This window comes from Rhodococcus sp. 06-1460-1B (genome assembly GCF_002258475.1).
Taxonomy (GTDB): Bacteria; Actinomycetota; Actinomycetes; order Mycobacteriales; family Mycobacteriaceae; genus Rhodococcoides; species Rhodococcoides fascians.
The window spans coordinates 57,672-288,357 of record NZ_NOYS01000030.1 but is presented as its reverse complement, the minus strand read 5'-3'; the positions used below and the strand labels follow the sequence as shown (position 1 = coordinate 288,357).

178 protein-coding genes, 1 tRNA gene, 1 pseudogene and 1 riboswitch (2 of these 181 only partly in view) are annotated in these 230,686 nt (G+C 65.2%); of the genes and pseudogenes, 94 read left to right on the top strand and 86 right to left on the bottom strand.

Annotated features, from left to right (window positions below):
- Window positions 1–2,480, top strand: the 3' portion of a protein-coding gene (ppc, locus tag CH268_RS17275; protein ID WP_094665235.1) for a phosphoenolpyruvate carboxylase. 352 nt of this gene lie to the left of the window's left edge; only the last 2,480 of its 2,832 coding nucleotides appear in the window; its start codon lies beyond the left edge, outside the window; its stop codon occupies window positions 2,478–2,480.
- Between the two features lie 315 nt (window positions 2,481–2,795).
- Here the strand turns inward: ppc and pgl are convergent, their stop codons facing one another.
- Genes pgl through tkt form a run of 5 tightly spaced genes read right to left on the bottom strand, consistent with a single transcriptional unit; the run spans window position 2,796 to window position 9,224 of the window.
- The gene (gene pgl / locus CH268_RS17270) at window positions 2,796–3,539 is read right to left on the bottom strand and encodes a 6-phosphogluconolactonase (protein WP_048318425.1); all 744 of its coding nucleotides are present in this window, start codon (window positions 3,537–3,539) and stop codon (window positions 2,796–2,798) included.
- Window positions 3,532–4,440: a glucose-6-phosphate dehydrogenase assembly protein OpcA gene (opcA, locus tag CH268_RS17265; RefSeq protein ID WP_027497011.1), complete on the bottom strand. Its 909-nt coding sequence runs from the start codon at window positions 4,438–4,440 to the stop codon at window positions 3,532–3,534. The genes pgl and opcA overlap by 8 nt, the downstream gene beginning before the upstream one ends.
- Window positions 4,437–5,993 carry a glucose-6-phosphate dehydrogenase gene (zwf, locus tag CH268_RS17260; protein ID WP_094665233.1) on the bottom strand — a complete coding sequence of 519 codons (1,557 nt, stop codon included), beginning with the start codon at window positions 5,991–5,993 and terminating at the stop codon, window positions 4,437–4,439. Before zwf ends, opcA begins: the two co-directional genes overlap by 4 nt.
- 3 nt (window positions 5,994–5,996) lie before the next feature.
- Window positions 5,997–7,121 carry a transaldolase gene (gene tal / locus CH268_RS17255; RefSeq protein WP_027497013.1) on the bottom strand — a complete coding sequence of 375 codons (1,125 nt, stop codon included), beginning with the start codon at window positions 7,119–7,121 and terminating at the stop codon, window positions 5,997–5,999.
- A gap of 3 nt (window positions 7,122–7,124) precedes the next feature.
- Entirely contained in the window at window positions 7,125–9,224 is a 2,100-nt protein-coding gene (tkt, locus tag CH268_RS17250) for a transketolase (RefSeq protein WP_094665231.1), read from the bottom strand.
- A 444-nt stretch (window positions 9,225–9,668) separates the two neighbouring features.
- Here tkt and CH268_RS17245 point away from each other — a divergent pair, with 444 nt between their 5' ends.
- Window positions 9,669–10,673 carry a heme o synthase gene (locus tag CH268_RS17245; protein WP_094665378.1) on the top strand — a complete coding sequence of 335 codons (1,005 nt, stop codon included), beginning with the start codon at window positions 9,669–9,671 and terminating at the stop codon, window positions 10,671–10,673.
- A 28-nt stretch (window positions 10,674–10,701) separates the two neighbouring features.
- Here the strand turns inward: CH268_RS17245 and CH268_RS17240 are convergent, their stop codons facing one another.
- Window positions 10,702–11,667, bottom strand: a complete 966-nt coding sequence (locus CH268_RS17240; protein ID WP_094665229.1) for a quinone oxidoreductase family protein — start codon at window positions 11,665–11,667, stop codon at window positions 10,702–10,704.
- Window positions 11,668–11,802: 135 nt separating this feature from the next.
- Here CH268_RS17240 and CH268_RS17235 point away from each other — a divergent pair, with 135 nt between their 5' ends.
- Window positions 11,803–12,177: a hypothetical protein gene (locus CH268_RS17235; RefSeq protein WP_027497017.1), complete on the top strand. Its 375-nt coding sequence runs from the start codon at window positions 11,803–11,805 to the stop codon at window positions 12,175–12,177.
- Window positions 12,178–12,366: 189 nt separating this feature from the next.
- Here the strand turns inward: CH268_RS17235 and CH268_RS17230 are convergent, their stop codons facing one another.
- The 4 genes from CH268_RS17230 to mptB form a co-directional block, all read right to left on the bottom strand.
- Window positions 12,367–13,371 (bottom strand): COX15/CtaA family protein, encoded by a 1,005-nt coding sequence (locus tag CH268_RS17230; protein ID WP_094652838.1) that lies wholly within the window; start codon window positions 13,369–13,371, stop codon window positions 12,367–12,369.
- 67 nt (window positions 13,372–13,438) lie between these two features.
- Window positions 13,439–14,239 (bottom strand): ABC transporter permease, encoded by an 801-nt coding sequence (locus tag CH268_RS17225; RefSeq protein ID WP_094665227.1) that lies wholly within the window; start codon window positions 14,237–14,239, stop codon window positions 13,439–13,441.
- Entirely contained in the window at window positions 14,236–15,180 is a 945-nt protein-coding gene (locus tag CH268_RS17220; RefSeq protein ID WP_255182424.1) for an ABC transporter ATP-binding protein, read from the bottom strand. The genes CH268_RS17225 and CH268_RS17220 overlap by 4 nt, the downstream gene beginning before the upstream one ends.
- Window positions 15,177–16,835: a polyprenol phosphomannose-dependent alpha 1,6 mannosyltransferase MptB gene (mptB, locus tag CH268_RS17215; protein WP_239536226.1), complete on the bottom strand. Its 1,659-nt coding sequence runs from the start codon at window positions 16,833–16,835 to the stop codon at window positions 15,177–15,179. The genes CH268_RS17220 and mptB overlap by 4 nt, the downstream gene beginning before the upstream one ends.
- Window positions 16,836–17,052: 217 nt before the next feature.
- Between mptB and CH268_RS17210 the strand changes: the two genes are divergently transcribed.
- Genes CH268_RS17210 through CH268_RS17180 form a run of 7 tightly spaced genes read left to right on the top strand, consistent with a single transcriptional unit; the run spans window position 17,053 to window position 23,591 of the window.
- Window positions 17,053–17,934: a helix-turn-helix transcriptional regulator gene (locus tag CH268_RS17210; RefSeq protein WP_032391608.1), complete on the top strand. Its 882-nt coding sequence runs from the start codon at window positions 17,053–17,055 to the stop codon at window positions 17,932–17,934.
- Entirely contained in the window at window positions 17,931–19,376 is a 1,446-nt protein-coding gene (sufB, locus tag CH268_RS17205; RefSeq protein ID WP_027497021.1) for a Fe-S cluster assembly protein SufB, read from the top strand. Before CH268_RS17210 ends, sufB begins: the two co-directional genes overlap by 4 nt.
- Window positions 19,377–20,606, top strand: a complete 1,230-nt coding sequence (sufD, locus tag CH268_RS17200) for a Fe-S cluster assembly protein SufD (protein WP_441346978.1) — start codon at window positions 19,377–19,379, stop codon at window positions 20,604–20,606.
- Window positions 20,607–20,645: 39 nt separating this feature from the next.
- Window positions 20,646–21,422, top strand: a complete 777-nt coding sequence (gene sufC, locus CH268_RS17195) for a Fe-S cluster assembly ATPase SufC (protein WP_094665225.1) — start codon at window positions 20,646–20,648, stop codon at window positions 21,420–21,422.
- A 2-nt stretch (window positions 21,423–21,424) separates the two neighbouring features.
- Window positions 21,425–22,717 carry a cysteine desulfurase gene (locus CH268_RS17190; protein WP_032388406.1) on the top strand — a complete coding sequence of 431 codons (1,293 nt, stop codon included), beginning with the start codon at window positions 21,425–21,427 and terminating at the stop codon, window positions 22,715–22,717.
- On the top strand, window positions 22,717–23,214 hold the full coding sequence (gene sufU, locus CH268_RS17185) for a Fe-S cluster assembly sulfur transfer protein SufU (protein WP_032387339.1): 498 nt from the start codon (window positions 22,717–22,719) through the stop codon (window positions 23,212–23,214). Before CH268_RS17190 ends, sufU begins: the two co-directional genes overlap by 1 nt.
- On the top strand, window positions 23,211–23,591 hold the full coding sequence (locus CH268_RS17180) for a metal-sulfur cluster assembly factor (protein WP_027497026.1): 381 nt from the start codon (window positions 23,211–23,213) through the stop codon (window positions 23,589–23,591). The genes sufU and CH268_RS17180 overlap by 4 nt, the downstream gene beginning before the upstream one ends.
- A gap of 21 nt (window positions 23,592–23,612) precedes the next feature.
- On the opposite strand, the gene ku is transcribed toward CH268_RS17180, so the two are convergent.
- Genes ku through CH268_RS17165 form a run of 3 tightly spaced genes read right to left on the bottom strand, consistent with a single transcriptional unit; the run spans window position 23,613 to window position 26,578 of the window.
- Window positions 23,613–24,599 carry a non-homologous end joining protein Ku gene (ku, locus tag CH268_RS17175; RefSeq protein WP_094665223.1) on the bottom strand — a complete coding sequence of 329 codons (987 nt, stop codon included), beginning with the start codon at window positions 24,597–24,599 and terminating at the stop codon, window positions 23,613–23,615.
- Between the two features lie 51 nt (window positions 24,600–24,650).
- Window positions 24,651–25,793: a lycopene cyclase family protein gene (locus CH268_RS17170; protein ID WP_032391434.1), complete on the bottom strand. Its 1,143-nt coding sequence runs from the start codon at window positions 25,791–25,793 to the stop codon at window positions 24,651–24,653.
- Complete coding sequence (locus CH268_RS17165) at window positions 25,790–26,578, bottom strand: SDR family oxidoreductase (protein WP_045841762.1); 789 nt, start codon at window positions 26,576–26,578, stop codon at window positions 25,790–25,792. Before CH268_RS17165 ends, CH268_RS17170 begins: the two co-directional genes overlap by 4 nt.
- A 156-nt stretch (window positions 26,579–26,734) precedes the next feature.
- On the opposite strand from CH268_RS17165, the gene CH268_RS17160 reads away from it, so the two are divergent.
- A complete protein-coding gene (locus tag CH268_RS17160) occupies window positions 26,735–28,366 on the top strand; it encodes an ABC-F family ATP-binding cassette domain-containing protein (RefSeq protein ID WP_027497030.1) in 1,632 nt (543 codons plus the stop codon).
- Here CH268_RS17160 and CH268_RS17155 read toward each other — a convergent pair.
- Both CH268_RS17155 and CH268_RS17150 read right to left on the bottom strand, forming a co-directional pair.
- Entirely contained in the window at window positions 28,354–28,935 is a 582-nt protein-coding gene (locus tag CH268_RS17155; RefSeq protein WP_027497031.1) for a TetR/AcrR family transcriptional regulator, read from the bottom strand. The genes CH268_RS17160 and CH268_RS17155 overlap by 13 nt on opposite strands.
- Before the next feature lie 117 nt (window positions 28,936–29,052).
- Entirely contained in the window at window positions 29,053–31,863 is a 2,811-nt protein-coding gene (locus CH268_RS17150; RefSeq protein ID WP_027497032.1) for an aconitate hydratase, read from the bottom strand.
- Between the two features lie 347 nt (window positions 31,864–32,210).
- On the opposite strand from CH268_RS17150, the gene CH268_RS17145 reads away from it, so the two are divergent.
- From CH268_RS17145 to CH268_RS17110, 8 genes are all read left to right on the top strand, one after another.
- Window positions 32,211–32,753 carry an Rv1476 family membrane protein gene (locus CH268_RS17145; RefSeq protein WP_032372454.1) on the top strand — a complete coding sequence of 181 codons (543 nt, stop codon included), beginning with the start codon at window positions 32,211–32,213 and terminating at the stop codon, window positions 32,751–32,753.
- A 404-nt stretch (window positions 32,754–33,157) separates the two neighbouring features.
- Window positions 33,158–34,708: an NlpC/P60 family protein gene (locus tag CH268_RS17140; protein ID WP_371827922.1), complete on the top strand. Its 1,551-nt coding sequence runs from the start codon at window positions 33,158–33,160 to the stop codon at window positions 34,706–34,708.
- A gap of 266 nt (window positions 34,709–34,974) precedes the next feature.
- Entirely contained in the window at window positions 34,975–36,294 is a 1,320-nt protein-coding gene (locus CH268_RS17135) for an AAA family ATPase (protein WP_032387343.1), read from the top strand.
- On the top strand, window positions 36,291–37,277 hold the full coding sequence (locus CH268_RS17130) for a DUF58 domain-containing protein (protein WP_094665221.1): 987 nt from the start codon (window positions 36,291–36,293) through the stop codon (window positions 37,275–37,277). The genes CH268_RS17135 and CH268_RS17130 overlap by 4 nt, the downstream gene beginning before the upstream one ends.
- Window positions 37,274–38,272 (top strand): VWA domain-containing protein, encoded by a 999-nt coding sequence (locus CH268_RS17125; protein ID WP_032365772.1) that lies wholly within the window; start codon window positions 37,274–37,276, stop codon window positions 38,270–38,272. The genes CH268_RS17130 and CH268_RS17125 overlap by 4 nt, the downstream gene beginning before the upstream one ends.
- A gap of 66 nt (window positions 38,273–38,338) precedes the next feature.
- Window positions 38,339–39,061 (top strand): 3-oxoacyl-ACP reductase FabG1, encoded by a 723-nt coding sequence (fabG1, locus tag CH268_RS17120; RefSeq protein WP_032365773.1) that lies wholly within the window; start codon window positions 38,339–38,341, stop codon window positions 39,059–39,061.
- Window positions 39,062–39,121: 60 nt separating this feature from the next.
- The gene (gene inhA, locus CH268_RS17115) at window positions 39,122–39,946 is read left to right on the top strand and encodes an NADH-dependent enoyl-ACP reductase InhA (RefSeq protein WP_027497037.1); all 825 of its coding nucleotides are present in this window, start codon (window positions 39,122–39,124) and stop codon (window positions 39,944–39,946) included.
- A 102-nt stretch (window positions 39,947–40,048) separates the two neighbouring features.
- Window positions 40,049–41,128: a ferrochelatase gene (locus CH268_RS17110; protein WP_032365774.1), complete on the top strand. Its 1,080-nt coding sequence runs from the start codon at window positions 40,049–40,051 to the stop codon at window positions 41,126–41,128.
- 83 nt (window positions 41,129–41,211) lie between these two features.
- Here the strand turns inward: CH268_RS17110 and CH268_RS17105 are convergent, their stop codons facing one another.
- Window positions 41,212–42,045 (bottom strand): hypothetical protein, encoded by an 834-nt coding sequence (locus CH268_RS17105; protein WP_176457972.1) that lies wholly within the window; start codon window positions 42,043–42,045, stop codon window positions 41,212–41,214.
- A gap of 76 nt (window positions 42,046–42,121) precedes the next feature.
- On the opposite strand from CH268_RS17105, the gene CH268_RS17100 reads away from it, so the two are divergent.
- The 3 genes from CH268_RS17100 to CH268_RS17090 are packed head-to-tail and all read left to right on the top strand — an operon-like array spanning window position 42,122 to window position 44,606.
- Window positions 42,122–42,928 (top strand): DUF3097 domain-containing protein, encoded by an 807-nt coding sequence (locus CH268_RS17100; RefSeq protein ID WP_094652885.1) that lies wholly within the window; start codon window positions 42,122–42,124, stop codon window positions 42,926–42,928.
- 56 nt (window positions 42,929–42,984) lie between these two features.
- The gene (locus CH268_RS17095) at window positions 42,985–43,416 is read left to right on the top strand and encodes an NfeD family protein (protein ID WP_027497041.1); all 432 of its coding nucleotides are present in this window, start codon (window positions 42,985–42,987) and stop codon (window positions 43,414–43,416) included.
- A 5-nt stretch (window positions 43,417–43,421) separates the two neighbouring features.
- Complete coding sequence (locus tag CH268_RS17090; RefSeq protein WP_094665219.1) at window positions 43,422–44,606, top strand: SPFH domain-containing protein; 1,185 nt, start codon at window positions 43,422–43,424, stop codon at window positions 44,604–44,606.
- Here CH268_RS17090 and CH268_RS17085 read toward each other — a convergent pair whose 3' ends face one another.
- From CH268_RS17085 to CH268_RS17075, 3 genes are read right to left on the bottom strand one after another with little or no spacing between them, the layout of a single operon-like run.
- Window positions 44,607–45,116, bottom strand: coding sequence for a hypothetical protein (locus CH268_RS17085; RefSeq protein ID WP_032370514.1), 510 nt, complete (start codon window positions 45,114–45,116; stop codon window positions 44,607–44,609).
- On the bottom strand, window positions 45,113–45,712 hold the full coding sequence (locus CH268_RS17080) for a hypothetical protein (RefSeq protein WP_094665217.1): 600 nt from the start codon (window positions 45,710–45,712) through the stop codon (window positions 45,113–45,115). Before CH268_RS17080 ends, CH268_RS17085 begins: the two co-directional genes overlap by 4 nt.
- A 31-nt stretch (window positions 45,713–45,743) precedes the next feature.
- On the bottom strand, window positions 45,744–46,460 hold the full coding sequence (locus tag CH268_RS17075) for a TVP38/TMEM64 family protein (protein WP_094665215.1): 717 nt from the start codon (window positions 46,458–46,460) through the stop codon (window positions 45,744–45,746).
- Between the two features lie 232 nt (window positions 46,461–46,692).
- Between CH268_RS17075 and mutA the strand changes: the two genes are divergently transcribed.
- Genes mutA through meaB form a run of 3 tightly spaced genes read left to right on the top strand, consistent with a single transcriptional unit; the run spans window position 46,693 to window position 51,841 of the window.
- The gene (gene mutA, locus CH268_RS17070) at window positions 46,693–48,573 is read left to right on the top strand and encodes a methylmalonyl-CoA mutase small subunit (protein ID WP_094665213.1); all 1,881 of its coding nucleotides are present in this window, start codon (window positions 46,693–46,695) and stop codon (window positions 48,571–48,573) included.
- The gene (scpA, locus tag CH268_RS17065) at window positions 48,570–50,840 is read left to right on the top strand and encodes a methylmalonyl-CoA mutase (RefSeq protein ID WP_032365779.1); all 2,271 of its coding nucleotides are present in this window, start codon (window positions 48,570–48,572) and stop codon (window positions 50,838–50,840) included. Before mutA ends, scpA begins: the two co-directional genes overlap by 4 nt.
- A gap of 2 nt (window positions 50,841–50,842) precedes the next feature.
- Window positions 50,843–51,841, top strand: a complete 999-nt coding sequence (gene meaB / locus CH268_RS17060; protein WP_048318441.1) for a methylmalonyl Co-A mutase-associated GTPase MeaB — start codon at window positions 50,843–50,845, stop codon at window positions 51,839–51,841.
- A 12-nt stretch (window positions 51,842–51,853) separates the two neighbouring features.
- On the opposite strand, the gene CH268_RS17055 is transcribed toward meaB, so the two are convergent.
- Both CH268_RS17055 and CH268_RS17050 read right to left on the bottom strand, forming a co-directional pair.
- Complete coding sequence (locus CH268_RS17055; protein ID WP_094665211.1) at window positions 51,854–52,891, bottom strand: nucleoside hydrolase; 1,038 nt, start codon at window positions 52,889–52,891, stop codon at window positions 51,854–51,856.
- Window positions 52,888–53,358, bottom strand: coding sequence for an OsmC family protein (locus CH268_RS17050; protein ID WP_094665209.1), 471 nt, complete (start codon window positions 53,356–53,358; stop codon window positions 52,888–52,890). Before CH268_RS17050 ends, CH268_RS17055 begins: the two co-directional genes overlap by 4 nt.
- A gap of 306 nt (window positions 53,359–53,664) precedes the next feature.
- Here CH268_RS17050 and proP point away from each other — a divergent pair, with 306 nt between their 5' ends.
- On the top strand, window positions 53,665–55,095 hold the full coding sequence (gene proP, locus CH268_RS17045; protein ID WP_370878783.1) for a glycine betaine/L-proline transporter ProP: 1,431 nt from the start codon (window positions 53,665–53,667) through the stop codon (window positions 55,093–55,095).
- Here proP and CH268_RS17040 read toward each other — a convergent pair.
- The 5 genes from CH268_RS17040 to CH268_RS17020 all read right to left on the bottom strand — a co-directional run bounded on the left by CH268_RS17040 (window position 55,084) and on the right by CH268_RS17020 (window position 61,062).
- Window positions 55,084–56,430, bottom strand: a complete 1,347-nt coding sequence (locus CH268_RS17040) for a CoA transferase (protein ID WP_094665207.1) — start codon at window positions 56,428–56,430, stop codon at window positions 55,084–55,086. The genes proP and CH268_RS17040 overlap by 12 nt on opposite strands.
- A 5-nt stretch (window positions 56,431–56,435) precedes the next feature.
- Window positions 56,436–57,701 (bottom strand): saccharopine dehydrogenase family protein, encoded by a 1,266-nt coding sequence (locus CH268_RS17035; protein ID WP_037219349.1) that lies wholly within the window; start codon window positions 57,699–57,701, stop codon window positions 56,436–56,438.
- Window positions 57,702–57,739: 38 nt separating this feature from the next.
- Complete coding sequence (locus CH268_RS17030; protein ID WP_094665206.1) at window positions 57,740–59,236, bottom strand: glutamate-cysteine ligase family protein; 1,497 nt, start codon at window positions 59,234–59,236, stop codon at window positions 57,740–57,742.
- Between the two features lie 134 nt (window positions 59,237–59,370).
- Window positions 59,371–60,834, bottom strand: coding sequence for an SDR family NAD(P)-dependent oxidoreductase (locus tag CH268_RS17025; RefSeq protein WP_176457971.1), 1,464 nt, complete (start codon window positions 60,832–60,834; stop codon window positions 59,371–59,373).
- Window positions 60,835–60,976: 142 nt separating this feature from the next.
- A tRNA-Leu gene (locus CH268_RS17020) sits at window positions 60,977–61,062 on the bottom strand.
- A gap of 193 nt (window positions 61,063–61,255) precedes the next feature.
- On the opposite strand from CH268_RS17020, the gene CH268_RS17015 reads away from it, so the two are divergent.
- Both CH268_RS17015 and CH268_RS17010 read left to right on the top strand, forming a co-directional pair.
- Window positions 61,256–62,614 (top strand): M20/M25/M40 family metallo-hydrolase, encoded by a 1,359-nt coding sequence (locus CH268_RS17015; RefSeq protein WP_080729261.1) that lies wholly within the window; start codon window positions 61,256–61,258, stop codon window positions 62,612–62,614.
- Window positions 62,615–62,630: 16 nt separating this feature from the next.
- The gene (locus CH268_RS17010; protein WP_027497057.1) at window positions 62,631–63,158 is read left to right on the top strand and encodes a YbhB/YbcL family Raf kinase inhibitor-like protein; all 528 of its coding nucleotides are present in this window, start codon (window positions 62,631–62,633) and stop codon (window positions 63,156–63,158) included.
- Window positions 63,159–63,215: 57 nt separating this feature from the next.
- Here CH268_RS17010 and CH268_RS17005 read toward each other — a convergent pair whose 3' ends face one another.
- The 3 genes from CH268_RS17005 to CH268_RS16995 all read right to left on the bottom strand — a co-directional run bounded on the left by CH268_RS17005 (window position 63,216) and on the right by CH268_RS16995 (window position 65,725).
- Window positions 63,216–64,286 (bottom strand): quinone-dependent dihydroorotate dehydrogenase, encoded by a 1,071-nt coding sequence (locus CH268_RS17005; protein ID WP_094665366.1) that lies wholly within the window; start codon window positions 64,284–64,286, stop codon window positions 63,216–63,218.
- Window positions 64,287–64,378: 92 nt separating this feature from the next.
- Window positions 64,379–64,618, bottom strand: coding sequence for a DUF5703 family protein (locus tag CH268_RS17000; RefSeq protein WP_027497059.1), 240 nt, complete (start codon window positions 64,616–64,618; stop codon window positions 64,379–64,381).
- 81 nt (window positions 64,619–64,699) lie between these two features.
- Window positions 64,700–65,725 carry a YncE family protein gene (locus CH268_RS16995; protein WP_094665204.1) on the bottom strand — a complete coding sequence of 342 codons (1,026 nt, stop codon included), beginning with the start codon at window positions 65,723–65,725 and terminating at the stop codon, window positions 64,700–64,702.
- On the opposite strand from CH268_RS16995, the gene CH268_RS16990 reads away from it, so the two are divergent.
- On the top strand, window positions 65,724–66,257 hold the full coding sequence (locus CH268_RS16990) for a hypothetical protein (RefSeq protein WP_228139215.1): 534 nt from the start codon (window positions 65,724–65,726) through the stop codon (window positions 66,255–66,257). The two genes, CH268_RS16995 and CH268_RS16990, sit on opposite strands and share 2 nt — an antisense overlap.
- 21 nt (window positions 66,258–66,278) lie before the next feature.
- Here the strand turns inward: CH268_RS16990 and CH268_RS16985 are convergent, their stop codons facing one another.
- The 4 genes from CH268_RS16985 to CH268_RS16970 form a co-directional block, all read right to left on the bottom strand.
- Window positions 66,279–67,112: a heme ABC transporter ATP-binding protein gene (locus tag CH268_RS16985; protein ID WP_032382053.1), complete on the bottom strand. Its 834-nt coding sequence runs from the start codon at window positions 67,110–67,112 to the stop codon at window positions 66,279–66,281.
- Window positions 67,109–68,176 carry a FecCD family ABC transporter permease gene (locus CH268_RS16980; protein ID WP_048318448.1) on the bottom strand — a complete coding sequence of 356 codons (1,068 nt, stop codon included), beginning with the start codon at window positions 68,174–68,176 and terminating at the stop codon, window positions 67,109–67,111. The genes CH268_RS16985 and CH268_RS16980 overlap by 4 nt, the downstream gene beginning before the upstream one ends.
- Window positions 68,173–69,177, bottom strand: coding sequence for a heme/hemin ABC transporter substrate-binding protein (locus CH268_RS16975; RefSeq protein WP_441346980.1), 1,005 nt, complete (start codon window positions 69,175–69,177; stop codon window positions 68,173–68,175). The genes CH268_RS16980 and CH268_RS16975 overlap by 4 nt, the downstream gene beginning before the upstream one ends.
- A 65-nt stretch (window positions 69,178–69,242) precedes the next feature.
- A complete protein-coding gene (locus CH268_RS16970; RefSeq protein ID WP_032365792.1) occupies window positions 69,243–70,175 on the bottom strand; it encodes an aldo/keto reductase in 933 nt (310 codons plus the stop codon).
- Between the two features lie 277 nt (window positions 70,176–70,452).
- On the opposite strand from CH268_RS16970, the gene CH268_RS16965 reads away from it, so the two are divergent.
- From CH268_RS16965 to mshC, 5 genes are all read left to right on the top strand, one after another.
- Entirely contained in the window at window positions 70,453–71,283 is an 831-nt protein-coding gene (locus CH268_RS16965; RefSeq protein ID WP_094665364.1) for an undecaprenyl-diphosphate phosphatase, read from the top strand.
- Window positions 71,284–71,308: 25 nt separating this feature from the next.
- Window positions 71,309–72,028: a histidine phosphatase family protein gene (locus tag CH268_RS16960; protein WP_027497066.1), complete on the top strand. Its 720-nt coding sequence runs from the start codon at window positions 71,309–71,311 to the stop codon at window positions 72,026–72,028.
- A gap of 135 nt (window positions 72,029–72,163) precedes the next feature.
- Entirely contained in the window at window positions 72,164–72,754 is a 591-nt protein-coding gene (locus CH268_RS16955) for a DUF3090 domain-containing protein (RefSeq protein ID WP_027497067.1), read from the top strand.
- A 35-nt stretch (window positions 72,755–72,789) separates the two neighbouring features.
- Window positions 72,790–73,563, top strand: a complete 774-nt coding sequence (locus tag CH268_RS16950; protein WP_169879440.1) for an SCO1664 family protein — start codon at window positions 72,790–72,792, stop codon at window positions 73,561–73,563.
- A gap of 24 nt (window positions 73,564–73,587) precedes the next feature.
- On the top strand, window positions 73,588–74,829 hold the full coding sequence (gene mshC, locus CH268_RS16945) for a cysteine--1-D-myo-inosityl 2-amino-2-deoxy-alpha-D-glucopyranoside ligase (protein WP_027497069.1): 1,242 nt from the start codon (window positions 73,588–73,590) through the stop codon (window positions 74,827–74,829).
- Here the strand turns inward: mshC and CH268_RS16940 are convergent.
- The 8 genes from CH268_RS16940 to CH268_RS16905 all read right to left on the bottom strand — a co-directional run bounded on the left by CH268_RS16940 (window position 74,826) and on the right by CH268_RS16905 (window position 87,535).
- Entirely contained in the window at window positions 74,826–76,064 is a 1,239-nt protein-coding gene (locus CH268_RS16940; RefSeq protein ID WP_255182423.1) for a DUF2399 domain-containing protein, read from the bottom strand. The genes mshC and CH268_RS16940 overlap by 4 nt on opposite strands.
- On the bottom strand, window positions 76,054–80,238 hold the full coding sequence (locus CH268_RS16935) for a TIGR02680 family protein (RefSeq protein WP_094665198.1): 4,185 nt from the start codon (window positions 80,236–80,238) through the stop codon (window positions 76,054–76,056). Before CH268_RS16935 ends, CH268_RS16940 begins: the two co-directional genes overlap by 11 nt.
- A 4-nt stretch (window positions 80,239–80,242) precedes the next feature.
- Entirely contained in the window at window positions 80,243–81,658 is a 1,416-nt protein-coding gene (locus tag CH268_RS16930; RefSeq protein ID WP_094665196.1) for a DUF2398 family protein, read from the bottom strand.
- The gene (locus tag CH268_RS16925) at window positions 81,655–83,130 is read right to left on the bottom strand and encodes a TIGR02677 family protein (RefSeq protein WP_369597514.1); all 1,476 of its coding nucleotides are present in this window, start codon (window positions 83,128–83,130) and stop codon (window positions 81,655–81,657) included. The genes CH268_RS16930 and CH268_RS16925 overlap by 4 nt, the downstream gene beginning before the upstream one ends.
- A 190-nt stretch (window positions 83,131–83,320) precedes the next feature.
- On the bottom strand, window positions 83,321–83,620 hold the full coding sequence (locus CH268_RS16920) for a Rieske (2Fe-2S) protein (protein WP_094622150.1): 300 nt from the start codon (window positions 83,618–83,620) through the stop codon (window positions 83,321–83,323).
- Window positions 83,617–86,106 (bottom strand): nitrite reductase large subunit NirB, encoded by a 2,490-nt coding sequence (gene nirB, locus CH268_RS16915; RefSeq protein ID WP_094665192.1) that lies wholly within the window; start codon window positions 86,104–86,106, stop codon window positions 83,617–83,619. The genes CH268_RS16920 and nirB overlap by 4 nt, the downstream gene beginning before the upstream one ends.
- Window positions 86,106–86,453, bottom strand: a complete 348-nt coding sequence (locus CH268_RS16910; RefSeq protein WP_027497076.1) for a hypothetical protein — start codon at window positions 86,451–86,453, stop codon at window positions 86,106–86,108. Before CH268_RS16910 ends, nirB begins: the two co-directional genes overlap by 1 nt.
- A gap of 101 nt (window positions 86,454–86,554) precedes the next feature.
- Window positions 86,555–87,535 carry a PAC2 family protein gene (locus tag CH268_RS16905; protein WP_230073645.1) on the bottom strand — a complete coding sequence of 327 codons (981 nt, stop codon included), beginning with the start codon at window positions 87,533–87,535 and terminating at the stop codon, window positions 86,555–86,557.
- A gap of 104 nt (window positions 87,536–87,639) precedes the next feature.
- Here CH268_RS16905 and metH point away from each other — a divergent pair, with 104 nt between their 5' ends.
- The 4 genes from metH to hisG are packed head-to-tail and all read left to right on the top strand — an operon-like array spanning window position 87,640 to window position 93,093.
- Window positions 87,640–91,209 (top strand): methionine synthase, encoded by a 3,570-nt coding sequence (gene metH, locus CH268_RS16900; RefSeq protein WP_094665190.1) that lies wholly within the window; start codon window positions 87,640–87,642, stop codon window positions 91,207–91,209.
- Entirely contained in the window at window positions 91,202–91,870 is a 669-nt protein-coding gene (locus CH268_RS16895) for an HAD family hydrolase (RefSeq protein WP_032365803.1), read from the top strand. The genes metH and CH268_RS16895 overlap by 8 nt, the downstream gene beginning before the upstream one ends.
- A 59-nt stretch (window positions 91,871–91,929) precedes the next feature.
- Entirely contained in the window at window positions 91,930–92,193 is a 264-nt protein-coding gene (locus tag CH268_RS16890; protein ID WP_027497080.1) for a phosphoribosyl-ATP diphosphatase, read from the top strand.
- 48 nt (window positions 92,194–92,241) lie between these two features.
- Entirely contained in the window at window positions 92,242–93,093 is an 852-nt protein-coding gene (gene hisG / locus CH268_RS16885) for an ATP phosphoribosyltransferase (protein WP_048318520.1), read from the top strand.
- A 33-nt stretch (window positions 93,094–93,126) separates the two neighbouring features.
- Here the strand turns inward: hisG and CH268_RS16880 are convergent, their stop codons facing one another.
- Window positions 93,127–93,939: a thioesterase family protein gene (locus tag CH268_RS16880; protein WP_094665188.1), complete on the bottom strand. Its 813-nt coding sequence runs from the start codon at window positions 93,937–93,939 to the stop codon at window positions 93,127–93,129.
- Window positions 93,936–94,742 (bottom strand): RecB family exonuclease, encoded by an 807-nt coding sequence (locus CH268_RS16875; RefSeq protein ID WP_045841904.1) that lies wholly within the window; start codon window positions 94,740–94,742, stop codon window positions 93,936–93,938. The genes CH268_RS16880 and CH268_RS16875 overlap by 4 nt, the downstream gene beginning before the upstream one ends.
- Before the next feature lie 459 nt (window positions 94,743–95,201).
- Between CH268_RS16875 and CH268_RS16870 the strand changes: the two genes are divergently transcribed.
- A complete protein-coding gene (locus CH268_RS16870; RefSeq protein ID WP_048318521.1) occupies window positions 95,202–96,017 on the top strand; it encodes a tRNA (adenine-N1)-methyltransferase in 816 nt (271 codons plus the stop codon).
- A 22-nt stretch (window positions 96,018–96,039) separates the two neighbouring features.
- On the opposite strand, the gene CH268_RS16865 is transcribed toward CH268_RS16870, so the two are convergent.
- Window positions 96,040–96,525 (bottom strand): hypothetical protein, encoded by a 486-nt coding sequence (locus CH268_RS16865; RefSeq protein WP_032391419.1) that lies wholly within the window; start codon window positions 96,523–96,525, stop codon window positions 96,040–96,042.
- A 184-nt stretch (window positions 96,526–96,709) separates the two neighbouring features.
- Here CH268_RS16865 and arc point away from each other — a divergent pair, with 184 nt between their 5' ends.
- From arc to prcA, 5 genes are all read left to right on the top strand, one after another.
- Window positions 96,710–98,473 (top strand): proteasome ATPase, encoded by a 1,764-nt coding sequence (gene arc, locus CH268_RS16860; protein WP_032365854.1) that lies wholly within the window; start codon window positions 96,710–96,712, stop codon window positions 98,471–98,473.
- 81 nt (window positions 98,474–98,554) lie between these two features.
- Window positions 98,555–100,054, top strand: coding sequence for a depupylase/deamidase Dop (dop, locus tag CH268_RS16855; protein ID WP_027497085.1), 1,500 nt, complete (start codon window positions 98,555–98,557; stop codon window positions 100,052–100,054).
- A 195-nt stretch (window positions 100,055–100,249) separates the two neighbouring features.
- The gene (locus CH268_RS16850) at window positions 100,250–100,444 is read left to right on the top strand and encodes a ubiquitin-like protein Pup (protein WP_027497086.1); all 195 of its coding nucleotides are present in this window, start codon (window positions 100,250–100,252) and stop codon (window positions 100,442–100,444) included.
- Window positions 100,441–101,382: a proteasome subunit beta gene (gene prcB, locus CH268_RS16845; RefSeq protein ID WP_094665182.1), complete on the top strand. Its 942-nt coding sequence runs from the start codon at window positions 100,441–100,443 to the stop codon at window positions 101,380–101,382. The genes CH268_RS16850 and prcB overlap by 4 nt, the downstream gene beginning before the upstream one ends.
- Window positions 101,379–102,152, top strand: a complete 774-nt coding sequence (gene prcA / locus CH268_RS16840; protein WP_094665180.1) for a proteasome subunit alpha — start codon at window positions 101,379–101,381, stop codon at window positions 102,150–102,152. Before prcB ends, prcA begins: the two co-directional genes overlap by 4 nt.
- A gap of 37 nt (window positions 102,153–102,189) precedes the next feature.
- Here the strand turns inward: prcA and CH268_RS16835 are convergent, their stop codons facing one another.
- Window positions 102,190–103,659: a bifunctional phosphatase PAP2/diacylglycerol kinase family protein gene (locus tag CH268_RS16835; RefSeq protein ID WP_094665178.1), complete on the bottom strand. Its 1,470-nt coding sequence runs from the start codon at window positions 103,657–103,659 to the stop codon at window positions 102,190–102,192.
- Between the two features lie 76 nt (window positions 103,660–103,735).
- Here CH268_RS16835 and pafA point away from each other — a divergent pair, with 76 nt between their 5' ends.
- The 7 genes from pafA (at window position 103,736) to CH268_RS16800 (ending at window position 112,546) form a co-directional block, all read left to right on the top strand.
- Window positions 103,736–105,094, top strand: coding sequence for a Pup--protein ligase (pafA, locus tag CH268_RS16830; RefSeq protein ID WP_174557245.1), 1,359 nt, complete (start codon window positions 103,736–103,738; stop codon window positions 105,092–105,094).
- Window positions 105,095–105,187: 93 nt separating this feature from the next.
- Window positions 105,188–106,180, top strand: coding sequence for a helix-turn-helix transcriptional regulator (locus tag CH268_RS16825; RefSeq protein ID WP_027497091.1), 993 nt, complete (start codon window positions 105,188–105,190; stop codon window positions 106,178–106,180).
- Window positions 106,177–107,169, top strand: a complete 993-nt coding sequence (locus CH268_RS16820) for a helix-turn-helix transcriptional regulator (protein WP_094665176.1) — start codon at window positions 106,177–106,179, stop codon at window positions 107,167–107,169. Before CH268_RS16825 ends, CH268_RS16820 begins: the two co-directional genes overlap by 4 nt.
- Window positions 107,170–107,254: 85 nt before the next feature.
- Complete coding sequence (tatA, locus tag CH268_RS16815; RefSeq protein WP_027497093.1) at window positions 107,255–107,521, top strand: Sec-independent protein translocase subunit TatA; 267 nt, start codon at window positions 107,255–107,257, stop codon at window positions 107,519–107,521.
- Between the two features lie 109 nt (window positions 107,522–107,630).
- Window positions 107,631–108,602, top strand: a complete 972-nt coding sequence (gene tatC / locus CH268_RS16810; protein WP_027497094.1) for a twin-arginine translocase subunit TatC — start codon at window positions 107,631–107,633, stop codon at window positions 108,600–108,602.
- 27 nt (window positions 108,603–108,629) lie between these two features.
- Window positions 108,630–111,404, top strand: coding sequence for a DEAD/DEAH box helicase (locus tag CH268_RS16805; RefSeq protein ID WP_051365148.1), 2,775 nt, complete (start codon window positions 108,630–108,632; stop codon window positions 111,402–111,404).
- A gap of 122 nt (window positions 111,405–111,526) precedes the next feature.
- Entirely contained in the window at window positions 111,527–112,546 is a 1,020-nt protein-coding gene (locus CH268_RS16800) for a DUF4333 domain-containing protein (RefSeq protein ID WP_094665174.1), read from the top strand.
- A gap of 6 nt (window positions 112,547–112,552) precedes the next feature.
- On the opposite strand, the gene CH268_RS16795 is transcribed toward CH268_RS16800, so the two are convergent.
- On the bottom strand, window positions 112,553–113,530 hold the full coding sequence (locus CH268_RS16795; RefSeq protein ID WP_094665362.1) for a 5'-3' exonuclease: 978 nt from the start codon (window positions 113,528–113,530) through the stop codon (window positions 112,553–112,555).
- 27 nt (window positions 113,531–113,557) lie between these two features.
- On the opposite strand from CH268_RS16795, the gene CH268_RS16790 reads away from it, so the two are divergent.
- Together CH268_RS16790 and CH268_RS16785 are read left to right on the top strand one after the other, a co-directional pair.
- Window positions 113,558–114,688 carry a M24 family metallopeptidase gene (locus CH268_RS16790; RefSeq protein ID WP_032370541.1) on the top strand — a complete coding sequence of 377 codons (1,131 nt, stop codon included), beginning with the start codon at window positions 113,558–113,560 and terminating at the stop codon, window positions 114,686–114,688.
- Window positions 114,689–114,738: 50 nt separating this feature from the next.
- Window positions 114,739–115,272 (top strand): nucleotidyltransferase family protein, encoded by a 534-nt coding sequence (locus CH268_RS16785; protein WP_255182421.1) that lies wholly within the window; start codon window positions 114,739–114,741, stop codon window positions 115,270–115,272.
- Here CH268_RS16785 and CH268_RS16780 read toward each other — a convergent pair.
- A complete protein-coding gene (locus CH268_RS16780; protein ID WP_032365855.1) occupies window positions 115,269–115,682 on the bottom strand; it encodes a TIGR03618 family F420-dependent PPOX class oxidoreductase in 414 nt (137 codons plus the stop codon). The genes CH268_RS16785 and CH268_RS16780 overlap by 4 nt on opposite strands.
- Window positions 115,683–115,746: 64 nt before the next feature.
- On the opposite strand from CH268_RS16780, the gene CH268_RS16775 reads away from it, so the two are divergent.
- From CH268_RS16775 to CH268_RS16765, 3 genes are read left to right on the top strand one after another with little or no spacing between them, the layout of a single operon-like run.
- Window positions 115,747–116,505: an SDR family NAD(P)-dependent oxidoreductase gene (locus CH268_RS16775; RefSeq protein ID WP_094665172.1), complete on the top strand. Its 759-nt coding sequence runs from the start codon at window positions 115,747–115,749 to the stop codon at window positions 116,503–116,505.
- A complete protein-coding gene (gene cbiE, locus CH268_RS16770) occupies window positions 116,478–117,770 on the top strand; it encodes a precorrin-6y C5,15-methyltransferase (decarboxylating) subunit CbiE (RefSeq protein WP_255182420.1) in 1,293 nt (430 codons plus the stop codon). Before CH268_RS16775 ends, cbiE begins: the two co-directional genes overlap by 28 nt.
- On the top strand, window positions 117,767–118,513 hold the full coding sequence (locus CH268_RS16765; protein ID WP_094665170.1) for a cobalt-precorrin-6A reductase: 747 nt from the start codon (window positions 117,767–117,769) through the stop codon (window positions 118,511–118,513). Before cbiE ends, CH268_RS16765 begins: the two co-directional genes overlap by 4 nt.
- Here the strand turns inward: CH268_RS16765 and CH268_RS16760 are convergent.
- The 3 genes from CH268_RS16760 to cobG are packed head-to-tail and all read right to left on the bottom strand — an operon-like array spanning window position 118,496 to window position 121,797.
- Window positions 118,496–119,989, bottom strand: a complete 1,494-nt coding sequence (locus CH268_RS16760; protein WP_094665168.1) for a precorrin-2 C(20)-methyltransferase — start codon at window positions 119,987–119,989, stop codon at window positions 118,496–118,498. The genes CH268_RS16765 and CH268_RS16760 overlap by 18 nt on opposite strands.
- Window positions 119,986–120,612 (bottom strand): precorrin-8X methylmutase, encoded by a 627-nt coding sequence (locus tag CH268_RS16755; RefSeq protein ID WP_027497104.1) that lies wholly within the window; start codon window positions 120,610–120,612, stop codon window positions 119,986–119,988. The genes CH268_RS16760 and CH268_RS16755 overlap by 4 nt, the downstream gene beginning before the upstream one ends.
- A gap of 54 nt (window positions 120,613–120,666) precedes the next feature.
- Window positions 120,667–121,797, bottom strand: a complete 1,131-nt coding sequence (gene cobG / locus CH268_RS16750; RefSeq protein WP_094665166.1) for a precorrin-3B synthase — start codon at window positions 121,795–121,797, stop codon at window positions 120,667–120,669.
- A gap of 281 nt (window positions 121,798–122,078) precedes the next feature.
- Between cobG and cobN the strand changes: the two genes are divergently transcribed.
- The 3 genes from cobN to CH268_RS16735 all read left to right on the top strand — a co-directional run bounded on the left by cobN (window position 122,079) and on the right by CH268_RS16735 (window position 126,597).
- Window positions 122,079–125,684: a cobaltochelatase subunit CobN gene (gene cobN, locus CH268_RS16745; RefSeq protein WP_094665164.1), complete on the top strand. Its 3,606-nt coding sequence runs from the start codon at window positions 122,079–122,081 to the stop codon at window positions 125,682–125,684.
- An 18-nt stretch (window positions 125,685–125,702) separates the two neighbouring features.
- A complete protein-coding gene (locus CH268_RS16740) occupies window positions 125,703–126,083 on the top strand; it encodes a PPOX class F420-dependent oxidoreductase (RefSeq protein ID WP_027497107.1) in 381 nt (126 codons plus the stop codon).
- 88 nt (window positions 126,084–126,171) lie between these two features.
- Complete coding sequence (locus CH268_RS16735; RefSeq protein ID WP_094665358.1) at window positions 126,172–126,597, top strand: VOC family protein; 426 nt, start codon at window positions 126,172–126,174, stop codon at window positions 126,595–126,597.
- 39 nt (window positions 126,598–126,636) lie between these two features.
- Here the strand turns inward: CH268_RS16735 and CH268_RS16730 are convergent, their stop codons facing one another.
- Genes CH268_RS16730 through CH268_RS16720 form a run of 3 tightly spaced genes read right to left on the bottom strand, consistent with a single transcriptional unit; the run spans window position 126,637 to window position 130,299 of the window.
- Window positions 126,637–127,998, bottom strand: a complete 1,362-nt coding sequence (locus CH268_RS16730; protein ID WP_094665162.1) for a metallopeptidase TldD-related protein — start codon at window positions 127,996–127,998, stop codon at window positions 126,637–126,639.
- The gene (locus tag CH268_RS16725) at window positions 127,995–129,521 is read right to left on the bottom strand and encodes a TldD/PmbA family protein (protein WP_032382028.1); all 1,527 of its coding nucleotides are present in this window, start codon (window positions 129,519–129,521) and stop codon (window positions 127,995–127,997) included. Before CH268_RS16725 ends, CH268_RS16730 begins: the two co-directional genes overlap by 4 nt.
- A 10-nt stretch (window positions 129,522–129,531) precedes the next feature.
- Window positions 129,532–130,299: a TSUP family transporter gene (locus CH268_RS16720; RefSeq protein ID WP_032370548.1), complete on the bottom strand. Its 768-nt coding sequence runs from the start codon at window positions 130,297–130,299 to the stop codon at window positions 129,532–129,534.
- A 17-nt stretch (window positions 130,300–130,316) separates the two neighbouring features.
- On the opposite strand from CH268_RS16720, the gene CH268_RS16715 reads away from it, so the two are divergent.
- The 7 genes from CH268_RS16715 (at window position 130,317) to CH268_RS16685 (ending at window position 164,034) form a co-directional block, all read left to right on the top strand.
- On the top strand, window positions 130,317–131,477 hold the full coding sequence (locus CH268_RS16715; RefSeq protein WP_032372415.1) for a sensor histidine kinase: 1,161 nt from the start codon (window positions 130,317–130,319) through the stop codon (window positions 131,475–131,477).
- A gap of 16 nt (window positions 131,478–131,493) precedes the next feature.
- On the top strand, window positions 131,494–132,150 hold the full coding sequence (locus CH268_RS16710) for a response regulator (RefSeq protein WP_094665356.1): 657 nt from the start codon (window positions 131,494–131,496) through the stop codon (window positions 132,148–132,150).
- Window positions 132,151–132,231: 81 nt separating this feature from the next.
- The gene (locus CH268_RS16705) at window positions 132,232–132,768 is read left to right on the top strand and encodes an FxsA family protein (RefSeq protein WP_057474729.1); all 537 of its coding nucleotides are present in this window, start codon (window positions 132,232–132,234) and stop codon (window positions 132,766–132,768) included.
- Window positions 132,769–132,785: 17 nt separating this feature from the next.
- Window positions 132,786–134,381 carry an amidohydrolase gene (locus CH268_RS16700; protein WP_094665160.1) on the top strand — a complete coding sequence of 532 codons (1,596 nt, stop codon included), beginning with the start codon at window positions 132,786–132,788 and terminating at the stop codon, window positions 134,379–134,381.
- Window positions 134,371–135,948, top strand: coding sequence for an apolipoprotein N-acyltransferase (gene lnt / locus CH268_RS16695; RefSeq protein ID WP_094665354.1), 1,578 nt, complete (start codon window positions 134,371–134,373; stop codon window positions 135,946–135,948). Before CH268_RS16700 ends, lnt begins: the two co-directional genes overlap by 11 nt.
- A 636-nt stretch (window positions 135,949–136,584) precedes the next feature.
- A complete protein-coding gene (locus CH268_RS16690) occupies window positions 136,585–163,338 on the top strand; it encodes a non-ribosomal peptide synthase/polyketide synthase (protein WP_176457969.1) in 26,754 nt (8,917 codons plus the stop codon).
- Between the two features lie 99 nt (window positions 163,339–163,437).
- Entirely contained in the window at window positions 163,438–164,034 is a 597-nt protein-coding gene (locus tag CH268_RS16685; RefSeq protein ID WP_032365824.1) for a hypothetical protein, read from the top strand.
- A 54-nt stretch (window positions 164,035–164,088) separates the two neighbouring features.
- Here the strand turns inward: CH268_RS16685 and pabB are convergent, their stop codons facing one another.
- The 3 genes from pabB to CH268_RS16670 form a co-directional block, all read right to left on the bottom strand.
- Window positions 164,089–166,164, bottom strand: a complete 2,076-nt coding sequence (pabB, locus tag CH268_RS16680; protein WP_094665158.1) for an aminodeoxychorismate synthase component I — start codon at window positions 166,162–166,164, stop codon at window positions 164,089–164,091.
- Between the two features lie 10 nt (window positions 166,165–166,174).
- Window positions 166,175–166,570 carry a chorismate mutase family protein gene (locus CH268_RS16675; RefSeq protein WP_094622167.1) on the bottom strand — a complete coding sequence of 132 codons (396 nt, stop codon included), beginning with the start codon at window positions 166,568–166,570 and terminating at the stop codon, window positions 166,175–166,177.
- Between the two features lie 275 nt (window positions 166,571–166,845).
- Window positions 166,846–167,184: an RNA polymerase-binding protein RbpA gene (locus tag CH268_RS16670; protein ID WP_027497120.1), complete on the bottom strand. Its 339-nt coding sequence runs from the start codon at window positions 167,182–167,184 to the stop codon at window positions 166,846–166,848.
- A gap of 30 nt (window positions 167,185–167,214) precedes the next feature.
- Between CH268_RS16670 and CH268_RS27940 the strand changes: the two genes are divergently transcribed.
- From CH268_RS27940 to CH268_RS16655, 4 genes are all read left to right on the top strand, one after another.
- Window positions 167,215–167,355, top strand: a complete 141-nt coding sequence (locus CH268_RS27940) for a hypothetical protein (protein WP_155288453.1) — start codon at window positions 167,215–167,217, stop codon at window positions 167,353–167,355.
- 6 nt (window positions 167,356–167,361) lie between these two features.
- Window positions 167,362–167,694 carry a hypothetical protein gene (locus tag CH268_RS16665; RefSeq protein ID WP_027497121.1) on the top strand — a complete coding sequence of 111 codons (333 nt, stop codon included), beginning with the start codon at window positions 167,362–167,364 and terminating at the stop codon, window positions 167,692–167,694.
- A gap of 142 nt (window positions 167,695–167,836) precedes the next feature.
- Window positions 167,837–168,292 (top strand): tellurite resistance TerB family protein, encoded by a 456-nt coding sequence (locus CH268_RS16660; RefSeq protein ID WP_027497122.1) that lies wholly within the window; start codon window positions 167,837–167,839, stop codon window positions 168,290–168,292.
- Between the two features lie 203 nt (window positions 168,293–168,495).
- Window positions 168,496–170,133: a cation:proton antiporter family protein gene (locus CH268_RS16655; RefSeq protein ID WP_094665156.1), complete on the top strand. Its 1,638-nt coding sequence runs from the start codon at window positions 168,496–168,498 to the stop codon at window positions 170,131–170,133.
- A 51-nt stretch (window positions 170,134–170,184) separates the two neighbouring features.
- Here CH268_RS16655 and CH268_RS16650 read toward each other — a convergent pair whose 3' ends face one another.
- The 7 genes and pseudogenes from CH268_RS16650 to CH268_RS28095 form a co-directional block, all read right to left on the bottom strand.
- The gene (locus CH268_RS16650; RefSeq protein ID WP_094665154.1) at window positions 170,185–171,780 is read right to left on the bottom strand and encodes a DUF2207 family protein; all 1,596 of its coding nucleotides are present in this window, start codon (window positions 171,778–171,780) and stop codon (window positions 170,185–170,187) included.
- A gap of 442 nt (window positions 171,781–172,222) precedes the next feature.
- The gene (locus CH268_RS16645) at window positions 172,223–172,669 is read right to left on the bottom strand and encodes a VOC family protein (RefSeq protein WP_094665152.1); all 447 of its coding nucleotides are present in this window, start codon (window positions 172,667–172,669) and stop codon (window positions 172,223–172,225) included.
- A gap of 139 nt (window positions 172,670–172,808) precedes the next feature.
- Window positions 172,809–173,648: an SDR family NAD(P)-dependent oxidoreductase gene (locus CH268_RS16640; protein ID WP_094665150.1), complete on the bottom strand. Its 840-nt coding sequence runs from the start codon at window positions 173,646–173,648 to the stop codon at window positions 172,809–172,811.
- Complete coding sequence (locus CH268_RS16635; protein WP_032387419.1) at window positions 173,645–173,989, bottom strand: nuclear transport factor 2 family protein; 345 nt, start codon at window positions 173,987–173,989, stop codon at window positions 173,645–173,647. Before CH268_RS16635 ends, CH268_RS16640 begins: the two co-directional genes overlap by 4 nt.
- A gap of 50 nt (window positions 173,990–174,039) precedes the next feature.
- Window positions 174,040–174,276 (bottom strand): annotated as a pseudogene (locus CH268_RS28280) (hypothetical protein); the annotation flags it as partial.
- Between the two features lie 205 nt (window positions 174,277–174,481).
- The gene (locus CH268_RS16630; protein WP_217900921.1) at window positions 174,482–175,123 is read right to left on the bottom strand and encodes a hypothetical protein; all 642 of its coding nucleotides are present in this window, start codon (window positions 175,121–175,123) and stop codon (window positions 174,482–174,484) included.
- Window positions 175,124–175,147: 24 nt separating this feature from the next.
- Window positions 175,148–175,432 (bottom strand): hypothetical protein, encoded by a 285-nt coding sequence (locus CH268_RS28095; RefSeq protein WP_217900920.1) that lies wholly within the window; start codon window positions 175,430–175,432, stop codon window positions 175,148–175,150.
- Between the two features lie 310 nt (window positions 175,433–175,742).
- On the opposite strand from CH268_RS28095, the gene CH268_RS16625 reads away from it, so the two are divergent.
- A complete protein-coding gene (locus tag CH268_RS16625) occupies window positions 175,743–177,938 on the top strand; it encodes a sensor domain-containing protein (protein WP_094665148.1) in 2,196 nt (731 codons plus the stop codon).
- Window positions 177,939–178,155: 217 nt separating this feature from the next.
- Window positions 178,156–178,563, top strand: a complete 408-nt coding sequence (locus CH268_RS16620) for a hypothetical protein (RefSeq protein WP_048320399.1) — start codon at window positions 178,156–178,158, stop codon at window positions 178,561–178,563.
- Here CH268_RS16620 and CH268_RS16615 read toward each other — a convergent pair.
- Window positions 178,521–179,045, bottom strand: coding sequence for a hypothetical protein (locus CH268_RS16615; RefSeq protein ID WP_141215159.1), 525 nt, complete (start codon window positions 179,043–179,045; stop codon window positions 178,521–178,523). The genes CH268_RS16620 and CH268_RS16615 overlap by 43 nt on opposite strands.
- Before the next feature lie 94 nt (window positions 179,046–179,139).
- On the opposite strand from CH268_RS16615, the gene helR reads away from it, so the two are divergent.
- Window positions 179,140–181,302, top strand: a complete 2,163-nt coding sequence (helR, locus tag CH268_RS16610) for an RNA polymerase recycling motor ATPase HelR (RefSeq protein ID WP_094665144.1) — start codon at window positions 179,140–179,142, stop codon at window positions 181,300–181,302.
- Here the strand turns inward: helR and CH268_RS16605 are convergent.
- Window positions 181,258–182,178, bottom strand: coding sequence for a LysR family transcriptional regulator (locus tag CH268_RS16605; protein ID WP_094665350.1), 921 nt, complete (start codon window positions 182,176–182,178; stop codon window positions 181,258–181,260). The genes helR and CH268_RS16605 overlap by 45 nt on opposite strands.
- 79 nt (window positions 182,179–182,257) lie before the next feature.
- Here CH268_RS16605 and dapA point away from each other — a divergent pair, with 79 nt between their 5' ends.
- The 5 genes from dapA (at window position 182,258) to CH268_RS16580 (ending at window position 188,659) form a co-directional block, all read left to right on the top strand.
- Complete coding sequence (gene dapA / locus CH268_RS16600) at window positions 182,258–183,196, top strand: 4-hydroxy-tetrahydrodipicolinate synthase (RefSeq protein ID WP_255182419.1); 939 nt, start codon at window positions 182,258–182,260, stop codon at window positions 183,194–183,196.
- A gap of 71 nt (window positions 183,197–183,267) precedes the next feature.
- Complete coding sequence (locus CH268_RS16595; protein WP_094665140.1) at window positions 183,268–185,649, top strand: ATP-binding cassette domain-containing protein; 2,382 nt, start codon at window positions 183,268–183,270, stop codon at window positions 185,647–185,649.
- Window positions 185,650–185,681: 32 nt separating this feature from the next.
- On the top strand, window positions 185,682–186,281 hold the full coding sequence (locus CH268_RS16590) for an isochorismatase family protein (RefSeq protein WP_094665138.1): 600 nt from the start codon (window positions 185,682–185,684) through the stop codon (window positions 186,279–186,281).
- A gap of 60 nt (window positions 186,282–186,341) precedes the next feature.
- The gene (locus CH268_RS16585) at window positions 186,342–187,142 is read left to right on the top strand and encodes a HugZ family pyridoxamine 5'-phosphate oxidase (protein ID WP_094665136.1); all 801 of its coding nucleotides are present in this window, start codon (window positions 186,342–186,344) and stop codon (window positions 187,140–187,142) included.
- A gap of 113 nt (window positions 187,143–187,255) precedes the next feature.
- Window positions 187,256–188,659, top strand: coding sequence for an NAD(P)/FAD-dependent oxidoreductase (locus CH268_RS16580; RefSeq protein ID WP_032366182.1), 1,404 nt, complete (start codon window positions 187,256–187,258; stop codon window positions 188,657–188,659).
- 90 nt (window positions 188,660–188,749) lie between these two features.
- Here CH268_RS16580 and CH268_RS16575 read toward each other — a convergent pair whose 3' ends face one another.
- The 8 genes from CH268_RS16575 to CH268_RS16540 form a co-directional block, all read right to left on the bottom strand.
- Window positions 188,750–189,409: an urease accessory protein UreD gene (locus tag CH268_RS16575; RefSeq protein ID WP_032370565.1), complete on the bottom strand. Its 660-nt coding sequence runs from the start codon at window positions 189,407–189,409 to the stop codon at window positions 188,750–188,752.
- A gap of 3 nt (window positions 189,410–189,412) precedes the next feature.
- Window positions 189,413–190,117: an urease accessory protein UreG gene (gene ureG, locus CH268_RS16570; RefSeq protein ID WP_032370566.1), complete on the bottom strand. Its 705-nt coding sequence runs from the start codon at window positions 190,115–190,117 to the stop codon at window positions 189,413–189,415.
- A gap of 61 nt (window positions 190,118–190,178) precedes the next feature.
- Window positions 190,179–190,868 (bottom strand): urease accessory protein UreF, encoded by a 690-nt coding sequence (locus tag CH268_RS16565; RefSeq protein ID WP_052060889.1) that lies wholly within the window; start codon window positions 190,866–190,868, stop codon window positions 190,179–190,181.
- Window positions 190,868–192,589, bottom strand: coding sequence for an urease subunit alpha (locus CH268_RS16560; RefSeq protein WP_094665134.1), 1,722 nt, complete (start codon window positions 192,587–192,589; stop codon window positions 190,868–190,870). The genes CH268_RS16565 and CH268_RS16560 overlap by 1 nt, the downstream gene beginning before the upstream one ends.
- Window positions 192,589–193,221, bottom strand: coding sequence for an urease subunit gamma (locus CH268_RS16555; protein ID WP_048320343.1), 633 nt, complete (start codon window positions 193,219–193,221; stop codon window positions 192,589–192,591). Before CH268_RS16555 ends, CH268_RS16560 begins: the two co-directional genes overlap by 1 nt.
- Before the next feature lie 50 nt (window positions 193,222–193,271).
- Window positions 193,272–194,543 carry a DUF6986 family protein gene (locus CH268_RS16550; RefSeq protein WP_094665348.1) on the bottom strand — a complete coding sequence of 424 codons (1,272 nt, stop codon included), beginning with the start codon at window positions 194,541–194,543 and terminating at the stop codon, window positions 193,272–193,274.
- A gap of 5 nt (window positions 194,544–194,548) precedes the next feature.
- Entirely contained in the window at window positions 194,549–195,010 is a 462-nt protein-coding gene (locus tag CH268_RS16545) for a PaaI family thioesterase (protein WP_027497142.1), read from the bottom strand.
- A gap of 222 nt (window positions 195,011–195,232) precedes the next feature.
- Complete coding sequence (locus CH268_RS16540; RefSeq protein ID WP_094665132.1) at window positions 195,233–195,994, bottom strand: hypothetical protein; 762 nt, start codon at window positions 195,992–195,994, stop codon at window positions 195,233–195,235.
- 183 nt (window positions 195,995–196,177) lie between these two features.
- Between CH268_RS16540 and CH268_RS16535 the strand changes: the two genes are divergently transcribed.
- Genes CH268_RS16535 through CH268_RS16525 form a run of 3 tightly spaced genes read left to right on the top strand, consistent with a single transcriptional unit; the run spans window position 196,178 to window position 199,619 of the window.
- Entirely contained in the window at window positions 196,178–197,653 is a 1,476-nt protein-coding gene (locus CH268_RS16535; protein ID WP_094665130.1) for an iron chelate uptake ABC transporter family permease subunit, read from the top strand.
- Between the two features lie 47 nt (window positions 197,654–197,700).
- Window positions 197,701–198,753: a FecCD family ABC transporter permease gene (locus CH268_RS16530; protein WP_174557250.1), complete on the top strand. Its 1,053-nt coding sequence runs from the start codon at window positions 197,701–197,703 to the stop codon at window positions 198,751–198,753.
- Window positions 198,750–199,619, top strand: coding sequence for an ABC transporter ATP-binding protein (locus CH268_RS16525; protein WP_027497146.1), 870 nt, complete (start codon window positions 198,750–198,752; stop codon window positions 199,617–199,619). The genes CH268_RS16530 and CH268_RS16525 overlap by 4 nt, the downstream gene beginning before the upstream one ends.
- A gap of 9 nt (window positions 199,620–199,628) precedes the next feature.
- Here the strand turns inward: CH268_RS16525 and CH268_RS16520 are convergent, their stop codons facing one another.
- Together CH268_RS16520 and CH268_RS16515 are read right to left on the bottom strand one after the other, a co-directional pair.
- Window positions 199,629–202,151: a bifunctional lysylphosphatidylglycerol flippase/synthetase MprF gene (locus tag CH268_RS16520; protein ID WP_094665346.1), complete on the bottom strand. Its 2,523-nt coding sequence runs from the start codon at window positions 202,149–202,151 to the stop codon at window positions 199,629–199,631.
- Window positions 202,152–202,252: 101 nt separating this feature from the next.
- Entirely contained in the window at window positions 202,253–203,554 is a 1,302-nt protein-coding gene (locus tag CH268_RS16515; RefSeq protein ID WP_094665128.1) for an alpha/beta hydrolase, read from the bottom strand.
- 194 nt (window positions 203,555–203,748) lie between these two features.
- On the opposite strand from CH268_RS16515, the gene CH268_RS16510 reads away from it, so the two are divergent.
- From CH268_RS16510 to gndA, 4 genes are all read left to right on the top strand, one after another.
- A complete protein-coding gene (locus CH268_RS16510; RefSeq protein WP_032366177.1) occupies window positions 203,749–204,165 on the top strand; it encodes a BlaI/MecI/CopY family transcriptional regulator in 417 nt (138 codons plus the stop codon).
- A gap of 23 nt (window positions 204,166–204,188) precedes the next feature.
- The gene (locus tag CH268_RS16505; RefSeq protein WP_032383817.1) at window positions 204,189–205,145 is read left to right on the top strand and encodes a M56 family metallopeptidase; all 957 of its coding nucleotides are present in this window, start codon (window positions 204,189–204,191) and stop codon (window positions 205,143–205,145) included.
- A 280-nt stretch (window positions 205,146–205,425) separates the two neighbouring features.
- Entirely contained in the window at window positions 205,426–207,189 is a 1,764-nt protein-coding gene (locus CH268_RS16500; protein ID WP_032370571.1) for a DEAD/DEAH box helicase, read from the top strand.
- 164 nt (window positions 207,190–207,353) lie between these two features.
- Complete coding sequence (gene gndA / locus CH268_RS16495; protein ID WP_094665126.1) at window positions 207,354–208,805, top strand: NADP-dependent phosphogluconate dehydrogenase; 1,452 nt, start codon at window positions 207,354–207,356, stop codon at window positions 208,803–208,805.
- A 71-nt stretch (window positions 208,806–208,876) separates the two neighbouring features.
- Here the strand turns inward: gndA and CH268_RS16490 are convergent, their stop codons facing one another.
- The gene (locus tag CH268_RS16490) at window positions 208,877–209,404 is read right to left on the bottom strand and encodes a DUF4262 domain-containing protein (protein WP_255182418.1); all 528 of its coding nucleotides are present in this window, start codon (window positions 209,402–209,404) and stop codon (window positions 208,877–208,879) included.
- 87 nt (window positions 209,405–209,491) lie between these two features.
- On the opposite strand from CH268_RS16490, the gene CH268_RS16485 reads away from it, so the two are divergent.
- The 9 genes from CH268_RS16485 to CH268_RS16445 all read left to right on the top strand — a co-directional run bounded on the left by CH268_RS16485 (window position 209,492) and on the right by CH268_RS16445 (window position 222,018).
- Window positions 209,492–210,820, top strand: a complete 1,329-nt coding sequence (locus tag CH268_RS16485) for a DEAD/DEAH box helicase (protein ID WP_094665124.1) — start codon at window positions 209,492–209,494, stop codon at window positions 210,818–210,820.
- Window positions 210,817–211,716, top strand: coding sequence for a DMT family transporter (locus CH268_RS16480; protein ID WP_094665122.1), 900 nt, complete (start codon window positions 210,817–210,819; stop codon window positions 211,714–211,716). The genes CH268_RS16485 and CH268_RS16480 overlap by 4 nt, the downstream gene beginning before the upstream one ends.
- A gap of 11 nt (window positions 211,717–211,727) precedes the next feature.
- Window positions 211,728–213,164, top strand: coding sequence for a GuaB1 family IMP dehydrogenase-related protein (locus tag CH268_RS16475; protein ID WP_094665120.1), 1,437 nt, complete (start codon window positions 211,728–211,730; stop codon window positions 213,162–213,164).
- Window positions 213,165–213,495: 331 nt separating this feature from the next.
- Window positions 213,496–214,875: a hemolysin family protein gene (locus CH268_RS16470; protein WP_027497158.1), complete on the top strand. Its 1,380-nt coding sequence runs from the start codon at window positions 213,496–213,498 to the stop codon at window positions 214,873–214,875.
- A complete protein-coding gene (locus CH268_RS16465; protein ID WP_048320332.1) occupies window positions 214,868–215,989 on the top strand; it encodes a hemolysin family protein in 1,122 nt (373 codons plus the stop codon). The genes CH268_RS16470 and CH268_RS16465 overlap by 8 nt, the downstream gene beginning before the upstream one ends.
- Entirely contained in the window at window positions 215,990–216,904 is a 915-nt protein-coding gene (locus CH268_RS16460) for a 3-methyladenine DNA glycosylase (RefSeq protein ID WP_094665118.1), read from the top strand.
- Window positions 216,905–216,968: 64 nt separating this feature from the next.
- Complete coding sequence (locus CH268_RS16455) at window positions 216,969–219,143, top strand: malate synthase G (RefSeq protein ID WP_094665342.1); 2,175 nt, start codon at window positions 216,969–216,971, stop codon at window positions 219,141–219,143.
- 67 nt (window positions 219,144–219,210) lie between these two features.
- The gene (locus CH268_RS16450) at window positions 219,211–220,875 is read left to right on the top strand and encodes a substrate-binding and VWA domain-containing protein (protein WP_255182417.1); all 1,665 of its coding nucleotides are present in this window, start codon (window positions 219,211–219,213) and stop codon (window positions 220,873–220,875) included.
- Between the two features lie 3 nt (window positions 220,876–220,878).
- Window positions 220,879–222,018, top strand: a complete 1,140-nt coding sequence (locus CH268_RS16445; protein WP_094665116.1) for a metallophosphoesterase — start codon at window positions 220,879–220,881, stop codon at window positions 222,016–222,018.
- Between the two features lie 16 nt (window positions 222,019–222,034).
- Here the strand turns inward: CH268_RS16445 and gcvP are convergent, their stop codons facing one another.
- From gcvP to CH268_RS16395, 10 genes are all read right to left on the bottom strand, one after another.
- Window positions 222,035–224,875: an aminomethyl-transferring glycine dehydrogenase gene (gcvP, locus tag CH268_RS16440; RefSeq protein WP_094665337.1), complete on the bottom strand. Its 2,841-nt coding sequence runs from the start codon at window positions 224,873–224,875 to the stop codon at window positions 222,035–222,037.
- A gap of 205 nt (window positions 224,876–225,080) precedes the next feature.
- Window positions 225,081–225,178: riboswitch (glycine riboswitch) on the bottom strand.
- 12 nt (window positions 225,179–225,190) lie between these two features.
- Window positions 225,191–225,730, bottom strand: coding sequence for a MerR family transcriptional regulator (locus CH268_RS16435; RefSeq protein ID WP_157226114.1), 540 nt, complete (start codon window positions 225,728–225,730; stop codon window positions 225,191–225,193).
- A gap of 413 nt (window positions 225,731–226,143) precedes the next feature.
- Window positions 226,144–226,617, bottom strand: coding sequence for a bifunctional nuclease family protein (locus tag CH268_RS16430; RefSeq protein WP_027497166.1), 474 nt, complete (start codon window positions 226,615–226,617; stop codon window positions 226,144–226,146).
- A 97-nt stretch (window positions 226,618–226,714) separates the two neighbouring features.
- Window positions 226,715–227,452, bottom strand: a complete 738-nt coding sequence (ftsR, locus tag CH268_RS16425) for a transcriptional regulator FtsR (RefSeq protein ID WP_027497167.1) — start codon at window positions 227,450–227,452, stop codon at window positions 226,715–226,717.
- The gene (garA, locus tag CH268_RS16420) at window positions 227,449–227,946 is read right to left on the bottom strand and encodes a glycogen accumulation regulator GarA (protein ID WP_027497168.1); all 498 of its coding nucleotides are present in this window, start codon (window positions 227,944–227,946) and stop codon (window positions 227,449–227,451) included. Before garA ends, ftsR begins: the two co-directional genes overlap by 4 nt.
- Before the next feature lie 229 nt (window positions 227,947–228,175).
- Window positions 228,176–228,580, bottom strand: coding sequence for a glycine cleavage system protein GcvH (gene gcvH / locus CH268_RS16415; RefSeq protein WP_094665335.1), 405 nt, complete (start codon window positions 228,578–228,580; stop codon window positions 228,176–228,178).
- Between the two features lie 41 nt (window positions 228,581–228,621).
- Window positions 228,622–229,353: a DUF881 domain-containing protein gene (locus CH268_RS16410; RefSeq protein WP_094665112.1), complete on the bottom strand. Its 732-nt coding sequence runs from the start codon at window positions 229,351–229,353 to the stop codon at window positions 228,622–228,624.
- Between the two features lie 3 nt (window positions 229,354–229,356).
- Window positions 229,357–229,680, bottom strand: a complete 324-nt coding sequence (locus CH268_RS16405) for a DUF1290 domain-containing protein (protein ID WP_205912519.1) — start codon at window positions 229,678–229,680, stop codon at window positions 229,357–229,359.
- Window positions 229,681–229,793: 113 nt separating this feature from the next.
- Entirely contained in the window at window positions 229,794–230,591 is a 798-nt protein-coding gene (locus tag CH268_RS16400; RefSeq protein WP_228139221.1) for a DUF881 domain-containing protein, read from the bottom strand.
- Window positions 230,592–230,650: 59 nt separating this feature from the next.
- Window positions 230,651–230,686 carry the end of a CDP-alcohol phosphatidyltransferase family protein gene (locus tag CH268_RS16395; RefSeq protein WP_094665110.1) on the bottom strand. The gene runs 570 nt beyond the window's last position, so only the last 36 of its 606 coding nucleotides appear in the window; the start codon falls outside the window, past its right edge; the stop codon is at window positions 230,651–230,653.

Sequence of the window (230,686 nt, the reverse complement as noted above, 5' to 3'; positions counted from 1 at the left end):
ACAACGGAGACCCGCCGCAGGACAGCAGCCTGGACGCAACGTGGTCGAAGATCGACGCCGCCGCTCCGTCGCGGGAGCAGGTGGCCGCCGCACTGACCGACGCGTTGGTGGCACCGGTCATCACCGCGCACCCCACCGAAACACGTCGTCGAACGGTGTTCGACGTCCAATCGAAGATCACCGCACTGATGCGTCGGCGCGAGGTCGCGTCGGCTGCCCCGGAGGGCAAAGCCGCCGGAACCGCCAAGGAATTGGCCGCGATCGACGTGCAGATTCGCCGGCAGGTGCTGACTCTGTGGGAAACCGCCCTGATTCGGCTGTCGCGATTGCGCATCCAAGACGAGATCGAGGTGGGTCTCCGCTACTTCGAGTCCTCGCTGTTCGACGTCATGCCCGCCCTCAATGCCGATGTCCGCGCGGCGCTGCGAGCGCGATGGCCGGAGGACGACCTGCTGCCGCGGCCGATACTTCGGCCGGGGTCGTGGATCGGAGGAGACCGCGACGGTAACCCGAACGTCACCGGCGAGGTGGTGCACACGGCCACTCATCAGGCCGGTTACGTGGCGTTCGAGCATTACCTCGACGAACTGGTTGCGCTGGAGAAAGAGTTGTCGATGTCCGCGCGGCTCGTCGCGGTCACCCAGGAACTGGAAGCTCTGGCCGAGGCGTCCGCGGAACCGGACGACCGCCGGGCCGACGAACCGTACCGTGTTGCCGTTGTCGGTATCCGTGCCCGCCTGACAGCAACGGCACGGGCGGTGCTCGACGCGGTTCCGGTGTCCGGAATCGATCTCGGTGCCAACCAGTATGCGAGCCCGCAGGAAGTCCTCGACGATCTCGACACTCTCGACCGCGCGCTCCGGGCCGACGGAGACGGTCTGATCGCCGACGATCGACTGCTTCGACTCCGGCAATCGGTCGAGACGTTCGGATTTCATCTCCAGGCGTTGGACATGCGGCAGAACTCCGAGACCCACGAGGAAGTGGTCGCGGAGCTGTTGGCCTGGGCCGGGGTTCATCAGGACTATCGGTCGCTCGGTGAGGACGAGCGCGTCTCGGTGCTCTCGCACGAACTCGCCACTCGGCGTCCCCTGATCGGGCCCACCGCGCAACTCAGCGACCTCGCTGCGAAGGAACTGGGCATCGTCAGGGCGGCCAAGGAGGCCATCGACCACCTGGGCCCGGACACCGTTCAGAACTACATCATCAGCATGTGTCAGTCCGTCAGTGACATGCTCGAGGCGGCCCTGCTGCTCAAGGAAGCGGGGATCTTCGATCCCGGCGTCGACGGTTCGGCACCCACGTCGACGGTGGGTGTCGTGCCGCTCTTCGAGACGATCGAGGACCTGCAGCAGGGTGCCGCGACGCTGCTCGCCACTCTCGACGTTCCGATCTATCGCGCTCTCGTCGCCGGTCGAGGCATGAACCAGGAGGTCATGCTCGGGTACTCGGACTCGAACAAGGACGGTGGCTATCTCGCGGCCAACTGGGCGCTCTACCGAGCCGAACTCGACCTGCTCGAAGCGTCCCGTAAGACAGGAATTCGGTTGCGGCTCTTCCACGGTCGCGGTGGCACCGTCGGGCGCGGCGGCGGCCCCAGTTACGACGCGATTCTGGCGCAACCGCCCGGCGTGGTGCAGGGATCGCTTCGTCTCACCGAGCAGGGCGAGATCATTGCAGCGAAGTACGCCGAACCGTCGATGGCGCGGCGCAACCTCGAATCGTTGGTCGCGGGCACACTCGAATCGACGCTGCTCGACCTCGAAGGATTGGGTGACGGCGCCGAGGCCGCCTACGACGTTCTGGACGATCTCGCCGCCAAGGCTCGGGCGGCGTACGGCCGGCTGGTGCACGAAGAGCCCGGGTTCGTCGAGTACTTCCGCACGTCCACGCCCGTTGCCGAGGTCGGCGAGCTGAACATCGGGTCGCGTCCGGCGTCGCGCAAGCCGACGAATTCTGTGTACGACCTGCGTGCTATCCCGTGGGTGATGTCGTGGAGTCAGTGCCGCGTCATGCTGCCCGGTTGGTACGGCACCGGATCGGCCTTCGAAGAGTGGGTCGGTGACGACGACTCCAAGCTGGAGGTGCTTGCGGATCTGTATCGGAAGTGGCCGTTCTTCCGCACTGTGCTGTCCAACCTGGCGCAGGTCATGGCCAAGTCCGATCTGGGTATCGCCGCTCGGTATGCGGAACTCGTTCCCGACGCAGACCTCCGCGCACGCATCTTCGGCATGATCGAGGCCGAACACGCCACCACCGTGCGGATGTATCTGAAGATCACCGGTCACAGTCGATTGCTGGAGGACAACCCGGCGCTGGAGCGATCGGTACACAACCGGTTCCCGTACCTGGAACCTCTCAACCAGATGCAGGTCGAGATGTTGCGTCGATACCGCAACGGCGACGACGACGAACGGGTCAAACGAGGAATCCTGCTGACGATGAACGGCCTGGCCACGGCACTACGCAACAGCGGCTAGCACCGTACGTCTCGCTGCGCTGCCGCGGAACCGGTGGCCGACAGTCTGCGTCCAACCGGGTATGAGGACGTGCAGAAACACTCTCGACGCGTGGCGGGACGGGACGGCGTATCGGGTGGTCGCTCGGTCGCCGTATGCACACTTCCGAGACGGGGTCGGTGGCGTCGGCGAGTCCACCGGTGGCGGGGACGCCAGCGGTTCGAACGGCGTAGGTTCGAACGGCGTAGGTTCGAACGACCACGGCGTCGATTCAGGGGAGTGAATCTCCTGAATCGACGCCGCTGTACGTCTGCTGTCAGCTGTGGCTCGAGCCGATCACCGGTCCAGCTGTGAGGCCGCGGCCTCGTCGACGAACCAGACCGTCGATTCCGCGCCGATGGCACCGGCCGACGGCCAGTCGTCGGACGCTGCTCCACCGACGGCGGCGGCAACGGCCTCGGCCTTCCCTGCACCGGACACCAGCAACCACACGTGCTTCGCCCTCCGGACGGCGGGCAGGGTGAGTGTGATGCGTACCGGTGGCGGCTTGGGGGAGTCCTCGACGGCCACGACGAATCGATGCTGCTCGCGCACCGCGTCGGTGTGCGGGAAGAGCGAGTTGATGTGGCCCTCGCCGCCCATGCCCAACAGGTGGATGTCGAAGTCGGGGCATTGACCGTCGGCGGCCCGTGAGTGCAGCGTCTGTGCGTACGCCGCCGCAGCCGTTTCCGGGTCGGAGCCGTAGGCACCGTCCGACGTCGCCATCGTGAACAGTCGATCCGGGTGCACGTCCACGTGCTTCAGCAGCGCGTCCGATGCCTGGACCTCGTTGCGCTCGGGATCTCCCGAGGGGAGAAAACGCTCGTCACCGAAGTAGATGTCCACCCGTGACCAGTCGATGGCACCGGAATCCGCGCGCAGTGCCTCGAGGAGGGCGATTCCCGTCCCGCCTCCGGTCAACACCACCGACGCGACACCGCGCTCGGCCTGCGCCGCGACGACAACGTCGACGAAGCGAGTGCGGGCGGCATCGACCAGCCCTTGTGCGTCGAGGTATCGGAGGACCGACTGATTACTCATAGCTCACTTTCGACAGACCGTGGAGGGCGAGTTCGTAGATTTCGTCCGTGTCGAGCCGCCGCAGTTCCTCGGCCAGGCACTCGCGGGTGTTGCGACGTGCCAGAGCAACCTGAGCGTCGGGCTGACCGGTACGCCGCAGTGTGGCGGTTTTTCCGGTCTGCGGACGGGTCAGCGAAATACTGCTGTTCTCCCTGGTCAGCTCGACCTTGAGCTCGCCGGCTCGCCGGTAGACCGGCACGTCGAGCTTCGCCGCCAACCAGCCGGCCAGAATGTCGAGTGCCGGCTCCTCTGCCAGTCCCGACACGGTGGCCGAGGTGACGGCCTCGAACGGTGCCTGATCGAGGGCAGTCGCCAGCAGGCCGCGCCAGTAGGTGATTCGGCTCCACGACAGATCCGTATCACCCTCGGTGTAGCTGCTCAGCCGTCCCTTGATCGCTGCGGTGGTATCCGACGAATTGGTGGCATCGGTGATCCGCCTGATCGCCAACCGGCCCAGTGGATCCTTCGCCGGTACCGTCGGTGCCTCGTCCGGCCACCACGCGACGATCGGCGTATCGGGCAGCAGGAAGGGAATGACGACGCTGTGTTCGTGATCGGCGAGCTCGCCGTTCAGTCGTAGTACGACGACCTCGGACGCGCCGGCGTCTCCGCCGACGCGGATCTGGGCGTCGAGACTCGACTCGGCGGACCGATCACCGTGGATGAGGACGATGACGCGACACGGATGTTCCCGGCTCGCCTCGTTCGCGGCATCGATCGCCCGTTCGGCCTTGCTCGCATCACGGCTCGCGACGATCAAGGTCAGCACGCGGCCGATGGTGACCGCGCCACCTGCTTCACGAACCTCGACGAGCTTCTTGCCGACCTCGGCCGTCGTGGTGGCGGGAATGTCGACAATCACGGCCTTCTCCATTCGCGTCCGGTGCGGTGCATCATCTCGTCACCCGAGGACGGACCCCAGGTGCCGGCCTCGTACGGTTCGGCGGTGCCGCCCGAGGCCCAGTACTCGAGAATCGGGTCGAGAATCTTCCACGACAGTTCCACTTCGGCGTTGACCGGGAACAGTGAGGGCTCACCCAGGAGTACGTCGAGTATCAGTCGCTCGTACGCCTCGGGAGATGACTCGGTGAACGCCTGGCCGTAGCTGAAGTCCATGCTGACGTCGCGCACCTGCATGCTGGACCCGGGAACTTTGGAACCGAAGCGCATCGTGACGCCCTCGTCCGGCTGGACTCGAATGACCAGTGCGTTCTGCCCCAGTTCCTCGGTCATGGTGGCGTCGAACGGCAGATGGGGGGCACGCTTGAACACCATTGCGATCTCGGTGACTCTGCGGCCCAACGCCTTTCCCGTACGCAGATAGAACGGAACTCCACCCCAGCGCCGAGTGTCGACCTCGAGGGTGATGGCGGCGTAGGTTTCGGTGTTCGACTCGGAGTCGAACCCCTCTTCCTCCTTGAGCCCCTTCACTTTCTGGCTGCCCTGCCACCCGGCGGAGTACTGCCCGCGGGCGGACGTGCGATCGAGCGGCTCGGCGAGCTTGGTCGCCGAGAGCACCTTGATCTTCTCGGACTGCAGCTCGGTGGGGTTGAAACTCACCGGCTCCTCCATCGCAGTGATGGCGAGCAACTGGAGGAGATGGTTCTGAATGACGTCGCGGGCTGCCCCGATTCCGTCGTAATAGCCTGCGCGGCCACCCAATCCGATGTCCTCGGCCATCGTGATCTGCACGTGGTCCACATAGTGCGCGTTCCAGATCGGATCGAACAACTGGTTGGCGAAGCGCAGCGCGAGAATGTTCTGCACCGTCTCCTTGCCCAGGTAGTGATCGATCCGAAAGACGGTGTCCTCGGGGAACACTCGGTTCACGATCGCGTTGAGCTCCTTGGCGCTCTGCAAATCGTGACCGAACGGCTTCTCGATGACGACGCGTCGCCAGTTGCCGTCCTGCGCCTGGGCCAGTCCGGAGCGTGAAAGTTGTTGCAGTACAACAGGGAACGCGCCGGGTGGGATCGAGAGGTAGAAGGCATGGTTTCCGCCGGTGCCGCGGGTGGTGTCGAGCTCGGCGAGAGTCCGCGACAACTCGTCGAACGCGGCATCGTCGTCGAACGAACCCTGAACGAACCGGAAGCCCTCGGCAAGGGTGTTCCACACCTCTTCGCTGAACGGGGTTCGAGCATGATCGCGTACCGAGTCGTGCACGATCTTCTCGAAATCCTGGTTCTGCCACTCACGGCGAGCGAAGCCGACCAGGGCGAAACCGGGGGGTAGGAGCCCCCGGTTCGCCAGGTCGTACACCGCAGGCATGAGCTTCTTACGCGCGAGGTCACCGGTCACCCCGAAGATGACCATGCTGCACGGCCCGGCGATGCGGGGGAGCCGCTTGTCTCGCGCGTCGCGAAGTGGATTACGCCAGTCCGCGGAATTCAGGTTTTCTGTGTCTGCGGTGGGCACAGGTCAGCTCTTCTGACCTGCTTGGCGGAGCTGCTCCTCGGTAGCTTCGAGCAGCTCGTTCCACGCAGCCTCGAACTTCTGGACGCCCTCGTTCTCCAACGTCAGGAAGACGTCGGTGAGGTCGATTCCCAGGGCGGAGATGCGGTCGAAGATCTCCTGCGACTCCGGTCCCTTACCCGAGACGGTGTCGCCGACGATCTCGCCGTGGTCTGCGACCGCGTCCATGGTCTTCTCCGGCATCGTGTTCACGGTGTTCGGAGAGACGAGCTCGGTGACGTACATGGTGTCCGGGTAGGCGTCGGACTTGACGCCCGTCGAGGCCCACAGCGGCCGCTGCGGACGCGCACCGTTGCCCGCGAGTTCGCGGAACCGGGGAGCCACCTCGAACACCTGCTGGTAGGCCACGTACGCAAGGCGTGCATTGGCCAGCGCGGCCTTGCCCTTGAGGGCCTCGGCATCGGGGGTGCCGATGGCGTCCAGCCGCGAGTCGATCTCGCTGTCCACGCGGGACACGAAGAACGACGCCACGGAATGGATCTTGTCGAGGTCGTGACCGGCGGCGCGGGCGGCCTCGAGACCCTCGAGGTACGCGTTCATGACCAGCTCGTAGCGCTCGACGGAGAAGATCAGGGTCACGTTGACGCTGATGCCCTCACCGATCACCTTGGCAATGGCGGGGATGCCTTCTTCGGTTGCCGGAATCTTGATGAGGAGATTCGGACGGTCGACGATCTTCCAGAGTTCGACGGCCTGCTCGTACGTCTTGTCCGCGTCGTGCGCCATGCGGGGGTCGACCTCGATCGACACGCGTCCGTCGACGCCCGCGCTGGCCTCGTACTGCGGTACGAGGATGTCGCACGCCTCACGGACGTCGTCGGTGGTGACGGTGCGAATCGTGGTCTCGACATCGGCACCTTCGCCGGCAAGCTTGGTGACCTGCTCGTCGTAAGCATCGCCCTTGCTCAATGCGGCCTGGAAGATCGACGGGTTGGTCGTCACGCCGACGACGCTCTTGGTGTCGATCAGGTCCTTGAGGTTGCCCGACCGAATGCGGTCGCGGGACAGGTCGTCCAGCCAGACCGAAATTCCGGCGGCGGACAGCTCGGCAAGGTTTTTGTTCTGGGTCATGAGTTATCCCTTCACGTTGGTGATGGAGCGCTGCGCGGCCGCGACGACGGCGTCGGCCGTGAAGCCGAACTCGCGGAAAAGTGTTGCCGCATCGGCAGATTCGCCGTAGTGCTCGAGCGAGATGATCTCGCCGAAACCGCCGACGATCTTCCACCACGGCATCGCGATGCCGGCCTCGATGGACACCCGCGCCTTGACGGTGGGCGGAATGACCTGGTCGCGGTAGTTCTGGTCCTGGCTCTCGAACCACTCGACACACGGCATCGACACCACGCGTGCCGCGATGCCCTGCGCCTCGAGCAGCTTCTGGGCCTCCACTGCGTACTGCAGTTCGGAACCGGTGCCGATCAGGACGACGTCGGGAGCGGCCTTGGAGGACTCGGAGAGGATGTAGCCACCCTTCGAGACGCCCTCGAAGCTGGTGCCTTCCAGGATCGGGATGCCCTGACGCGTCAGCGCCAGGCCGACGGGCCCGCTGCTGCTCGACCTGGCGAGCACCGACTGCCAGGCGTAGGCCGTCTCGTTGGCGTCACCGGGGCGTACGACAGACAGGTTGGGAATCGCACGCAGGGCCGCGAGGTGCTCGACCGGCTGGTGCGTCGGGCCGTCCTCGCCGAGGCCGATGGAGTCGTGGGTCCACACGTAGATGGGATCGATGTCCATCAGCGACGCCAGGCGAACCGACGGCCGCATGTAGTCGCTGAATTGCATGAACGTTCCGCCGTACGCGCGGGTCGGACCGTGCATGACGATGCCCGACAGGATCGCACCCATGGCGTGCTCGCGGATACCGAAGTGCAGCGTGCGGCCGTACGGCTCGGCATCCCAGTCGTCGGTGGAGATCGACGTGGGGCCGAAGGACTTCGCACCCTTGATCGTGGTGTTGTTGCTGCCTGCGAGGTCGGCCGAGCCGCCCCACAGTTCCGGAAGAACGGGTCCGACGGCGTTGAGGACCTCGCCCGACGCCGCACGCGTGGCGACGGCCTTGCTGCCGGGCTCCCACGTGGGCAGCACGTCGGTCCAGTTCTCGGGCAGCGTGCCCTGCTGAAGACGGTCGAGCAACTGCTTGCGCTCGGGCTCACGGGCTGCCCAGGCCTCGAACTGCGTCATCCACTCGTTGTGTGCGGCGCGGCCGCGTTCCTGGAGCTTGCGAGTGTGGCCGATGACCTCGTCGCTGACCTCGAACGTCTTGGCCGGGTCGAAGTCCAGGGCCTGCTTGACCTTCGCGACCTCTTCGTCGCCCAGCGCGGCACCGTGGACGGCACCGGTGTTCATCATCGTCGGAGCCGGGAACCCGATGATGGTCCGCAGCACGATGATCGACGGCTTGTCGGTGACGGCCTTGGCGGCCTCGATGGCGTTCTCGATCGCGGTGACGTTCTCGCCGCCCTCGACGACCTGTACGTGCCACCCGTAGGCCTCGTACCGCGCGGCGGTGTTCTCGGACAGGGCGATGTCGGTCGAGTGCTCGATCGAGATCTTGTTGTCGTCGTAGAACAGGATCAGGTTGCCGAGCTGCTGGGTGCCAGCGAGCGACGACGCCTCGGACGTGACGCCCTCTTCGATGTCGCCGTCGGAGGCGATCACATAGATGAAGTGATCGAACGGGCTCTCGCCGAGCGCAGGTTCGGGATCGAACAGTCCGCGTTCACGGCGCGATGCCATTGCCATTCCCACAGCGGATGCCAGTCCCTGACCGAGAGGGCCGGTGGTGATCTCGACGCCGTCGGCGTGGCGGAATTCAGGATGCCCGGGAGTCTTCGACTTGTAGGTCCGCAGCGCTTCGATGTCTGCGAGCTCGAGACCGAAACCGCCCAAGTAGAGCTGCAAGTACAGGGTCAGGCTCGAGTGACCGCACGACAGCACGAAACGGTCGCGGCCGATCCAGTGGGTGTCGGTGGGGTCGTGGCGCATGGTGCGCTGGAAGAGGGTGTACGCGAGGGGAGCCAAGCTCATCGCGGTTCCGGGGTGGCCGTTGCCGACCTTCTGCACTGCGTCCGCTGCCAGGACACGAACGGTGTCGACCGCCCGGGTGTCCAGGTCCGTCCAGTCGCTGGGGTGGTGCGCCGTGGTGAGGACGTCAATATCGTCTGTGATCGACACGAGCAGAAATCTCCTGACATTCGTTCGAGTTGTGGCTCCGAGGATTCGTCGCTCGGCGGTAACTGCACAGCGCCTGCGTGAGGCGCGAACGTAGTCGATGCCGAAGGACGTCCCCCACCAGCCTAGTTCCGACCGACGCTACTGTCGTGCCTTCCCCCGTCGGAGCACGAACGTGTGTGGCGTCGCCGCATCGTTCTTCGGTTTGGGTGCCCTGCGAATTGGACGTGCAAACCCCGCCGTCTACCATCGTCTGTAGTAGGCGCATGCTCGACGGCTCCCGGGGGCAATTTCCGAACCGGGACCATCCGCGTGCGCGTCGGTGGCCGAGGTCCTCGTGAGGCGGTTCTCCCAGGATCGGTCGGCCGCCAGGAACGAACCCGCGTGCCCGACGGCGCGTGGCAAGTGGCCGAGCGCCAGAGAACGACAGTCGTGCGAGGAGACGCAGTGCGAATTGGGCAGCAGCCGGGCGGACACGGTTTCGCCGGCGGCCCCGGATTCGGAGCAGACGACCAGGGCGACACCGAACACGCCGCGCCGGCGTCGGTGCCGCGCAGAGCGTGGGCTCTCTTCCTGGCCTATGTCGCGCTGACGAAGCCTCGGGTCATCGAACTACTTCTCGTCACGACCATTCCCGCGATGCTGCTGGCAGATCGCGGTCACGTGGACCCGTGGCTGATTCTCACCACACTGTTCGGTGGAATGCTGGCCGCGGCGAGCGCGAACACCTTGAACATGGTGGTCGACGCAGACATCGACAAGGTGATGAAGCGCACCGAGAAGCGGCCGTTGGCCCGCGGCGCGATGCCTGTGTCGCACGCACTGGTGTTCGGTCTCGTCCTCGGGGTGTTCTCGTTCTTCTGGCTCTGGGCGACGACCAACCTCCTCAGCGGCGTGCTGGCCGTCGTCACGATCTGCTTCTACATCTTCGTCTACACCCTGGTACTCAAGCGCCGAACTTCGCAGAACGTGGTGTGGGGCGGTGCCGCCGGCTGTATGCCGGTCATGATCGGCTGGTCCGCCGTCACCGGCACGATCGGCTGGCAGGCGCTGGTGATGTTCCTCGTCATCTTCCTGTGGACACCGCCGCACACCTGGGCCTTGATGCTTCGCTACAAGGAGGACTACCAGGCGGCCAACGTCCCGATGCTTCCTGCCGTCGCGTCGGAGACCAAGGTCACCAAGCACATCGTGCTCTACGCGTGGGCCACGGTTGCTGCGACGTTGGCACTGGCCCCGGGCTCCGGCGTCGTCTACGCGGTGATCGCGGTGGCATCGGGAATTTGGTTCCTCGTCGTGGCGCATCGCCTGTACGCAGGCGTGCGGGCTGGAACACCGGTCAAGCCTCTCAAGCTGTTCATCCTGTCCAACGAATACCTGGCGCTGGTGTTCTGCGGCCTCGCCGTCGACTCTGTCCTCGGCTGGCAGACGCTCGCCCAGCTGGTCTCCTGAGCGAGCGCCTCCTCACATCTGCACGCGGTCAGGGGACGAGAACGATCGAACCGGTCGTCTTACGTCCTTCCAGGTCCATGTGTGCCTGCGCGACATCTTCGAGCGCGTAGCGAGCGCCGACCTCGACCGTCAGAGCGCCGCTCGACAACGCGTCGAACACATCGCCCGCACGCCATTCGAGCTCGGCTCGGTCCCGTATGTGATGCGCCAGAGTGGGCCTGGTCAGAAACACCGATCCGGCCCCGTTGAGCCGCTGTGGGTCGAACGGCGGTACCGGGCCGCTCGCAGCACCGAACAGGGCCAGCGTGCCTCTGATGCGCAGCGACGCCAGACTGGCCTCGAACGTGTCGGCTCCGACACCGTCGTAGACGGCATGGACTCCCTCGCCGCCGGTCAGTTCGCGAACCTTGGCCGCAATGTCGTCGTCGTACCGCAGTACGTGGGCGGCACCGGACTGGACCGACCGCTCTGCTTTGGCATCGGTGGACACCGTCGTGATGACCCGTACGCCCTTTCCGACCGCCATCTGGGTCAGCAGTAGTCCGACGCCGCCCGCGCCCGCGTGCACGAGGACCGTGTCGCCGCTGCGCGCCGGGTAGGTGGACTCGATCAGGTAGTGCGCAGTCATGCCCTGGAGCAGAGCCGACGCCGCCTGATCGGCCGGAACGCCGTCGGGAACGGATATGGCGGACGAGGCGTCCACGACGACGAACTCGGCATAGCTACCCGGCGCGGCCGCCCAGGCGATGCGGTCCCCAGGAGCGAACGCGGTGACGTCCGGACCGGCCTCGTGGACAACTCCGGAACCCTCGTCGCCGGGGATGTAGGGCAGGGACCGTGGATACAGGCCGCGGCGGAAGTAGGTGTCGATGTAGTTGATCCCGATGGCGTCGACGCGCACGAGAACCTGCCCCGGTCCGGGCTCGGGAATGGGCACGTCCACGACGACCATGACCTCGGGTCCGCCGGTGTTGTCTACTCGAATGGCACGCATATCCCTGTTCTACACGGGAGCGAAATGAGTTCGAGAGCGGACGCACGCTTCCACGACGGGTGCGACAAGTTACCGATCAGTAGCGATTCGGCGGGCCGATGCCGCCACGGTGGACGACCTCGGTATCGTGTCTGCATGGCTACCGAAATCGACAGTGCGGGCAACGAGAAGGACACGTCCAACGAGGTTCCGAAGGGAACTCTCGCGGCTGTGAAGGCTTTTCTCGCCGACCACGGCAACTCGGCAAGTGTGGTGATCCAACCCATCGGTCGGGCCGGAACCCGGCTCACGCTGGTCGGCGCAGACGGAGTGCTCGGAGACCAGGTGGTTCCGTCCACAGCGGTCGCACACGCGATCGTCGCCAGGTTCGACGAACTGACCGAGGCGGAGTGGGACCGCGAGCTGGTCAGTTCGGTCAATCCGGCACCGGGCCATTACGAGAAGATGGCCGGCTGGGTCGCTCGGCAGAAGAAGTTCCCCAAGGCCCGCAACCAGGCCATCGTCGGGTAGGACGAGAGCCGCAAAGTTTTTTCGACTCGACGGGAACCGTCTCGCGGTCCGATGCGTCGAAATCAGTGGAGGGGCAGTCGGCCATCTGAGGGGGAGGTCGGCTGCCCCTCCGCTGCGATTCGAAACTGCTGTGCTCGGACACGCGCGTGTCGAGCCTGCTGAGGCCCGGCACCCGAAGACTGCCGGGCCTCAGGACGCTGCGGCGACCCTGTCCACGTCGTCTTCCCGATCGGCAACTGCAGGACCGCGTGTTCTGCACGATGCCCACAGCGCAGCCGTGGCAGCCGTGCAGGCTCCGGCACCGGCAACGTGGAACGCGACGAGTACTGCGGGAACGCCCGTGAAGTACTGGACCAGGCCGATCAGGGACTGGGCCAGCACGATCGCCACCAGAACGTGCAGCCGCTGCTTGACGGCAGTCGGCGCTCCGACCGCGTACAGGGCGAAACCGAGCCCGACGAGCAGCGCGAGATACCCGACCAGGAATTGCGAGTGGGCGTGCACCAGCGTGACGATCTCGATGCCCAGGCGCGGTACCGGCTCGTCGATGCTCTTGTCGCCGGCGTGCGGGCCGGCACCGGTCACCATCGTCCCGGCGATCAGTACGCCGGTCAGCGCGACGCCGGACAGGGCAGTGAGCCCGCGTAGCGCGGCGGGGACGGTGGGCAGCGACTTCGGCGCGGAGTCGGTTTCACCCACCTTGACGAACAGCAGAGTAGCCAGCCAGACCATTGCCATCGACACCACGAGGTGAATGGCAACTGTCCACCACAGCAGGCCGGTCAGCACGGTGAAGCCACCGATGACGGCCTGCACGACGGTTCCCAGCGGCATGAACCACGCGAAGAGCAACACCTCGCGCCGCCGAGCCGCGCGAGTGACAGCGAGAACGACGGCCGCAGCGGCGATGACCACCACGAAGGTGAGCAGTCGATTGCCGAACTCGACGGCCTGATGCAGCACCGGAACCTCGGATACTCCGACCGGCGTGAAGCTTCCGGGGAAGCACTGTGGCCAGGTGGGGCACCCGAGCCCGGAGCCGGTCACTCGAACCACCGCACCGGTGACGGCTATGCCGCCCTGGGTGAGGATGGCGATGAATGCCAGCACCCGCTGTACCCGCAGCGAGGGCAGGGGCAGATAGGCCACGAGGCGCAGGAACACGCCGTAGAGCTTCCGTAGGAGGTAGGGCACTCCACGATGGTAAACGCCGATCAACTACACAGCGTCGTTGGGTAGAGCGACCGGCGGAAAGCCTCGCTCAGGTGAATTTGAAGGTTCGGACCGCGAGAGTGCCGCAGACCGCAGCCCAGACGAGCAGCACGGCGATCCCGAAGAGGTCGAACGACGAGGCCACACCGCGGTTGAGCGCCTCGCCGAGTGCGCCGGACGGGACTATCCGTGCGACGTTCTGCAGGCCCTGCGGAATCTGGTCGTCGACGAACACCGCGCTGCCGATCCCGAGCATCACGAACCAGGCGAGGTTGGCCAATGCCAACACGATCTCCGCCCGCAGGGTGCCGCCGAGCAGCAACCCCATCGAGGCGAACGTCACCGTTCCCAAAGCGATGACGACCGCCCCGAGCACCAGGCCGGCCGCACTCGGTCGCCAGCCGAGGGCGACGCCGATCGAGCCCAGCAGAACCGACTGCATGATCACCACGATCACGACGGCTACCGACTTGCCGCCGATGATTCCCCACCGTGGGAGTGGCGTGGCACCGAGTCTCTTGAGGGCGCCGTAGCGTCGATCGAACCCGACGGCAATCGCCTGTCCGGTGAATGCCGTCGACATGATGGCCACCATCATCACCGCCGGCACGACCCGCGCGACGCGGTCGTCGCCGAGCTCACCGAACGGCAGCAGGGTGAGTCCGATCAACAGCGTGATCGGAATGAACATCGTCAACAGCAGCTGCTCACCGTTGCGCAGCAACAACTTCAGCTCGAGACGCGACTGCGCGAACAGCATCCGAGCGGCCGACGCCGGCTGTGGACGCGGCGCGAACAGTCCTGTCTCGAAACGGTTGTCGGCGAGTCGGGCTTCTCTGCGCACCGTCACATCCTCAATTCTCTGCCGGTCAGTTCGAGGAAGACGTCCTCGAGCCGCCGCTGATCGACCTGCAACTCCGTCGCCAGCACGTTCTGTTGTGCGCACCACGAGGTGACGACCACCAGGATCTGCGGTTCGATCACTCCGGCGACGACGTACGACCCCGGTGACGTCTCCGACGGTACGTAACCGGAGGGCAGGGCCGCGTCGAGCAGGGACAGATCGAGACCGGGGGGAGCGGAGAAGCGCAACTGTCCCTCGGCTCCCTGCTTGGTGAGCTCGGACGGGGATCCGGAGGCGACGACGCGACCGTTGTCGATGATCGTCAACCGATCCGCCAGCTGCTCGGCCTCGTCCATCAGATGTGTGGTCAGTAGAACGCCGACGCCGTCCCGTCGAAGTGCGTCGATCAATTCCCACACCAGCAGTCGGGCGTGGGCGTCGAGTCCGGCTGTCGGTTCGTCGAGAAACACCAACTCGGGGCGGCCGACGATGGCACAGGCCAACGCCAGTCGCTGCTGCTGGCCACCGGACAACCGTCGATAGGGTGTGCGGACCGCCGAGGTCAGGCCCAGACAGTCGAGCAGCCACGTCGTGTCGAGAGGGTCGGCAGAGTACGAGGCGACGAGCTCGAGCATTTCGCCTGCCTTGGACCCCGGGTAGGCACCGCCTCCCTGCAGCATGACGCCGATGCGGGGTCGGAGCTGGGCGGACTCGGCGATGGGGTCGAGGCCGAGGATTCTGACCGTGCCGCTGTCGGGTACGACGAAGCCTTCGCACATCTCGACGGTGGTGGTCTTTCCGGCACCGTTCGGGCCGAGCAGCGCGAGAACTTCACCCGCACCGATGCTCAGGCTCAGTCCGTCGACGGCGGTGGCGCCGTCGTAGGACTTGCGCACGTCGGTCAACTGCACGACAGGTTGCGCCGCATTCGACGTCCCGGAGATCACGAGGACTCAGCGTATTCGTCGGTGTGCCGCTCGGGTGCCGGTGGTCCGCTGCGCGTGGGCCACGGCAGCCGGTTTCGTGTCAGCAGATACAACACGACGATGGTCAGGATGGTCATCACTGCGGCCTGCACGATCTGGAACGGCTGGTATTCGCTGCCGTTCGGCATGAGGATCACGCTGACCAAGGACGAGAAGGCAATGGCGGGACGCCGGAAGGACGGAGTGGTGGCCCATGCTGCCAGCGGGATCACCGCCCACAGCAGATACCAGGGCTGGACTACCGGGAACAGCAGAACCACTGCTCCCAGCGCCACCCCCAGTGCTCCCACCGAGTGCAGTCGGCCCCTCAGAACAGCGACCAGCATGCGGATCACGATGACGCCGGCGACGACGGCTGCGATCGGCCGAGTGAGACTCAACACGGCGGTGGTGTGATCACCGAGGCCGAGCAACACGCCGACGAATCCGGTAGCCAGGCCGAGAATCGTGGGAATCGACATCCAGCTGCGCACCACCCCCGCGGTACCGAGAGTGTGGATCCAACCGAATCCGAGTCCGCTACCCAGGCTCACGACGACTTGGACGGCGACGGCGATCGTGCCGAGCAGCAGCGCAGCGTAGACGACCGATCTCAGAGTGCCGCCCCACCGTCTCGACAGCGCCATGCCGACGAACCCCAGCGCTATCAGCGACGGGATCTTGATCGTCGACGAGAGTGCGATCACACCCGCTCCGCCGATGAGGAACGCGATATCGGTGCTGCGCAACGCACCCGGGCGCTCGATCGCACGCAGCGCCAGTTCGGTACCCGCGAGCATGAGCCCGATCATCAGGGCTTCGTTGTGAATTCCGGCGACCAGGTGGAACAGCAACAGCGGGTTCGCTGCACCGAGCCACAGTGCCGTGACCGACGCGACCCCGCAACGGCGTGCGAGACGCGGCAGCGCCCAAACGATCAGCGCGACTCCCGCCAAGGCGAGCAGTCGGTGCAGGAAGATGCCGGCGACGATGTTCTCGCCGGTCAAGTACGTGATTCCGCGCCCCATCCACAGGAACAGCGGACCGTAGGGTGCCGGAGTCTCTCGCCAGATGTTGGGCACCGTCCGGGTCAGGACGTTGTCGGCCCCCAGTGCATCCACGGGGCCGATCTCGTAGGGGTCGAGACCGCGGGCCGTGATCTCGCTCTGGGCCAGGTAGGAGTAGACGTCGCGCGAGAACATCGGCGGTGCGACGCTCAGCGGCAGGATCCACAGCAGCAGAGTTCGGTCCATCTGCGATCGGGACAGGCGGCGGGGAGTCGCACCCGATCGCGTCCGCCCCAGCGCGAACCTGCCGAGCAGTAGCCACGCGAGGACCACGACGACGGTTCCCGTCATGGTCACGGTCAAAGCCGACGTGGCCATGCGCGACGGCAGGCTCAGTAACCGGACGCCCGCGATCGGGTTCTGCAGTACCGGCTGCGCACCCGCGCCGAGCGCGCCGATCGCCATCAGCAGCGCGCCCGCGGCTCCGAAACGGCGAATGTTGCGTAGTTGAACGGTCTCGGCGGGATCGAGACCGGGTGCCTCCGGCTCGTCGCCGTGCAACGTGGCGACACCGGCACCCGGTGGGGTCGGTTCCAGGCCGAACACGCGCCGAGCAGGGGTGAGAATCATCCTGTGCAGCAGCGTGCCGCGCGTGGATTCGGGGTTCTCGGGATCGGGGGACGAGCTGGCACCGGTCGCGGAAGGCGAGTTCTCGGAACTCTGCTCACTCTCGGTCGATGGCACAGTGGGAGCGTAGCTGTGTGCCATGGCGCGATTCACCCGGTCCTCCGGACTCCGCGGCCTGCGTCGCCCGGCTCGGATTCACCTGAGGGATAGGGCACCCTTGCTGGACCAGGTGAAACAATTCCGTCACACTGGTGTTGTGAAAACAACCGAGAGCTCGCTCGTGCGTCCGGAAAGCGTCGATCCATCGACCGCCGGAGCAGGCGCGTCGTCGGTGCGACCGGCATCGGCCCCCGAGGGGCAGACGCGGGGCGCGGTGGTCACCCTACTGCTCGAAGAAGGCCCCATCACCGCGTCCGATATCGGCACTCGGCTTGGATTGAGCGCGGCAGGTGTCCGACGCCACCTCGATGCGCTCATCGATGCAGGCGAGGCCAGGATCACCACCCCGGCGGGAGCACGTCAGCGTGGACGCGGGCGACCGGCTAAGCATTTCCAGCTCACCGCAGCCGGCCGCAATCGGCTGGGCCACACCTACGACGATCTGGCCGGAGCCGCGATGCGGCAGCTGCGCAAGATCGGTGGCAACGACGCCATCGAGACGTTCGCGCGGCAACGCGTCAACACCATCGTTGCCGACGTCGAACCCGCGACCGGTTCCGACGCACATGCCGTGGAAACGGCGGCGGGAAGAATTGCCGACGCGTTCAGTGCGGCGGGATTCTCGGCCACCACGCGGCAAGTCGGCAACGGAGTGCAGATCTGCCAACACCATTGCCCGGTGTCGCACGTCGCAGCAGAGTTTCCCGAGCTGTGCGAGGCCGAACAAGCAGCGTTCGCCGAGATCCTCGGCACGCATGTGCAGCGTCTTGCCACCATTGCGAACGGCAACTGCGCTTGCACCACACACGTACCGCTCACCTCGACGCGATCGAGGAGCGGTCGATCCGGTACCGACGTATCGACAGATAGTTCACACAAGATGACGTCCGACACGCAGCCCCGTGTCGGAGAACGCACACGCCTCCGGAAGGAGCCCGCATGACCGTCACACCAGACCAGGTGACACCCGCCGCGCCGCTGACTCAGGACGAGACCATCGCATCGCTCGGCACCTACGGATACGGCTGGGCCGATTCCGACGTGGCCGGCGCGAGCGCCAAGCGCGGCTTGTCCGAGGCTGTCGTCCGTGACATCTCGGCCAAGAAGAGCGAGCCCGAGTGGATGCTCGAAGCCCGTCTGAAGGCTCTCAAGACCTTCGACCGCAAGCCCATGCCCAACTGGGGTTCCGACCTGGACGGCATCGACTTCGACAACATCAAGTACTTCGTGCGGTCCAGCGAGAAGCAGGCCGCTACGTGGGACGATCTGCCCGAGGACATCAAAAACACGTACGACAAGCTCGGCATCCCCGAAGCCGAGAAGCAGCGCCTGGTCTCCGGTGTCGCAGCTCAGTACGAGTCCGAGGTCGTCTACCACTCGATCCGTGAGGACCTCGAGGCGCAGGGTGTGTTGTTCCTCGACACCGACACCGCACTCAAGGAGCAGCCGGAGCTGTTCCGCGAGTACTTCGGCACCGTTATCCCCGCGGGCGACAACAAGTTCTCTGCGTTGAACACCGCAGTGTGGTCCGGTGGATCGTTCATCTACATCCCGCCGGGCGTGCACGTCGACATCCCGCTGCAGGCCTACTTCCGGATCAACACCGAGAACATGGGCCAGTTCGAGCGCACGCTGATCATCGTCGACGAGGGTGCCTACGTGCACTACGTCGAGGGCTGCACCGCGCCGATCTACAAGTCCGATTCGCTGCACTCCGCCGTGGTCGAGATCATCGTCAAGAAGGGTGGTCGTTGCCGGTACACGACCATTCAGAACTGGTCGAACAACGTCTACAACCTGGTCACCAAGCGCGCCAAGGCAGAAGCAGGCGCAACGATGGAGTGGGTCGACGGCAACATCGGCTCCAAGGTCACCATGAAGTACCCGGCTGTGTGGATGACCGGCGAATACGCCAAGGGCGAGGTTCTCTCGGTCGCGTTCGCAGGGCCCGATCAGCACCAGGACACCGGTTCCAAGATGCTGCACCTGGCACCGCACACGTCGTCGAACATCGTCAGCAAGTCCGTCGCCCGTGGCGGTGGACGGACGTCCTACCGCGGTCTGATCCAGATCAACAAGGGCGCGCACGGCTCTCGTTCGACGGTCAAGTGCGACGCCCTGCTGGTCGACACGATCAGTCGGTCCGACACCTACCCGTACGTCGACATCCGTGAGGACGACGTGTCGATGGGTCACGAGGCCACTGTCTCGAAGGTCAGCGACGATCAGTTGTTCTACCTGATGAGCCGCGGCATGACCGAGGACGAAGCGATGGCCATGGTCGTCCGCGGATTCGTCGAGCCCATTGCTCGCGAACTGCCGATGGAGTACGCGCTCGAGCTCAACCGGCTCATCGAGTTGCAGATGGAAGGGTCGGTCGGATAAGTGAACAACCCCCTCACCGGAGTCATGGGTGCCGTGGCATCGGAAAACCCGGCATCCGAGAACCCCGATTCCGCCAAGGAAGACAAGTCGAAGCTCGTCGCCAACAAGGGCGCTCAGTTCACGTCGTACGACGTGAACGCGTTCGAGGTGCCGTCGGGCCGTGACGAACTGTGGCGCTTCACGCCGCTGCGTCGCCTTCGCGGCCTGCACGACGGTTCGGCAGTCGCCGACGGGACCGCTCAGGTCACCGTCGGGGCTGCGGACCAGGTGGTCGTGGAGACCGTGGGACGCGACGACGATCGACTCGGGAAGGCCGGCGTGCCTGCCGATCGGATTGCCGCACAGGCATATTCGGCCTTCACCGAGGCCACGATCGTCAGCATTCCCAACGAGGTCGAGGTAGCGGAGCCGATCGAGATCACGATCGACGGTCCGGGCGTCGACCACGTCGCCTACGGGCACGTGCAGATTCGCCTCGGCACGTTTGCTCGCGCCACCGTGGTGATCGATCAGCGCGGCAGCGGCACGTACGCCGAGAACGTCGAGTTCGTGCTGGGTGACAGCTCGCAGTTGCATGTCGTGCTGATCCAGGACTGGCAGTCGGACGCGGTGCACGTGGCCGCCCACCACGCCCTGCTCGGACGTGACTCGGTGTTGCGCCACTACAACGTCAGCCTCGGCGGCGACTTGGTGCGCATCAGCCCGACCGTGCGCTACAGCGCGCCCGGCGGTGACGCGAACATGCTCGGTGTGTACTTCGCCGACGCCGGTCAGCACCTCGAGCAGCGACTGCTCGTCGACCATTCGGCTCCGCATTGCAAGTCGAACGTGATGTACAAGGGCGCGCTCCAGGGTGAAACCGGACCCGGCACCGTCGACGCACACACCGTATGGATCGGCGACGTTCTCATTCGCGCCGAGGCCGAGGGCACCGAGACGTACGAACTGAACCGAAATCTCGTGCTCACCGACGGCGCTCGCGCCGATTCGGTACCGAACCTGGAAATCGAAACCGGCGAGATCGTCGGAGCAGGGCACGCCAGTGCTACCGGCCGATTCGACGACGAGCAGCTGTTCTACCTGCGTGCTCGCGGCATCTCGGAGGAGGTGGCCCGTCGACTGGTGGTCCGCGGCTTCTTCCACGAAATCATCGACAAGATTCCGGTCCCCGCCGTACGCGAGCGTCTCGATGCTGCCATCGAGACCGAGCTCGCCGTCGTCGGCGCGTAGGCCCAACCGAACCTTTCTCGACTGCACAAAGGAACTTTGATGTCCACACTCGAAATCCGCGATCTGCACGTCAGCGTCGCCAACACCGACTCGTCCGCCGAGCCGATCGACATCCTCAAAGGTGTCGACCTGACCGTGAAGTCCGGCGAGACGCACGCGATCATGGGACCCAACGGCTCGGGCAAGTCCACCTTGTCGTACGCCATTGCCGGCCACCCGAAGTACACCGTCACCTCCGGCACCATCACCCTCGACGGTGAAGACGTTCTCGAGATGAGCGTCGACGAGCGCGCCCGCGCAGGTCTGTTCCTGGCGATGCAGTACCCGGTGGAGGTGCCCGGAGTGTCGATGTCGAACTTCCTGCGCACCGCCGCCACCGCCGTGCGCGGCGAAGCCCCCAAGCTGCGGCACTGGGTCAAGGAAGCCAAGACCGCCATGAGCGAGCTCGAAATCGAGGCGAACTTCCTCGAGCGCAACGTCAACGAGGGTTTCTCCGGCGGCGAGAAGAAGCGTCACGAGATCCTGCAGCTGGGACTGCTCAAGCCGAAGATCGCCATTCTCGACGAGACCGATTCCGGCCTCGACGTCGACGCTTTGCGCGTGGTGTCCGAGGGCGTGAACAAGTACAAGGCGCGTGAAGACGGGGGAGTGCTGCTGATCACGCACTACACCCGCATTCTTCGCTACATCAAGCCCGACTTCGTGCACGTCTTCGTCAACGGTGAGATCGTCAAGTCCGGCGGCGCCGAGCTGGCCGACGAGCTCGAGGCCAACGGCTACGCCGGCTACACGCAGGCCGCGACCACCGGAGCATGAGTATGGCTGCACCGGCAGCTGTGACGGTAGCGACATCGTTCGATGTCGCTACCGTTCGCCGCGATTTTCCTATTCTCTCGCGCACCGTCCGCGACGGAAAGCCGTTGGTGTATCTGGATTCCGGCGCAACCTCGCAGCGGCCGGTGCAGGTACTCGACGCCGAACGCGAGTTCCTCACCACCTGTAACGCGGCGGTGCACCGCGGGGCGCACCAGCTGGCCGAGGAAGCCACAGACGCGTACGAGGGAGCCAGGGCGGATATCGCCGCGTTCGTCGGTGCAGACGTCGACGAGATCGTCTTCACCAAGAACGCAACCGAGTCGCTCAACCTCGTGACGTACGTGTTGGCCGATCAGCGCTTCGATCGTCATCTCGGACCCGGTGACGAGATCGTCGTCACCGAACTCGAACACCACGCCAATCTCGTTCCGTGGCAAGAGCTTGCGGCCCGTACCGGCGCAACTCTGCGGTGGTACGGGGTGACCGACGACGGTCGAATCGACCTCGACTCGCTGGAATTGTCGTCCGCGGTGAAGGTCGTCGCGTTCACCCACCAGTCGAACGTGACCGGTGCCGTCGCTCCCGTCGAGGAGTTGGTCCGTCGCGCCCGAGCTGTCGGCGCGCTCGTCGTTCTGGACGCGTGCCAATCCGTGCCCCATATGAAGGTCGATTTCCACGACCTCGATGTCGACTACGCAGCGTTCTCCGGCCACAAGATGCTGGGACCCTCGGGTGTCGGAGTGTTGTACGGAAAGGCCGCGCTGCTCGATGCGATGCCGCCGTTCATCACCGGCGGATCGATGATCGAGACGGTCACGATGGAGAAGACGACGTTCGCGCCTCCGCCGCAACGCTTCGAGGCCGGTGTGCCCATGACGTCGCAGGTCATCGGGCTCGGTGCCGCCGTGCGGTACCTCGACAACATCGGTATCGACGCCGTGGCAGCTCACGAAAAGACCTTGGTCGCAGCCACTCTCGCCGAGTTCGCAAAGATCGACGGGGTTCGAGTCATCGGCCCGACGGAGAACGTCGATCGAGGTTCGGCAGTGTCGTTCGTCGTCGACGGTATCCACGCACACGACCTGGGGCAGATTCTCGACGACGAAGGTGTCGCCATTCGCGTCGGACATCACTGCGCGTGGCCATTGCATCGGCGCTTCGGAGTGGCAGCGACCGCGCGGGCGTCCTTCGCGTTGTACAACACGGTCGAGGAAGTGCAGGTGCTCGCGAACGCGATTCGTCGCGCGCAATCGTTCTTCGGCACCGACCGCAATGGTGAGGAGGGACACGCCTGATGCGAATGGAACAGATGTACCAGGAAGTGATCCTCGATCACTACAAGCATCCGCACGGTCGTGGACTGCGCGAGCCGTTCGGTGCCGAGGTGCACCACGTCAATCCCACCTGCGGCGACGAGGTCACTCTGCGGGTTCACGTCGACAACGGCACCGTTGCGGACGTCTCGTACGACGGCCAGGGTTGCTCGATCAGCCAAGCCGCCACGTCGGTGCTGACCGATCAGGTGGTCGGCTTGTCAGTTCAGGACGCCCTGAAGACCGTGGATTCGTTCAGCGAGATGGTCGGCAGCAGAGGTACCGTCGAGGGAGACGAAGACGTCATCGGCGACGGCATTGCGTTCGCCGGTGTGGCCAAGTATCCGGCTCGCGTGAAATGCGCCTTGCTGGGTTGGATGGCTTTCAAGGATGCGGTTGTTCAAGTAGTGGACGCAGATACGACAGCTACGACGGGCGGGACCGCCCAGTCGGCACTTTCCGGAGGACAGCAATCATGACCGACGCAACAGAGACCACACCGGCTGTGACGACGACGCCGGTGGAACTCACCGCCGACGAGATCAAGGTGCTCGAGGACCTCGAAGAAGCGATGCGCGACGTCGTCGACCCCGAGCTGGGAATCAACGTCGTCGATCTCGGTTTGGTCTACGACATCAAGATCGACGCCGAGGACATCGTCACCGTCGACATGACACTGACGTCGGCGGCCTGCCCGTTGACGGACGTCATCGAGGATCAGGCCCGTGGTGCGCTCGTGCGCAGTGGGCTCGCCGCCGACCTCAAGATCAACTGGGTCTGGATGCCGCCGTGGGGACCGGACAAGATCACCGACGACGGACGCGAGCAGCTTCGGGCCCTCGGCTTCACCGTCTGACGGTCCATTCCGGCTGCCCCGTCACGCACCCTTCGCTTCGTCGGTCGACGGGGCAGCCTTCTTCGCTGCGGCCTTCTTGGCCGGAGCCTTCTTTGCCGGCGTCTTTCGCGCGGTGGTCTTCTTGGCAGCGGTCTTCTTGGCAGCGGTCTTCTTGGCCGGTGTCTTCGACGACGAAGATTTCGACGATGATGTTGTCGACGAATCGGAACCCGACTTCGCGTTCTTTCCCGCGGCCTCGACGCTGCGCTGGAGGGCGGCGACCAGATCCACGACCTCCGCGTCCTCGCCGTCGTCCTGTGACTCGGCCTCGGTGTGGATGACCTTCTCGCCACCGTTCGCCAGTGTCTCGTCGATCAGTTTGCGCAGTTCGATCTGGTAATCGTCGGTGTACTCCGTCGGATCGAATTCCGAGGACATGCTCTCGACGAGCGACGTCGCCATCTTCACTTCTTGCGGGCGCGCCGACGGGGCGTCGTCGAGCGACGGGAATTCTGCGGCTCGTACCTCGTCCGGCCACAGCAGAGTCTGGATGACCAGCACGTTGTCACGGACTCTCAAGGCGGCCAGCCGCGTCTTCTGTCGCAGCGTGAAATGGACGAGCGCGGTGCGTTCGGTTTCTTCCAGCGTCTCTCGCAGCAGCACATACGCCTTGGGCGACGACGAGTCGGGCTCCAGGAAGTAACTCTTGTCGTAGAGGATCGGATCGATCTGCTCGGTCGGAACGAATTCGAGAACGGGGATCTCGTGCTTCTCGGCAGCGGGGAGTTTGTCGAAGTCGTCGTCGGTGAGGATCACGCGCTCGCCGTCGGGCGAGTCGTACGCCTTGTCGATATCGGCGAACTGGACCGATTTTCCGCATTCCTGGCAGATGCGGTCGTACTTGATTCGTCCGCCGTCCTTTGCGTGCACTTGATGAAACCGGATGTCGTGTTGCTCGGTGGCCGAGTAGACCTTCACCGGAACGTTGACGAGTCCGAAGGCGATCGAGCCTTTCCAAATGCTGCGCATGTGTTCATGATCGCCGACCGGGCGCCTGTGTGTCGACCGTTGCCGAGAAACTCAGCCGCGTCTCGGAGCGTGGACGACGGTGCGCGCGATGGCGAGCCTGGCCGAGACCGGAAGCGTAGGGAACATTCTCAGCATTGCGGTCATGGTCCCCATGGCGTCGTCGTGACCGGACAGGTAGGAGCGTTGCAGTTCGACCGGCAGCGAGAAGAAGCTGGCGAAGAACTGCGGAACCATCTCCGGCTCGAGGCTCAACGCAGTGCGCAGACCTAGATTGCGTAGCTTCTGCACCGTCCAGGTGTGGAGTGCACGTCGGCTCCCCGGCTTGCCGGTGCGAAGTCCGTCGACCAGGTGATCGGCAGACGCCAACGACGCGGCGACGCTGTATCCCGTCGCCGGATGCATCAGATTCGACCGCGACCCGAACAAGACGGGACCGCTTCGTGGGGTGTGCAGCCGCGAGCGCGGCGGAGGTTCGACCGAAAAGCGCACCCGCTCGACGTCCTCGGTCCCGGTCGGCACGAGATCGCGTCGGGCGAGTCGATGATGCAGACGAGTCCGGAGTACATCGAGGTGGAGGGCAGGCCTGCCGACCAGGCACGTTTCTTCGAGCAGAACGCGGTGGTCGTCGAGTGCGACGGCATAGAGAAAACTCGGAACTTCACCGGGTCGTACGCCGTTGTCGGTACGCCAATCCATGAACCAGGCGTCGGAGCCTTCCAGAATGGGCTCGGCGCGTTCCCGCTCGACGACGATTCCGTATGCGGTTTGTTGCGCCAGATCACGCGAGTCGAGCGTCCCTCGTGCATCGACGACGTGGCGAGCGGTGACGACCGTCCCGTCGACGGTGGTGACGCGGGTGCCGGTGACGTCGACTGCGGTGCCCGCGTGCACTCGTACGAGGTCGAGGGACAGCGAGGCTTGCAGGGCATGCGTGTCGAGCACGCAGTACGTCCGGTCGATGACGCGATGCCGATCGGTCCACACTGCGGGCCTGCGTGCAGTCGAGGCGATTGCGGACTCCGAGAGCCATGACGGCAATTCGTCCGCCCATGCCGAGTAGGTCGGCGTCCAGGTTCGGGACGGGTGCGGATCGAGTGCGAGAACGTCCATACCCGCGGCCGCGCAGCGGTGGGCGATCGCGCGACCCGCCGGTCCCAGCCCGACCACGGCGACGTCGGCCGACAGGTCGCTCACATTCCGCCGGTGGCGAGCAGGCCACCGTCGACGCGCACCGTCTCGCCGGTGATCCACGAGGACGCGTCCGAGACCAGGAACGCGACGAGCGAAGCCACGTCCTCGGGGGTACCGAGTCGCTTCATCGGGTAGCCAGCCGCTGCTGCTTCTTCACCGCCGGCGAACAACGCCTCGGCGAACTTGGTCTTCACCACGCCCGGCGCTACCGCGTTGACGCGGATCTTCGGACCGAGCTGCCATGCCAGCTCCTCGGTGAGCCGAATCAACGCAGCTTTGGATGCGCCGTACGCGGCAATGACTCCGGTGGAGCGGATGCCTGCAACGCTGGCGATGTTGACGACCGCACCGCCGTGTTCGCCCATCCACGCATGGAACGCGTTCTGCACGAAGCCGAGCGTGCCGACGACGTTGGTGTCGAAGATCTTGCTGACACCGACGAGGTCGGCATCCATCAGCGAGCCGTAGACGGGGTTGATACCGGTGTTGTTGACCAGGATGTCCAGCGAACCGAAGGTCTCGACGGTGCGGTCCACTGCGGTGCGTCGGTGTTCCGGGTCGCCCGCGTTACCGTCCAGCGCGAGTACGGAGTCGCCGAGTTCCGCCGCGACGGCCAGCAACGGTTCCCGCTTACGCGCAGTGATGGCCACGTTGGCACCGCGCGCGAGCAGTTCTGCGGCGATCGCGCGGCCGATGCCTCGACTACCCCCGGTGACCAGTGCGGTCCGTCCGGTGAGGTCGAGGGGCAGGGCTGGGCGGGCAGTGGCCGTTTCGGTGACGTCGGTCATCGCTCAGACGTTACCGGGGTCACCTGCGTTCCTGGGTGGAGGCACGTGAATGCTGAGCTAAAATGGGGGTTTGCTGTGCCGACCTACGGCGCTTTCATTGCTCGCTCGTCGGTCGACGAGCACTCATCTTGTTCGGCAATCGCTAGGAGCTCACGCGTGATCACCGCCACCGACCTCGAAGTTCGTGCCGGTGTGCGGACCCTTCTGTCCACCGAGGGGCCCGCGCTCCGCGTGCAGGCAGGTGACCGCATCGGGCTGGTCGGCCGCAACGGTGCCGGAAAAACCACCACGCTGCGCATCCTGGCGGGCGAGGGCGAACCTTATGCCGGTGAGGTCGTACGCACCGGAGACCTCGGCTACCTCCCGCAGGATCCCAAAGAGGGCGATCTGGACGTGCTGGCCAAGGACCGGGTGCTGTCGGCCCGCGGGCTGGACACCCTCCTGCACAGTATGGAGAAGCAGCAGGCTCTGATGGCCGAGGTTGCCGACGAGACATTGCTCGACAAAGCCGTCCGTAAGTACGGCGAGCTGGAAGAGCGGTTCGCGTCCCTCGGCGGCTACGAAGCCGAAAGCGAAGCGGCTCGCATCTGCAACAGCCTCGGCTTGGCCGATCGCATCCTCGGTCAACCGCTGCGGACCCTGTCCGGTGGGCAACGTCGACGCGTCGAACTTGCTCGCATTCTGTTCGCCGCATCCGACGGCAGTGGCGGACGCTCGAACACCACATTGCTGCTCGACGAGCCCACCAACCACCTCGACGCCGATTCCATCACCTGGTTGCGCAGTTTCCTGCAGAACCACGAGGGCGGACTCATCGTGATCAGTCACGATGTCGAACTGCTCGGTGATGTCGTGAACAGGGTGTGGTTCCTCGATGCCGTGCGCGGTGAGGCCGACATCTACAACATGAACTGGAAGAAGTACCTCGACGCACGCGCCACGGACGAGCAACGGCGCCGTCGCGAACGCGCGAACGCGGAGAAGAAGGCGGGTGCGCTGCGCGTCCAGGCCGCCAAGATGGGTGCCAAGGCAACCAAAGCCGTTGCGGCACAGAACATGGCGAAGCGCGCAGACAAGCTGATGGCCAACCTCGATGCGGAGCGCGTATCGGACAAGGTTGCGCACATTCGCTTCCCTGAGCCTGCTCCGTGCGGCAAGACACCGTTGATGGCCAAGAACCTGACCAAGATGTACGGGTCGCTCGAGATCTTCGCCGGCGTCGATCTGGCGATCGACCGGGGGAGCCGCGTGGTGGTGCTCGGGCTCAACGGTGCCGGCAAGACGACACTGCTGCGCATTCTGGCCGGAACCGAGAAGGCAGACACCGGAGAGATCGAACCCGGCCACGGCATGCGCGTGGGTTACTTCGCCCAGGAGCACGACACCCTCGACGACATGGCGTCGGTGTGGGAGAACATCCGGCATGCGGCACCCGACACCGGCGAGCAGGAGCTCAGATCGCTACTCGGCGCCTTCATGTTCACCGGACCCCAGCTCGAACAGCCCGCAGGAACGCTGTCCGGCGGCGAGAAGACGCGTCTGGCGCTGGCCGGACTGGTGTCTTCGGCTGCGAACGTTCTGCTGCTCGACGAACCGACCAACAACCTCGATCCGATCTCACGCGAGCAGGTTCTCGACGCACTGCGCAGTTACAAGGGTGCTGTCGTTCTGGTGACTCACGATCCGGGTGCCGCCGAGGCACTCTCACCAGAACGTGTCATCCTCCTTCCCGACGGCACCGAGGACCACTGGTCGCAGGACTACCTGGAACTGATTCAGCTGGCCTGACCCGGGTCGCGCCTGCGCACCGATTCTTCGACCAGATCCAGAATGGCCGACAGGTTCGACCCGCCGTTGCCCGACGCGATTCTGGCGACCAGACCGTCGAGAACGAGGTCCAGGTAGTCGGCCAGAACATCGTTCGGCACGTCGTCCCGTAGTTTCCCTGCCGTCTTCTGGCGCTCGAGTCGGCCGAGCGTCGCATCGGTCAGTTCGGCCGAACGCTCCGCCCAGCTGGTTCGGAAGTCGGCGTCGGTTCGTAGTCGTCGGGTGATCTCGAGCCGCGTTCCGAGCCACTCGAACTGCTCCGGCTGAGCCAGCATGTCTCGCATCACCTGAACCAGACCCTGCGTCGCAGCGACTTCTGCCATGCGCCGGGCGTCCTCCTGCGCCAATGCGAGGAAGAGACCGTCCTTGTCCTTGAAGTGGTGAAAGATGGCTCCGCGGGAGAGGCCCGTCGCCTCCTCGAGGCGTCGCACGGTCGCGCCCTCGTAGCCGAACTCTCCGAAGCATTTACGCGCGCCGTCGAGAATTTCGCTGCGGCGGGCCGCCAGGTGGTCTTCACTGACCTTGGGCACGTGTGAAACTCCTACTTTCCGATGAAGGGGCCCGTACCGATACGGCGATGGGCCCGAAACACGTATCGAGTTCCGGGCCCATCGCTGTGCGTGGCGTTTGTCTACAGTGCCGTGTGACTAGCCTCTGATCATGTTGCGCAGGACGTACTGCAGGATTCCGCCGTTGCGGTAGTAGTCCGCTTCACCGGGGGTATCGATACGGACCACGGCGTCGAACTCGACCTTGGTTCCGTCTTCCTTGGTCGCGGTCACCGCCATCGTCTTCGGGGTGGTGCCCTCGTTCAGCTTCTCGACGCCGATGATGTCGAACGTCTCGGTGCCGTCGAGCTTGAGCGACGCAGCGCTCTCGCCTGCCGGGAACTGCAGCGGAACGACGCCCATGCCGATGAGGTTGGAGCGGTGGATGCGCTCGAACGACTCGGTGATGACCGCCTTGACGCCCAGGAGCGAGGTGCCCTTGGCCGCCCAGTCACGGGAGCTTCCGGAGCCGTACTCCTTGCCGCCCAGCACGACCAGCGGGATGCCGGCCTTCTGGTAGTTCTGCGACGCATCGTAGATGAACGACTGCGGGCCACCGTCCTGGGTGAAGTCGCGGGTGTAGCCACCCGACACGTCGTCGAGCAGCTGGTTCTTCAGACGGATGTTCGCGAACGTTCCGCGAATCATGACCTCGTGGTTGCCGCGACGCGATCCGAGCGAGTTGTAATCCTTGCGCTCCACGCCGTGCGAATCGAGGTACTGAGCGGCAGGCGTACCGGCCTTGATGGGTCCTGCCGGGCTGATGTGGTCGGTGGTGACCGAATCGCCGAGCAGGGCCAGCACGCGGGCACCCTTGATGTCCTCGACCGGAGCCGGGTCCATCGTCATGCCGTCGAAGTACGGAGGCTTCCGCACGTACGTCGAGTTGGGATCCCACTCGAACGTGTCGCCCTCGGGGGTCGACAGGTTCTGCCAGCGGCTGTCACCGGCGAAGATCGTCTCGTAGGACTTGCTGAACATGTCCCGGCTGATCGAGGACTTGATCGTGTCCTCGATCTCCTGCGACGACGGCCAGATGTCCTTGAGGTACACCGGGTTGCCCTCGTGGTCGTTACCGAGCGCGTCGGTCTCGAAGTCGAAGTCCATCGTGCCCGCGAGGCCGTAAGCGATGACCAGCGGCGGAGAGGCCAGGTAGTTCATCTTGACGTCGGGGGAGATGCGACCCTCGAAGTTGCGGTTGCCCGACAGCACGGCAGTCACCGAAAGATCGTTGTCGTTGATCGCCTTCGAGATCGGCTCGAGCAACGGGCCCGTGTTACCGATGCACGTGGTGCAGCCGTAGCCGCCCAGGAAGTATCCGAGCTTCTCGAGGTACGGCCACAGGCCGGCCTTCTCGTAGTAGTCGGTCACGACCTGCGAACCGGGTGCCATGTTGGTCTTGACCCACGGCTTGGTGGACAGGCCCTTTTCGACGGCGTTGCGGGCGAGCAGTGCTGCGCCGAGCATGACCGACGGGTTGGAGGTGTTGGTGCAGGAGGTGATACCTGCCACCACGACGGCGCCATGGTCGAGGACGAACTCACCTGCTTCGTCGGTGATGACACGAACCGGCTTGCTCGGGCGGCCTTCGGAGCCGTATGCGGCGGACCGCACGTCGACTGCATCGTCTTCCGCGAAGCTCAGCGACGCGGGATCGCTGGCCGGGAACGACTCGTTGAGGGCCTCGTCGAGCTTGCTGTCACCCTCGTGCGCCGGGTGGTTCTCCTCGACGTAGTTGTGGATGTCCTTGCGGAACGCAACCTTGGACTCGGACAACAGGATTCGGTCCTGCGGGCGCTTCGGGCCTGCGATGGACGGGACGACCGTGTTGAGGTCGAGCTCGATGTACTCGGAGTACACGGCTTCGTTCTTCGGGTCGTGCCACATGCCCTGTTCCTTGGCGTACGCCTCGACGAGAGCGAGCTGCTCGTCGCTGCGGCCGGTGAGGCGCAGGTAGTTGATCGTCTCTTCGTCGATCGGGAAAATGGCTGCGGTGGAGCCGAATTCGGGGCTCATGTTGCCGAGGGTGGCGCGGTTGGCGAGGGGAACCTCGGCCACACCTTCGCCGTAGAACTCGACGAACTTTCCGACGACGCCGTGCTTGCGCAGCATCTCGGTGGCGGTCAGAACGACGTCGGTGGCCGTGACGCCCGGCTGAATCTCGCCCGAGAGCTTGAAGCCGACGACACGCGGGATCAGCATCGACACGGGCTGGCCGAGCATGGCAGCTTCGGCTTCGATTCCGCCGACGCCCCAGCCGAGCACGCCGAGGCCGTTGACCATCGTCGTGTGCGAGTCGGTTCCGACGCAGGTGTCGGGGTACGCCTGGCCCTTGCGGGTCATGACGGTCGGTGCGAGGTACTCGATGTTGACCTGGTGCACGATGCCCATGCCGGGCGGGACGACCTTGAAGTCGTCGAAGGCACCCTGGCCCCAACGCAGGAACTGGTAACGCTCGCCGTTGCGCTCGTACTCGAGGTCGACGTTGCGCTCGAGTGCATCGGCGCGGCCGAACACGTCGAGGATGACCGAGTGGTCGATGACCATGTCGGCGGGGGAGAGGGGGTTGACCTTGTTGGGGTCGCCGCCGAGGGTGGTCACGGCCTCACGCATGGTGGCGAGGTCCACGACACACGGAACGCCGGTGAAGTCCTGCATGATGACTCGTGCAGGGGTGAACTGGATTTCGATACTCGGGTCGGCCGAGGGATCCCACGACGCGATCGAGCGAATATGGTCGGCGGTGATGTTGGCACCGTCCTCGGTGCGAAGGAGGTTCTCCGCGAGGACCTTCAGTGCATAGGGCAGTTTCTCGGCACCGGGCAAGGCCGACAGCCGAAAGATCTCGTACGAGTTCTCTCCGACTTCGAGGGTGCCCTTTGCACCGAATGAATTGTTACTTGCGGTCACTTCAGCTCCACTCGTCTATGAGGCACACCGCCGACGGGGCTGTGTCGACGGTTGAAGCGAGGCGCTGACCGTGTGTCTCGGCATGGCATCCGGCGTGCGGATTGCTTGCGGACCCTCGGGCAGTGTCTCGATGGAAGTCTAACAGTACGCTTGTCCTGTGAAAACGTGCGGGTCCGATTCGCGGTGGACACCGAGAGAACGACCCACGTCACAATCCTCACGTAGTGCTTCGTGCGACGCAATGAAGGGCGGCCTCAGTTGCCGCGTCGGGCATACCTGCCTCCCGAGAATCGACGGCACCGTGACGTAGGGTTCCACGCGACTGGTTCCTACCGACTGGACGAGAGATGACTGAGCCGATCCACGCTGTTTCCCCACTTGCCACCGATATCCCGGCAGGTCTGGACGTCGACAGCATCGTCGCCACGGTCCGCGAGTCGGGAGTCAGTGCTCCTGCGGCAGAGCAGGACGGACTGACTGCCGCCGTGAACCGAGCCGAGGACCACGGAATCGATCTGAGCATCGTGATCGTCCCCGACGAACCGCGCCACGATTCGCAGCTACGCGACCTCGCCACTGCGGTCGGTGCCCGCGAGGGCGGAACGGTGTTGGTGCTGAGCCCGGGGCAGGTCGGAACGTTCAGCGACTCGATCAGCCGAGTGACACTCGAAGCCGGGCAGGATCGCACGTACACCGGAAATCACGTCGTCGCCGCCGACAACTTCGTCGACACCCTCGTCGAGGACCAGACTCCGTGGGGCTTGCTGACGGGTGGGTTGGTGGTGATCGTCGCCGCGGTGGCCGCGTTGACAGCCGCTGTGAAGGTCCGGCGATACCGCGCGCGGTCGGCCACTGCCGACCCGCACGAAGCGCAGCCCGTCGAGCGCTGAAGTAGCGCGCACATTCGTCATTCGACCGACCGACACCGACGCGCGATGACGCCACCGGACGTCGGTCCGGAAAAAGTCCGAAAAATTGTTTCGGGCAAACACCGAGTTCACGGCATTGTGCCTGGTGGAATTACAAATGTGTCATTTGTGACTGGAGTTTCTTTAGTGTGCGAAGTGTCGTACGGTGCCATTGGCACTGCTGGGGAAGGAGTGTCGCAGAAGGCAGGTGTCATCCGTGGGGAACTCGGGAGGCCACTGCTTCGGGTGTGACTGACGTGGTTCGCACCTGTCGTGTCGCTGCGCGCCACTTTCCCGCCCGGCGAACATGTTCACCGTCACCTGCGATCGGGGTGGGGAACGGGGAACGCCTCGACGGCACGACGGTCCTCTCGGGACCCGAGTGAATGCCGGACCCGAGGGAGACATTTGTGAGCCGACGTCCAGTTCGCGGCACGCGCCGCAGAGCGCTCGTCCGTACCCGATTCGTACTGGCAGGTGCCGGTCTGGTTCTCGCGCTGACCGCGACCATGCCCGGAGTCGCCGCCGCGGTACCGCCGCCCCCGCCCAACCCGTCCGATACCGACATCGCCGCGGCCGGCAGCGCCGTCGACTCACGCCTGGGGCAGGTCGGACAGCTGATCGACGCGATCGCATCCGCCAACCAACAACTCGCACAGCTCGACGACGAGGTCGCCGTGAAGCGAGAAGGCGTCAACAAAGCCCTGGTCGACCTGCAGAACGCCCGGGACGCCGCCGACGTGGCCGCCGCAGTCGTGGGAGCAGCGCAGCAGGCGCTCGCCGATGCAGGCACACAGATTCAGGCAGCCCAGCGCAAATTCGACGAATTCGCCAAATCGAGCTACACCCAGGGCTCGGGCGTCGCCTCGATGGCGTCGTTCCTCGGTTCGAGCGGACCGGACGACGTTCTCGACCGCGCCCAGGTTCTGAAGGTGCTGTCCAACAGCCAGAATGCCGTGCTCGACGGGCTCCAGCGGGCCCGAACCGAGCAGGCGAACCGGGACTCGGCCGCCCGCGAATCCAAGCAGCAGGCGGACGCGGCAGCGTCCGAAGCCGAATCGAAGAAGGCCGAGGCCGAGCAGGCCATCGCTGCAGCGCAGGCAGCGTTGCAAGCCGAGGCCGATCAGAAAGCCGCCATCGAGTCCCAGCGAGACGCCGCTCAGACCGAGCTCGACGCTGCCCGGAGCAATGTAGCCGGCCTCCAGGGTCAACGAGCCGCATACAGCGACTGGGAGGCGCAGAAGGCAGCAGAGGACGCAGCAATAGCAGCAGCCGCAGCTGCCGCTCGTGAGGCCGCGGTTCAGGCGGCGGCCCGGGTCTCGGCCAACCTGGCCGCACAACAGCGAGCCGCTGCGATCGCCGAGGGCCAACGCTCGCACGTCGATGTCGACGACGACTCGAGTTCGTCCACCGACTCCGACAGTTCGAGCGGAACCACGACTCCGACCCAGCCCACACCCAGCAAGCCCACTCCCAGCAAGCCCAAGCCCTCGACCACACCGTCGGTCACGGGCAGTGCTGCCGTGGAATTGGCGATCGACCGCGGGATGAGCCAGCTCGGTGTTCCGTATTCCTGGGGCGGCGGCGACGAGAACGGGCCGACCAAGGGAATCCGAGACGGCGGAGTCGCAGACAGTTACGGCGACTACAACAAGGTCGGCTTCGACTGCTCCGGCCTCATGATCTACGCATTCGCAGGTCTGGGTATCTCTCTGCCCCACTACACCGGCTACCAGTACACGGCAGGCAAGCAGGTTCCGTCGTCGCAGATGAAGCGTGGCGACATGATCTTCTACGGACCGAACGCCAGTCAGCACGTCGCGCTCTATCTCGGCGACGGGAAGATGCTCGAGGCTCCGCAATCCGGATCGGTGGTCAAGGTCTCCGACGTCAGATACAGCGGTATGACGCCGTACGCCGTGCGCATGGTGTCCTGAGTTCGCTGTCGCTCCCGAGGTCGCTGTTCGGTACTTCTGCGTCGTTCCGCAGGCTCCACTCCGGCGCGCGGGTCAGGGGTGGGTTTCGGCGCGCGCGAGCATCACCTGGAATAGTTGGTCTCGGCGGTATGGAACGTGCCCGACGATGATCGACTGAAAGCGGTGAATTCTTGGTGACATCACGTGACGGCCGGATTTCGAACGACGAGGAGCCGACACAGATCGGGTCTTCGAGTCCGAATCCTCGGGGTGGGGAGCCGGAGCGGGTGGACAGTCCCGATCTCGCCGACGACGTTCGGCTTCTCGAGAAGGCCGTGTACGAGGTCAAAAGGGTGATCGTCGGTCAGGATCGTCTGGTCGAGCGCATTCTGGTCGGCTTGTTGGCTCGTGGGCACGTGCTGCTGGAAGGCGTTCCCGGCGTGGCGAAGACCCTCGCAGTGGAGACGTTCGCCCGAGTTGTCGGTGGCTCGTTCTCCCGCGTCCAGTTCACCCCGGACCTGGTACCCACCGACCTGGTCGGAACCCGCATCTACCGTCAGGGCCGCGAAGAGTTCGACACCGAACTCGGCCCGGTCGTCGCGAACTTCGTCCTTGCCGACGAGATCAACCGAGCACCGGCGAAGGTCCAGTCGGCGCTGCTCGAAGTCATGGCCGAGCGGCACGTCACCATCGGTGGCAGGACGTTCCCCATGCCCGATCCTTTCCTGGTGATGGCGACGCAGAACCCCATCGAGAACGAAGGCGTGTACCCGCTCCCGGAAGCCCAGCGCGACCGCTTCCTGTTCAAGATCGTCGTCGACTATCCGACGGTGGAGGAAGAACGCGAGATCGTCTACCGCATGGGGATCAAGGCCCCCGAGCCCAAGCAGATACTCGACCCTGTCGAGTTGGTCCGTCTGCAGAACCTGGCCAGTTCGGTGTTCGTGCACCACGCGCTCGTCGACTACGTGGTTCGGGTCATCGCCGCCACCCGCACGCCCGAACAGTTCGGGTTGGACGATGTCGGCAGCTGGATCGCATACGGGGCCTCCCCGCGTGCGACCCTCGGCATCATCGCTGCGTCCCGCGCCCTCGCCCTGCTGCGGGGCCGCGACTACGTCGTTCCTCAGGACGTGCTCGAGGTGATTCCCGACGTGCTCCGGCATCGGCTGGTGCTCTCCTACGATGCCCTCGCCGACGAAGTGACGCCCGAGACCGTGATCTCCCGCATTCTGCAGACCGTCGGACTACCGCAGGTGTCGCCGCAGGCGGTTCCGATGTCGCAGGAGAACGGCACCGCACCCGGTCAGCCCTTCGGTGGCCAACAGGGCACACCGCAGTTCCCGGGAGCGGGGCCGCAGTCTCCGGCTCAGGGACCGTATCCGGCCCAGGGGCAGTACCCGGGGCAGGGACCGAATCCGGGGCAGGGACAGAGCCCGACCCAGGGGCAGTACCCGGGTCAGCCGCAGTTCCCCGGGCAAGGGCCCGGCTCGGCACCCCAGCCCGGACCCGAGCAGCGCCCACCGGGCGGTCCGGCCGGCGAACCCGCTCCGTCGCTGCACAAGCCGTCGGGTGATGCATCGTCGACCGGTTCGCCGGGTCAGTGAGCGCAGCCGACAGAGCCGGCCGAGGTGCGGTCTCACGGCCGCCGTCGTTTCGGTCCGGCGAACTGCGTGATCCGAAGCTGGCCGCTGCGCTGCGCACGCTCGAGATAACGGTACGTAGGCGTCTCGACGGCGTTCTGCACGGCGACCACCTCGGCCTGATACCCGGCCCGGGATCCGAACCGGGGGACGCGCGCGAGTATCAGCCCGGTGACGATGTTCGGCAGATGGACTGGTCGGTCACGGCCCGGACGACACACCCACACGTGCGGCAGTCGGTGGCCGATCGCGAACTGGAAACGTGGCTTGTCGTCGATCTGTCGGCCAGCCTCGACTTCGGAACCTCGGGGTGCGAGAAGCGCGATCTCGCGGTCGCGGCCTCGGCCGCCATCACCCACCTGACCGGCGGCGGTGGTAATCGCATCGGAGCTGTCGTGGCCACCGGCGCGACGACGACGCGAATCCCGGCGCGCGGGGGCCGGGTGCACAGCCAGTCGATGCTGCGGACGATCGCTACGACACCGTCCGCCGCGGACGGCGTCCGCGGAGATCTTCGCGATGCCGTCGAGGCGCTGCGGCGTCCCGAACGCCGTCGCGGTCTGGCCGTGGTGATCAGCGACTTCCTCGGCCCGATCGACTGGGAGCGATCGCTGCGGGCGATCTCTGCCAGACACGACGTACTTGCCGTCGAGGTACTCGATCCGCGAGACCTCGAACTTCCGGATGTGGGAGACGTGGTTCTGCACGACCCGGAGTCCGGCCGCACTCGGGAGTTCGCCGCGACGCCCCGGCTCCGCGCCGACTTCGCGCGAGCAGCCGCAGCACACCGCGACGACGTGGAGAAAGCGTTGCGCCGATGCGGGGCACCGCGTTTGACTCTGCGCACCGACGGTGACTGGATCGCCGATGTCGTCCGCTTCGTCACTGCTCGCAGGCACACCATCGGCTCCGGTTTCACCAATACCGCAAGGGCAGGTTCGCGATGAGCCTCACCGATTTCTCTGCGCCGTGGTGGCTCGCGTTTCTGGTCGTCGTCATCGCCTTGACGGCGGGGTACGTCTGGATTCAACGCCGCAAGCAGAAGCACGTGCTGCGTTTCTCCAACATGGAGTTGCTCGAGTCGGTCGCGCCGAACCGGCCCAATCGTCTGCGTCATCTCCCGACCGCACTGGTACTGGTCGGGCTGATGTTCCTGACCGTCGCGTTGGCCGGCCCCACTGCCGATCAACGTGTTCCACGCAACCGCGCGACGGTCATGCTCGTCATCGATGTGTCGCTGTCCATGGAAGCGACGGACGTCGAACCCACTCGGCTGGCTGCGGCCCAAGAAGCAGCGAAGTCGTTCGCCGATGGCCTCACGCCCGGCATCAACCTCGGTCTCGTCGCGTTCGCCGGGACTGCCTCGGTATTGGTCTCACCCACGGCCAACCGCGACGCCACCAAGTCGGCAATCGACAAACTGCAGCTCAGCGAGCGGACGGCCACCGGTGAAGCAATCTTCACCTCGCTGCAGTCGATCGACACTCTCGGCGCGATCCTCGGGGGTGGCGACGCGGCACCGCCGGCCCGCATCGTGCTGCTCTCGGACGGTAAGCAAACCGTTCCCCAGAACCTCGACGATCCACGGGGCGGCTACACCGCAGCGCGCGCAGCCAAGGACAAGGGAGTGCCGATCTCGACGATCTCGTTCGGCACCAGCTACGGGTCGGTCGAGATCGAAGACGAAGGTGGAGGCGGGGTCGAGCGCGTGCCCGTTCCGGTCGACGACCCGTCGTTGCGCGAGATCGCGACTCTGTCCGGGGGAAGTTTCTTCACGGCCTCCTCGCTCGAGGGCCTCCGAGACGTCTACGACACCCTGGAGGAGCAGATCGGCTTCGAGATCACCCGCGGGGACGCATCGCGACCCTGGTTGATCCTCGGTGTCCTGTGCATCTCCGCCGGGCTCGGTTCGGCGTTGGTGATGCGGCAACGATTGCCGTGATCGCTGTTATTACTCACCAGTAAGTTTCGCTTTGTCATTCCAGGACGAACAGATAGGTTGCTAGGCATGTCCACACCTGACTTCATCGCGCGATCGGTACTCGTCACCGGAGGTAACCGGGGTATCGGTCTGGCCATCGCCCAACGGCTCAGTGCCGACGGACACAAGGTGGCCGTCACCCACCGCGGATCCGGGGCACCCGACGGATTGCTCGGGGTCGTCTGCGACGTCACCGACTCCGATTCGGTCGACGCGGCCTTCAAGGAGGTCGAGGAGAAGCACGGACCCGTCGAGGTACTCGTCGCCAACGCGGGCATCACCGACGACACCCTGCTGATGCGTATGACCGAGGAGCAGTTCCAGCGGGTCATCGATGCGAACTTGACCGGAGCCTTCCGAGTCGCCAAACGCGCCAACCGGGCCATGCTGCGCGCGCGCTGGGGTCGGATGATCTTCCTCAGTTCCGTTGTCGCGATGGCCGGCGGGCCGGGGCAGATCAATTACGCGGCGTCCAAGGCCGGAGTCATCGGCATGGCCCGGTCGATCACGAGGGAGTTGGGTTCGCGGTCCATCACGGCGAACGTCGTCTCACCGGGATTCATCGAAACCGACATGACCGCAGAGTTGTCGGACGACTTGCGCGGCAAGGCGAAGGAATACATTCCACTTCAGCGTCTCGGTCAGCCCGAGGACGTTGCAGCAGTCGTGAGTTTCCTTGCGGGTCCGGACTCGTCGTACGTGTCCGGTGCTGTCATTCCCGTCGACGGCGGCATGGGCATGGGGCACTGAGAAACCCTCTCGCACAACGATTTCGATAGATACTCACCTCCGAATTAAGGACGTAGCATTATGGGCGGATTGCTCGAAGGCAAGACCATTCTCATCACCGGCATCATCACCGACGCGTCGATCGCGTTCCACGCCGCGGCCATGGCGCAGGAGCAGGGTGCCAAGGTGATCATCACCGGGTTCGATCGGCTGCGGCTCATCGACCGCATCGCGCAGCGGCTGCCCAAGGAGGTGCCCCCGGCGATCGAGCTCGACGCCACCAACGAGGAGCACCTCGCCGCGCTGGCGGACCGAATTCGTGAAGTAGCGCCGGAGGGTATCGACGGAGTTCTGCACTCCATCGCATTCGCACCTCGCACCCTGATGGGCCCGGATGCCAAGCCGTTCCTCGACGGCCCCGGCCCCGACGCGGCGAGGGCATTCGAGATCTCGGCGTGGAGCTACGCATCTCTCGCGCGTGCCGTGCTCCCGGTCATGAACGAGGGTGGCTCGATCGTCGGAATGGACTTCGATCCGCGGACGTCAATGCCGTACTACAACTGGATGGGCGTGGCCAAGGCTGCTCTCGAGTCGGTGAATCGTTACGTGGCACGGGAAGTGGGCGCAGCCAAGCGTATCCGCTCCAATCTCGTTGCAGCAGGACCGATCAGGACTCTTGCCGCCAAGGCGATTGCGGGCACCGCGACCGGCGATGCGGCCAAGATGGACCAGCTGAACGTGTACTGGGACGGCGCCGCTCCCATCGGATGGGACGTCAACGATCCGACCGTCGTCGCCAAGTCGATCGTCGCGTTGCTGTCGGATTGGCTGCCCGGAACCACCGGGTCGATCGTGTACGTCGACGGCGGAGCGAGCCACAACACGTACCTGCCCGAAAACATGTGACACGTCGGTGACTGGAGTCCGACGTGGGCTCGCTCACCGTAGGTTTCGTCGACCGATTGTGCCCCTGCCGCAGCCCTGCTGCGACAGGGGCACAATGGATTCATGACCACCCCTGGAGATTTCGACGCACTGTTGGTGCTCTCGTTCGGCGGACCGGAAAAGCCCGCCGACGTTCGCCCGTTTCTCGAGAACGTCACTCGCGGACGTGGTGTGCCGCCCGAGCGTCTCGACGCCGTCGTCGAGCACTACATGCACTTCGGTGGCGTGTCACCGATCAACGAACTCAATCGCGACATCATCGCCGCACTGCAGGCCGAGTTCGATTCGGCCGGAATCGAATTGCCGATCTACTTCGGCAATCGCAATTGGCATCCGATGGTCGAGGACACCGTTGCGACGATGAAGGCGGACGGCGTCCGCTCCGCGCTCGTCTTTCCGACTTCCGCGTGGGGCGGGTATTCCGGGTGCAGGCAGTACCACGAGGACATCGCCAGGGCCCGTGCGTCCGTGGGGGACGACGCCCCGCATTTGCTCAAGATCCGTCAGTACTACGACCACCCGTTGATGGTCGAGGCGTTCGCCGAGGCCGTCGATGCCGCGCGCAGGTCGCTGCCAGAGGAGCATCGGGCAGGAGCGCGGCTGGTGTTCACCGCGCATTCCATTCCGTCGGCAGCCGACGCCAATGCAGGCCCACCCGCGGATGGTGGCCACCTGTACAGCCGGCAGGTTGCGGAGGCGTCGCGTCTGGTCGCGGCCGCATCCGGCAGCACCGAATACGATCTGGTGTGGCAGTCTCGTTCCGGACCACCGCAGGTTCCGTGGCTCGACCCCGACATCTGCGATCATCTCGAAGCACTGTCCGAGAAGTCCGTCGACGCGGTGATCGTGTGCCCGATCGGTTTCGTGTCCGACCACCTCGAAGTGGTGTGGGATCTCGACACCGAAGCCGAAGAGAAGGCCCGTGAACTCGGGATGGCGTTCGCTCGCGCGGGTACGCCCGGCTCCGATGCTCGATTCCCGAAGATGATCAGGGAGCTGGTGGACGAGTATCGCGTCGGCGGGACGTGCCGAGGACTCGGCAGCGTTCCCGGCTACGGATCCACCCTCGACGGCAATCGATGTGCCGTCGGATGTTGCGAGCAGCCGACGCGTCCGTCACGGCCTGCGACGGCACCTGCCTGACTGGCGGCTCCTGCCTGACGGGTGGCCTCTTGCCTGTCTCGCGGCCCAGCCCCGACAGGACCGCTACGTGTCGGTCCTGTCGGTCATCGGGCCGACTGCATCGAGGCACCGATGCTCGTCGCCACGGCGATGGTCCGGGCCGTGCGCACGGCGGCCCACAGCGGCCGGACGAGTTCTTCTCGGGCGGCCGCTGCGGCGGCAGTCGGTGCCTCCGAGGGAGTCGATCCGGCGGCGACGGTGAGGATGGCCGCGACCCGATCGGCCGATTCGAGCACTCGGAAGGCGCGTTCGGACATCTCGGGGGGATAGCGGTGCCGTGCAGCGTCGGCGATCAGCTCGGCGATGCGAGTGCGCGGGTCGGCCTCGAGAGTGCGGGTGGGGAGCGATTGCATCTGTGCGAGTGCATCCGCCGCGCCGCGCACGGCCTCGCGCATCTCGTACTCGGCCTCACCGAGACCTCGATCTCGGTGGGCGTGAGCGGGAACGTCGATCGAATACACGGTCCAGCGCAGCACGTCGGGGCCCTCGACGACGGGTACCACCCCGATTCCGGCGGAGCCCGGGGTACCGATCATCACCGCCTGCTCGGCACCGATCGCTGCACGAGAGAATTCTGTCCGGGCCGGCAGTTCGGCCACCGCACCCGCTGCGGGCAGCACCAGACGTATCCGTTCCTCCCCGGCTGCGGGTGAGGGTCCTGCGTTCGCGGCGGTTCGGACCGCGGCGAGCGCCCCGGCGATGCCCTCTGCGTAGCCCGGAAAGCGCAGCCCGTACGTCGTTGCTGCTTCGTCGTCACCGGCACCGACCAGATGCATCGGTGCCCACTCGGACATCGCGTCGATGACGTCGTCCGGCGAACCGGCACCGGCCAGCCAGGAACCGGCCCACAGGGCAAGACTTGCACTCGGAGAACACACGACTCACGAGCATAGGTCGGCGTGGCGAACCGTGCTCGGGACGCCGGTATCGCTAGCGTTGGTCGCCGTGAACGACATGTACGGCGGAGACATTCTCAAAGGGCACAGTCGCATGCGGAAGGTTCCGGCACCGGAGGTGCCGGCCGAGCGCGGCATGGTGGTCGAGGACGCAGGTTCGGGTTATTGCGGTGCTGTGGTCGGCTTCGAGCGCACATACGACGGAGATTTCGTCCGACTCGAGGACGGCGCCCGAACGACGCGACTGTTCGCCCTGCGCGAGGCCGCATTTCTGATCGACGGCCGCCGGGTGACGCTGGTCCGCCCGAAGCCCGCGACCGCGGCCAAACCGACCAGATCGGCGTCCGGATCCACCAAGGTCGAGGGCCTGCGAGCCCGGACGGCTCGTGCCAGCCGTATCTGGGTCGAGGGTGTGCACGACGCGGCCCTGGTGGAAAGCGTGTGGGGACACGACCTTCGAGTGGAGGGCGTGGTCGTCGAACATCTCGAGGGCCTGGACAACCTGGGGGAGCGGTTGGCCGATTTCGGCCCCGGCCCGGGCCGTCGCGTCGGGGTCCTGGTCGACCACCTGGTGACCGGGTCCAAGGAATCGAAGATGACCAGATCGTTGGGCGAACACGTTCTCGTCACCGGCCATCCGTTCATCGACGTGTGGGAGGCCGTCAAGCCGTCGGCGGTCGGCATTGGGGCGTGGCCGAAGATTCCGCGCGGTCAGGACTGGAAGACCGGAATCTGTCGAGAGCTGGGCTGGGGAACTCCGCAGGAAGGATGGCGGCGGGTGTACTCGTCGGTGTCGAGCTTCCGAGATCTGGAGGCTCCATTGATCGGTGCCGTCGAACAGTTGGTCGATTTCGTCACCGAGTAGCTGTTCCGACCAGCTGATCCATCGGCGGATGTCCGATTCGTGCCAGGATGGAGCTTGTGGCAGCGATCTTGTGGCTCATAGCGGCGGTTGTGCTTGCAGGTGCCGAAGCACTGACGGGTGACTTCTTCCTACTGATGATCGCCGGCGGTGCGCTCGGTACCGCCGGGGTGTCAGCGTTGACCGACTTCCCGGTATGGGCAGACGCAATCGTTTTCGGCGTGTTGTCGTTGGCGTTGGTTCTGGGTCTGCGTCCGATCTTGTTGCGGCGCTTCGCACATCCGCCGGACACCCCGATGGGGGTTGCGGCTCTCACCGGTAAGAGTGCAGTCGTGCTCGAACAGGTCACTGCGCACGAAGGCCAGATCAAACTCGGTGGCGAGGTGTGGACCGCGCGTCCGTTGGACGAGACAGAGGTCTACGCCCCCGGTACCACCGTGACCGTGATGGAAATCGACGGTGCCACCGCCGTCGTATGGAAGGGACCGTAAAGCCAGTGGAAGCACTCATAGCACTGGCCGTCATCGTTGCGTTCGTCGCCGTGTTGATGGCCAAGTCCATCTCGATCGTCCCGCAAGCCGAGGCAGCAGTGATAGAAAGACTCGGTCGGTACACGCGTACCGTGTCCGGTCAGCTCACGTTCCTCGTCCCGTTCGTCGATCGCATCCGTGCGAAAGTCGATCTGCGAGAACGGGTCGTCTCGTTCCCGCCGCAGCCGGTCATCACCAAGGACAACCTGACGGTGTCGATCGACACCGTCGTCTATTTTCAGGTGACCAATCCGCAGTCGGCCGTGTACGAGATCAACAACTACATCGTCGGTGTCGAGCAGTTGACCACCACCACGCTGCGTAACGTCGTCGGCGGAATGACGTTGGAAGAGACTCTGACGTCCCGTGATTCGATCAACGGCCAGCTCCGAGTGGTGCTGGACGAGGCCACCGGTCGGTGGGGTCTTCGAGTCGCCCGCGTCGAGCTCAAGAGCATCGATCCGCCACCCTCGATTCAGGAATCGATGGAGAAGCAGATGAAGGCCGACCGCGAGAAGCGCGCGACCATTCTCACGGCCGAGGGGCACCGTGAATCGGCGATCAAGACAGCCGAGGGCGACAAGCAGAGCCGAATCCTCGCTGCCGAGGGCGGTAAGCAGGCGGCCATCCTCACTGCCGAGGGTGAGCGTCAGTCCAGAATTCTGCGGGCTCAGGGTGATCGCGCCGCGAAGTACCTCGAGGCTCAGGGTCAGGCGAAGGCCATCGAGAAGGTCTTCGGTGCCATCAAGGCCGGTAAGCCCACTCCAGAACTGTTGGCCTACGAGTACATGCAGACGTTGCCTCAGATGGCGCAGGGCGACGCGAACAAGGTGTGGATGATCCCGAGCGATTTCGGCGACGCTCTCAAGGGATTCGCCAAGACCCTCGGAGCCCCAGGCGAGGACGGGGTGTTCCGATACGAGCCCAACGAGTCCGCGGGCAACGAGCCGAAGCCCGAGGACGACTCGGACGAGGTTGCAGAGTGGTTCGAGACCAAAACCGATCCGGCTGTCGCCGAAGCCGTCAAGGCCGCCGAGGCGGTGGCCCGTAAGCCGGTGGACACGTCGTTGGCCGCATCTCCGGAGCTGTCCAAGGGTCTGGATATCGGTGCCCTGTCGGCATCTCCCGAGGCAGAACCGGAAGCGCGCTGATCACGAATTGATCGCGAATCCCACGCCCGCTGCCGCCAGTGCCCACAGAACGCTGGCGAAGGTGCCGATGATGAACTGTTCGGAGGCGTGGGATTCGCGCAGTTCGGGGTAGCGCGCAAGTCCTTTGACCGCCAGTACGATGGCGATTCCCTCGGGCCAGCCGGTGAGAATGGATACCGCAACCGCAACACGTTCGAGAATTCCTATCGTCAACCCTCCACGCAGCGGCTCGACCGGCTCGTCGTCGGTCGAGTCGTTCTGTCGTCTGGCGACGCGAAAGACGCTCGGCACCACGGCGGTGCCGCCGACGGCGGCCACGGCAACGCTCAGGACGACTCCGACTGCATGACCGACGCCGTATGCCGGCCCGGCGAGCGTGGCAAGCACAGCGGCTGCGGTGAGCAGAGTCGAGGCAGCCGCAGTGGGGACCCACAGCCTGATGCGGTCACCGGCCGGGACGAGGGCGACCCCTGCCGTCAGAGCCAGAAGAACGAGGGCGACGACGATCATGACGTGTGACTTCCTGTCGCGTCAGCCGCGTTCAACAACCTGGAGGCAAGGGTGCGGCCGGCATTTTCGACGTGCCAGCCGGCGACGGAAAGTCGTTGCGACATAGCCTGTTTGCTGATGTCGAGCCTTTCGGCCGCGTCGGTCTGCGACATTCCCTCTGCCATGAGCGCAACCGCTTCTCGGCCCTGGTCCGAGCGACGAGCGACGAGTAAGGCCACCAAAGTCGATGCGGTTTCGGCGTCCTCGGCCGCTGCAGGCTCGGGTCCGGTGACGGCGAGCGCAGCAGGCGCGTTCTTCGCTCTGGTGACGGCGTCTCGGGCAGCCTCGAATGCCTGGCCCCGGCCGGCGCGCGTCGTGTCGGGTAACGGAAGCTCGACCGAACCGACGCCGATTCCCACGCTCCAATGTGGCGTCGCCACCAGGTCGAGGGCAATCGCGACGACGGTTGCTGCGTCCTCACAGACGGCCTGGACCTCGTCGCCTGCGGTGCGTTCGAACGGGCGGATCAGATCGAAATCGCGATACCGGTCCAGTAGATCGGGCACGCGATCGATGTCACGTCTGCTGCGACGCTGGTCGACGGTCATCACGAACATGCGACAAGGCTAGAGCGTTGATTTGATCAAGTCAAGCTTCCAGGCTTGATTGTCCCGAATCAAGGTTCTCACCCTGACGCCTGTTCTCCGGTGCCGACGCGGCCTCACGAGTCCGCGACAACCGCCAGTCGACGAACAACCCGCTCACGCCGATCGCAATGCAGATCCCGGACAGCACCAGCAGTACCGGATGGGTCTGCCCGCCGATTGCTCCACCGATCACCACGATCCCGAGGGTGCCGGGCAGCATGCCGGCGGCAGTGGCCAGAGCGAAGGGGACAAGCCGAACCGCCGACACACCGCAGGCGTAGTTCACCAGAGAGAAAGGCACCGGGGCGATCAATCGCAGAGAGCCGACCGCGAGCCACCCTCGTCGGCGCAGGCTCTCGTCGACAGAGTCGAGAGCCGAATGCGACATCCGCGACGCCACGGCTTCTCGCCCGATCGCCCGAACCAACAGCAAGGCGAGGACAGCGCTGACCGTAGAGGCACCGATCGTCACCGCCAGACCGGTGAATGGCCCGAACAGCACTCCGGCGCTCAATGTGAACAGGGTTCTGGGAATGGGTGCAATGGTCACCAGTGCATGGACGGCGAAGAACACGAGCGGAAACGCAGGACCGACCGAGGTGCCCCACTGGCGCATCTGCTCGACACTCGGATGCGGGGCGAACACCGCAACGACAGCCAGGACGACGATCACCGCCAGTAGCGCGATCAGACGAAGGTCGCGCAGGTGCCGGGTCACGAGAGGCAAGAGTACCGGCGCGAGATGACAGAACGGTTCGGGAGCGGAGCCTGCGGAGTGACCCAGGGGGGCGGGAGCGGAGCCTGCGGAGTGACCCAGGGGGGCGGGAGCGGAGCCTGCGGCGTGGGTCACCGAACGTGAGGTGATCCTCACGATAGCCTGCATGTAGGTGGGGTTAGCATCACTTCAAGTCGGGTGTAGGACTGCCCGCCGAACCGAGGGAGCAGCACACGTGTCCATCGCGTCGCACGAAGATGCCGCACGCAGTGCCCACGCGGCCTGGCAGCAGGCGGTGGCCGGGGTCCTGGCGAAGTCGCGCCGGGTCGATGTGGCGGATCTGCCTGCCGATCCCGAACATCTTCTCGATTCCACTACGTACGACGGAATCACGGTGTCTCCGCTGTACACCGCGTTCGACGAGCGCCCCGAGGGTCCGTTGCCGGGGCAGTTTCCGTACCTGCGGGGGCGTGATCCGCATCGGGACGTCAATGCGGGCTGGAAGGTGTGCACGCGTCACGGTTCCGACGTTCGTGACGGTGTGCCCGCGCTGAACGGTCAGATCCTCGATTCGCTCGCCAACGGCACCAGTGCGCTCTGGTTGACGGTGGGGTCGCGTGGGTTGGATCCGTCGGATCTGTCGGAGGCTCTCCGTGGTGTACTGCTCGAGCTGGCCCCGTTGACGATCGATGCCCGCAGGGATGTTCGCGCGGCAGCGACGGCACTGTTCGACGTTCTCGATGCGGCAGAGATCGACGATCGCGCCGCCGTCGACGTCAGACTCGGAGTGGACACTCTCACTGCTGCAGTGGCAGGCACGGAATCCATAGAGATGGCCGAGGCGCTCGACCTGGCCCGCGCGTGCATCGACCGCGCCGAGTCGATGCGTGCCATCACCGTCGACGGCACCGTGTTCCATAATCTCGGTGCGTCGGATGCGCAGGAACTGGGTGCGTCGATCGCGGCCGGGCTCGAGTACGTCCGATCGATGACCGAGAACGGTGTGGCCGTCTCGGATGCTTTGCGCCAGATCGAGTTTCGATTCGCAGCAACCGACGACCAGTTCCAGACCATCGCCAAGTTTCGCGCTGCTCGCATTCTGTGGGCACGGATTGCGCAGGTGTGCGGTGCGCCCGACGCCGGTGATGCTCCTCAGCATGCGGTGACGTCGGAAGCGATGATGTCGCAGCGCGATCCGTGGGTGAACATGCTGCGTACCACTCTTGCGTCGTTCGGCGCCGGAGTGGGTGGTGCGGATTCGGTGACGGTGCTGCCGTTCGACGCGGCACTGAACGGTGGCGCCGCCGGAGTGTCCAAGACGTTCGCTGCCCGTATCGCGAGAAACACTCAGTTGCTCCTGCTGGAGGAAGCCCATCTGGGTCGGGTTCTGGATCCGGGTTCGGGCTCGTGGTACATCGAGGAACTCACGGCTGCGGTTGCCGCGACGGCGTGGGACTTCTTCCAGACCATCGAAGCGTCGGGCGGATTCGCTGCAGCAACCGCGGACGGTTCGCTGGTCGCCGACATCGAGAAGACCCGTGCAGAGCGCGAGTCCGACATCGCGCATCGCATCACTCCGCTGACCGGTGTCAACGAGTTTCCCAATCTGGCCGAGGCCCCCCTGACTCCCGAGCAGACGCAGCCTGCCGGCTCGGCACCCGTGTATCGGTACGGCCGGGCATTCGAGTCGCTCCGAGATCGATCCGATTCTTATCTGGCCCAGCATGATTCGCGACCCCAGGTGCTACTGGTCCCGTTGGGGACCGTCGCCGAGCACAACGTCCGGACGACCTTCGCGTCCAACCTGTTGGCGTCGGGGGGAATCGAAGCGGTCAACCCCGGACCCCTGGGCGTCGACGCTGTCGCCGGTGCTGTCGAAGCGTCGGGAGCCTCGATCGCCGTGGTGTGCGGAACCGACAAGCGCTACGGCGACGAGGCCGCTACTGCCGTGGACGCTCTGCGTGCAGCAGGGGTCTCGCGGGTTTTGCTCGCCGGCCCGGAAAAGATCTTCGCCGGCGTCGACGGCCCGTCCCGTCCCGACGGATTCCTGACCGGCAAGGTCGACGCCGTCGCCGTGCTGACCGAACTTCTCGACACGCTGGGAGCCTCGAAGTGAGTACCGACGAGAACCGAATCTCGCACACCATCGGCAGTTTCGCCGACGTACCGCTGGTCGACCCCGACGAGCCGACGCCGTCGCCGCCGTCCGCGGAGGACGTGGCCACACACGTGAAGAACGGTGCCAAGGCGAACTTCTACACCCCCGAGCAGGTGGTGTGGTCCACTCCCGAGGGCATCGACGTCAAGCCGGTGTACACCGAGGCAGACCGGGACGCCGCCGAGGCCGAGGGCTACCCGTTGCACAGCTATCCGGGTGCCCCGCCGTTCCTCCGCGGGCCGTATCCCACGATGTACGTCAACCAACCGTGGACCATTCGTCAGTACGCCGGATTCTCCACCGCGGCCGAGTCCAACGCCTTCTACCGCCGCAACCTCGCGGCCGGGCAGAAAGGCCTGTCGGTGGCGTTCGATCTGGCCACGCACCGGGGCTACGACTCCGATCACCCGCGAGTGCAGGGTGACGTCGGAATGGCCGGTGTGGCAATCGATTCCATTTACGACATGCGACAGCTGTTCGACGGCATCGACCTCGGTAGCGTCTCGGTGTCGATGACGATGAACGGAGCGGTGCTGCCGATTCTGGCGCTGTACGTCGCCGCAGCGGAGGAGCAGGGCGTCGGGCCGGAGAAACTCGCCGGCACCATCCAGAACGACATCCTCAAAGAGTTCATGGTGCGCAACACCTACATCTATCCGCCGAAGCCGTCGATGCGCATCATCTCGGATATCTTTGCGTACACCAGCGAGAAGATGCCGAAGTACAACTCGATCTCCATCTCCGGGTACCACATCCAAGAAGCCGGTGCCACAGCCGATCTCGAACTCGCCTACACCCTCGCGGACGGTGTCGAGTACATCCGAGCCGGCCTGGACGCCGGCATGGACATCGACACGTTCGCGCCGCGGTTGTCGTTCTTCTGGGCCATCGGAATGAACTTCTTCATGGAGGTTGCCAAGCTCCGCGCCGGGCGGCTGCTGTGGGCCGAGCTCGTCCAACAATTCGAGCCCAAGAGTGCCAAATCCCGTTCCCTGCGCACTCATTCGCAGACGTCGGGTTGGTCGCTGACCGCACAGGACGTGTTCAACAACGTCGCCCGCACCTGTGTCGAAGCCATGGCCGCGACCCAGGGCCATACGCAGTCCCTGCACACCAACGCGCTCGACGAGGCACTGGCGCTGCCGACCGACTTCTCGGCCCGTATCGCCCGCAACACTCAGCTACTCATCGCGCAGGAATCCAACACCGTTCGGCCGATCGATCCGTGGGGCGGGTCGCACTACGTCGAGTGGCTCACCCATCAGCTGGCGAATCGGGCTCGCGCACACATCGCGGAGGTCGAGGAAGCGGGCGGCATGGCTCAGGCCATCGGCGAAGGCATTCCGAAGTTGCGCATCGAGGAGGCGGCGGCTCGTACCCAGGCGCGCATCGACTCCGGCCGACAGCCGCTGGTGGGCGTAAACAAGTACGTGCCCGACGAGCCCGACACCATCGAGGTACTCAAGGTCGAGAACTCGAAGGTGCGAAAAGAGCAGATCGAGAAGCTCGAGCGCCTTCGTGCCGAGCGGGACACTGCCGAGGTCGAGGCGGCACTGGCGAACCTGACTCGGGCCGCAGCGTCGGACCAGCCGGGCATGGAGAACAATCTGCTGGCTCTCGCCATCGATGCCGCCCGCAAGATGGCCACCGTCGGTGAGATTTCCGACGCCTTGGAGAAGGTCTACGGGCGCCACCAGGCGGAAATCCGGACAATCAGTGGTGTGTACCGCGACGAGGCAGGTAAATCCGAGAACATCACCCGCGCCACCGCGCTGGTCGAACAGTTCGCCGAGGACGAGGGCCGTCGTCCTCGAGTTCTGGTGTGCAAGATGGGGCAGGACGGACACGACCGAGGCCAGAAGGTCATTGCCACGGCGTTCGCCGACATCGGCTTCGACGTCGACGTCGGTCCGTTGTTCCAGACGCCCGAGGAGGTGGCCCGGCAGGCGGCGGACAACGACGTCCATGTCGTCGGAGTGTCGTCACTGGCGGCGGGCCATCTGACGCTGGTGCCCGCCTTGCGACAGGCCTTGGCCGACGTCGGGCGCGAGGACATCATGATCGTCGTCGGTGGCGTCATCCCCCCGGGCGATTTCGACGAGCTCTACGCAGCGGGGGCTGCCGCGATCTTCCCTCCGGGCACCGTCATCGCCGACGCCGCGATCGGTCTGGTGGAAAAGCTGTCCGTTGCGCTCGGGCATGCACCACGCGAGGCCAACGCCTGAATATGAACTCTCCGAACAAGGGCCGCGTCATCGACATCGATGCGGTGGCCGAGTCGGTCCGAGCGAACGAACGATCCGGGCTGGCGCGTGCCATCACCCTGGTCGAGTCCACCCGCTCGGATCATCGCGATCTGGCGCAGCAGTTGCTCCTTCGGGTGTTGCCCGATGCGGGCGGATCGCACCGGGTGGGCATCACCGGGGTTCCGGGGGTCGGCAAATCGACGTTCATCGACGCGCTCGGAATGCGGTTGATCGAACAGGGACATCGAGTCGCGGTGCTGGCCGTCGATCCGTCGTCGACCCGAACCGGCGGTTCGATTCTCGGTGACAAGACCCGGATGTCGCGTTTGGCGGTGCAGGAGAACGCGTACATCAGGCCGTCGCCGACCTCGGGAACGTTGGGCGGAGTGGCCCGCGCGACTCGAGAGACCATCGTGTTGCTCGAAGCCGCAGGGTTCGACGTGATCCTGGTCGAGACCGTGGGCGTGGGCCAGTCCGAGGTGACGGTCGCGAACATGGTCGACTGCTTCACGTTCCTCACGCTTGCGCGTACCGGGGATCAGTTGCAGGGCATCAAGAAGGGCGTTCTCGAACTCGCAGATCTGGTGGCCGTCAACAAGGCCGACGGCAAGCACGCGACCGACGCGAAGAACGCGGCGCGAGAGTTGGCGGGTGCACTGCGGCTGATCTATCCGCACGATGCGATCTGGAAGCCCCCGGTGTTGACGATGAGTGCCATCGAAGGCACCGGCCTCGACGAGTACTGGAACACGGTGCTCCGCCACCAGCAGGTGCTCCGTGACGCAGGCGAGTTCGCCGAGAAGCGGCGCAAGCAGCAGGTGGACTGGACGTGGACGATGGTCAACGATCAGCTACTGCGTCGGTTGGCTCAGAGCCCGTCGGTGAAGGCAATTCGAGACGACGTGGAATCTCGCGTGCGCGACGGGTCGCTCACGGCCGCATTGGCCGCTCAGGAACTACTCGACGCCTTCGATTCCTGACGTCTACTGTCCCTACTGGGCGGGGTACAGAGTCGCCGCCAGCTCGCCGACGCGTTCGACGAGCTGATCGAAGAACGCCTGAGGATCGGCGTGGGTGGCGATGGCTGCGTTCGGAGGCTTGCCCCACATTCCGCGCCAATCCGCCACCGTCGTTCCGCGAGTGAGGGTTCCGACCAGTTCCACGTCCACGGTCGCGTGCCGGTAGGTGGCGATATCCGGTTGCACCGCCACTGCTGCGGCGAACGGATCGTGCATGTGGGCCAGGAACCCCTGATCGTGATCGCGATGGAATTCGAAGTAGAAGCGGACCGCGTCCGAGAAATGACGCACGATCGGGTTCGAGGCCGTCGATCGCGCCCCCGGCGCATCGGTCGACGAAATCAGCTCGGCCGGAACGCTTCCGGCGCGTTCACCGAGAAGGCGAATGTGCTCGGGTGTCATTTCGATGGTCTCGGTGATGTCGAGTGCGCAGACGATCGGACGGCGGTCCTCGGGTAGTCCGGAGAAAGCGGCGAAGACCTCCGCTGCAGCCTCGGGGTCCACCGCGATGTTCCACTCGCTCGTCGGCGTCGTGTTGCCCTGATGCTGAAAAGCACCACCCATCAACACCAATCGCTTCAACAGCCGAGGCAACTCGGGGTCTCGGCGAACCGCCAGCGCGAGATTGGTCAGCGGACCGGTGACGAGACCGGTGATCTCACCCGGTCGCGAGCGAACCAACTCGATCCACATCGTGGTGGCATCGCGTGCGGACAGGTCCCGACTCGACACCGGCAGCTCCGCATATCCGATGCCCTGCGGCCCGTGAGTGTCCTCGGTGGTCATCAAAGGTGCGACCAACGGCACCTGCGCACCGAGCGACACTTCGATATCGGCCGCGCGGCACAGGTCGAGCCAGGCCAGGTTGTTCGCGGCGACCTGGTTCACCGGCACGTTACCGGCGGTGGACGCTATGCCGAGGATCTCGGCCTCGTCGGTGGCCAACAGGTACAGCAGTGCGAGCGAGTCGTCGATCCCGGTGTCGACGTCGACGATCATCGGTACGGTCATGCGTTCACCCGAGTCGTCGGATTGTGGCGGACCGGGAAGTTGACCGATCGAGCGATGAAGCACTTGGCTGCGGCCTCGGCGTGCAGTTCCTCCGCACGGGTCACCATCGAGGACTCGGCGACCGTCACTACCGGAGCCAGGGTCACCTCGACGAACTGCCCCGAGCCGTCGGATTGCTCGGTCATGACCCCGGTGGGGGAGTCGACGTAGTCGGTGACGGTCACGTGCGACGCGGCGGCCAACCCGAGGTACCACAGCATGTGGCAGCTCGACAGCGACGCCACGAGTAGCTCCTCTGGATTCCACCGCTCGGGATCGCCGCGAAAGCTCGGATCGGAACTGGCCGAGAGATCGGGTTTTCCGGGTGCCGTGACGAGATGATTGCGGTCGTATGCGGCTGCATTCGCCGTCCCGTGTCCGCGATTGCCGGTCCAGCGCACGGCCAGGGCGTAGTCATGGGTGGGCATGGGTCCATCGTGCCAGGCCGCCGTCCACCGTCGTCACGCACGCCGAGGAGACCTGTCCGTATTGCGATCAATGCGCCAATTGTCAAGGTGGTGGCCAAGATTCGATCGACCGACCTCTACCTGGGGGAATGCACGCTCGTGCGTACCGATGTCCGTTTCGGCGTTTGTCTGCTGGTCATTGCGCTCGCTAACGTTGCTGCAATGACGGTTGCGCAAGGTCCAGAATCGCCCGAGTCGTCACCCCAGATCCCGAAATGGGGCCAGCGCCACGTACAGCGTCTGCGGCGTGACGCATTCTTCAAACGTATGCGTCGCAAGCCGGCGATGTCGGAAGAGAGCATCACGGTCGTGGACCAGCCCATGCTCAAGCGGGCCGTGTCTGCAGCGGCACTGGGCAACACGATGGAATGGTTCGACTTCGGTGTGTACGGCTATCTTGCCGCGACACTGGGCAAGGTGTTCTACCCGGACGCGTCACCCGCAGTCCAGCTGCTGTCGACCTTTGCCACGTTCGCGGCCGCGTTCGTAGTACGGCCACTCGGTGGACTCTTCTTCGGCCCTCTCGGCGACCGCATCGGACGCCAGAAGGTCCTGGCCGCCACCATGATCATGATGTCGATCGGTACGTTGGCCGTCGGCCTGATTCCCAGCTACGACTCCATCGGAATCTGGGCTCCCATCCTGCTGCTCGTCGCCCGCCTGGTTCAGGGATTCTCGACCGGTGGTGAATACGGCGGTGCCACGACCTTCATCGCCGAATACTCACCCGACAAAAGACGTGGTTTTCTCGGCAGTTGGCTCGACTTCGGCACTTTCGTCGGATACGCGATGGGGTCCGGATTGGTGACGATTCTCAATGCGGTACTGGGCGACGCCACCATGATCGAATGGGGCTGGCGCATACCGTTCTTCATTGCCGGACCGATGGGCATCATCGGTTTGTACCTGCGCCTCAAGCTCGAGGACACCCCCGCGTTCCGCAAGCAACTCGACGAGCACGACTCGAAGGTCAAGGCGCAGGAGACCGGACGCAGCTCGATCGGAAAGATCTTCACGGTCCATTGGAAAGCACTGCTCATCTGCATGGGAATCGTGTTGCTGTACAACGTCACCAACTACATGGTGACCTCGTACCTGCCCACGTACTTCACCGAGGTCGTCGGTCGCAGCCAGCTCAGCGCCGATCTGTTGGTGCTGTCCGCGATGGTCGTGGTCGTGTCCATCATCGTGGCCGTCGGTCGGCTGACCGACCGAATCGGCCGCAAGCCGGTGTTCGTGTTCGGTGCCATCGGACAGATAGTCCTGGCCATCCCGTGCTTCCTGCTGATTCAGCGCAGCGGATGGATCGGGCCTCTGATTGCGTGCCTGCTGCTGGGAGTGGTGTTGGCGTGCTTCGCCGCACCCAGCGCCTCCACCTTGCCTGCACTGTTCCCGACGCGCGTGCGCTACGCCGCACTGTCGATCGGATTCAACCTGTCGGTGTCGATCTTCGGCGGCACCACACCGCTGGTCACCTCGGCCCTGGTCAGTTCCACCGGCAGCACCATGATCCCGGCCTACTACCTGATCATCAGCGGCGTCATCGGTCTGATCGCCGTCGGTTTCCTCCGCGAGTCGGCTACTCAGCCGCTCGATGGTTCTCCGCCCCAGGTGGATTCGACCGAGGAGGCCAAGGATCTGTACACCGAGGCTTCTGCGCTGACCGGGAGTAGCTCCGCAGACCGGTCAGCGCGGTAACCAACCGGCCTCGTCGCTACCCCAGACGTGAGCCGGGTACGCGTAGTCGGAGTAGCAGTCGAACACCGGTCGCGCTGCCGTCACCGAGCCGTGCGTGACCACGCACTCGGGTGGCGGTAGCGCGGCGGGGCCGTGTTCGGGGTCGCGCCCGGGAAGACCGGTCAGCCACGCCGCCGTTGCTGCGAGCGCTACGTCGACCGGTGCCGCAGCGCCCGACCCTTCTACGCGCGCCGCCAGTTCCGAGACGATTCCGGCAGCCAGCAGATAACCGCTCGCGTGATCGAGCGCCTGAGCCGGAAGCCGACCGGGCCGACCGTCACGGCCTTCCAGAACAGAGATACCGCTCGCAGCCTGAACGAGGCTGTCGAAGCCCCGCCGCCGCGACCAGGGACCCTCTGTGCCCCATGCGCTGATGCGCCCGTGGACGAGGTCCGCCCGGTGTTCGAGGCCGAAACGATCGAGGGCCCCCGGCCGATACCCGGTGACGAGCACGTCGGCCGAGTCGAGGAGCCCGAGCATCCGATCGAGTCCCTCCGCCGTGTCCAGGTCCAGCAGGGCCGACCGCTTGCCCTGGCCGTTCTCCAGATGCTGCCAGGGCAACTCCGGGTGCCGGGGCGAATCGACACGGAGCACGTCGGCACCGAGAAGTGCGAGAGCGCGCGTAGCGACAGGACCGGCAATCACCCGCGTCAGATCGAGCACCCGGATACCCGCCAACGGGTATTCGGCACCGTGTGGCCGAAGCGACGGACGCGGCCCAAGCGACGGACGCAGCCGGAACGACGGAATGCGCACTCGGGCAGCCGGATCGGCCGCACTTCGTGTAACGACCGGACCGGAGCTCGCGGCAATACCAGCGGGGTGAGCGGACCATTGATCTTCCGTGCGGACCCGCACGGCCAGAGCGCCCGACGCCGCGCACAGCTCTTCGAGCTCGAACCCGGACATTCCACGGAGTCGATCGCCGAACACGTCGATCGACTCCGCCGAGCCGGCGCCACCGAGGCCCACCACACCGAGCAATGCCTCTCGGTGGTGTGGGTAGTTGGCGTGGGTTCTCACCCAACCGTCGGACACCGGGAAGAAGCCGGACAGATCGGCGAAACCCTGCACCGGCTCGCCGTCGATCCGCAACACGGTGTCGCCCATGAACGACGCGGTGATACGCGCCATGGACGCTGTCGGCGTCACCGTCTCGGAATCCGTCGTCACCGATCCCAGCGCGCTTTGCAACTGGGCGACGGCGGTGCCGAGGGCACCGACCGACTCGGCGGCGAGCGCCGCGACCGGAAGTGTCGATGCGAGATATCCAGTCGTGCCCGACGTTCCCTGCACCGCAATCAGTTCCGCTTGGCCCAGATCTCCATACCGGCCGCATTCAGACGGTCCACCAGAACGTCGCCCATGGCCGTCGCGGGAGTGAGAACTCCGCTGGCTTTCGGCAGTGCGTCTCCACCGAGAACCAGCGCGAGTGCGGACTCGGCGAGCATGACCGCCGTCGCCTTGTAGCCGGGGTCGCCGGACGCTTTGACCCGGGCCCGGTATCGCGCCCCGGACGTCGTCAGGGTGTATAGATCGACCGTGAAATGGCCCTTCTCTCGGGCCTTTTCACTGGGGCCGCTACCGGGCTTGGGCAGGATGCGATCGAGCACCTTGCCCGGCAGTACCGTCATGGCCGATACTCCGACGAACAGTCCGGCCGACAATGCGCCGGCGAGCACCGGGCTGACGACGGACGAGCCGACGCTCATCACCTCGCTGTACCGAAACTGCTTCCCGTAGGCCCAGTCTCGAAGTGCATTGGTACGCCGCACGACTCGTGTGTTGTACGAGGCCATCACGAACGGAGCCTTCCACCCGCGCAGGCTCGGATCGATCTTCTTTCCGTCGATGAGCACGGTATCGAGTTGGCGGCCGAGCTGAGGCTCGAGGCTTCGATCGGGGCTCAGCGAATACGGACGGGCCGCGATGCGTCGGGCCCGCTTGTCCTTCTTCATGGCCTCGATCTGACCACGGAGCGAGTCGACGGTACCGCCACTGACCCCGCCCGACATCGAGGTGACCACGAGCGTGGTGTCGGTGAGTTCGCCCGCATTGTCGGCCGTGACGGCCTCGTACAGAGCGTGGACACCGATGTCGGACGGAACCGAGTCGAACCCGCACGAGTGGACGATCCTGGCACCGGTACGTTGTGCGATCTCGTGGTTGGTGTCGATGCTCTCGCGAGCGAAGAGCACCTCGCCGGTGAGGTCGACGTAGTCGGTTCCGGCCTCGGCGCACGCAGTTGCCAGTGGCATGCCGTACTTGGCATACGGGCCGACCGTCGTGATGACGACTCGGGTCGATTCGACCATGGATCGCAGCGCAGCGGTGTCGGCGGCGTCGGCTTCGATGACGGGCCAGTTCTGGGCGGTGGGTCCCAGTTCCTTTCGCGCTGCCTCGATGCGTCCGGTGGACCTGCCTGCCAGCGCGATACGGGTGTCGGCAGGCGCGTGTTCGGCGAGGTACTTCGCCGTCAGCTTTCCTACGAATCCGGTGACGCCGTAGACGACGATGTCGTGGGTGCGGTCGGGGCCTGAGGTGAAATCCGAGTCGGACGTAGTCATGGTTACGACACTAACGCGGACGCCGCCGGCAGCGTCGGCTAGTGGGTCCAGGTGTGCACGGGTTCTCCCGTGTCCATCCTGTCCACGTAATCTCCCAACATCCCCGCGAGAGCCTGCTCCCGAGTATCGCCGGCCCGTTCGCGCGCGACGACGGCGGCTCGCTGCCACCCCGAACCCGACTGCTTGGCCAGGCACCGCGCTTCGATAATGCCGAGATAGCGGTCACGTACGGCAGAGTCGACGCCGTACGCGGCGAGACCGGCCTCGGCCATCGGAAGCAATCGGCGCAGTACCAGCTCCTGCGGACTCACCCAGCCGACCTCGGGCCAGTAGAGCATCGAATCGAACCCGCCGCGCGCCGCGGAGTGCACGTTCTCCTCGGCGGCATCGAACGACATCTGCGACCACAGGGGCCGATCGGCATCCGCGAGAGCCCGTACGGTGCCGTAGTAGAACGCGGCATCGGCGAGGGTGTCGACGACTGTCGGTCCGGCAGGCAGAACGCGGTTCTCGAGCCGGATGTGGTGCCCGTCGCCGGACCGATCGTAAATCGGCCGGTTCCACCGGTACACGGTTCCGTTGTGCATCCGCAGTTCCGACAGCGACGGTGTGTCACCTCGGGCCAGAGCGGCTTTGGGGTCCTCTTCGCTGCACACCGGGAGCAGGGCGGGGAAGTAGCGCGAGTTCTCCTCGAACAGGTCGAAGATCGAGGTGATCCATCGCTCCCCGAACCACACTCGCGGGCGAACTCCCTGGTTCTTGAGCTCCTGCGGCCTCGTATCGGTGGCCTGCTCGAACAACGGTATGCGGGTCTCGTGCCACAGTGCACGCCCGGCGAGAAACGGCGAGTTCGCGGCGAGCGCGACCTGAACACCCGACAACGCCTGTGCGGCATTCCAATACGACGCGAACTCGTCAGGGGTGACTTGCAGATGCAGTTGGACGGACGTGCAGGCCGCCTCGGGCAGAATCGTGTCGGTCACGATATCGAGGTTCTCGGCGGCCGCAGACCCGGGCAGACGCACGCCCGCGATCTTCAGTTCGATGTCCTCACCACGGGCGGCGAAGATCTGCTGGTTCAGTAGGTCGTATCGCGGATTCGCCGACAGCCACCGATGCTCGAAGTGTTCCTTCGTCAGAGTCGGGAGCATGCCGATCATGGCAAGTCGACTACCCGAGCCACGGGCCCGCTCGTCGGCAGCATTCAGCGATCGCCGCAGATCCGTCTCCAACTCGGCGATCGACGAGCCCCGCAGCGGTCGAGGATCGACGTTGATCTCGATGTTGAACTGGCCCAGCTCGGTCTGATAATCAGGATCGGCGATGGCGTCGAGTACTTCGGCATTGGCCATCGACGGTGCCATGTCCTCGTCTACGAGGTTGAGCTCGATCTCCATGCCGATCTGGGGTTCGCCGACCTGGAACGTCTCGTCGGCCAACATGATGGCCAACGCGTCGAGACAGTCCTGAACCTTCTGCCGAAACTGGTGTCGGTCCTGTCTGGTGAACTTTCGGCGTTCGACATCCTCGCCCATGGTGACCGCCTAACGCTGTGTCTCGGTGCCGTTCGCTCACGCGAGACGGCGTCGTTTCCGAGTATCGCAGCCTGGGGTTGCTCCGGGGCATCCACGTGCAGAATCGCCCGGAGGAACGACCCCGGGGCCGATCGTCACCAGGGCGAGGGCTGGTAATCCTTGAGGAACGAGCCGTACAGATCGATTCCGAGTTCGCCCTGCACGATGGGGTCGTACACCCGCGCAGCACCGTCGACCAGATCCAGCGGCGCGTGGAAGCCCTCGTCGGCCAGCCGCATCTTGGTGGGGTGCGGGCGCTCGTCGGTGATCCATCCGGTGTCGACGGCGGTCATCAGGATGCCGCTCTCCACCATCTCCTTGGCGCTGGTGCGGGTCAGCATGTTCAGTGCCGCCTTGGCCATGTTGGTGTGCGGATGCCCCGGGCCCTTGTATGCCCGACCGAACTGACCCTCCATGGCAGAAACGTTGACCACGTATTTGCGTCGAGCCTGCGACGCCTCCATCGACGCGCGCAGGCGTGAGACGAGAATGAACGGTGCCACGGAATTGCACAGCTGCACTTCGAGCAACTCGACCGGATCGACCTGCTCGACGGTGTGAATCCAGCTGTTGGTCTCGGCGAGGTCGGGCACCAGGCCGCCCGCGTCGATCGCCAGTCCGTTCTCGATGCGCTCCGCTGTCACCGAACCCGCCACCATCGCCAGAGACGCGACGTCGTCTGCGCTCAGAGTCGCCGAGACCTGCTGACCGCCGATCGCCGTGGCCGGCAACGAACTGGCCAACGACGCAGGGTGAGCGTCGCTGGTCTTGCCGAACGTGATCCGTTGCGGCCCGGCACCATCGGTCAGTGCCGCGGGCAACGGTTCCGCTTCGGCGTCGGCCAGCGCGCTGTACGAGCCGGGGGAGCGCTTGACCGTCTGCGCAGCGTTGTTGATCAGGATGTCGAGCGGTCCCTCGGCGGCGACCGAATCGGCAAGTGCCACAACCTGAGCGGGGTCTCGTAGATCGATACCGACGACGCGCAGGCGGTGCAACCACTGATCGCTGTCGTCCATCGCAGCGAACCGGCGCACGGCATCGTTGGGAAAACGCGTGGTGATCGTCGTGTGTGCGCCGTCGCGGAGCAGCCGGAGGGCGATGTACATGCCGATCTTCGCCCGACCTCCGGTCAGCAGTGCTCGCCGGCCGGACAGGTCGGTTCGTGCGTTGCGTTTGCCGCGGTTGAGCGCCGCGCACTCGGGACACAGCTGGTGGTAGAACGAATCGACATCGGTGTAGCGCTGCTTGCAGATGTAGCACGGGCGCGCCCTGATCAAGGTGCCCGCGATCTCACCCTCGGCGCGCGAGGTGAGGGACAGACCTGCGGTCTCGTCGTCGATACGATCCGGGGATCCGGTCGCCGTGGCCGCCACGACTGCCCGGTCGGCTGCGTTGACGGCGTTGCGTGCGGCAACGCGTCGAGCACGCTTGAGATCTTTGAACATGGCACCGGACGCCCGCTGGACGGCGATGGAATCCGGATGATTCTTGTCCAGCTCGGCGGCTTGTGCGAGCACCCGCAGACACGTGTCGAGATCGGTGGGGTCGATCGAGTCCATCTTCAGTCTCCTAGCATCGGCCCGGTCGAGCCGTCGACGTGAGAACAACGAAAAAGACCCCGATTCCGAAGAATCAGGGTCAGTTTCGTCTGTCTCAACTCAGATCTTTGAAAATCTTTGTCTGTGAACAACATTCAGACGGTGTCCGAGGGGGGACTTGAACCCCCACGTCCGTTAATAGGACACTAGCACCTCAAGCTAGCGCGTCTGCCATTCCGCCACTCGGACATGTGCGACCGTTGCCGCATATTCTCTTGTTGCTCTCACAGCTGGTCGCTGTGCGCTGCGTAAGATTATCCGACGGGTTCCCGATAACCCAAATCCCCACGTCAGTTCATGCGTCGAGCGGTTTTCGGTGGTGCCCCGACCCCTCGGTGATGGTAGGAACGACGATGTGGCAAACGATTCGAACGATCCCGAAGTGAGCAATGCCCGAAGCCGAGGAGAACGCGCTCCCACCGTCGCTCTCGACGAAGTGGTGGAGCTGGTCAGCTCTCTGATCAGATTCGACACCTCGAACACCGGCGAACTCGACACCACGGTCGGCGAGAAGGAATGCGCCGAATGGGTGGCGAGCAAGCTCGAAGAGGTGGGGTACGAGACCGAGTACGTCGAATCCGGTGCCCCCGGACGCGGCAACGTCTTCGCCTGGCTGCGCGGCGCCGACTCGTCCCGTGGAGCTCTGCTCGTACACGGACACCTCGACGTCGTCCCGGCCGAGCCGGCCGACTGGAGTGTGCACCCGTTCTCCGGAGCCGTCGAAGACGGCTACGTCTGGGGTCGAGGTGCCGTGGACATGAAGGACATGGTCGGGATGGCACTGGCGCTGGCCCGCCAGTTCAAGTCGAACGGCACGGTTCCGCCCCGCGACATCCTGTTCGCGTTCCTCGCCGACGAGGAGGCGGGCGGCAAGTACGGATCGCACTGGCTGGTCGACAACCGACCCGATCTTTTCGAGGGCGTCACCGAGGCGGTCGGCGAGGTCGGTGGGTTCTCACTGACGGTCGCCCGCCCGGACGGCACCGAGAAGCGGCTCTACATGGTCGAGACGGCGGAGAAAAGCCTGGCGTGGATGCGGCTGACGGCGAAGGCGCGGGCCGGGCACGGATCGTTCCTGCACGACGACAACGCCGTGACCTACCTGGCCGAGGCCGTGGCGAAACTGGGCAATCACACATTTCCCCTGGTGCTCACCGAGTCCGTATCGCAGTTCTTGCAGGCGGTATCCGAGGAATCCGGACTCGATTTCGATCCGACGTCACCGGACATCGACGGCACCCTGCTCAAGCTCGGCAGCATCGCCCGCATCGTCGGCGCGACCCTGCGCGATACGGCGAACCCCACGATGCTCTCGGCCGGCTACAAGGCCAACGTGATTCCGCAGACCGCGACAGCCGTGGTGGATTGCCGCGTGCTGCCCGGCCGCCAAGCCGCCTTCGAGAAGGAGGTCGACGAACTGATCGGCCCGAATGTCGAACGGGAATGGATCACCAAGCTCGAACCGTACGAGACCACATTCGACGGGGATCTCGTCGACGCGATGAACGACGCCGTCCTCGCGCACGACCCCAACGGCCGCACCGTGCCGTACATGTTGTCCGGCGGCACCGACGCAAAAGCGTTCGCGCGCATCGGAATTCGTTGCTTCGGGTTCGCCCCGCTCAAGCTTCCGCCCGAACTCGATTTCGCGGCGTTGTTTCACGGCATCGACGAACGAGTACCCGTGGAGTCGTTGGAGTTCGGCACACAGGTGCTCGAGCACTTCTTGATGCACAGCTGATACGAAAGGAACCATCGTGGCGTACAACCCATACGACTCGCTTCCGGACCTACCGTCCTTCGAGTTGACGTCCGAGGATGTGCAGGACGGCAAGCCCCTGAAGGCCCAGCAGGTCAGCGGAATCATGGGAGCCGGTGGACACGACAACTCCCCGCAGCTGTCCTGGTCCGGATTCCCCGAGGGCACCAAGAGCTTCGCGGTGACGGTCTACGATCCCGACGCACCCACGGCCTCGGGCTTCTGGCATTGGGCCGTGGCGAACATTCCGGTCGAGACGACGTCGCTGGTCTCGGGAGCAGGCGACGACGGTGGAACCGGGGTGCCCAGTACGGCCGTGACGCTGAAGAACGACGCGGGCCTGTTCCGGTACATCGGTGCTGCCCCACCCGCAGGCCACGGCCCACACCGCTACTTCATCGCGGTGCACGCCGTGGACGTCGATCGGCTCGAAGTCGACGAGACGGCGACCCCGGCGTACCTCGGGTTCAACCTGTTCTCGCACGCCATCGGACGTGCCGTGATCACGGGCACCTACGAGGCCTGATCGCGATCCCGTCGTGCGCGTTGTGCGGAGCGCGAGCTCCGCACAACGCGCACGCTGTCAGATTTTGTTCTCCGAACCCACTGCGTCGGCCAGACGAGCGAATCCGTGCTGCTCGAGTCGGGACAGCAGACCACGGTTGATGTTCCTGATCCACAGCGGTCCGCCGTAGATGAACCCGGTGTATCCCTGCACCAGGGACGCACCGGCAACGATGCGCTCCCAGGCCTGCTCTTCCGTTTCGATTCCTCCCACCGAGATCAGCGTCAGCTGCGTCCCGACCCGGTGGTAGAGGCGCCGGATGACGTCCAGCGAGCGAGCCTGCAGTGGAGCACCGGACAGCCCGCCTGCACCGATGGCCGCGACCGCCTCCGCGTCGGTACGGAGTCCCTCGCGAGAGACAGTCGTGTTGGTCGCCACGATGCCGTCGAGGCCGAGTTCGACAGCCAGATCAGCGACGGCGTCGATGTCCTCGTCGGACAGGTCCGGCGCAATTTTGACTAGAACCGGCACCGACACCACCGACTGCACGGCAACCAGAATCGGGCGCAACGATTCGACGGCCTGCAGATCCCGTAGACCCGGCGTGTTGGGGGAGCTGACGTTGACGACGACAAAATCTGCCAGGGGCCCCAGCAAGCGGGCGCTGGTGGTGTAATCGGCGGCGGCGTCCGCCGGCTCGACGATCTTCGTCTTGCCGATGTTCGCACCGATGGGAATCCGCGTTCTGCGCGAACGCAGTTTCGCGGCCGCGTACTCCGCACCGTGGTTGTTGAAGCCCATCCGATTGATGATCGCGCGGTCGAGAGGCAGCCGGAACAGCCGAGGCGTCGGATTGCCGGGTTGCCCCAGCGCAGTCACGGTGCCGATCTCGGCGAACCCGAACCCCAGCGGGGCCCACGCATCGATACCATCGGCGTTCTTGTCGAACCCGGCGGCAAGCCCGAGGGGGGCCGGAAATTCGATGCCGAATGCCGTGGAACGCAACCGCGGATCGTCGACGACGAACAGTGCACTTGCCAGCTTACGAAGCGGCGGAAGCGCCGCAACAGCCCTGAGAACACCGAACGCGAGGTGATGAATCCTCTCCGGTGATACGAGGAACATCAGGCGCAACAGGACGCGGTACAGACGGTCTCCCACGGTCTTCTTTCCGGTCGGTACTTCAGGGTCGGTACACCGAGGTCGTTGTTCGGAGTCGATCGATGCTGTCTTCGAGCCGATCAGATTCCGGGCTCCGGCACATGATGGGCGGTTTTCTTGCGCTTGAGCAACACGCGGCGACTTCCGTCGGTGTACAGACGTACCCGAGACAGCTCCCAGCCGCCGAATTCGGCCTGAATCGCGAGCCGCATCGATGCGGTCACGCGAGTGACGTCCGGTGGCAACCGGAGAGGGACGTACTCCCAGTCGTCGGACGGGGACACCTCCCACCCGACGGGCATCTTCGCTCGGCCCGGCATCGAATCCTCGTGTGCGTTCACGTGCCTCCACCATTCTCGAGGGTCGTTCCTGCGGGTACCGTCTCCTGCCGATTCAGCAGGTCAACGGCCCGCGGCGGGGATGCGCTGCAGCCCGTCCCCGGTCGCCGATCCCACGTACAGATCGCCGGTATCCCCGTCGACGGCAACCGAGTTCGGCTGTCGCACAGTGGGCAACCGTTGCGCCTCGACCGGAATTCCGGTGTCGAGTGTGTACCCGACCACCTCGTTGCGAGCCGGCAAGGTGACCCATGCAATACCGGATTGCTCATCGTAGGCGATCGCCCAGGGCGCGGACCCGACCGGAAACCGTTGCCGCATCAGCAGATCGTGCGAGGTGAAGACCAGCAGCTCGGTGCCGGTCGAGTCGGTGACCAGAAGTCGTCCGTACTCGTCGCTGGTCATCTCGGCGGCGCCTTCGCCCGCGCGCAGGGCCACACCGAGGGTGTCGTCGTCGAGGTTCAGATCGGTGATCGAGGTCTGGCGGCGATCGAGTACCGAGACACCGTCCGGTGTGCTGGCCAACGCGTCGGCCGAGGTCACGCCCGGTCCTGAGACGGTGCTCGTCACCTGTCCGGCGGCGTCGAGAATGCGGATACGGCCGGTGGCGTCACCGACCGCCGTGGTGCCGTCGGGTAGATCGGCAGCCGACAGAGTCCGGCCGTCGACGGGGGTATCGGTGCGCTGAGCGTCTGCCACGGTGATCCTCGAGAGAACTCCGTCCATCGGAACCAAGACACTCGAGTCGCGTCCGGCGACCAGCTCTGCAGCGGATCCGCCCAGATCCACCACGCGGGGCTCGCTCGACGCCTCCCCGTCCACCAGGCTCACGGTGGTCGACGCGTCGGTCAGGGCAACCAGAGTGCGCGTTGCAGAATCGAAAGTCAGTGCGTCCACGGGAGCGAAGGCGCGGACGACTCCGGCCGGAGCCACTGCAGTCGCGGGGGACAAGGCCGGCGGCTGCGGCTCGACGGAGATCTCGTCGGCGTTCTCGTCCTCGCTCGAGCAACCACCCAAACCGACGAGTGTGACGACGGCGAGCGCGGACGCCACTGCCGTCCTGGCCGTACGTGCCGACGGTGTTCGCATGGAACCGAACCTACTTCCTGTGGTGACTGCCCCTGGTAAGGCGCTGCCTCATCTGTACCAGCGCGCGTCGACCTCGGCGAAATCGACAGCCAGGGACTCGGTGCCGTTCGTCGGGGGCGCGGAGACGGTAGCGTGTTCGATCGGCATCGAATTCGTGAACGAGCACGACATGGGAGCGGATGTGGGATCCGAAGGAACGCACTTCGTGGTCGAGGAAGTGAATGCGGGTACGCACGCCAACGGCTTCGGCAGAACAGACGACGGACGCGCGTTCGCGTTCAGAGTGCAGCGCAGCACGCTCTACGTGAAGATCTATCGGGCCGATGTCGTGTCGGCCGTGCCGGATCGAACCGAAGTGGACGCCGTCGCCGAGCACTCGGTCACCGAGATCGATCTGACCGACGAACGCAGCATCATCGGGGTGGTTCGTGACGCAGTCGCTCACGCTCAGCAGCTGTCGGATGTGTCACTGCGAGACACGGCAGTCCGGGCCTTCTTCAATCGCGTCAACTCTGCGCTGGAGGGTTTCTGAACCCTGGTCGTTCCGCAGGCTTCACTCCTGCCCCCGCTTCGGGATCACCAGTTGCTCACCGGTGACGGGGTGGTCGAAGACATCGACCGGGTGTCGGTAGATCCGGCCGAGCCGCTCGGCGGTGAGAACCTCCCGGGGTGGTCCCGTAGCCACCAGCTCGCCTGCGTCGAGAATCGCGACCCGATCGGCGTAGGCCGCAGCAAGACCCAGATCGTGCAGTACGACAACCACGGCACGACCGGACGCGGCCAGCGAACGCACCACGGCCATCACCGACTCCTGGTGTCCCACATCGAGCGCCGCGGTGGGTTCGTCGAGCATGATCGTGGCGGTGCGCTGTGCCATGACACGGGCCAACGCGACTCGGGACTGCTCACCGCCGGACAGGGAACCGAACGGACGTCCGGCGAATTCGGACACGTCGCAGGCGGCCATGGCGGCGGCCACCTGCGCGTCGTCCTCGCGTACCGCCGACGTTCCGGTCCACGGAGCTCGGCCCATCCGCACGATCTGCTCGGCGGTGAATGCGAACCCGATCGCGTGCTGTTGCGGGAGCACGGCGCGTCGTCGCGCGAGGTCGACCGGCCGGAAGCGGGACAGTGGTCTCTCGCCGAGCAGTACCGATCCGGAACTGGGCTCGGTGTCTCCGGACAGGACCGACAGCAACGTGGACTTACCCGCCCCGTTCGGGCCCACGAGAGCCAGAATCTCTCCGACGACGACCTCGAGATGCACGTCGTTCAGAACGGCCCGGTCACCGCGGTGTGCGCCGACCCCCACGGCGACCAGGGTGCGTGAACCCGGTGTCGGGTCGGCAGGAATGTCGGAACGGTGTCCACCGAACTTCCCGATCATGCCCAGCCGCCCTGACGAGCCCGGGTGCGGCGCAGCAGCCAGAAGAAGAACGGTGCGCCCGCCAACGAGGTCACCATCCCGAGCGGAAGGTCGACGTTCGCCACGAGCGTCCGCGTGACGAGATCGGCCCCGAGGAGGACCACGCCTCCCGCGAGTGCGCTGGCAGGGATGAGTACCCGGTGCGCCGGACCGAGCACCATGCGCATGGCGTGGGGTACCACCAGACCCACGAACAGGATGATCCCGGTGAACGCCACGCCGGACGCGACGAGCACTGCGACGACCACGATGGCGAACTGTCGCAGGCGCTCGACGTTCACGCCGAGATGGCGCGCCACGTTCTCACCGAGTGCGAGCAGGTCCAGTCGGCGGGCGATCATCGACGACGCTCCGATCCCGACCAAGGCCAGCGGACCGACCACCGCGACCGACTGCCACGTGGCACCGGCGAGGGATCCCAACTGCCAGAAGACGATCTGGTCGCGAGCGGCCGGGCTGGCGACGAACGTGAAGAACGCGATCACACCGCCGGCGAACGCATTGACGGCGACTCCGGTGAGGATGAGGGTCACCACCTCGGTTCGGCCGGCATTGCGAGCCAGGAAGTACACCGCAATCGTGGTGACAAGTCCGCCCACGAAGGCTGCGAGCGCAACGGTCCAGACCCCGGCAAAGCTGCCGCCCAGGACGAAGACCGAGCTCGCACCGACAGCCGCGCCCGACGACACGCCGACGACACCGGGTTCGGCGAGAGGGTTGGCGAACACACCCTGGAGCAGTGCGCCCGCGCATCCCAGACAGGCACCGACGAGCATCGCGAGGGTCAGCCGAGGAAACCGGACCTGCCAGAGGGTCACCTCGCCGCTGGGGTGAGCGGGCATCGGGCCGATGTCGAGGCCCACCCGATGCGTCAGACTCCCCAGAACTTCCGCCGGAGTCGTCGGTACCTGCCCTACGACAGCCGACACCAAGGCCAGGGTCAACAGCGCGACCGCCAGCGCGACGAACGTCGAGACCACTCGCGTCGTACCCGACCGCGACCGTGCAGACGACACGTCGCTCATGAGGCAGGTTCGTAGACGGCCTTAGACAATGCAGCCAGCACCTTTCCGGTGTTCGGACCGAAACTGAGAACGGTGCCGTCGTCCATGTCGACCACCCGACGCTGCTGGCCGGCGGGCGTCTGCGCGATACCGGGTATCTGCCCGAGCCCGTCGATCCCGCCGATCGATTGCAGCCCCTTCGTCATCATGAGAATCACGTCGGGTGCCGCAGCGATGAGTGCCTCACTGGTCACCGGAACGAACTGTTCGGTCAGACCCGATTCGACCCCTGCATCCCGAGCACCGATCGCCTCGATGAGAGCGTCCGCTCCGGAACCCGGACCGGCGAGCATCTTGATCGCCGGACCACGCATGTACAAGAACGCAACCTTCAGCGGCTCGTCGGATCGGGGCGCGTTCTGTGTCGCGGCGGCAATCTCTTCGGTTGCCCGTTGCGCCAGTGCGGAACCGGCGTCGGGAACACCGAGAGCCGCCGCAACAGCGTCGATCTGTCCTGCTACCCCGGCCAGAGTTCGAGCGGGGTCGAAGTAGACGACCGGAATTCCCGCGGCCCGAATCTGATCCTGGACAGCGCGCGGGCCGATGCTGGTGTCGGTCAGGACGACCGTCGGCGACAGCGCGAGGATGCCTTCGGCACTGAGCGAGTGGCCGGTAGGGGTGACGTCGGGTACGTCTGCTGCCGCGGGAAACGACGCCGAGGTGTCGCGCCCGACGAGATTGTCGCCGAGTCCGAGCGCGAACACCGTCTCGGCGAGGGTGCCGTACTGGTCGGCCGCTACGATCCTGCTGTTATCCGAAATCGTGACGGGCACGCCGTCGAAACCGGTGACGGTGACCGGTAGTTCGGCAGCCGGATCGACCGCGATGGGCTCCGGATCAGGGTCGTCGACGACGGCGGTGCGGGGGCCGATCGTGCCGGAGTCCGGTGCCGCGGAGTTGTTCACCGAACACGACACCAGCAGTCCGGCCGTCAGCAGCGCGGCGGCGAGGCGTTTGACGATCACGACCATAGGTTAGCCTGCCCGACCTTCAGGTGACCTCACCCCAGGCCGAGCAGCACCTGCGATCAACCGCTGACGTCGTCCAGGGCCGACGTGATGGCCGCCGGCAGTTCGAGCTCCTCGGCCATCAGAGCACCCATCAACTGGGCCAGATCGCGAGCACCGACGATCGCACTGCTCACCCCGGGACGATCACGGGCCCACGCAAGAGCGACGACCAGGGGAGAGGTGGCAAGACCATCGGCGGCCGTGACCGCCGCGTCGACGACACCTACCGCCGAGTCGGTCAGGTACGCATTCACCGCGTCGGCGTGAAGCTCGTCGGCCCCGCGCGAATCGGCCGGAATCCCGTTGCGGTACTTACCCGTCAGGACACCACCCGCCAGGGGAACCGCCGCGAGGATGCCGATGCCGTGGTGCAGGGCGGCGGGAACCAGTTCGTCCTCGATCCCGCGGGCCAACAGTGAGTACTCTGCCTGCGTCGACACGATCCGTCCGATACCAGCCGCACCGGCAGCCGTGGCCAATTGCCAGCCCAGATACCCGCGGGCACCGGTGTAGCGAACCCGTCCACTCGAGACGGCGTAGTCGAGCGTCGCCGCCACCTCGTCGACCGGGGTCATCGGATCCCACGTGGCTACCTGCCACAGGTCGAGATAGTCGGTACCGAGCTCCCGCAGTGTGGCGTCCAACTGACCGAGCAGTCCACGCCTCGAGCAATCGACGTGATACCGGCCGTACCGCGAACCGACCCCCGCGGCACTGCTGATCACCAAGTCCTGCCGAGGAACCACATCGTCGAGCAACTCCGCGAGTACTCGCTGAGCTCGACCGTCGCCGTACGCCGGAGACGTATCGACCAGGGTGCCGCCCGCCTCGGCGAACGCCGACAACTGCGCCGCAGCGTCGTCCCCATCGGTCCCGCTGCCCCACCCGAGAGTGCCGAGGCCGAGCCTCGACACCCGAAGTCCGCTGGTGCCGACCGATCTCTGCTTCATATGTGCCGAATGTCCTTTTGCCTGTGATCGTCGGGTTCGTACTGGCCTGCCGCCAGTGCACAGTAGTGCGCCGCGCCGCTCGGTGTGAAAGTGCCGCGCCGCTTCGCTGTGCTCGGTGTGAAAGTGCCGCGCCGCTTCGCTGTGCTCGGTGTGAAAGTGCCGCGCCGGGTACGGTCGTCCCCGTGAATCGCGAATCCAGGGGGCGGGCACTCGCCCACGCGCCGGCAACAATCGAATCGTCCGCTTCGACGCTGGGACGGGGCGCCGCATGATCGACATGACGTGGCTGCAGGCGATCATCCTCGGCGCAGTCCAGGGACTGACGGAATTCCTTCCCATTTCCTCTTCCGGGCATCTGCGAATCGTGTCGGGGGTCTTCTGGAACGAGGACGCCGGCGCGTCGTTCACCGCGGTGACGCAGCTGGGTACCGAAGCCGCTGTTTTGCTGTTCTTCTGGCGCGACATCGTCAGAATCATCAAGGCCTGGGTCGTCGGATTGCGTAGGAAAGACGAACGGGGTCTCGACTACCGCATGGGGTGGTACGTGATCATCGCCACCATTCCGATCGGCATTCTGGGTCTGTTGTTCAAGGATCAGATCCGCACCGGTGCGCGCAATCTGTATCTCATCGCGTTCATGCTGATCGCTTTCGCCGTGGTGATTGCCGTCGCGGAGAGGCTGGGCCGTAAGGAACGGCCGATCGAGAAACTCACCACCAGGGACGGCATCGTCATGGGCCTCGCTCAATGCCTGGCGCTGATTCCCGGAGTGTCCCGCTCCGGAGCCACCACCAGCGCTGGTCTGTTCCTCGGACTCGAACGCGAAGCTGCAGTGCGCTTTTCGTTCCTGCTCGCGATCCCGGCCGTCACGGCGTCCGGCTTGTTCTCGCTGCCCGACGCTTTCGAGCCGGTCGGCTCCGGCCTCGCCGCGTCGGGACCACAGCTGCTGGTGGCCACGATCATCGCGTTCGGCCTGGGTTATGCCTCGATCGCCTGGCTGCTCAAGTTCGTCGCGAACCATTCGCTGTACTGGTTCGTCGGTTACCGCATCGTGCTCGGTGTCGTTGTTCTGGGTCTGCTGGCCGGCGGGGTTGTCTCGGCTACGTGAACCGTTCCTCGTTAGGCTCGGAGCAATGACAGTCATCTTGCTTCGCCATGGACGTTCGACGTCGAACACTGCGGGCACGCTCGCAGGTCGGAGCGAAGGGGTGGAGCTCGACGACCGGGGCCGCGAGCAGGCGCAGGCGGTTGCCGAACGGCTGGGGGTCCTCCCGGTCGTGGAGATCGTGCGCTCTCCGTTGTTGCGGTGCGAGCAGACCGTGGAACCGCTGGCCACTCGGTTGGGGCTGACTCCGATGGTCGAGGACAGGATCGTCGAGGTCGACTACGGACAATGGACCGGTCGAACCATCAAGGAGCTGCTGGCCGAGCCGCTGTGGAAGGTCGTTCAGCAGCATCCGTCCGCGGCGGTGTTCCCCGAAGGCGAAGGCTTGGCTACGGTGCAGCAACGCGCGGTCCAGGCGATACGGGAGCACGATGCGCGGCTGGCCGCCCACCACGGCCGGGATGTGCTGTGGGTGGCCTGCTCTCACGGGGATGTGATCAAGTCGGTGCTGTCCGATGCGATGGGTGCCCATCTCGATTCTTTCCAGCGGATCGTTGCCGATCCGGCGTCGATCAGCGTCGTGCGCTACACCTCGACTCGGCCGTTCGTGTTGCGGACCAACGACACCGGATCCGACTTGAGCGTGTTCGTGCCGAAGGCGGAAGAGCCGACGTCCGACGAAGCAGGCGCGAAACCCGACGTTGCAGACTCGTCCGATGCAGTGGTGGGCGGCGGCGCGGGCACCTAGAGATGCCGGTTCGCCGCCGATCTCCCGATCGGTGGCAGGCTGGAGGGCGAGCAATACCGTCCACGGTCGATCTGTGGCCGATAATGGAAGTTCGCGATTCGTTTCGCGGAGCTTTTCGAGTCGTTAGGAGGTGCAATGCCGCGCGCCATACACGTTTTTCGCACCCCTGATCGTTTCGTCGCCGGGACCGTAGGTGAGCCGGGTGACCGAACGTTCTTTCTCCAGGCGGTGCACGATGCCCGAGTGGTCTCGGTCGCGTTGGAGAAGCAGCAGGTACAGGTGCTGGCCGATCGAATGGGACTGCTGCTCGAGGAGGTGCAGCGTCGCTTCGGTACCGATGTGCCGACCGAGGAGGCCGAGACACTCGACACCAGCCCGTTGGTGACCCCGATCGACACCGAATTCAGAGTCGGCACGATGGGGTTGGGTTGGGACGCCGACGCCAATGCCGTCGTGGTGGAGTTGTTGGCCGTCAGTGAGGTCGAGGTCGACGAATCCGTCGTGCTCGACGACACCGACGAGGGCCCCGACGCGGTTCGAGTGTTTCTGACACCCGTTCAGGCTCGCGAGTTCGCAGCGCGGTCCGAGCTGGTCGTGGCGGCCGGCCGAGCGCCGTGCCCGCTGTGCGGCCTGCCGCTCGCCCCCGAGGGACACGTCTGCATCAGGACGAACGGCTACCGCCGCGGTGCCACCTTCGGTCCGGTGACAGAGGTCGACGAGTCTTGACCGTCGAACTACCCCCCTTCGAGGGCCGCGAGACCATGGAGACCGGCGAGCTGACTGTCGTCGGCCGGGTGGTTTCGGCGTCCAACGCCACCCTCGTGTGCGAGGCGGGCGACGGCGACTCGGCAGTGCGGTGCGTGTACAAACCCGTGCGCGGAGAGGTGCCGCTCTGGGACTTTCCCGACGGCACCCTCGCCGGGCGGGAGGTGGCGTCGTACGAGATCTCCGAGGCGCTCGGGTGGGGCGTGATTCCGCCCACGGTGCTGCGCGACGGTCCGTTCGGTCCCGGCATGGTGCAGAAGTGGATAGATACTCCCGAGGAGCGGGTCGAGGGCCGCGTGGACCTGGTCGACATCTGCCGTCCCGATCTCGTTCCGGCGGGCTGGATTCCGGTGTTGCAGGCCTACGACGGCGATGGCGAAGAGATCGCTCTGATCCATGCCGACGATCCACGCCTGCAGCGGATGGCGGTTCTCGACGTCATTCTCAACAATGCAGATCGCAAGGGTGGGCATGCCCTCGAAGGTCTCGACGGATATGTCTACGGGGTGGATCACGGCATCTGCCTGCACGCCGAGAACAAGCTGCGCACGGTTCTCTGGGGGTGGGCAGGCCAGGCGGTCGACGATGCTCTGATGGCCGACGTCGTGCGGTTCGTCGAGACCTTCGACACCGTCATCGCTCCACGGCTGGTCGACAAGATAACGCTGGCCGAAACCGTTGCGGTGTTGGATCGGGCCCAGCAGCTGATCGCGCGCCCGGTCATGCCGGAACCTCGATCGAGCAGACCGATACCGTGGCCCGCCTTCTGAACGGGCTCGGATAGGCTCGGCTGCATGCATTCTTGGTCCAGCCCGGAGATCCCGACAATCCCAGGACAGGGTCCAGCGCTTCGGTTGTTCGATACCGCAGATCGCCAGGTCCGTCCGGTCACCCCCGGTTCGACCGCTCGCATGTACGTCTGCGGAATCACCCCGTACGACGCCACCCACCTGGGACATGCGGCAACGTATCTGACGTTCGATCTGATCAACCGCTTGTGGCGTGATGCGGGTATCGACGTGCACTACGTGCAGAACGTCACCGATGTCGACGATCCGCTGTTCGAGCGCGCGAATCGTGACGGTGAGGATTGGCGCGATCTCGGTGCGCGCGAGATCGAGCTGTTCCGCGCCGACATGGAGGCTCTGCGGGTCGTGCCTCCGCACGACTACATCGGTGCCGTCGAGTCGGTGGAGGAAGTTGTCGAACTGGTGGAGAAGCTGGTGGCGTCCGGCGCTGCCTACGTCGTCGACGACGCCGAGTACCCCGACGTGTACTTCCGTGCCGACGCCACCGAGCAGTTCGGCTACGAATCCGGCTACGACCGTCCCACCATGGACACGTTCTTCGCCGAACGCGGCGGAGATCCCGATCGTGCGGGCAAGCGCGATTCACTCGATGCGCTGCTCTGGCGCGCGGTACGTCCCGGCGAACCGTCGTGGCCGTCGCCGTGGGGCCCCGGCCGACCGGGCTGGCACATCGAATGCGCTGCCATTGCACTCAATCGCATCGGAACCGGTTTCGACATCCAGGGCGGCGGAAGCGATCTCATCTTCCCGCACCACGAGTTCTCGGCGGCACACGCCGAGGCGGCAACCGGTGACCCTCGGTTCGCCCGGCACTACGTGCACACGGGAATGATCGGTCTCGACGGCGAGAAGATGTCCAAGAGCCGCGGCAACCTGGTGTTCGTCTCGAAGCTCCGCGCAGAGAACGTCGATCCGGCCGCAGTGCGGCTGGGCCTGCTCGCGGGCCACTACCGGCAGGATCGGCCGTGGTCCGACGAGGTCCTCGAGCGAGCCCACACCCGCCTCGCGCTGTGGCGTCGAGCAGCGGCGCTCGAGTCCGCAGCGTCGGCCGACGACGTCGTCAACCGCCTGCGTCAGCATCTGGCCGATGACCTCGACACACCCAAGGCTCTCGACGCCCTCGACGCGTGGGCAAGTTTCGCAGTCGAGCGCGGTGGATCGGATGCGAGCGCACCCGGCACTTTCGCCGATGCGGTCGATGCGCTGCTCGGAGTTCCGCTGCGTTAGTCCGCGGCCCCCAGGCGTAGATCCACCAGCAGATCCGGGATCAGGCGTTCTTCCATCACCGCTCGTCCCGAATCTCGCAGTGCAGCAGCCAGTTCCGGGTCCCACGGAGTGTCCGTGGGATGCCCCTTCAGTGGTTCCGAGTTGCGCGCGTCCAGTGCGCGGCGGTACGAGTCGACGTCCATTCGCCACGGCACCGCGTCGTACCGGGTGAGTGCGCGGGTAACCATGTGCATTCCGGCCCAGTCGAAGTCGGCACGCCATTCGATCGTGGTGCCGGGGGCGCGCGCAGCCAGCAGCCGATGCACGGCGGCCGAGGGCTGACCGTCGGTGCAGATCAAGCTGGCACAGTTCGAGCCGAGAGAGCGGGCTGCGGCCGCGAGCACAGCGACGTTCTCGCACACGAACACGGTCGACGAGCTGTTGGTGAGAGGGCCGCGCGCGAGCATGTCCACGGTGACGGGAAAGGGCACGCCCTCGTCGGCTGCTTCGTTGAGCCAGCGAGCCACGGAGTGGGTCTCTGCGACGCGGTAACCGAGGACCAGCACCCTACTCGACAGTGCGTCGACCGACACCCCGGCCGTTTCCCACAGTGCCCGGATTCCGACCGGATCGACGGGCCGAGGCACGTTCTCGCGCAACGACAGTGCATCGAGGACGAGTTTCGCGGCACCGCCGCCCGTGAGGGCCTTGGTATCACCGGTGGCCAGTTCCGCCAGCTCGGTGAGCGACATCCCGTCCACCGGAAGCAGCGCCAGGACCTGTGTTGCGACCCCGAGTGCGTCGACGGCGACGCGGCCGCCGAGGGTGCCGTCCTGATTGAGCAACGACGCGATCCAGTGCTCGATCCACTCGCGATCGGTACCACCGCCGAGCGCCGCACGCGCCCGGTCGAGTGCATCGGCGCGCACCTGAGCCTTGTCGGCCGCAATGCGCTTCTTGTCCTGCAGCGGTGCCTGACCGGCGAGGGTGTCGATCAGACCGATACCGCCGTTGAGCGGATGGCACAACCACGCGTCGAACCGCTCGAGATCGAGACGGGTGCTCCGTGCCCGAGAGTGCAGGCTGGAGTTGGACTTCGAGATGGCACTGCACAGACGCCACAGTTCCGGCGCATCACTCAGGTCGACGGTGATGTTGCCGCCGACACGAAGCCAGTTGGACTCCAACTTCTTTCGCGCAGCGTCCAACAGCGCCGCCAATTCGACGCTGCCTCGCCACTCACTGTTACCGGCCAAACTCCAGCCCACCTTCGGTTCGGGTCGGCACCCGGCGGGTCAACGGTGATCCGAGGGCGGCTGCGAGGTCGGTGCCGTCGTGTTCGGCGAACAATTCACCGTTCTCCCACACCAGAAGTGCTGCGCTGACGGTGTTCTCGGCGGTCGAGTGCGCCAAATCGTAGTGTGCGCAACCGGGGACGTCCGCGTAGGTGATCCACAGGTCGTAACCGGTCATGAACAGATCCAGGTCGAATTGCACACTCAGTCCGAGCAATTCGCTACGACCGTTGTCGTCGACACCGGCGAACGCCTCGTCCAGCGCCAGCAGCCGCGGTGAATGCGGATCGGCGGACGAGAGCATCACGTGCGCCGCGGCGAACAGCGGCAAATGCAGCGACACCGATTGCTCACCGCCCGAGAGTGCACTGTGACGAGCGACGGTCAGACGATCCTCGTTGCCGTCGCCGCTGATGAGCGTGAACGCGAACACCCGCCAGCGGCGATAGTCCAGTGTCGCGGACAGGATCTCGGGATACGACCGTTCCGGATGTGCCGCACGAGCGATCCTGATCTCCGATGCGAAGTGTGCGCGCATCGCGGCCAGATCGTCCTGGCTCAGCGCCGAGGCATCGCGGTCGAGCAGCTTGGACACTGCCCGCGCCCCGTCGTCGAGGTTGTCCGCGAGCACCCAGTGCACGCCGATCGTGTTGCCCGAGGACATACGGCGTTGCTTCATCTCGGCGGACATCTGGGCGATCAGCTCGCGTGCGTCGACGGTGCGCTCGTGAATCTGCTGCGCCAACCCGGTCAGCAGCGCGTCTTCGAGAATTCGGCGTTCCTGCTCGGTCAAGAGCAGTTCCTGGTCGGCCCTTGCGGCACCGATGCGGTCGGCGAAGTCTCCGACCGAGGAATAGCCCTGCTCGTCCTGCACGCGTACCACCGTCAACCCGTCCGGTGCGTCCCACTGCAGGCGGTAGTCCTGACCGGAAGCGGCCAGTTGCGAGTCGAACTCCTGCAGTGCGCTCGTCAGCGCCGTTCGTGTCGACTTCCGGCTCGAGTCGCTCACTTTCACCGACGCCGTCGCCGTGTCGAGTGCCGAATGCAGCGCGAGCACCACCGGTGGAAGTACCGGGACGTCGTCGTCGGGGCCGGCGGCCTGCTGAACCCGATACAGGATCTGTTCGACGGTCAGCCACGCCGAGTCGCTGGCCGGCCACGTGTACGTCTCGTGCACGCCGAGGATGTGCAGCAGATCCTTGCGGGCGTACGGTGCCAGTCGGACGGCATCACCCAGGGTCTCGGTCACGGCAGCGCGCAGGCTTTCGAGCGCCGTGTTGCACGCACCCTCGGCCTTGCCGATCGCCTCGCCGGCTTCCTTGTCCGCCTTTCGGGCTGCTCGCTGCTCGGCTCGGCACTTCTCGATGCGATCGCGCGCGTTGTCGAGATCGGTGTTGATCTGTTCGGCCGTGGCACCGAGTTTCTCGCTCAGCAATTCCAGACGATGCAGCTGTTGCCGATAGCTCTCGTCGGCTATCGCGGCTTCCTCGGCGAGTTCCTCGGCCAGTCCGGTGGCCTCCTCGAGGCGGTTGGTGGCCTCGCGCGCCCGCTCGGTCTCGCGTGCATGGTCGCTGCGTTTACGGATGACCGCTGCGCCCTGATGCTCGAAATGGCGAATCGCTGCGGCGAGGGCATCGACATCGCGGCCCAGGTGCGGGGTGCGATGGGCCACGGCGACGGAGCGCAGTTGTTTCTCTTTCGCGGACAGGTCGGCGATCGCCTGGTCGAATTCTCGATCTGCCGCTGCAGAAGCATCTTTCGAGGTGCGCAGCGCGCCTGCGGCTGCCGTGACGGCACGTTGCGCCCTCACGATGGCCGAGACTCGGGGGAGCTGCTTGGCGGCCGCGTTCAACGCCTGAACGAGCTCGCGTGCCGCCAGCTCGGCGGCGGTCGCGGTCGCGAGTTCGGCTGTCGCGGAATCGATTGCAGCACCGAGCTCGGCGATGCGCTGCTCTCGCCGACGCGCCCGCGCCGTGGCACCGATGTACTCGGCATCCGGTTTTGCGTGGCGACCCTGCTGCACTCCCTGCCAGTACCGACCGTCGACGCCTATCGAGACAGAACTGTCCGAGAGGTCGTCTCGATCCTGCTGCAATGCAATCGAATTCAGTACATCGAGGATTCGCGATTCCTGGACGGCAGTACCGGGCTCGGGTTCCAGCACGGACGCGAGCGTCGACCCGGTCGGCCTCGCGGCCACCGGTAGCGGCGACAGATATTGCTCCGACGTCGCGTCGACGGGGGAGTCTGCGGTCGGATGAATCCAACCGTCGAGCAGGTTCGCGGCCTGCAGCGCGGATTCGATGCCCGCCGCGTCGGTAGGGGAGACCGCATCGGCAAACCGAACCAGTTGCCACAGCGGTGCGCCCGAGAGATCGGCACGGCTGTCGGTGCGCGCTGCGAACGGTGGTGGGGCATCGTCGTGTTCGGCTCGTACCAGGGACAGTTCGCCCCGCAGCGCCTTCACCTCGGCCTCGCGCGCGGCCACGTCGACGCGTGCCTGTGCCTGCCGGGCGCGAATCGCGTCGATACCGTCCGAGGTCTGCTCGGCGAGCACCGATTCCAGGCTCGGGGCGTCGTCGTCGCCGATGCCTGCCAGGGCTGCGTCGAGGGCCTCGAACACAGCGGAAGTGATGCCCGCGGAGGAGTAGAGCGAGGAGTTGCTCGACCACCAGGCCCGCAGGCCCGAAGCGAACTGCGCCTTCTCCAGGTCCACCGTCGCCTCGGCCTCGGTGACGGCAGCCGCGGCTGCTTCGAGCAACTCGCGCGCCTTCGTTGCGGCCTTCTCCGCGCGAGCGCGTTCCGTCGACGCCTTCTCGACGGTGGTCAGCGCCTCACGCACTGCACGTACGTCGCCGTCCCGTTCCTCGGCGTGCCCACGAAGCGCGGTACTGATCTGATCACTGCGCGCGGTCCCGGGCAGCGGTGTCCACACGATGCCCGCGTCCTCGGCCGCAGTCTGCAGCTCGTCCTCTGCGCGAGTCACTCCGGCAACGGAGTCCCGGAGTGCCGAATCCGCCCGGGCCGCCTCGGCCGCACGTTGCTCCAGTTCTGCTTGCGCTTTGCGTGCGCGATCGGCCTGCTGCGCCGTCGAGACCTCCAGCTTCGCAGCGGATTCGGCGAGATCGTCCAGTTGCTGCTTGCCCTCGTACGCGCTCGAGCGCTGCAGGGTTTCTCGGTCTGCGACGGCCTGATCGAGCGCACGCTCGGCCTCGTCGAACCGCGTCTCTGCAGCCGCCCGTTCCAGCAGACGCCGGTCCTTCAGGGCGGCGGCGTCGAAGTGTGCGGTGGTCGCGTGCGTCACGGCTTCGAGCCGACGCGAGACTTGCTCGACATCCGAACGGGTCTGTACGCGAAGGTATTTGGAGTAGACCGACACGAAGTTCCTGGCCGCCTGATCGGCTTGGGCCAGTCCCTCCAGCGCGCGTCCGACTTCCTCCATGTCGCTGAAGGAACGTGCTGCCTCGAGCACCAGTTGCTCGTCGAGGGGACGCAGACCGTCGGTCAGCGCCTGGGACAACCCTTTCGGATCGAGATTCTTGGCCAACTGCGGACGGCGAAGTGTCAGAATCAGATTGATCAACTGGTCGTACCGTTGCGCGCCGAGCCCGAACATCCGGGCATCGATCGCGGCGCGGTAGTCGACCGGACGATCGGTCAGTGCATCGCTGCCGAGTTGTTCGGCCAATTGCTTCTTCGTCAGCGGCCGGTCGTCGGAGCCCAACAACGAGAAGTCGACGCCCACTCGGCCGTCGGCCACGAAGTACCAGCGGGTCACCTTGTCGTTGTGGCGGCTCGCCCGCATACCGATTCCGACGGTCACCGATTCGGGGTCCTCGCGCGAGCCGCGGCCGAACTCCATCCACACGTACGAATGCGCGCTCTCCTGCCCTCGGTAGAGCAGGTTGGACTTCATCGTTCGTTCTTCACCGGCGAACGGGTTGAGTCGGCGCGGCTCGATCCGGCCGTCGAGGACGAAGGGAAACAGCACTTCGAGCGCTTTGGTCTTGCCGGATCCGTTCGGACCACGCAGCACCAATCGACCGTCGGCGAAAGAGAACTCCTGATCCCGGTAATCCCACAGGTTGACGATTCCGGCGCGCGTGGGCCGAAAGCGATTCGAGTGTGCGGTCATCTACTCAGGCCTCTACTTCGGATGGATCGGTACTGGGGGCTTGTTCGGTGCCGAAGAGCGAGTCCTGCGGGGCTCGGTCACGCACGCTGACCATCACGTCTCGGTACCGAGCGATCACCGGTAGCACCAATACGCCGCCGGATACGCTGTGTATCAGGCGAAGTCGATGCAACAGCGCTATCGCACGGATGCGTAGACCGTCCCGGTCGGTCTGCCACTGCGCCGCGAACGTGCGACCGAATCGGTCCACGAGATCGTCGACGACCGAGACCAGCCAACTGTCCTCGATCAACGGATACTGTGTGCGCTCCGCCGAGTTCTCGACCGTCGTCGGATCGGCGGGAAATCCGAATTCGGCCAGGTCGCCGAAGATTCCGCCGCCGGGGATCGCGTCGTCCAGCTGTTCGACGAGTAGGTCGCTCGCAGGTAGCGGATGCGTTGTGAGCGCCGGAGCGTCGGGATCCACGACCCGATCGGAGATTTCTCCCGCGATGAGCAACGCCACCTGAGCGATCGTTCCGGTGCTGGGAAAGCGGTGGTCGGACAACCGTCCCGAGGTGTCGATGAGGGCCACGCCCTCGGCGCGACGCTCGGCAACGAGACCGGTGAGCAACTCGACGTCGGCGACGGTGCGCGAGGCGGTCAGGGCGGTGCGTGCGTCTCCGTCGAGATCGTCGAGATAGACGACGGGGTGTTCGACCAACGCTCGACGTACCGCACGCAGCGTTTCCTTCGGGTCTGCCTCACGCCCGGACTCGATGTGTCCGAGATCGGAATCCTCTCTATCGATCGGGGCATCCGAGCCGGCCAGCAGGCCACGAATCGAACGCAGGTGCTGCACGGCACGCGGCGGCCGAAACATCGCGACGACCACCGATCGGTCGATGTCGTACAGGGCCTCACCGGCCGTCGGATTGTTCGCCCAGCCCGTGGCGTCGCCGTCGGCCAGCGAGATCGCACCACGCGTGGCCAGCCATCCGATCGCGTCGACGAATGCGTCTCGGTCGCTCGCGCGGTCGGTCGTGAGTTCGACGCCGTCCACCTGACTCGACTCCGTCGCCACGTGATCGGCGAGTTCGGACAGAGTGATCTGGTTTCCGGCCCGACCGAGCGCGGCAAGCGCCAGCGCCAGATACGCGTACCTGCGGCGGTCGAACACCCGCTCGGAGGGCGTTCGCGCGGGTTGACTGTCGTCGAGGCGATCGATCACCGGGAACAGACGTGCGGTCGTCTCGGTCACCTCGAAGCGGTAGCCGAACAGCTCGAGGAGGTCCTCGCGCAGTTCGGTTGCCCACCTGCGCAGCAGCGGTAACGCGATTCGATCGGGGTACGTCGCGGTGACCAGGTGATTGGACAATGCGACTCGGGCAGCCCGCTGGTAGGAATCCAGAGCGAGCGAGGAGATCTCACGTGCTCTCACCGGCGTGCCACCTCACTGACGTCGAGGGCGAGGCGGTCCAGATGCAATCGGCCACGGCTGGTGCGCACGATCGTCGAACGGTCGCTGTCGCTCAGCGTCAGGCGCACGCCACTGTCCGATCCGGACGAGTCCGAGGTGCGTCCGCTCACGCGTACCCGGGCAGTCAACGCGGCGTTGAGCAGGCTCAACAACACTTCGGTTTCCTGCTCGTTCAGAATGCGGTCGTGGATTCCGGCCGAGGCGAGCGACTGCGCCGCGGCACTGCGTGATCGCTGCGACTCGAGTTGCTGCTCGCGCAGTCGTCTGATGCCGCCGTCGTTGCGCTGTACCCGCCCTGGAACGCCGGGAGTCGGAGTACGTCCTGTCTCGGCCAGCGTGCGCGAGATCTCGACCGGCGGTGCCTCCCACCATGACCGGGACATGGGGATGATGTCGGCGTCGGGATGGACCATCGACAGGTGCCGGGGTCGGCCGAGGCCGAACACGGCGTGAAACAGAGCATGTGCGCTGTCCTCGGTGGGGGCAGCAGCGAACCAGCCGGCGAGGTGACGCAGTTGGCTCTCGCGACTCACACCGCCCTTCCGAGTTTCGGTGACGCGCCGCAGCAGTGACAGCACAGCAGCGATCGCGCTCATCGTGCCCTCGCGGAGGCGCTCGGATTCGCTGAGCGCGGATTCGGCCGCGACGAACCAGTGCGACAACCCGGCCCATCGGTCGGTCCAGTCCGCTCGCCGTTCGTCGACGGAGAGAAAGACTCGTTCGTCGCTGATCGCGGCACGGTCGACGAGTTCCTCGATGCCGGTGCTCTCGACGAGTGCGATCGCTTCCGCCAACTTGGGGGCATAGCGGGTGAGATCGGAGCTGAACTCACGCATGTGCGTGAGCAGTGCATCCTTGTGCGCCAAGAACGATTCGGGCGTGATCTCGGTGGTGCGCACCAGGTCGCCCAGCACCAGATAGAAGTGGGCGGCGCGGGTCGCCATCTCCGACAACGTCGAATCGAGTCTGCTGAGCTTGCGGTAGATGCGGTCGCCGTCGGCCTGACGGTTCGCCTCGGCCAGCTCGTGCATGTCGGCCAGCAGCTCGGGCAGCACCAGCCGGGACAGCGAGGCGTCGTCCAGGCGCGCACCGAGCACGTCCTCGACCGCGCGGTAGGCCTTGTAGCCGGCCTGACCGAACTGGTAGACGAAGTGCCGGTTGCGGTATTCGGCGAGGGTCGCGGCGCGGGTGCCGTCGTAGCTGCGTTCGAGCAGACCCCAGGCGTGGAGTTGATCGAGCAGGGGTGCGATGTCCAGTGTGGTCAGCGCGTCGTGACGCCCGGGGCTACGAGCGATGAGATCGGCGACGTCGCCCGAGTGCAGCAACACCACGTAGTTCGCGCGGGCGGTGTCGAACGCCCGCAGTACTGCCAGGTATTCGGATCTCTTCTCGGCGACGGCGAACGAGAAGAGACCGAGACGGTCTTCCTCCACGAACGCATTCGCGGCACCCAGCCGTGCGTCCTCGCCTGATTCGGTCACTGGAACAGGGTAGGGGGTAGGAGTGGAGCCTGCGGAATGACCCTGGTGGGAGGAGTGGAGCCTGCGGAATGACCCTGGTGGGAGGAGTGGAGCCTGCGGAATGACCCTGGGGGTAGGAGTGCCAGTTGTTCGACCGTGCCGGTTACAGCTCCACGGTCACTTTTCCGTTCACCACGGCCGCGGGGTAGGTGCGCACCGGGTCGATGCCGCTCGGGCAGGTGCCGTCGTCGAGAGAGAAGGCGTATTGATGAAGTGGGCAGACGACTACGGACCCGTCGATCTGGCCGTCGGCCAGTGGTCCGCCCCGGTGCGGGCAGACGGCGTCCATCGCGCGCACCGAACCGTCACCGAGCAGGAACACAGCCACCTGCTTACCGTCCACGACGTAGGCCCGTCCCTCGCCGGGAGTCAGATCTTCCAACGCTCCCACCGGCACGCTCATCGGACCGGCACCTGTGGCAGCGGGAGCAGTGGCAGCGAGGGTGCGAACTGCGCGGGCGATTTGGGTGTCGTGCGGTCCTGCCATGGGTCCACGTAGCCGTCGACCGATGTTTGCAGTCGCTCGTCGAGTCCGGCGACGATGCCGTCACGGTCGTGGATCAGAACGCTCTGCAGTTCCTCCAAGCCGACGCGCGGAACCCAGGCGTACGTCCGTTCGAGCCACTGCGCGTTCTCCCGATAGTGCTGGATGAATCTGCCTGCCACTGTCATCACCTCCTCGGCTCCCGTCACGGTGGCCAACAGATCTCCCTTGCGGATGTGAGCCCCGGCCGCGCCGCCGACGTAGATCTCCCACCTGTCCTCGCCGACCGAGACCACGCCGAAGTCCTTGCACAGCGCCTCCGAGCAGTTGCGCGGGCAGCCGGCGACCGCGAGTTTGAGTTTCGCGGGAGTCTCCAAGCCTTGGAACCGCTCTTCGAGCGCGATGCCGAGAGCCGTCGAGTCGCCGAGACCGAAGCGGCAGAAGTCGCTGCCCACACAGGTTTTCACCGTGCGCATGCTCTTGCCGTAGGCGAAGCCGGAGGGCATGTCCAGATCGCCCCACACCTTGGGTAGGTCTTCCTTCTTGATCCCGAGGAGGTCGATGCGCTGTCCGCCGGTGACCTTGACCAGCGGCACGTGGTACTTGTCGGCGACGTCGGCGATCTTGCGCAGTTGATCCGGGGTGGTGACGCCACCCTTCATCTGCGGCACCACCGAGAACGTGCCGTCCCGCTGAATGTTGGCGTGCACCCGGTCGTTGATGAACAGCGCGCCGCGCTCGTCCACCCAATCCGGACCCCAGACGGTGCGCAGCAGTGACGCCAGCGGCATCTTGGCGGCGGCGTCCTCGACGCCATCGGTCGCAAGCGCCGTGAACACCTGCGAGACTGCCCGGAGGTCTCGCGACCTGATCGCTTCGATCAGTTCCGGCTTCGTCATCGGGATACACGGCACGTACCGGTCTGCGGTGGGGTCCGCTTCGACCGCGCCACCGGCTGCGCACGCGATGATGTCTTTCACCAACCCCTTGCAGGACCCACATCCCTTGCCTGCTCGGGTCTGTGCAGTCACATCGCTCAGATTCTTGGCACCGGCGTGCACGCAGGCCACGATGGCGCCCTTGGTGACGCCGTTGCAGTTGCACACCTGAACGTCGTCTGCCAGTTCGGCGGCTCCTGTTGCCGCAGAGGGCGTTCCCATGTCGAAGAGCATGCTGATGCGCTCGTCGGGCAGCGGCACCTTCTCGTCGAACGCCTGGGTGAGAAAGTTGGCCTTGGAGATGTCGCCCAGCAGAGTGGCGCCGACGAGCTTGTTGTTCCGCACGATGACCGATTTGTACGTGCCACTGCGTGGTTCGTAGAACTGAACGAATTCGTCGTCGTCGCGCTCGGGCGCAGTGATCCCCATCGACGCGACGTCGACGCCGGCCACCTTGAGCTTGGTCGTCAAACGCGAACCGTGATACGCGGCAGCGGGATCGGCACCGGTGAGTACATCGGCCAGGACAGCGGCCTGCTCCCAGAGGGGCGCGACGAGGCCGTACACCTCACCGCGGTGCTGACAGCATTCGCCGACGGCATAGATGGAACCCTCGTCCTCGCAGCGCAATTGGTCGTCGACGACGATTCCGCGTTCGATGACCAGGCCGCCGGCGCGGGCAAAATCGACACTGGGCCGAATTCCGGCGGTCACGACGACCATGTCGGCGTCCAGCGAGGTGCCGTCGTTGAAACCGACGCCGATGACGGTACCGTCGTCCGACCGCAACACCGAGGTGGTCCTCTTCGAGGTGTGGACACCGACGCCCAGCGACTCGATCTTGTTGCGCAACACTCGTCCACCGCGCTCGTCGAGCTGCTGGTTCATCAGGTGCCCGGGGGAGTGCACCACGTTCACGTCCAGTCCCTGCGTCCGCAGTCCGTACGCTGCTTCGAGACCGAGCAGTCCGCCGCCGATCACCACCGCCGACACGTCGTCGCGCGACTGCGCCATCTGCAACATGCCGTTGGTGTCGGCGATCGTGCGGAATCCGAACACCCCACGTGCCAGCCTGCCGTCGGACTCGCGCAGACCGTCCATGTTCGGGAAGAACGTGTTGCTACCGGTGGCGATGATCAGTACGTCGTAGTCGACGGACCGACCGCTTTCGCAGACAACCGTTTTGGAGAACCGGTCGAGCGACACGGCTCGATCGCCCACGTGCAACGTCACGCCGTTCTCGCTGTACCAACTCATGGGGTTGAGAACGAGATCCTCGTCGTCGACGGTGGCCTCACCGGACAGCACGTGGGAGAGCATGATGCGGTTGTAATTGCCGTACGGTTCGTCGCCGATCATCGTGATGTCGAACAGCGAGCTGCCGTCTCGCTCGAGGATCTGTTCTACCGTCCGGGCACCGGCCATTCCGTTGCCGATCACCAGCAATCGCTGTTTTCCCGCAGTCATCAGACCAGCACCAGACCGAAGTCGACGACGACCTCTCCGCTGGTTCCGGCAGGGGCCGCGATCACCAGCTCGAGCACGGTATCGGGATCGACGTCCTCGACGACCCGCAACGGAATGTTGACGCCGCTCTTCGCTCCCATCGGGAACATACGCATCGGGCTGCCGTCGCGCAGCAAGGTCACGACCACCAGCTCATCGCTCGAATTACCGCCTCGGAAGTACAGCGGCTGAGCCGTCACCCCCTCGGGGACGACGAAACTCAGGCTGGGATCGATCAACTCGGGCTTGTCCAGACCGTTGCCGGTGAAGGAGAAGACGCCTTGCAGAAATCGCGGTGTGCTGGCCATACCCACGAGGCTCCGGTGTCGGGGTGACGCCACCGCTGCGGTGACGTTACGTCGGCATCAGAAAGACCTCACCGGCTCCCGGCTCCTCGTGTGCGTTCGGGTCAGAGCCCGAAGTTGCCCGGGCCGCGCCGCCGGAGGTACTTCTCGAACTCGGCGGCGATGGCGTCGCCGTCGATCTTGGCGATCGCATCGGACATGTCCACCTCGGCGTCACCACGCTCCTCGAGACTGCGCACGTACTCGCTGATCTCCTCGTCCTCTTTGGTCATCTCGTTGACCGCCTCCTCCCACTCCTCGGCCTGCGTGGGCAGCTCGCCGAGCGGCACCTCGATGTCGAGTACGTCCTCGACCCGCTGCAGCAACGCCACGGTGGCCTTCGGATTCGGTGGCTGCGACACGTAATGGGGGACAGCAGCCCAGAACGACACGGCCGGCACCCCTGCCTTGACACATTCGTCCTGCAGAACGCCGGTGATGCCGGTGGGCCCCTCGTAGCGGGTCTGCTCGAGGTTGAACTGTTCGGCCGACTCGGTGCTGTAGGCAGTGCCGGTGACCGGAACCGGCCTGGTGTGCGGGGTGTCCGCCAGCAGCGCGCCGAGAATGACGACGGTTTCGACGCCCAGCTGCTCGACGAACTCGAGCAGGTCGTCGCAGAAGCTGCGCCACCGCATGTTGGGCTCGATACCGCGCAACAAGACCACGTCGCGGTCGCTCCCGGGCGGTGAACACACCGACAATCGAGTCGACGGCCACTCGATCTCGCGGGTGACCCCGTCGACCTGACGAACGGTCGGCCGATTGACCTGGTAGTCGTAGTAGTCCTCCGAGTCCAGCTCGGCCAGTGGGCTGGCGTCCCAGATCAGCTCCAGATGTTCGACCGCGCCGCTCGCCGCATCGCCTGCGTCGTTCCAGCCCTCGAAAGCGGCGACAAGTATGGGGGAGCGCAGCTCGGGAATGTCGTCGTTCAGATCGTCCTCGTCGTAGTCGGCGTCGGCGTCTGTGGCGTTCGCCACAGCATCCTGCACGGCCTCGATCAGCGCGGCGTCCAAGGGGATGTCCGCGTCGGCACCTGATTTGTCCATTTTGTCGGTACCGTCGTCGGGCGGGGACTGATCATCGAGGTTTCGGGGACTCACCACGACAGCCTACGACTCGAGGTAACCGTGGTGCCCACTACTCTGTAGTGATGCCCAATCAACACAAGCCCGGTCTGCTCGATGCGATTTCACGTCGCGTTGTCATCGGCGACGGAGCAATGGGCACGATGCTCCAGGACGCCGACCTCACTCTCGACGACTTTCTCGGCCTCGAGGGATGCAACGAGATTCTGAACCACACCAGGCCCGACGTGCTGCGCGAGATTCATCGCGAGTACTTCGCGGCCGGCGCAGACGCCGTGGAAACGAACACGTTCGGATGCAACCTGCCCAACCTGGCCGATTACGACATCGAGGATCGAATCCGCGAGTTGGCCGAAAAAGGCACCCGGCTCGCCCGCGAGACTGCGGACGAAATGGGACCCGGCCGCGACGGGATGGATCGGTACGTCCTGGGTTCCATGGGCCCCGGAACCAAGCTCCCCACACTCGGCCACGCCCCGTTCGCACGGCTGCGCGATGCATATACCGAGGCTGCGCTCGGAATGATCGACGGCGGTGCCGACGCCATTCTGGTCGAGACGTGCCAGGACCTGCTGCAGGTCAAGGCCGCGATCATCGGTAGCCAGCACGCCATGGACAAGCTCGGCGTCCGAATCCCGATCATCACCCATGTGACGGTCGAGACGACGGGCGCAATGCTGGTCGGCAGCGAGATCGGTGCAGCCCTCACTGCGCTCGAACCGCTGGGTATCGACATGATCGGGCTGAACTGCGCCACCGGCCCCGCCGAGATGAGCGAACACCTGCGTCACCTGTCCAAGCATTCACGTCTTCCGGTATCGGTGATGCCCAATGCCGGACTGCCCACGTTGGGCGCGAAGGGTGCCGAATATCCACTGACCGCCCCCGAATTGGCCGACGCTCTGAGCGGTTTCGTCCGCGAGTACGGGCTGGCACTCGTCGGCGGATGCTGCGGCACCACACCCGAGCACATTCGTCAGGTTGCCGACATGGTGCACGGGGCGACGAAGCTGGAACGGCAGCCGGCCCCGGAGCCAGGGGTCTCCTCGCTCTACACCGCTGTGCCGTTCGAGCAGGACGCCAGCATCCTGATGATCGGCGAGCGCACCAACTCCAACGGCTCCAAGGCATTTCGTGACGCGATGCTCGCCGAGGACTACGAGAAGTGCCTCGACATCGCCAAGGATCAGACCCGCGACGGCGCGCACATGTTGGACCTCAACGTCGACTACGTCGGCCGCGACGGTGCCGCCGACATGGCGGCACTCGCCAGCAGATTGGCGACTGCGTCGACGCTGCCGATCATGCTCGACTCCACCGAACCGGCCGTGCTCGAAGCCGGCCTCGAGCACCTCGGTGGACGTAGCGCCGTCAACTCGGTCAACTACGAGGACGGCGACGGTCCCGACTCGCGGTTCCAGAAGATCATGCGCCTGGTCAAGGAACACGGTGCCGCCGTGGTCGCTCTGACCATCGACGAGGAGGGGCAGGCGCGTACTGCCGAATGGAAGGTGCGTGTCGCCGATCGCCTGATCACCGACATCACCGAGAACTGGGGCCTGCGCCACGAGGACATCATCGTCGACACCCTCACCTTCCCGATCTCCACCGGCCAGGAAGAGGTTCGACGCGACGGCATCGAGACCATCGAGGCGATCCGGCAGCTCAAGGAGAAGTATCCGAAGGTGCACACCACCCTCGGGTTGTCGAACATCTCGTTCGGCCTCAATCCTGCTGCCCGGCAGGTGCTCAACTCGGTCTTTCTGCACGAGTGCACCCAGGCCGGCCTCGACACCGCCATCGTGCACGCGTCGAAGATCCTGCCGATGAACAAGATTCCCGACGAGCAACGCGAGACCGCTCTGGATCTGGTGTACGACCGCCGCCGCGAAGGCTACGACCCGTTGCAGAAGCTCATGCAGCTGTTCGAGGGCGTCTCGGCAGCATCGGCCCGGGAATCGCGCGCCGAGGAACTGGGTCGTCTGCCGTTGTTCGAGCGGCTCGAACGCCGCATCGTCGACGGCGAACGCAACGGCCTCGACACAGATCTGGACGCCGCGATGGCCGAGAAGCCGCCTCTCGAGATCATCAACGAGACGTTGCTGTCGGGCATGAAGACCGTCGGCGAGCTGTTCGGTTCCGGCCAGATGCAGTTGCCGTTCGTGCTCGCGTCCGCCGAGGTGATGAAGGCTGCCGTGGCGTACCTGGAGCCACACATGGAGGCCACCGACGACGACGGCAAGGGTCGGATCGTGCTCGGTACCGTCAAGGGCGATGTGCACGACATCGGCAAGAACCTCGTCGACATCATCCTGAGCAACAACGGCTACGAGGTGGTCAATCTCGGTATCAAGCAGCCGATTTCGACCATTCTCGAAGCCGCGTTGGACAAACGCGCAGACGTGATCGGCATGTCCGGTCTGCTGGTGAAGTCGACGGTGGTCATGAAGGACAACCTGATCGAGCTCAACTCCCGCGGCGTGGCAGAGCAATTTCCGGTGCTCCTCGGCGGCGCTGCGTTGACGCGGTCGTACGTCGAGAACGATCTGCAGGACGTGTACGAAGGCGACGTGCACTATGCGCGGGACGCGTTCGAAGGCCTGCGTTTGATGGACACCATCATGACCACCAAACGCGGTGGCGGCCCAGCCCCTGACAGCCCCGAGGCGCTCGCCGCGAAGGCCAAGGCCGCCGAACGCAAGGAGCGCCACGAACGGTCGAAGCGCATCGCGGAGAAGCGCAAGGCCGCCGAGGCTCCGGTCGTGGTACCCGAGCGATCCGACGTCGCCGCGGACATCGACATTCCGGTACCGCCGTTCTGGGGCACCCGTATCGTCCGAGGCGTGTCCCTGGCCGATTACTCGGGGCTGCTCGACGAACGTGCACTGTTCCTGGGGCAGTGGGGCCTACGAGGAGCCCGCAAGGGCGAGGGCGCCACCTACGAGGATCTGGTGGAGTCGGAAGGCAAACCGCGCCTTCGGTATTGGCTGGATCGGCTCAGTACGGACGGCATTCTCGCGCACGCCGCTTTGGTGTACGGATACTTCCCGGCCGTTTCGGAGGGCGACGACGTCGTCGTACTCACCGAGCCCGAACCCGATGCGCCCGAACGCTTTCGGTTCACCTTCCCCCGTCAGCACCGCGACCGCTTCCTCTGCATCGCGGACTTCGTCCGATCACGCACTGCGGCAAGGGAATCTGGACAGGTCGACGTGCTGCCGATGAACCTGGTCACCATGGGGCAGCCCATCGCGGACTTCGCGAACGAATTGTTCGCAGCCGACGCGTACCGCGATTACCTCGAGGTGCACGGGATCGGAGTTCAGCTGACCGAGGCTCTCGCCGAATACTGGCATCGCCGAGTGCGCGAGGAACTGAAACTGTCCGACGGCAAATCGGTCGCCGCGGAGGATCCCACCGAGGCCGAGGGGTACTTCAAACTCGAATACCGCGGAGCTCGTTACTCGTTCGGCTACGGGGCATGCCCCGATCTCGAGGACCGGATCAAGCTCGCCGCACTCCTCGAACCCGAGCGAATCGGCGTCAAGCTCTCCGAGGAACTGCAGCTGCACCCCGAACAGTCGACCGATGCGTTCGTACTTCACCACCCGGAGGCCAAGTACTTCAATGTCTAGAACCCACCTGCACGGTGTCCTGTGGGACATGGACGGCACCCTGCTCGACTCGGAGAAGATCTGGGACGTGGCCATCGGTGAGTACTCCCGCACACTGGGAACCGAACTCAGCGCGGAAGTACGCGAGAGCACCCTCGGCAATTCGATGCGAGACGCCTTGCGCAAAGTGCTCGCCAATGCATCGGTTGCGGTGACCGACGACAACCTGGCCGAGGGCCGCGAGTGGTTGACCACGCGCGTCGGCGACATGTTCGCCGAGGGTATTCCGTGGCGGCCCGGTGCCAAGGATGCTCTTGCACTCGTACGCGACATGGGCCTGGCGACCGGATTGGTCACCAACACCGAACGCGGGCTCGTCGAGCGTGCACTGGAGACACTCGGGCGCGACTATTTCGACATCACCGTCAGCGGCGACGAGGTCGAGTTCGGGAAACCGCACCCGGCGCCGTACCTGCGGGGTGCCGCACTGCTCGGCGTCGACGTCGGTGCCTGCCTTGCAGTGGAGGATTCTCCGACAGGCTCCCTGTCCGCACATACTGCAGGCTGCCCGGTACTGGTCGTCCCGTCTGAGGTGGCGGTTCCGGCAGCGCCGGGCTACACCATCCGCGACGGTCTGGTTGGACTGACCGCCGACGACGTCCGGCGGGCCTGGGCGGCCTGACTCCTCGAATCTCGACCGAATTGATTCCGCTGGATACCGACGTGAAAGAATACGAATCCGTGAAGACTTTCGATTCCCTGTTCGCCGAGCTCACCGACCGCGCGAAGACCCGCCCCGAGGGCTCGGGCACCGTCGCTGCGTTGGACGCAGGTGTTCATTTCCAGGGAAAGAAGGTCCTCGAAGAGGCCGGCGAGGTGTGGATCGCCGCCGAACACGAGAGCGACGCTGCACTCGCCGAAGAAATTTCGCAGCTGCTGTACTGGGTTCAGGTCATGATGGTGGGTAGGGGAATCGAGCTCGAGGACGTCTACCGACATCTGTGAGGCAAGGCCCGAACGTCTCCTGTGAACTCACCGATGAAGGAAAACTCCATGCTGCGTGTAGCCGTACCCAACAAGGGCGCGTTGTCCGAATCCGCCGCCGAGATCCTCAGCGAGGCCGGCTACCGGCGTCGGAGCGACTCCAAGGATCTGACCGTCCTCGACCCGGCCAACGGGGTCGAATTCTTCTTTCTCCGTCCCAAGGACATTGCCATCTACGTCGGGTCGGGCCAGCTCGATCTGGGCATCACCGGACGAGACCTGGCTCTCGATTCCGGGGCAGCGGTCGAAGAGCGCCTGGCGCTCGGATTCGGCCGGTCGACGTTCCGCTACGCGGCACCCGCGGGCAAGGAATGGGCACCCGAGGACTTGGGCGGACTGCGCATCGCCACCTCGTACCCCAATCTCGTGCGTAAGGACCTGGCCGAGCGCGGCTTGGAGGCCACGGTGATCCGTCTCGACGGGGCCGTGGAAATTTCCATTCAACTCGGTGTCGCGGACGCAATCGCGGACGTCGTCGAGTCGGGTCGCTCACTGCGTCAGAACAATCTCGTCGCGTTCGGCGAATCATTGTGCGATTCCGAGGGTGTTCTCATCGAGCGCGCCGGCACGCCGGGCACCGACTCCGCACGCAAGCAGTTGATCGCTCGCGTACAGGGCGTCGTCTTCGCTCAGCAGTACCTGATGCTCGACTACGACTGCCCCAAGGCGATCCTCGACGAAGCCGTCAAGATCACTCCGGGCATCGAATCACCCACGCTCGCACCGATGGTCGACGACAACTGGGTTGCCGTGCGCGCCATGGTCTCTCGCAAGGTTCACAACAACGTGATGGACGAGCTCGCGGAACTGGGCGCGAAAGCCATTCTCGCCTCCGACATCAGGTCCTGCCGAGCGTTCTGAGTGCGTGGCGGAACGCCCGTCGTTCCGCCACGATCACGCGCGTCGGCGAACCAGCACTGTTTGCGCGATGCGCCCGACCGGCCCCCGTTCGTCACTGATGGTGCCTGCGCACATGGCGATGCCGTCCGGACCCGTAGACGTCTCGGCCGACACTCCGATCCAGTCGCCCTGGGGTTCGCGGAAGACGTGCACCGTCAGATCGGTGTTCAGGAACGTCCACTGCTCGATCGGCAATTTCGCACCCACACCGTTGGCGATGTCGGCAATCGAGAACAGCCGTTCGAGTGGCGTCATCGACTCACCCTGCACCAGAACGGGAGTCGGCTTCGCCCACACTTCACCGGGCCCCGCTGCGCCGAGCTCGGTGAGGAACTTGAACTCGACCGCGTCGAGGTATCCGGAGGTCCAGAGTCCGCCGAAGGTGCTGTCGACGCCGGCGCTCACCGGTCGCATCACCGGATCGCCCACGTGCACGACGTCGTCGGTGGGCTCGGTACGCATACGCCATGCGCTGCCCCGCGCCACCGCTCGCGCCGGCCCCGCTGATCCTCGAGCCCAGAGTTCGGCGACGACGAGTTCGACATTTGCGCCCGGCCGCGCCGTCCATGCGCGAATCGTGATGTCCGACACCGGAACCGGTCCGAGAATGTCGACGACCACCCGGCTGATTCGAGTATCGGGTCTGGCGTCGACCCGCTCGAGTGCGCGGACCAACAACGCGGACGGCGGAGCGCCGTGCTGCATCGTCGGTGCCCACAGGCTGACGGTGTGCTCGGTCGCGGTGACGATCTCGTAACCGTCGCCGTCGACACCGGCAGGAACGAAGAAGGCGTCCGGACTCGTCACAGCTCCGTCTCCTCCTGCTCCGCAGCCGCCTGCGGCCAACCGGGGTACGGCGGGGGAGTGCCGCCGAACTCGGGGCACAGTGCCCGGTGATCGCACCACTTGCACAGTGCGCCTTTCTTGGCGCGGAAGTCGCCGGTCTCACCGGCCGCCAGAATCGCCTTCCAGATGGCCGAGAGCATGCGCTCGAAGCGCAGCAGCTCGCCCTCGTCCGGGGCGTACGTCAGCTCCTGCTTGTCGGCGAGGTACATCAACTTCAGTTGCGCGGGAACGACTCCGCGCATGCGCATGATCATCAGCGCATAGAACTTCATCTGGAACAGAGCTTTGGATTCGGTGAACTCGCGCGGCGCACGTCCGGTCTTGTAATCGACGACGCGAATCATTCCGTTGGGTGCAACGTCGATCCGGTCGATGAATCCGCGCAGCGGCGTTCCGTCGTCCAACGCGATCTCGACGCGCTGTTCGCAGGACTCGGGATCGAAGTGCGTGGGATCTTCGAGTTCGTAGTACCCGTCCACCAGGGCACGAGCCCGGTCGAGAAACGCCGGACGGTCGTCCGCCGGAACCAGCGACGCGATGTCGGGTGACTCGGCCACGACCCGGTCCCAGGCCGGGTCCACCAAATCGCGGGCTGTGGTGGGCACTCGATCGCGGGCAGGGAGTGCGTACAGGGCCTCGAGTGCGGCATGCACCACAGTTCCCTTCACCTGAGCTTCGGTGGAGACCTCGGGAAGTCGGTCCACGGCACGGAAGCGATACAACAGTGGGCACTGCTTGAAATCACCTGCGCGAGAAGGGGACAGAGCCGGGGTACTGCGGTTGCCGGACCTCGAACGCGGTACGCCGGCGCTGTCACCGACATCGAGAAGAGGTAAGCCGATGGGGCTCGACACGGAAATACTCACGACTGCGAGACTATGCCGCTGGTCCGACATCTTCGGTGAAGGCCGTAGTCTGGCACGTCGAGTCGTCCCCCGACGCCTGCCGATCGAGGCCGAGCGTCACATCGCAACGAAAGCAGGTCCGCTGTGTCCTCCGGTGATTCCACATCCGCGTCGACCGACGGATTCGAGGCCGACGCCGCGTTCGACGCCACTGTCGACGCATCGCTGCCCAGTGCGGACGACGTGGTCACTGCCACGACCGACGAGATCGAACTCGACCCGAATGTCACGTCCGGCGCGGAGGTCACTCCAGCTGCCGACGCCACAGCTGCCGACGCACCGGCGGAGACCGGTCCCGCCCGCAGCGGGCCGTTTCGAGTGGGCGATCGAGTTCAGCTCACCGACGGCAAGGGTCGTCACTACACGGTGGTACTGGAAGCCGGTAAGGAGTTCCATACTCACCGCGGCGGCATCACTCACGACAAACTGCTCGGTGCCGACGAGGGCAGCGTCGTCACCTCCGTCAACGGCACCCCCTACCTCGCGCTGCGGCCGCTGCTGACCGACTACGTGCTCTCGATGCCCCGCGGCGCCCAGGTGATCTACCCCAAGGACGCGGCGCAGATCGTGCACGAGGGTGACATGTTCCCCGGCGCACGGGTGCTCGAAGCCGGTGCAGGATCCGGCGCTCTGACGTGCTCACTGCTGCGTGCAGTCGGTACAGAAGGAACGGTCATCTCCTACGAGATCCGGCAGGACCACGCCGACTATGCCGTGAAGAACGTCGAGACGTTCTTCGGCGAGCGCCCGTCGAACTGGCACCTGACCGTGGCAGACGTCGACCAGTTCGGTGTCGATCGTCCGGGTGAGCAGGTCGATCGGGTGGTCCTGGACATGCTCGCGCCGTGGGACGCGTTGCCCGCGGTGTCCAAGGCCCTCGTCCCCGGTGGGGTGCTGCTTGTCTACGTGGCCACGGTGACGCAGCTGTCCAAGGTCGTCGAGGCGCTGCGCGCACAAGAGTGCTGGACCGAACCTCGATCGTGGGAGTCGATGGTTCGCGGCTGGCACGTGGTGGGTCTTGCAGTTCGCCCCGAGCACCGCATGCAGGGTCACACGGCATTCCTCGTCAGCGTTCGACGCCTCGCCGAGGGCACCGTGACCCCGAAACCGCAGCGTCGTTCCGGTAAGGGCTGACGCTGCAGGCTCGGCTGTCGACTCAGACGCAGGGTGCCTGGCCCATGGCCAGGATCTGGCACGTGCTTGCGTCCGACAGCTTCCAGGTGCCATCGATCAGCACCCAGGTCTGCGGTGCCGGAGCCGCGGTCCCGCGTGGGGTGGCGATGGCGACGTCCGCGGTGGACGTCTCGCCTGCGACGGTCGGTTCCGACACCTCGAAGGTGATCGCTCCGTAGTTCGCCAGTGCGGCGGTCATCGTCTCCAGGTTCGTCAGGCGCGCCTGACCGTTCTCCACCGCCGCCGCCTTGGTCGCGGCGTCCACGTCCGGTGCGACCAGCTGCTGCAGCGAGGTCTGCAGCTCGGCGACGGTAGGTGCTGTGACAGCCGGCCCCGCGGTGGTCGCCGGCATGGAGTCGCTGGTCGACGCGGAATTGTGATCGGCGTGATCGGATTCATCGCTCGAACTGCATCCTGCACCCACCAGAGCCACCGCGGCTACTGCGACGCTTGCCGAGAGAATACGCATTTTCACTGGTGAGGCCCCTGATTCCGTCGTCTGTCGATCGTTTGGTCAGGTGAGGCTAACATGAACTGGGATGGCCTTTCGGGGCCGCCGAGCAGAGTGGATGCCGACCCCGTTCGAGGTGTCGGTCCGCATCTCCGCGCCGCTGCCGGTAGCGTTGATAGATCGTCACTGGGAGGAGTCGCTCATGAGCTCAACAGACAATCCGGATGTGGCCGCGGCCAGAGCCGAACTGGACGCCGTGCGAGCCGAAGTCGCGTCGCTACGGCGCCAACTGGGGGAGTCCCCCGAGCAGGTACGCGAGCTCGAGGGCCGGGTCGATTCCTTGTCGCTGCGCAACACGAAGTTGCTCGACACTCTCAAGGAGGCCCGACAACAGCTCATTGCGCTGCGCGAGGAGGTGGACCGTCTCGGCCAACCGCCGAGCGGATACGGCGTCCTGCTGAGCGTGTTCGAGGACGGCACAGTCGACGTGTTCACGTCCGGTCGGAAGATGCGGCTGACGTGCTCACCCAACATCGAGGCCGACACGCTCGCTCCGGGACAGACCGTGCGGCTGAACGAGGCGTTGACCATCGTCGAGGCGTGCACCTTCGATCAGGTCGGCGAGATCAGCACTCTCCGAGAGCTTCTGGGGGATGGATCGCGCGCTCTCGTCGTCGGACACGCCGACGAGGAACGGGTGGTCTGGCTGGCCAAACCGTTGATCGACATGGTAAACGACGACGGACCGGTCGACCCGGACGAGCCGTCACGGAAGCTCCGTCCCGGGGATTCGCTGCTGGTCGACACCAAGGCCGGCTACGCGTTCGAGCGAGTTCCCAAGGCCGAGGTGGAGGATCTCGTTCTCGAGGAGGTTCCGGACGTCGGATACGAGGACATCGGCGGTCTCGGTCGACAGATCGAGCAGATTCGGGACGCCGTAGAGCTGCCGTTCCTGCACAAGGACCTGTTCCGGGAGTACTCACTGCGGCCACCGAAGGGCGTGCTGCTGTACGGCCCTCCCGGGTGTGGAAAGACGTTGATCGCCAAGGCCGTTGCCAACTCGTTGGCCAAGAAGATCGCCGAGGCACGTGGCCAGGATGCGCGGGAGGCGAAGTCGTTCTTCCTCAACATCAAGGGCCCCGAGCTGCTCAACAAGTTCGTCGGTGAGACCGAGCGTCATATCCGCATGATCTTTCAGCGGGCACGAGAGAAGGCGTCCGAGGGCACCCCGGTCATCGTGTTCTTCGACGAGATGGACTCGATCTTCCGTACCCGCGGCTCCGGCGTCTCGTCCGACGTGGAGACGACGGTCGTTCCGCAGCTGCTCGCCGAGATCGACGGTGTCGAAGGCCTAGAGAACGTCATCGTGATCGGTGCGTCCAATCGCGAGGACATGATCGACCCGGCGATCCTGCGACCCGGCCGACTCGACGTGAAGATCAAGATCGAGCGTCCCGACGCCGAATCGGCACAGGACATCTTCTCGAAGTACCTGACCGATTCGCTTCCGGTCAACGCCGACGACGTCGCCGAGTTCGGCGGCGATCGCGCGGCGTGCATCCGGGGCATGATCGATCGCGTCGTCGAGCGCATGTACGCCGAGAGTGACGACAATCGGTTCCTCGAGGTCACCTACGCCAACGGGGACAAGGAAGTTCTGTACTTCAAGGACTTCAACTCCGGGGCCATGATCCAGAACATCGTCGACCGGGCAAAGAAGTACGCCATCAAGTCGGTTCTCGAAACCGGAAACGCCGGACTGCGGATTCAGCACCTTTTCGATTCCATCGTCGACGAGTTCGCGGAGAACGAAGATCTGCCGAACACCACGAATCCGGACGACTGGGCTCGGATCTCGGGCAAGAAGGGCGAGCGAATCGTCTACATTCGCACGTTGGTCACCGGTAAGAACGCCAGCGCGAGCCGGGCGATCGACACCGAGGCCAATACCGGTCAGTACCTGTAGATCCACCGCTGGGCAGTTTTCGGGGCGCGTCCGCACAGGGCGCGCCCCGAACTGCATCTGTCGGCCGTCTAGGCTCGACTTATGCAGCGCATCATCGGTATCGAGGTCGAGTACGGCATTTCTTCACCGACCGAACCCACCGCCAACCCGATCCTGACGTCCACCCAGGCGGTGTTGGCGTACGCGGCAGCCGCAGGAGTGCCCCGCGCCAAGCGCACCCGCTGGGACTACGAGGTGGAATCACCGCTGCGCGATGCACGAGGCTTCGATCTCGGACGGTTCAGCGGACCGGCTCCGGTCATCGATGCCGACGAGATCGGTGCGGCGAACATGATTCTCACCAACGGTGCCCGCCTGTACGTCGATCACGCGCACCCCGAGTACTCGGCCCCGGAGGTGCGGGACCCATTGGACGCGGTGATCTGGGACAAGGCAGGCGAACGCGTCATGGAAGCGGCCGCACGGCACGCGTCGAGCGTCCCGGGGGCTCCGCGCCTGCAGCTGTACAAGAACAACGTCGACGGCAAGGGCGCGTCGTACGGCACGCACGAGAACTACCTGATGTCGCGCGAGACGCCGTTCTCGGCGGTGATCGCGGGGCTCTCGCCGTTCTTCGCCTCCAGGCAGGTCATCACCGGCTCCGGTCGAGTCGGTATCGGCCAGTCGGGCGACGAGGCCGGCTTCCAGCTCTCGCAGCGAGCGGACTACATCGAGGTGGAGGTCGGACTGGAGACCACCCTCAAGCGCGGCATCATCAACACCAGGGACGAACCGCACGCAGACGCAGACAAGTACCGACGTCTGCACTGCATCATCGGCGACGCGAACCTGGCGGAGATGTCGACCTACCTCAAGGTGGGAACCACGGCCCTCGTGCTCGACCTCATCGAGGCGGGCGTCGACCTGTCGGATCTGCAGCTGGCCAGGCCGGTCACGGCTGTCCATCAGATCAGCCACGATCCCACCCTGCGTAAAGCCGTGGCACTCGCCGACGGCCGCGAACTGACGGGCCTTGCGCTGCAGCGGATCTACCACCAGCGGGCGGCGAAGTTCGTGGCTGCCGAGGGCAGCGACGACGCACGAGCACTGGACGTGCTCGACAAGTGGGCGATGGTGCTGGACCTGCTCGAGCGCGATCCCATGGAGTGCGCGCATCTGCTGGACTGGCCGGCGAAATTGCGACTGCTCGAAGGCTTCCGACAGCGTGAGGGCCTCGGCTGGTCCGCTCCGCGACTGCACCTGGTGGACCTGCAGTATTCCGATGTCCGCCTCGACAAGGGGCTCTACAACAGGTTGGTCGCCCGCGGTTCGATGGATCGTCTCGTGACCGAGCAGCAAGTTCTCGATGCGGTCGGCACACCGCCCGACGACACGAGGGCCTACTTCCGCGGCGAATGCCTGCGCAAATTCGGTGCCGACATCGCCGCGGCGAGCTGGGACTCGGTCATCTTCGATCTCGGTGGCGATTCGTTGGTACGGATTCCGACGCTCGAGCCGTTGCGGGGAACGAAATCCCACGTCGGTGCCCTGCTGGAGTCCGTGGACAGTGCAGCGGAACTGGTCGACCAGCTCACCACCTGATCGTCCAGGGCATTCGAATGGGTCGTTCGGCGGTGTCTTGCCAACCGGCGAGGTCGGACTGTCGGTAGGGTAAAGGTCCGTGCACTTTCGGCGGAACGTTCGGTAGCACTTGCACATCCACGCCGGTGCGCCTCGGATGACCCGGCGACCGTGCAGTAGATCTGTTTTCTCGATACACGGAGGAGGTCGGCGACTATGGCTCAGGAGCAGACACGGCGCTCGGGCGGCGGCGGCGACGACGAGGTCCCAGGCGACACGGGGGCCGGTGGCCAGGAACGGCGCGAGAAGTTGGCCGAGGAGACCGACGATCTTCTCGACGAGATCGACGACGTACTCGAGGAGAATGCCGAGGACTTCGTCCGCGCCTACGTTCAGAAGGGCGGCCAGTGACGGTGGATCGTTCGGACCCACGGTCGGCAGGCGACGGATCGGCGATTCCGCTGGGGTCCAGTAGCTCGTCCTTCTCCGACTACCTCCGGCAGCACGCCCCGCACCTGCTGCCGGAGAGCGGCCTCGCCGCGGACCTGGCGTCCCATGCCGCCAACGGCACCACCGACAAGTCCGGCATCGCTCCGCACGGGACGACGATCGTCGCCCTCACCTACGCGGGCGGGGTGCTGATCGCCGGTGATCGGCGCGCCACTCAGGGCAATCTGATCGCCAACCGCGACATGCAGAAGGTCTACGTCACCGACGAGTACTCCGCTGCGGGTATTGCCGGAACTGCTGGTATCGCAATCGAATTGGTTCGTCTGTTCGCTGTCGAACTCGAGCACTACGAGAAGATCGAAGGTGTGCCCCTCACCTTCAACGGCAAGGCCAACAAGTTGTCGTCGATGGTTCGGAGCAATCTGGGTGCGGCGATGCAGGGACTGGCTGCGGTGCCGTTGCTGGTCGGATTCGACATCGACATCTCCGACCCCGACAGAGCCGGACGCATCGTGTCGTACGACGTGGTCGGCGGGCGTTACGAGGAGCGGTCGGGCTATCACGCGGTGGGTTCGGGCTCGTTGTTCGCCAAATCCGCGCTCAAGAAGTTGTACCGCCCCGGAATGTCCGAGGACGAGGCGCTCCGGGCTGCAGTCGAGTCGCTGTACGACGCCGCCGACGACGACTCGGCCACCGGTGGTCCCGATGTCACCCGCGGCATCTACCCGACGGCGGTTGCCATCACGAGCGTCGGTGCGGACGACGTCGCGCACGATCGCATATCGGCTGCGGCCCGATCGGTTCTGGCAGAACGAACCGAGAGCGCAGCACACACCGGCGGCACGGACCACCACACCCGAGCAGGCCAGGAAGTCAGTGAAGGGGATAGCGCGCTATGACGATGCCGTATTACGCATCTGCCGAACAGATCATGCGCGATCGTTCGGAATTGGCGCGCAAGGGAATCGGCCGCGGCCGCAGCGTCATCGTGCTGGCGTATGCCGACGGGGTCCTGTTCGTCGCGGAGAATCGTTCGACCGCGCTGCACAAGGTCAGTGAGCTCTACGACCGCATCGGTTTCGCTGCCGTAGGCAAGTACAACGAGTTCGAGAACCTACGCAAGGCCGGCATCCAGCACGCGGACATCAAGGGATACACCTACGATCGACGCGATGTCACCGGCCGGTCGTTGGCGAAGACCTACGCCCAGGCACTGGGCACCATCTTCACCGAGCAGCTCAAGCCGTACGAGGTCGAGATCTGCGTCGCCGAGGTGTCCCATCAGGACGAGCCGATGGCCACGCAGCTCTACCGCATCACGTACGACGGCTCCATCGTCGACGAACAGGATTTCGTCGTCATGGGCGGCACCACCGAGCCCATCGTGGCCGCGCTGAAGGATACGTACCGGTCCGGCCTCGGGTTGGCGGACGCAGTTCGTATCGCCGTCGACGCGCTCACCGCCGGTCCGACGTCGCCTGCGACTGCCGGTGCCGAGCCCGAGAAGAAGGTTCTCGAGGTGTCGGCCCTGGAGGTAGCCGTCCTGGATCAGGGGCGACCGCGTCGAGCGTTCCGGCGTATCGCCGGAGCTGCTCTGGCGGACATGTTGCCCGCATCGGCACCGTCCGCGACCGGCGACGGCTCCTCGGAGCCGGAGACTGCGCAGTAGTCCCCACACTTCGGATCGAGGTCGACGGCCTCGTGCTCTATCGCTTCCGGTAGAGCACGAGGCCGTTCTTGTCGCTGCTGAACTGGAATGTCGTGCCGTCTCCGACGACCTCGCCGTCGGCCGCGAGGGCAACCGGGGCACCGTCCACCTCGACGGTCAATCGTTGCGCCACACTGCGCACGTAGGCAGGCGACGAGCCGAGCGTTCCGGTGATCGTCGCCCACAGCAGTCGTGTTCTCGATGCCCTGGGCTCCGACGGGAGAAAGCGAACATCGAGGGTGCCGGTATGAATGCTGCTGCGCGACATGGGAACTTGATCGATCGGATCGTAGGTACCGTTACCGACGAAGAGCATCCACACCGAGTGCGGCGCCCCGTCGAGTCGAATGTTCAGTGGCTCTGCAGCCGCGAGCACTCGTGTCATCGCAACCGCAGCGGCCGGCCACTTACCGATTCGCTTCTGCAGCTTCTGCCGTAACCGCACCGAGTCGGGGTAACCCCCGAACGTCGCGGTGTTCACGAACGACACACTGCGGCCGTCGACGTCCACCTCGGCGATGTCGACCAGTTCGGCGGTGCCCGCCTCGACGGCGGCGGCGGTGTCCTCGACTGCGGTCAGACCGGTGTCGCGGGCGAAGTGGTTGAGAGTGCCACCCGGAAACGCGGCGAGTGGCAAACCGTTACGGGCGGCCGAGGCGGCGACGCTGACGACCGTGCCGTCGCCTCCACACACTCCGAGAGCACGCGGCGTCGTGTCCCGAATTCTCTCTTCGAGTTGCTCGTTGAAGTCCCTCTCGGGATCGGGTACGAAGAGGTCGGCGTCGGGGAGCTCGCGACGGATGGCGTCCGGTACCGCCTCCGAACCGTCACCGGATCCGGGATTGACCAGCACCAACAGTCCCCGTCCGCCCGGCAGTGCCTCGACCTCGACCGGCGAGCCGAGATCGGCGGGCTTCGCCGAACGCACGGCCCACCAGCGGCGGGTCGACAGCGCGATCGCCGAACCGAGCGCCGCTCCGGCGACGACATCGGTGGGCCAGTGGACGCCGACGTGAACCCGGGAATAGCAGACTGCTGCGGCGACCGGAGCCAACAGCAATCCTGCCTTCGGTGATTCGATGGCGACCGCGGTGACGAAGGCGGCTGCGGACGCCGAGTGACCGGAGGGAAACGACGAGGACACCGGCGGGGCGAGCACGCGGCGCAGTACGGGAACCAGCTCGGTACCCGGCCTCGACCTCGGGAACACCGGCTTGAGCAGACCGTTCGCCACGGCGCTCGCACCCGCCACGGCGATCAGCCCCCGCACGCCGCCGCGTCGGGCCGAGCCACCGGCCGCGCCGAGAAGTGCGGCCGCTCCGAGCCACAGGCGACTGTGATCGGCGGCCGTGCTCAACGCGCGGAGCCCTGCATCCGCCCTGCTCGAGCGCAATGCCGCGCTTCGCGCAACCAGGGACAGGTCCCACGCGTGAACCGAGGCCGCAACAGACGTAGGCGTGGAAGTCATAGGGCCCAGCCTAGGCATGGACGCCATCGAGGCGCTCCGACACATCCATCGGTGGCTTGCGTTGTAGTGTCGAAGTGTGCAGCGACGAATTATGGGCATCGAGACCGAGTTCGGTGTCACATGTACCTTTCACGGACACCGACGCCTGAGTCCGGACGAGGTGGCCCGCTACCTCTTCCGTCGCGTGGTCTCGTGGGGCCGCAGCTCGAATGTGTTCCTCCGCAACGGCGCTCGCCTGTATCTCGACGTCGGTTCGCATCCCGAGTACGCCACTGCCGAATGCGACAGCCTACTGCAATTGGTCACCCATGATCGCGCAGGCGAGCGAGTACTCGAGGATCTGCTGATCGACGCCGAACAGCGTCTCGCCGAGGAGGGCATCGGCGGAGACATCTACCTGTTCAAGAACAACACCGATTCGGCGGGCAACTCCTACGGTTGCCACGAGAATTTCCTCGTCCAGCGAGCGGGCGAATTCTCGCGCATCTCGGATGTACTCCTTCCGTTCCTGGTCACCCGCCAATTGATCTGTGGCGCAGGCAAGGTGCTGCAGACACCGAAGGCCGCGACGTTCTGCCTCTCGCAGCGCGCCGAGCACATCTGGGAAGGCGTGTCGTCGGCCACCACTCGTTCGCGGCCGATCATCAACACCCGCGACGAACCGCACGCCGATGCCGAGAAGTATCGCCGGCTCCACGTCATCGTCGGCGATTCCAACATGGCCGAGACCTCGACCATGCTCAAGGTGGGGACGGCCGCACTCGTACTCGAGATGATCGAGGCAGGCGTCTCGTTCCGAGACTTCGCGCTGGACAATCCGATTCGGGCCATTCGCGAGGTCAGCCACGATCTGACCGGTCGCAGGCCGGTCCGCCTCGCCGGTGGTCGCCAGGCCAGTGCACTCGAAATCCAGCGTGAGTACTACTCCCGGGCCGTCGAGCATCTCCAGACGCGGGAGCCGAATGCTCAGGTGACCCAGGTGGTCGACCTGTGGGGGCGCACACTCGATGCCATCGAGTCGCAGGACTTCGCCAAGGTCGACACCGAAATCGACTGGGTCATCAAACGCAAGCTGTTCGAGCGGTATCAGGACCGCTACTCGATGGAACTTTCCGATCCCAAGATCGCTCAGCTCGATCTTGCGTACCACGACATCAAGCGTGGACGGGGAGTGTTCGACGTGCTGCAGCGCAAGGGTCTGGTCAAGCGAGTCACCGAGGACGAGCAGATCGACGAAGCGGTGAATCTGCCGCCGCAGACGACACGCGCGAAGCTGCGCGGTGAGTTCATCACCGCGGCCCAGGAAGCCGGACGCGACTTCACCGTCGACTGGGTACACCTGAAACTCAACGATCAGGCGCAGCGAACGGTGTTGTGCAAGGACCCGTTCCGTTCGGTCGACGAGCGCGTCGAGCGACTCATCGCATCGATGTAGTCCGAACGCGACTCTGCTGGAGGTCGGGTAGCGATCCAGGCAACTCGGGTCGCTACAGCTCCGGCGGGCGGTGAACAACTAGGCTCGACTGTCGTGGCCACCACCAAAGTCGAACGCCTGATGAACCTGGTCATCTGTCTGTTGTCGACGCGTCAGTTCCTGACCGCGGAGTGGATCCGCGAGAGCGTTGCCGGGTACGACGACTCGACGAGCCTCGAGGCGTTCAGCAGGATGTTCGAGCGTGACAAGAACGAACTGCGCGATCTCGGGGTGCCCCTCGAGACCGGCATCGCCACGCGGTTCGGTGGTGTCGAGGGCTATCGCATCAACCGAGATGCCTACGAGCTGCCGGACATCGATCTCACCAGCGAGGAATCGGCTGCGGTCGCGGTGGCCGTCAAACTGTGGGAATCACCGGAACTGACCTCCGCGGCCCAGAGTGCGCTGCTGAAACTGCGCGCCGCAGGTATTCAGGTCGACCAGAACGAGTCGGCCGCTGCCGTCACGGCCGTTCCGGCCCGAACCCGCGGGTCCGAGCCCGCACTGGGCGCCCTGCTCGCGGCGATCGACGAGGGTAAGTCGGTGCGGTTCGAACATCGACCCTCGTTGACCGAGCCGTTCGTCACCCGAACCGTCCAGCCGTGGGGCGTTGTGACGTTCCGGGGACGGTGGTACCTCGTGGGACACGACGTGGACCGAGACGACACCCGAACCTTCCGACTGTCCCGGATCGGCGACGACGTCAAAGCCTTCGGATCACCTCAGAGTGTCCGCAAGCCCGACGGTATCGATCTTCAGGACATCGTCCGCCGCGTCGCGGGCACGTCCTCGGTATCGGGTACCGCGCGAGTGTGGCTTCAGGACGGTCGGGCGACGGAGCTGCGGAGGATGGGCACCGTGGTGGGGGAGCAGACGGTGGGGTCGCGCACCGGAACGGTCGTAGAGGTTCCGGTACGGTCCTGGGATTGGATTTCGCGGCTCATCGCCGGTCACGGTCCCGACGCGATGGTGTTGGCCCCGGCAGAGCTGCGGGCCGATGTCATCTCCACATTGCAGACTGCAGCCGAACTGGAGAACGAACGATGAGCGCGCGTCTGTCGGTGCGGTTGGCCCGCCTGCTCAACATGGTGCCCTTCTTCATGGCCAATCCGGGGTTGAGCGCCGAGGAGGCCGCTCGGGAACTGGGCGTGACCACCGCGACGCTGATGGCCGATCTCAATCAGCTCTGGATGTGCGGTCTGCCCGGGTACGGACCGGGTGACCTCATCGATCTGTCGTTCTCGGAGGAGAGCATCGACGTCACCTTCTCCGCCGGGATCGACCGGCCGCTGCGGTTGACGTCCACCGAGGCCACCGCACTGTTGGTCGCACTTCGGTCGTTGACCTCGATGCCGGGGATGGTCGATCCGTCGGCCGCTCAGCGGGCAATAGCGAAGATCGAGACCGCGGCCGGGTCGGCGGCGGCGAACGTGCCGCTCTCGTCCGACCACGACACGGCCGACGCGGAGGAGGGTCCGGTGTCGAGCACCGTACGGTCTGCGCTCCGAGCCCGGCACGCACTCGAACTCACCTACTACTCGGCGTCGCGAGACGTGCTCACCGAGCGCATCGTCGATCCGATCAGGACCGTGGTGGTCGACGACAACAGCTATCTGCAGGCATGGTGTCGCGGCGCCGAGGGCGTTCGCCTGTTCAGATTCGATCGCATCGATTCGGCCACCGAACTCGACGAACCGTCGTCCCCGCCCGAGTCGGTGCAGGACGAGGACGCGTTCGAGATTTTCAACGACGACCCCTCTCTGTCCCAAGCGCGGTTACGCGTCTCACCTGCGTTCACCTGGATCCTGGACTACTACCCGATGACGCAGGTAGCCGCCGATTCGGACGGGTCCATCGAGGTGACCATGCGTTTCGCGACGCTGCAGTGGATGACCCGGCTGACCCTCGGGTTCGGCGGTGGCGTCACCGTACTGGGACCTGAATCCTTGGTGAATTCCGTCCGCGATCGCGCGCGGTCCGCCCTGAATGCCTACGCGGAGCTCGACGCCACCGACACCGGCGGCGTCGCAACATGAACGTGAGGTGAAGCGGTGCGCTCCGTTGCCGAGCGCACCGCCCGCCGTCGGGTACGCTCGATTCATCTGATCTCAGGAGGTTCACATGGGATTCACCAGTCCCTGGCACTGGGCCATCGTCGCGGTGGTCGTCATCATTCTGTTCGGTTCCAAGAAGCTGCCCGAGGCTGCGCGTGGACTCGGACGCTCGTTGCGCATCTTCAAGAGCGAGGTCAAGGAGATGCAGAACGACGGCAAATCCGACACCGATACCGCGACTGCACAGCAGCCGGCCGCACCCGCTCAGCTGCCCTCGCCGGCACCCGTGGCGCAGACCGAGACCACACCCCAGCACGACGCGAAGTCTGCCTGAGCGACGCCGCTCAGCACACCTTCGGTGCCGCGTCGGCACCGAAGGTTCACTGCTGTCGGTGACGGCCTCGTGCCGCCTGCCGACCGAAGAAGGCTGACCGTAGAACACCATGCGCATTCCGTTCGATCCACGGCGCAGTAAGCGTCGAGTCAATCCCGACGGCACGATGTCGTTGGTCGATCACCTGTACGAGCTGCGAACCCGGCTGCTCTGGTCGCTGCTGGCCATCGCGGTGACCACTGCATTCGGATTCTTCTGGTACTCACACACGATCTTCGGCGTCGAAAGCCTCGGCGATCTGCTTCGAGGCCCGTACTGCACCTTGGACCCGAGCCTGCGTGCGGATTTGAGCAACGACGATCAGTGCCGCCTGCTCGCCACCGGCCCGTTCGACCAGTTCCTGCTGCGGTTCAAGGTGGCGTTCACCGCAGGCGTCGTGCTCGCCTGCCCCATCTGGCTGTACCAGATCTGGGCGTTCATCACTCCCGGCCTGTACGCCAACGAACGCCGTTACGCAGTCTCCTTCGTCACCGGTGCCGCTGCGCTGTTCGTGACCGGAGCGATTCTGGCGTACTTCGTCGTTGCCAAGGGCTTGCACTTTCTGCTGTCGATCGGTGACAACGTCCAGATCACGGCACTGAGCGGCGATCAGTACTTCGGTTTTCTGATCAATCTTCTGATCATCTTCGGTGTCAGCTTCGAAATACCGCTGCTGGTCGTCGGGTTGAACTTCGTCGGTGTTCTCACCTACGAGCGCCTGAAGGCGTGGCGTCGCGGGTTGATCTTCGGACTGTTCGTGTTCGCGGCGATCGCAACGCCCGGACAGGATCCCTTCTCGATGCTGGCCTTGGCGTTGGCTCTGACGGTGCTCTTCGAGATGGCAGTGCAGATTGCGCGGATTCACGACAAGCGTAAGTTGCGCAAGAGAAGAGACGAATGGGGTGATGTGTCAGATGACGAAGCAACACGCATCGAAGGCGCAAGTTCTATCCAGGCCCCACACGCTGTCGCACCGACACCGCCGGTGGGCGGTATCGGCACTGCGACCCGAACACAGGCACAGTACGACGACACGATCTGATGTGAGTCCCAGCGACGGGGCGCGACCATGAGCGAGGCTGTTGTCGACACCCGGTCCAGGCCAGAACCCACTGAACTGCAACGGTTTTCCGCGGAGTTGAGTTTTCCGTTGGACCGCTTCCAGGTGGATGCGTGCACTGCATTGGAGAACGGTCACGGGGTGTTGGTCTGCGCCCCGACCGGCGCGGGCAAGACGGTGATCGGCGAGTTCGCGGTGCACCTGGCCCTCGCTGCCGGTCGCAAATGCTTCTACACCACCCCCATCAAGGCGCTGAGCAATCAGAAGTTCGCCGAGTTGACCGCGCGATACGGACGCGAGACGGTCGGTCTGTTGACCGGTGATTCGTCCATCAATCCGGATGCACCCATCGTCATCATGACGACCGAGGTGCTGCGCAACATGCTCTACGCATCCTCCGACGCACTGCGCGGGCTCTCGCACGTGGTGATGGACGAGGTGCACTACCTGGCGGATCGGTTCCGAGGTGCGGTCTGGGAAGAAGTGATCCTGCACCTGTCCGACGACGTGCGTCTGGTGAGCCTGTCCGCAACGGTCAGCAACGCCGAGGAGTTCGGCGCGTGGATGAGTACCGTTCGCGGCGACACCTCGGTGGTCGTGGACGAGAACCGTCCCGTTCCGCTCTCGCAGCACATCATGGTGGGCCGTCGGTTGTTCGATCTCTTCGACACCCGAGCACAGTCACCGGACGGCCACCAGAAGGTCGTCGTGGACCGAGACCTGGTGCGGCACGTCAAGCAGCGTCAGTCGCTGGACTCCATGGATCGGTGGCACGCACCGCACAGTCGAGGACGCGGAGGTCGAAGCGGGGGCGGCGGACGCGGCGGCCACCAGGGAGGCGGAGGTGCCAACCGTCCGCTGGCTCGTCCCGACGTGATCGCCAAGCTGGACGAGGAAGGTCTGCTCCCGGCCATCACGTTCATCTTCAGTCGTGCAGGCTGCGACGGGGCCCTGACTCAGTGCATGCGTTCGCGGCTGGTTCTGACGACGCCTGAGCAGGCCGAGGAGATCAGGTACATCGTCGAGAAGCACACCTCCGAACTCCCGCGCGAGGATCTGGAAGTGCTCGGCTTCTGGGAATGGCGAGATGCGCTCGAACGCGGGTTCGCCGCGCACCACGCCGGAATGCTGCCGGTCTTCCGCCACACCGTCGAGGAGCTGTTCGTCAAGGGATTGGTCAGAGCGGTGTTCGCCACCGAAACTCTGGCTCTCGGAATCAATATGCCTGCCCGAACCGTGGTGCTCGAAAAGCTGGTCAAGTTCAACGGTGAGACGCACGCGGAGCTGACACCGGGGGAGTACACCCAGCTGACCGGCCGGGCCGGGCGACGCGGAATCGACGTCGAGGGTCACGCGGTGGTGCTGTGGCAGCCCGGTACCGAACCGACCGAGGTGGCCGGACTCGCGTCGACGCGAACGTTTCCCCTCCGGAGCTCCTTCGCGCCCGCCTACAACATGTCGATCAATCTGATCGAACAGTTCGGGGCAGCGGATTCACGGCAGTTGCTCGAACGGTCCTTCGCTCAGTTCCAGGCCGACCGGTCCGTCGTCGGCATGGTCCGCGGTATCGAGAAGAACATGAAGACGTTGGAGGCGCTCGGCGCAACGCTCGGTGGCCCCGACGGGGAGTACTTCGAGTACGCGCGACTGCGCGAGCGTCTGAAGGATCGAGAGAAGACCCTCGAGCGTCAGAACAGGTCCGATCGGCGGGACAAAGCCGTCGACTCGTTGCGTGCGTTGCGCCGCGGCGACGTGATCTCGGTGCCGTCCGGACGGCGCAGCGGACTGGCAGTGGTACTCGAACCGGACGACGATCGCGGCGATCCGCGGCCGCTCGTGCTGACCGAGGACAAATGGGCAGGCCGTCTGTCCGCTGCCGATTTCCCTACGCCGGCAACACCTCTCGGCTCCATGCGATTGCCACGGTTCGTCGATCACCGCACCGCCAAGACCCGTCGGGATCTGGCGGCGGCGTTGGTCACCCGCGGCATATCCCAGCCCTCCGATCGCGTGGGACGAAAGTCGACCGCCGCCGACGACAAGGAGTTGGCAACCCTGCGGCGGGCCATCCGCTCGCATCCGGTGCACAGCCGGCCGGATCGTGAGGAACTCTCTCGAACCGGCGAACGCTACAACCGGCTGGCCCGGGAGACCGAGTCGATGCGGCAGAAGGTGTCGGCCACGACGAACTCGTTGGCCCGAACGTTCGACCGCATTCTGGCCTTGCTGGCGGACCGCGGCTACGTGACCCCGGGCAAGGATCCCAAGGTGACCGACGACGGTGCTCGATTGAGCCGGATCTACTCCGAATCCGATCTTCTGGTCGCGGAATGCCTGCGAGGCGGACTGTGGCAGGGATTGTCGGCCGCAGAGTTGGCCGCAGTGGTCTCGGCCGTGGTCTACGAGTCCCGCTCCGAGGGAGACATCACCCCACACGGCCCGACCGGACCCATCAGGCACGCGTTGACCGAGACCGTGCGGGTGTGGCACGAGCTGCGGGCCGACGAGGTTCGGCACAAACTGCCACCGACCAGAGAGCCGGACATGGGCTTCGTCAAAGCGATCTACAAGTGGGCTTCCGACCATTCGCTCGTCGACGCACTGGTCGCGGCAGGCGACAACGGCAAGGCGCTGTCCGGTGGCGACTTCGTCCGTTGGTGTCGGCAGGTCATCGACCTGCTCGACCAGGTCCGGCTCGCCGCTCCCGAACCCGAGCTGTCGCGAACCGCCGCCCGTGCCGTCGCCGCGCTGCGACAAGGAGTGGTGGCCGTCGATGCCGCGTGACCGATGCTGCGTGACCGGCGCTGCGTGACGGGCCGAAACCGGACTGTCGGGTCGGTACAGCGGACGCAGCGACAAGCGGGATACTGTACCCCCGACGGATTCGAGATTTCAGTGGAGGCGAGATGAGCGGCCCATACGGTCCGACCGACCCCGACAACAGTTGGTCACGAACGCCGGACCAGGACGGTGCCGCGAAGGACGGGCAGGAAGCTTCCACCGGCGAAGCTGCGGCGACGTCCGAATCGCAGACTCCGACTCCGTCGGCGTGGGGACAGTACGCGCCGCCCACCGGCACCCCGACCACGCAGTACGGCGAACCTTCCGGAGGCGCATACGGCCAGTCTCCGCAGGGGCAATCTATGCAGGGGCACTATCCGCAGGGCGGGTATCCCCAGGGGCAGTACCCCCAGGGCGCGTATCCGGCCGGGCCCTACCCGCAGCAGGGTCAGAATCCCCAGGGTCAGAATCCTCAGGTTCAGGGTCCGCAGGGGCAGTACCCGCAGGGCTACAACCCGCAGAATCCCACCGCACAGAATCCCACCGCACAGAATCCGACCGCGCAATACCCGGCGGGTCAGCCGTACGGGGCAGCGTATCCGGGGGCCGGACAGCAGCCTGCCGGCGACGCCGCCTACCAAAATCCCTACGCACCACAACAATTCGGTGGCAGTGGGCAGTACGGTGCCGGCCAGTACGGTCAGCAGCCTCCCTTCGCGGGCGGGCAGAATCCGAATCAGCAGTATCCCGGTCAGCACTATCCCGGACAGCAGTATCCGGGCCAGTACCCCGGTCAGTTCCCGGGCCAGCAGCGAGGCCCCGGTCGCAGTGGCGCGCAGTCCAAGAAGCCGCTGATCATCGCGGGCTCCGTCATCGCCGTCGTGGCCGTGGTTGCGGCAGTGCTGTACTTTGCGTTCGGGCGCACGACCACCCTCGATACGACGGCTGCTCAGGACGGTATTCGCACGGTGTTGACCGAGTCCTACGGTGCCACGAACGTGTCGGGGGTGTCGTGCCCGCAGAACATCGAAGTCAAGGCCGGCACCAGCGTCGATTGCACGCTGACGGTCGACGGGGCGTTCAAGAAGGTGACGTTGACGTTCCTCAACGACGACGCCGACTACGAGGTCTCACTCCCGAAATAGCCCCGGTCAATTCTGCGACGCCGTGGCCGCCATCGCCGAGACGAGGCGGTCCACGGCGTTTCTGATTCCCAGGGTCTCCGCGAGCTTGTCGAGTGCCTCGAGATCTGCCGGTTCGGCCGGAATCTCGTCCGACCTCGACAGAACGACGTCGGCATCGGTGACGACCCGCACCACCGGCAGTGCCGCATCGAGGTAGTCGCTGGCGTTGGCCAGCTTCGCCCGAATTCCCTTGGCCATGTCCGACTCCGGATCGAGTGCCGCTGCACGCAGGGCCGCGACGGACTCGTACTGCAGCATGAGTGTGGAGGCCGTCTTCTCACCGACACCCTTGACACCCGGTAGCCCGTCCGACGCATCGCCGCGCAGAAGCGCCAATTCCGCGTAGGCCGCTCCCGCGCGGTGCAACGGGACGCCGTACCGCTCGGCCACCTCGACCGGGCCGAAAAGTTCTGCCTTGGCCAAGCCACGACCCACGTACAGCACCCGTACCTCGTTCGGTTCGTCCGCCGCCACCTGCAACAGATCTCGGTCGCCGCTGACCACGACGACGGGATCGCGTCGTTCCTGTGCAGCCAAGGTTCCGAGCACGTCGTCGGCCTCGAGGCCGACGGCCCCCGCGGTGGCAATTCCCAACGCCGCCAGGACGTCCACGATCATGTCCACCTGTGGCGTCAGGGTCTCGGGAACCTCTTCGCTCTCGGCCACATCCGGCGCGGCGCCGGCAACCCGGTGAGCCTTGTACGAGGGAACGAGGTCCACTCGGAACTGTGGACGCCAGTCGAGGTCGAGGCATACAGCCAATCGGCTCGGTTCGGTTCGCGTGATCAGGGCCGAGATCATGTCGAGGAAACCTCGCACGGCATTGACGGGACGGCCGTCGGGCGCCGTAATCGACTCGGGCAGAGCGTAGTAGGCCCTGAACCACAGGCTCGCGCCGTCGAGGAGCAGCAACGGCGACTTTCCGGGGGTGGTCATGGGGCTCATCTTGCCGTACGGCACTAGCCTGAAGGTATGAGTGTCGATTCTTCTCGTTTTCCCAGCGATGTCTACGCCTCCAGGCTCGCGCGCGCGGCCCGCCTGACGTCGGACGCAGGCTTGGACGCCCTGCTGATCACTCCGGGCCCGGATCTGCAGTATCTGATCGGGTCCACGGCCAGCTCGTTCGAGCGTCTCATCGCGTTGGTGGTGCCGGCCGACGGCAGCACTCCCAGCATCGTCGTGCCGCGGCTCGAACTCGCCGCGCTGGGTGACTCCGCCGCCGGGGACCTGTCACTGACGCTCGTCGATTGGGTGGACGGCGTCGATCCGTACGCGCTCGTGGCTGCGGCCGTACCGGCCGGCAGCAAGACCGCTGTCGCCGATGCAATGCCCGCCCTGCACTTCGTGCCGCTGGCAACGATTTTCGGGACCGTGCCGGTGCTGGCGACAGATGTTCTGCGCCAGCTGCGGATGATCAAGGACGACGCCGAGATCGATGCTCTGCGTCGAGCCGGCCATGCCATCGACCGGGTTCACGCCCGGATGGGCGAGTGGCTCCGAGTGGGCCGAACCGAAGCCCAGATCGCTGCAGACATCGCGACGGCGATCGTCGAGGAAGGCCACACCGCACCGGAATTCATCATTGTCGGCTCCGGTCCGCACGGTGCCGATCCGCACCACGAGGTCTCCGATCGCGTCGTCGAGGCCGGCGACGTGGTCGTCGTCGACATCGGTGGACCCGTTGCGCCGGGATACAACTCGGACTCCACTCGCACCTACAGTCTCGGCGAGCCTTCGGCCGAGGTCGCTACCCGGTACGCGGTACTGGAGCGAGCTCAGCAGGCCGCAGTCGACGCGGTGTCGCCGGGAGTCAGCGCGGAGTCCATCGACGCAGCCGCACGCGAGGTGTTGGTCGAAGCCGGTCTGGGAGAGGCGTTCCTGCACCGCACCGGACACGGTATCGGCCTGTCGGTGCACGAGGAGCCGTACATCGTGGCGGGCAACGACATCACTCTCACCGAGGGAATGGCGTTCAGCATCGAACCGGGCATCTATTTCCGTGGGCAGTGGGGTGCCAGGATCGAGGACATCGTCGTCGTGACGGCGGACGGGTGCGAATCGGTCAACCTCCGCCCCCACGGTCTCGCCGTGCTGCCGGTGTGACCGACGGCCGCCGAGCCGAGTTCGTCTCCGTTGTCAGGACGAATCCGATTGTGGCCGAGGTACTTCGGCGTGCGCCGCAGCTCGGGCTCTCGGGTTGGTACCTGACGGCGGGCGGTCTGTTCCAAACCGTGTGGAATCACCTCGCCGACCGAGATCTCGGGGCCGGAATTCGCGACTACGACTTCTTCTACTTCGACGACACGGATCTGTCGTACGCCGCCGAGAACGACGTGATCGAGACCGCGGCCGACGTGTTCGCCGACCTCGGGGTCGACGTCGAAGTGCGTAATCAAGCGCGTGTACACCTGTGGTACGAGCAGCATTTCGGAGCGACGTTGGCTCCGTACCGAAGCTCCGAGGATGCCATCGACCACTTCGTGTCGACCACGTGCTGTTTCGGAATCACCGTGGACTCCCACGGTACGGACCGCGTCTATGCCCCACACGGCTTCGAAGACCTGTTCGCCGGGATCGTCCGGCCGAATCCGCGATTACCGATGCGGCACGTCTACGAGGCGAAGGCCGCGCGGTGGACCACCGAATGGCCGAACCTGACCGTTCTACCCTGGCCGACGGACGACTAGCGTCGCAGCAGCGAGCGGCTGCCCAGCACCCGCCGCACCGCTATCTCGACGACGACGCGGGTCGGATTCTCCCGCGGCACTCGATAGCGTCGGGCATAGCGGTTCTCCGCATCGGCGACCGACTCGTGGTCGTCACGAACGGTGGCCGGACCCTCCAACGTCAGCCAGCGAGCACCGTCGATCTGGGTGACGGCGGCGTAGGCACCGCGGCCGGCATTGATCGCCTTCTGCGACACGTTGTTGGTGATGACGCGGGCGACGTGCGCGTCCGCGTCGTAGGTGAACCCGACGGCGACGACATGGGGCGTGCCGTCCGGACGCAACGTCGTCAGCGTGGCGAGGTGCCGTTCGGTGAGGAATTCGATCGCCTCGTCGGTGAGGGCAGTCGCGTCAGCGGGGGTAGCGGCCATGACTCGACTGTAGTGACGTGCCCCGACTGCCACGAGCGGGGCTCGATCGGAGAGACTGTTCGGCGTGAGCAGACGATCTGAACCCGCCTCGGGAACGTTGTTGTTGCTCGGCGGCCGAAGCGAGATCGGTCTCGAGGTCGCCACTCGGCTGGCACCGGGACGAACCGTCGTACTGGCCGCTCGGCGCAGTTCCGACCTGGCGACGCAAAGGTCACGTGTGCTGCAGGCAGGCGCGACGACCGTCGATGCGGTCGAGTTCGACGCGAACGCCATGGACACCCACGAGGAAATCCTGCGCTCCGTCGTGGAACGGCACGGGCCCATCGGAATCGTGGTGTTGGCGTTCGGGATTCTGGGGGATCAGACGCGCGCCGAGGACGACGCCGGGCATGCGCTGGAGGTGATCACGACCGACTTCCTGGCCCAGGTTTCCGTCCTCACCCACGCCGCGAAGGTACTGCGGGCGCAGAAGAGCGGCGATCTGGTGGTCTTCTCGTCCGTCGCGGGTGTCCGGGTCAGGCGGGCCAACTACGTCTACGGCTCGGCCAAAGCGGGTCTGGACGGCTTCGCCAGCGGACTGAGCGATTCCCTGCACGACAGCGGCGTTCATCTGTTGCTCGCGCGCCCAGGGTTCGTCATCGGTTCGATGACCGAGGGCATGGACCCGGCACCGATGTCCAGCACACCCGATCAGGTGGCCGCCGCGGTGGTGGCTGCGCTGCGCAGCCGGAAGTCGACGGTGTGGATCCCCGGCACTCTTCGGCCGGTGTTCTTCGCGATGAGACTGCTTCCGCAATGGCTGTGGCGCAGGATGCCGCGCTGATGGCGGAGCCCAACCCTCACCCCATCGCAGTGGTGGGAATCGGCGCGGACGGTTGGAACGGACTGTCGGCTGTCGCACGTGTCGTGGTCGAGCAGGCAGATGTCGTCTTCGGGTCGGCGAGGCAGCTCGCCGGCGTGGGGGACAGGTGCGCCGACGCTCGGGCGTGGCCCAGTCCGTTGCTGCCGAGCCTGCGGCCGATGATCGACTCCTGTGACGGCCGGACCGTGTGTGTGCTGGCCAGTGGCGACCCGATGTTTCACGGTATCGGTGTGAGCCTGGCTCGCGAATTCGGCGCCGAACGTCTGAGGGTGTATCCCGCACCGTCGTCGGTTTCGCTTGCCTGTGCGCGTCTGGGCTGGTCGCTCGCGCACACCACGACGGTGTCGCTGGTGAACAGCCCGGTCGAGACCGTCCTCCCGGAACTCGGCCACGGTCGTCGACTTCTCGTACTGAGCCGAGGCAGCTCGACACCGGGTGACGTGTGTGCGCTCCTGCGTGACAACGGTTTCGGTGCCAGCACGGTGAGTGTGCTCGAACAACTCGGCGGCCCGGCCGAACGAGTCACCCGGGGGACGGCATCGGACTCGACGTTCGCCGACGCCGACCCGCTGAACGTCGTCGCGCTCGAATGCGTTCGAGATCGCAGCGCCATCAGACTTACTCGCGTTCCGGGCCTGCCCGATTCGCAGTACACCGGCGACGGTCAGATGACCAAGCACGAAGTGCGCGCACTGACGCTGTGTGCGTTGGCACCCGAACCCGGCGAGGTCCTATGGGATGTCGGCGGGGGCTCGGGGACGATCGCCATCGAATGGATGCGCACCGATCCATCCTGTCGTGCAGTGACATTCGAGTCGTCCGGGGATCGTCGACACCAGATCACGACCAACGCACAACGGCTGGGGGTGCCCGGGTTGGCCGTGCTCGGCACTGCGCCCGGAGCTTTCGACGAGGTCCCCGGCAGTGCAGGCGTTCCGGACGCGGTGTTCGTCGGCGGCGGGGCGACCGAGCCGGGCATGATCGAGCGGTGCTGGGCGGCCGTGCGTCCGGGTGGTCGATTGGTCGCCAATTCGGTGACCGCAGAATCGGATTCATTGCTGCTCTCGGCAGCTGCACGATACGGCGGCAGGCTGCGCCGGTTCCAGATCTACCGGGGTGAGCCGTTGGGCTCCTTCACCACCTGGCGACCACAACTGCCGGTCACCCAGTGGTGCGTGACGAAACCCTGGGGTGCGCCCGACGGGGCGGATGCGGACGAGCAGTGAAGGTCCTACTCCTGGGCGGCACGTCCGAATCCAGGCAACTCGCGGCCGCCGTGGCCGGCGTGCCCGGGATCGAGTTGATCACCTCGCTCGCCGGGCGCGTCGCCGAGCCGGCGCCGGTGTCGGGCCATACCAGGATCGGCGGTTTCGGCGGTGCCGACGCATTGGCACAGTGGATTCGAGACAACGCCGTCGATGCACTCGTCGACGCGACGCATCCTTTTGCCGCCACCATCACCGCGCATGCCGACTACGCTGCTCGGACAACCGGTGTCGCTCATCTCGTGCTGACCCGGCCGCCGTGGATCGCGTCGACGGACGACCAGTGGACCACCGTGGCATCCCTCCCCGAGGCGGCCGCATCGATAGAACCGGGTAGTCGGGTGTTCCTCACCATCGGCAGGCAAGGCGTTCACCATTTCGCCGGAGTCGCCGATGCGTGGTTCCTGATTCGTTCGATAGATCCACCGACCGGTGCCGTTCCCCCTCGCGCCACCCTCGAGCTCGGCCGCGGGCCGTTCGACCTCGCGCACGAGTCGGCAATGCTCGCCGACAACCGGATAGACGTGCTGGTCACCAAGAACAGCGGCGGCACGATGACCCGCGCCAAGCTCGACGCGGCGCGATCGGCATCGATTCCCGTTCTGATGATCTCGCGACCCACCGTCGACATCTCGGCATCGACGGTCGACGAGGTCGATGCCGCCGCTCGGTGGTTGATCGAACGCCTACGCGTCACTCCCTGACGGGTAGCGCCGCGACGTGAACACTTTCGGACCGCTTCCGGTCTCCACCACCATCGTCATCGAGGAGCCGATGATGAGCAGGCACCGCATGTCGATCGACTCGGGATCGAGTTCCCCGAGGGTCACGGTGCGCACCGATTCCTGCGCACTGCCTACCGCCCGCCCGATCACCACCGGCGTCTCCGATGAACGATGTTCGAGCAGAACATCTTTCATGGCTGCGACCTGCCAGGTGCGAGTCTTCGACGCCGGGTTGTAGATCGCGATCGCCATGTCGGCTTCGGCCACTGCCGAGAGCCGTCGGGCCACCACGTCCCAGGGCTTGAGGCGATCGGAGAGGGAGATGACGGCGTAGTCGTGTCCGAGCGGCGCGCCGACGCGGCTGGCAACAGCATTGGCTGCCGTCATTCCCGGGACCACGCGTACCGGTACCGAATTCCACTGCTGTTCTGCTGCAACCTCGATGACCGCTGTCGCCATCGCGAACACACCCGGATCACCCGAGGACACCACAGCGACGCGGCGACCCTGTTTGGCGAGGTCGAGGGCGAATGCCGCGCGCTCGGATTCGACCTTGTTGTCGCTCGCATGCCGAATCTGGCCTGGCCGCTGCGGAACTCGATCGATGTAGGTGATGTATCCGACCAGATCGGTTGCTGCCGCGAGTTCGGCTCGCACTTCGTCCGTCGTCCACACGTCGTCGCCCGGACCGAGACCGACGACGACCACTTCGCCGGTGCTGGTGGGCATGTCGGTTCGATTCGACGGACTCGGCACGACGATCATCGAGAAGTACGGCACGTTGTCCGCGTCGGCGGCATCGAGGACGCGTTGCTCGGCTGTACTGGCCCGCTCGACGTACCGCGCTTCGTCGAGCCTGCCGGATCGTTCCAGTGCATCGAGCACGGTCGGATAGGTTCGACCGAGTTTCATGATGACCGCGGCGTCGGTGCCGCGGAGTCGGCGAGTGAGCTCGTTCACCGGCAAGGTGCCGGGGAGGACGGTGAAAACCTCGTCGCGCTCCACCAGTGGAGTCGCCAGTGCGGCCGATGCAGCACTCACCGAGGTCACGCCGGGAACCACCTCGACCTCGAACCGGTGTGCCAGGCGTTTGTGCATGTGCATGTACGAGCTGTAGAACAGTGGATCGCCCTCGGCCAGAAGCACAACCGATCGGCCGGCGTCGAGATGAGCGGCGAGCCGTGCGGCAGCGGACTCGTAGAACTCGTCGATGGCCCCCTGATACCCACCGGGATGAGCCGTCGCCTCCGTGGTCACCGGATACACCAGGTGTTCCTCGATCTGCCCGTCGCGCATGTAACCGGCCGCGAGGGCGCGCGAGATGCTGCGACCGTGCCGAGCACTGTGGAAGGCGACGACGTCGGCCTCGCCGATCACGCGAGCGGCCTTGACGGTCAACAACTCCGGGTCGCCCGGGCCGACGCCCACTCCCCACAACTTTCCGCTGGAGCTCATTCTTGTTCGCTCGCAATGGCATTGACCGCGGCGACGGTGATGGGGCTGCCACCGCGTCTGCCTCGAACGACCAGATATTCCACGCCGAGGTCGGCGGCGATCAGATCTTCCTTGGACTCCGCCGCGCCGATGAATCCGACCGGGCCGCCGACGATGGCTGCCGGCTTCGGAGCTCCGGCCGCGAGCATTTCCATGAGGTGGAACAGGGCGGTCGGCGCGTTTCCGATCGCGACGACGGCACCGCCCAGCTTGTCACCCCACAACTCCAGCGCGGCAGCGGTTCTCGTGGTGCCCATACTCCGAGCCAAATCCGGCACCCGAGGATCGGACAGGGTGCACAGCACCTCGTTGTCGGCCGGCAGACGGCGACGAGTGATACCGGCGGCAACCATGTTGGCGTCGCACAACACGGGTGCCCCTGCGCGCAGGGCAGTTCGGGCGGACTCCACCACGTCGGGCGTGAAGCCGATCGTCTCGGTCAGGTCGATCTCACCGACAGCGTGAATCATGCGCACGACGACCTGGGCGACGTCCGGGGTGAACCGAGACAGATCCGCTTCGGCACGGATGGTTGCGAAAGACTGGCGGTAGATCTCCGCGCCGTCACGGATGTAGTCGTGCATGCGTGTCACGATAGGGGAGAGGGACCCCTCAGCCGGAAGCCGGTCTCCAGGCGCTCAGGACACCTGGTAGCCGATTCCCGTGGCAATGACGTCAGTCACCTCGCCTTTGGGGCGGCCGCATCGACGCTCGCAACCGGACCAATGCTGCCGCTCGTCCCGAGGAGTCATCCGCGCGTCGACCGCGGCCGCGAGGTCGGCTCGGACGTCGGCGAGGGACTTCTCGCAGCCGGGCGATCCGGTGCAGGCACTGACTCGGATCCACGGTGACGCGGCGTCGAAGATCAGGCCCATGGGTGCGAGAACTCGAACGACCTGTTCGGCCGGTTCCTCGTCCAGATCACCCACGATCAGCGATCGCCACGGCGTCACGATCAGCGGACGATCGACGGCCGCGAGGAATTCGGCCAACCGCGCGCCGAGGACGCCGTTGGCCAGACCTGCGCCGAGCGCAACGTGGCCATCGTCCTGATCGAGCCAGCCGACAGGTGGCACCTCGACCGGCGCAGGCATGGCCAGTACCGGTCCGGCCTCCAACCCGAGCACGTCGACGATGCGCGCGGCACCGCCGTCCAGTTCCGCCAGTCGCCATTCCTTGTGGCGCAACCGGACGAAGGCATCCGCGCAGTCGAGCAGAGTCGAGACCACGTGCTCGCGGTCGACGCGTACACCGCTGTCGCGTCCTGCCAACAGCACTGCGAACGACCCGTCGGCCTGGGCGTACACCCCGAAGTCGGGTTCGAGTCCGCACAGATCCCCGCGGCCGTCGTCCAGGGCGAACAACGTTCGGCCGGGCAGTTCGGCGAGCTCGGGGCGAGCACACACGGCAGCGTCGAGCTCGCCGACGAGACTGCGGACGTCGGTGAGTCCGCCGACCCGGCCCGACAGCGGCGAGGCGAGGATGTTGCGCACGCGCTCGTGCGTCGGAGACGGCAGCAACCCGGCCGCGGCCAATCTGTTCGCGAGCTCGTCCGGGTCCGAGACCGCACGAACCTGAATGTTGCCCCTCGACGTGAGTTCGAGCGAGCCGTCACCGAGCTCGGCAGCGGCCTCGGCCAGGACCTGCATCTGCTCCGGCAGCACGAGGCCGCCCGGGAGCCGGATTCTGGCCAACGGACCGTCCGCCGCGCGGTGCGTCGACAGAGCTCCGGGGCAGCCGTCGGGCACGGACCTACTGGGCGAACTCATGTTCACCAGGCTACAAGTGCGACGGGTGGCCCGATCTCGTCCCGGCACCGGTAGCATTCGATGTTCACGGCTCCGGCCGAGAGGAAACCGGTGAAATCCCGGTACGGTCGCGCCACCGTGACCGCCCTGTAGTTCGTCGAGAGCAGCTCGTCGGGAATGGTTCATGGGACTTGTTCTCGAGGATCGTGCCTTCGGGACGGGGCGGGAGTCGGACCCTCTCACCGACGAGCTCGGACGATTCACCGATCCAGGGGCGCGAAACCCCGAGGAGGGCGTTACCCGTGTTTCTGTTGCTGTCCACATCGGACACCGATCTGCTCAGTGCCCGCGCCAGTGGGGCCGATTTCACGTGGGGCAACCCGTCCCGCCTGCTGGCGGAAGACATCCCGTCGATGGCCGAATCGGCCGAGCTGATCATCGTCCGCATTCTCGGATCGCGTCGCTCGTGGGAGTCGGGAATCGAGGCCGTCCTGGCCACCGGTTTGCCCGTGGTCGTGCTGGGCGGCGAACAGGCCCCGGATGCGGATCTGATGGAGATCTCCACGGTGCCCGCCAACGTCGCCGCCCAAGCGCACAACTATCTGGCCGAGGGCGGCTCGGGCAATCTGCGGCAGCTGTACAACTTTCTGTCCGACACAGTGCTGCTCACCGGTCACGGTTTCGACGCACCTCGACACCTGCCGACGTGGGGCCACCTCGAGCGGAACTCCGCCCAGCACTCCGACGGCCCGACCGTGGCGATTCTGTACTACCGCGCTCAGCATCTCGCCGGAAATACCACCTACATCGGTGCCCTCGCCGCCGCAGTCGAGAACGCCGGGGCGAACGCACTGCCGATCTACTGTGCGTCACTGCGCACGGCGGAAGCCGACTTGCTGGAGACGCTGAAGTCGGCGGATGCCTTGATCGTGACCGTGCTGGCTGCAGGCGGCACCAAACCCGCCGGTGCTTCGGCCGGCGGCGACGACGAAGCCTGGGATGTCGCCGAGCTCGCCGCCCTCGACGTTCCGATCCTGCAGGGTCTGTGCCTGACGAGTTCCCGCGCGACGTGGTCCGAGAACGACGACGGACTCTCGCCCCTCGACGTGGCCACGCAGGTCGCTGTCCCGGAATTCGACGGCCGCCTCATCACGGTTCCGTTCTCGTTCAAGGAGATCGACGACGACGGCCTGACCACCTACGTTCCGGACCACGAGCGAGCAGCACGCGTTGCCGGCATCGCCGTCCGCCATGCGCGGCTCCGACACATCCCGGCCGCCGACCGCCGAATCGCCCTGATGTTCTCGGCGTATCCCACCAAACATGCCCGCATCGGCAATGCCGTCGGCCTCGACACTCCCGCCAGCGCGATCGCGTTGATGTCGGACATGCGTGAGGCCGGCTACGACCTCGGACCGCTCGAGGGCCCGGATTCGGTGCCCGGTCTGGCGGCCCGAGACGGCGACGCACTGATCCACGCCTTGATCGCCCGTGGCGGTCAGGACCCCAACTGGCTCACCGACGCCCAGCTCGAGGGCAATCCCATTCGCATTTCGGCGGCCCGGTATCGAACCTGGTTCGAGCAGCTTCCCGACGACCTTCGCGAGGGTGTGATCGAACATTGGGGACCGGCACCGGGTGATCTCTACGTCGATCGTTCCGCTGATCCCGACGGTGAGATCGTCATCGCAGCAATGCAATTCGGCAATGTGGTCATCATGGTTCAGCCGCCGCGCGGATTCGGTGAGAAGCCGGTTGCGATCTACCACGACCCGGATCTGCCGCCGAGCCATCACTATTTGGCCGCCTACCGGTGGATCTCTGCAGCCCGCGAGGACGGCGGCTTCGGGGCCGACGCGATGGTTCATCTCGGTAAGCACGGAAACCTGGAATGGCTCCCCGGCAAGACCCTCGGCATGTCCGCCTCCTGCGGCACCGACGCTGCACTGGGCGACTTGCCGCTGATCTATCCCTTCCTGGTCAACGATCCGGGGGAGGGCACACAGGCCAAGCGGCGAGCCCACGCCACTCTCGTCGATCACCTCATCCCGCCGATGGCGCGAGCGGAGAGCTACGGAGACATCTCTCGGCTCGAACAGCTGCTGGACGAACACGCGAACATCTCGGCTCTCGATCCGGCCAAGCTACCGGCCATTCGCCAGCAGATCTGGACACTGATGACCGCGGCACAGATGCACAAGGACCTCGGACTCGACGAGCGTCCCGACGAGGAAGTGTTCGACGACATGCTGCTGCACGTCGACGGATGGCTGTGCGAGATCAAGGACGTGCAGATCCGCGACGGGCTGCACATCCTGGGCCAGGAGCCCGTCGGCGATGCCGAGGTCGAGTTGGTGCTGGCGATGCTGCGCGCTCGGCAGATGTGGGGCGGCGAGCAGACGGTGCCCGGTCTACGCGAAGCTCTCGGGCTCAGCGAGGACGGCGACGAGGAACGCACGCGCGTCGACAGCATCGAGGCCGTCGCGCACGGACTGGTCGCGGCAATGCAAGCGACGCAGTGGAATCCGGCCGAGGCCGAGCGGGTTGCGGGCGAACACGGTGACGTGGTCGCAGAGATTCTGAGGTTCGCCGCCGCCGAGGTGGTACCGCGTCTACGCGGAACTTCCCGCGAGATCGAGCAGGTGTTGCACGCTCTCGACGGCGGGTTCATCGCGGCGGGTCCGAGCGGTTCACCGCTGCGCGGCCTGATCAACGTGCTTCCTACCGGCCGCAATTTCTACTCGGTCGACCCGAAGGCCGTGCCGTCGAAACTGGCGTGGGAGACCGGTCAGGCGATGGCAGAATCCCTGCTCGCTCGCTACCGCCAGGATCACGGCGAGTGGCCGAAGTCGGTCGGTCTCTCGGTGTGGGGCACCTCGGCCATGCGGACTTCGGGCGACGACATCGCCGAGGTGTTCGCTCTGCTCGGAGTCTCCCCGGTGTGGGACGAGGCCTCGCGCCGGGTGACGCGCCTCGAGGTGATCGACCTCGACGAGCTCGACCGCCCTCGCATCGATGTGACGGTACGGATCAGTGGATTCTTCCGTGACGCGTTCCCGCACGTGCTCGCCCTTCTCGACGACGCGGTTCGGATGGTGGCTGCGTTGGACGAGCCTGCGGATCGGAACTACGTCCGTGCACACGCGCAGGCCGATCTGGCCGAACACGGTGACGAACGACGTTCTACGACACGCATTTTCGGGTCGAAGCCAGGAACGTACGGTGCCGGGTTGCTTCAGCTGATCGACAGCAAGACGTGGCGCAGCGACGACGACCTCGCTCAGGTGTACACCACCTGGGGCGGCTTCGCCTACGGCCGCGGACTCGACGGAGTACCCGCGTCGGACGACATGCGCACTGCGTACAAGCGTATTGCCGTGGCCGCCAAGAACACCGATACACGTGAGCACGACATCGCCGATTCCGACGACTACTTCCAGTACCACGGCGGCATGGTCGCGACCGTGCGCGCGCTGACCGGAAAGTCGCCCGAGGCATACATCGGTGACAGCACGCGGCCGGAATCGGTTCGCACGCGCACACTCTCGGAAGAAACCGCCCGCGTCTTCCGCGCTCGGGTCGTCAACCCTCGGTGGCTCGAAGCCATGCGCAGGCACGGCTACAAGGGTGCGTTCGAGATGGCGGCGACCGTGGACTACCTGTTCGGTTACGACGCCACCACCGATGTGGTGCAGGACTGGATGTACGAGAAGTTGGCCGAGACCTATGTGCTCGACGAGCAGAACCAGAAGTTCATGCAACAGTCCAATCCCTGGGCACTGCACGGTATTGCCGAACGACTGCTCGAGGCCGCGGAGCGCAAGATGTGGGCCGAGCCGGACAAGCAGGTTCTCGACGGCTTGCGCCAGGTGTACCTGGAAACCGAAGGTGAGCTCGAGGGGGAGTAGCGACGTACCCTTCTCGGTATGACTGCCACCTTCGAGGACATTGCCAAGGGCAAGTACGTACTGCTGACGACGTTCAAGAAGGACGGCACCGCCGTACCGACCCCGCTCTGGGGTGCGCTCGACGGTGATCGTCTGCTCGTGTGGACGGTGTCGGATTCGTGGAAGGTCAAGCGCATTCGCCGTAACTCGAAGGTTCTGCTCGCACCGTGCGACATGCGCGGCAAACCCCAGGGCGACGCAGTCGACGCGACAGCCGAGATCCTCGATGCAGCCGGCACCGAGAAAGCGCGCGCGGCGATAGTGTCGAAGTACGGCATCCTGGGCTGGCTCACCGTGAAGGGCAGCGTTCTTCGAAGGGGCAAGAGCGGCTCGGTCGGGCTCGCGATCACTCCCGCGTAACCGGTCTGCACGACGACACCATCGTTGGTATGCGCAGTTCCGAATGCTTCGTGAGGCGGCTTCCCCTGCTGCCGGAACGGAGCACCACGTGCCTATTGCAGTGAACGATTACAACCATGTCCGACTCACCGTCAGCGACATCGACCGATCCCGATCGTTCTACGACTCGGTGTTCGGCTTCGAGGTCGCCTACGCCTGGGATCCCGACGCGGACGAGGAGACCAAGAAAGCCCTGTGGTTCCTCTTCGGCGGCGTGATCTACAAGTTCGGCGGGGGTTTGCTCGGTCTGCGCCCGGTCGCGCCGAGCGACGACACCTTCGCCGAAGATCGTTGTGGGCTGGACCACCTCAGCTTCACCGTCGATACCCGTGCCGCGCTCGAGGATGCAGTCAAGACGCTCGATGAGCTCGGCATCGCGCACGAGGGCATCAAGGACGCAGGGCCCGGACTGTCCATCGTGGAGTTCCGCGACCCCGACAACATCGCTCTCGAGTTGTCCGGACCCGACAAGTAACGGTCGGACGCAGGGCCTGCGGGAACGACCCCGCAGACCCTATTGCGCGGCGCTGACCGAGGACATGTGAAAGTCCGGAATGCGCAGCGGCGGCATTGCCGTGCGAGTGAACCAGTCCTTCCACTCGCGCGGCAGTGTCGCCTCGGTCCGTCCGGCCTCGGTGACACGTCGCAACAGATCCAGAGGACTCTCGTTGAACCGGAAGTTGTTGACGGCTCCGATGATCCGGCCGTCCTCGATGGCGTAGACACCGTCGCGGGTGAGACCCGTGAGCAGCAACGAGGTCGGATCGACCTCTCGGATGTACCACAGTGTCGTCAGTAACAGCCCGCGCTCGGTCGACGCGACCATCGCGTCGATCCCGGTGTCGCTGCCGCCGGTGAGGATCAGATTCTCCCCGGGGACGGCAACGGGTACCTCGAACTTCCGGGCTCCGGCGCGTGTATAGGCCAGTGCTGCGATCGCGCCGTCCCGGATCCAATCGACCCGGTCGATGCCGAGACCGTTGTCGAACACCGACACCGCATCACTGGAGGAGCCCGCCGCGACGAACGGCGCGTACCCGAGACCGGGCTCGCGAGGGTCGGAGTGCAGCGTCAGCGGCAGCTCGGTGAGCTTCTCGCCGACTCGGGTGCCACCGGCCCGCGAGAGTGCGGTGCGACCCTCCTGGGCCCCGCGCCCCTCCATGGTCCACATCAGGTAGATCATCAGATCGGCCACGGCGGAGGGCGGCAACACCGTGTCGTACCGACCGGCGGGACGCTCCACGGTGTTCTGCGCCCAGCCCAGCCTGGTGGACAATTCGTCGAGCATCGATGCCACCGACACGTCGCGGAAATCGGCTGTACCTTTCCCCACCCAGGCACTCGCCCCGGACCGCTTTCCGTTGATCTCGATCGACCCGGTCGGCTGTGTGAACGTGCGTCGCACACCGGTCGAGGTTCCGAGCCACACGTTGTCGACGCGATGCTCGGCGAATCCGTACAACGTGTCTCGGCCGTCGAATCCGACGTTCAGTTCCGTTGCCAGCGAACCGAACACGTCGATCGACGTGTCCTGCGCGTGTCGATCCCAGCCGTCCGGCTCGGAATCGGGGGTCAGCAGCGGCATCGCGTCGTCCGCAGGCTCGGCGGCGCGGGCCGCTGCTTCACTGGCACGCACGACGTCCGCGATCTCGCTCGGATCGACACTGGTGGACGACACCGAACCCACCCGCGCCACGTCCCCGTTCCGGACGATGGACACCACCACCCACTGCCTCGAAGTGGAGACGCCGTTCGTGGTCATCGAATTGCCCGCCCACCGAAGCGTCGCGTCGCTGGAGTCGGTGACGAGGACGACGGTGTCGTCGACGCTCGCACACGCCAACGCACGTTCGATCACCTGCTGCGGCTCGATCATCGACCTGCCTCCGATCGGGTGTTGAGGACGTTGACCCCGCGGAACAGTGCGACCGGGCAACCGTGACTGACCGCGGCGACCTGACCGGGTTGGGCCTTGCCGCAGTTGAATGCCCCACCGAGTTTCCAGGTGGAGCGACCTCCGAGCAGTTCCATCGAACCCCAGAAATCCGTCGTCGTCGCCTGATAGGCGACGTCGCGCACCTGGCCGTCGAGCACACCGTTTCGAATCCGGTAGAAGCGTTGTCCGGTGAACTGGAAGTTGTACCGCTGCATATCGATCGACCACGATTTGTCGCCGACCACGTATATACCGTCCTCGACCGCGGCGATGACCTCCTCGGTCGACCGGTCGGTGTCGGGATCGGGCTGCAACGACACGTTCGCCATGCGTTGGATCGGAACGTGATGTGCGGAGTCGGCGTAGGAGCATCCGTTGGACCGTTCCAGTCCGAGCCTCGGGGCGAAGACCCGATCGAGTTGGTAGCCGACGAGTGTTCCGTCGCGAACCAGATCCCACTTCTGCGCGGCCACGCCGTCGTCGTCGTAGCCGATACTGGCGAGACCGTTCACCTCGGTCCGGTCTGCGGTGACGTGCATGATGGGTGAGCCGTAACGCAAGGTTCCGAGCTGATCGGGTGTGGCGAAGGACGTCCCGGCGTAGGCGGCCTCGTACCCGATCGCTCGGTCGTATTCCGTTGCGTGTCCGATGGATTCGTGGATGGTGAGCCACAGGTTGGTGGGATCGATGACGAGATCCGTCGGACCTGCCACCACCGACGGGGCCTTGACCTTCTCGGCCAGCCACTCCGGGATGCGCGCGAGTTCGTCCGCCCAGTCCCACGTGCTGTGTTCACCGAGGTATTCCCAGCCACGTCCGACGGGCGGTGCCAATGTCCGCATCGAATCGAACGCACCGGCCGCTCGGTCCACGGCAGTGGCCTCGAACTGCGGGTGTAGTCGTACCCGTTGCTGAGTGATCGAGCTGCCCGCCGAATCGGCATAGAACGACTGTTCCTTGACCTGCAGCACCGACGCCGTGACGTGGTCGACGCCGTCGGAGGCGGACAACCTGGCCGAGTACTCGGCCAGCAGCGCCACTTTGTCGGTGGTGGGAACGTCGAACGGGTCGATCTCGTACTGCGAGACCCAGACCGCGTCCGAGTACACCGGTTCGGGCGCGAGTTCGACCCGTTCGCGGTTGAGCACGCGTAACGCCGTCGCCACCTCGGCCGCACGCCGCGCCGTGGTGGCAGCCGCGTCGGTACTCAGCTCGGCGTGAGAGGCGAAACCCCAGGTGCCGTCGACGACCACCCGCACCGCCAACCCGATTTCCCCGGCGTCGACGGCGGATTGCACCGAGCCGTCGCGCAGTGAAATCGACTGGGTCGTCAGCCGCTGCACCCGGAAGTCCGCATGCGAGGCTCCGGCCGTGCGCGCCGCGCTCAGGGCCGCGTCGGCCAGTTCTCGCAGGGGGAGGGCGAGGAAATCGGCGTCGACCGACCGGTCCGATGGTGTCGTCACGACTGTGACGCTAGCCGAATTGTTGCCAGCCGAGGCGTAGGACCATGCCGATCACGACGACGAGCAACACGATCCTGACGAAGCCTGCGCCCCTGGCGACCGCCGTCCTCGAACCGAGTACCGCACCGACGACATTGCAGGCGGCCATCGCAGCACCGAGTTGCCAGTACACACTGCCGGTGAATGCGAAGTAGGTCAGCGCACCGACATTGGAGCCGACGTTGATCACCTTTGCCATCGCGGCGCTGCGGACGAATTCGGTGCCCAGCATCGTCGCGAAGACGATGATGAGGAAGGTGCCCGTGCCGGGTCCGAGAATGCCGTCGTAGAACCCGATGCCCGCTGCGGCGAGGCCGATGACGATCAGAACTTTGCGATGTGTCGGGGGCGACGGTGCCGCGGTACGACCGATGGTCGGTCGGCAGGTCACCAGTACGGCAACGCCGACCAGCACGACCATGATGATCGGCACGAAGAGGTCGCGGTCGATCAACGACACCGCGGCAGCGCCCGCCGCCGAGGTCGTCGCCGCGATCGCGCCGGCAGGAACGAGCACCTTCCAGTCGAGCGAGACCTTGCGGGCGAACGTGACGACGGCGGCGACTGTTCCGAAGACTGCGGTCGCCTTGTTGGTCGCGAGGGCTGCCTGCTGTGTCAGTTGCGGTGCCACGAGCAAGATCGCCGGCAACAGAATGAGACCGCCTCCGCCGACCACGGCGTCGACCCATCCTGCTGCTGTCGCGGCGGCCATCAACAATCCCCAGTCCGCGACAGTCATACGGCAAACTCAATCACATGCGTCGATTCAGCCTGTGGCTCCGTGGCCAACCGTTCGTGGCCGACGCACTGCTCGCCGGTGGGCTTTTCGTCATCGAGATTCTCGTTTTCGTGAGTTCGGCCGACGGCCTGAACGGGCCGTTGTTTCTGGCCTTCTCGGTGGTCCTGACCGTTCCCGTCGCGTGGCGGCGTCGGTTCCCCAGGTCCGTGGCGGCCGTGGCGCTCGTGTCGACGTTCGTCGCCGACGTGTGGGGAGCCATGGTCGGGGATACCTCCAACGGCCATCCGGCCGCACTGGCGTTGCCGATCATGCTCTACACCCTGGTGGCCTACGTCGGCCGCGCACAGGGGGCCGTCTACGCCGCCGGTGTGGCCGCCTACTCGGTGTCGTCGTTGTTGCTCTTCCACCAGCCGTTGTTCACGACGCTGCTGTTCAGCGCTCTGCTGTACGCACTGTCGTGGGTCGCTGCCGAATTCCTCGGTGCCCGACGCGCATACGACGAGGCGATGGAGGCCCGACTGATCGTGGCCGAGTACGACCGGGATCGCCGCGCCGAGGAGGCCGTGCTCATGGAAAGAACACGCATCGCGCGCGAGCTGCACGATGTCGTCGCCCACGGAGTGAGCGTGATGGTGGTCCAGGCCGACGGGGCGTCGTATGCCATCCGGCGCAACCCCGAACGTGCCGAGCAGGCGGTGGCCAACATCTCGGCGACGGGCCGGCAGGCGCTGGCCGAACTGCGTAGAACGGTCGCACTGCTGCGGACGACCCCCGACGCGGACGACATGCCCGAGTACGGCACGGCCGGTCTGGCCCGCGTCGTGGAAATGATGAGTCGAGCGGGCCTGAACGTCGAGTTGGAACAGACGGGCAATCTCGACGACATCAGCCCGGCGATCAGTCTCGGCGTACACCGACTCGTCCAGGAATCGCTGACGAACGTTCTTCGGCACGCCGGCCATGCCCCGCGAGCCGTCGTGCGGGTCGCGCGCGAAGCAGACACCGTCACCGTCGAGATCTCCGACAACGGCACCGGCAGTGCGGCACCACCGACCGGTGGCGGAGGACACGGACTGGTGGGGATGCGGGAGCGAGTCGCGGTGTTGCAGGGCACGTTGCAGGTCGGTCGAACACCCCAGGGCTCCTGGCTCGTGCGGGCGAGACTGCCGATCGAGTAGGCGTTAGGTTGTGTCGGTGCCGATCACCGTTGTCGTCGTGGACGACCAGGAACTGATGCGAATGGGCCTGAACATGGTGCTCGAAGCCCAGGACGACATCGAGGTGATCGGTGAAGCGTCCGACGGCTCCGGTGCCATCGAAGCCGTGGCACGGCTGGCGCCCGCCGTGGTCTTGATGGACGTCCGCATGCCCGGGATCGACGGGGTCTCCGCCACTCGAGCGATCACCGAATCAGGATCGGACACCAGGGTTCTGGTCATGACGACGTTCGATCTCGACGAGCACGTACTCGGTGCGCTCAGGGCAGGAGCCAGTGGATTTCTGCTCAAGGACACACCGCCCGAGGATCTGGTATCCGCGATTCGGAGCGTGGCTGCGGGTGACGCCGTCGTATCACCGAAAGTCACGAAGAGGCTGTTGTCGCGGTTCGTCGAGCGCACCGAGCCGGCCGTCGACCCATCGGTACTGGACGGCCTGACCGGGCGTGAGCGAGAGGTCATGGCGCACCTGGCAACCGGGCTGTCCAATGCCGAGATCGCGACGGTGTTGCACCTGTCCGAGGCGACCATCAAGACCCACATCGGCCGAATACTGACCAAACTGGGAGTACGTGACCGAGTGCAAGCCGTCGTACTCGCCTACGAATCCGGCCTCGTCACACCTGGATCCTGAGAATCTCCCGGCAAACAGGACGCATCGGGAGAAAAACGTCTGTGCCGGACGTTGTACGGACCAAGCGAAGAAAGGACCGTCATGCTCGCTCTGTTCGTGCTCTACGTCGTGGTCGAGGTTGCAGCCCTGGTCGCGGTGGGCAGTGCACTCGGTGTGCTGTGGACCGTGGTGCTGCTCATCGCCGGATCGTTGGTCGGTTCGTTGCTGGTCCGTTCGCAAGGCCGGCGGGTACTGGACGGCTTGCGACGCGCATCGCAGGGTGAACGCTCGGCCGAGGGAGCCGTGGCCGACGGCGCACTCTTCGCTGCAGGGTCGGTGGCCATGTTCGTGCCCGGCCTGGTGACCACGGTGGTAGGTCTGTTGCTGTTGATCCCACCGACTCGCTGGCTGCTCCGGCCTGCCGTGCTGTGGGCGGCCGCGCGGTGGCTGCCCCGAGTCGCGGCGTCCACTCGGCGCATGCGCCCCACGGTCATCGACGGTGAGGTACTCGACGACCGTACGGCCGGCGAGAATCGCGGACCACGAACCACCGGACCGTCGCTCGTTCTCGAGGGTGAGGTGATCGACCCGGGCCGCGTCGATCCCGCTGCCGGGGATTTCCCCAAGCCCCACCGGTAGGGGCAGACTGGTCGCTCGTGACCACCGAATTGTTCTGCGGCGGACGGATCTACAGTCCTTCGGCTCCCGATGCCACCGCCATGGCCGTGACCGACGGAATCATCAGCTGGATCGGTGAGGATCGCACCGGAAGAGCCTTGCACCCCGGCGTTCCCATCACCGATCTGGCCGGTTCTTTCGTTGCTCCGGCGTTCGTGGACACGCACGTTCACGTGACCGACCTCGGACTGTCGCTGATCGGCCTGGACCTGAGCCGGTCCACGTCGATCGAAGAGTGCCTGCGCATGGTGCGAGAACACGCGGCATCCTCGGAAGACGAACTGCTCTGGGGTCACGGTTGGGACGAGTCGACCTGGTCCGAACAACGTCCTCCCACCACCGCCGAACTCGATGCGGCTGCTCCCGGACGAGCGGTGTACCTCACCCGAGTCGACTCGCACTCGGCCGCCGTATCCACCCGGTTGCGGTTCGCCGCGTCCGCTGCCGACGCCACCTCCGGCTACTCCGAACAGTCTCCACTGACCGCAGACGCGCACCATCGTGCTCGACAGACCGCTCGCTCGCTGCTCACCGCCGACACCCGACGCCGAGCAAGGGCTGCTGCGCTGGACGACGCCGCGGCGCACGGAATCGTCGCGGTCCACGAATGTGCAGGACCGGTGGTGTCGGGCATCGTCGATTTCCGCGAACTCATGAACACCGAGCACGGCGTCGAAGTACGCGGCTACTGGGGCGAGCTGGCAGATACCGCAGAACGCGCCCGCGAATTGCTCGAAGAGACCGGTGCCCACGGATTGGCAGGCGATATCTTCGTCGACGGATCCCTCGGGTCGCACACCGCATGGTTGAACTCGCCGTACGCCGATGGTCCCGGAACCGGGGTGTCGTACGCAGATGTCGACGCGATAGCTGCACACATCGCCGCCTGCACGACGGCCGGAATTCAGGCCGGCTTCCACGTCATCGGCGACGCCGCGGTGTCGGCCGCCGTCACGGCATTCGGCCGGGTGGTCGCCGATCTGGGCACGCCCGCCGTCGCGTCCTGCGGACACCGGCTCGAGCACGTGGCGATGGTGTCCGCGCAGCAAGCCGACCTGTTGGCGTCGTGGGGCGTCATCGCCAGCATGCAGCCGGCGTTCGACGCGGCGTGGGGCGGAGCCGACGGCCTCTACGCCGCGCGTCTGGGTGCCGAGCGCGCTGCCGAACTCCATCCGTTCGCACGCTTGGCGTCTGCGGGAGTCTCGCTGGCGTTCGGCTCCGATGCGCCGGTGACGTCCCTCGATCCGTGGGCGACGGTCCGCGCTGCGGCGAACCACCGCACTCCGGGGAGCTCGGTGTCGCCCCGTGCTGCGTTCTCGGCTGCGACGCGCGGTGCATGGCGGGCGGGGGGAGTGCGCGACGGTCTGGCCGGAACACTGGTGCCGGGCGCCCCCGCGTCCTTTGCGGTGTGGGACGTGGACGAGCTCGTCGTGCGAGCACCGAAGGACAGCGTTCAACGGTGGTCGACCGACCCCCGTGCGGGCGTGGCACCGCTGCCCAGCCTCGAGGCGTCGTCCGTCGGTCCCCGCTGCTCGATGACGGTGCACCGTGGACGGGTCGTTCATGAGCAGTGAGAACCCCTCGACCGCGCGACTGACCCGGCTGTACGGACCTGCGCTGTCGACCGTCCTGGCTGCCGTTGCCGGCGCGCTCGTCTTCGCCAGTTTTCCGCCGCGAACGCTCTGGTTTCTGGCACCCATCGGCATCGCAGTACTGGCACTGGTTCTGACGGGGTACGGCGGTCGGCGATCGGTGTCGCTGAAAGGCGGATTCGGATACGGCTACGTGGCCGGCCTCGCCTTCTTCGTTCCTCTGCTCCCGTGGATCGGCGTCTACGTCGGCCCGGTGCCGTGGCTCGCGCTGGCCGCAGCCGAATCGGTATTCCTCGGTCTGTTCGGTATGACGGCCGTGCTGGTTGCGCGGAGCGCGTGGTGGCCGCTGTCGATGGCACTGATGTGGAGCGCCGCCGAGTGGCTTCGGGCGAGCGTTCCTTTCGGAGGATTTCCGTGGGGCCGGCTGGCGTTCGGACAACCCGAGGGCTGGTTGCTTCCGTTGGCGATCATCGGAGGCGCACCGCTGCTCAGTTTCGGGGTCGCGCTCACCGGTACCGGACTGGCCGCGCTGGTGCTGACACTCACGCGTCGCGTCACCGCCCGATCGCTCGTCGGACCGGTCGTGACCACGGCGATCGCATCGGTCGCTGCGGTGTCGCTGATCCCGACTCTGCACACGAACGACACCGGGGACGGCGATCGCACGGCGACGATCGCTGCCATTCAGGGCAGTGTTCCTCGCCTGGGGCTGGACTTCAACGCGCAGCGACGCGCGGTACTGGACAACCATGTGCGCGAGACGATGGCGCTGGCCGCCGATGTCGACGCGGGCAGGCAACCCGCGCCGGATCTCGTCGTGTGGCCGGAGAACGCATCGGATATCGACCCGCTGCGCAACTCCGACGCTGCGACGCTCATCACGCAGGCGTCGGTTGCCGTCGGTGCGCCGATCCTCGTGGGCACCGTCCTGGTCAACGCGAACAACACGAACACCAATTCCGTCATCGCGTGGAACGGTGCCGACGGACCAGGGGAGCGGCACGACAAGAAGATCATTCAGCCCTTCGGTGAATACTTGCCGTACCGAAGTTTTTTTCGGCTGTTTTCGGAATACGCCGATCGAGCGGGCTATTTCGTTCCTGGAAATGGAAACGGTGTCGTACACGCTGCAGGAATAGCGGCCGGAATAGCCACGTGCTACGAAGTCGCATTTGATCGGGCCCTCGACGAGTCCGTTCGTTCGGGTGCGCAATTCATCGCGATCCCTACCAACAACGCCACGTTCGGCGATACCGAAATGACGTATCAACAGCTGGCGATGTCGCGGGTGCGAGCCGTCGAACACGGACGCACCGTCGTGGTTGCGGCGACGAGCGGCGTCAGTGCCGTAGTCGGACCCGAAGGGAACGTCCTGCAACAAACCCCGCTGTTCGAGCCGGATGTACTGGTATCGACGGTCGAACTGCGGAGCTCGCTCACACCCGCAACGCGCATCGGTTTCGGCGCGGAGCTGGCGCTGATTCTGGCCGCGGCAGTGGGGTTGATCGCGACGCTCGTCGACGTCCGACGTCGACGACTTCGTGAATGAAACAATCGTCAAGTTCGTTCGGGTCGGTATTCGGCGCATCGACGGTCCGAATCACTATCATTCGTTCGATGTAAAAACGGCGGTCGGGTGGCGCACACAAGCGATCTTGTAACAAGCTTCCCCGAACAATCGATGCCCACTAGGACTACCGCACAAAAGAACTTCGCCGATGTTGTATCTTTGTAAGCCGCTGGAGGTGTTGGAGGTCCAGGATGCGGCCGCCGTCGTACCCCCGAACGCCGCCTCGGTCACGATGTCAGGGGAGCGAACAATCGGCATCGATGCCGCGTCCGGATCGAGCGCCTGACAGGGAGGGGGAACCGTGTTCCTGAGTTCACGGACACCGTCGATCGGCTCTACTTCGCGTGAGGTTCCCGCGATGCAGCCCGCCCGGTGAAAACGGGGTTCTTCCCTGTTTCAATCCGACAAGCTCCAGGCGACGAATCCAAACAGCCCCACAACCGCCATCGAGTGTGTGTGGACCGATACGAACGCAGACCAGAACGGACGCCAGAATTGCTCAATCGCGCGCAGACGCCGCCGCGGCCGGAGATCTCTCACCAGGCCGAAGGCTCCGATTCCACGGGTTCGACGTCGGCTTTTGCCGGTGCCTCCGTCCCGCCGAAAGGCAAGTGAATGCGCGCAGTGACCACCGGTGGCTCTCAGGTCCCGCCGACCGGAACAGGGTTCGACAATTCCTTCCCGCTGTCCTCGGCGCAGCGCGGAATGTGGTTTGCGCAACAACTCGCGCCTGACGTCGCTGTCTGTATCGCCCAATACGTGGATCTGCGCGGACCACTCGACATAGCGGTTCTCCAGGAGGCGTCGGCCCGCGCCGGGCACGAGTTCCAGTCGGCCTACCTACGCCTGGCCCAGATCGACGGGGAGCCGGTTCAGACGGTCGACCACGGCATAGATCAGTCGGTGCACTACCTGGATCTTCGCGGCGAAGACGATCCGATGGCGTCGGCGCTGGCATGGATAGACGAGAACTACGTCAAGCCGGTCGACATGGAGAACGATCCGCTCGTCGACAGCTGGATCCTTCAGGTCGAGGACGAACGCAACCTCTGGTACAGCAAGATCCACCACGTCGCCCTCGACGGCTACGGTGCCATGACACTGGTCCAGCGCACCGCCGCGCTCTACACCGCAGCGGTCGAGAATGTCGAACCCGAGCCGAACAAGGCAGCCGAACTTCGACGACTGTACGACCTCGATCAGGAGTACCGGACGTCCACTCGTTTCGAGACGGACAAGGAGTACTGGACATCGAGGGCCGCGGGCATCCACGACGGTGCCACGCTGTCCAACACACCCGGTCGTACCATCGCGGCCAGCAAGCTGCGCAGTGTCGCACTACCCGATGACGTCGTCACCGAACTCGAAGCGTCGGACTCGACGAAGGGTGGGACGGCCGCCGCGGTGTTCATCGCTGCATTCGGCTGTTACCTCTCGCGCATGACCGGGCGAGAAGACGTCCTGGTCAACATCCCCGTGTCCGCGCGCACCACGGCCCTCCTCCGTCGATCCGGCGGAATGTTGGTCAACGTCGCACCCATTCCGATGCGCGTCTCCGAGAAGGCCACCGTCGGTGAACTCGTACAGCAGGTACAGCTCGAGCTGATGGGTGCGTTGCGGCACCAGAGGTTCAGCATCGAAGATATCCGGCGCGAGTTGGCAGCCACGGGAAGCGACAAACAACTCGCCGGCCCGATGGTCAACATGATGCTGTTCCATCAGCAGATTCAGCTCGGCTCGATCGTCGGCGAATTCAACATCGTCACGTCCGGCCCGGTCGAGGACCTCCTCGTCAACGTTTACCAGAGTGGCACTCCTGCAAGAACATTCGTCGATTTCCGGGCAAACCCCAACCGCTACGACGACAACGACCTGACGACGCATCACTCCAGTTTCGTCGACATGGTCACCGAATTCATCGCGTCCGGCCCGGACGTGCCCGTCCTGCAAGTTCATCCGGACAGCGCCCTCGAAGGTCGCCGCCGCCGTCGCGCTGCGGCGCACGTAGCCCACTGGGTCGATCGACTGGCCGATGCACCGGACCTGCTCGCGCTGCCGACCGACCGCCCCCGGCCTTCGCGCATCGGGCATGTTCGCGCATCGCACGAGGTTGCCCTGGGGTCCGCAGCGTGGGATGCCGTGAGCCGACTCGCCGACGACAGCTCGACCACCCCGTTCGTCGTGCTCGAATCCGCTGTGGCCGTTCTTCTTTCGCGTCTCGCATCCACGGACGACGTCTCGATCGCAGTGCCCTCCGGCCGCGGCGAGACGGTTGTTCTGCGCACCCGCCCCGACGGCCGTCAGTCGTTCTCGGACTTCGTCGGCACCACCGCGGCAGAGTTCGTCGATGCGTCGGCCCACGCCGATGCCACCTTCGCCGAGATAGCCCGAGCACTCGGCTCGGCCGAAACCGGCTCGCACAACCCCCTCGCCCAGGTCGCGCTCCGCTTCGGGGAGTCTCCGCTGCCGCGCGACGGAATAGATTTCGATCTCGTCGTCACGGTTCACGAGTCCGAATCTCCGCATGTCGTCATCGATTACGCCACAGAACTGTTCGATGCCGGCAGTGTTGCTCAGATCGGTCGTCGTCTGGTGCGCATCGTCGACGCACTGACGAGTGACCCACAGCGTGCCGTCGGTGACGTGGAGTTGCTCTCTGCCGCCGAACGTGCGCGTCTCGCTCCGGTTCGTGGTCCGCGTTCTGTTGCGGGTGTGGTGTTGCCGGAGTTGTTGGCTGGTGCGGTCGGTGTTGCTGGTGTCGGTGGTGTTGCGGTGGTGTCGGGTTCTCGGGTGCTCTCGTATGGGGAGTTGGATGCGGCGTCGTCGCGTTTGGCGCGGGTGTTGATGTCGTGTGGTGTGGGTCCGGGGTCGTTCGTGGCGTTGGCGTTGTCGCGGTCGGTGGAGTCTGTGGTGGCGGTGTGGGCGGTGGCGAAGGCCGGTGGTGCGTTCTTGCCGGTGGATCCGAATTATCCGGTGGATCGGATCGAGCACATGTTGGTCGATTCCGGTGCTGTGGTGGGTGTGACGTTGGGTGCGCATCTGGATGCGGTTGCGGGTGTGGGTGGGGTGTCGTGGGTGGTGCTCGACGATGCCGATGTGGTGGCGGATCTGGCGTTCGCTTCGCCTGCTCCGGTGTTGGATGCCGAGCGTTCGGGTGTGTTGCGTCTCGATGATGCGGCGTATCTGATCTATACCTCGGGGTCCACTGGTGTGCCCAAGGGTGTGGTGGTCACTCATCGTGGTGTGGGGAACTTGGCTGCCGAGGAGCGGGTTCGGTTCGGTGTGGGGCCGTCGTCTCGGGTGTTGGCGTTCGCGTCGCCGAGTTTCGATGCGTCGATTCTCGAGTTCGTGTTGGCGTTCTCGGGTGGGGCGACGATGGTGATTGCGCCGGCGATGGTGTTCGGTGGGGTGGAGTTGGCGTCGTTGCTCGCCGAGGAGCGGGTCACGCATGCGTTCGTGACTCCTGCGGCGTTGGCGTCGGTGGATCCGGTGGGGTTGGATTCGGTGGAGGTCGTGGTCACCGGTGGTGATGTGTGTGCTCCGGAGTTGGTGGCGCGGTGGGCGCCGGGTCGGCGGATGTTCAATGCGTACGGTCCGACGGAGGCGACGATTTTCTCGTCGATTTCGTCGGCGTTGGTGGTGGGGGAGTCGGTCGATATCGGTTCGCCGACGATCGGTTTCGCGGAGGTGGTGTTGGATGCGCGGTTGAATCCGGTGCCCGTGGGTGTGGTGGGTGAGTTGTATCTGGCGGGTCCGGCGTTGGCTCGTGGGTATCACGCGCGGTCGGGGTTGTCGGCGGAGCGGTTCGTGGCCAATCCGTTCGGTGGTGCGGGTTCGCGGATGTATCGCACCGGTGATGTGGTGCGGTGGAATGCCTCGGGTGCGTTGGAGTATGTGGGGCGCAGCGATTTTCAGGTGAAGGTGCGTGGTTTCCGCATCGAGTTGGGTGAGATCGATTCGGTGTTGGCGGCTGTGTCGGGTGTCGATTTCGTGGTCACTGTCGGGCGTGAGTCCGCGGCGGGGTCGACGGTGTTGGTGTCGTATGTGTTGCCGGTGGCCGGTGCGTCGTTCGATGCCGGTGTGCTGCGTGATCATGCGGCGTCGGTGCTGCCTGCGCACATGGTGCCCTCGGCGTTCGTGATGTTGGAGTCGATCCCGTTGACTCCGGCCGGCAAACTCGACCGCAAAGCCCTCCCCGAACCCGAGCTCGGTTCTCAGAGCACCACGGAGTCGCCGGAAACCGAGTACGAGGCGGCTGTGGCTGCCGTGTTCTGCGACGTACTGGAGCTCGATCGTGTCGGCGTCACCGACAGCTTCTTCGATCTCGGCGGAAACTCCCTTGTCGCAACGCGTTTGATCGCCCGCGTCAACGCAGCTCTGGGTACGGATCTGCGGGTTCTCGATCTGTTCGAGGCATCGACGGTTCGCACCCTCGCCGACCGTGCGGAGTCGACGGGCGCATCGCTGCACCGTCGCCCGGCACTGGTTCCCGCCGATCGGCCGGAGTCCGTTCCGCTGTCGCTGGCGCAGCAACGTATGTGGTTCATCAATCAGTTCGATGCATCCTCGCCTGCGTACAACATTCCTCTACTCGTTCGCCTGTCGGGCCGGCTGGACGTCGATGCGATGTCCGCTGCCGTCGGCGACGTGCTGACTCGACACGAGTCGCTGCGCACGGTGTTCCCCACAGTGGGCGACCTGCCGAATCAGGTGATACTTCCGCCCGAGAAGGTCACCGGACCGAACCTTCCGCTCCGTGTCGTCGACGTGACTGCCGATGCCGTCGACGCGCTCGTGCGTACCTCCGCCACAACGGGATTCGACGTCACCGTCGATCTGCCTTTCCGGGCGGTTCTGTACCGCACCGGCCCGGAGAGCTTCGTGCTCTCGATCGTGGTCCATCACATCGCTGCCGACGGCGCCTCGATGGCACCGCTCGCCCGCGACGTCATGGTCGCCTACAGTGCTCGATCCGCGGGTTCGCAGCCGGCGTGGACGCCACTGCCGGTGCAGTACGCAGACTTCGCGCTGTGGCAGCACGAGGTGCTCGGCGACGAGAACGACCCCACGTCCGTGGCAGCACGCCAGATCGAATTCTGGAAGTCCGCGCTGACCGACCTTCCCGACGTACTACCGATGCCGCTCGACCGACCACGCCCCACCCGTCAGTCGATGCGCGGCAGCGTCACACCGTTCACCATTCCGGCCGATGTCGCAGCTTGCCTGTCTTCGGTTGCTGCCGAACACGAGTCGACTCTGTTCATGGTGGTGCACTCCGCTCTGGCCGTGCTCCTCGCGCGCCTGAGCGGTACCCAGGACATCGCCATCGGCACCCCGATCGCCGGCCGAGGGGACGCAGCACTCGATGATCTCGTCGGAATGTTCGTCGGAACCCTCGTTCTCCGCACGCAGGTCGAGCCACAGGCCAGCTTCGCCGAACTGCTCGCCGGCGCTCGTAGCTCCGACCTCGCGGCGTTCGACAACACCGACATTCCGTTCGAGCGGCTCGTGGACGTACTCGATCCCGCCAGGTCGACCGATCATTCACCCCTGTTCCAGGTGCTCCTCGAATTCCAGAACAACGCCACCGCCGTGCTCGAGCTGCCCGAACTCGTCGTCGAATTCGAGGAGATCGGTACCGACACTGCGAAATTCGATCTGCAGCTTCGCGTCGACCAGGAACCGGTCGACGAGTCCGGCGCGCTGTCGGCGTCGTTCACGTACGCAACGGATCTGTTCGATCCCGAGACCATCGACCGTTTCGTCGACCGGTTCCTGAGGATCGTCGCGACCATCGGCAGCTCGACGGACATTCGTACCGGCGACATCGACATTCTGTCCCCGGCCGAACGAGAACTCGTACTGTTCGAGTGGAACGACACTGCACGTCTCATCGAGGATCCGGTCCACCGACAGCTCCACACCGGGGCCGTCGACATGACTCTGAGCAGTCTGTTCGACCGTCAGGTGCTGCGTGGTCCGTACTCGACCGCCCTCGTCTTCGAGGACGAGCACATCACCTACCTGGAGCTGGATGAGCGCGCCAATCAGCTTGCACGGCATCTCATTTCACTGGGTGTAGGGCCCGAGTCCCACGTCGGGCTCGCGATCCGACGTTCGATCGATCTGCTCGTGGGTATGTACGCGATCGTCAAGGCCGGCGGTGCCTATGTACCGATCGACCCCGATCACCCGGTCGAGCGATCGTCCTACGTGCTGTCGAGCGCTCAGCCGGTGTGCATTCTCACCACGAGCCGCGATTGGATCGACATCGCGGTCGCCACTCCTGTTCTCGCGGTGGATCTTCTCGACGTCTCCGATCGCGACCGCTCCACGATCACCGACCAGGACCGCCTCGGAAGCCTGCACGGAGCCAACACCGCCTACGTGATCTACACCTCCGGCTCCACCGGCCGACCCAAGGGCGTCGCCGTCACGCATTCGGCCATCGTGAACCGACTGCTGTGGATGCAGGACGAGTACCACCTCGCGCCCGCCGACACGGTGTTGCAGAAGACCCCGGCCACGTTCGACGTATCGGTGTGGGAGTTCTTCTGGCCCCTACAGGTCGGTGCCAAGCTCGTCGTGGCGGAGCCCGACGGCCATCGCGACCCGGTGTACCTGTCGAAGATCATCGCGGCCGAACACATCACCACCGCGCACTTCGTGCCGTCGATGCTCGCGGTGTTCGCAGCCGGAGCTCGGGCTGCGGACTGTGTGTCACTACGGCTCGTCTTCTGCAGTGGCGAAGCACTTCCGCCCGCCACCGCCGCGCAGTTCGCGCAGTTCTCCCAGGCCGAGCTGCACAACCTCTACGGTCCTACCGAGGCCGCCGTCGACGTCAGCTACTACCACGTCACCGGCCACGACGGCGTGTCCATTCCCATCGGTTCGCCGGTCTGGAACACCCGTCTGTACGTGCTCGACGCGTCGCTTCGACCGGCCCCGATCGGTGCTCCCGGCGAGCTGTACCTGGCCGGAGTTCAGCTCGCTCGCGGCTATGTCGGCCGCGGCGATCTCACCGCCGATCGCTTCGTCGCCGATCCGTTCGGCGAGCCGGGTGAACGTCTCTACCGCACCGGCGACCTGGTTCGTTGGCGCGCCGACGGCGAACTCGAGTACATCGGCCGTACCGACTTCCAGGTGAAGCTGCGTGGTCTGCGTATCGAGCTTCCCGAGATCGAAGCGGTGCTGCTGCGCTCGGAGTCCGTCGCCCAGGCAATCGCTCTGGTGCACAAGGATCCGAACACCGGCGAGACGTTGGTGGCCTACGTGGTCTCCGCGTCCGGTCACGCGGTCGACTCGGCCGAGGTGATCGCCGAAGCCGGACGCCGGCTGCCGGGGTACATGGTGCCCTCGCATGTGGTCGTACTCGACTCACTTCCTCTCAATGCCAGCGGCAAGCTCGACCGAAAGGCACTGCCGGCCCCCGAGTTCACCGTTGCTGCGTCCGAATTCGTCGGACCGGAGAATCCGGTCGAAGAGATCGTCGCGGGCGTCTTCGCGGATCTGCTCGGCGTCGCACAGGTCAGCGCGACCTCGAGCTTCTTCGAGATCGGCGGCAACTCGCTGATCGCGATGCGCCTCGTCGCACGCGTCAATGCCGCCCTCGGAACCGACATCGGCATCCGAGATCTGTTCGATTCACCGACTGTTCGATCGCTGTCCGCGGGCATCGACGTCAGCACACAGGACTCCGCACCGACGCCTCGGTTGGTGCCACAGGAACGACCCGCGGTGGTGCCGCTGTCTCTGGCACAGCAGCGGATGTGGTTCATCAATCAGTACGACACCGAGTCGGCTGCCTACAACGTCGCGTTCGCGATGCGCCTGAGCGGCATCCTCGACGTCGACGCGATGCGCTCGGCAATAGCCGACGTGCTCACACGCCACGAGTCTCTTCGAACGATGTTCCCGCTCACCGACGACGGCCCCGTGCAGTCCGTCCTCGACGTGGCATCGGCCGTTCCGGACCTGACTCCGGTTCCCGCAGAGGACGACCGGCAGGTCGCCGAGCTCATCGGCGCCGTCGCCGGTGCCGGCTTCGACGTCGTGGCCGATGTTCCGTTGCGCGTGCGCCTGATCCGTCAGGGCGAGAACGAACACGTACTCGTCATGGTGGTCCATCACATCTCCTCCGACGGCTTCTCCAGCGCGCCGCTCGCCCGCGACCTGATGGTGGCGTACAGCGCCCGAGCTGCAGGTCATGCGCCGAGCCAGGAACCGTTGCCGGTGCAGTACGCCGACTACGCGCTGTGGCAGCGTCGATTCCTCGGCGAGGAATCCGATCCCGACTCCCTGATGGCGAAGCAGGTGACGTACTGGGTCGACGCGTTGGCGGGTAGCCCGGAAGTGCTGCCGTTGCCGACCGATCGTCCGCGTCCGGCAGTGGCGTCCCTGCGCGGCGACACCGTCTCGTTCGCGATCGATCCCGCAGTGCATGCTCGGCTCGTCGCCGTTGCTGCGCAGCACAATTCGAGCTCGTTCATGATCGTGCACGCCGCTCTGGCCGTGCTGCTGGCACGGCTGTCCGGTACCGAGGACATTTCGGTCGGCACACCGATCTCCGGTCGAGGCGATGCCGCACTCGACGAGCTCGTCGGTATGTTCGTCAACACGCTCGTCCTCCGCACCCAGGTGCCCGGGTCGACTCCGTTCGAGGATCTGTTGGCGGATGTGCGCACCGTCGACCTGGCTGCCTTCACCCACGCGGACGTGCCGTTCGAGCGGGTCGTCGACGCAGTCGACCCCGCCAGGTCCACCGCTCACGCCCCGTTGTTCCAGGTGATGCTCGAGTTCCAGCACACCGATCGACCGACGGTGACCTTGCCCGGGCTGTCGATCGAGGGCATCGAACTGCCCAACGACATCTCCAACTTCGACCTGCAGCTCACGGTCTCCGAGGAGTTCGACGCTTCCGGGAACCCGGTCGGCATCGAAGCCAGCTTCCGTTACGCCACAGAGCTGTTCGATGCCGACACCGTGCGTGTCATGTCCGATCGTCTGGTGCGGATCCTCGACGCTGTGACGGCCATGCCGTCCGTTCGCGTCGGCGACATCGACATCCTCTCGAGCGACGAGTACTCAGCGTTGGCTCCGGTTCGTGGTCCGCGTTCTGTTGCGGGTGTGGTGTTGCCGGAGTTGTTGGCTGGTGCGGTCGGTGTTGCTGGTGTCGGTGGTGTTGCGGTGGTGTCGGGTTCTCGGGTGCTCTCGTATGGGGAGTTGGATGCGGCGTCGTCGCGTTTGGCGCGGGTGTTGATGTCGTGTGGTGTGGGTCCGGGGTCGTTCGTGGCGTTGGCGTTGTCGCGGTCGGTGGAGTCTGTGGTGGCGGTGTGGGCGGTGGCGAAGGCCGGTGGTGCGTTCTTGCCGGTGGATCCGAATTATCCGGTGGATCGGATCGAGCACATGTTGGTCGATTCCGGTGCTGTGGTGGGTGTGACGTTGGGTGCGCATCTGGATGCGGTTGCGGGTGTGGGTGGGGTGTCGTGGGTGGTGCTCGACGATGCCGATGTGGTGGCGGATCTGGCGTTCGCTTCGCCTGCTCCGGTGTTGGATGCCGAGCGTTCGGGTGTGTTGCGTCTCGATGATGCGGCGTATCTGATCTATACCTCGGGGTCCACTGGTGTGCCCAAGGGTGTGGTGGTCACTCATCGTGGTGTGGGGAACTTGGCTGCCGAGGAGCGGGTTCGGTTCGGTGTGGGGCCGTCGTCTCGGGTGTTGGCGTTCGCGTCGCCGAGTTTCGATGCGTCGATTCTCGAGTTCGTGTTGGCGTTCTCGGGTGGGGCGACGATGGTGATTGCGCCGGCGATGGTGTTCGGTGGGGTGGAGTTGGCGTCGTTGCTCGCCGAGGAGCGGGTCACGCATGCGTTCGTGACTCCTGCGGCGTTGGCGTCGGTGGATCCGGTGGGGTTGGATTCGGTGGAGGTCGTGGTCACCGGTGGTGATGTGTGTGCTCCGGAGTTGGTGGCGCGGTGGGCGCCGGGTCGGCGGATGTTCAATGCGTACGGTCCGACGGAGGCGACGATTTTCTCGTCGATTTCGTCGGCGTTGGTGGTGGGGGAGTCGGTCGATATCGGTTCGCCGACGATCGGTTTCGCGGAGGTGGTGTTGGATGCGCGGTTGAATCCGGTGCCCGTGGGTGTGGTGGGTGAGTTGTATCTGGCGGGTCCGGCGTTGGCTCGTGGGTATCACGCGCGGTCGGGGTTGTCGGCGGAGCGGTTCGTGGCCAATCCGTTCGGTGGTGCGGGTTCGCGGATGTATCGCACCGGTGATGTGGTGCGGTGGAATGCCTCGGGTGCGTTGGAGTATGTGGGGCGCAGCGATTTTCAGGTGAAGGTGCGTGGTTTCCGCATCGAGTTGGGTGAGATCGATTCGGTGTTGGCGGCTGTGTCGGGTGTCGATTTCGTGGTCACTGTCGGGCGTGAGTCCGCGGCGGGGTCGACGGTGTTGGTGTCGTATGTGTTGCCGGTGGCCGGTGCGTCGTTCGATGCCGGTGTGCTGCGTGATCATGCGGCGTCGGTGCTGCCTGCGCACATGGTGCCCTCGGCGTTCGTGATGTTGGAGTCGATCCCGTTGACTCCGGCCGGCAAACTCGACCGCAAAGCCCTCCCCGAACCCGACTGGTCCGCTCAGGTCACCTCGGGACGCGACGCCGACAATGCCGTCGAGAAGACGCTCGCCGGTCTGTTCGCCGAGGTGCTCCGCCTCGATCGCGTCGGAGTCGACGACTCCTTCTTCGCGCTCGGCGGAGACAGCATCATGTCGATTCAGCTCGTCTCCCGCGCGAAAGCGGCAGGGCTGGCTCTGTCGCCGCGAGATGTGTTCGAGCACAAGACCGTTGCCGCACTGGCCGAGGTCGTCGCCGCCGGCGACGGGACCGTTCCGCTCGTGCTCGACGAGCTGCCCGGGGGTGGCGTCGGAGACGTCCCGCTCACCCCGATCGTGCACTGGATGCTCGACCGCACGTCGGTACTCGACAAGCACACACAGACTGCCGTGCTGACACTGCCGTCCGATATCGAGCTCGACGTTCTCGAAGCAACCGTTCAGACCGTCCTCGATCACCACGACATGCTCCGTGCAGTTCTGCACCGCGCCGGAGAGCCGTCGATGGAGGTGCTCCCGATCGGTTCCGTGACGGCGCAGTCCGTCGTCCGCCGGGTGGAGTCGAACAGTGTTCGGGGACCGGAGTTCTCGGATCAGGCCAGGTCGGAAGCCGCTGCAGCAGTGGATCGTCTGGCACCCGATGCCGGTGTCATGATTCAGATGGTCTGGTTCGACGCCGGCTCCGAAGGCAGCCGACTGCTCGTCGTCGCGCACCACCTCGTGATCGACGGCGTCTCGTGGCGAATTCTCGTGCCCGACCTCGCGTCGGCGTGGGCTCAGATCATCGGCGGCAGCACACCGGAACTGGCCCCGGTCGGTACCTCGATGCGTCGTTGGGCGCACGGCCTGCGTGAGGTCACCGCAACGCGTTCGGACGAGCTCGCAGTATGGCGCGACGCGCTCGCCGATCCCGATCCGCTCATCGGTTCACGCGCACTCGACCGCGAGATCGACGTCTATCGAACGGTGGTCAAGGTCGAGGTCACTCTGTCGACCGATGTCACCGAGGGCCTGTTGACGGCTCTGCCCGAGGCGTTCCACGGCAGCGTCAACGACGGTCTACTGGCCGCTCTGGCCCTGGCGACAGCCGTGTGGCGACGAAACCGCGGTGTCGTCGTGTCCGACGCACTGATCTCTCTCGAGGGCCACGGCCGTGAGGACCATGTGGTTCCGGGAGCCGATCTCAGCCGCACCATCGGTTGGTTCACCACCATCTACCCACTTCGACTGACGCTCGACGGGATCGACCTCGACGACGCTCTCGCCGGCGGGGACGCGGCAGCAGCGCTGGTCAAGTCCGTCAAGGAGCAGCTGCTCGCCGTTGCCGATCACGGCATCGGGTACGGCATGCTCCGCTACCTGGACGAGGAGGCCGGTGCGACACTGCGTGACTTCCCGGCACCCCAGGTCAGTTTCAACTACCTCGGTCGATACAGCACCGACGTTCCGGACGAGCTCCGCGGACACGGGTGGCTGCCGGTCGACGACTCCGGCGTCGGCGATTCTCAGGACGAGGACCTGCCGGTCGCCGCTGCGCTCGACATCAACGCGGTCACCACGGCGACACCGACCGGGCCTCGGTTGGAGGCGACCTTCGCATTCCCGACGGGCGTGCTCGACGCCGACGAGGTCACCGAACTCGCCCAGTTGTGGAAGCAGGCTCTCACCGCGCTGACGCAGCTCGCTCAGCGGCCGGGGACCGGCGGGTTCACGCCGTCCGATCTCGATCTGGTGAGCCTCGACCAGAAGTCCATCGACGATCTCGAGCGGGTGTACCCGACTCTCGACGACATCTGGTCGATGACGCCTCTGCAGGCCGGTTTGCTCTTCCATGCCGAACTGTCGGATCAGTCCGTCGATGCCTACATCGTCCAGCTGGTGCTCGACCTCCGCGGGGACGTCGACGAGGCTCGCTTCCGCCGCGCTGCCCAGGCTCTACTGCGGCGCCACGCGAACCTGCGCACGGCGTTCGTCCACAACAACGACGGCGAATCCATCCAGATCGTGCATCACGACGTCGATGTGCCGTGGACCTCGGTCGATCTGTCGTCGCTGAGCGTCGACGATCGCGCAGCCGAGCTCGAGCGAATCGAACACGACGACCGCGCAACGCGATTCAACATGGCACAGGCGCCGTTGTTGCGCTTCATGCTCGTGACGCTGGCCCCGGGCGAGTGGCGTCTGGTGATGACCAACCACCACATCCTGCTCGACGGATGGTCGACGCCGCTGCTCCTCAAGGACCTCCTCACGCTCTACGTCGTGGACGGCGACGACGCCGTTCTTCCGCGCGTACCTACGTACCGCGACTACCTGTCGTGGTTGTCGCGGCGTGATCACTCGGCAGCTCGTGCGGCATGGACGGAAGCCCTCGCGGGTCTCGCCGAACCCACCCTGCTGACGCCGGTCGAGAGCCGTCGCCAGGAGTCGACATTGGCCGGCCGCGCGTTGGTTTCCCTGGACATCGAGCAGACCGAACGACTGCGCAGTCTCGCCCGGGCACGCGGCATCACGATGAACTCGATGGTGCAGGCTTCGTGGGCGATGGTGCTGGGCACGTTGACCGGTCGCACGGACGTAGTGTTCGGTGCCACCGTCTCGGGACGTCCGCCGGAGGTCTCGGATATCGAGTCCATGGTCGGTCTGTTCATCAACACGCTGCCGGTGCGCATCGTGCTGGATCCAGCCGAAACACTCGGCCAGTACCTCGATCGGGTGCAGGCCGAACAGGCTTCGCTGCTCGATCACCACTACCTGGGCCTGACCGATATCCAGCGTGCCGTCGGTCCCGCGGTCGCGTTCGACACGCTCACCGTGTTCGAGTCGTATCCGATGGACCGCGCGGGACTGTCGGCCGAGACCGATCTCGCCGGCATGCGGGTGCACGACGTGCACGACGGCAGCGACACCGCCCAGTATCCGCTGACCCTGGTCGCGATGGTCGACGACCGATTGCACATCGAAGCCAAGTACCTGCCCGAGCTGTTCGAGCACAGTGTCGTCGTCGCCACCGTCGATCGAATCGTGCGTGTTCTCGAGGCGATCGCGACCGACACCGACCAACGGGTCGCATCGCTGTCGCTGCTGTCCTCGGAGGAATCGAACAGGCTGGCCCCGGTACGTGGTCCCGCTTCCACGACCGAGCGCCTCCTGCCGGACATCCTCACCGATGCTGCTGCCCGCAACCCCGGTGGTACGGCAGTGTGGAGCGCAGGTCGGACACTGACCTACACCGAATTGGACACTCGGTCGTCTGCGCTCGCGCGTGCGTTGATCGCCCGCGGAGCAGGTCCGGAAACCGTTGTGGCACTTGCTTTGCCGCGCTCCATCGAATCGGTTCTCGCAATCTGGGCCGTGGCCAAGACCGGTGCGGCCTTCCTGCCGATCGATCCGAGTTACCCCCGTGATCGAGTCGAGCACATGCTGGTCGACTCCGGCGCGTCCATCGGCGTCACGTCGACCGAACACGTCGGTGCCGTCGAGGGTCTGGGCTCGGCTGCGTGGTCCGTCCTCGACCACGACGACACTCGCCGCGATCTCGCGAACCGTTCGACCGCACCGGTTCTCGACTCCGACCGCACTCGACCGGTACACATCGGTCAGGTCGCGTACTTGATCTACACCTCCGGCTCCACCGGAGTTCCCAAGGGCGTCACCGTCACTCATCGCGGCCTGGCCAACCTGGCCGAGGAAGAACGGTCTCGCTTCGAGGTGACTCCGAACGCTCGGGTTCTCGCGTTCGCGTCACCGAGCTTCGATGCATCCATTCTCGAGCTGGCCATGGTGATCTCGGGTGCCGCCACGATGGTGATCGCACCCACCTCCGTCTACGGCGGCGTGGAGCTCGGCGAGCTCCTTGCGCAGCAGCACGTCACGCATGCGTTCGTGACTCCCGCGGCCCTCGCCTCGGTGGACCCCGACGGTCTGACCGAACTGAGCGTCGTTGCAACCGGTGGCGACGTGTGTCCGCCCGAGCTCGTCGCACGGTGGGCACCGGGACGGCGCATGTTCAATGCGTACGGCCCCACGGAGGCCACCATCTTCTCCTCCGTCAGTGACCAGCTGCACGTGGGCTCGCCCATCGATATCGGCTCGCCGACAATCGGTTTCGGCGAGGTAGTGCTGGATTCGCGTCTGCATCCGGTACCGGTCGGTGTCGCAGGAGAGCTCTACCTCGCCGGCCCCGCCCTGGCGCGTGGCTACCATTCGCGATTCGGTCTGACGGCAGAGCGGTTCGTCGCGAACCCGTTCGGCGAGCCCGGCGAGCGTATGTACCGAACCGGCGACGTCGTGCGGTGGACCGAGTCGGGAACCCTCGAGTACGTCGGACGCAGCGACTTCCAGGTCAAGGTGCGCGGTTTCCGTATCGAGCTCGGCGAGATCGACGCGGTGCTGACCGATGATCCGACAGTCGAATTCGCTACGACGATCGGTGTCGACGGACCTGCCGGAAACACGATCCTGGTCGCCTACGTTCTTCCGCGGCCCGGCCACGAAATCGATGTGACGACGCTGCGCACTCGGGCGTCGAGTTCGCTTCCGACACACATGATTCCGACGGCGTTCGTCGCCCTGGAGTCGATCCCACTCACGCCCGCGGGCAAGCTCGATCGACAGGCGCTGCCCGCCCCGGATCTGCACCTCGGCAGCGACTCGCGCGCTCCTCGCAACGAGACCGAGCGAATCATCGCCGACATCTTCGGCGAGGTTCTCGGCGTGGGCAGCGTCGGCATCGACTCGAGCTTCTTCGATCTCGGTGGGGACTCGCTGAGCGCCACCCGCCTCACCGCTCGGGTGAATGCAGCCCTCGACACCGCTGTCAGCGTTCGTGCGTTGTTCGAGGCACCCACGGTCGAGTCGTTGGCGGTGCGAGTGCACAGCAACCCGGCCGGTGCCGCGCGCCGTCCGGCGCTCACTGCGAAGCCTCGCCCGAGCTCGATTCCGTTGTCGATGGCTCAGCAGAGAATGTGGTTCATCAACCAGTTCGACGTCGACTCGGCCGCCTACAACATCCCGCTCGCGGTTCGATTGACAGGCCGTCTCGACATCGAGGCAATGAACGCTGCGATCGGTGACGTGCTGGCGCGGCACGAGTCGCTGCGCACCGTGTTCCCCTCGCACGGCGATCGGCCCGAGCAGCACATTCTCGGCACCGACGCGGCGACGACCGATCTGCAGGTCGTCGACGTCGATGCCACCGAGATCGTCACCGCGATCTCGTCCGCTGCCGCCCGCGGATTCGACGTGTCGAAGGACCTGCCCTTCCGGGCCGTTCTGTACCGGACGGCACCCGAGGATTTCGTGCTGTCGATCATCGTGCATCACATTGCCGCCGACGGCGCGTCCATGGCACCGCTAGCCCGAGATGTCATGGTGGCGTACGGGTCTCGCGTGTCGGGGTCAGCCCCGATGTGGGCGCCGCTCGACGTTCAGTACGCCGATTTCGCGATGTGGCAACGCTCGGTTCTCGGCGACGAGTCCGACCCGAGCTCGGTGGCAGCACAGCAGCTGGGGTTCTGGAAGTCCACTCTCGCGGATCTACCCGAGCTGCTGCCGCTTCCGCTCGACCATCCTCGCCCGGCACGGCAATCGATGCGCGGCAACAGTGTTCGGTTCGAGATCGAGCCAGACGTCCACGCAGGCCTGGTGGACCTCGCCCGCGCGAACGACGCGACCGTGTTCATGGCCATGCATGCAGCATGGTCGATCCTCATGGCTCGCCTCAGCGGGACCGAGGACATCGCAGTCGGCACGCCCATCGCCGGGCGTGGCGACGCGGCGCTCGACGATTTGGTCGGCATGTTCGTCGGGACTCTGGTTCTGCGCACCGAGGTAGCGCCCGATCTCTCGTTCACCGAGCTGCTCCGCCGGACCCGTACCGCGGACCTGGCGGCGTTCGACAACACCGACGTGCCGTTCGAGCGTCTCGTCGACGTCCTCGATCCGGCGCGTTCCACCGATCACTCGCCGTTGTTCCAGGTACTGCTCGAATTCCAGAACAACACCTCGGCGGCACTGGAGCTACCCGAACTCACCGTCGAGGCCGTCGACATCGACGCCCACGTCGCGAAGTTCGACCTCCAGCTGACCGTCGCGGAACGGTTCGACGACTCCGGTGCTCCGGCGGGTATGACCGCTGCGATCACCTACGCGGTCGACCTGTTCGACGAGATCTCCGTGGACGAGTTCTCGACTCGATTCGGTGCCGTCCTCGCCGGCGTGACCGCCGATCCCGATCGTGCTGTCGGCGACATCGACATCCTGTTGCCGGGTGAACTCGACGCCATGGCCCGGCAGTGGAACCACGACGGCCACACGGCGACCGATGCGACACTGGCCGACCGCTTCGCCGCTGCCGCTGCGCAGTTCCCCGAAGCACAGGCAGTCGTGTTCGGCGATCGCTCGCTGACCTACGCCGAGCTGGACGACCGCTCGAACCGACTTGCGCGAGTCCTCGTGGCTCGGGGTGTGACGTCGGAGTCCCTGGTGGCGGTTGCGATGCCGCGCACCGAGGAGCTGATCATTGCTCTGCTGGCGGTCGTCAAATCCGGCGGCGGCTACCTCCCGATCGACGTCGGCTATCCGGCCGACCGGCTCGCCTTCATGCTCGACGACGCGTCACCGATCTGTGTGATCTCCACCGTCGCCGACAGTGCATCGGTGCCTGCTTCCGATGTCGAAATGCTGCTGCTCGATGCACCCGAAGCGGTCGCCGAGCTGGCAAGCGTGTCCGGAGCCCCGCTGACCGACGCCGACCGCATCGGCACCACCGATGCCGATTCGATCGCCTACGTCATCTACACCTCGGGTAGTACCGGACGTCCCAAGGGTGTGCAGATCGCGCACCGTAACGTGGCGACGCTGTTCGCGAACACCACGGATCTGTTCCACTTCGACGACCGCGACGTGTGGACCATGTTCCACTCCTACGCGTTCGACTTCTCGGTGTGGGAACTATGGGGACCACTGCTGCACGGCGGCACTCTCGTGGTCGTCGACTACTACACCGCACGCTCGCCGGAACTGTTCCGCGAGTTGCTGATTCGTGAGAAGGTCACGGTTCTCAACCAGACACCGACGGCGTTCTACCAGTTCGCCGAAGCCGATCGTGTGGCAACCGCGGCCGGTGGATCCGCCGACGGATCGGACGCACTGTCGCTGCGGTACGTCATCTTCGGTGGAGAAGCACTCGATCTCGGGCAGCTCGGTCGCTGGTACGCACGGCACGAGGAGACCTCGCCGACCCTGGTCAACATGTACGGCATCACCGAGACGACGGTCCACGTGAGCCACCTGGCTCTGACCGAGCAGTTCGCGGCGTCCGCTTCGGCCAGCGTCATCGGCCAGGCGATCCCGGCGCTGCGTGTCGCCGTTCTCGACACCCGCCTCAATCCTGTTCCGCCCGGCGTCGTCGGGGAGATGTACGTGTCCGGGGCACAGCTCTCTCGCGGATACCTCGGCCGAGCAGGGCTGTCCGCAACGCGTTTCGTTGCCGACCCCTCCGGCGATGCGGGTGCGCGTATGTACCGCACCGGTGACACCGCCAGGTGGAATCGCGATGGGGCTCTCGAATACCTGGGTCGAAGCGACATGCAGGTCCAGTTGCACGGCTTCCGTATCGAACTGGGCGAAATCGAAAGCGCGCTACTGGCATTCGACGGGGTAGCGGCTTCCGTGGTCGCCGTCCGCGACGACGGTTTCGGTGATCGCCTGATCGGCTACGTCGTGGCCGAGGCCGGTCGCGCGCTCGACCATGCGGCCGTTCTCGACTTCGTGGGCAACTCGTTGACCTCGTACATGGTGCCCGCAGCGTTGATCGTCCTGGACGAGCTGCCGCTGACCGCCAACGGCAAACTCGATCGCCGCGCACTCCCGGCACCGGACTTCTCGGCAAACGTCACCGAAAGTCGTTTGCCCGCAACCGAAGTCGAGTCGATCTTGGCCGGTCTGTTCGCGGACGTTCTCGGGCTCGATACCGTCGGCGTCGACGATTCGTTCTTCGCACTCGGCGGCGACAGCATCATGTCGATCCAGCTGGTCTCGCGCGCCAAGGCCGCCGGGCTGGTGCTGGCTCCCCGCGACATCTTCGAGCGCAAGACCGTGGCCGCTCTCGCCGAGGTCGCTGTTCTCGGCGGCGACGCCGTGGTGCTCGAGGAACTCGACGGTGGGGGAGTCGGCCCGATGCCGCTCACCCCGGTCGTGCGGTGGATGTTGGACCGCAGCACCATATTCGGCCGTTACACACAAACAGCGCTGCTTCAGCTTCCGGTCGGCATCGAGCGCGAGACGCTCGAACGCACGGTGGCAGCGGTGCTCGATCGTCACGACATGCTGCGTGCGCGCCTCTACCAGGACGCGGACGGGGAGTGGCACGAGGAAGTGTCTCCGGTCGGAACAGTCTCGGCTGCGAGCGTCCTTCACGCGGTCTCGGTCGAATCCGTCGACGGCCCCGAATTCTCCGTCGTCGCCGCGGCCGAGCTCGACGCCGCTGCCGATCGTCTGGTTCCGGCCGACGGCGTCATGGTGCAGATGGTGTGGTTCCAGAGCCCCAATGGCTCGGGTCGACTGCTCGTGGTCGCCCACCACCTCGTGATCGACGGCGTGTCCTGGCGCATTCTGGTCCCCGACCTCGCGACGGCATGGAGTCGGATCGTCGCCGGCCAGGAGCCTGACCTGGCTCCGATCGGTACCTCGATGCGTCGGTGGTCCACCGGACTCACCGAGGTCACGGCCGCCCGAACCGACGAGCTCGGACTGTGGCGTCGGATCCTCGACGGAGCCGACCCGACAATCGGTTCTCGCCCGCTCGACAAGAGAATCGACGTCGACGCCACCGTGCAGCGTGTCCGCACGTCCCTGCCGGTCGAGGTCACCGAGCGCCTGTTGACCACTGTCCCGGACGTGTTCCGCGGCAGCGTCAACGACGGCCTGCTGGCCGGTTTGGCTCTGGCCCTGACGGCGTGGCGTCGCGAACGCGGCGATGCGGTGCGGGACGCTCTCGTGACTCTCGAGGGCCACGGCCGCGAGGACGCGGTGGTGCCCGGTGCCGATCTCGGTCGGACCGTCGGCTGGTTCACCACCATCTTCCCCGTGCGTCTCGATCTCGGGTCGCTCGACGTCGCCGACGCTCTGGCAGGCGGCGCGTCGGCCGGTGCCCTGGTCAAGACCATCAAGGAACAGCTGCTCGAGATCCCCGATCACGGCATCGGCTACGGCATGCTGCGGTACCTCGATTCCGCTGCAGCCGAGGCTCTGTCCGGCTTCGCCGCACCACAGGTCAGCTTCAACTACCTCGGCCGGTTCTCCACCGGATCCACCGAAGGCATGGACGACGTGGGTTGGATCCCGGTGGCCGACGCAGAGCTCGGCGACGCGCAGAATCCGGACATGCCGGTGCCTGCGGCGCTGGACATCAACGCTGTCACCACCTCGACCCCCGACGGCCCGCAGCTCGACGCGACGTTCGCCTTCCCCGCGGGCGTTCTCGACGCCGACGAGGTCGGCAGGTTGATCGAACTGTGGACGCAGGCCCTCACCTCGATCACCGAACACGCCTCGGCCGACGGTGCGGGCGGCTTCACGCCGTCGGATCTCGAGCTGGTCGACATCGATCAGACATCCATCGATGCTCTGGAAGAGCAGTTCCCGAATCTCGACGACGTGTGGTCGTTGTCGCCTCTGCAGGCCGGCTTGCTGTTCCACGCTCGCCTGGCCGGCGAGATCGGCAGTGCCGGTTCGGGTGTCGACGCGTACATGGTTCAGCTGGGGCTCGAGCTCCGGGGAACTGTCGATGCGACGCGGATGCATGCTGCCGTCGACAAACTGGTCTCTCGCCATCCCAACCTGCGAGCAGCGTTCGTACACAACAGCAACGGTGAGTCACTGCAGATCGTGCAGAGTTCGGTCACTGTTCCGTGGTCCGAGATCGATCTCCGGGGGGAGCCCGATGTCGAGGTGGCCCTCGAGGCAGTTCTCGAGGCCGACCGTGCGGTGCGCTTCGAGATGGACCGGGCACCGCTGCTGCGGTTCACGCTGATCACCCTGGCCGACGATCACTGGCGTCTGCTGCTGACCAACCACCACATCCTGTTGGACGGTTGGTCGACGCCGCTGGTCGTCAAGGAACTCATCACGCTCTACGTCACCGAGTCCGACGACTCGATGCTGCCGCGCATTCCTGCCTACCGGGACTACCTGGCGTGGATGCGCCAACGCGACGTGGCGATCTCCACCGCGCAATGGGTCAGTGCCATGGCCGGCGTGGAAGAACCCACGCTGTTGGTCACCGACGATCGTGGCCGGCAACTGTCCACCGTGTCGCAGGAGACCGAGCGGTCGTTGTCGGTCGAGACCACCGCGGCACTGCGTGACTTCGCTGCTCGCCGTGGATCGACCCTCAACACCCTCGTCCAGACCGCATGGGGCGTCGTGCTGGCCACCCTCACCGCACGCGAGGACGTCGTGTTCGGTGCGACGGTGTCGGGTCGTCCGCCGGAGGTTCCGGGTATCGAGGGCATGATCGGGCTGTTCATCAACACCCTGCCCGTCCGTGTCACGCTCGACCGGAGCGAAACGCTGGGTGCACTGGTCGATCGGGTTCAGGCCGAGCAGGCATCGCTGTTGGATCACCACTACCTCGGCCTGACCGATATCCAACGCGCAGCGGGTGCAGGCGTGGCTTTCGACACCTTGACGGTGTTCGAGTCGTACCCCGTCGACCGGGCGGGCGCTTCTGCGGCAACCGATTTCGCCGGTATGCAGGTCACCGACATTCTCGGAACCGATGCAGCGCACTACCCGCTGACTCTGGTCTCGTCGGTCGACGAACGCCTGAACCTGAAGGCTAAGTACCTGCCGGAACTGTTCGACGTCGATGCCGTGCACGCCATCGTCGATCGCGTCGAGCGTGTCCTCGACGCCGTGCTCGAGGACGAACAGCAGCCACTGGGACGGCTGCGACTCCTCGGTGACGCCGAGTTCGCCTCGCTGGCACCGGTGTTCGGACCCGATGGACGCTCGGCCCGGCTGCTGCCGGAGATCTTCTCCGACGCTGCCGCGGTGAACCCGGACGCCATCGCACTGCGCAGCACCGACGGCGAAATGACGTACCGGGAGTTGGACCGTCGGTCCAACCGACTCGCTCGAATTCTGCTGGGCCACGGCGTGCGCACCGAGACCTTCGTGGCACTCGGCATCGCACGATCGATCGAATCGGTGCTGACGGTCTGGGCCGTCGCAAAATCCGGCGCGGCATTCGTACCGGTGGATCCCAACTACCCGGCCGATCGCATCGAGCACATGTTGGCCGACTCCGGTGCCACGTTCGGCGTCACCACCCGCGCCCATCTCGACGACCTGCCGTCGACCGTGCCTTGGATCGTCCTCGACGATCTGGCGACGGACGGCCCGAACGCAGTGAGCGACGAGCCGATCGACGCCACCGAGCGGAACGGACGCATCGCCTTCGAGAGCGCGGCGTACACCATCTACACCTCGGGTTCGACGGGTGTGCCCAAGGGTGTCGTCGTCACGCACTCCGGTCTCGACAACTTCGCAACCGAGCAGCGCGAGCGATACCGAATCACCAAAGACTCACGCACACTGCACGTCTCGTCCCCGAGCTTCGATGCATCCGTGCTCGAGTACCTACTCGCCTTCGGCGTCGGCGCGACGATGATCATCGTGCCGCCCACCGTGTACGGCGGCGACGAACTCGCGGCACTGTTGGCAGCGGAGTCGGTCACCCACGGCTTCATCACCCCGTCGGCTCTGGCGTCGGTCGACCCGAGCGGGCTCGACACGTTCGCCGACGTCGTCGTCGGCGGCGAGGCCGTACCGGCCGAGTTGGTCGCGAAGTGGGCCCCGGGCCGGAATCTCTACAACGGTTACGGTCCGACCGAGGCCACGATCATGTCCAACATCAGCACGCCGATGACTGCAGGTGACACCGTCTCGATCGGTGGTCCTGTTCGCGGCGTGTACGAGGTGGTGCTCGATTCACGGCTGCAGCCGGTTCCTGTCGGCGTGGCAGGTGAGCTCTATCTCGCGGGTGTCGGACTCGCCCGCGGTTACCACGATCGATTGGGCCTGACGGCGGAGCGATTCGTCGCCGACCCGTTCGGTGCACCCGGCGCGCGGATGTACCGCACCGGAGACGTGGTGCGGTGGTCGCCCGATCTGACGATCGAATACGTCGGTCGAAGTGATTCGCAGGTCAAGGTTCGCGGCTTCCGCATCGAACTCGGCGAGATCGACGCGGCGCTCGCATCGCATCCGTCCGTGGACTTCGCCGCGACCTTCGGCACTCCGGGTCCGTCGGGAGCGACCGTCCTGGTGTCGTACGTACGAACCACCGAGGGCGCGGCGGACGCGTTCGATACCGGTGTCCTGCGTGACCACCTGGCCGGCATGTTGCCGTCGCACATGGTTCCCGCAGCCATCGTCGTGCTCGACGCCATTCCGCTCACACCGGTCGGAAAACTCGATCGGTCCGCGTTGCCGGTGCCCGAGTTCGGGTCGGCGACGTCGTACCGCGAGCCGAGCACGCCGGCAGAGCTCACCGTGGCCGCTGTGTTCGCCGAGATTCTCGACGTCGATCGGGTCGGGGCCGACGACAGCTTCTTCGAGCTCGGTGGAGACTCGCTCAGCGCCACCCGTGTCATCGCTCGCGTCAATGCCGAACTCGGCACCACGATCGGCGTGCGCACGATCTTCGAGATGCCGACTGTCGCCGGATTGGCGAGCGCGGTCGGCGCAACGTCCACACGGGCGCAGCGTCCGAATCTCGTTGCGACACAGCGTCCTGATCACATCCCGCTGTCTCTCGCACAGCAACGCATGTGGTTCATCAACCAGTTCGACACCACCTCGGCGGCGTACAACGTGCCACTGGTCGTCAAGTTGACCGGGCAGCTCGATACTGCGGCCCTCGCCGCGGCAGTCGTCGACGTCCTCGAGCGGCACGAATCGCTGCGGACGACGTTCCCGGACGGATCGGACTTCCCGGTCCAGCTCGTACATCCGGCCGTCGAGGTAGCTCCGGTGGTCGAGCCGGAATCGATCGATGCCGGTGTGCTGACCGACCGGGTGGCGCACCTGGCGGGTCGCGGATTCGACGTGACCACCGAGATTCCGGTGCACGTCGAGCTGTTCCACGTCGTCGGTGCCGATACCGATGCCGAGCCCGTCTTCGTACTGGCGATGGTGGTGCATCACATCGCGGCCGACGGAGCCTCGATGGCACCGCTGGCACGAGACGTGGTGCTCGCGTACTCGGCGCGCACCACGGGAGCAGCGCCGGGCTGGGAGCCCTTGCCGGTGCAGTACGCCGACTACACGCTGTGGCAGCGTTCGTTGCTCGGCGACGAGAAGGACGAGTCGAGCGTGGCCGCGGCCCAGCTCGAGTACTGGTCGACGGCGCTCGCAGGTCTACCCGATCTGCTGCCGTTGCCCACCGATCGCCCGCGGCCCACCACGCAGGATTTCCGGGGTGGCCGGGTTCGCTTCACCGTCGACGCCGAGATCCATCGGGCACTCGTCGAGATCACCCGCGAGCAGAACGTCAGTATGTTCATGGTGTTGCACGCCGCGTTCGCGGTGGTGCTGGCGCGCCTGAGCGGTACCGACGACATCGCGATCACCACTCCGGTGGCAGGGCGCGGCGACGCGGCACTGGACGATCTCGTCGGCATGTTCGTCAACACCTTGGTGTTGCGCAGCCGGATCGACGACTCCACCTCGTTCGTGGATCTGCTCGCGCAGGTGAAAGCACACGACCTCGACGCCTTCGATCACACCGAGATGCCGTTCGAGCGCATCGTCGAGGTGCTCAATCCCACGCGATCGACGGCGTATGCACCGCTGTCGCAGGTGGCGTTGTCGTTCCAGAACAACGAGAAGGCGTCCCTCGAGCTACCGGATCTGCGCGTGGAGGGCTTCGACTTCGACGTTCCCGTGGCCAAGCAGGATCTGCAACTCCTGGTGTCCGAGACCTTCGACGACGACGGGCGACCGACCGGATTCGAGGCAGCGTTCGATTACGCCACCTCGCTGTTCGACGCGTCCACCGTCGATGCGATCGCGGCGCGACTGGTTCGCGTACTCGACGCCGTCGGCAACGATCGACTCACCGCGGTGGGGGATATCGACATTCTCGGTGCCGACGAGAAGCAGGCTCTGGCACCGGCTCGCGGGTCCGCCGACGTCGCGTTGCGAACGTGGCCGGAAATGCTCGCCGCCTCGGTGGCGCTCGACCCGTACGCGGTCGCCGTCACGTATCGGGGCGTGAGCCTGTCCTACGCCGACCTCGACAGTTGGTCGAACCGAATCGCGCGAATGCTCATCGACTACGGCGTCGGACCGGAAACGTTCGTCGCCTTGGCACTGCCTCGGTCCATCGAGTCGGTTCTGTCGGTGTGGGCGGTCGCCAAGACCGGTGCGGCATTCTTGCCGGTCGACCCGAACTACCCGGCCGACCGCATTGCGCACATGCTCGAAGATTCGCGTGCGGCAATGGGATTGACCGACGTCGACAGTCGGCAGTCGCTGCCCGACACCGTGCCGTGGCTCGTCCTGGACGATCCCGAGACATCATCGGAGCTTTCGCGCTATCCCGTGGCCGCAGTCACCGATGCCGAGCGCACCGCGACGCTGCACCTCGACCACCCGGCGTACCTGATCTACACCTCGGGTTCGACCGGTCGCCCGAAGGGCGTCGCAGTGCGGCACCGGGGCCTGGCCAACCTGCAGGCCGAGGTGATCGATCGATTCCGTCCCACCCGGGATTCGCGGGTGTCGCACATCGCCTCGCCGAGTTTCGACGCCTCGGTGTACGAGCTCACGATGGCGTTCGGCGTCGGCGCCACCGTGGTGATCGTGCCGCCGGGAACGTTCGGTGGCAGCGAACTGGCCGACCTGCTCGAATCGGAACATGTCACACACGCGTTCCTGACTCCGGCGGCGTTGTCCTCGATCGACGAGACGCGTTTGGGCACGGTCCGCGTCCTCGCCGTCGGCGGCGAGGCCTGCACTCCGGAGCTGGTGGCGAAGTGGGCACCGGGCCGCAAGATGTTCAACGGCTACGGTCCGACCGAGACGACCATTCAGGCGAGTGTCGGCGGTCCGTTGATGCCAGGCGGCACGGTGGACGTCGGCCGGCCGGGTACCGGATTCCGGTTCCTCGTGCTCGACGCACGTCTGCGGCCGGTCCCGGCCGGGGTGTCGGGCGAGCTGTACATCGCAGGCCCCGGTACGGCACGCGGTTACCTGCGACGGTTCGGGCTCACGTCCGAACGCTTCGTCGCAGACCCGTTCGGTACCGCCGGTGAGCGGATGTACCGAACCGGTGACGTCGTGCGCTGGGGGAGTACCGGTGTGCTCGAGTTCGTCGGACGCAGCGACTTCCAGGTCAAGGTCCGCGGATTCCGTATCGAGCTCGGCGAGATCGACTCCGCGCTCACCGATCACGACGAGGTCGGCTTCGCGGCGACCATCGGTCACAGTGCGGCGTCGGGAGACACGGTTCTCGTGTCCTACGTCCTGCCGGCCGAGGGTGCATCGGTGGACGTCGAGGCATTGCGCGACAGTGTCGCGACCGTTCTTCCGCGCCACATGGTCCCGTCGACGATCATCGAACTCGCCGACATCCCACTCACTCCGGTGGGCAAGCTGGATCGACGCGCGCTCCCGGTGCCGGAACTGACGGTGTCGACGACGCCGTATCGGGCACCGAGTACGGATCTCGAAGCAGCCATCGCCGACGCGTTCGCCGAGGTGTTGGGTGTCGAACGAGTCGGCATGGACGACAACTTCTTCGAGCTCGGTGGCACGTCGCTGGTGGCAACCAAGATCGGCCCGGCCATCGAGAACGCGGTCGGAGTTCGCGTCCCGCTGCAGGCGTTGTTCGTCGATCCGACCCCGGCAGGGCTCGCGGCTCGGGTCGCGTCGGACGTCGATTCGTCCGGTGCGCAACTGGATTCGGTGTTCGGAGTGGTCATCCCACTGCGCAGCACAGGCTCCAAGGAACCGCTGTTCTGCGTCCATCCCGGAATCGGGTTGTCGTGGGGCTATGCGGGCCTGGTGTCCCAGATCGGTGACGACCGTCCCGTGTACGGCCTGCAGTTGCCCAGCATCGTGGAAGGCACGCCGTTCGGCTCGATTCGAGACCTCGCGCACCGGTACGCCGACGAGATTCGGGCTGTCCAGCCGGTCGGTCCGTACCACCTGCTCGGGTGGTCGCTCGGTGGTTCGCTCGCCCATGCGATCGCCGTGGAACTACGCAGCACCGGCAGCGAAGTGCAGACTCTCGCGTTGCTGGACAGCTACGTCGACGGCCATGACGAGACGGCCGACGGTGAGCTGAGCGTCGAGAACCTGCTCGCGGGTCTGGGGCTGGATCTGACTGCTCAGGCGTCGTCCGAGCCGTTGACCTACGAACGTGGTGTCGAACTGCTCGACGAATCCCTGGGGCAGACCACCGGTGTCACGGCGGATCATTTGCGCAGAATCAATGCAGGATTCGAGAACTCGACGCGAATCATGGCCGAGTTCATCCCGGACGTGTTCGACGGAAATGTTCTGTTCTTTTCTGCAACGAAAGGCGCGAGTGACGGAATTGTTCGGTCACCACAGGAATGGCGACCGTACGTGTCAGGAGATATCGTCATCCACGGTGTGGACGTTTTCCACAACGAAATGACCAATCCCGATGCTGTCTCGGTGATCGGTCCGGTTGTCGACGCACATCTGGGCAATACATATCCATAACGTTTGCGAGTGTTCTTCCGTGAAAGAGCACTCGCTCGAATACCATCGGCTTTCGATACTCGAGTGGTCGAATGGGAATCACTACTACCAGGGGACACAGTGAAACTGATCAGAACAGCAACGGTCGCGGTGGCGTTGACCGCAGCCGTAGCCACCGGCGCAGGCCAGGCCGTCGCGGATCCGACGTCGGAGTCGATGAACTACCAGACGTCGGTCAACCCGGATGGGACCGTCAAGACCATCCTCGACGCCGGTCTCTTCCGCGTCGATGCGACGAGCGAGACGGTGTCGATCGTCGACCAGGCCGGCTCCACGGTCGCGTCGATCCCGCTGGAGTACTCCATCAATGGAACCGTCTACTCCATTGCGCCCCTGATCGGTGCGGAAGGTCGGGAACTCACTCTCACCCCGCAGACCGTTCCTGTCGCTGAGGTCGCCGGCGCGAAGACCAAGCAGCAGGCCTTCGACAACATGGTCAACCAGCTCGCCATCGGTTGGAACAACGGCGGCGGCGTCGGCACGGCCATCGGTGCAGGCCTCGGCTTCGCCATCGGCTGCGTCTCGATCTTCCCGAACTTCATCTCGGGCTGCATCATCGGAACCGTGATCGGTACGGTCGCCGGCACGGTCATCGGAATCAACAACGCCAACCCCGAAGCTCAGCCTGCGGTGTTCGAGTACTTCACCACTGCGTAGAGCACGACGGCCACTGGCCGAGGGATGTGGAACAGCGGGTAGAGCGCGTGCGCTCTACCCGCTGTTCGCTGTCCGGCCCGTGAGGGCTCGACGCATCGACACCGCTTTGACCATCGTCTCCTCGAACTCCTCGTCGGGGTCCGAGAGCGCGACGATCGCGCCTCCAACGCCGTACGTGACCTCGTGCTCGGTCGCCACGATCGTGCGAATGACGATCGAGAAATCTGCCGTACCCGTGATCGAGAAGTAGCCGATGGCACCGGAATACACTCCGCGCGGCCCATCTTCGAGCTTGTCGATGATTGCCATCGTGCGAATCTTCGGAGCGCCGGTCATCGAGCCGCCGGGGAACGCCGCTCTGATGCAGTCGGCAGCCGACGCGTCGTCACGCAGCCGGCCACGAACCGTGGAGACCAATTGGTGCACGGGAGCATAGGTTTCGACGTCGAACAGCTTCGGCACGTGTACCGAACCAGGAACGCACACCTGAGCCAGGTCGTTACGCACCAAATCGACGATCATCAGATTCTCGGCCTTGTCCTTCTCGTTCGCGACGAGGTCGGCCTTGAGTGCGTTGTCCTCTTCGGGGGTGGCCCCGCGCGGCCGAGTTCCCTTGATGGGCTTGGACTCCACGATGCGGTCGGCGTCGATACGCAGGAATCGCTCGGGGGAGGCGCTCAGGACCGAGACGTCGGGAAAATTCAAGAAGGCACTGTACGGGGTGGGATTGATTTCCCGCATGTAGGAGTAGGTCGCCGCGGGGTCGATGGAACCGGCCACGGTGGCAGTGTTCGTCAGGCAGACCTCGTAGGTTTCACCGGAACGGATTTCGGCGAGGCACTGAGAGATGAGGTCGAGGTAATGCGTGCGATCGTGCCTCAGCCGTGGCTCGAGGGACAGCTCTGCGCCGAGCAACGGAGCACCGGACGCAGGTATCCCACTGGGCGCGCTCACGGTCTGCGCCTTCTCGGACAGTCCACTCAGCGTTGCGGTGACCGAGTCGAACCACTGCGCGAGGACCGGATCCCCGGGGGTATCGGCCAACCCCATCAAGTACAGGGTGCCGGCCTCGTGGTCGAACACCAACGCCCGATCGGAGAACACCATCGAGGCGTCGGGGGTCGCCGAGGTGTGCACCAGCTGCCCGCCCGTATCGGCCTTGAGTTCGTACCCGAGGTAGCCGACGTAGCCCAGTCCGAATGCAAAGGGAAGATCGTGCCGCGGGGGAGTAGCTCGGCGACGTAGTTGGGCGTCGATATAGTCGAAAAACGTCGAGTGGATGTGTTCTCTCGTGCCGTCGGAGCCCTCGACGGTCACCATCGTTTCGGCTACCGAGTACGTCACGTATTCGGCGTGCGGCCCGGAGCAATCGCCCATGACGGTGAATCGGCACTCGGGCTCGAGTGCGGCGCTTCCGTCCAGCCAGAAACTCTTGGTGTCGTGCGCGAACAGCGTCTGGAACACGCGCTCGGAGTCGAAATCGCTTTCGATAGTGCGGGTTTCGATGGTGAACATCGAATCGTGGGTCCCCGCTGCGTTCGCTGCGCTCGACCGCGCTAGCGTCAGATCGCGGAAATTCGCCAGCAGCTCACGCCCGTATTCGGTGCTGATCGACTCGGGGTGGAACTGCACTCCCCACAACGGCTTGCTGTGATGACGAACCGCCATCACCAGACCGTCCGGGGTCCAGGCGACTTCCTCGAAGTCGGCGGGAGTCCGGGTGACGACCAGAGAGTGGTAGCGCACCACGGAATACGGCGAAGGAATCCCCTCGAACAGATCAACCCCGGTGTGCGTGATGTCGGTGATGCGGCCGTGCATCGGTGCGGGGGCCAGATCGACCTCACCGCCGAAGAGGTGGCACATCCCCTGATGACCGAGGCAGACACCCAGAATCGGGAGACCGGATTCGCTTATCACTCGACCACTGATACCGAAGTCCTGCTCGACGTCCGGGCGGCCGGGACCGGGCGAGATGACGACGTTGTCGAACGCGGCGAAGTCGAGGGAAGACCACGCGACGTCGTTCTTGACCACGGTGGGTGGCCGGCCGTTGACCTCGGCGAGGAGGCTGTACAGGTTGTAGGTGAACGAGTCGTAATTGTCCACCAGGAGGGTTCTGATCGTCATCGACGTACCTCTATCGTTCGCCCTCGAGGCCAGATTCTGGCCCCGGAGAATCGATGATGAGATCCTCGACGCGACACGCCTCGGCAATCATCGACTTGTACAACTCTTCGAGAAAGTCGGGCGACAATCCGTTCGCGGACGCGAACTCACGAGCCCGTTCGGTCACCACGCCCACCCGGCCCGGCTGCATCATGGGAATACCGAATTCGCGTTTGACGTGGGCCACCCGTACACACACATCGATTCGGTCGCGTACGGCTGCGCGCAAGACCTCGTCGATACCGTCCAATTCGCGGCGCAATTCCGCCAACTTCTGTTCGCCGACCGCAACGCGTCCGTCCGATTCCGAGTCGGACGCCGCCGTCCGCGGATCGTCGTGCAGACACTGATCGGAACCCTGGCTCACGAGTTGATGCCCCCTGTTTTCGACGACTACGGTGCTGATGATTATCGGTCGCAGCCGACATTTGTTACCGCGATCATCACAGACTCGGTAACCGACTACATGCGATGTTCGATGGTGTCATCCCGAGCCGTTTTCGCGCCACTCAAACTCGAAGAAAACGGACGCTGAACGACAATAATCACACAAGTCACCCGAAAAAAATCTCCGAGTTTCCAACCCATCGAAAAAATGCACCGCCGGATTGTTTCCAATCGGGCGGTGCATCGCTCAGGGGATCAGGCTCCGCGTCGCTTGACCTTCAGTAGATCGAGGCGCTCCTTCAGCAACTCTTCCAGTTCATCCACCGAACGGCGCTCGAGGAGCATGTCCCAGTGGGTACGGGGAGGCTTGACCTTCTTCGCCTCGGGCGCGGTGCCCTCGATCAGAGAACCCTCGAGTCCGTTACGGCACGCCCACGTACCGGGAATCTCGGCGTCGTCGGCGAACGGGACGTCGAATTCCTCACCGTTGTCGCAGCGATAGCGAGCCACGCGGCGGGGTGCCAAATCGTGATCACGATCGGTCTCGTAGCTGACGGCTCCCAGTCGACTACCTCGAAGTACACGATCTGCCATAGTGAAGTCCTCTCCATCGATAGTAGGTATGTGCGCCGATTCCACCGGCCGGTTTCGGCGCGGCCGAGCTTCGTCGTCCACCCACTGATCTACAACGTCGTCGAGCGTCCGTTCGTTCCCGGCTCGCCCGCGCAGATCAAGGCATCTTACCTCGCCGGCAAAGTAGGCTGAGCGACCATGTCCGTGAAAACCCGTCGCAACCAGACGTGCGAGTGGTGCGGACGTCCCATCGACGATGTCGGCACCGGCCGCAAACGACGGTACTGCCGACAATCGTGCAGACAACGTGCGTACGAGCAGCGCAGTGCCGTCAAGGGGACGTCCATTCCCGTCGACGCCGTCGTGCTGACCGCCGAAGAAGCATCGGCCGTTGCAGATCGCGCATTCGAACTGCGCTGCGCGGCCGAGGATGTCAGCACCGCAGTGGCAGAAGGTGCCGCCGCCGACGAACTGCAGCGCCTGTGTATCGAGCTCGTGGCGAAAGCACACGATGCCGAGCGGCTGCGCTGAGTATTTTCTGGGCTCCTCGCTGGTCGTTCTTCGTGCGGCGCGACGGTCGACGACATCGCTCCCGTCGTTGTTCACCGAGTCCGTGGACAATGGGCGACGCACGCGCGTCTTGCGCGGACGCAAAGACACACAGAGGAGCTCCATGGCGTTCTGGGATCAACTCAAGTCCAAAGCACAGGAATTGAACGGGCAGCTGCAGACCAAGACCAGCCAGTTCAAGAACAAGGAGTTCGCCAACGGCAGCATGGCGATGTGCGCTCTCATCGCCGCCGCGGACGGCACGATCGATCCGGCCGAGCGGCAGAAGACGGCAGCGCTGATCGCCGGAAACGAAGCTCTCCGCGTCTTCGAGTCCGATGAGCTCCGCCAGAAGTTCGACTGGTACTGCGACAAGCTGCAGGGTGACTTCGACTTCGGAAAGGTCGAGGCCACCGCGACGATCGGCAAGTTGAAGTCCAAGCCGGACCAGGCCCGTGCCGTCATCCAGATCGGCATCATCATCGGCGGTGCCGACGGGCATTTCGACGACCACGAAAAGGCCGCCGTTCGCAACGCATGCTTCGCAGTGGGAATCGACCCGGCCGAGTTCGAGCTCTGACCCGCTCCGACGTGGGCATCGAGACCGGATGAGGTCTGCGGCGACCGACGACGCTTCGACGTCGTCGGTCGCCGTCGCCGTCCCTGGATTCCATCTGTCCTGCAATTTCCTACTCCGCGGGTTACTTTGCTCGTTCCGGCTGGGTGCAAAGACGTCGTCGACGCGGCAGCGGACCGATCGACCCGTGACCGAGGAGACCGAGCATGACTGTTGCCGCGATTTATCTCGTCATCGCATTCGGCCTCGGCGGACTCGCGATGGCGGTGCGACTTCCTCCATTGGTCGGCTTTCTGGCGGCTGGGTTCGTCATCAATGCTCTCGATGTCGGTGAGGTGCCGCAGCTGGACCTGCTCGCCGACTTGGGGGTGACGCTGCTGTTGTTCGCCATCGGCCTCAAGCTCGATCTCCGCATTCTGTTGCGCCGCGAGGTCTGGCTCACCACGTCGGTCCATCTCGCGATCAGCGTCGTGCTCGGAACCACGGTGTTGTGGTTGGCCGCCGTGGCCGGCCTGGCCATGCTGTCCGGGCAAAGCCTCACGACCATCGCACTCCTGGCCTTCGCCATGTCGTTCTCGAGCACCGTGTTCGTCGTCAAGGTACTCGAGGAGCGGGGGGAGTCGCATGCGCTCTACGGCCGCGTCGCCATCGGCGTCCTCGTCATGCAGGACATCGTCGCCGTCGTCTTCCTGACGGTCACCAGCGGCACTCTGCCCAGCCCATGGGCCTTCACCCTCGTCCTGCTGTGGCCGCTCACGCGAATTCTTCGGAGAATCTGGAGCGGGCTGGGGCACGGCGAGATGCAGTCGTTGTTCGGCATCGTGATGGCTCTGGTTCCGGGGTACGCACTGTTCTCCACGCTGGGCCTCAAAGGTGACCTCGGTGCCTTGATCATCGGTGTCCTGTTGGCTTCGCATTCCGCGTCGTCCGAACTCGCACGGTCTCTGTTCCACCTCAAGGAACTTCTGTTGGTGGGTTTCTTCGTCTCGATAGGCCTGTCCGGACTACCCGATGTGCCCAGTCTCGTTGTCGCCCTGCTGATGATGCTCGTTCTGCCGCTCAAATCCGTGCTCTACGTAGCGCTGTTCGCCGCGATGAAACTCCGGTATCGAACGGCCCTGCTCGCAGGACTGAGTCTGATGAACTACTCGGAGTTCGGTCTGATCGTCGTCTCCGTCGGAGTGACGACCGGGCTGCTGGAACCCACGTGGCTGGTCGAGATGTCGATCGCGGTGGCTCTGAGTTTCGTCGTGTCCGCCCTTGTCAACGGCCGCGGCCACCTGATGGTCGAGAAGATGGCGAGCCGGCTGCCCCTCCAGGACGAGCAACGCCTTCACCCCGAGGAACGCCCCGGTGATGCCGGCGACGCCGAAGTCGTCGTCATCGGCATGGGGCGTGTGGGGTTCGCGGCCTACCAGCGACTGAACGAGCACTACCGATTGGACGTCGTCGGAGTCGACTACGACGGCCCGCGCATCCGTCGACTGGCCGAGCAGGGACTGCGTGTCATCGAGGGGGATGCCACCGACCTCGACTTCTGGCACCGACTACGCAGATCGGATTCCGTCCGGATCGCGGTGCTCGCCATGCCGCGGCACGGTGCGAACGTCACTGCACTGGCGTGTCTGCGAGAGTCCGGCTTCGGCGGAACAGTGGCGGCGGTCGCACGGTACGACGACGAGGTGCAGTGGGCAAAAGACCAGGGCGTCGATATCGCCTTCAACGTCTACGCCGGCGCGGGATTGGAACTGGCCGACCAAGTGGGGCATTCGACCCCGGAATACATCGATGATCGCACCGACTCCGAGACCGACGTGCCGCGTACACCGGACAACACCGGATAGGTCGGCGGTGCGAGTGATGGAGGCGCTCGCCGGAAACGAATGGGGGAGTCGTCAGGTACTGCCCGCCGCTCCGCCTCCTCCACCTGCACCTCCACCGGACGCAACGGATCCGCTACTGCTGGAGACGAACACACCGGAGAACGCAGACCAGGGGAGGACCACCGGGACACCCGCCGCATAGTCGGCATCCGCGGGTGAGGTGAAGGCTCGTAGCGGCGTGTCACTCCCGGGGTCGGTGGCGGCCTCTAGTCGTTTCCGAAAGAACGGGGCCAAGCCGAACGCAACGATGTCCGGCAGAGCTACGTTCAGATCGACCGACTCGTCGTTGTCCTTGGCGGCCTGCTTCAGTCCGTCGCGGTACGCCTCCCAGGGGCGAGAGGCGTCCAGGCCCGCGACCGAGAAGCGTGAGTAGGCGATCGCCGTCCACAGTCCGGCAACGAAGAGAAGGCCCGACAACACCACCGCGAGCCACATCGTCGGTGCACCCGACGTCGCCACGGCAATTCCTCCGATCGCGAGAGCGCCGCCGAGTACGCCCAAACCGGCCAACGCTGTCCGGCGTCGACCTGAGCCGTCGGCAACGAATCCGCTGTCCCGCAGTGTTTTCTCCACGAGTTCTTTGGTTGCACCGGGGCCTCGAGCGATCTGCTTCAACTCGTCGCCGAGTACGACATCGTTCTCGGCTCGTTCGGCGAGCATCGACCAGACCGCCTGTTGAACCTCGCCGCGGGCACGGGTTCGGTCGACAAGCCTGATTTTGACTGTCCCTTTGTCGACCTTTCCCGGCTTGTCCTGCTCGAAGGTGAGCGCACCGGCGGTGGCAAGCGCCAGTACGGTCCCCGGTACGCCGCTGGGCTGCGCGCTGCGGTGCACCAGGGCGGTCGCGTACGCTGCATCGGTGGCCTGGTCCGGTCGAACGGTCGTCGGATATTGTTGGGAGACAGTCGGTTTAGCTCGGCCCCGAAACACCGTTCCCACCAGAAGCAGCCCGAGAAGCGCGATCACCGAACCGGCCCACGGCAGCCAGGTCGAGCCTGGACCGTCGGCGAATCTGTCCAAGGCAGTCACCGGCGGACCGTTGCGAATGTCGGACGCCAGGCGATCTATGCCCGCGGTCAGGCTTCCTGCGACGTCACCATCTCGCAGCGGCGGAATCAGTGCGTCCTCGATGATGGCCTCTTGTTCGTCCCGCGGAACGTTACCGTCGTCGTACGTGGAGCCGACGAAGATGCCCGCGCGAGCCTCGTCGACCTTTCCCGGCTCCCGGTTGATCAGTATTGCGCCTGCAGTGTCCTGGTCGACGCCCGTCAGGGACACCCATCTCTGCTGCAGGTCTTCTACTTGATCCAACGTGTCATCGGGGTCCGCGTCGAGCTCACGCACGTACGCGATCACGTCCGCACCGGTGTCGGACTTCAAGTTCTCCAACTGACGTTGGATGTCCGCGGTCTGCGCCGGATTCAGGGAAAAACCCGTTCGGTCGTAGACACGCTGGCCCGAGGTCAAACCCTCGAAGCCGGCGTCTCCGCCGGACGGATCGTCGGAGCAGCCGACGAGGCCGAACGATGCAATGAGGGCCATCAGTACGGCGGCAGCAACTCGGCAGTGGATGTTCCGACGACGGGATGTCTCGAGAAAGGCGTCCATCGAACGAACTCTAACCAGAGTTCGTATACGGTAGCCAGCACATTCGGCCGACGCGGCAGTGGATATCCAGACTGGTCTTCCTCACCGTTGTTTCGTCACAGTGACGAAACAACGGTGAGGAAAGAGCAGAGAGGGAGAGGGTGCCGTCCGGTCCGCAGTGCGCCGATCCCATGACAGCGGGCAGTCAGCGGGCCGGCTGCGATAGCTGTCGACCGGAAGCTTGTCACATTTCCCGCAGGCATTTCGATACCACCGGGACGCGTCGCGTCGACGCAGACTTCGGACAACGAAGAGCTTCAGCCGAATCGACTGCGTCGAGCAAAGTTGTTGGGCTGCAGCGAACTACAGTCGATCCCAGCGAACTGCAGGTCGACAGTTTGCCGATAATCAACATTATGTCAGGTAATGTTCTGAACGTTCGATCGACCTTGGTAATCGGTTGTCACTGCGGCGGCTCCATGAATTCGATCGTCTCTCCGTGTGGACCCACCGCATACATCACGCGGGTGCCCACCTTTGCCCCGCCGGCAATAGGTTGAGGAGTTCCCTGCGCCGTCCACCCGAAGTCCGTGATTCGCGTCAGGACTGCGTCGATGTTGTCGACCTCGAAGGCAAGATGCGCGAAACCAGGATCGTGTGGTCGAGAGGATCCCTGCTCTCCCTGGACGTTGCGATATTCCAGCAGTTCGATCGTCTGACCCGCAACGGATACCACCGCCATCCGGACTGTGGCCCCGTGCGCTCCGGTGACCTCTCCCAGAAATTCTCCACCCATCTCGCCGGTGCGTTCGAGGACCGCGCCGAGACCATCGATCCAGAACCGAAGGGCGTCATCGAGGGAACCGACGGCGAAGCCGACGTGGTCGGAGCGAAGGATTCTGAACGACATGCCAGGAGCCTACGCCTGGCATGTTTCACGAATTGCGCTTCTGTTCGGCTCTCATCAGTCCGCCTCCGACGATCAACCGCTGGATCTCACCGGTCCCCTCGTGCAGCCGCAGCAGAATCAGCGAGCTCCACCAACTCGGTTACTCCGGAAAATCCGCGCTCCGAGAAAGCCTTTCGTTCGACCGGATGTCGCCCAAGTTTTGTTCCAGCGCACCGATCACGGCGTCGTACCCGGTGTTGCCCAGGATCAGTCGGCGTGGCGGCGGGTCCTGAGCCATCGCTTCGATCACCGCACGGGCACCACGATACGGATCGCCCGGCTGCACCCCGTTCATGTCGACGAAATCGACACGAACCTGTTCCAGCATGTCGTGGTAATCCGGAATCGCTTCCGCGACAGGCTCGTCGGCGAATCCAGCGTAGGCGTTGGTGCGGAAAGCCCCTGGTTCGACCGCCAACACGGAGATTCCGTGCTCGGCAACCTCCTGGCGCAGAGCGTCGGTGACGGCTTCGATCGCGTATTTCGTAGCGCTGTAGTAGCCGAATCCGACCGCCGCCAGAAGTCCGGCCACTGAGGATACGTTGACGATCCACCCACTTCTGCGGGTGCGCATTCCTGGTAGCACGGCTCGCGTAACGGACAGTACTGCAAAGAAATTCAGCTCGAACATTGCCCGGATCGAGGCTTCGTCCATTCCCTCGATCGATCCGTACCAGCCGCGACCGGCGTTGTTGACCAGCACGTCGATACCGCCGAAATGCTCTTCGGCCGTTCGTACCGCCTGCAGTACCTGTGCCGCATCCGTGACATCCATGGGCACGACGAGAACGCGGTCACCGTACCGATCGGCCCACGACGCCAGTTCCCCTGGACGCCGCGCCGTGAGTACCACGCGGTCCCCCGCGCCCAAAGCCACCTCGGCGTACGCCATGCCGAAGCCGCCTGGTGTGCCACCGGTGATGAACCATCGCTTGCTCATGGCTCGATCACCAACCGGTTGATCAGCGCGCCGTCCAGAGTGAAACGGTAGTGCAGGTCGACGACTCCCCCGGGAAAATTGCCTTCCAGGTGCTGCGTGACGTCGGCGGTCGTGCCGGTCGCGGTCGCTCCCGTGAACTCCGATGTGTAGGTGTACTCACTCTCATTGACCGAGGCGGTCAGCCAGGCCTCGATCTCGTCGCGGCCAGAGTGATCATGACCCTCGTCGGTCACGACGGCATCTGCGGTGAACACGGTGATCGCGCGAGCGCCCTGTCGGGCGTCGAGGGCGGTCATGAACTTCTTCACATTGTCCGGGAGTGCATCCCATTCTGTGGTCATGACACCACGGTGATGCCTCCCCCAGGGGGAAGGTCAATACCGGATCGGCACACCGCGTCGATAACGTCCGCCAAGTCCGCTTGCTCTCCAGAGAGGTACGGCTTACTGCGTACTCGCGACGTCCATCTGCGTTCGCGGTGGTCTCTGCTTCGTAAGTGTTGCGGTAGGTGCGCAGCCACCCGGTGTGCGAGCGCAGTGGGTTTGCCGGGATCAGCGATCAATAACACCGAAGCCGGTTCGCCTGCGGAACCCGCTCGATCCACCTGGTTGTGGTCGATCCCCGACACCGCTCTATTCTAACCAGTCAGGTCCGATCCGGGAACCCTCTGGCTCGTGAATTCCTGAGGCTCGGCGAATTCGGCATCGGTTCACCAAACCGATGTCCGCACAGAGGTTTTCGCTGCTCGCTCGGTCGCCGGCTCACACGCGGATTGTCACGATGTCTCCACTCCGGACCATCTCATGATTCGCAGGGCGCGCAGGGTATTCCACCTATTCGGACGCCCATCGCCATTCTCGATCGGAAAGTGGACCGCACCGGCGTGAGTTCTGTCCAGCAGCCCAAGTGCCGTCGTCACACTGTCTCGACCGGATGTGTTCGATTGCCGCCGTCAATCTCGGGTCAACGAAAGATCCAGCGGTTCGGAAGTAGTCGACTCCACGAAGCAGGTCGTAATGCCACCAGGTCGGAAAGGAGAAAAGCAACCAGTTCGGTTCGACGAGCTCCCCCGTGCTCACCCTCCTGGCCAGCCGGCGTTCCAGAAGGTACTCCTCGCCTCGGTGGCGTGCGGCACTCGACGCGGGAGTGCCGCCCGTGGCTCGTTCGTGCTCGAGCAACCCTTCGAGCACACAGATCGTCGAGTGAAAAGACCCGCGAGTCGATCCGTACTCCGCCTCGCAGTTCCAGCCACCGTCGGCGAGCTGATCTTTCACCAATCTGGTGACGATCGCGTCGACGTCGACTCCGAAATATGCACCCACGGCGACAGTCCTCCCGTTGATGCAGGGCTCGACTTCACCGTCGAAGAACTGTTGGCCTGCGTGTTCCCACCGGCAATTCCGGCGCACCGCCTCGATGGCGGTCCGTACTTCACCGGCGTACGGGTCGACACCCATCTCGCGCATCAACGTCAACGAATGAAGCGTCGAAGTCCATGGCTACCCTTCTGAGAAATTGCCGTCGAAACCCGATGGGAAGCAAGCACCTCCGGCCCACAGGCCGTTCGGGTCGCGCGCGGCAAGCAAACGCGCGCCCCAGCCTTCGTACACAATTCGATTGCGCTCACTCGCCACATCAGCAGGGGGCGCGTCGTGCAGATCGCGCAGTACCTGCCATCGAATCGCTGGATCCGAATCGAGCAGCCACTCGTCCATGACCATGAAGGCGAGCCTAGCAATGAAACCGACCTTTTCGGCGCTGTGTGCGGACGGGTCATCGGGCATTCTCTACGTTCCGAATTTCTGCAAAATTGCCGAGACAATTGGTGAAGACATCCGACTCGCTTGCACGTGATTATCGGGGAGGGTCCGAGTCGGAAAATGTATTGCTGGCCCAGTTGTTTTTCGGCCCCATCGAAGCTCGCGTTCTCCGTGGCGGAGAAGTCTCTGACCGCAACCATTGTCGACTGTCCGAAGGCGGCGTGCTTCTGACAATTGGGTTACTGCCCGCTCGTGTTCGAACCCATCGAACTCGGTGGCCGAATAACATTGGCCCGAGCCGCTCGAACACCGAGCGACGCAGATCGGAGGGCCGATGTTCGATGCTGCCGACGATGTGATGTCGCTTCGGCAATTTCTGGAGCGATCGCCGGACTTCGTCGCACTCGCCGACCTGACGGGCACAGTTCTCCACATCAACCCAGCAGGCTTGGAACTCATCGGCGTGTCCGACTGGGCCGAGGCATCGACACTGCCGGCTTTGGATTTTCTCCCTGCGGACGGCCGTGAGCGCGCCGAGGAGATCGGTACGGCGCTGCGTTCCGAGGGAAAATGGGACGGCTACTGCGAACTACGCCATCACGGGACCGGTGCAGGTATTCCGGTCGTGGTCTCGGCATACGTCGTTCACACCCCGGACGGCCGACCTGACGTCGTCGCCTCGATCATCCGGCATCGGCACACCGTCGAACAACGTAGTGCCCGGATGGCGGCCGATGCCGTAACCGCCAGCCGACACGCACAGGAGCAAAAAGCCCTGGCCGACCTCAGTCGGTTCGCAGTCGTCGCCGAGCTGTCGGAGCTGTTGACTGCAGCCACCGACACTGCCGCCACGTTGATGGGTGTGGGAAATGCCGCCATCGCGCACCTCGAGAATTCCACCGATCCTTACTTGACCATGGATGCCGCGAGCGGTTCGCTCGGTATTCGTCGGGACGTTCCTTCCGGCGACGGCTCCATGACCGGGTACGCACTCGCTCACGAACAGCCAGTGATTTGCAGCAACCGCGGCGACGAAAGCCGGTTTCGTACAGACACGATGGCGGAGCTCGGACTGCGCAGCGGTGTGGCAATACCGATCATGACTGCGGTTGGAGACGCCTGGGGAGTCCTCTCGATCCACAGTGTGGAAGCACGGCTGTATCGCGAACAGGAAGTCTCGTTCCTCAGCTCCGTCGCGGGTATCGTCTCCGCGGCACTTCGACGAATGGAACTGGAAAGCCAACTCCGACGGCGCAGCACCCACGACGCACTCACCGGGTTGCCCAATCGCACTTTCGCCTACGACGTCCTCGACACCGCTCTGGCTCGGGCACGCTTTCAGTCCGATACTTTGGCCCTCCTTCTGCTGGATATCGACGACTTCAAAATCATCAACGACAGCCTGGGCCACGACGCCGGAGACAGGGCGCTGGTGAAATTCGTGGAGCGACTGGTGTCCGCAACGAGCGCGACCGACACCATTGCTCGTCTCGGCGGGGACGAATTCCTGATCATCTGCGAAGGGGTGCGCACTGTGGAACGAGCGGAGGAGATCGCGCGACACATCGCCCGCACCATCGCGAAACCATTCGCTGCCGAGGACGTCCCCATCCCCCTCAGTGCCAGCATCGGTGTCGCTGTCTCCGACTCGAATTCGACAAGGCATGAGCTGATTCACCGGGCAGATCTGGCAATGTACCGCGCCAAGGACAGCGGAACCGGTGGCCATGCAGTTTTCGACCCGGGAGACCTGTACGACGCCGACCGGATCAGATCGCTGTCGGTCGACCTGCGCGCGGCATTGAGCTCGAACGAACTCACCATGGCATACCAACCTCTGGTGGACATCTCGACGCGTGAGGTCGTTGCAGTCGAGGCGCTCGCCCGCTGGAATCATCATGATCTAGGGCCTGTCGAGCCGACCGAATTCGTCGCAGTCGCCGAAAGAACAGGTCTCGCAACACCATTGGGCGCATGGGCGCTCCGCGTCGCGTGCAGCGACGCAGTGCGGTGGCGCGCATTCTCCGACGTCGTGGTGCGCGTCAATGTCAGTGCGCTCCAACTGCGAGACCACGAGTTTCCGGCGCAGGTCGCCACTGTCCTGGCTGACACCGGCCTACCACCGAACGCATTGGGTCTGGAAGTGACCGAAACAGTGTGGGTCGCAGACACCGAACGAGTGGCGAATACCGTTGCGGCGCTGCACGCAATGGGCGTGTCCTTGCTTCTCGACGATATGGGCAAAGGGCACAGTTCCATGTCGTATCTGGACCGGTACCCGATGTTCGAGAGCTTCAAGATCGACAAGTCATACGTGGCCCGGTTGCCCGCCGTCCGCGCCAGGGCAATAATCTCGGCGATCGTTGCACTCGCCCGCGCGTTCGACGTCACAGTCGTCGGCGAAGGCGTCGAAACCGAAGAACAACTCGAAGCACTCGCCGCAACAGGATGCGACATAGCTCAGGGATTCCTGCTCGGACGTCCGATGAGCGCCGCAGCAATCACCGATCTGCTGCTCTCTTCTGAGTGAACCCCCGTCACTTCGCTTCGTGATAGCGTGCCGAATCAGAGCTACTCGCATAGCCACCCCAGCTGCAGAAGGCACCCGCGCCGCCTCCGACAGCGCTTCAGGGGCAAGGTCCGCCCGGATCTGCGATGAAGAACGTTCAGTTACGTCACGCCGTGTTCATGATTTCCGACCGGTGCAACGGCGCGCGGGGCTGGTGCACAATGCGATTGGAACTCTCATGACCAGGAACCACGTCGAAAAGCACGCAGCTCGGGCTTACGCCGCGGCTCACGGAGTCACGTATCGGCAGGGCCTTGCGGCGGTGCGCGCGAACTGCACCATCGTGCTGCCCTACGCGCAGCGACTGTTGATCGAAGCGATCGAGGGCTGCGGAATCCGCCACTGGTCCAACGTCCACGATTGGGACGGCTGCGGCCGAGCGAGCATCACCGACCTCGGTGGTGAGCGATTCGTGCTCACGCCCGATGTTGTCGTACCGGTCATTCGTGAACACCTCGACGCGCACCCCAATCTCGAACCCCTGCACATCGACAGCTACTTCGCCGACGAAGCAGTACAACGAACCCTGTTCGGCGGCGTCATCTACCGACTCGAGCTCCACCGCGGTGGTGGGCTGACCGTCTGATCGTTTGTTACGCGTCGTGCACGCCGCTCCGTGAGTACGAGAAGTAGGCCGGGAATTCCGGCGACGGTCCATGGCGCTACCGCCCCGACAGTCGGAACCACCTGAAGCACTCCCAGTCCGCAGAAGTCCGATGAGTGTCCGCACACGATCGCGTCGTAGGGCGTTGCCACGAAGGAAATGGTCAGCGCCGTGGTGAGGAACGCCAGGACCCCGGTCGAGATGGCCGCCGCGAGCGCCTTCCGGGACGCACACAATCCGGTCCAACCCCACGCGAGAAGCGCTGCGCAACATGTCAGGCCGATCAGAGCGACAGCAGCGCCGACCTCACCGCCGTGACCGTCGACCCGTACGCCGGTCACAAAACCGAGCTGAACGGCTCCGCCGGCCAATACGCCCGTGCCGATCAAGGGAAGTAATCCACGCAGAACACGCAACGGGCGTCTGCGGCGTGATGCGGAGAAGAAGATTCGCTCTCTTTCCACTTTCAATGTATAGCGCACCCGGGGTCTTGCGGCAAGACCCCGTCGAGGGTTCAGAATGGCTCGCTGCACACCCGCACCATCGGATCGGAGTCCCGTGAAATCAGTGCCGCCCCATGTCTTCGACCTCCCCGACAGGCTCGCACCGAAGCGCCAATCCACGCTCATCGGTCATGACCGACAGCACTTTTCGGCGATCACCGCCAGCATCGAGAAGTCACGTTCCGACACGATCGCTCGATTGAACGCCATCCAGAAGTCATCCGGGCGGATGGGACAGGAGGTGATGGAACGTGATTTCGAGATTCACCGATTGAACGGGCGGCTGCGCCAACTGCGTCGTTACGGTGCCGATCTGTGTCTGGGGAGGTTCGTCCCCATCGACTCGGACCAACCGGTGTACGTGGGGCGTACCGGCTTGCTCGGGGATGCGGGCGAGCAACTGCTCGTCGACTGGCGCTCCCCCGCTGCCGAGCCGTTCTTCGGTGCAACCCATGCCAACCCGATGGGGCTGAAAAGCCGTCGCCGCTATCGGTGGACGAACGGCAGCATCACCGACTACTGGGACGAGGTGTTCGATCCCACGTCTCTGGACGACAACGCCGCGCTGGACGATCAGTCCGCATTCATCGCCAGTCTGGGTGCCGAGCGCTCACCTCGGATGCGTGACGTACTGGGCACGATCCAGGCGGATCAGGATGCGATCATTCGAGCCGACGCGCACGGGGCACTGGTGGTCGACGGCGGACCGGGAACCGGGAAAACTGTTGTTGCCCTTCACCGCACCGCGTACCTGCTGTACGCAGACTCACGAATAGGACACAACCGCGGCGGAGTACTGTTCATCGGTCCGCATCAGCCCTACCTCGCGTACGTCTCGGGCGTACTCCCCAGTCTCGGCGAGGAGGGAGTACAAACATGCACCCTGCGAGACCTCGTCGCAGAGGGAAAACATGCGCTCGACGACACCGATCCTGTTGCGGCGCGGCTCAAGGAAGACCTCGACGTCGACGCGGTCATCGAGGCGGCTGTTGCCTTCTACGAACAACCACCGAACCACGACGTCACAGTCGAAACAGACTGGGGCACTTTTATATTGCCGCCGAACGACTGGGTGGAGGCATTCGGTGCGCCAGATCCCGGTACGCCGCACAACGAGGCTCGCGACCAGATCTGGGATCTACTGACGACCATCGTGGCCGATCGCTGTGCCGCAACAGGATCGCACGAAGAGTTCCGGCAGTCGCTGCAGCTGAACGAGGATCTGCGTGACGTCCTGGAACGCTCGTGGACGATCGTCGATGCCGCAGACCTCGTGGCGGACCTGTGGAGCGTTCCGGCATACCTGCGCACATGCGCACCATGGCTCGACGCGGACGACATTCGAGCACTTCGACGCGCTGATGCGACACGCTGGACTGGGGCCGACCTACCGCTGCTCGACGCGGCACGGGCGCGACTCGGCGATCCGAAACATGCTCTACGACAACGACGCCGATCACTGGCTGCTGCGACCGAACGCTCGCGAATGGACAGTGTCGTCGACGAGTTGATGGCGGTCGACGACGACGAGATGATGGCCGCGCAATTCCGTCAGGAGATAATTCGGGATGCACTCGTCGATTCGTCCGGCTTCGAGGACCATCCGACGGATCCGCTGGCGGGTCCCTTCGCGCACATCGTGATCGACGAGGCTCAGGAGTTGACCGATGCGCAGTGGCAGATGGTGATTCGGCGATGCCCTGCTGGGAGTTTCACCATCGTCGGAGACCGAGCGCAGTCTCGTCGGGGCTTTACCGAGACGTGGCCGGATCGGCTCGAACGAGTAGGTATCGACGAGGTGACCGTCGCCGCTCTCGGCGTGAATTACCGGACGCCGCAGGAAGTAATGGACGTGGCCGAGCCGGTGATCCGGGCGGCGCTGCCCGACGCCAACGTTCCCACGTCGATACGCAGTACCGGCGTGCCGGTCGAATACGGTAACGTCGCATCGCTTTCGACGGTTCTCGCCGATTGGCTCGGTTCGACGACCGGCGGAACCGCATGCGTGATCGGTGATCCTACTTTTCCGCAGTCCGATCGAATCAGCTCGCTGACACCGCAGCTCGCCAAAGGTCTGGAATTCGATCTGGTCGTTCTGATCGACCCGGATTTGTTCGGCTCCGGCGTCGCAGGTGCTGTCGACACGTATGTGGCGATGACACGAGCCACAGGTCTACTCGTCATCTTGACCTCGTCGCAGCGCGAGCGAATCGAGTAGATCCAGCACGGCGTGGATCGCCGGACTCGCATCGGCGCTGCGCCTCCACGCGGCATGCACTTCTCGCTTGGGGGCGCGCGCCAGCGGGACCGCCACGAGCGCCGGGCCGAGAGGCGGTCTTGCGAGACGGGGAATCAGTGCCAGCACATCGTCTGCCTCCACCAGGGAAAGCTGAGTGGAGAAGTCGTCGACGAGGTGCCGAACGTCGATCTCGCTCGACGTGTCCGCGAACAGTCGACGAAACCACTGGTGGCACAACGTGCCCGCCGGGCTCGTCACCCACGGGTACGTCGCGAGGCCTGCCGGTGTCAGGGGCGACTTCCCTGCGGCGAGGGGGTGGGTTCGATTCATGACGACATCGCCGTGGTCGGTGTGAATGGATCGCCGAACGATCGAGCGAGGAGCCACTGCGGGAACTCCGTCGGCGTCGTGCACCAGCGCCAGGTCTGCTGCTCCCGAATGCACACTGTGCAGCGCCCGATCCGGGTCCTCCTCCCCGATCTGCACGGTGAGGTCGGGATGGCGAGCGCTCAGGGTCGCGAGTGCAGGTGCGAGCAGACCGCGGATCGCAGTGGAGAATCCAACCACTCGCACCACCCCGCGCGCGGCACCTTCGTCTGCCGATCTCGCCGACTCCAGACACCGCTCGAGAGCCTGGAACACCTCGTCCGCGGATTCGACCACTGCCCGTCCGGCCGGCGTGAGGACAACACCTCTGCCCGCCTGCGCAAGTACCGGCGTTCCGACCTGGCGTTCGAGCCGTTTGATCTGCTGGGAGACGGCCGACGCGGTGTAGCCGAGCTCGTCGGCCGCTTTCGTCAGCGTGCCCAGGGCGGCAACTGCACGCAGCGCGTGGAGTGCATTGACATCGATCATGAAGCAACGGTACGCAATACTGCCGAAATTACATTGCTGGACCGAGACGATCATGGGGGCTCACACTCGGACAATGAACATGTCCACTTCTTCGGCCACGTCGACGTTCGGCACCAACCTGGTTGCCATGTGCACACCGATGAACGCCGATGGGCAGGTGAGCCGCACCGGCACCGACGCCTTGCTGGCCCACTTGCTCGCGACCGGTTGCGACGGCGTCGTTGTCGCCGGCACCACCGGGGAGGCACCGACTCTCACGCCGCGTGAGCAGGCCGATCTGATCACGGCGACGCGCGAATTCTCGGGCCACGCCCTGCGCGTGATCGCGGGTGTCGGCACCAACGACACCTCCGCCGGGATCGAGTCGGCGCGACGTGCCGCCGATGCAGGGGCCGACGCGTTGCTCGTCACCGCCCCCTACTATTCGCGCCCCACGCAGGCCGGCGTCGCCGATCACATCGTCGCCATCGCCGATGCCGGAGCCCTTCCGGTCATGGTGTACGACGTGCCGGCTCGGACCGGTGTGCCGATCGACGCGTCGACCCTGGTCGACCTCTCGCTGCATACCTCGATCACGGCGGTCAAGGACGCGAAAGGCGACCTGTACGAGGCGATGAACGTCATGGCTGAAACCGACCTGGCCTATTACTGCGGTATCGACGAATTGACCCTGCCCTATCTGTGCTGCGGTGCAACGGGTTCGGTGAGTGTGGTCGGCAATGTCGTCGCCGACCGCTACGCCGACCTCTTCGACGCGGTCCGTGCCGGAGATCTGACTCGCGCGAACGCGGTACAGCGATCGCTGCTACCTCTCGTCGAGGCCGTCATGCGCACCACCCAGGGAGCGATCATGGCCAAGGCGGCCTTGGTCGCCATCGGTGTGCTGGTCGACGCCACGGTGCGGCGACCGTTGCTCGAATCGTCCGCCGCAGATCTGCAGCGTCTGACCCACGCGTTGGCGGTGACAGGAATCGATCAGGAATCGAGAAGCATGCGCGTTCCGATACGACTACCGTGATCGCACACATACCTCGGTGCAATCGACCTTCTCGGTTTCGGTTGCCGTGACGATCAGGAGACACCGCGAGCATGGCGACGACCAAGGTCACGCAGAAATCGGCAGCGCACGCCGCCGACAGTCACGATCTGATTCGAGTACAGGGCGCGCGGCAGAACAATCTCGCCGACATCAGCGTCGAACTTCCCAAGCGACGCCTCACGGTGTTCACCGGTGTCTCCGGGTCCGGAAAGAGCTCCCTCGTCTTCAGTACCATCGCGGCCGAATCCCAGCGCATGATCAACGAGACCTACAGCGCCTTCGTTCAGGGCTTCATGCCGACTCTCGCGCGGCCCGACGTCGATGTGATGGACGGGCTCACGACGGCCATCATCGTCGATCAACAGCGAATGGGTGCCAATCCCCACTCCACCGTCGGAACCGCCACCGACGCCTATGCCATGCTTCGCATTCTATTCAGCAGAGTGGGGAAGCCGTATATCGGCTCTGCACAGGCTTTTTCGTTCAACGTGGCATCGGTCTCCGGTGCAGGTGCTTACAAGGTGGACAAGGGAGGTCGTCAGACCACCGAGAAGAAGTCCTTCTCCGTCACCGGTGGAATGTGCCCGCGCTGCGAGGGACGCGGCTCGGTCAGCGACTTCGACCTCACCGCCCTGTACGACGCGAGCAAGTCCCTCAACGAGAGCGCCATCACGATTCCCGGCTACAGCATGGAAGGCTGGTACGGCAGGATCTTTCGCGGCTGTGGTTACTTCGACCCCGACAAACCCATTGCGAAGTACACGAAGAAAGAACTCGACGATCTGCTGTATCGCGAGCCTACGAAGATCAAGGTCGAGGGCATCAATCTGACCTATTCCGGCCTGATCCCCCAGATCCAGAAGTCGTTCCTCTCGAAGGACGTCGACGCGATGCAGCCGCATATCCGGGCGTTCGTGGAGCGTGCCATCACGTTCACCACGTGTCCCGAATGCGACGGAACGCGGCTCAACGAGGGTGCCCGATCGTCGAAGATCAAGGGCATCAACATCGCCGACGCCTGCTCCATGCAGATCAGCGATCTGGCCACGTGGGTCGCAGGCCTGAAGGAACCGTCGGTGGCACCGCTGTTGACGACGCTGAGCGAGACCCTGAACTCGTTCGTGGAGATCGGCCTCGGCTACCTGAGCCTGGATCGGCCGTCGGGCACATTGTCGGGCGGAGAAGCGCAGCGTACGAAGATGATTCGACATCTCGGCTCGTCGTTGACAGACGTCACCTACGTGTTCGACGAGCCGACGACGGGTCTCCACCCCCACGACATCGAACGGATGAACAACCTTCTGCTGCAGCTGCGGGACAAGGGAAACACCGTTCTCGTCGTGGAGCACAAGCCGGAAACGATCGCCATCGCAGATCATGTCGTCGACCTGGGGCCCGGTGCCGGCAGTGCGGGCGGCCACGTCTGCTTCGAAGGCACCGTCGACCAACTGAGACAGAGCGATACGGTCACCGGCCGCCATTTCGACGACCGCGCGAGTCTCAAGGATTCGGTTCGCGAGTTCTCGGAGGTGCTCGAGATTCGCGGGGCGGACTCGCACAATCTGCGAGACGTGGACGTCGACGTTCCACTCGGCGTGCTGGTCGTTGTCACCGGGGTGGCAGGCTCCGGTAAGAGCTCGCTGATTCACGGTTCGCTCTCGGGCACCGACGATGTGGTCTCGGTCGATCAAGGTGCCATCCGCGGATCGAGGCGAAGCAACCCCGCGACCTACACGGGTCTGCTCGAACCCATCCGCAAAGCCTTCGCGAAGGAGAATGCGGTCAAACCCGCTCTGTTCAGCTCCAATTCGGAAGGTGCCTGCCCGACGTGCAATGGGGCGGGGGTCATCTACAGCGACCTCGCCATGATGGCCGGCGTTGCCACGACGTGTGAGGTGTGCGAGGGCAAACGGTTTCAAGCTTCGGTACTCGAGTACCATTTCGGCGGGCGAAACATCGACGAGGTGCTGTCCATGTCGGTGGCCGAGGCCGAGGATTTCTTCTCCGACGGACCGGCGAAACTGCTTGCGGCACAAAAGATTCTGCAACGTCTCAACGACGTCGGGCTCGGCTACCTGAAGATCGGCCAGCCGCTGACGACTCTGTCGGGCGGCGAACGGCAACGACTCAAGCTCGCGACACATATGGCCGAGAAGGGTGGGGTGTATGTACTCGACGAGCCGACCACCGGGCTACACCTCGCCGATGTGGACAAACTGCTCGGGTTGCTCGACCGCCTGGTCGATTCGGGTAAGTCGGTGATCGTCATCGAGCACCATCAGGCCGTCATGGCCCACGCCGACTGGATCATCGACCTCGGCCCCGGGGCCGGGCACGACGGCGGCCTCGTGGTGTTCGAGGGCACCCCCGCAGACCTGGTGGCGGACGGATCCACCCTGACCGCGAAGCACCTGGCCGCGTACGTCGGATAGCTGACCAGAACCGAACACTCGATGGAGACGACGTGACGACCCTGCCCGACCGCCCTGCAACTGCGCTGCTGATCGTCGACGTCCAGAACGACGTCATGGCGGCCGCCCACGATCGCACTCGCGTCGTCGACAACATGGTGCGACTGGTCTCGCGAGCGCGAAGGACCGACACACCGGTGATCTGGGTGCAACATTCCTCTGACCGCGAGCTCGTGTCCGGCAGCCCGGGCTGGCAACTCGTGGAGGAACTTCCGATCGACGCCGGAGACGCCTTGGTGCACAAGAAGCATGGAGACGCCTTCGAGGGCGCGTCCTTGGAGGAGGTGCTCGCCGATGCCGAAGTGGGGCATGTGGTGGTTGCCGGCGCGCAAACGGACTTCTGTGTGCGATCGACTCTGCACGGAGCTCTAATTCGTGGGTACGACGTGACTCTGGTCAGCGATGCCCACACGACGGAGAACCTGCCGGACCCCGCCCTGCCCACACCGCAGCAGGTCATCGCGCACACGAACATGTACTGGGACAACCAGACCGCACCCGGCCGAACCGCATCGGCCGTCGCCACAGAGGACGTCACGTTCGTCGGCCGCTATCCTGACGCTCCTATTGTTGCTCTGTTCGACTCGTGCTGATCGGCAACCCGGTCATGCACGCACACCATCTCGATCCGGGACAAACGTAGACTGCCGCCCATGGCACTCGATCACGGCGATCCCGGCGACGCCCCGTCCGTTCCCCCTCCCCTGTCTCCGGTGGTCGCGGACCGTCGCCCCTCGGCGGCCGAGGAGGCGCGCACGATCGCTGCGTCCACCAATATCGCGACGCTGGCCAGCCTGACCGCCGACGGCGATCCATGGGCGTCGTTCGTGACATACGGCTTGCTCGACGGCGCACCCGTGCTGTGCGTGTCGCGGATGGCAGAGCATGGTCGAAATCTCGACGGTGATCCACGAGCAAGTCTGTCGATCGTTGCACCCCAGTCACAGACGGACCCGCTGGCCTCGGGCCGCATCACGCTGGCCGGGGTGGTCGAGCGACCGGCAGGAGCCGAGCTCACTGCCGCACGACAAGCGCATCTCGACGCGGTGCCGGCCGCCAAGTACTACGTGGATTACAGCGACTTCACGCTCTGGGTCATGCGAGTGCATCGGGTGCGATGGGTCGGCGGGTACGGCCGAATGGATTCGGCGACGGCAGGCGCGTACTCCGAGGCGTCCCCGGATCCCGTGTCTCCGTCCTCGGCCTACGCCGTCGAGCACCTCAACGCGGACCATGCGACGTCTCTGTTGGCGATGGCCCGAAAGCTGGGTGGCTACCCGGACGCGACCTCGGCGACGTGTACGGCCGCAGATCGATACGGCCTCGATCTGAACGTCCACACACCGCGCGGTGCGGCCTACACCAGAGTCGGTTACTCCGAGCCCATCGATTCCGCGGACGAGCTGCGCGCTGCAACGGTCGAACTGGCCAAGAGGTCGGCTACCGCCCCGTAGTTCCACAGCGACAGCGAGAGCTGCACGTCGACCGGTAGCTGGGCCCTTGGCGAGACGCTCCGCCCCGGGGCGACTACCGTTGTGGCTACATCGCAACGTCTAGGGAGCAGGTAATGAGCATCCAACCGGTCGAATCGAAGCGTCACCGTGTCGTCGTCATCGGTTCCGGGTTCGGAGGTCTGTTCGGCGTCAAGGCGCTCAAGAAGGCCGACGTCGACATCACCCTCGTCGCAAAGACGACCCACCACCTATTCCAGCCGCTGCTCTACCAGGTGGCCACAGGCATTCTGTCCGTCGGTGAGATCGCTCCCACCACACGCGTCATTCTGCGCAAGCAGAAGAACGCCGAAGTGTTGCTGGGCGACGTGCTGAACATCGATCTCGAAGCCAAGACGGTCACGTCCAAGTTGCTCGAGCGCGTCACCGTTACCCCGTTCGACAGCCTGATCGTGGCCGCCGGTGCCCAGCAGTCGTACTTCGGTAACGACCATTTCGCCGAGTTCGCGCCCGGCATGAAGACAATCGACGATGCACTCGAACTGCGCGGACGCATCCTCGGAGCCTTCGAGCAGGCGGAACTCTCCGACGACCAAGAGGAGAAGGACCGCCTGATGACGTTCGTCGTCGTCGGAGCAGGTCCGACGGGTGTCGAACTCGCAGGGCAAATCGCAGAACTCGCCGACCGCACCCTCGACGGAGCGTTCCGCAACATCGACCCCCGCGACGCGCGCGTCATCCTGCTCGACGCCGCACCTGCCGTCCTTCCCCCGATGGGCGAGAAGCTCGGTCGCAAGGCAGCCGAACGGCTCGAGAAGCTCGGTGTCGAGATCCAGCTCAACGCGATGGTCACCGACGTCGACAACGACGGCTTGACCGTCAAGGAAAAAGACGGAACGACGCGTCGTATCGAGGCTCAGTGCAAGGTCTGGTCCGCGGGCGTGCAGGGCAGCCCCCTCGGCAAGCAGCTGGCCGACCAGTCGGGTTCGGAGACGGACCGCGCCGGCCGAGTTCTGGTGGAACCGGATCTGACTGTCAAGGGTCATCCGAACGTCTTCGTCATCGGCGACTTGATGTCGGTCAAGGACGTTCCCGGCATGGCGCAGGGTGCGATCCAGGGTGCCACCTACGCCGCCAAGCTGATCAAGGCATCGGTCAAGGGGCAGGACGACCCCACCCAGCGAGCACCCTTCAAGTACTTCGACAAGGGCTCCATGGCCACGGTGTCGCGTTTCAATGCGGTGGCGAAGGTCGGCAAGCTGGAGTTCGGTGGCTTCATCGCATGGCTCATGTGGCTCGCCCTCCACCTGTACTACCTGGTGGGGTACCGCAGCCGTATCACCACGGTCATTTCCTGGTTCGTCACGTTCCTCGGTAGAGGCCGTGCTCAGATGGCATCGACGGAGCAGCAGGTGTTCGCGCGGCTTGCCATCGAACAACTGAACTCTCTCGAGAAAGCGGGCGACGTGAACAAGCGGACGGCCGAGGTCGAAGAGGAACGCGAAAAAGCAGCGGGTTGATCCACGCAGCACCCGCAAGGTAAGCGAAGCAGAAAGGGCTCCGTCCGACGCACATCGTCGGAGGAGCCCTTTCTTTCTGCCTTGCCCGATCTATCGGGTCGGCTGAAGGCGATGACCGACGGAGGTACTCAGCGAGCCACCCCCGGCCAAGGACAACCGTACGGTGCCGCCCGCCAGATCGACCTCGGAATCCCGACTGTCCGGATAGCGAAGCGTGCTGGACATCGACATCGGTGCCGACAAGCCGTCGTGCGCCACCGTCCCCTCCCCCAGTTCCACCCGGTGGCGCAACAGCGGCCGGCCTCCCACATCGCAGTGCATCGAACTCGCCCACTGTCCCGCCACCTCGTCGAGCCTGCCGATCTGTACGCGCTCACGCAGCCACAGATCCGAGTCTTGTTCCAGTTCGATGACATTGAGCACCGTATGAGAGGCATCGGAGACGACGACCATCGGCTCGGGGTCGAAGACGAGTGACGCTCCCGCCCCCAGCTCGACGTGCCAGTGCGCCGACGAATGACGTTGTGCTGCACCGGGCATCGCCAAGGACGCCGCCACACTACGCACATCCAGACGAGCGCCGGCAGCCACCGAGATCCTGACGCTGATGGTGTCTCCGCCGAGAGGCGTGGCCGCGGTGCCGATCAAGTGGACGGTGTCGGGCCCCGTCTGCCTACCTGCGAGTCCGCCGACCGATGTGATGCGGGGACTGCGTCGACGACTCGCGTCGATGCGGAGCTCGGTGTGCATCGTTCAGTGCGCGTGGTCGTGTGCGTCGGCGTCGGCGATGACCTTCAATTGCTCACGCACCCAGCCGAGCACCGTCGTTGCTGCGGGATCGTCCGTGAGAGAGATCAGGGCCGTGGGACGACCCTCGCGCACCTGCGCGGCGTCGCGCTCCATCACACCCAGATCCGCACCGACGTACGGCGCGAGATCGGTCTTGTTGACGACGAGCAGGTCGGAGAACGTCACGCCGGGACCACCCTTACGAGGCACCTTGTCTCCTCCCGCGACGTCGACGACAAAAATCTGGACGTCGATCAAACCGGACGAAAACGTGGCGGTGAGATTGTCGCCGCCGGACTCCACCAGAATCAGGTCGAGAGGGGGGTTGTTCTCGATCAGGTCGTCGATCGCGTCGAGATTGGCGGTGATGTCGTCGCGTATCGCGGTATGCGGACAGCCGCCGGTCTGCACGGCCGTGATGCGCTCGTCCGGCAACACTGCGTGCCGCCGCAAGAAGTCGGCATCCTCGGTGGTGTAGATGTCGTTGGTGAGCACGGCCAGAGACAGCTCGTCGCGGAGCTGGCGGCACAAGGCGGCCACCAAGGCGGTCTTGCCCGACCCGACGGGTCCGCCGATTCCCACACGCAAAGCATCGCCTGCGACCCGTGTGCGCTTGGGTCGGTCCAACCCGTGGTCGTGGGGCTCACCGTCGATCAGGTGCGGGGGCATGACATCTCCTTCGGTCGAGAAAACGGTACTGCGGTCGAGAACCGTGTCGGCGGTCGTGAATTCAGGATACGAACAATGGGCGATCGCGGACGGCGTGGGCTTCCGCGAACATGTCCAGCAGCGGATCGGACAACTCCATCAGAACCGGGAGCGATGCGCACGCGGCGTCGGCCACTTCATCGCAGAAGTCCCCCAACCGAATGGTGCACGAGGCAACCTCGGCGGGGTCGAGCGCAAGCAGACGTTGCGCCGCGATCGCCGAGCCGGTCATGGTGATGTACACCTGCACGGCCGCGGTGTCGGCGACGGACAGATCTGCTGCGAGTCCCACGTGCCCGGCCGCGACGGCCAGATGCGGCCGTCGGCCGATGGACTGCCAATCGTGATGCGGCCACGCTGATTTGGCCAATCTGAGCAACCCCCGACCCTGAGCTCGCGACGCAGCTCGCACTGCCGGCGACGGCGTCCGAGCATCGCACTCGGCGTCGGCCGCATCCGTATCCAACGAGCCGAGAACGACCGCACCCGCAATGGACGCCGCCGTGGCTCCCGACGTCCGAATTCGCCGACGCAGAAATGCTTCGAGGGTATCGATGTCGCGCACGAAACCCGACGCGATCGCTTCTTCGACTCCCCCGGAATGGACGTGCCCACCGGTGGGAAGTCGCGAATCTGCAAGCGAGAGAAGGGTTGTGACCTGTCGACGTGCAGCGTACGACGACGCAGTCGACGAGAGGGATCCTAGGGCCATCAGAAGAGGAAATACCGTTGCGCCATCGGCAATTCGGACGCCGGTTGTTCCTTCCACACCTCGCCGTCGATACGCACGGTGAAGGTGTCCGGATCGACTTCGATCTCCGGAAGCGAATCGTTCAGCGGCATATCGGCTTTTCTGATCCCGCGCACGTTCGCAACCGGAACGAGACGGCGATCGCACGCAAGGCGATCGGCCAGACCGTCCTCGATCGCTTGTGGCGCAACGAAATGCAGCGACGTCGCAGCGGCTGCCTTGGGTGACGCTCCGAACATCGGCCGCGGCAGCTCGGGTTGCGGCGTAGGAATGGATGCATTGGCATCGCCCATCGCGGCCCACGCGATCATGCCGCCCTTGATGACCATGTGCGGACGCACACCGAAGAAGGCAGGATCCCACAACACCAGATCGGCGAGCTTGCCCGTTTCGATCGACCCGATCTCCGCATCGAGACCGTGGGCCACGGCCGGACAGATCGTGTACTTCGCGACGTATCGCCTGACCCGATTGTTGTCGGCACCGTTGTCCCCGGGCAGGTATCCGCGACGCGCCTTCATGACATGAGCCGTCTGCCAGGTTCGCAGCACCACCTCACCGATACGTCCCATGGCCTGGGCGTCGCTGCCGATCATCGAGATCGCTCCCATGTCGTGCAGCAAGTCCTCGGCCGCGATGGTCGACGGCCGAATGCGGCTCTCGGCGAACGCCAGATCCTCCGGAATGCTCGGACTGAGGTGATGGCACACCATCAACATGTCGAGATGCTCGTCCAACGTGTTCACGGTGTGCGGACGCGTCGGATTGGTCGAGCTGGGCAGTACGTGTGCTTGCGCGGCAACGGTGATGATGTCGGGAGCGTGTCCGCCGCCTGCACCTTCGGTGTGATAAGCGTGTATTCCACGGCCGTTGATCGCAGCGAGGGTGGTCTCGACGAATCCGGCCTCGTTGAGGGTGTCGGAGTGAAGAGCCGCTTGAACTCCAGCCTCGTCGCACACTCGCAGGCACGCGTCGATCGCGGCGGGAGTCGACCCCCAATCCTCGTGCAACTTGAATCCCGAAGCGCCGCCGCGCAACTGCTCCCACATCGAATCGGGATTGACCGTGTTGCCTTTGCCGAGCAGCACGATGTTCATCGGCCAGTCGTCGAGCGATTCGAGCATCCTGGACAGATGCCACGCACCCGGGGTGACGGTGGTTGCCTTGCTCCCTTCGGCGGGCCCGGTACCACCCGCGATCACCGTGGTGATGCCGCCGCCGAGGGCTTCTTCCTTGATCTGCGGGCAGATGAGGTGCACATGGCAATCGATGCCGCCGGCCGTGACGATCTTTCCGTTGCCCGCGATGATCTCGGTCGATGGCCCGATCACGAGATCCGGATGAACGCCGGTCATGGTGTCGGGATTGCCGGCCTTTCCGAGCGCAACGATCCGACCGTCGCGAATACCGAGGTCTGTCTTGATGATTCCCCAGTAATCGACGACGACGACGCCGGTGATGACGGTATCCGGGGCACCGTCTGCCCGGGTGGCACGAGACTGGCCCATCGACTCACGGATCACTTTGCCGCCGCCGAACACCGCTTCCTCGCCGGCCTTGCCCGGACCGCCACTTCGGTCCTCGGTGATCTCGATCAGAAGGTCGGTGTCGGCCAACCGAATCCGATCACCCGTCGTAGGGCCGAACAACTGGGCGTATCGACTGCGACTCATACGCGCCATCAGCTGTCCAACTTTCCTGGAGGTGTCATGCTCAAGCCGTATACCTCGCGGGTCCCACCGAGGGGCACGAGTTGCACCGTCTGCTCGATGCCCGGCTCGAAGCGCACGGCAGTGCCGGCCGGAATGTCGAGCCGACACCCGTAGGCGCGATCGCGATCGAACTGCAGGGCGGCGTTCGCTTGAGGAAGATGCACGTGACTTCCCACCTGCACCGGTCGATCGCCGCCGTTCACCACCGTCAACGTGATCGATTCGGCGCCATCGTTGATCTCGATATCTCCTGCGACGGTGAAGATCTCACCCGGAACCAGATGGCCGTCTCCGCGCTCGGGCGAGATCGGCTCGTGCACCGTGATCAGTTTCGTTCCGTCGGGAAACGTCGCTTCCACCATCACCTCGGGAAGCAGTTCGGGCACACCACTCAGTACGTCGTCGGCCGTGAGCACTTCCCGGCCCGACGCCATCAGCTCGGCCACGGACTTTCCGTCACGAGCACCCTCGAGGAGGTGATCGGTGATGACCGCGATCGCCTCGGGGTGATTGAGTTTCAGGCCGCGAGCACGGCGCCGCCGCGCGAGTTCGGCGGCGTAGCTGACGAGCAGTCGATCCTGCTCGTGCGGAGACAACCGCATGTAGGTTCTCCGTCCGATCGGTGATGATGCTCGGCAATTCTGACACGCAGTCAGCCCAAGGGCACGGTGACCGACCGATCGAGCAGACCCCGCAGGACATTTCGGTCAACAGAAGGGGCCACGTCCTGCAGTTCGGTGACCCCGAACGCGCCCGCGTCCAGGCCGCGTACCAAGACGCCCGCGAGAGCCTGCGCCGTCGCCGGCTCGTCCATCACATCTCCGCCGCGACGATCGAGGTAGTTGCCCAGCCGAGCTGCGGCGACGGGCATCGCGTGACGAAAGAACTCGAACGTGGCCAACCACCGCGTCACCAGATGACCGGGGTGCATGTCCCACCCCTGGTAGAAGCCCCGCTCGAGGGATCTGGTCACCAGATCGAAGTGGCGCCGCGCCGACGCTGCCACTTGTTCGGAGCTACCGGTCGGAACCACCTGGGTGGACCCGTCGCACACCCACACGCCTGTCTGCGCTGCCGCAACCAACATGATGTTCTTGGCATGGTCTGCCACCGGATGAGCCAGAGATTGCTGCGCCGATGTGATTCCACACGCCGCGCTGTAGTCGTAGGTGCCGTAGTGGAGCGACGTGCAGCGACCATCCGCGCGGGCTATCGCACGCGCCAACGTCGTCGTACCGTCGGCACCGATCACGGCCTGCGGGCTTTCGATCTGCAACTCGAAACGGAGTGCCCGATCGGGAAGACCGTGAGCCCGCTCGAGTTCATCGCACAACGCGACCACGGCCGAAACCTGCTCGACCGCGCGGAGTTTGGGCACTGTGAACACGAACCCGTCGGGCACTCCCCCGGCCCCGTCCAGGACGAGTTCCAGGGTTCGAATGCCACGCCGACGCTCATGAGCGGCAAGGCCTTTCGCACGGATGCCCAGCCACGACGGGCCCGCCGTGTCGCGTGCCAGCGCAGCCAACGCTGCACCTGCTGCCGCGGCGTGACGATCCTCGACGGCGTCGGAGCGCCACCCGTAGCCGTCCTCGAAATCGAACCTGAGGTCCTGGATCGGTGCTGCGTTCAGCCGGTCCCGTACCACCGGTAGAGCATCGGTGGTGCCGAGGCCGGCGAAGGCCTCGGGATGCGCATCGAGCAGGCCGAGGGCTGCGGTTCCCCATGCGGCCGGGATGTTCTCGGACGCCTCGGAGGCCGGGACGTAGACAGTGTGGGAGGGCTGCCCGCCTATTCGGTCTCCCGGATAGTGCTGCGCCAGATCGGCATCGATGGGCTCGAAGAGTGCTTCGATGCGGGCGAACGCGTCGTCGGTCAGCGCTCCGCCGGCGGAAGGGGGAACGACATCGTCGTGTCCGGTCATGGGCTTCACTGTCCCAGACGTGCTGTGTTTTCGATATTCGCCAGCCGCACTTTGCCCTGTGCCACCAGGCGACCGCCCTCGTCGGAGATGTCGACCTGCCAGAGTTGCTGGGTGCGGCCTCGATGGATCGGATGTCCGTGCGCGGCAAGAGAGCCCGAGCGCGTTGCTCGCAGGAAGTCCGTGCTGTTGTTCACCCCGACGACATGACCGCGCGAACCGAACCAGGCCGATCCACCGATGCTGGCAACCGATTCCACCACGGCGCACAGAACACCACCGTGCATGATCCCGGCCGGCTGGTGCAGTTGCGGGGTGACATCCCACTCTGCGCGAACGACGTCGCCGGTCACTTCTCGGTAGGTCAGTCCGACCACGCCGTCGAATCCGCGTCCGCAGAGTTCGGTCAACTGTTCCGGGGTGAGGGTCTCGAAGGGGCTCGCTTCGGTGGTGCCGTTCGAATCGGTCATTGCTCCGCTTCCGGTCGCGTACTGAGAATGTTCGCCGACTGCAGTCGACCCATGACCAGAAATACACGACACTCCGCCCGAGAAAATCGGTGGGCCTCTCGTTCGAGTCGAACGAGAGGCCCACCGTGGCAAGGACCGGGAGACACTGCAGCCCTCAGGTCTCCGGCGCGGTCCGTTGGTATGAAATTAGCATAGGCATACCTCAGTTCGGACGCAAGGCCTTCAGGAGGCGCGTAGGCGCTGCCGGCCCGGGACTCCGACTCGCGATCGCACGGGCGCGCCGGCAGCGACCATTGCGTCGAGCAGTAACTGGCCTCGCCGCGTTCCGGCGGAGGGGCCGGTCCCGGCCAAGATCGGGACGTACGTCGACGCACCGAGGATCGCGTCACCCACCAGCGCCCAGAAGACGCGAGCATCCAGCGGAGCCCGCTCACTGATCGCGCGATAGACAGACCCGAGAGACGTCAGGCACCGATGCGCGGTCCAGACGAGAAGAGCCTGTTCACAGGGCAACGTCACGGTTCCGGGCTCGCCGGCTGCCGGATCCTCCGGCAGCACTCGCAAGATGGGCGACGCAACTCCCGCCCAATCGATTCCCCCGTCGCTGTCCATATGGATCCACAAGTTCTCGATGCCCGGATCCCAGGCACGCGCTTCGAGCACGAGCAGTGCTGCAACCCGTCCGACCACCGCATGAATCAGCGCAGTCGCCACCTGCACCGCCGCAGCGTGCGGCACTTCGAGATCCTCGAGCGAACGGCGGTACATCTGCTCGACGCGACCGTCGTCGAGACCGACCGACAGCTGCCACCAACGCCGCTTGCCCTCGTCGGCCATGGCGGCCACCGCGTACATCCTCGGGTAGTCGGGATTGAGCGCGCGCAGAGTGGAGCACGATTCGGCCAGTAAGGCTCGCCCACCGGATCGGTCCGAGAATCGGTGCACATCGGCCCAGCCCGTGAATGCCGCAGTTGCAACTGACACCTGAACGCTCCTTCTGTTCGTGATCGGTGAACTCGCCCCACCGTCGACCAATGGATGTAGGTTAGCCTAACCAGATACGGCTGCCGAGTCAGGCACCGCTACCCTTACCTCGTGTCGCATGGCGAGCAAGGGTTCCGTAACCTAAACCGTGTCCCTTCGATCCAGCGAGGAGTCACGACCCCAGTGACCACAGCTCCGCTACTCGGCCCTCACGGCTCGCGTCGCTCGCCCGACGAGCGATACGGGACCGAGGACGTGCCCACCGGGCCCGCACCGTGGAGTACACGCACCGCTGCGGCAGGGATCGACGCGCTGATCGTGCTCGTGCCGTTGTTCATCGGGTGGTCGATCGTCGACGCCCTTCGCGACGACAACGGCGGTGGCCAGGCCGACCGTGTCGTGTTCGGAGCCATTTCTCTCTCGGTGGCCGTCGCCTTGTTCGTCTGGAACCGCGGCTACCGCGATGGCAACGAGGGGCAGAGCACAGGTAGACGGTGGATGAGTCTGACGCTCCGCGACACCGACACCACCGGCCCGGTCGGTGTCCGTCGAGCTCTCCGTCGCCAGTTCGGTCTCGGCCGGTCCAGTTCGGAGGTCGTGCGCGAGAAGACCGCTGCAGCGGATGATTTCGAGCCCATTCCCAAGGATGGTTCGGTTGCCGCCATTCGCCGACGCAGACTGCTCGGACTGGCAGTATTGGTCGTCGCTCTGGCCGCCGGCATCTTTGCGAGCATCGCCATCGGTGCCCGACCACTGACGTTCGCCGAGATCGCCCATGCATTGATCGATTCGAACGGCACGGACACCGACATCATCGTGCGGACCTTGCGTGTCCCCCGAACGGTGCTGGCGTTGGTGGTCGGCATCGCGCTCGGTATCGCAGGTGCCCTCATCCAGGGACATACGCGCAACCCGCTGGCCGATGCCAGCTTGCTCGGCCTCAATTCCGGGGCGGCGTTCTTCGTCGTCATGGCCATCTACCTGTTCCGGTTCACCTCTCCGAGCCAGTACCTGTGGTTCGCGTTCGCAGGTTCGGCAGTGGCGAGCGTCGTGGTGTTCGGTCTGTCGTCCATCGGGTCGGGCAGATCGAGTCCGATCAACCTCGCCCTGGCGGGCGCGGGTGTCGCGTTCTTCCTCTCCGCGATGACGAATGCCGTCGTGTTGCTCGACCAGACGAGCCTCGACGGCTACCGCTTCTGGGTGGTGGGATCGGTCGCCGGTCGGGGGCTCGACGTGCTGTGGCAGGTTCTCCCCTTCCTGATTCTCGGTGTGCTGATCGCACTCGCCAGCACCCCGGGCCTGAACGTCATGAGCCTGGGCGAGGACGTAGCGCGATCCCTCGGAACCAACATCGCGGTCACCCGAACCGTCGGAATCCTGGCCATCACTCTGCTGACCGGAGCGGCAACGGCCGCGTGCGGGCCCATTGCCTTCGTCGGCCTCGTCGTTCCGCACATCGCCCGAGCGGTGACCGGACCCGACTACCGCTGGCTCGTGCCCTACGCGGGCCTCATGGGCGGCGTGATGCTGATGATCGCCGACGTCATCGGACGCGTTGTGGTGCGCCCGGGCGAGTTGCAGGTGGGCATCGTCCTCGCACTCTTCGGCGCGCCGTTCTTCATCGCACTGGTACGCCGTAGAAAGTTGGCGAGCCTGTGACCGCCGAGATCCGGTCCCCCGAACCCTCCACGGCCGGTCCCGGCACCGTGCCCGCACGGCCCGCCGTTCGCCTGGGGCGGGTGTCCCTCGTCCGCCGTCCACTGATGGTCGTCACCACCGTCCTCGTGGCTGCCGCCTTGATTCTGGTCATGTGTGTCAACATCGGCCGCGGCGACTTTCCGCTGTCGATCCCCCAGGTGCTCGACGTCCTGCTCGGCGGCGGAACGCGGATCGAACGGTTCATCGTCATGGACCTGCGCCTGCCCCGATCGTTGACGGGCTTGCTCGTCGGAGCAGCCCTGGGAATCTCCGGTGCGATCACACAATCCATCTCTCGAAACGCACTCGCCAGTCCCGATATTCTCGGCATCACCGCCGGTGCCAGTGCTGCAGCCGTCGCGCTGATCGTCCTGGGCGGCGGCGGTACCTTCAGCGGTCTGCTCGCCACCCTCGGTCTGCCACTGGCAGCGCTGATCGGCGGAGTACTCACCGCAATAGCGATCTACTCACTCGCTTGGCGGAAAGGCGTCGACGGCTTTCGCTTCATTCTGGTGGGAATCGCCGTCAACGCCATGCTCACGGCCGTCATCGGGTGGTTGCTGATCAGCGCCGACATCAACGACGTATCGCGCGCGCAGGTCTGGCTCAACGGTTCTCTCAACGGAGCCAACTGGTCGACGGTGTGGCCGGTCGCTGTCGCCGTCGTCATCGTCGGGGGCGCAACCATCGTGTCGACGTTCACGCTGGGAGCACTGCGTCTGGGTGACGACAATGCACGATCGCTCGGAGTGCGGTTGCAGCACAGCCAAGCCGTGATGTTGCTCGCCGCCGTCGCACTCGCTGCCGTTGCGACGGCTGCGGCCGGACCGATCGCGTTCGTCGCACTGGCAGCCCCGCAGATCGCGGTACGGCTCCTTCGAACCCCGGGACCGCCGATCATCGCCTCGGCATTACTGGGCGGACTGCTGGTAGTGGCGAGTGATCTCATCGCGCGGACGATCCTGCCGGTGGAACTGCCGGTCGGCATCGTCACCTCGGCACTCGGTGGACCATTCCTTCTGTACCTTCTCGTGCGCAGTAATCGAAAGGCTTCCGTATGACAATCAGCCACGCCTCGCGTTTGGTCGCAGACGATCTCAGCCTCGGTTACGGCGACCGGACCATCATCGAGCACCTCGACCTCGCGATTCACACCGGAGTGATCACCACCGTCATCGGCCCGAACGGCTGCGGCAAGTCGACCCTGTTGCGGTCGCTCGGACGCCTGCTCAAGCCCAAAGCCGGAAGCGTGATGCTCGACGGCCGGGCGATCTCCTCGATGAAGACCAAAGAGGTTGCCCGAACCCTGGGCATGCTGCCGCAGGCACCTACTGCTCCGGAAGGACTGACCGTCGCCGACCTGGTCTCGCGCGGTCGTCACCCCCATCAGTCGTGGATAAGGCAGTGGAGCTCGGACGACGAGGCAGAAGTGGCCAACGCACTCGAACTCACCGGCGTCGGCGACCTCGCCGACCGTCCCGTCGACGAGCTGTCCGGTGGTCAACGGCAACGCGCCTGGATTTCGATGGCACTGGCGCAAGGCACCGACATCCTGCTGTTGGACGAGCCGACCACCTACCTCGACCTCGCCCACTCGATCGAGGTACTCGACCTCGTCGATCGCCTGCACGAGGAGCTCGGCCGCACCATCGTCATGGTGTTGCACGATCTCAACCTCGCACTGCGATACAGCGACCAGTTGATCGTCATGAAGCAAGGAACCATCGTCACGTCCGGTCGCCCTCAGGACGTCATCTCGGAGGAACTACTGCTCGACGTGTTCGGACTCGAGGCAGCCGTGATCGACGATCCCATGTCGGATCGCCCGCTCATCGTTCCGATCGGAACTCGCCACGTGTACGGGTCGGTCGGTGGTCCGGTGAAGTCGGACAGGCGTTCCGGGACACCGGACTCGCGGGCCGTCTAGCGCAGAGCGTCACCGCTCGATCATCGTTCGGACGAGCTTGAAGCCCTGACCGATGGACACGTCGGGCAGGTAGGCCCGGCCGATTGCGTTGCCGATACTGGGCAGGGCGGCCGGATCGGCGAACGTCATGTGCATCGGCTCGTAGCGCGGCTGGAATTTGGATTTGAATGCCAGCAGAGACCGGAACCCGTAGACAGGTTCGAGGGTGCGCCCGAGTACATCGAGCAACCGTTCGAGCAAGCCGGACAGCGTCGACTGCTCGGCGCTGGACACGTGCTCGGGCTGCTTCTCGTCGACTTTGGCCAGAGGTGCACCGGACAGGCTCAGGAACCTGGCCCCCTCCTGCTCGAGGAGCAAGGCGGCAGAGGCGATGAGAAACTCCATTGTCGGCCGAAAACCTTCCGACCGTCTCCGCATGAAATCGAGCGTCCACCCGACGATGACGCCGTCCTCGTAGACGGGCATCCACGACGTGACCCCGTGCACGGTTCGATGTTCGTCGACGGCAATCAGGCATCGCACGTTCTCGTCGTCGACCTCCTCGAGACCGCCGAGGGTGAAGCCCATCTCCGGCATCCCCTTGTCTGCTACCCACTCCTCGGAGATCGCGGTGATCTGATCGGTGATGGCCAGTGGAGCGGTGGGAAACCGAATCCACTCCGCGACGACGCCTGCCTTCTTCGCTCGATTGAGCGCAGTACGAACATCCTGGAACCGCTTGCCGGTGAACGCGATCCCGTCCAGATCGAGCACGGTCTCCTCACCGACCTGGATACCGCCCCATCCCAGAGAATCGGTGATACGCCGGACGGCCGGGGTGACGGAGTAGAAACACGGAATCCACCCGTTCTTCGACGCGAATTCGGCAAACTCGACGACGTTGTCTCGCAACGATTCTCGCGGCCCGACGGGATCTCCGGTGGTCAAAGCCACGCCGGAAATGACGCGATACGCCACGTAGCTGCGGCCGTCGGCGCTGAACCAGTACTTGTTCCCTCGCCAGGTCGTCATCCACGACAGCGCCGAGCCGCTGCTCGACATCAGCACGCTGCGAGCCCGTTCGGTGGCATCGGTCTCCGGGCCGTACACCGGTGTGAGGAAGGTGCTGATCGTGAGCGCACACACCACGACCCAGAACACGACGCCGGTCCACTCGAACAGCAAGGTGGTCGGGGTGCTCTGGGGTAGAAGGGCGGGCTCGAGCCACTGCAGATAGACCGGCGGAACCAGCCTCTGCGGGAAATCGATCAGCAATCCGCCGAAGGACGGCGAGTCGGCGAAACCGCCGCGACCGAGATAGCCACCGATCGAGTAGATCAGGCCGAGTCCTACTACGGCGGCCACGACGGACGCGGCCCAGCGTCGGTACGTGCCAGCCGGTGCCGACACGTCGAAGAACTTCCGAGTGACGATCAGGACCAGCAGGACGATCAGGGGCAGAAGGAAGGGCACGGCAGTGCGGTAGGCAGTGGGAGATTCCAGCCCGTAGAACAACGATTCGTCGTCACCGGCTTCGAGGAATCGGATGGCGTAGTTCGCCACCGACAGCGCGAGCAGAACCACCTGCGAGATCACTGCCATCGCCCACGCGAACCGTCGACCGCGGCGCAAACCGTCACTGACCACCAAGAGGAACAGCGACGGCATGATGCTCAGGATCGTCGGCCCGACTCCTCCGAGCCTGAGGTCGAGCAGCCCGCGGCGGCATTCCACCGGATCGGTCGTGGCATCGGCGCAGATCTCACGAACCTCGGCAGCTGTGTACGGCACACCGCGAACCACGTCGCGAAGCACCGCGAACGGCCCCACGGCATTGGGGCTCAAGGCCGCCAGCACCGGACCGAGGGCACTGGCGGCGACGATCAGCGCGACCAGCACACGTCCTTCACGCTGCGTTCCCGCCAATCTCGGACCGCGCGCCGAGCGGCCGACGATCCACGGGCCCACGATCAGACCGATCACCGCTGCCGCCAACCGAACGACGTCCTGAAGATGACCGCCGAACAAGGCCAGGGTCACCAGAAGGGTCAGAAGTCCGACGCGAATCCGCCTGCGCCACAGCGTGTCCATCCGCGACGTGGCAACCAGCACAACGCCGCAGACCCATGTCGTCGGGCCCACGGCCGTACCTACGTGCAGGCGGAAACCCCAATCCTCGTCGACGGTCTTTGCCAGCACGGCCAGGCCCAGCCCGAACAACGACCCCGCAACCTGCGTCACGAATGCGGCTACCGCGAACCGACGGGAACCGATACGACGTTCGATCGGGGCAGCAGCGAGGAGCACCGCAACGGCCGCCACCACGCAGCCCGCGATATTCGGCGCTGCCAGACCAGATGTCAGCGGCGTCCAGAGATGCCAGTGCTCGAACGGGACGATGCCGACCGCGAAGTACCTGTCGACCTGACCACGGCCGTCCGACACGACGGCATACATCCCCGAAAGCCAAACCACGGCGAGCAGGGTGAAGCTGACCGGGGCACCCACGGCACCGAACAGGATCAGCGACCACAATCGCCGCGACTGCCGCATCGTCGCCGAGGCGGCGGATCTCACGACGGCCACCTTCTCGGACATCCACGTCGGTGCCGCAGCATCGATCGCTTCCGTCGAACTCCCCGACTCGTCGGCGTTCACGCCGTCAGTCCTGTTCTCGTAGCCAGCCACGGCAGTTCTCGACGTAAGCCTTCGGACCACACCGCGAAGCTGTGTCCCCCTGGTACCTCCACGTACTGCACATCCATTCCAGCGGCCTTCGCCGCGTCGTACATCTCCTGCTGGCCCGGTTGGTAATCCTTGTCCTCGGACCCCACGACGAAAATACCGGCAGAGTCCGGGTATCGACGCGATTTCAGCAGGTCGAGAGGGTTGATCGCGGTGAACGCTGCGGCGTTGCCGCCGAACGCCTGCTGCACGGTTCGATCTCGATCGCCGAGGGTCGGCTCGCGCTGACCCGACAGGTCGAGAAACGTGGGATAGACCTCGGGATGATTGGTGGCCATCTGTATCGAGCACGTTCCGCCGTAGGACAATCCGCCGATCGCCCAATGAGCACGGTTTCGATCCACCTGTAGGGAGTTGTCGATCCAATCGGGAACGTCACGTGCGAGGTAGGTGGCCGCATTGCCGAGTGTCGAATCCACGCAGAGCGGATTGGCGATCGACGAGCCGGTGCCGTCGGCCACGACCACCACCGGTGCCAAACCGGCATGATCACGCGCGAAGTTGTCCATGGTCTCGGCGAGCTTGCCCCCGTTGAACCAGTCTTCGGGTGCGCCGGGCTGGCCGGCGAGCAGTACGAGGACAGGAAGGAGCGGACGGGGATCGGCGAAATAGGCCGGCGGTAGGTAGATCTGGGCGTCTCGCGCCGTGAAGTTCGACGCGGTGGCAGGAATGGTGGCGGAGGTGACGCGGCCGGCGGAAGGCAGGTCGGCAGGTGCGGACCAGGCAGATTCCAGGGGTGTGCCGGTGACGGTGTCGGAGACCGGAGGCGGCACGTCCGAGAACGCTATGCGCTCGGCCGACTCGACACCGAGCGCATTTCCCACGGTCGGATACGCATCGAATTCGAGGTTGACGTGCAGAGCAGACGTTGCCACCACGAGTACCGCCGCCAGCACCGACAACACTGTGCCGACCACGCCGCGGGCAGCGATCGACCGTGGTACGAGTGCGAACAGGGCAGCCACACCCACCCCGATCCACACGTAGATCGACATGTCGATCGGATCGGGGAACGGACGCCATACTTTTTCGACCACTACGTAACCGATGGCCGTGACGACGATCGCCGCGGTGGCAGCGATCGGCAGCGCACGCCTGGCGTACCGACGCGACCTCGAGACCAGCAACCACAGTCCGCCGGCGGCACCGAGCACGGACACGATCACCGGCAGTGGCCCATCGAGCAACGACAGTGAATCGAACCACTTCACGCGAGGTCTCCACTCATCTTTCCGACTCGGCCCAGCGGCACCAACTCTCGACAGAGTATGCCCACGGACCCGCTCACGGTCACGACCCGCCGACGCCACTCGACCGCGGCTATGACCGAGACCACAGCACTCGGACGGTAGTTACTACTACGAGTAGTACGCATCCGCGTCGGACTGGCCGTAGACTCGGAGGAATGGCTGGCCTTGGTGAATTGGAACGCGCAGTAATGGACCATCTGTGGGAATCGACGGAGCCGCAGACCGTTCGTCAGGTCCACGAGGCCCTTGCGACTCATCGTGAACTCGCGTACACGACCGTGATGACGGTCCTGCAGCGTCTGGCGAAGAAAAGTTTGGTCGTCCAGCAGCGCGACGACCGAGCTCACCGCTACGCCCCGGTCCATGGTCGCGACGAGTTGGTCGCGAGCCTGATGGTCGACGCGTTGTCCCAGGCCCCCGCCTCCGGCGGTCGTGCAGCTGCCCTCGTGCACTTCGTCGGGCAGGTCGGAGCAGATGAGGCCGCCGCCCTCCGTGAAGCACTCGCGGCGCTGGAAGTGGCACAATCGACGACAGAGTCACCTTCTGCTGCAGAAGGCCGTCCGACGGACTGAGGCTCCTCGTAGTAAGTGAGGACATGAACTCCACCACTGCGCTGGTATTCGCGATACTCGCGCTGATCCTGGCTGGACCTGTGCCGGCGATGCTCGCCCGCGCGAGCTGGCCGTACCGGTCGCCTCGCGCTGCTCTGGTGCTGTGGCAGGCCATCGCCCTCGCGGCCGTGTTGTCGGCCTTCAGTTCCGGCCTCGCAATCGGCGGATTGCTGCTCGTGCCGGGCCCCGACGGCCGTCCGACCACGGCTCCGACCGACGAGATCGACGCCTTGGGCCTGCCTCTGTGGACCTTGTACGTGGTGGTGCTCGCGATCACTCTGGGCATCGGAGCGAAACTGATGTTCTCGGTGGCTCAGGTGGCGGTGCGTACCCGCCGTCGCCGCTCCCGTCATCGCATGTTGGTCGATCTGCTCGACCGGACCGACAAGAGCGACAATCCGTTCAGGGGCCTGCGTGATGCAGACATCCGGGTTCTGGACGCGGCGGAACCGATTGCGTATTGCCTGCCCGGACTACGGCAGCGGGTGGTGCTGAGCCGCGGAACGCTTGCCAGCCTCTCCGAAGCGGAGGTGACCGCGATCCTTAGCCACGAGCGATCACACCTACGATCCCGGCACGACCTCGTGCTGGAAGCATTCACCGCGGTCAACGAGGCGTTCCCCAGAATCGTTCGTAGCAAGTCCGCCCTGAGCAGCGTTCAGTTGTTGGTCGAACTGCTGGCCGATGACACGGCGGTCAAGGTCACCGGACCCACCCCTCTCGCGCGCGCACTCGTGACGTGCGCCGGATCCACCGCACCGCGGGGTGCCATGGCAGCCGGCGGACCGCACACACTCATTCGCGTCCAGCGGTTGAGCGGGCCGGGCAGCGATGTCCGGATCGCCGCTGTGGCATATCTGGCCGCCGTCGTCATACTCGTACTGCCGACCATCTACGTCGCGATGCCGTGGCTCGAAGAGCTGAGCAAGCTCCTCGGCTGATCGAAGGCCACCACACCGAGGGGTCACGCAGGTCACACCCATCCGGGTGAACAAATGGCGGTACGTCCCGTACAGTAGAACTCGGTCGCCATCGCGACCAAGCAATCGAAATGGCACAAACAGCCCCACTTTATGCAGGTTCGACCTGCGTACCGATGGCCAGGTGACAGTGCCCTGGCTCGTATCAATGTGTTCTGGCTGTTTTTCGTGTTTCCCTTCTCGTCGGGTCTCTCAGCTTCGGGCTTATTGGCGTGCCCGCAATCCGGAGAGGCTTTACTGCGTGACCAACGCTGTTTCCAATACCACCGTTTCCCCCGAGTCCGACTCGACGGCCGTACCGACGCCCGCAGCGGCACCGGCGTTCACATTCGCCGAGCTCGGTCTGCCCGAGGCAGTCGTCGCGGCTCTCGCTCGTAACTCGATCACCGTGCCGTCCCCCATCCAGGAAAAGGCGCTTCCCGACGCCATCGCCGGCAAGAACGTCCTCGGTCGCGCGCAGACAGGTTCGGGCAAGACCCTCGCCTTCGGCCTGCCGATCCTGCAGCGCCTGTCGCTGCACACCGATCGACCGGCCGCCAAGCGCCCGCGTTCGCTCGTACTGGTTCCCACCCGCGAACTCGCGTTCCAGGTAGTCGAGTCGCTCGCTCCCTACGCCAACGCACAGGGCCTCCGGGTCATGCCTGCCGTCGGCGGCACCCCGTTCAACAAGCAGGTCGAGCAGCTTCGCCGCGGAGTCGACGTACTGGTCGCCACTCCGGGACGACTGGCAGATCACCTGCGTCAGGGCACCTGCATCCTCGACTCCATCGAGATCACCGCGCTCGACGAGGCCGATCAGATGGCCGACATGGGCTTCCTGCCCGAGGTGCGCGCCGTACTCGCCGATACACCCGCAGACGGCCAGCGGATGCTGTTCTCGGCCACCCTCGACCGCGAGGTCCAGTCATTGGTTCGCCAGTTCCTGCCCGACCACGTCGAGCACTCCACCCAGGACGGCAAGGCCAGCGTCCGAACCATGGACCACTACGTCCTCATGGTCGACCGCGGCCAGAAGGATCTGGTGCTCTCGGAGATCGGTGCCCGTGAAGGCGGCCGCACCATCATGTTCGCGCGCACCAAGCTGGGCTGCGACGGCATCACCGATCGCCTGCGCGCCCTCGGCATCGCTGCAGAGTCGCTGCACGGCGGCAAGGCACAGAACCAGCGCACCCGAGTGCTCGAGCGATTCAAGAACGGTCGCACCCCTGTGCTCGTGGCCACCGACGTCGCGGCCCGCGGAATTCACGTCGACGGAATCGACCTGGTCGTACACGTAGATCCGCCCGCCGACCACAAGGACTACCTGCACCGCGCCGGCCGCACGGCACGCGCCGGAGAAAAGGGCACCGTCGTCGCGATCGTGCTCCCCAATCAGCGTCGTCAGGTTCTGCGTTTGACCGGGATGGCCGGCGTCAAGGCCACCGCGGTCAACGTCTCCCCCGGTTCGGCCGAACTCAACAGCATCACCGGCGCCAAGAAGCCGACCGGTGAGCCGTTGCGTGCCGAATCCACCCCGCGTGATCGCAACAGCCGCCCGCGCACCGGTGGCTACCAGGGGTCCAACCCCCGCAGCGGTGGCTACCAGGGTTCCAACCCGCGCAGCGAAGGCGGCTACCAGGGTGACCGTCCCCGCACCGGATACCAGGGATCGAGCCCTCGCACCGGCGGCTACCAGGGATCCAACCCGCGCAGCGAAGGCGGCTACCAGGGTGACCGTCCCCGCACGGGATACCAGGGATCGAGCCCTCGCACCGGCGGCTACCAGGGATCCAACCCGCGCAGCGAAGGCGGCTACCAGGGTGACCGCCCGCGTCGCTCCGACTCGAGCTCGTACCGCGGCTCAGAGGGTCGCGGTTACGAAGGTCGCGGCTCGGACAACCGTGGCTCGGACAACCGTCGTCCCGCATCCGCCCCGCGCCAGGACGAGAACCGATCGGGTGGGTTCCGTAGCCGCACCGAGCGTCGTTCGTACGACGGTTTCGACGGGCCTGCACGCAGCCACTGATCCATTGTTCGAGGCGAAGTCCTGATTGGACGGGCTTCGTCGCTCGAACCCCGAGGTGCCGCATTCTTCGCGAATGCGGCACCTTTTTCTTCGTATCGGCCGGCGTCGCACCCGACCCAGGGGGTTGGCTCGCGCGAAATCGCGCGGCAAGGAAAGCTGTCTGTATGACCTCAGCAGCAAAAGAGACAGAACTGGCTCAGATCGGAGTCACCGGACTCGCCGTCATGGGCTCCAACATCGCGCGTAACTTCGCCCACCACGGGCACACTGTCGCGTTGCACAACCGCAGTATCGCTAAAACCGACGCGTTGATCGCCGAGCACGGTACCGAGGGCAACTTCATCCGTACCGAGACCATCGAGGAGTTCGTGGCCGCGTTGGCGAAGCCGCGGCGCGTGCTCATCATGGTGAAGGCAGGCGACCCGACCGATGCGGTGATCGAGGAACTCGCCGGTGTGATGGAGGAAGGCGACATCATCATCGACGGCGGCAACGCGCTCTACACCGACACGATCCGCCGCGAGGCGGCCATGAAGGACCGCGGTCTGCTCTTCGTCGGCGCCGGTATTTCCGGCGGCGAAGAGGGCGCGCTCAACGGCCCGTCGATCATGCCGGGTGGTCCGGCCGAGTCCTACAAGGCATTGGGACCGTTGCTCGAGTCCATCGCTGCGCAGGTGGACGGCACGCCGTGCTGCACGCACATCGGCCCCGACGGCTCCGGCCACTTCGTCAAGATGGTGCACAACGGCATCGAATACGCCGATATGCAGCTCATCGGCGAGGCGTACAACCTCTTTCGCGACGCGCTCGGGTACTCGCCTGCGCAGGTTGCAGACGTCTTCACCGAGTGGAACAAGGGCGATCTGGAGAGCTATCTCGTCGAGATCACTGCGGAGGTGCTCCGCCAGGTCGACGCCAAGACAGGCCAGCCGTTGGTGGACGTGATCGTCGACGCCGCCGAGCAGAAGGGCACCGGCCGCTGGACCGTCAAGGCGGCACTCGATCTGGGTGTGCCCGTCACCGGCATCGCCGAAGCAGTCTTCGCCCGGGCGCTGTCGGGGTCACGGGCACAGCGCAAGGCGGCCGTGGGGTTGGCCTCGGGTGCCCTGGCCGACAAGCCCACCGACGCGGAACAGTTCACCCACGACATCAGCCGTGCGCTGTACGCGTCCAAAATTGTGGCGTACGCACAGGGATTCGATCAGATCGCCGCCGGCAGCGCCGAATACGACTGGGATCTGCACCCCGGAGACCTCGCCACGATCTGGCGTGGCGGCTGCATCATCCGCGCGCGTTTCTTGAACCGCATCAAGGACGCGTACGACGACAACGCCGAACTACCGAGCCTCATCCTGGCACCGTACTTCCGTGACGCCATCGAGAACGCGATCGACAGTTGGCGGCGCGTCGTCATCACGGCTGCGTCGCTCGGCATCCCGGTGCCTGCGTTCGCATCCTCGCTCTCGTACTACGACGCGCTGCGTGCCGAGCGTCTGCCTGCGGCCTTGACACAGGGACAGCGCGACTTCTTCGGTGCGCACACCTACGAGCGCACCGATTCCGAGGGCAAGTTCCACACTCTGTGGAGTGGAGATCGCTCCGAGATCGAAGCCTGACATCGGTCCCTCGCCGGTGGCACCGCGCGTACTTTCGTGCGGTGCCACCGGTGTGATCGGTCTTCGCTCGCTCAGAAGGGCACCGGCCCGAGTATCGGTTGCACCACCGTCGACGGAATTCCCTCCCACGGCAGTGCACCTTCGAGGTCCCTCCAGACGGCTTGTACGGCGCTGAAGCGTCCCGTGCCGTACACGTCGGAGGCGACGTACAGGATGTCCGCACAATCCGGTACGTCGATGGCCAGAAGATCGAATCCTGCTGCTGCACAACCGATTCCGGATTCGATCTCCAACATCCCCGACGCCACCGAAGTCCCCAGCGCGTTCAGGATCATCGAGGATTCACGTGGCCCGCGTCCCGTCACGACGATTTCGGGGCTGCCCAGGTCGGTGAGACCGACCGTGTAGCAGAACGCGGGATGAATGCCGTCTCGATCGACCTCCGATTCCACGTACTGCAGCGCCCACCCGAATGTCTCGATCGTTGCCCTCACGTCATCGAAGTAATTGTCGACACCGAACCCTCGGCACATCTTGCACATGACTCCCCCACCTTCGCCGTGCAACCGCCCCTGCGGAGATTGCGTCTCGAACGCCATTCGAACTCACGTTCTAGGGCAAGTATTGCGTGCGGTACCGACAAGAACGGTCGAACGCGTCGTCGATCCGGCGGTAAGGTCAGCTCCATGCCGGGTCAATCCACTCGATCGTTCGCAGACCTCGGTCTCCCCGTCGTTCTGGTGCACTCCCTCAGGAATGCAGGTGCTCGCGACCCGTTTCCCATTCAGGTCGCGGCGATCCCCGATGCCCTTGCCGGACGGGACGTCCTCGGGCGCGCACCCACGGGCTCGGGTAAGACCCTGGCGTTCTCACTGCCGATTCTCGTCCACCTTGCCGGCAAGCGAAGCGCACCTGCGGCACCGCGCGGGTTGATTCTCGCCCCCACGCGGGAACTGGCACTGCAGATTCGTGAAGTACTCGACATCCACGGTGCCACCTTCGGACTTCGAACCGTCGGCGTCGTCGGAGGTGTTCCGCTCGAACGCAACGTCCGAGATATTCAGCGCGGAGTCGACATCGTGGTCGCGACTCCCGGCCGGCTCATCGATCTCCTCCAGCGACGCTCGATCACACTCGAGCATATCGAGGTCACTGTCATCGACGAAGCAGACCGCATGGTGGACATGGGTTTCCTGCCTCAGGTCGATTCACTGCTGGCCGCCACCCCGGCACACGGTCAGAGGATGCTGTTCTCCGCGACGCTGGACGGGGAGGTCGACGGGCTGGTCGAGAAGTTTCTGAAAGACCCCGCTGTGCACTCCACTGCGGCAGCCGTCAGCGAACCCGACATGACCCATTTCGTCTTCCGAATCGAAGCGGCCAGGAAGACCGAAGTCGCTGCTGCACTTGCCAACCGCGACGGGAAGACACTTCTGTTCCTACGGACCACCCATGCCGTCGATAGACTCACCGACGAGTGCCTCGCGCTGGGTGTGCCGGTATCGTCGTTGCACGGCAACAAGACTCAGGCGCACCGCACCCGATCGCTCGCGGCCTTCGGCGAGGGCACGTCCGTGGCTCTCATCGCAACCGACGTGGCAGCCCGCGGTGTTCACGTCGACGACGTGACGCTCGTCGTTCACGTCGATCCCCCGGTCGATTTCAAGGATTACCTGCACCGCGCCGGACGTACTGCACGTGCGGGTGCCCGCGGAACCGTCGTGACGCTGGCAACGGACGACCAGTTGGATCGCGTCCGATCGATGGCCGACGAGGCCGGCGTTGCCGCCACGGTCATCGATACCGATCTGGACCAGTCCGCGTGGCGTCGACCGACGGGCGCACGCACCCCGATCGGTCGACCGCTACCTGCCCCGGTACCGACGACGAGCGGTGCTGCGACCGACACCCGAACTGCGCGTGGTCCGGGCCGGACGGGTACGCCGGGCAGGCGTGGGCGGAGCGATGGCACCGGGAGCCGGCGGGGTGGCGGTAGCAGAGGACGACGCGGGTGACCGCGTCCTGGCCGGCGGTCGTACTCGCGCTGATTTCGGCGTTCCTGTTCGCCTGCGCGTCGGTCGCGCAACAGAGCGCGGCCGCGTCCGTCCCCGAAGGTGAATCCCTCGTTTCGGCACTGGTGCGTAGCCCGCGGTGGTGGGTGGGCGTCCTCGGAGACGGCGGTGGCTATGCGGTTCAGATCGCCGCGCTGTGGGTCGGCTCGGTACTGATCGTCCAACCTCTGCTGGTGACAGCACTGCTGTTCGCTCTCCCGATGTCGGCAAAGCTGGTCGGGAGAACACTGCCCGCCACCACCTGGGCGCTCGCCGTGGCGATGGCCGCGGCACTCGCCGTCTTCATCGTGGTGGGCGACCCGAGCGAGGGCAATACCGACGCCCCTTTCGTGCAATGGCTCGTTCCACTGATCGTGGTGGCCGTCGTGGTCGGCTGCGCCGCCGCGGGCGGATTGCTGCTCACCTCGCCGGGAGTTCGGGCACTACTGCTCGGTGCAGCGGGAGGATTGCTGTTCGGCCTGGCGGCTGCGCTGACCAAGAACGTCACCGACCTCGTCGACGGTAACCCGGTCGAGGCGCTGACGGCCTGGCAGACCTACACGCTGATCGGATCCGGCGTCGTCGGCTTCTACCTGCAGCAGCGTGCATTCCAGGTGGGTCCGCTGTCGGCGTCGATGCCGGCCGTGACGATCTGTGAACCACTCGGCGCGGCGTTCGTCGGAGTCACTGTCCTGAACGAGCGAATCAGAACCGAGGGCGCAGCCCTGACGGTCATCGTCGTGGCCGTGGCCGTCATGATCGTCACGACGGTCCTGCTGTCGCGTACGCAGGCTGCGAACGCGTCCGAACCGACCGCTCGGGACGGGGCGTCGAACCCAGGAAGTCCATCCGACCGGTAGTCTCGATCAACGTGCAGTTCCTCGATGGTCACCAGCCGCCCTACGATCTCACCTACGACGACGTCTTCCTCGTCCCGAACCGGACCGATGTCACTTCTCGTTTCGACGTGGACCTCAGCACGGTCGACGGGTCGGGAACGACCATTCCGATCGTGGTGTCGAACATGACCGCAGTATCTGGTCGGCGGATGGCCGAGACCGTCGCACGACGCGGTGCCATTGCCGTCATTCCGCAGGACCTGCCCACCGAGGCCGTGGCCGAAACGGTCGCATTCGTCAAGAGCAGAGATCTCGTTGCCGACACACCGGTCGTTCTCGGCCCCAACGCCTCGGTCTCCGATGCGCTCGCCCTGGTGCACAAGCGCGCTCATGGATCCGTCGTGATCGTCGAGCACGGCAAGCCCGTCGGTGTCGTCACCGAGAGCGCCTGCGCGGACGTCGATCGCTTCGCTCGGCTCAGCTCGGTGGCCGCGACCGACTTCGTGCGGGTGGCCCGCAACGACTCACCCAAAGAGGTCTTCGAGCTGATGGAGGCCGCCCACGCCCAGCTCGCGATCGTCGTCGAGAACGACGGTTCGTTGGCCGGTGTGGTGACGAACACCGGTGCCGTCCGCACCGGCATCTACGCCCCTGCCGTCGACGCGTCGGGACGGCTGCGGATCGCTGCCGCGGTCGGCATCAACGGCGACGTGGCGAAGAAGGCGACGGCACTGGTCGAGGCCGGTGCGGACGTCCTGGTGATGGATACCGCCCACGGGCACCAACAGAAGATGCTCGAAGCGTTGGCCGAAGTGCGTTCGCTCGATCTCGGCGTACCGCTCGCCGCTGGCAACGTCGTCTCCGCTCAGGGCACCCGTGACCTGGTGGCGGCGGGTGCGGACATCGTCAAGGTCGGTGTCGGCCCCGGGGCCATGTGCACCACTCGCATGATGACCGGCGTGGGTCGGCCGCAGTTCTCCGCCGTGGCCGACTGTTCGGCTGCCGCAGCCGAACTCGGTGCGTCGGTCTGGGCCGACGGCGGTGTTCGCCATCCTCGCGACGTCGCGCTCGCGCTCGCGGCCGGTGCCGCCAACGTCATGATCGGATCCTGGTTCGCGGGCACCTACGAATCTCCCGGAGACCTTCGCGTCGACGCGGCGGGCAACCGATACAAGGAAAGCTTCGGCATGGCGTCCAAGCGTGCCGTCGCGGCGCGCACTGCCACCGACGGGGCCTTCGACCGCGCCCGCAAGGCGTTGTTCGAGGAAGGGATCTCCAGTTCCCGGATGCGACTGGATCCGGATCGTCCCGGCGTCGAAGACCTCATCGATCACATCTGCGCAGGTGTGCGCAGCACATGCACTTATGCCGGGGCACGTTCCCTGCCCGAATTGGCCGAACGAGCCGTCCTCGGGGTCCAGTCGGCCGCAGGATTTGCCGAAGGGCGCCCCCTGCCGTCCGGGTGGTAACGCACCGAGACGGTTAGACTCACCCACTACGAGTTCGACGACGTTCGCTGTCGTTGCCCGCGCCGAGACGAGAACGTCGACTCGGCGCGGTGCGGCGACGCGTCGGCCACCACCGGTGTGCCGCAACGCGAACCAGACAGAAGGGAATCAGGTGCCCGAGGCACCCACTATTTCGGTTGCCGGTTCGGCAACTGCGGAGCAGCACGACGACGGTTCCACATCGGAGGGATCCTCTATCGAGCCGGGAGAGAAACCCGGCGACACCGATTTCGACAGGTCCCCGCAGACGAGCGGAGCGGTACTGCTCTCTCAACTTCGGCGGCGTTGACCTGTGGCCACTCTCGTCACCATCGTCAGCCTGATCGGCTTCGTGGCGCTGACGGCAGGTACTGCCCTCTTCGTCGCGGCCGAGTTCTCCCTCACTGCTCTCGAACGCAGTGCGGTCGAGTCTCAGGCCGAGAACGGCGACCTACGCTCGCGCCAAGTTCTGCATGCTCACAAGACGCTGTCTTTTCAGTTGTCGGGCGCGCAGCTGGGCATCACGATCACCACCCTCATCACGGGTTATCTCGCGGAGCCGGTCCTGGCAGGATTCATCAGGCCGGTGACCACCGCGCTGGGTGCCTCGGACTCTCTCGCGTCGGGCATCTCCCTCGCGGTGGCTCTGATCTTGGCCACGTCGTTCTCGATGATCTTCGGTGAACTGGTCCCCAAGAACATCGCCATTGCGAAACCGATGTCGACCGCGCGGGTCACAGCCGGAGCGATGGCCGGGTTCTCCCTGATCTTCAAATGGGCGATCAACGGACTCAACGGCTCGGCCAACTGGCTCGTGCGGCGGCTCGGCATCGAACCGGCCGAGGAACTCCGTTCGGCGAGATCACCGCAGGAGCTCGGTTCACTGGTCCGAACGTCGGCCCAGCAGGGCTCGATCGACGAGAACACCGCACGTCTGGTCGACCGGTCGTTGCAGTTCGGCGACCGCACCGCCGAGGAACTGATGACTCCGCGGGTCAAGATCGAGACTCTCGCCACCGACGCGACCGTCGCCGACCTGATCGAAACCGCTGCGCGAACGGGCTTCTCTCGGTTCCCGGTGGTCGACGGCGACCTGGACGACACCGTCGGCGTCGTACATATCAAGCATGCGTTCACGGTGGCCGGAGCGGACCGCCGGTCCACCACTGTCGAGTCCCTGGCGCGCGACGTTCCGGTCGTTCCGTCGAGCCTGGACGGCGACGCTGTGATGGAACGCGTGCGAGCCGACGGAATGCAGGTGGCCCTCGTGGTGGACGAGTACGGCGGCACCGCAGGCATGGTGACCATGGAAGATCTGATCGAGGAGATCGTCGGCGACGTGCGCGACGAACACGACGAGCCGGAACTGGACGTCGCTCGTTCGGGCGACGGCTGGGACTGCGCGGGGCTGCTTCGCATCGACGAGGTTGCGTCGGCGACGGGCTATTCGGCCCCGGAAGGCGAATACGAAACCATCGGGGGCCTGGTACTGATGCAACTCGGCCGGATTCCATCAGAGGGAGACGCGGTGCTTCTACCGTCCCCGGCGACGGAGGACGTCCCCGACGGCGACGGCGGGTGGATGGCGCGCGTGATCCGCATGGACGGCCGCCGTATCGATCGTGTGCTGATCCTGCCGGTCGACGCCGAAGCAGTGGCGCGTCTGCGATCGGACGGTGAGGTCGATGGGTGACTTCCTCGGGGTAGGTCTGGCAGTTCTGCTGCTGGCCGGAAACGCCTTCTTCGTCGGTGCCGAGTTCGCACTGATCTCAGCTCGCCGTGATCGTCTCGAGGCATTGCTGGCGCAGGGCAAGAAGCGCGCGCAGAGCGTCATCGAGGCCGGTCAGAATCTGTCGCAGATGCTCGCCGCGGCACAACTCGGCATCACGATCTGCTCGATTCTGCTCGGCCGCGTCGCGGAGCCCGCGGTCGCGCACTTGATCGAGGTGCCCCTGGAGCTGGTCGGCATCCCCGGCTCGTTCCTGCACCCGATCGCCTTCGCCATCGCGCTGACACTCGTCGTCGTCCTGCACATCCTCGTCGGCGAGATGGTCCCGAAGAACATCGCCATCGCCGGCCCGGAGAGCACCGCCATGGTGCTCGTGCCCATCCACCTGATGTTCATCAAGGTGGCGTTGCCCCTGATCTCGTTCTACAACCTGTGCGCCAACCTGACGCTGCGCATGCTTCGTATCGAGCCCAAGGACGAACTGAGTTCGTCCGTCTCGGCGGTGGAGCTGTCGCAGATGATCGGCGAATCGCGCTCGGAGGGACTGATCGACGCCGAGGAACACCGCAGATTGCGCCAGGCTCTCGAGACCTCGGGCCGAACCGTGGCCGAGGTTCTGATTCCCTCGCATCAGGTTCGGAGTATCGAGCTGTCCGGGCCGGATCACACTCTCGGTCCGACCCTCGGTTCGGTGGAACGCGCAGTCATCGAAACCGGGTTCTCTCGGTACCCGGTGCGTGATGCGAGCGGTTCCCTGGTGGGCTATCTGCACCTGAAGGACGTGCTCGACGACATGGCCGACGATTCCGCCGGCCCGGAGACCGTCATTCCCCGCAGCGACGTCAGGGCCCTGCCCGTGGTGTCCATAGACACCGTGCTCGACGACGCGCTGACGAAGCTGCGGCGCGCCAGCAGCCACCTCGGTGCCGTGCACGATGCGACCGGTGCCACGGTCGGCATCGTCGCGCTGGAGGATCTGGTGGAGGAGTTCGTGGGCACGGTTCGAGACGGGACTCACCGTGTCGCCGGTCCCCGACCGGGTCAGTCCGCACCTACCGGTAACCCGCGGAACGTCTGAATGGGCGAATCGGCAACGCTGACCGAGGCGGAGTGGACTGCCCGGCGAGACGCGCACTCGGCTCGGGTGGAGAGTCTCGTCGGCAGCTATCTGGTCGATCGCGGACACGGCAATGTGCATCCGGTGGTGGATTTCTTGTTCACCTACTACAGCCATCGCCCGGGTCAGTTGCGCCGATGGAATCCCGGCCACGGCACGGTTCTGACGGGCGATCGGGCGCGTGACTTCGCCGAGTTCGCCTCGTACGAGCAGGTCGAGACTGCGGACGGTCCAGGATTCCGGGTGCGGTCGGATCTGCTCGAGCGACGCCGGCCCAGCATCGAGTTCGTTCTGGGTCTGCTGTCGGCGACGCGGGAGCGACCGCCCCTGCTCGGCTGCTTCGGTCTGCACGAATGGGCGATGGTCTACCGCGGCGGCGACTCGGCAGTCCGGCACAGCCAGGTCCCATTGCGACTCGGTCACGAGGGAACCGACGCCGTGGTCGACTCGATGACGTTGCGGTGCACTCATTACGACGCCTACCGCTTCTTCACCGAGGACGCGGTACCGCGTAACGCCCTCGCGTTGTCCCCCGAGTCGCGCCTGGGGTCCGAGCAGCCCGGTTGCATCCACGCGTCGATGGATCTGTACAAGTGGTGCTACAAATTGGGTCCGTTGATCGACTCGGAGTTCGTGACCGACTGTTTCGAGTTGGCGTTGGAGGCGCGAACGATCGATATGCGCGCAAGTCCGTACGACCTGAGCGAGTACCATCTCGATCCCATCCGAATCGAAACTGCGGCTGGACGGGCAGAGTACGTTCGCGCTCAGGGAGAGCTGTCGGAAAAGGCCGCTCCCCTACGCTCGGCACTGATGGATCGGTGTCGAAATCTGCTCACCGGCGGCGGGTTCGGCGTCGGACCTACCGCCGAGTAACATCGACAGCGTTGTCGTGGGGACACCGTCACCGGTGTCCGTGACCGGAAAGAGTGAGGAATTCATGACCGATCGTGTGCAGGCTGGTGGACTTCAGGTCGCCAAGGTCCTATTCGATTTCGTCGAGAAGGAGGCGCTGCCGGGTACCGACGTAGATTCGGAGGCCTTCTGGGCCGGTGCCGCGTCGGTGATCGCCGATCTCGCTCCCAAGAACAAAGCGTTGCTGGCCGTCCGCGACGAGATTCAGGGCAAGGTCGACGCGTGGCACGGCGAGCATGCCGGTGCCGATTACGACCGCGCAGCGTACAAGGCCTTCCTGAAAGAGATCGGCTACCTGCTCGACGAGCCCGCCGACTTCCAGATCACCACGTCCGGCGTGGACACCGAGATCACCACCACGGCCGGGCCGCAGCTCGTGGTTCCCGTGCTCAATGCACGCTTTGCGATCAATGCCTCCAACGCACGATGGGGCTCGCTCTACGACGCCCTCTACGGAACGGACGCCATCCCCGAGACCGACGGAGCCGAGAAGGGCACGAGCTACAACAAGGTCCGCGGAGACAAGGTCATCGCGTTCGCGCGTGACTTCCTCGACGAGGCATTGCCGCTGAGCTCCGGCTCGCACGTGGGGACCACCGGATACGTCGTCGACGCCGCCTCGCTGACGGTGACGTTGGCCGACGGCAGCACCGTCGGTCTGAAGGATCCGTCCCAGCTGTTGGGCTACCAGGGCACACCCGATGCGCCGACGGCCATCCTGTTCGTGCACAACGGTTTGCACTTCGAGATCCAGATCGACCCCGAGAGCCCGATCGGCAAGACGGACGGAGCGGGCGTCAAGGACGTGCTCCTCGAGTCGGCTGTCACCACGATCATGGACTTCGAGGACTCGGTCGCCGCAGTCGATGCCGACGACAAGGTTCTGGGCTACCGCAACTGGCTCGGTCTGATGAAGGGCGATCTCACCGAGGAGGTCTCCAAGGGCGGCAAGACGTTCACTCGCGCGATGAACAAGGACCGCACCTACACCTCGGTCGACGGTTCCGAGCTGACGCTGCACGGCCGTTCGCTGCTGTTCGTCCGCAACGTCGGCCACCTGATGACCTCCGACGCGATCCTCGACGCCGACGGCAACGAGGTTCCCGAGGGCATTCTCGATGCGCTGTTCACGTCGCTCGCCGGTCTGCACTCGTTGACTCCGGACAACGTGCTCTCGAACTCGCGTACGGGCTCGCTGTACATCGTCAAGCCGAAGATGCACGGACCGGACGAGGTCGCCTTCACCGCCGAACTGTTCGGCCGGGTCGAGCAGGTTCTCGGCCTGCCCACCAACACGCTCAAGGTCGGCATCATGGACGAGGAGCGCCGCACTACGGTCAACCTCAAGGCCTGCATCCAGGCCGCGTCCGAGCGGGTCGTCTTCATCAACACCGGCTTCCTCGACCGCACCGGCGACGAGATTCACACCTCGATGGAGGCAGGGCCCGTCGTTCGTAAGGGAGCGATGAAGGGCGAGAAGTGGATTGCCGCCTACGAGGACTTCAATGTCGACACCGGCCTGGCGGCCGGCCTGCAGGGCAAGGCGCAGATCGGCAAGGGCATGTGGGCCATGCCCGATCTGATGCACGACATGCTCGAGCAGAAGATCGGCCACCCCAAGGCCGGCGCGAACACTGCGTGGGTTCCCTCCCCCACCGCAGCGACCCTGCACGCCTTGCATTATCACAAGGTCGACGTGTTCGCCCGTCAACACGAGATTGCGAAAGCCAAGCGCGCCACCGTCGACGAGATCCTCGAGATCCCTCTCGCGCCGTCCACCGACTGGACCGACGAGGAGAAGCAGAACGAACTCGACAACAATTCGCAGTCCATCCTCGGTTACGTCGTGCGCTGGATCGACCACGGTGTCGGATGCTCCAAGGTGCCCGACATCAACGACATCGCTCTTATGGAAGACCGTGCGACGCTGCGTATTTCGAGCCAGTTCATTGCGAACTGGTTGCGGCACGGCATCGTCACCGAGGAGCAGGTGCGCGAATCGCTGAAGCGAATGGCACCGGTGGTCGACCGGCAGAACGCGTCCGATCCGACGTACAAGCCGTTGGCACCCGATTTCGACACCAACATCGCCTTCCAGGCTGCGAGTGATCTGATCTTCCAGGGCACGAGCCAGCCCAACGGGTACACCGAGCCGATCCTGCATCGTCGCCGACGGGAGTACAAGGCCGTCAACGCCTGACGGACTTGTCGACCACGTGGGTGAACACCGGAACTCAGGGCGCGGACGTTCCATAGCCGCCGGGCCCGTGATCGTCGTACTGACGATCGCGGTCCTGGTGGCGGCCGTGTTCGGATGGTTTGCGCTGCGTGATCGAATTTCGGATCAGGGGATCGAGGCAGCCGACACCTGCGTGGAGGGACCGGCCGTCCTCACCGTGGCGGCCGACCCCGACATCTCCGCCGCGATCGAACAGCTGGCAACACGATTCGACGCGACCGCCCCGGTGATTCGCGATCACTGTGTGACAGTAGAGGTTCGAGCCATCGCATCCGATGCGGTGCGGGCGGCACTGAACTCCGGTGCCGACAACTGGGATGTCGGTGCGCTCGGCGCTCGACCGGGTCTGTGGATACCCCAGTCCTCGGCAGACGTCGAGGCCGTCGTCGACCGTGGAGCCATCGACGGTACGCCGCGGCCTGTCGCATCGAGTCCGATCGTCCTCGCTGCACCGGGCGCGGTGGCCGACGCCGTCGTCGCCGCAGGCTCGAACTGGGCAGATCTGATACGACTGCAACGCGACCCGCAGGCTCTCGGACTCCCCGAATGGGGTGGGCTTCGACTCGCCGTGCCGTCCGGCTCCGACACCGGCGCGAGCACTCTTGCGGTCGCGGCCATCGCGGCAGGCGTACGCGGTGACCCGACCACCGCACTCACCGTCGATGAGGCCTCCTCGACGCAACTGGTGTCGGCGATGTCGGAGTTGGCGGTGACCGATACCGGCGCTGCCGCAACCTCGGCCTCCACCACGTACGACGCCCTCGCGGCGCTCGAGAATGCTGCAGGCCCCGACGCCGCCGTCCACGCGGTTCCGGTCACCGAACAGCAACTCGCGTCGACCGACTCCTCGACGCTGACCGCCGTTCGACCACAGGGTGCAACGCCTGTCGCCGATCATCCGGCGGTCGTGCTCTCCGGTGACGAGACCTCCACCCGAGCAGCCGCGGCATTCGTCGATTTCGTTCGTCAGCCCGACGGTACGCAGACACTCCTGGACGCGGGATTCACCGTGGACAAGGCTCAGGACGCGGGCATCGTCGCCCCACCATCAGGGCCGGTTGCCGACGCTCTGCTCGCTGTGCTTCGCAATCCGGTCCTGCCCCGCCGTGCCACTGTTCTACTCGACGTGTCCGAGTCGATGCGCACCACCGAAGGCGGTGCGACGCGGCTACAGAACACCGTTCGCGCACTGAGCGAGCAGTTCCGACGAGTCCCCGACGCCACCGAACTCGGTCTGTGGAGTTTCAGCGAAGACCTGAACAACTCGCTGCCCTTCCGGGTGGATGTTTCGACCGGACCGATGACAGATCCCGTCGGGACCACTCCGAGGCGCTCCGCCCTCGATGCGACCGCTGCGGCGTTGACGCCGGCAACCGGCTCGTTCACGTACGCGTCCGTCCTCGTCGCGTATCTCGACGCCGTGGCCGGTTACGTCCCCGGCCGCGTCAATTCGGTCGTGCTGATCACGGACGGCCCGGACGACTCACCCTTGTCGGCGGACGAGTTACTCACCGAACTGACATCGGCGTCCGATCCGGCGCGGCCGGTCGCGGTGAACATCGTGCGCATCGGCGACGACAGCCCTGCCCCCGTGTTCACCGACATCGCAGCTCGCACCGGCGGCACCGTGGACACGGTCCCGACATCGGATTCCCCAGACCTCCTCGATCGACTCGGAAAGTTGCTGTACTAGAACATGTCTCGTGTACTTTTTGTCGGCGTCTTCCTACTCCTCGTCACTCTCTTCCTGCACTGGCGGTTTCTCTCCGTAACGAGGGCACCGGCACGTGTCGGACGCCCGGCAGATCTGTTGCTGATACTTCTGTGGTTGTGCGCGGTGGTCGGCTTCGGTAGCGGCGTCGAGTTCGATCCGTCCTGGGCCCGCGGCCCGGCTTTCCTCGGTCTGACCTGGTTGGCGGTGGTGTTGTATCTGTTCCTCGGCACGGTCCTCGTTGCTCTGATCTGCACCGTCGTGCGGGTGGTGTTCGCACTGTCGCATCGTGATTCGACTGCTGTTCGGCTGCGCATATCGCGGGTCGGCTCCGTTGTCGTGGCTCTCGTCAGCGTCGTCGCAGTGGGGTACGGCCTCGTCGAAGCCGCCTCGCCTCGTGTCACACGCACCCAGGTTGCGCTCGACCGGTTGCCGGCCGAATTCGACGGTCTGCGAGTGGCATTGGTGTCCGATATCCATGCCGGGCCGTCTCGCGGTGCGGGCTTCGTGCGCACGGTCGTGGATTCGGTCAACGCGCAGAAGCCTGATGTCGTGCTGCTCGACGGCGATCTCATCGACGGGACAGTGGAGTTGGTCGGAGAAGACCTCGAGCCGCTGCGCGACCTCGAAGCCCCTCTCGGGGTCTTCGCTGTCAGCGGCAACCACGAGTTCTACGCGGGCGACGGCGGAGAGTGGCTCGACTTCTGGTCGACCCTCGACATCGACGTGTTGCGGAACGAGCGCACGACGATCACCCGTGATGGCGCTGCCATCGATATCGCCGGCATCAACGACGCCACTGCCCCGGAACCGTACGAACCGAACCTCGGCGCTGCGCTCGACGGCATCGACCCGGATCGCTTCGTGCTGTTGATGGCTCATCAGCCCAAGCAGGCTGTGGAGGCCTCCGAGCTGGGCGTGGACATGCAGGTGTCCGGACACACTCACGGCGGGCAGATCTGGCCGATCCGCTATCTGGTGCCGCTCCAGCAGCCCAGTGTCGAGGGGCTGGACACGATCGGTGACACCACGCTCTACACCACCCGCGGTGCAGGCGCGTGGGGTCCGCCGGTGCGCGTGGCAGCCCCGCCCGAGATCGCGATGCTCGAACTCACGCGGGGCTGACCATCTGCCCGTCCAGTCAGGCGAACGCCTCGATCGGCGGGCAGGAACACACCAGGTTGCGGTCGCCGTGCGCGCCGTCGATCCGCCGGACCGCGGGCCACACCTTCGGTCGGTCGTAGCCTGCGGGGTACGCCGCGAGTTCCCGCGAGTACGGGTGGTCCCAGTCGGCGACGAGGCATTGCGCCGTGTGCGGAGCGCCGCGCAACGGGTTGTCCTCTACGGTCCACTCGCCGGAGCCGACTCGGTCGATTTCCCTGCGGATGGAGATCATCGCGTCGCAGAATGCGTCGATCTCCTCCAGATTCTCGCTCTCGGTCGGCTCGACCATCAGGGTCCCCGGCACCGGGAAGCTCATCGTCGGCGCATGGAAGCCGTAGTCCGCCAGTCTCTTCGCCACGTCGTCGACGGTGACGCCGGTGTCCTTGGTCAGACCTCGCAGATCGAGGATGCACTCGTGCGCCACCATGCCGTTGTCGCCGGTGTAGAGCACGGGGAAGTACTCGTCGAGGCGGCGCGCGATGTAGTTGGCCGACGCGATGGCGGTCAAGGTCGCCCGGCGCAGCCCCTGCGCACCCATCATCGCGATGTATGCCCACGTGATCGTCAGGATCGACGCGCTTCCGTACGGTGCGCCCGCAACGGTCGGACCGTCGCCCAGTTGCGGTGCCAGCGGGTGGCCGGGCAGGTACGGCTGCAGATGCGAACGGACGCCGATGGGTCCGACGCCGGGACCGCCACCGCCGTGCGGGATGCAGAAGGTCTTGTGCAGGTTCAGATGACTGACGTCTCCGCCGAAACGACCCGGCCGAGCCAACCCGACCAGTGCGTTGAGGTTGGCACCGTCGACGTACACCTGTCCACCCGCGTCGTGCACCGCTGCACAGATATCGGATATCTCGTGCTCGTACACACCGTGGGTGGAGGGGTAGGTGATCATGATGGCGGCGAGGGTGTCGGCGTGCTCGGCGATCTTGGCCCGCAGGTCGTCGACGTCGACGTCTCCGTTCGGCCGGCACGCCACCACGACGACGCGCATCCCGACCATCACCGCGGAGGCGGCGTTGGTGCCGTGTGCGCTCGACGGGATCAAGCAGACCGTGCGATCGGTGTCGCCGTTGGCCTGGTGGTATCGGCGGATCGCGAGCAGTCCCGCGTACTCGCCCTGGCTTCCTGCATTCGGCTGCAGGCTGACCGCGTCGTAGCCGGTGATGTCGACGAGCCACTGTTCGAGGTCGGCGATCACCCGGAGTAGTCCGGGAACGTCGGTCGACGGCGCGAACGGGTGTTGGCGCGCGAACTGAGGCCAGGTGATCGACTCCATTTCAGCGGTCGCGTTCAACTTCATCGTGCACGATCCCAGCGGGATCATGCTGCGGTCGAGGGCGATGTCCTTGTCCGACAGCGCCCGAAGGTAGCGCAGCATGGCTGTCTCGGTGCGGTAGCGCGTGAAGGCGGGATGCGTCAGGTACTCGGACGTACGGGCCCAATCGTCCGGGACGGACTCGGCTCCCGGTCCGGCGGGCTCGGCACCGAATGCAGCGAGCACATCGACGATGTGAGCCTCCGTGGTTGCCTCGTCACAGGCGATCGCGACGTGATCGTCGTCGACCGGTCGGAGGTTGATACCGCGTTGTTTGGCGGCATCGACGACGGTGTGGGCCGCGCCGGGGACCGCGGCGAGCACGGTATCGAAGAACTCGGCATGCACCACGGCGATGCCCGCAGCCTGCAACCCTGCTGCGACGGTTCGAGCACGGGTGTTGACGCGACGTGCGATTGCGCGCAGCCCATCCGCGCCGTGGTAGCTGGCGTACATCGCGGCCACGATGGCCAACAGCACCTGGGCGGTGCAGATGTTGGAGGTCGCCTTCTCACGGCGAATGTGCTGCTCGCGCGTCTGCAGGGCCAAGCGGTAGGCCCGATGTCCGTCTGCATCGACGGACACTCCGACCAACCGCCCGGGCAGCTGGCGCGAGTGCCCGGAGCGCACTGCGAGATAACCGGCATGCGGACCGCCGTACCCCATCGGAACCCCGAAGCGCTGGGTGGTTCCGAAGCAGACGTCGGCACCGATTTCGCCGGGCGCGGTCACCAGGGTGGCGGCCAGCAGATCGACCCCGACTGCAACCAGCGCACCGCGCTCGTGTGCAGCCTCGATCGTGGCGGTGTGGTCCACCAGACGGCCTGACGCTCCCGGCAGCTGCGCCAGCACTCCGAAGAAGTCGCCTTCGGGCAGGCCGTCGGCGAGGTCGGCGTACACCAGCTCGATCCCGAGCGGTTCGGCGCGCGTAGCGAGGACGGCTTTGGTCTGCGGGAAAATATCCGAATCGACCACGAGGCGGGGTGACTTCGAGCCTCGGTTGGCGCGACGCATGAGCGTCATGGATTCGGCTGCGGCAGTGGACTCGTCGAGCATGGAGGCATTCGCGACATCCATACCGGTCAGGTCCGACACCATCGTCTGAAAATTGAGCAGTGCCTCGAGTCGGCCTTGACTGATCTCGGGCTGATAGGGGGTGTAGGCGGTGTACCAGGCCGGATTCTCCAGGATGCCGCGCGTGAGCACCGGAGGCGTCAGGGTGTCGTAGTAGCCCAGGCCGATCATCGAGGTGGCCACCGTGTTGCGGCCGGCGAGATCGGCCAGCGCGGCCAGCGCATCGTGCTCGCTCAGAGCAGGCGGCAATGTCGCCAGGCCATCGGGAACCCCGTCGACGACGGTATCGAGAATGGACTCGGGAACAGCCTTGCGGGCCAGCTCGTCGAGGCTGTCGACACCGATTGCATCGAGAATGCGGGCCAGTTCGGTGGTGTCGGGGCCGATGTGTCTGTCGACGAAAGCCGATGCGGTCGAAGTCATTCGGTCGGTCACGGTCTACTCCCAGGGGTCCCAAGACAAGGCGTCGGACGGCCGGGGCATACGCTCCGACCGCTCCTCCCCCTCTGTCGTGTGCTCGCTGACGCGTGCGCCTGAGAGATTCGGTAGATCACGGCGCGCTGACGTACGCGCACCGGCACCTTTCCCCTTGGGCGGGTGGGTGCTCCCACCACTTTCCAGAGTTGTCGAAGCCCACACGGTCCGTGTGCCTGAGAGATTGACGGGGAGGTATTGCTCCTTCGGCGTCCGAGACTGGATGCCTCGGAACTCTCCCGCGCAGGCGCGACGGTGAGAAGTCTAGCCGGTCTTACGACTCGCGCGATTCTTGCGGCGGGACGCCAGTTCGTCTTCGGGGCTCGGCTGGCTCTCTCCGCCGTCTGCTCGCTCGGCCGGGAAGTCGGCGATGGTGCCGGTGAGCTCGCGCATCGCGCCGTTGACGGCGATACCGAAGACGCCCTGCCCGCCCTGCAGCAGGTCGACTACTTCCTCGGCCGACGTGCACTCGTAGACGGTAGTGCCGTCGGAGAACAGGGTGATGTTGGCGAGGTCGCCGACGCCACGCTGGCGCAGGTGATCCACGGCGACGCGGATGTTCTGCAACGAAATTCCGGTGTCGAGTAGGCGCTTGACGATCTTGAGGACCAGCATGTCCTTGAACGAGTACAGCCGTTGGCTGCCCGAACCTGCTGCGCCTCGGATGGACGGTACGACCAGGCCCGTACGAGCCCAGTAGTCGAGTTGCCGATAGGTGATGCCGGCAATCTGGCAAGCGCTGGGTACGCGGTATCCGACGAGTTCGTCGGGGACCGAATCGTCGGGGAACAGGCCGGGTTGAATGTCCTGCGGCTGTGCGACAGGGCGATTCGACGCCTCGTCGGGGGTCTCGACCCGAGCATCGGTTGCGGACGCGTCCTCTGTCCGGCTTGCGGCGTCGGATTCTCGACTGCCGTGATGCTGCTGCGGCTGATCTCCCACTGACTGCTCCCTCTCGGATGTCTCACTGCGTTCGGATCCAGTCAGTACTGGGATCCGTCCGAAGCGCGCCTGAACGCCTCGGTGTACTCGCGTGAAGTCATACCGTGTACCAGGGCCAGACTACGCCTCGGCGGCAACCGAAGAGGCGTGAACTGCGTCGGCCCGAACTGCGCCGGCGATGAACTTCACTGGCACGAACGTTATGGGGGCGATCGACCAGATTCAACGCAACGCGCCGTAAACCTGAACCTAAAGTTGAGGTTGAGACTATTCCGTTACCCGTCGGTGGCCTTGAAGTCGTCCGGCGACACCGATTCGAGGAATTCCTTGAACTTCTCCACCTCATCCTCACGCTCGTCCGGCATCAGCAGGCCGGCCTCGGCGAGCACAGGCTCCTCCGCATAGATCGGAACTCCGGCACGGAGCGCGATGGCAACCGAATCCGACGGCCTCGCCGACACGCGGATGTCCTTGTCGAATACGAGATCGGCGTAGAAGGTGCCTTCCTGGAGGTCCACGATGCGCACCTCCTTGAGCTCGTGCCCCAACGCAGAGATCAGGTTCTTCACCAGATCGTGCGTCAGCGGCCGAGCCGGCTGCACACCTTGCTGCTCCAAAGCTATTGCGGCAGCTTCGGTTTGGCCGATCCAAATCGGGAGGTACCTATCTCCGTCGGATTCACGCAGCAGCAACACGGGCTGGTTCTGCGGCTGTTCGACACGAATACCGACCACACGCATTTCACTCATCGTGTCCACCTCACACCTCGAGAAATCTTCGCTGGTCGTCGCTGGTCCAGCTCACCAGAACCGAGTCTATTGGAATCCGAACCGGCGCGAGCGAACCTCACCGGTCGAGCGCACCACGCACCGCTGCTTTGACCAGACACGTATGCAAGGTCAACGACAGAGCTGCCAATTCCCGGATCATCTCTTCGGCACGATCACGTGCACCGGCATCGCGCCCCTTGGCGACCGGCCCGGCGATCTGAGCGACGAGACCCGCTTCGCGGTCCGCCGCGAGCTTGAACGCACGGAGGTGACGAACCTCGAGCCCGAACTGCAACATCGCGTGCGCGGTACGAGCGAGCGTGACGGCACCGTCGTCGTAGAACCCGGCCTGCCCGGGCGTGATCAGGCCGCTCCGTAGCAACTCGGTCAGGAAGGCGTCGTCGATGCCGGCCTGGGCCAGTAGATCTGCCTTGCTGATGCGGACCTCGCGATCGGGTAGGAACTCCTCCGGCGAGACTTCACCGGCCGCGATCGTCAGCGACCGCGGGCGCTTGACCGAGGCGTCTGCTCTCTCGACGGTTGCAACTCCGTGGTCGATCGCTTCGAGTTGTTCCTTGATCACCTTCAGCGGTAGGTACTGATCACGCTGAGCGGTGAGCACGAACCGCAGCCGTTCGCAGTCCGCGATCGAAAAACGCCGATAGCCCGACGGAGTGCGCTCCGGAGAGATCAGACCCTCGGCTTCGAGAAATCTGATCTTCGAGATGGTCACGTCGGGAAAGTCGGGCCGGAGTCGATCGAGGACGGAGCCAATCGACATCCCCCCGCTGGACTGCTGCCCGACGGCGGTCACTGGCTTCCTGCACCCGCAGACGACTCGCCGACTGCAGATCCGTTGCCGCCACGCGGCCCGGTGAGGAAGACCAGACGGAACTTGCCGATCTGCACCTCGTCACCGTTGGCCAGCACGGCGGAGTCGACCGGCTCGCGGTTGACGTAGGTGCCGTTGAGGCTGCCCACGTCGACGACCTGGAAGTCGTCCTCGTCCTGGCGGAACTCTGCATGTCGACGGCTCACGGTGACGTCGTCGAGGAAGATGTCGCTGTCGGGGTGACGACCGGCCGACGTGGTCGGCTGGTCGAGCAGGAATCGGGATCCGGCGTTGGGACCACGCTTGACGACGAGCAGGGCAGCTCCGACAGGCAAGCCCTCGACACCCGATACCGGAGCTTCGGTGCTCTGGGCGGTAGCGGAGTTGTCCAGCTCCTGGAGGAAATCGGCGCGGAAGACCGAGGTGGTCTCGGCCGGCGACTCCCCGTAGTTGCTGTCGTTGTCGTTCTGGCTCACCGTTACTCCTTCTCAGTCCGTTGACCCGGGCAACGATCACCTCGGGTAACGCAGTACATGGTCTTCACTTCTGGTTCTGCTGGCGTTCGGTGGTGCGTTTCGGTTCCTCGGTGCGTGGCGGACCACTCACCATGCGCGACCTTCGCCCCGACAGGCTGTTCGCTCGGTGTCGACCGTACCCTGCGCGCCGAGGACCTGTGGTCGGTTGGCCGGTGTGTACGGCCCTTCGTCACTCAGCTGTGATGAGAGCATATCCGGCGGCATCGAGCATCGGTGCCAGCGCCGCGTCCAATGCCTCCGAGGATGCGACCTCGAGCTCGATCAGCCACCCGCCGGTGTACGGTCCGGAGTTCACCTTCTCGGGTTCGGAATCCAGATCTTCGTTCACGGCAACGACTTTGGCCGTGAGAGGACTGAACACGTCGGACACGCTCTTGGTCGATTCCACTTCACCGAGAGACTCGCCCGCGGCGACGCTGTCACCGATCGCCGGAAGCTGAACGAACACGACGTCGCCCAACTGAGTCTGGGCGTAGTCGGTGATACCGATTCGAACCGTCGCAGGCCCCGTCCGCTGCACCCACTCGTGCTCGGGGGTGTAAAGCAGATCAGCTGGTGTGTCGATGTCGCTCAACGCGGCATTCCCTTCCATCGTGGCCCGGGGCGAGCGGGCGATCAGTTTCCGGGCTGAGCGTATTGACGTGGGCGCGGATCTCGCAAGGCGGAGACCGTGACCTGGTCCGATCGCTCGACTCGCGAGCTCGCCCCGTTGCGAGCGACCGTGTCGATCACCCCTCCCGGAATGTTCAGTGCAGCTTCCAGAGTCGCCGGATCTCCGATGGCAGTGAAGGTGTAGGGAGCGCGTAGTTCTCGGCCGTCCACCACGACTCGGCCGGCCGGTCCGGCCATCCACGAATCCACACCGATGCGGACTGCGACCCCACCACCGTCGATCTGCAACGCCTCGGCACCGGCGGCCCGCAGCTCCTGCAACGCGTCGAGCAGAACCTCTGCTCCGACGCCGGCGTCGGTGTCGTCGATCGTCAACGTGACGCCGGGTCCTCGGGCCGCCACGGTGCCGATCTGAATGGACAACGCGGACAGTCGTTCCTGGGCTTCCGCCACCGCGGCGTCCGACCCGGAACCGGACTGCCGGAGGGTGGCGAGCGTGCCCTGAAGCGCGCTGATCTCGTCGCGGATCGACGCCTCGCGTCGCGTCAGGGAGTCCAACACCACCAACAGGTCCTCGGGCCGCGAATTCTCCAGATTGCCCGACGTGCTCGTTTCGCGCACCTGTGTCGCGATTCCGATTCCGAGGGCACACATCAACACGAGAGCGAGAATGCCGAACCACGTGCGCTGTCCACGTCGGGTGCGCCGACCGTGCCGTGCGGGGCCCGCGTTCATCGGTCAGGCACCGAAAAGCCGTCGGCGCAACGCAGCGGCGTTGCCGAAGATACGTATTCCGAGCACGACGACGATGGCGGTGGACAGTTGCGTTCCGACTCCGAGCTGATCGCCGAGCCACACGATGAGCGCCGCGACGAGGACGTTGAAGACGAAGGACACGACGAACACCTTGGCGTCGAAAATGCCGTCGAGAAAGGCGCGCACGCCGCCGAACACTGCATCGATAGCGGCCACGACGGCGATCGGCAGGTATGGGGCGACGACTGCAGGAACTCGAGGCCCGGCGACGAGACCGATCACGACTCCGACGACGAGCGCGACCAATGCTGCGAGCGCGAATCCGGCGCGGCCGGTCGCGGCGGGCTCGGTGCCGCCGGGCACCTCGGGACCGGGGCTGCCGGAGTCGGATGGCTCGACGTCCGGGACGTCACTCGCCGTCATCGTGGGGCCACCTCCTTCGCCTCGAACGACTCCCTGGCGACGGCCGGCCCGAACTCGAGATCGGTGGCCGGCCGTACCGAGAAACCGACACCGTAGAGCTGAGCGACCGTGCTCATGCGCAGGTACGCATCGCTGACGGCGAACTGCACCTGAATGCGCTGCGGTGGACCGATCGCATCGATGTCGTAGGGCGAGGTGATCGGGCGATTGTCGAGCAGCATCGCGCCGCCTGCCTGTCTGATCGTCACGTTCGGCCCGACTCGATTGCCGTCGACGGACACCGCTTCGGCACCGCTGGCCCACAAGGAGTTGACGACGGCAGCGATGTCGCGGTCGAGAACGGTTGCGCCGGAACCGGTACGGACCGATCTGTCGGATGCACCGCCTGCGGCAGGTTCTGTCACCACGACCGACAAGCCGGGACCGGTCACCGAGTCGATACCGGCAGCCGACTCGACCGCATCGAGACGGTCCAGGAGCTCGCTCCCGGCAGCATCGGACTGGAGCGCGCGATCACGCTCGGTCGATACCTGCGCTGCGAGTTCGTCCCTCGTGACGTCCAGTTCGGCTTCACGCTCCTGGGCAGCACGCACTGCAGCAGAGGCGTCGGCGCTGGCCCGGTCGATCTCCGCCGCGTCCGAGGCCAGCTGCGACATCGCGACCCCGAAGACCACTCCGACAGCGACGGCACCGGTGATCAGCCAGAGGACAGGCGGCACTCTCGGGTTACGCACGTGGTGCGCCGACCGTTCGACGGCAGCGGCTGCGTAACCCGGATCGAGGTGATCCGTCAACAGCGATGTGAGCAGTGACGGAGTCGGGTTCCTCTTCGGTCGTGCTGGTGGCTGCACCGTCACCTGCCCGGTGCGGAGGTGGGCGCGATCGCTCG

What these genes read in the sequence shown, in the direction of transcription:
- pgl (WP_048318425.1), bottom strand. Translation starts at nt 3,539, where the DNA reads ATGAGTAATCAGTCGGTCCTCCGATACCTCGACGCACAAGGGCTGGTC.
- tal (WP_027497013.1), bottom strand. Translation starts at nt 7,121, where the DNA reads ATGACCCAGAACAAAAACCTTGCCGAGCTGTCCGCCGCCGGAATTTCG.
- CH268_RS17240 (WP_094665229.1), bottom strand. Translation starts at nt 11,667, where the DNA reads ATGCGTGCCATTCGAGTAGACAACACCGGCGGACCCGAGGTCATGGTC.
- CH268_RS17235 (WP_027497017.1), top strand. Translation starts at nt 11,803, where the DNA reads ATGGCTACCGAAATCGACAGTGCGGGCAACGAGAAGGACACGTCCAAC.
- mptB (WP_239536226.1), bottom strand. Translation starts at nt 16,835, where the DNA reads ATGATTCTCACCCCTGCTCGGCGCGTGTTCGGCCTGGAACCGACCCCA.
- sufB (WP_027497021.1), top strand. Translation starts at nt 17,931, where the DNA reads ATGACCGTCACACCAGACCAGGTGACACCCGCCGCGCCGCTGACTCAG.
- sufC (WP_094665225.1), top strand. Translation starts at nt 20,646, where the DNA reads ATGTCCACACTCGAAATCCGCGATCTGCACGTCAGCGTCGCCAACACC.
- CH268_RS17190 (WP_032388406.1), top strand. Translation starts at nt 21,425, where the DNA reads ATGGCTGCACCGGCAGCTGTGACGGTAGCGACATCGTTCGATGTCGCT.
- sufU (WP_032387339.1), top strand. Translation starts at nt 22,717, where the DNA reads ATGCGAATGGAACAGATGTACCAGGAAGTGATCCTCGATCACTACAAG.
- CH268_RS17180 (WP_027497026.1), top strand. Translation starts at nt 23,211, where the DNA reads ATGACCGACGCAACAGAGACCACACCGGCTGTGACGACGACGCCGGTG.
- ku (WP_094665223.1), bottom strand. Translation starts at nt 24,599, where the DNA reads ATGCGCAGCATTTGGAAAGGCTCGATCGCCTTCGGACTCGTCAACGTT.
- CH268_RS17165 (WP_045841762.1), bottom strand. Translation starts at nt 26,578, where the DNA reads ATGACCGACGTCACCGAAACGGCCACTGCCCGCCCAGCCCTGCCCCTC.
- CH268_RS17145 (WP_032372454.1), top strand. Translation starts at nt 32,211, where the DNA reads ATGACTGAGCCGATCCACGCTGTTTCCCCACTTGCCACCGATATCCCG.
- CH268_RS17140 (WP_371827922.1), top strand. Translation starts at nt 33,158, where the DNA reads ATGCCGGACCCGAGGGAGACATTTGTGAGCCGACGTCCAGTTCGCGGC.
- CH268_RS17125 (WP_032365772.1), top strand. Translation starts at nt 37,274, where the DNA reads ATGAGCCTCACCGATTTCTCTGCGCCGTGGTGGCTCGCGTTTCTGGTC.
- fabG1 (WP_032365773.1), top strand. Translation starts at nt 38,339, where the DNA reads ATGTCCACACCTGACTTCATCGCGCGATCGGTACTCGTCACCGGAGGT.
- inhA (WP_027497037.1), top strand. Translation starts at nt 39,122, where the DNA reads ATGGGCGGATTGCTCGAAGGCAAGACCATTCTCATCACCGGCATCATC.
- CH268_RS17110 (WP_032365774.1), top strand. Translation starts at nt 40,049, where the DNA reads ATGACCACCCCTGGAGATTTCGACGCACTGTTGGTGCTCTCGTTCGGC.
- CH268_RS17100 (WP_094652885.1), top strand. Translation starts at nt 42,122, where the DNA reads ATGTACGGCGGAGACATTCTCAAAGGGCACAGTCGCATGCGGAAGGTT.
- CH268_RS17085 (WP_032370514.1), bottom strand. Translation starts at nt 45,116, where the DNA reads ATGATCGTCGTCGCCCTCGTTCTTCTGGCTCTGACGGCAGGGGTCGCC.
- CH268_RS17080 (WP_094665217.1), bottom strand. Translation starts at nt 45,712, where the DNA reads ATGTTCGTGATGACCGTCGACCAGCGTCGCAGCAGACGTGACATCGAT.
- meaB (WP_048318441.1), top strand. Translation starts at nt 50,843, where the DNA reads ATGAACTCTCCGAACAAGGGCCGCGTCATCGACATCGATGCGGTGGCC.
- CH268_RS17055 (WP_094665211.1), bottom strand. Translation starts at nt 52,891, where the DNA reads ATGACCGTACCGATGATCGTCGACGTCGACACCGGGATCGACGACTCG.
- CH268_RS17050 (WP_094665209.1), bottom strand. Translation starts at nt 53,358, where the DNA reads ATGCCCACCCATGACTACGCCCTGGCCGTGCGCTGGACCGGCAATCGC.
- proP (WP_370878783.1), top strand. Translation starts at nt 53,665, where the DNA reads ATGCGTCGCAAGCCGGCGATGTCGGAAGAGAGCATCACGGTCGTGGAC.
- CH268_RS17035 (WP_037219349.1), bottom strand. Translation starts at nt 57,701, where the DNA reads ATGACTACGTCCGACTCGGATTTCACCTCAGGCCCCGACCGCACCCAC.
- CH268_RS17030 (WP_094665206.1), bottom strand. Translation starts at nt 59,236, where the DNA reads ATGGGCGAGGATGTCGAACGCCGAAAGTTCACCAGACAGGACCGACAC.
- CH268_RS17025 (WP_176457971.1), bottom strand. Translation starts at nt 60,834, where the DNA reads ATGGACTCGATCGACCCCACCGATCTCGACACGTGTCTGCGGGTGCTC.
- CH268_RS17000 (WP_027497059.1), bottom strand. Translation starts at nt 64,618, where the DNA reads ATGCCGGGCCGAGCGAAGATGCCCGTCGGGTGGGAGGTGTCCCCGTCC.
- CH268_RS16990 (WP_228139215.1), top strand. Translation starts at nt 65,724, where the DNA reads ATGGAACCGAACCTACTTCCTGTGGTGACTGCCCCTGGTAAGGCGCTG.
- CH268_RS16995 (WP_094665204.1), bottom strand. Translation starts at nt 65,725, where the DNA reads ATGCGAACACCGTCGGCACGTACGGCCAGGACGGCAGTGGCGTCCGCG.
- CH268_RS16985 (WP_032382053.1), bottom strand. Translation starts at nt 67,112, where the DNA reads ATGATCGGGAAGTTCGGTGGACACCGTTCCGACATTCCTGCCGACCCG.
- CH268_RS16980 (WP_048318448.1), bottom strand. Translation starts at nt 68,176, where the DNA reads ATGAGCGACGTGTCGTCTGCACGGTCGCGGTCGGGTACGACGCGAGTG.
- CH268_RS16970 (WP_032365792.1), bottom strand. Translation starts at nt 70,175, where the DNA reads ATGAAGCAGAGATCGGTCGGCACCAGCGGACTTCGGGTGTCGAGGCTC.
- CH268_RS16965 (WP_094665364.1), top strand. Translation starts at nt 70,453, where the DNA reads ATGACGTGGCTGCAGGCGATCATCCTCGGCGCAGTCCAGGGACTGACG.
- CH268_RS16960 (WP_027497066.1), top strand. Translation starts at nt 71,309, where the DNA reads ATGACAGTCATCTTGCTTCGCCATGGACGTTCGACGTCGAACACTGCG.
- CH268_RS16955 (WP_027497067.1), top strand. Translation starts at nt 72,164, where the DNA reads ATGCCGCGCGCCATACACGTTTTTCGCACCCCTGATCGTTTCGTCGCC.
- CH268_RS16950 (WP_169879440.1), top strand. Translation starts at nt 72,790, where the DNA reads ATGGAGACCGGCGAGCTGACTGTCGTCGGCCGGGTGGTTTCGGCGTCC.
- mshC (WP_027497069.1), top strand. Translation starts at nt 73,588, where the DNA reads ATGCATTCTTGGTCCAGCCCGGAGATCCCGACAATCCCAGGACAGGGT.
- CH268_RS16935 (WP_094665198.1), bottom strand. Translation starts at nt 80,238, where the DNA reads ATGACCGCACACTCGAATCGCTTTCGGCCCACGCGCGCCGGAATCGTC.
- CH268_RS16920 (WP_094622150.1), bottom strand. Translation starts at nt 83,620, where the DNA reads ATGAGCGTGCCGGTGGGAGCGTTGGAAGATCTGACTCCCGGCGAGGGA.
- nirB (WP_094665192.1), bottom strand. Translation starts at nt 86,106, where the DNA reads ATGACTGCGGGAAAACAGCGATTGCTGGTGATCGGCAACGGAATGGCC.
- CH268_RS16910 (WP_027497076.1), bottom strand. Translation starts at nt 86,453, where the DNA reads ATGGCCAGCACACCGCGATTTCTGCAAGGCGTCTTCTCCTTCACCGGC.
- CH268_RS16905 (WP_230073645.1), bottom strand. Translation starts at nt 87,535, where the DNA reads ATGGACAAATCAGGTGCCGACGCGGACATCCCCTTGGACGCCGCGCTG.
- metH (WP_094665190.1), top strand. Translation starts at nt 87,640, where the DNA reads ATGCCCAATCAACACAAGCCCGGTCTGCTCGATGCGATTTCACGTCGC.
- CH268_RS16895 (WP_032365803.1), top strand. Translation starts at nt 91,202, where the DNA reads ATGTCTAGAACCCACCTGCACGGTGTCCTGTGGGACATGGACGGCACC.
- hisG (WP_048318520.1), top strand. Translation starts at nt 92,242, where the DNA reads ATGCTGCGTGTAGCCGTACCCAACAAGGGCGCGTTGTCCGAATCCGCC.
- CH268_RS16865 (WP_032391419.1), bottom strand. Translation starts at nt 96,525, where the DNA reads ATGCGTATTCTCTCGGCAAGCGTCGCAGTAGCCGCGGTGGCTCTGGTG.
- arc (WP_032365854.1), top strand. Translation starts at nt 96,710, where the DNA reads ATGAGCTCAACAGACAATCCGGATGTGGCCGCGGCCAGAGCCGAACTG.
- dop (WP_027497085.1), top strand. Translation starts at nt 98,555, where the DNA reads ATGCAGCGCATCATCGGTATCGAGGTCGAGTACGGCATTTCTTCACCG.
- CH268_RS16850 (WP_027497086.1), top strand. Translation starts at nt 100,250, where the DNA reads ATGGCTCAGGAGCAGACACGGCGCTCGGGCGGCGGCGGCGACGACGAG.
- prcA (WP_094665180.1), top strand. Translation starts at nt 101,379, where the DNA reads ATGACGATGCCGTATTACGCATCTGCCGAACAGATCATGCGCGATCGT.
- CH268_RS16835 (WP_094665178.1), bottom strand. Translation starts at nt 103,659, where the DNA reads ATGACTTCCACGCCTACGTCTGTTGCGGCCTCGGTTCACGCGTGGGAC.
- CH268_RS16820 (WP_094665176.1), top strand. Translation starts at nt 106,177, where the DNA reads ATGAGCGCGCGTCTGTCGGTGCGGTTGGCCCGCCTGCTCAACATGGTG.
- tatA (WP_027497093.1), top strand. Translation starts at nt 107,255, where the DNA reads ATGGGATTCACCAGTCCCTGGCACTGGGCCATCGTCGCGGTGGTCGTC.
- tatC (WP_027497094.1), top strand. Translation starts at nt 107,631, where the DNA reads ATGCGCATTCCGTTCGATCCACGGCGCAGTAAGCGTCGAGTCAATCCC.
- CH268_RS16805 (WP_051365148.1), top strand. Translation starts at nt 108,630, where the DNA reads ATGAGCGAGGCTGTTGTCGACACCCGGTCCAGGCCAGAACCCACTGAA.
- CH268_RS16800 (WP_094665174.1), top strand. Translation starts at nt 111,527, where the DNA reads ATGAGCGGCCCATACGGTCCGACCGACCCCGACAACAGTTGGTCACGA.
- CH268_RS16795 (WP_094665362.1), bottom strand. Translation starts at nt 113,530, where the DNA reads ATGAGCCCCATGACCACCCCCGGAAAGTCGCCGTTGCTGCTCCTCGAC.
- CH268_RS16790 (WP_032370541.1), top strand. Translation starts at nt 113,558, where the DNA reads ATGAGTGTCGATTCTTCTCGTTTTCCCAGCGATGTCTACGCCTCCAGG.
- CH268_RS16780 (WP_032365855.1), bottom strand. Translation starts at nt 115,682, where the DNA reads ATGGCCGCTACCCCCGCTGACGCGACTGCCCTCACCGACGAGGCGATC.
- cbiE (WP_255182420.1), top strand. Translation starts at nt 116,478, where the DNA reads ATGGCTGTGGCGCAGGATGCCGCGCTGATGGCGGAGCCCAACCCTCAC.
- CH268_RS16760 (WP_094665168.1), bottom strand. Translation starts at nt 119,989, where the DNA reads ATGAGCTCCAGCGGAAAGTTGTGGGGAGTGGGCGTCGGCCCGGGCGAC.
- CH268_RS16755 (WP_027497104.1), bottom strand. Translation starts at nt 120,612, where the DNA reads ATGCACGACTACATCCGTGACGGCGCGGAGATCTACCGCCAGTCTTTC.
- cobG (WP_094665166.1), bottom strand. Translation starts at nt 121,797, where the DNA reads ATGAGTTCGCCCAGTAGGTCCGTGCCCGACGGCTGCCCCGGAGCTCTG.
- CH268_RS16740 (WP_027497107.1), top strand. Translation starts at nt 125,703, where the DNA reads ATGACTGCCACCTTCGAGGACATTGCCAAGGGCAAGTACGTACTGCTG.
- CH268_RS16730 (WP_094665162.1), bottom strand. Translation starts at nt 127,998, where the DNA reads ATGATCGAGCCGCAGCAGGTGATCGAACGTGCGTTGGCGTGTGCGAGC.
- CH268_RS16720 (WP_032370548.1), bottom strand. Translation starts at nt 130,299, where the DNA reads ATGACTGTCGCGGACTGGGGATTGTTGATGGCCGCCGCGACAGCAGCA.
- CH268_RS16715 (WP_032372415.1), top strand. Translation starts at nt 130,317, where the DNA reads ATGCGTCGATTCAGCCTGTGGCTCCGTGGCCAACCGTTCGTGGCCGAC.
- CH268_RS16705 (WP_057474729.1), top strand. Translation starts at nt 132,232, where the DNA reads ATGCTCGCTCTGTTCGTGCTCTACGTCGTGGTCGAGGTTGCAGCCCTG.
- lnt (WP_094665354.1), top strand. Translation starts at nt 134,371, where the DNA reads ATGAGCAGTGAGAACCCCTCGACCGCGCGACTGACCCGGCTGTACGGA.
- CH268_RS16690 (WP_176457969.1), top strand. Translation starts at nt 136,585, where the DNA reads ATGCGCGCAGTGACCACCGGTGGCTCTCAGGTCCCGCCGACCGGAACA.
- pabB (WP_094665158.1), bottom strand. Translation starts at nt 166,164, where the DNA reads ATGACGATCAGAACCCTCCTGGTGGACAATTACGACTCGTTCACCTAC.
- CH268_RS16670 (WP_027497120.1), bottom strand. Translation starts at nt 167,184, where the DNA reads ATGGCAGATCGTGTACTTCGAGGTAGTCGACTGGGAGCCGTCAGCTAC.
- CH268_RS16665 (WP_027497121.1), top strand. Translation starts at nt 167,362, where the DNA reads ATGTCCGTGAAAACCCGTCGCAACCAGACGTGCGAGTGGTGCGGACGT.
- CH268_RS16660 (WP_027497122.1), top strand. Translation starts at nt 167,837, where the DNA reads ATGGCGTTCTGGGATCAACTCAAGTCCAAAGCACAGGAATTGAACGGG.
- CH268_RS16655 (WP_094665156.1), top strand. Translation starts at nt 168,496, where the DNA reads ATGACTGTTGCCGCGATTTATCTCGTCATCGCATTCGGCCTCGGCGGA.
- CH268_RS16650 (WP_094665154.1), bottom strand. Translation starts at nt 171,780, where the DNA reads ATGGACGCCTTTCTCGAGACATCCCGTCGTCGGAACATCCACTGCCGA.
- CH268_RS16645 (WP_094665152.1), bottom strand. Translation starts at nt 172,669, where the DNA reads ATGTCGTTCAGAATCCTTCGCTCCGACCACGTCGGCTTCGCCGTCGGT.
- CH268_RS16640 (WP_094665150.1), bottom strand. Translation starts at nt 173,648, where the DNA reads ATGAGCAAGCGATGGTTCATCACCGGTGGCACACCAGGCGGCTTCGGC.
- CH268_RS16635 (WP_032387419.1), bottom strand. Translation starts at nt 173,989, where the DNA reads ATGACCACAGAATGGGATGCACTCCCGGACAATGTGAAGAAGTTCATG.
- CH268_RS28095 (WP_217900920.1), bottom strand. Translation starts at nt 175,432, where the DNA reads ATGCCCGATGACCCGTCCGCACACAGCGCCGAAAAGGTCGGTTTCATT.
- CH268_RS16625 (WP_094665148.1), top strand. Translation starts at nt 175,743, where the DNA reads ATGTTCGATGCTGCCGACGATGTGATGTCGCTTCGGCAATTTCTGGAG.
- CH268_RS16620 (WP_048320399.1), top strand. Translation starts at nt 178,156, where the DNA reads ATGACCAGGAACCACGTCGAAAAGCACGCAGCTCGGGCTTACGCCGCG.
- CH268_RS16605 (WP_094665350.1), bottom strand. Translation starts at nt 182,178, where the DNA reads ATGATCGATGTCAATGCACTCCACGCGCTGCGTGCAGTTGCCGCCCTG.
- dapA (WP_255182419.1), top strand. Translation starts at nt 182,258, where the DNA reads ATGTCCACTTCTTCGGCCACGTCGACGTTCGGCACCAACCTGGTTGCC.
- CH268_RS16595 (WP_094665140.1), top strand. Translation starts at nt 183,268, where the DNA reads ATGGCGACGACCAAGGTCACGCAGAAATCGGCAGCGCACGCCGCCGAC.
- CH268_RS16585 (WP_094665136.1), top strand. Translation starts at nt 186,342, where the DNA reads ATGGCACTCGATCACGGCGATCCCGGCGACGCCCCGTCCGTTCCCCCT.
- CH268_RS16580 (WP_032366182.1), top strand. Translation starts at nt 187,256, where the DNA reads ATGAGCATCCAACCGGTCGAATCGAAGCGTCACCGTGTCGTCGTCATC.
- CH268_RS16575 (WP_032370565.1), bottom strand. Translation starts at nt 189,409, where the DNA reads ATGCACACCGAGCTCCGCATCGACGCGAGTCGTCGACGCAGTCCCCGC.
- ureG (WP_032370566.1), bottom strand. Translation starts at nt 190,117, where the DNA reads ATGCCCCCGCACCTGATCGACGGTGAGCCCCACGACCACGGGTTGGAC.
- CH268_RS16565 (WP_052060889.1), bottom strand. Translation starts at nt 190,868, where the DNA reads ATGGCCCTAGGATCCCTCTCGTCGACTGCGTCGTCGTACGCTGCACGT.
- CH268_RS16560 (WP_094665134.1), bottom strand. Translation starts at nt 192,589, where the DNA reads ATGGCGCGTATGAGTCGCAGTCGATACGCCCAGTTGTTCGGCCCTACG.
- CH268_RS16555 (WP_048320343.1), bottom strand. Translation starts at nt 193,221, where the DNA reads ATGCGGTTGTCTCCGCACGAGCAGGATCGACTGCTCGTCAGCTACGCC.
- CH268_RS16550 (WP_094665348.1), bottom strand. Translation starts at nt 194,543, where the DNA reads ATGACCGGACACGACGATGTCGTTCCCCCTTCCGCCGGCGGAGCGCTG.
- CH268_RS16545 (WP_027497142.1), bottom strand. Translation starts at nt 195,010, where the DNA reads ATGACCGATTCGAACGGCACCACCGAAGCGAGCCCCTTCGAGACCCTC.
- CH268_RS16525 (WP_027497146.1), top strand. Translation starts at nt 198,750, where the DNA reads ATGACAATCAGCCACGCCTCGCGTTTGGTCGCAGACGATCTCAGCCTC.
- CH268_RS16520 (WP_094665346.1), bottom strand. Translation starts at nt 202,151, where the DNA reads ATGCGGCAGTCGCGGCGATTGTGGTCGCTGATCCTGTTCGGTGCCGTG.
- CH268_RS16510 (WP_032366177.1), top strand. Translation starts at nt 203,749, where the DNA reads ATGGCTGGCCTTGGTGAATTGGAACGCGCAGTAATGGACCATCTGTGG.
- CH268_RS16505 (WP_032383817.1), top strand. Translation starts at nt 204,189, where the DNA reads ATGAACTCCACCACTGCGCTGGTATTCGCGATACTCGCGCTGATCCTG.
- gndA (WP_094665126.1), top strand. Translation starts at nt 207,354, where the DNA reads ATGACCTCAGCAGCAAAAGAGACAGAACTGGCTCAGATCGGAGTCACC.
- CH268_RS16490 (WP_255182418.1), bottom strand. Translation starts at nt 209,404, where the DNA reads ATGGCGTTCGAGACGCAATCTCCGCAGGGGCGGTTGCACGGCGAAGGT.
- CH268_RS16485 (WP_094665124.1), top strand. Translation starts at nt 209,492, where the DNA reads ATGCCGGGTCAATCCACTCGATCGTTCGCAGACCTCGGTCTCCCCGTC.
- CH268_RS16465 (WP_048320332.1), top strand. Translation starts at nt 214,868, where the DNA reads ATGGGTGACTTCCTCGGGGTAGGTCTGGCAGTTCTGCTGCTGGCCGGA.
- CH268_RS16460 (WP_094665118.1), top strand. Translation starts at nt 215,990, where the DNA reads ATGGGCGAATCGGCAACGCTGACCGAGGCGGAGTGGACTGCCCGGCGA.
- CH268_RS16455 (WP_094665342.1), top strand. Translation starts at nt 216,969, where the DNA reads ATGACCGATCGTGTGCAGGCTGGTGGACTTCAGGTCGCCAAGGTCCTA.
- CH268_RS16445 (WP_094665116.1), top strand. Translation starts at nt 220,879, where the DNA reads ATGTCTCGTGTACTTTTTGTCGGCGTCTTCCTACTCCTCGTCACTCTC.
- gcvP (WP_094665337.1), bottom strand. Translation starts at nt 224,875, where the DNA reads ATGACTTCGACCGCATCGGCTTTCGTCGACAGACACATCGGCCCCGAC.
- CH268_RS16430 (WP_027497166.1), bottom strand. Translation starts at nt 226,617, where the DNA reads ATGAGTGAAATGCGTGTGGTCGGTATTCGTGTCGAACAGCCGCAGAAC.
- CH268_RS16410 (WP_094665112.1), bottom strand. Translation starts at nt 229,353, where the DNA reads ATGAACGCGGGCCCCGCACGGCACGGTCGGCGCACCCGACGTGGACAG.